This is a genomic window from Polaribacter sp. ALD11, assembly GCF_002831685.1.
GTDB lineage: Bacteria > Bacteroidota > Bacteroidia > Flavobacteriales > Flavobacteriaceae > Polaribacter.
This window is the reverse complement of sequence record NZ_CP025119.1, coordinates 3,386,885-3,567,309: the sequence shown is the minus strand read 5'-3', so window position 1 is coordinate 3,567,309 and position 180,425 is coordinate 3,386,885. Positions and strand designations below refer to the sequence as shown.

The 180,425-nt window shown below is 30.4% G+C and carries 172 protein-coding genes and 1 tRNA gene (1 of these 173 cut by a window edge); 65 read left to right on the top strand and 108 right to left on the bottom strand.

The window, feature by feature from the left end; genetic code table 11:
- The first annotated feature begins 173 nt into the window (after positions 1 to 173).
- On the top strand, positions 174 to 572 hold the full coding sequence (locus CW731_RS15490; protein ID WP_100947576.1) for a thioesterase family protein: 399 nt from the start codon (positions 174 to 176) through the stop codon (positions 570 to 572).
- Between the two features lie 146 nt (positions 573 to 718).
- Here the strand turns inward: CW731_RS15490 and CW731_RS15485 are convergent, their stop codons facing one another.
- The 5 genes from CW731_RS15485 to CW731_RS15465 form a co-directional block, all read right to left on the bottom strand.
- On the bottom strand, positions 719 to 1,324 hold the full coding sequence (locus CW731_RS15485; protein ID WP_100947575.1) for a YigZ family protein: 606 nt from the start codon (positions 1,322 to 1,324) through the stop codon (positions 719 to 721).
- 151 nt (positions 1,325 to 1,475) lie between these two features.
- Entirely contained in the window at positions 1,476 to 2,336 is an 861-nt protein-coding gene (locus CW731_RS15480; protein ID WP_100947574.1) for an EamA family transporter, read from the bottom strand.
- A gap of 1 nt (position 2,337) precedes the next feature.
- On the bottom strand, positions 2,338 to 2,943 hold the full coding sequence (locus CW731_RS15475; protein ID WP_100947573.1) for an HAD-IA family hydrolase: 606 nt from the start codon (positions 2,941 to 2,943) through the stop codon (positions 2,338 to 2,340).
- On the bottom strand, positions 2,936 to 3,958 hold the full coding sequence (gene ribD / locus CW731_RS15470; protein ID WP_100947572.1) for a bifunctional diaminohydroxyphosphoribosylaminopyrimidine deaminase/5-amino-6-(5-phosphoribosylamino)uracil reductase RibD: 1,023 nt from the start codon (positions 3,956 to 3,958) through the stop codon (positions 2,936 to 2,938). Before ribD ends, CW731_RS15475 begins: the two co-directional genes overlap by 8 nt.
- A 21-nt stretch (positions 3,959 to 3,979) precedes the next feature.
- Entirely contained in the window at positions 3,980 to 4,444 is a 465-nt protein-coding gene (locus CW731_RS15465; RefSeq protein WP_100947571.1) for an LEA type 2 family protein, read from the bottom strand.
- A gap of 51 nt (positions 4,445 to 4,495) precedes the next feature.
- Between CW731_RS15465 and CW731_RS15460 the strand changes: the two genes are divergently transcribed.
- From CW731_RS15460 to CW731_RS15410, 11 genes are all read left to right on the top strand, one after another.
- Positions 4,496 to 4,987, top strand: coding sequence for a GNAT family N-acetyltransferase (locus tag CW731_RS15460; protein WP_100947570.1), 492 nt, complete (start codon positions 4,496 to 4,498; stop codon positions 4,985 to 4,987).
- A gap of 10 nt (positions 4,988 to 4,997) precedes the next feature.
- Positions 4,998 to 6,419 (top strand): cardiolipin synthase, encoded by a 1,422-nt coding sequence (cls, locus tag CW731_RS15455; protein ID WP_232734690.1) that lies wholly within the window; start codon positions 4,998 to 5,000, stop codon positions 6,417 to 6,419.
- 5 nt (positions 6,420 to 6,424) lie between these two features.
- Positions 6,425 to 7,291: a peptide chain release factor N(5)-glutamine methyltransferase gene (gene prmC, locus CW731_RS15450; protein WP_100947568.1), complete on the top strand. Its 867-nt coding sequence runs from the start codon at positions 6,425 to 6,427 to the stop codon at positions 7,289 to 7,291.
- A gap of 65 nt (positions 7,292 to 7,356) precedes the next feature.
- A complete protein-coding gene (locus CW731_RS15445) occupies positions 7,357 to 8,319 on the top strand; it encodes an ornithine cyclodeaminase family protein (protein WP_100947567.1) in 963 nt (320 codons plus the stop codon).
- Positions 8,320 to 8,474: 155 nt separating this feature from the next.
- The gene (locus CW731_RS15440; protein WP_100947566.1) at positions 8,475 to 10,031 is read left to right on the top strand and encodes an NAD(P)/FAD-dependent oxidoreductase; all 1,557 of its coding nucleotides are present in this window, start codon (positions 8,475 to 8,477) and stop codon (positions 10,029 to 10,031) included.
- 515 nt (positions 10,032 to 10,546) lie between these two features.
- The gene (locus CW731_RS15435; protein WP_100947565.1) at positions 10,547 to 10,984 is read left to right on the top strand and encodes a RimK/LysX family protein; all 438 of its coding nucleotides are present in this window, start codon (positions 10,547 to 10,549) and stop codon (positions 10,982 to 10,984) included.
- Positions 10,985 to 11,860, top strand: a complete 876-nt coding sequence (rimK, locus tag CW731_RS15430) for a 30S ribosomal protein S6--L-glutamate ligase (RefSeq protein WP_100947564.1) — start codon at positions 10,985 to 10,987, stop codon at positions 11,858 to 11,860.
- On the top strand, positions 11,850 to 12,800 hold the full coding sequence (locus CW731_RS15425; RefSeq protein ID WP_100947563.1) for a succinylglutamate desuccinylase/aspartoacylase family protein: 951 nt from the start codon (positions 11,850 to 11,852) through the stop codon (positions 12,798 to 12,800). The genes rimK and CW731_RS15425 overlap by 11 nt, the downstream gene beginning before the upstream one ends.
- A gap of 79 nt (positions 12,801 to 12,879) precedes the next feature.
- Entirely contained in the window at positions 12,880 to 13,749 is an 870-nt protein-coding gene (locus tag CW731_RS15420; protein ID WP_100947562.1) for a cation diffusion facilitator family transporter, read from the top strand.
- A gap of 190 nt (positions 13,750 to 13,939) precedes the next feature.
- Entirely contained in the window at positions 13,940 to 14,623 is a 684-nt protein-coding gene (gene trmD / locus CW731_RS15415; protein WP_100947561.1) for a tRNA (guanosine(37)-N1)-methyltransferase TrmD, read from the top strand.
- A 33-nt stretch (positions 14,624 to 14,656) separates the two neighbouring features.
- On the top strand, positions 14,657 to 16,150 hold the full coding sequence (locus CW731_RS15410) for a glycosyltransferase family 39 protein (protein ID WP_198519834.1): 1,494 nt from the start codon (positions 14,657 to 14,659) through the stop codon (positions 16,148 to 16,150).
- Here the strand turns inward: CW731_RS15410 and CW731_RS15405 are convergent.
- Together CW731_RS15405 and CW731_RS15400 are read right to left on the bottom strand one after the other, a co-directional pair.
- Positions 16,128 to 17,624: a glycosyltransferase family 39 protein gene (locus CW731_RS15405; protein ID WP_100947559.1), complete on the bottom strand. Its 1,497-nt coding sequence runs from the start codon at positions 17,622 to 17,624 to the stop codon at positions 16,128 to 16,130. The genes CW731_RS15410 and CW731_RS15405 overlap by 23 nt on opposite strands.
- Positions 17,624 to 18,313, bottom strand: coding sequence for a phosphatase PAP2 family protein (locus CW731_RS15400; protein WP_100947558.1), 690 nt, complete (start codon positions 18,311 to 18,313; stop codon positions 17,624 to 17,626). The genes CW731_RS15405 and CW731_RS15400 overlap by 1 nt, the downstream gene beginning before the upstream one ends.
- A 487-nt stretch (positions 18,314 to 18,800) precedes the next feature.
- Between CW731_RS15400 and rplS the strand changes: the two genes are divergently transcribed.
- The 12 genes from rplS to CW731_RS15340 all read left to right on the top strand — a co-directional run bounded on the left by rplS (position 18,801) and on the right by CW731_RS15340 (position 36,015).
- Positions 18,801 to 19,151: a 50S ribosomal protein L19 gene (gene rplS / locus CW731_RS15395; RefSeq protein ID WP_100947741.1), complete on the top strand. Its 351-nt coding sequence runs from the start codon at positions 18,801 to 18,803 to the stop codon at positions 19,149 to 19,151.
- A gap of 690 nt (positions 19,152 to 19,841) precedes the next feature.
- The gene (locus CW731_RS15390; RefSeq protein ID WP_100947557.1) at positions 19,842 to 22,067 is read left to right on the top strand and encodes an NADP-dependent isocitrate dehydrogenase; all 2,226 of its coding nucleotides are present in this window, start codon (positions 19,842 to 19,844) and stop codon (positions 22,065 to 22,067) included.
- Positions 22,068 to 22,146: 79 nt separating this feature from the next.
- Positions 22,147 to 23,394: an efflux RND transporter periplasmic adaptor subunit gene (locus CW731_RS15385; RefSeq protein ID WP_100947740.1), complete on the top strand. Its 1,248-nt coding sequence runs from the start codon at positions 22,147 to 22,149 to the stop codon at positions 23,392 to 23,394.
- Between the two features lie 5 nt (positions 23,395 to 23,399).
- A complete protein-coding gene (locus tag CW731_RS15380; protein WP_100947556.1) occupies positions 23,400 to 24,767 on the top strand; it encodes an ABC transporter permease in 1,368 nt (455 codons plus the stop codon).
- A 4-nt stretch (positions 24,768 to 24,771) separates the two neighbouring features.
- Positions 24,772 to 26,232: a TolC family protein gene (locus tag CW731_RS15375; RefSeq protein WP_100947739.1), complete on the top strand. Its 1,461-nt coding sequence runs from the start codon at positions 24,772 to 24,774 to the stop codon at positions 26,230 to 26,232.
- A gap of 89 nt (positions 26,233 to 26,321) precedes the next feature.
- Positions 26,322 to 28,700 (top strand): TonB-dependent receptor, encoded by a 2,379-nt coding sequence (locus tag CW731_RS15370; protein ID WP_100947555.1) that lies wholly within the window; start codon positions 26,322 to 26,324, stop codon positions 28,698 to 28,700.
- A gap of 4 nt (positions 28,701 to 28,704) precedes the next feature.
- Positions 28,705 to 29,535 carry a DUF4249 family protein gene (locus CW731_RS15365; protein ID WP_100947554.1) on the top strand — a complete coding sequence of 277 codons (831 nt, stop codon included), beginning with the start codon at positions 28,705 to 28,707 and terminating at the stop codon, positions 29,533 to 29,535.
- Positions 29,536 to 29,588: 53 nt separating this feature from the next.
- On the top strand, positions 29,589 to 30,407 hold the full coding sequence (gene murQ / locus CW731_RS15360) for an N-acetylmuramic acid 6-phosphate etherase (protein WP_100947553.1): 819 nt from the start codon (positions 29,589 to 29,591) through the stop codon (positions 30,405 to 30,407).
- On the top strand, positions 30,397 to 30,639 hold the full coding sequence (locus tag CW731_RS15355; protein WP_100947552.1) for a DUF6095 family protein: 243 nt from the start codon (positions 30,397 to 30,399) through the stop codon (positions 30,637 to 30,639). The genes murQ and CW731_RS15355 overlap by 11 nt, the downstream gene beginning before the upstream one ends.
- Before the next feature lie 4 nt (positions 30,640 to 30,643).
- The gene (locus CW731_RS15350; RefSeq protein WP_100947551.1) at positions 30,644 to 31,642 is read left to right on the top strand and encodes a DUF6695 family protein; all 999 of its coding nucleotides are present in this window, start codon (positions 30,644 to 30,646) and stop codon (positions 31,640 to 31,642) included.
- Positions 31,643 to 31,789: 147 nt separating this feature from the next.
- On the top strand, positions 31,790 to 34,699 hold the full coding sequence (locus tag CW731_RS15345) for a PEP/pyruvate-binding domain-containing protein (RefSeq protein ID WP_100947550.1): 2,910 nt from the start codon (positions 31,790 to 31,792) through the stop codon (positions 34,697 to 34,699).
- 2 nt (positions 34,700 to 34,701) lie between these two features.
- Positions 34,702 to 36,015 (top strand): serine hydrolase, encoded by a 1,314-nt coding sequence (locus tag CW731_RS15340; protein ID WP_100947549.1) that lies wholly within the window; start codon positions 34,702 to 34,704, stop codon positions 36,013 to 36,015.
- Here the strand turns inward: CW731_RS15340 and CW731_RS15335 are convergent.
- Together CW731_RS15335 and CW731_RS15330 are read right to left on the bottom strand one after the other, a co-directional pair.
- The gene (locus tag CW731_RS15335; RefSeq protein ID WP_100947548.1) at positions 36,012 to 38,834 is read right to left on the bottom strand and encodes an Npt1/Npt2 family nucleotide transporter; all 2,823 of its coding nucleotides are present in this window, start codon (positions 38,832 to 38,834) and stop codon (positions 36,012 to 36,014) included. The genes CW731_RS15340 and CW731_RS15335 overlap by 4 nt on opposite strands.
- Positions 38,835 to 38,854: 20 nt before the next feature.
- Positions 38,855 to 39,766, bottom strand: a complete 912-nt coding sequence (locus CW731_RS15330) for a serine hydrolase (RefSeq protein ID WP_100947547.1) — start codon at positions 39,764 to 39,766, stop codon at positions 38,855 to 38,857.
- A 435-nt stretch (positions 39,767 to 40,201) separates the two neighbouring features.
- Between CW731_RS15330 and CW731_RS15325 the strand changes: the two genes are divergently transcribed.
- On the top strand, positions 40,202 to 41,119 hold the full coding sequence (locus tag CW731_RS15325; protein ID WP_100947546.1) for a hypothetical protein: 918 nt from the start codon (positions 40,202 to 40,204) through the stop codon (positions 41,117 to 41,119).
- A 147-nt stretch (positions 41,120 to 41,266) separates the two neighbouring features.
- On the opposite strand, the gene CW731_RS15320 is transcribed toward CW731_RS15325, so the two are convergent.
- From CW731_RS15320 to CW731_RS15630, 5 genes are all read right to left on the bottom strand, one after another.
- Positions 41,267 to 41,494, bottom strand: a complete 228-nt coding sequence (locus CW731_RS15320; protein WP_100947545.1) for a hypothetical protein — start codon at positions 41,492 to 41,494, stop codon at positions 41,267 to 41,269.
- Between the two features lie 64 nt (positions 41,495 to 41,558).
- On the bottom strand, positions 41,559 to 42,620 hold the full coding sequence (locus CW731_RS15315) for a type I restriction endonuclease (protein WP_100947544.1): 1,062 nt from the start codon (positions 42,618 to 42,620) through the stop codon (positions 41,559 to 41,561).
- A 554-nt stretch (positions 42,621 to 43,174) separates the two neighbouring features.
- The gene (locus CW731_RS15305; RefSeq protein ID WP_100947542.1) at positions 43,175 to 43,843 is read right to left on the bottom strand and encodes a response regulator; all 669 of its coding nucleotides are present in this window, start codon (positions 43,841 to 43,843) and stop codon (positions 43,175 to 43,177) included.
- Between the two features lie 3 nt (positions 43,844 to 43,846).
- Positions 43,847 to 45,478 carry a tetratricopeptide repeat-containing sensor histidine kinase gene (locus CW731_RS15300; RefSeq protein ID WP_157812243.1) on the bottom strand — a complete coding sequence of 544 codons (1,632 nt, stop codon included), beginning with the start codon at positions 45,476 to 45,478 and terminating at the stop codon, positions 43,847 to 43,849.
- Positions 45,479 to 45,797: 319 nt separating this feature from the next.
- Complete coding sequence (locus CW731_RS15630) at positions 45,798 to 45,971, bottom strand: hypothetical protein (protein ID WP_157812242.1); 174 nt, start codon at positions 45,969 to 45,971, stop codon at positions 45,798 to 45,800.
- Between the two features lie 346 nt (positions 45,972 to 46,317).
- Between CW731_RS15630 and CW731_RS15295 the strand changes: the two genes are divergently transcribed.
- The gene (locus CW731_RS15295; protein WP_157812241.1) at positions 46,318 to 47,076 is read left to right on the top strand and encodes a hypothetical protein; all 759 of its coding nucleotides are present in this window, start codon (positions 46,318 to 46,320) and stop codon (positions 47,074 to 47,076) included.
- Positions 47,077 to 47,145: 69 nt separating this feature from the next.
- On the opposite strand, the gene CW731_RS15290 is transcribed toward CW731_RS15295, so the two are convergent.
- The 5 genes from CW731_RS15290 to CW731_RS15270 form a co-directional block, all read right to left on the bottom strand.
- Positions 47,146 to 47,574 carry a hypothetical protein gene (locus CW731_RS15290; RefSeq protein WP_100947539.1) on the bottom strand — a complete coding sequence of 143 codons (429 nt, stop codon included), beginning with the start codon at positions 47,572 to 47,574 and terminating at the stop codon, positions 47,146 to 47,148.
- A 318-nt stretch (positions 47,575 to 47,892) separates the two neighbouring features.
- On the bottom strand, positions 47,893 to 49,584 hold the full coding sequence (gene ettA / locus CW731_RS15285; protein WP_100947538.1) for an energy-dependent translational throttle protein EttA: 1,692 nt from the start codon (positions 49,582 to 49,584) through the stop codon (positions 47,893 to 47,895).
- 70 nt (positions 49,585 to 49,654) lie between these two features.
- Positions 49,655 to 49,831 carry a CAL67264 family membrane protein gene (locus CW731_RS15715; protein ID WP_198519833.1) on the bottom strand — a complete coding sequence of 59 codons (177 nt, stop codon included), beginning with the start codon at positions 49,829 to 49,831 and terminating at the stop codon, positions 49,655 to 49,657.
- Positions 49,832 to 49,950: 119 nt separating this feature from the next.
- Positions 49,951 to 50,499: a hypothetical protein gene (locus CW731_RS15275; protein ID WP_100947536.1), complete on the bottom strand. Its 549-nt coding sequence runs from the start codon at positions 50,497 to 50,499 to the stop codon at positions 49,951 to 49,953.
- Between the two features lie 35 nt (positions 50,500 to 50,534).
- The gene (locus CW731_RS15270) at positions 50,535 to 52,562 is read right to left on the bottom strand and encodes an FAD-dependent oxidoreductase (RefSeq protein ID WP_368356667.1); all 2,028 of its coding nucleotides are present in this window, start codon (positions 52,560 to 52,562) and stop codon (positions 50,535 to 50,537) included.
- 253 nt (positions 52,563 to 52,815) lie between these two features.
- Between CW731_RS15270 and CW731_RS15265 the strand changes: the two genes are divergently transcribed.
- Positions 52,816 to 54,198, top strand: coding sequence for an NAD-dependent succinate-semialdehyde dehydrogenase (locus CW731_RS15265; RefSeq protein ID WP_100947535.1), 1,383 nt, complete (start codon positions 52,816 to 52,818; stop codon positions 54,196 to 54,198).
- Between the two features lie 65 nt (positions 54,199 to 54,263).
- Here the strand turns inward: CW731_RS15265 and CW731_RS15260 are convergent, their stop codons facing one another.
- From CW731_RS15260 to aceB, 15 genes are all read right to left on the bottom strand, one after another.
- Entirely contained in the window at positions 54,264 to 54,974 is a 711-nt protein-coding gene (locus CW731_RS15260; protein WP_100947534.1) for a pirin family protein, read from the bottom strand.
- Positions 54,975 to 55,083: 109 nt separating this feature from the next.
- Positions 55,084 to 55,953 carry a pirin family protein gene (locus tag CW731_RS15255; protein WP_100947533.1) on the bottom strand — a complete coding sequence of 290 codons (870 nt, stop codon included), beginning with the start codon at positions 55,951 to 55,953 and terminating at the stop codon, positions 55,084 to 55,086.
- Positions 55,954 to 56,072: 119 nt separating this feature from the next.
- Positions 56,073 to 56,510 carry a MarR family winged helix-turn-helix transcriptional regulator gene (locus tag CW731_RS15250; RefSeq protein WP_100947532.1) on the bottom strand — a complete coding sequence of 146 codons (438 nt, stop codon included), beginning with the start codon at positions 56,508 to 56,510 and terminating at the stop codon, positions 56,073 to 56,075.
- A 199-nt stretch (positions 56,511 to 56,709) separates the two neighbouring features.
- Positions 56,710 to 56,958: a glutaredoxin gene (locus CW731_RS15245; RefSeq protein ID WP_100947531.1), complete on the bottom strand. Its 249-nt coding sequence runs from the start codon at positions 56,956 to 56,958 to the stop codon at positions 56,710 to 56,712.
- A 3-nt stretch (positions 56,959 to 56,961) separates the two neighbouring features.
- The gene (locus CW731_RS15240) at positions 56,962 to 57,495 is read right to left on the bottom strand and encodes an NADPH-dependent FMN reductase (protein WP_100947530.1); all 534 of its coding nucleotides are present in this window, start codon (positions 57,493 to 57,495) and stop codon (positions 56,962 to 56,964) included.
- Positions 57,496 to 57,569: 74 nt separating this feature from the next.
- On the bottom strand, positions 57,570 to 57,956 hold the full coding sequence (locus tag CW731_RS15235; protein ID WP_100947529.1) for an OsmC family protein: 387 nt from the start codon (positions 57,954 to 57,956) through the stop codon (positions 57,570 to 57,572).
- Positions 57,957 to 58,179: 223 nt separating this feature from the next.
- Positions 58,180 to 59,871 (bottom strand): hypothetical protein, encoded by a 1,692-nt coding sequence (locus CW731_RS15230; RefSeq protein ID WP_100947528.1) that lies wholly within the window; start codon positions 59,869 to 59,871, stop codon positions 58,180 to 58,182.
- Between the two features lie 109 nt (positions 59,872 to 59,980).
- Complete coding sequence (locus tag CW731_RS15225) at positions 59,981 to 60,502, bottom strand: hypothetical protein (RefSeq protein ID WP_100947527.1); 522 nt, start codon at positions 60,500 to 60,502, stop codon at positions 59,981 to 59,983.
- Positions 60,503 to 60,542: 40 nt separating this feature from the next.
- Positions 60,543 to 61,778, bottom strand: coding sequence for a DUF6638 family protein (locus tag CW731_RS15220; protein WP_100947526.1), 1,236 nt, complete (start codon positions 61,776 to 61,778; stop codon positions 60,543 to 60,545).
- 1 nt (position 61,779) lies between these two features.
- The gene (locus tag CW731_RS15215; RefSeq protein WP_100947525.1) at positions 61,780 to 62,364 is read right to left on the bottom strand and encodes an NUDIX domain-containing protein; all 585 of its coding nucleotides are present in this window, start codon (positions 62,362 to 62,364) and stop codon (positions 61,780 to 61,782) included.
- Positions 62,357 to 64,315, bottom strand: a complete 1,959-nt coding sequence (locus tag CW731_RS15210; protein WP_100947524.1) for an AAA family ATPase — start codon at positions 64,313 to 64,315, stop codon at positions 62,357 to 62,359. The genes CW731_RS15215 and CW731_RS15210 overlap by 8 nt, the downstream gene beginning before the upstream one ends.
- 149 nt (positions 64,316 to 64,464) lie before the next feature.
- Positions 64,465 to 65,514, bottom strand: a complete 1,050-nt coding sequence (locus tag CW731_RS15205; RefSeq protein ID WP_100947523.1) for a hypothetical protein — start codon at positions 65,512 to 65,514, stop codon at positions 64,465 to 64,467.
- Positions 65,515 to 65,678: 164 nt separating this feature from the next.
- Entirely contained in the window at positions 65,679 to 67,022 is a 1,344-nt protein-coding gene (locus CW731_RS15200) for a microtubule-binding protein (RefSeq protein ID WP_100947737.1), read from the bottom strand.
- 376 nt (positions 67,023 to 67,398) lie between these two features.
- The gene (locus CW731_RS15195) at positions 67,399 to 69,024 is read right to left on the bottom strand and encodes an isocitrate lyase (protein ID WP_100947522.1); all 1,626 of its coding nucleotides are present in this window, start codon (positions 69,022 to 69,024) and stop codon (positions 67,399 to 67,401) included.
- 82 nt (positions 69,025 to 69,106) lie between these two features.
- Positions 69,107 to 70,702, bottom strand: a complete 1,596-nt coding sequence (gene aceB, locus CW731_RS15190) for a malate synthase A (RefSeq protein ID WP_100947521.1) — start codon at positions 70,700 to 70,702, stop codon at positions 69,107 to 69,109.
- 127 nt (positions 70,703 to 70,829) lie between these two features.
- On the opposite strand from aceB, the gene CW731_RS15185 reads away from it, so the two are divergent.
- From CW731_RS15185 to CW731_RS15170, 4 genes are all read left to right on the top strand, one after another.
- A complete protein-coding gene (locus CW731_RS15185) occupies positions 70,830 to 72,314 on the top strand; it encodes a helix-turn-helix domain-containing protein (RefSeq protein WP_100947520.1) in 1,485 nt (494 codons plus the stop codon).
- A 40-nt stretch (positions 72,315 to 72,354) separates the two neighbouring features.
- The gene (locus CW731_RS15180) at positions 72,355 to 73,983 is read left to right on the top strand and encodes an acyl-CoA carboxylase subunit beta (protein WP_100947519.1); all 1,629 of its coding nucleotides are present in this window, start codon (positions 72,355 to 72,357) and stop codon (positions 73,981 to 73,983) included.
- 94 nt (positions 73,984 to 74,077) lie between these two features.
- A complete protein-coding gene (gene pta / locus CW731_RS15175; protein WP_100947518.1) occupies positions 74,078 to 76,171 on the top strand; it encodes a phosphate acetyltransferase in 2,094 nt (697 codons plus the stop codon).
- 2 nt (positions 76,172 to 76,173) lie between these two features.
- Positions 76,174 to 77,358, top strand: a complete 1,185-nt coding sequence (locus CW731_RS15170; RefSeq protein WP_100947517.1) for an acetate/propionate family kinase — start codon at positions 76,174 to 76,176, stop codon at positions 77,356 to 77,358.
- Positions 77,359 to 77,408: 50 nt separating this feature from the next.
- Here the strand turns inward: CW731_RS15170 and CW731_RS15165 are convergent, their stop codons facing one another.
- On the bottom strand, positions 77,409 to 78,563 hold the full coding sequence (locus CW731_RS15165) for a T9SS type A sorting domain-containing protein (RefSeq protein ID WP_100947516.1): 1,155 nt from the start codon (positions 78,561 to 78,563) through the stop codon (positions 77,409 to 77,411).
- Positions 78,564 to 78,724: 161 nt separating this feature from the next.
- Between CW731_RS15165 and CW731_RS15160 the strand changes: the two genes are divergently transcribed.
- Positions 78,725 to 79,441, top strand: a complete 717-nt coding sequence (locus CW731_RS15160; RefSeq protein WP_100947515.1) for a YebC/PmpR family DNA-binding transcriptional regulator — start codon at positions 78,725 to 78,727, stop codon at positions 79,439 to 79,441.
- 250 nt (positions 79,442 to 79,691) lie between these two features.
- Positions 79,692 to 80,957 (top strand): hypothetical protein, encoded by a 1,266-nt coding sequence (locus CW731_RS15155; protein WP_100947514.1) that lies wholly within the window; start codon positions 79,692 to 79,694, stop codon positions 80,955 to 80,957.
- Here the strand turns inward: CW731_RS15155 and CW731_RS15150 are convergent.
- The 12 genes from CW731_RS15150 to CW731_RS15095 form a co-directional block, all read right to left on the bottom strand.
- Positions 80,954 to 82,048: an AMP-binding protein gene (locus CW731_RS15150; RefSeq protein WP_100947513.1), complete on the bottom strand. Its 1,095-nt coding sequence runs from the start codon at positions 82,046 to 82,048 to the stop codon at positions 80,954 to 80,956. The two genes, CW731_RS15155 and CW731_RS15150, sit on opposite strands and share 4 nt — an antisense overlap.
- Positions 82,038 to 83,006 (bottom strand): CPBP family intramembrane glutamic endopeptidase, encoded by a 969-nt coding sequence (locus tag CW731_RS15145; RefSeq protein WP_100947512.1) that lies wholly within the window; start codon positions 83,004 to 83,006, stop codon positions 82,038 to 82,040. The genes CW731_RS15150 and CW731_RS15145 overlap by 11 nt, the downstream gene beginning before the upstream one ends.
- Positions 83,007 to 83,053: 47 nt before the next feature.
- The gene (locus tag CW731_RS15140; RefSeq protein WP_100947511.1) at positions 83,054 to 84,091 is read right to left on the bottom strand and encodes an o-succinylbenzoate synthase; all 1,038 of its coding nucleotides are present in this window, start codon (positions 84,089 to 84,091) and stop codon (positions 83,054 to 83,056) included.
- 8 nt (positions 84,092 to 84,099) lie between these two features.
- On the bottom strand, positions 84,100 to 84,615 hold the full coding sequence (locus tag CW731_RS15135) for a 1,4-dihydroxy-2-naphthoate prenyltransferase (RefSeq protein ID WP_100947510.1): 516 nt from the start codon (positions 84,613 to 84,615) through the stop codon (positions 84,100 to 84,102).
- A complete protein-coding gene (gene menA, locus CW731_RS15130; RefSeq protein ID WP_100947509.1) occupies positions 84,612 to 85,553 on the bottom strand; it encodes a 1,4-dihydroxy-2-naphthoate octaprenyltransferase in 942 nt (313 codons plus the stop codon). Before menA ends, CW731_RS15135 begins: the two co-directional genes overlap by 4 nt.
- Positions 85,544 to 87,043: a PH domain-containing protein gene (locus CW731_RS15125; RefSeq protein WP_100947508.1), complete on the bottom strand. Its 1,500-nt coding sequence runs from the start codon at positions 87,041 to 87,043 to the stop codon at positions 85,544 to 85,546. Before CW731_RS15125 ends, menA begins: the two co-directional genes overlap by 10 nt.
- The gene (locus tag CW731_RS15120) at positions 87,036 to 87,545 is read right to left on the bottom strand and encodes a PH domain-containing protein (protein WP_100947507.1); all 510 of its coding nucleotides are present in this window, start codon (positions 87,543 to 87,545) and stop codon (positions 87,036 to 87,038) included. The genes CW731_RS15125 and CW731_RS15120 overlap by 8 nt, the downstream gene beginning before the upstream one ends.
- 5 nt (positions 87,546 to 87,550) lie before the next feature.
- Complete coding sequence (locus tag CW731_RS15115) at positions 87,551 to 87,931, bottom strand: SPOR domain-containing protein (protein ID WP_100947506.1); 381 nt, start codon at positions 87,929 to 87,931, stop codon at positions 87,551 to 87,553.
- Position 87,932: 1 nt separating this feature from the next.
- Positions 87,933 to 88,712 carry a (Fe-S)-binding protein gene (locus CW731_RS15110; RefSeq protein WP_100947505.1) on the bottom strand — a complete coding sequence of 260 codons (780 nt, stop codon included), beginning with the start codon at positions 88,710 to 88,712 and terminating at the stop codon, positions 87,933 to 87,935.
- Between the two features lie 122 nt (positions 88,713 to 88,834).
- Positions 88,835 to 90,151: a (Fe-S)-binding protein gene (locus CW731_RS15105; protein ID WP_100947504.1), complete on the bottom strand. Its 1,317-nt coding sequence runs from the start codon at positions 90,149 to 90,151 to the stop codon at positions 88,835 to 88,837.
- Between the two features lie 23 nt (positions 90,152 to 90,174).
- Positions 90,175 to 91,122 (bottom strand): MlaD family protein, encoded by a 948-nt coding sequence (locus CW731_RS15100; protein WP_100947503.1) that lies wholly within the window; start codon positions 91,120 to 91,122, stop codon positions 90,175 to 90,177.
- Between the two features lie 53 nt (positions 91,123 to 91,175).
- The gene (locus tag CW731_RS15095) at positions 91,176 to 92,261 is read right to left on the bottom strand and encodes an N-acetylmuramoyl-L-alanine amidase (protein WP_100947502.1); all 1,086 of its coding nucleotides are present in this window, start codon (positions 92,259 to 92,261) and stop codon (positions 91,176 to 91,178) included.
- Positions 92,262 to 92,446: 185 nt separating this feature from the next.
- On the opposite strand from CW731_RS15095, the gene CW731_RS15090 reads away from it, so the two are divergent.
- Both CW731_RS15090 and CW731_RS15085 read left to right on the top strand, forming a co-directional pair.
- Positions 92,447 to 95,053, top strand: a complete 2,607-nt coding sequence (locus CW731_RS15090; RefSeq protein ID WP_232734689.1) for a putative LPS assembly protein LptD — start codon at positions 92,447 to 92,449, stop codon at positions 95,051 to 95,053.
- 248 nt (positions 95,054 to 95,301) lie between these two features.
- Complete coding sequence (locus tag CW731_RS15085) at positions 95,302 to 95,682, top strand: RidA family protein (protein WP_100947501.1); 381 nt, start codon at positions 95,302 to 95,304, stop codon at positions 95,680 to 95,682.
- A gap of 75 nt (positions 95,683 to 95,757) precedes the next feature.
- Here CW731_RS15085 and gap read toward each other — a convergent pair whose 3' ends face one another.
- The 3 genes from gap to CW731_RS15070 form a co-directional block, all read right to left on the bottom strand.
- Entirely contained in the window at positions 95,758 to 96,759 is a 1,002-nt protein-coding gene (gene gap / locus CW731_RS15080; RefSeq protein ID WP_100947500.1) for a type I glyceraldehyde-3-phosphate dehydrogenase, read from the bottom strand.
- A gap of 28 nt (positions 96,760 to 96,787) precedes the next feature.
- The gene (gene pfkA, locus CW731_RS15075) at positions 96,788 to 97,771 is read right to left on the bottom strand and encodes a 6-phosphofructokinase (protein WP_100947499.1); all 984 of its coding nucleotides are present in this window, start codon (positions 97,769 to 97,771) and stop codon (positions 96,788 to 96,790) included.
- Between the two features lie 228 nt (positions 97,772 to 97,999).
- The gene (locus CW731_RS15070) at positions 98,000 to 102,346 is read right to left on the bottom strand and encodes a translocation/assembly module TamB domain-containing protein (RefSeq protein ID WP_232734688.1); all 4,347 of its coding nucleotides are present in this window, start codon (positions 102,344 to 102,346) and stop codon (positions 98,000 to 98,002) included.
- 274 nt (positions 102,347 to 102,620) lie between these two features.
- On the opposite strand from CW731_RS15070, the gene tsaD reads away from it, so the two are divergent.
- From tsaD to CW731_RS15040, 6 genes are all read left to right on the top strand, one after another.
- On the top strand, positions 102,621 to 103,646 hold the full coding sequence (gene tsaD, locus CW731_RS15065; protein WP_100947497.1) for a tRNA (adenosine(37)-N6)-threonylcarbamoyltransferase complex transferase subunit TsaD: 1,026 nt from the start codon (positions 102,621 to 102,623) through the stop codon (positions 103,644 to 103,646).
- A gap of 25 nt (positions 103,647 to 103,671) precedes the next feature.
- Positions 103,672 to 105,528 (top strand): LTA synthase family protein, encoded by a 1,857-nt coding sequence (locus tag CW731_RS15060; protein WP_232734687.1) that lies wholly within the window; start codon positions 103,672 to 103,674, stop codon positions 105,526 to 105,528.
- A gap of 288 nt (positions 105,529 to 105,816) precedes the next feature.
- A complete protein-coding gene (locus CW731_RS15055; RefSeq protein ID WP_232734686.1) occupies positions 105,817 to 106,389 on the top strand; it encodes a Crp/Fnr family transcriptional regulator in 573 nt (190 codons plus the stop codon).
- 87 nt (positions 106,390 to 106,476) lie between these two features.
- Complete coding sequence (locus tag CW731_RS15050) at positions 106,477 to 107,847, top strand: TolC family protein (RefSeq protein ID WP_100947495.1); 1,371 nt, start codon at positions 106,477 to 106,479, stop codon at positions 107,845 to 107,847.
- Between the two features lie 18 nt (positions 107,848 to 107,865).
- Positions 107,866 to 108,828 (top strand): HlyD family secretion protein, encoded by a 963-nt coding sequence (locus CW731_RS15045; RefSeq protein ID WP_100947494.1) that lies wholly within the window; start codon positions 107,866 to 107,868, stop codon positions 108,826 to 108,828.
- Between the two features lie 4 nt (positions 108,829 to 108,832).
- Complete coding sequence (locus CW731_RS15040; protein WP_100947493.1) at positions 108,833 to 110,014, top strand: ABC transporter permease; 1,182 nt, start codon at positions 108,833 to 108,835, stop codon at positions 110,012 to 110,014.
- Positions 110,015 to 110,661: 647 nt separating this feature from the next.
- Here CW731_RS15040 and CW731_RS15035 read toward each other — a convergent pair.
- The 3 genes from CW731_RS15035 to CW731_RS15025 form a co-directional block, all read right to left on the bottom strand.
- Positions 110,662 to 111,627, bottom strand: coding sequence for a YpdA family putative bacillithiol disulfide reductase (locus tag CW731_RS15035; protein ID WP_100947492.1), 966 nt, complete (start codon positions 111,625 to 111,627; stop codon positions 110,662 to 110,664).
- Positions 111,628 to 111,643: 16 nt separating this feature from the next.
- A complete protein-coding gene (locus tag CW731_RS15030) occupies positions 111,644 to 113,155 on the bottom strand; it encodes an FMN-binding glutamate synthase family protein (RefSeq protein ID WP_100947491.1) in 1,512 nt (503 codons plus the stop codon).
- 231 nt (positions 113,156 to 113,386) lie between these two features.
- Entirely contained in the window at positions 113,387 to 113,641 is a 255-nt protein-coding gene (locus CW731_RS15025) for a type B 50S ribosomal protein L31 (protein WP_100947490.1), read from the bottom strand.
- 255 nt (positions 113,642 to 113,896) lie between these two features.
- Here CW731_RS15025 and CW731_RS15020 point away from each other — a divergent pair, with 255 nt between their 5' ends.
- Positions 113,897 to 114,937 carry a glutaminyl-peptide cyclotransferase gene (locus tag CW731_RS15020; RefSeq protein ID WP_100947489.1) on the top strand — a complete coding sequence of 347 codons (1,041 nt, stop codon included), beginning with the start codon at positions 113,897 to 113,899 and terminating at the stop codon, positions 114,935 to 114,937.
- An 84-nt stretch (positions 114,938 to 115,021) separates the two neighbouring features.
- Positions 115,022 to 116,533 carry a hypothetical protein gene (locus CW731_RS15015; protein WP_100947488.1) on the top strand — a complete coding sequence of 504 codons (1,512 nt, stop codon included), beginning with the start codon at positions 115,022 to 115,024 and terminating at the stop codon, positions 116,531 to 116,533.
- A 13-nt stretch (positions 116,534 to 116,546) separates the two neighbouring features.
- On the opposite strand, the gene CW731_RS15010 is transcribed toward CW731_RS15015, so the two are convergent.
- Entirely contained in the window at positions 116,547 to 116,744 is a 198-nt protein-coding gene (locus tag CW731_RS15010; protein WP_100947487.1) for a hypothetical protein, read from the bottom strand.
- On the bottom strand, positions 116,734 to 118,020 hold the full coding sequence (locus tag CW731_RS15005) for an amidohydrolase family protein (RefSeq protein WP_100947486.1): 1,287 nt from the start codon (positions 118,018 to 118,020) through the stop codon (positions 116,734 to 116,736). Before CW731_RS15005 ends, CW731_RS15010 begins: the two co-directional genes overlap by 11 nt.
- A gap of 64 nt (positions 118,021 to 118,084) precedes the next feature.
- Between CW731_RS15005 and CW731_RS15000 the strand changes: the two genes are divergently transcribed.
- From CW731_RS15000 to CW731_RS14990, 3 genes are all read left to right on the top strand, one after another.
- Positions 118,085 to 118,765 (top strand): SDR family oxidoreductase, encoded by a 681-nt coding sequence (locus tag CW731_RS15000; RefSeq protein ID WP_100947734.1) that lies wholly within the window; start codon positions 118,085 to 118,087, stop codon positions 118,763 to 118,765.
- A gap of 125 nt (positions 118,766 to 118,890) precedes the next feature.
- On the top strand, positions 118,891 to 119,484 hold the full coding sequence (locus CW731_RS14995) for a SprT-like domain-containing protein (protein WP_100947485.1): 594 nt from the start codon (positions 118,891 to 118,893) through the stop codon (positions 119,482 to 119,484).
- Entirely contained in the window at positions 119,474 to 120,556 is a 1,083-nt protein-coding gene (locus tag CW731_RS14990; protein WP_100947484.1) for a mannose-1-phosphate guanylyltransferase, read from the top strand. The genes CW731_RS14995 and CW731_RS14990 overlap by 11 nt, the downstream gene beginning before the upstream one ends.
- Positions 120,557 to 120,630: 74 nt before the next feature.
- Here CW731_RS14990 and CW731_RS14985 read toward each other — a convergent pair whose 3' ends face one another.
- The 5 genes from CW731_RS14985 to CW731_RS14965 all read right to left on the bottom strand — a co-directional run bounded on the left by CW731_RS14985 (position 120,631) and on the right by CW731_RS14965 (position 124,454).
- Positions 120,631 to 122,103 (bottom strand): DUF389 domain-containing protein, encoded by a 1,473-nt coding sequence (locus CW731_RS14985; RefSeq protein WP_100947483.1) that lies wholly within the window; start codon positions 122,101 to 122,103, stop codon positions 120,631 to 120,633.
- A 62-nt stretch (positions 122,104 to 122,165) separates the two neighbouring features.
- Complete coding sequence (locus CW731_RS14980) at positions 122,166 to 122,702, bottom strand: CIA30 family protein (RefSeq protein ID WP_232734685.1); 537 nt, start codon at positions 122,700 to 122,702, stop codon at positions 122,166 to 122,168.
- A gap of 107 nt (positions 122,703 to 122,809) precedes the next feature.
- Positions 122,810 to 122,882 (bottom strand) — tRNA-Lys (locus CW731_RS14975).
- A 60-nt stretch (positions 122,883 to 122,942) separates the two neighbouring features.
- Entirely contained in the window at positions 122,943 to 123,710 is a 768-nt protein-coding gene (locus tag CW731_RS14970; RefSeq protein WP_100947482.1) for an ABC transporter ATP-binding protein, read from the bottom strand.
- A 3-nt stretch (positions 123,711 to 123,713) separates the two neighbouring features.
- Entirely contained in the window at positions 123,714 to 124,454 is a 741-nt protein-coding gene (locus CW731_RS14965) for an ABC transporter permease (protein ID WP_100947481.1), read from the bottom strand.
- 110 nt (positions 124,455 to 124,564) lie between these two features.
- Here CW731_RS14965 and pafA point away from each other — a divergent pair, with 110 nt between their 5' ends.
- Both pafA and CW731_RS14955 read left to right on the top strand, forming a co-directional pair.
- A complete protein-coding gene (gene pafA, locus CW731_RS14960; protein WP_100947480.1) occupies positions 124,565 to 126,205 on the top strand; it encodes an alkaline phosphatase PafA in 1,641 nt (546 codons plus the stop codon).
- A gap of 1 nt (position 126,206) precedes the next feature.
- Positions 126,207 to 127,352, top strand: coding sequence for a T9SS type A sorting domain-containing protein (locus tag CW731_RS14955; protein WP_100947479.1), 1,146 nt, complete (start codon positions 126,207 to 126,209; stop codon positions 127,350 to 127,352).
- On the opposite strand, the gene CW731_RS14950 is transcribed toward CW731_RS14955, so the two are convergent.
- From CW731_RS14950 to rpsL, 39 genes are all read right to left on the bottom strand, one after another.
- The gene (locus CW731_RS14950) at positions 127,342 to 128,016 is read right to left on the bottom strand and encodes a PrsW family intramembrane metalloprotease (RefSeq protein WP_100947478.1); all 675 of its coding nucleotides are present in this window, start codon (positions 128,014 to 128,016) and stop codon (positions 127,342 to 127,344) included. The two genes, CW731_RS14955 and CW731_RS14950, sit on opposite strands and share 11 nt — an antisense overlap.
- Before the next feature lie 46 nt (positions 128,017 to 128,062).
- Positions 128,063 to 128,995 carry a citrulline utilization hydrolase CtlX gene (gene ctlX, locus CW731_RS14945; RefSeq protein ID WP_100947477.1) on the bottom strand — a complete coding sequence of 311 codons (933 nt, stop codon included), beginning with the start codon at positions 128,993 to 128,995 and terminating at the stop codon, positions 128,063 to 128,065.
- A 101-nt stretch (positions 128,996 to 129,096) separates the two neighbouring features.
- Entirely contained in the window at positions 129,097 to 129,540 is a 444-nt protein-coding gene (locus CW731_RS14940) for a hypothetical protein (RefSeq protein WP_100947476.1), read from the bottom strand.
- An 86-nt stretch (positions 129,541 to 129,626) separates the two neighbouring features.
- A complete protein-coding gene (locus CW731_RS14935) occupies positions 129,627 to 130,541 on the bottom strand; it encodes a dimethylarginine dimethylaminohydrolase family protein (protein ID WP_100947475.1) in 915 nt (304 codons plus the stop codon).
- Positions 130,542 to 130,608: 67 nt separating this feature from the next.
- Complete coding sequence (locus CW731_RS14930) at positions 130,609 to 131,895, bottom strand: citrate synthase (protein ID WP_100947474.1); 1,287 nt, start codon at positions 131,893 to 131,895, stop codon at positions 130,609 to 130,611.
- Positions 131,896 to 132,072: 177 nt separating this feature from the next.
- Positions 132,073 to 133,359 (bottom strand): phosphopyruvate hydratase, encoded by a 1,287-nt coding sequence (eno, locus tag CW731_RS14925; protein ID WP_100947473.1) that lies wholly within the window; start codon positions 133,357 to 133,359, stop codon positions 132,073 to 132,075.
- Between the two features lie 272 nt (positions 133,360 to 133,631).
- On the bottom strand, positions 133,632 to 134,750 hold the full coding sequence (gene carA, locus CW731_RS14920) for a glutamine-hydrolyzing carbamoyl-phosphate synthase small subunit (RefSeq protein WP_100947472.1): 1,119 nt from the start codon (positions 134,748 to 134,750) through the stop codon (positions 133,632 to 133,634).
- 94 nt (positions 134,751 to 134,844) lie between these two features.
- Positions 134,845 to 135,318, bottom strand: coding sequence for a 50S ribosomal protein L17 (gene rplQ, locus CW731_RS14915; protein ID WP_100947471.1), 474 nt, complete (start codon positions 135,316 to 135,318; stop codon positions 134,845 to 134,847).
- Between the two features lie 59 nt (positions 135,319 to 135,377).
- A complete protein-coding gene (locus CW731_RS14910; RefSeq protein ID WP_100947470.1) occupies positions 135,378 to 136,370 on the bottom strand; it encodes a DNA-directed RNA polymerase subunit alpha in 993 nt (330 codons plus the stop codon).
- A gap of 93 nt (positions 136,371 to 136,463) precedes the next feature.
- Positions 136,464 to 137,069: a 30S ribosomal protein S4 gene (gene rpsD, locus CW731_RS14905; RefSeq protein ID WP_100947469.1), complete on the bottom strand. Its 606-nt coding sequence runs from the start codon at positions 137,067 to 137,069 to the stop codon at positions 136,464 to 136,466.
- Positions 137,070 to 137,150: 81 nt separating this feature from the next.
- On the bottom strand, positions 137,151 to 137,534 hold the full coding sequence (rpsK, locus tag CW731_RS14900) for a 30S ribosomal protein S11 (RefSeq protein WP_100947468.1): 384 nt from the start codon (positions 137,532 to 137,534) through the stop codon (positions 137,151 to 137,153).
- Between the two features lie 78 nt (positions 137,535 to 137,612).
- On the bottom strand, positions 137,613 to 137,978 hold the full coding sequence (gene rpsM, locus CW731_RS14895) for a 30S ribosomal protein S13 (RefSeq protein WP_100947467.1): 366 nt from the start codon (positions 137,976 to 137,978) through the stop codon (positions 137,613 to 137,615).
- Positions 137,978 to 138,094: a type B 50S ribosomal protein L36 gene (gene ykgO / locus CW731_RS14890; protein WP_004568720.1), complete on the bottom strand. Its 117-nt coding sequence runs from the start codon at positions 138,092 to 138,094 to the stop codon at positions 137,978 to 137,980. The genes rpsM and ykgO overlap by 1 nt, the downstream gene beginning before the upstream one ends.
- Positions 138,095 to 138,110: 16 nt before the next feature.
- Positions 138,111 to 138,326: a translation initiation factor IF-1 gene (gene infA, locus CW731_RS14885; protein WP_004568721.1), complete on the bottom strand. Its 216-nt coding sequence runs from the start codon at positions 138,324 to 138,326 to the stop codon at positions 138,111 to 138,113.
- Position 138,327: 1 nt separating this feature from the next.
- Positions 138,328 to 139,650 carry a preprotein translocase subunit SecY gene (gene secY, locus CW731_RS14880; protein WP_100947466.1) on the bottom strand — a complete coding sequence of 441 codons (1,323 nt, stop codon included), beginning with the start codon at positions 139,648 to 139,650 and terminating at the stop codon, positions 138,328 to 138,330.
- 13 nt (positions 139,651 to 139,663) lie between these two features.
- Entirely contained in the window at positions 139,664 to 140,113 is a 450-nt protein-coding gene (rplO, locus tag CW731_RS14875) for a 50S ribosomal protein L15 (protein WP_100947465.1), read from the bottom strand.
- 13 nt (positions 140,114 to 140,126) lie between these two features.
- Positions 140,127 to 140,309 carry a 50S ribosomal protein L30 gene (rpmD, locus tag CW731_RS14870; RefSeq protein WP_100947464.1) on the bottom strand — a complete coding sequence of 61 codons (183 nt, stop codon included), beginning with the start codon at positions 140,307 to 140,309 and terminating at the stop codon, positions 140,127 to 140,129.
- Positions 140,310 to 140,320: 11 nt separating this feature from the next.
- On the bottom strand, positions 140,321 to 140,845 hold the full coding sequence (rpsE, locus tag CW731_RS14865) for a 30S ribosomal protein S5 (protein WP_100947463.1): 525 nt from the start codon (positions 140,843 to 140,845) through the stop codon (positions 140,321 to 140,323).
- A 3-nt stretch (positions 140,846 to 140,848) separates the two neighbouring features.
- Positions 140,849 to 141,199, bottom strand: coding sequence for a 50S ribosomal protein L18 (gene rplR, locus CW731_RS14860; protein WP_100947462.1), 351 nt, complete (start codon positions 141,197 to 141,199; stop codon positions 140,849 to 140,851).
- Positions 141,200 to 141,211: 12 nt separating this feature from the next.
- On the bottom strand, positions 141,212 to 141,757 hold the full coding sequence (gene rplF, locus CW731_RS14855; RefSeq protein ID WP_100947461.1) for a 50S ribosomal protein L6: 546 nt from the start codon (positions 141,755 to 141,757) through the stop codon (positions 141,212 to 141,214).
- A gap of 10 nt (positions 141,758 to 141,767) precedes the next feature.
- A complete protein-coding gene (gene rpsH, locus CW731_RS14850; protein ID WP_100947460.1) occupies positions 141,768 to 142,166 on the bottom strand; it encodes a 30S ribosomal protein S8 in 399 nt (132 codons plus the stop codon).
- 162 nt (positions 142,167 to 142,328) lie between these two features.
- Positions 142,329 to 142,598 (bottom strand): 30S ribosomal protein S14, encoded by a 270-nt coding sequence (gene rpsN / locus CW731_RS14845; RefSeq protein WP_100947459.1) that lies wholly within the window; start codon positions 142,596 to 142,598, stop codon positions 142,329 to 142,331.
- Positions 142,599 to 142,601: 3 nt separating this feature from the next.
- The gene (rplE, locus tag CW731_RS14840) at positions 142,602 to 143,153 is read right to left on the bottom strand and encodes a 50S ribosomal protein L5 (protein ID WP_100947458.1); all 552 of its coding nucleotides are present in this window, start codon (positions 143,151 to 143,153) and stop codon (positions 142,602 to 142,604) included.
- Between the two features lie 8 nt (positions 143,154 to 143,161).
- Positions 143,162 to 143,464: a 50S ribosomal protein L24 gene (rplX, locus tag CW731_RS14835; RefSeq protein WP_100947457.1), complete on the bottom strand. Its 303-nt coding sequence runs from the start codon at positions 143,462 to 143,464 to the stop codon at positions 143,162 to 143,164.
- A gap of 12 nt (positions 143,465 to 143,476) precedes the next feature.
- On the bottom strand, positions 143,477 to 143,845 hold the full coding sequence (rplN, locus tag CW731_RS14830; protein ID WP_004568733.1) for a 50S ribosomal protein L14: 369 nt from the start codon (positions 143,843 to 143,845) through the stop codon (positions 143,477 to 143,479).
- A gap of 1 nt (position 143,846) precedes the next feature.
- Positions 143,847 to 144,104: a 30S ribosomal protein S17 gene (gene rpsQ, locus CW731_RS14825; protein WP_018943599.1), complete on the bottom strand. Its 258-nt coding sequence runs from the start codon at positions 144,102 to 144,104 to the stop codon at positions 143,847 to 143,849.
- Positions 144,105 to 144,124: 20 nt separating this feature from the next.
- Positions 144,125 to 144,316 (bottom strand): 50S ribosomal protein L29, encoded by a 192-nt coding sequence (gene rpmC, locus CW731_RS14820; protein WP_100947456.1) that lies wholly within the window; start codon positions 144,314 to 144,316, stop codon positions 144,125 to 144,127.
- An 11-nt stretch (positions 144,317 to 144,327) separates the two neighbouring features.
- A complete protein-coding gene (gene rplP / locus CW731_RS14815) occupies positions 144,328 to 144,759 on the bottom strand; it encodes a 50S ribosomal protein L16 (protein ID WP_100947455.1) in 432 nt (143 codons plus the stop codon).
- 22 nt (positions 144,760 to 144,781) lie between these two features.
- Positions 144,782 to 145,510, bottom strand: coding sequence for a 30S ribosomal protein S3 (gene rpsC / locus CW731_RS14810; protein WP_036783605.1), 729 nt, complete (start codon positions 145,508 to 145,510; stop codon positions 144,782 to 144,784).
- A gap of 2 nt (positions 145,511 to 145,512) precedes the next feature.
- Positions 145,513 to 145,926, bottom strand: coding sequence for a 50S ribosomal protein L22 (gene rplV, locus CW731_RS14805; RefSeq protein ID WP_100947454.1), 414 nt, complete (start codon positions 145,924 to 145,926; stop codon positions 145,513 to 145,515).
- A 6-nt stretch (positions 145,927 to 145,932) separates the two neighbouring features.
- Complete coding sequence (gene rpsS, locus CW731_RS14800) at positions 145,933 to 146,211, bottom strand: 30S ribosomal protein S19 (RefSeq protein WP_015482224.1); 279 nt, start codon at positions 146,209 to 146,211, stop codon at positions 145,933 to 145,935.
- 6 nt (positions 146,212 to 146,217) lie between these two features.
- A complete protein-coding gene (gene rplB / locus CW731_RS14795) occupies positions 146,218 to 147,042 on the bottom strand; it encodes a 50S ribosomal protein L2 (protein ID WP_100947453.1) in 825 nt (274 codons plus the stop codon).
- Positions 147,043 to 147,054: 12 nt separating this feature from the next.
- Positions 147,055 to 147,345 carry a 50S ribosomal protein L23 gene (gene rplW, locus CW731_RS14790; protein WP_100947452.1) on the bottom strand — a complete coding sequence of 97 codons (291 nt, stop codon included), beginning with the start codon at positions 147,343 to 147,345 and terminating at the stop codon, positions 147,055 to 147,057.
- A 9-nt stretch (positions 147,346 to 147,354) separates the two neighbouring features.
- Positions 147,355 to 147,984, bottom strand: a complete 630-nt coding sequence (gene rplD / locus CW731_RS14785; RefSeq protein ID WP_100947451.1) for a 50S ribosomal protein L4 — start codon at positions 147,982 to 147,984, stop codon at positions 147,355 to 147,357.
- A complete protein-coding gene (gene rplC, locus CW731_RS14780) occupies positions 147,984 to 148,601 on the bottom strand; it encodes a 50S ribosomal protein L3 (RefSeq protein WP_100947450.1) in 618 nt (205 codons plus the stop codon). Before rplC ends, rplD begins: the two co-directional genes overlap by 1 nt.
- A gap of 290 nt (positions 148,602 to 148,891) precedes the next feature.
- Entirely contained in the window at positions 148,892 to 149,197 is a 306-nt protein-coding gene (gene rpsJ, locus CW731_RS14775) for a 30S ribosomal protein S10 (protein ID WP_075342599.1), read from the bottom strand.
- Between the two features lie 17 nt (positions 149,198 to 149,214).
- Positions 149,215 to 151,332, bottom strand: a complete 2,118-nt coding sequence (fusA, locus tag CW731_RS14770; RefSeq protein WP_100947449.1) for an elongation factor G — start codon at positions 151,330 to 151,332, stop codon at positions 149,215 to 149,217.
- Between the two features lie 5 nt (positions 151,333 to 151,337).
- Positions 151,338 to 151,814, bottom strand: coding sequence for a 30S ribosomal protein S7 (gene rpsG, locus CW731_RS14765; protein ID WP_100947448.1), 477 nt, complete (start codon positions 151,812 to 151,814; stop codon positions 151,338 to 151,340).
- A gap of 26 nt (positions 151,815 to 151,840) precedes the next feature.
- Positions 151,841 to 152,215: a 30S ribosomal protein S12 gene (gene rpsL / locus CW731_RS14760; protein ID WP_018943587.1), complete on the bottom strand. Its 375-nt coding sequence runs from the start codon at positions 152,213 to 152,215 to the stop codon at positions 151,841 to 151,843.
- 175 nt (positions 152,216 to 152,390) lie between these two features.
- On the opposite strand from rpsL, the gene CW731_RS15710 reads away from it, so the two are divergent.
- The 12 genes from CW731_RS15710 (at position 152,391) to rlmB (ending at position 165,535) form a co-directional block, all read left to right on the top strand.
- Positions 152,391 to 154,055, top strand: coding sequence for a hypothetical protein (locus CW731_RS15710; RefSeq protein ID WP_198519831.1), 1,665 nt, complete (start codon positions 152,391 to 152,393; stop codon positions 154,053 to 154,055).
- 191 nt (positions 154,056 to 154,246) lie between these two features.
- Complete coding sequence (locus tag CW731_RS14750; protein WP_100947447.1) at positions 154,247 to 154,525, top strand: carboxypeptidase-like regulatory domain-containing protein; 279 nt, start codon at positions 154,247 to 154,249, stop codon at positions 154,523 to 154,525.
- Positions 154,526 to 154,534: 9 nt separating this feature from the next.
- Positions 154,535 to 154,855 (top strand): TonB-dependent receptor plug domain-containing protein, encoded by a 321-nt coding sequence (locus tag CW731_RS14745; protein ID WP_157812240.1) that lies wholly within the window; start codon positions 154,535 to 154,537, stop codon positions 154,853 to 154,855.
- Between the two features lie 200 nt (positions 154,856 to 155,055).
- Positions 155,056 to 155,481 (top strand): hypothetical protein, encoded by a 426-nt coding sequence (locus CW731_RS14740; protein WP_100947445.1) that lies wholly within the window; start codon positions 155,056 to 155,058, stop codon positions 155,479 to 155,481.
- Between the two features lie 117 nt (positions 155,482 to 155,598).
- Positions 155,599 to 155,721 carry a hypothetical protein gene (locus tag CW731_RS15915; RefSeq protein WP_302849630.1) on the top strand — a complete coding sequence of 41 codons (123 nt, stop codon included), beginning with the start codon at positions 155,599 to 155,601 and terminating at the stop codon, positions 155,719 to 155,721.
- 26 nt (positions 155,722 to 155,747) lie between these two features.
- Positions 155,748 to 156,926 carry a TonB-dependent receptor gene (locus CW731_RS14735; RefSeq protein WP_100947444.1) on the top strand — a complete coding sequence of 393 codons (1,179 nt, stop codon included), beginning with the start codon at positions 155,748 to 155,750 and terminating at the stop codon, positions 156,924 to 156,926.
- A 38-nt stretch (positions 156,927 to 156,964) separates the two neighbouring features.
- The gene (locus tag CW731_RS14730; protein ID WP_157812239.1) at positions 156,965 to 157,273 is read left to right on the top strand and encodes a hypothetical protein; all 309 of its coding nucleotides are present in this window, start codon (positions 156,965 to 156,967) and stop codon (positions 157,271 to 157,273) included.
- Between the two features lie 93 nt (positions 157,274 to 157,366).
- Positions 157,367 to 157,885, top strand: coding sequence for a tetratricopeptide repeat protein (locus tag CW731_RS14725; protein ID WP_100947442.1), 519 nt, complete (start codon positions 157,367 to 157,369; stop codon positions 157,883 to 157,885).
- Between the two features lie 1,428 nt (positions 157,886 to 159,313).
- Positions 159,314 to 162,394: a SusC/RagA family TonB-linked outer membrane protein gene (locus CW731_RS14720; RefSeq protein ID WP_100947732.1), complete on the top strand. Its 3,081-nt coding sequence runs from the start codon at positions 159,314 to 159,316 to the stop codon at positions 162,392 to 162,394.
- 11 nt (positions 162,395 to 162,405) lie between these two features.
- Positions 162,406 to 163,899 (top strand): SusD/RagB family nutrient-binding outer membrane lipoprotein, encoded by a 1,494-nt coding sequence (locus CW731_RS14715; RefSeq protein ID WP_100947441.1) that lies wholly within the window; start codon positions 162,406 to 162,408, stop codon positions 163,897 to 163,899.
- Between the two features lie 30 nt (positions 163,900 to 163,929).
- Positions 163,930 to 164,697 (top strand): hypothetical protein, encoded by a 768-nt coding sequence (locus CW731_RS14710; RefSeq protein WP_100947440.1) that lies wholly within the window; start codon positions 163,930 to 163,932, stop codon positions 164,695 to 164,697.
- Positions 164,698 to 164,773: 76 nt separating this feature from the next.
- The gene (gene rlmB / locus CW731_RS14705; protein WP_100947439.1) at positions 164,774 to 165,535 is read left to right on the top strand and encodes a 23S rRNA (guanosine(2251)-2'-O)-methyltransferase RlmB; all 762 of its coding nucleotides are present in this window, start codon (positions 164,774 to 164,776) and stop codon (positions 165,533 to 165,535) included.
- Between the two features lie 7 nt (positions 165,536 to 165,542).
- Here rlmB and CW731_RS14700 read toward each other — a convergent pair whose 3' ends face one another.
- Positions 165,543 to 166,217: a rhomboid family intramembrane serine protease gene (locus CW731_RS14700; RefSeq protein ID WP_100947438.1), complete on the bottom strand. Its 675-nt coding sequence runs from the start codon at positions 166,215 to 166,217 to the stop codon at positions 165,543 to 165,545.
- A gap of 76 nt (positions 166,218 to 166,293) precedes the next feature.
- Between CW731_RS14700 and CW731_RS14695 the strand changes: the two genes are divergently transcribed.
- Entirely contained in the window at positions 166,294 to 167,565 is a 1,272-nt protein-coding gene (locus CW731_RS14695) for a replication-associated recombination protein A (protein ID WP_100947437.1), read from the top strand.
- Here the strand turns inward: CW731_RS14695 and CW731_RS14690 are convergent.
- From CW731_RS14690 to CW731_RS14675, 4 genes are all read right to left on the bottom strand, one after another.
- A complete protein-coding gene (locus CW731_RS14690) occupies positions 167,562 to 168,350 on the bottom strand; it encodes a hypothetical protein (RefSeq protein ID WP_100947436.1) in 789 nt (262 codons plus the stop codon). The genes CW731_RS14695 and CW731_RS14690 overlap by 4 nt on opposite strands.
- Position 168,351: 1 nt before the next feature.
- Positions 168,352 to 169,719 carry a DUF5723 family protein gene (locus tag CW731_RS14685; protein ID WP_100947435.1) on the bottom strand — a complete coding sequence of 456 codons (1,368 nt, stop codon included), beginning with the start codon at positions 169,717 to 169,719 and terminating at the stop codon, positions 168,352 to 168,354.
- Between the two features lies 1 nt (position 169,720).
- Positions 169,721 to 170,278, bottom strand: a complete 558-nt coding sequence (locus tag CW731_RS14680) for a hypothetical protein (RefSeq protein ID WP_100947434.1) — start codon at positions 170,276 to 170,278, stop codon at positions 169,721 to 169,723.
- Positions 170,279 to 170,658: 380 nt separating this feature from the next.
- A complete protein-coding gene (locus CW731_RS14675; protein ID WP_100947433.1) occupies positions 170,659 to 171,918 on the bottom strand; it encodes a lipopolysaccharide biosynthesis protein in 1,260 nt (419 codons plus the stop codon).
- 53 nt (positions 171,919 to 171,971) lie between these two features.
- On the opposite strand from CW731_RS14675, the gene CW731_RS14670 reads away from it, so the two are divergent.
- Complete coding sequence (locus CW731_RS14670; protein ID WP_100947432.1) at positions 171,972 to 172,748, top strand: class I SAM-dependent methyltransferase; 777 nt, start codon at positions 171,972 to 171,974, stop codon at positions 172,746 to 172,748.
- Positions 172,749 to 172,750: 2 nt separating this feature from the next.
- Here CW731_RS14670 and CW731_RS14665 read toward each other — a convergent pair whose 3' ends face one another.
- The 4 genes from CW731_RS14665 to radC form a co-directional block, all read right to left on the bottom strand.
- Positions 172,751 to 173,746: a polysaccharide deacetylase family protein gene (locus tag CW731_RS14665; RefSeq protein WP_100947431.1), complete on the bottom strand. Its 996-nt coding sequence runs from the start codon at positions 173,744 to 173,746 to the stop codon at positions 172,751 to 172,753.
- Positions 173,721 to 174,605 carry a hypothetical protein gene (locus CW731_RS14660; RefSeq protein ID WP_100947430.1) on the bottom strand — a complete coding sequence of 295 codons (885 nt, stop codon included), beginning with the start codon at positions 174,603 to 174,605 and terminating at the stop codon, positions 173,721 to 173,723. Before CW731_RS14660 ends, CW731_RS14665 begins: the two co-directional genes overlap by 26 nt.
- A gap of 1 nt (position 174,606) precedes the next feature.
- Positions 174,607 to 175,911, bottom strand: a complete 1,305-nt coding sequence (locus CW731_RS14655; protein WP_100947429.1) for a polysaccharide deacetylase family protein — start codon at positions 175,909 to 175,911, stop codon at positions 174,607 to 174,609.
- 76 nt (positions 175,912 to 175,987) lie between these two features.
- Positions 175,988 to 176,674, bottom strand: coding sequence for a DNA repair protein RadC (radC, locus tag CW731_RS14650; protein ID WP_100947428.1), 687 nt, complete (start codon positions 176,672 to 176,674; stop codon positions 175,988 to 175,990).
- A gap of 152 nt (positions 176,675 to 176,826) precedes the next feature.
- Here radC and trkA point away from each other — a divergent pair, with 152 nt between their 5' ends.
- The 3 genes from trkA to CW731_RS14635 form a co-directional block, all read left to right on the top strand.
- A complete protein-coding gene (trkA, locus tag CW731_RS14645) occupies positions 176,827 to 178,173 on the top strand; it encodes a Trk system potassium transporter TrkA (protein WP_100947427.1) in 1,347 nt (448 codons plus the stop codon).
- On the top strand, positions 178,174 to 179,673 hold the full coding sequence (locus tag CW731_RS14640; RefSeq protein WP_100947426.1) for a TrkH family potassium uptake protein: 1,500 nt from the start codon (positions 178,174 to 178,176) through the stop codon (positions 179,671 to 179,673).
- A 179-nt stretch (positions 179,674 to 179,852) separates the two neighbouring features.
- Positions 179,853 to 180,425, top strand: partial view of a T9SS type A sorting domain-containing protein gene (locus CW731_RS14635; protein WP_100947425.1) — the beginning only. The gene runs 2,235 nt beyond the window's last position; 573 of the gene's 2,808 nt are visible here — the first part of the coding sequence; the start codon lies at positions 179,853 to 179,855; the stop codon falls past the right edge of the window.

The following is a 180,425-nucleotide window of genomic DNA, read 5'->3' as shown; positions in this document are numbered from 1 at the left end:
TTGTTGTTGTGGGTACTTTATAGAGTTATTAAATATGGTAAAAAAAGAGAATTTAACCTGCTTTTTTAGGTTATACAAAAGTGTGAATAAAATTCAGTATAAAAAAATCAATTTGCTATTGATTATTAACTATTTTTTGCGTAAAATGCTGAAATAAATTTTATCTATATTAATTGAAAAAATCATCAACAAAAACTAGAATTAGATACTCTGAAACCGACCAAATGGGCGTTGTTTATCACGGCAACTACGCTCAATTTTTCGAATTAGGAAGAACAGAATGGTTGCGTTCTTTAGGTGTCACTTACAAAGATATGGAATTGAGTGGAATAATGCTTCCTGTAATTTCGATACGTTTTAATTTTATAAAATCTGCGTTATATGACGACGTTTTAACCATACATACTTTCTTAAAAAAGAAACCAATGGTAAAGATTGAATTTGATTATGAAATCAAAAATCAGAAAGATGAATTGATTTGTACCGGAAATTCTGTTTTGGCTTTTATGAATTCTAAAACGATGAAACCAACTCGTTGTCCTGATTACTTATTAGAAAGTTTAGGCTTTTAGAGAAGAAATATAAAATTTTGATAAAACCTTTTTATTTCCCTAAAGAATAAATCAATTTATATTTTTTGATATCAAAATAGCTGTAATTCGTTTTTCTTGATTGTAAACCCATATTTTAAAACCTTTAACAAAAAGAATTCAAATTACTACTCCAAAACCTTCACTTCAACCTTATACAAGTTATCAAAAATTGTAAAAATTGAATCGGCATCATTTTTTCTTACAGAAATGATATATTGACAATCCATTTCTAACTTCTGACTCACAATATCTATATTTTTCTCTTTGACAATTCTCATTACAGGATTCATCAAATCGTAATTAAAAATCAGTTTATACTGAACGTTAATAGTCTTTTCTAAAATATCAGAAGCTTCTAATGCCATTTGAGCAGAAGTTTTATATGCTGAAATTAGTCCGCCAACACCTAATTTTGTTCCTCCAAAATACCGAACAGATACAATTAAAATATTGGTTACTTCAAAAGACTGAATTTGACCATAAATTGGCATTCCTGCAGAATTATTTGGCTCACCATCATCATTAGCTCTAAATCTAGTTTTCTCAATTCCTAATTGATATGCATAACAAAAATGACGTGCAGCATGGTGTTTTTTACGAAGTTCTTCTATACACTCTTTTACATCATCTTCAGATAAAACAGGAAAAGTGTATCCAAAAAACTTACTTCCTTTTTCTTTAAAAAGAGTTTCTTCAGATGGTTTTTCTATTGTTTTATAAACGTCTTCCATTTTTTACTTTGAATACTATTAAATAATTTTTATCAATTTAAAATTCTCATTAAAAACCGAGCACATAGATACATAGAAAATATAGATTTATAAAGCTTTGAAACAAATAGAATTATAAGTGCAGCTTTATAAAATAATTTTAAATACGTATTTAAGCAATCGTAACCAATACAATTCCTAAGATAGCCAATGCAACGCCTATTTTATTTTTTATGCTAAATTTCTCCTTAAATAAGAACAAACCAACCAAAGTTGATGCAATAACAATTGCTACATTATTAATAGTAAACAGCGTCGAGCTTTCAAAAGCATTGTTTTGTAAAGCCTTAATTATAAAGATGATTGAATAGTAATTTGGAACTCCTAGAATGATACCTGCAATGATGTTTTTAAGTCCGAAAGGCGTTCTTTTTTTTATCGATTTCATTACTAAAATTATAAAACCAAAAATGGCAGCAATACCAAATAAACTACCTGAAAATATAGAAACATCTTCGTCTGCAACATGATTTACTTGTACATATTTTATAAGTGTATCAATCGTTCCAGATCCTAAAAACAATAGAATGGGAAATAGTAAATTCCCTTTTTTCTCTGATTTATCTTCTTTTACAGAAGCTAAATACACAGCTACTAAAGCGATTATAATTCCTGAAATTTTTAAGAAAGTAACCGATTCATTATATAAAATGATGCCAAATAAAACAGGAATAACTACAGACATTTTTCCTGCAATTGAAGCTACGGAAACTCCGTTTTGTTGAGACGTCATTGCCATCACAAAAAATATTCCAATAAACAAAGCCCCTAGAACTAAAGCACTAGAAAACCAAGGTTCTAAATAAATTTCTGAAATAGGTATTTGCCTTTCTGCTAACAAAAAACCCATAGAAAAAGCGACTATATAGTTTATAAAAATAGCTTTTAAAACATCTATTTTATAAATACCGAAATATTTAAAAATAACAAATAAACCTGTAGAAAACAGTATACTTAAAAGAAGGAAAATCAAATTATAGTTGGTTTTTAGTAAACAGTTCTAAAACATCATCTTTTCCAGGTATTAAATGCCAAACCTGAATTCCTAAAGACTTAGCAGCTTCTGTATTTTCTTTTGTATCGTCTATAAAAAGTGTTTCTTCTGCAATTAAGTTATTGCTTTTTAAAACAAATTCATAAATATTGTTGTTTGGTTTTCTAAAATTCACCTCATGTGACAAATAAAACTGCTCGAAACAGACTTTAAAAGCATCAAACAGCTCCATTCCCCAATCGTTTTTTATCCAAGAAATGTGCAAATCATTCGTATTACTTAATAAAAAAAGTCGGTATTTTTTACTTTCTGCTAAGTCTTGAATAAATTTTAAACGTTTTTCTGGAAAATCTAACAAAATAGAATTCCATGCTGCTATTAATTTTTCTGAAGGAATATTTAGTTTACCTTCAAAAAAAATTATAAAATCTTTTGTAGAAACCAGTCCTTTTTCATATTCATGTAAAATAGGTAGCATTTCTTCAGACTCTTGAAAAACACCTAATTTCTGCAATTCTTCTGCAAATCGTTTTTTGTCTAAGTTGATAAAAATATCTCCAAAATCGAAAACAATGTTTTTAATCATTTTTGTATGTTTTTAAAACATCATTCTCGATGTTTTCTTGCGTAAATTTCTTTTTAATTTTTGGAGACTTTGTTCCGTCTCTAAAATTATTTTCTCCTACAAAAACTAGGGCTTCATCCCATAAATTTTCATCAATAAAAGTTTGTAATGTTTGTGTACCTCCTTCTACAATTAAAGATTGAATATTATTTTTATAAAGAACTGAACAAATTTGTGACGCAACTTTTTTAGAAAAATCAATTTCTTCAAAAATTAAATTTTCTCTTGATTCTTTATTCTTATTTTTTTTATCTGTTAAAACAATTGTCTTTACAGTTCCGTCTAAAATATTTGCATTTTTAGGAATTCGTAAAGTACGATCTAAAGCAATTCTAATAGGGTTTTCTCCAAACCAACTTCGAACATTCAATTTAGGATTATCTACCAAAACAGTATGTGTGCCTACTAAAATCGCATGCTCTTTGCTTCGTAATTTATGTACTAGTTGTTGCGAATATTTGTTAGAGATAAAAACAGGTTTGTTTTCATTTTTTGATTTTGGTGCAACAAATCCGTCTTTGGTTTCTGCCCATTTTAAAATTATATACGGACGCTTTTTTTCTTGAACCGTAAAAAAACGTTTGTGATGTGTTCTGCATTCATCTTCTAAAACACCAACTACTACTTGAATTTTTGCCTTTATTAAACGTTCAATTCCTTTACCAGCAACCAAACTATTAGAATCTAGACAACCAATTACCACTTGTTTTAATTGGTGTTTTACAATTAAATCTGCACAAGGTGGTGTTTTACCAAAGTGACTACAAGGCTCTAGTGTAACGTAAATAGTTGCTTTTTTTAATAGCGCTTTATTTTTTACAGAATTAATTGCATTTACCTCTGCATGATTCCCACCAAAAGGCGACGTAAAACCTTCTCCTATAATTTTATTTTGATGCACAATAACAGCGCCAACCGAAGGATTCGGACGCGTTGTTCCTAATCCGTTTTTAGCAATCTGCAAGCAACGTTTTATGTAAAATTCGTTATTGATATCTTAAATTTTAAATTTTATTTCCTGTGTTTTATCAATTAAAAAATCTCTTTTAAAACCAAAAACAATATATTCTAAATTCCCCTTAATTTGAATTTTTACTTTATTGGTAATCAAAGAATTTAGCAAACTTCCTAAAGCTCCTTTTTTATTTGAATTTAAAATGTTTTTTGTGGGAATGTACGCAATTAAAGGAATCGAAAATTCATTTCTTGCAGGCACTTTAAATTCATCTGAAAAAACTTGTGCTACTTCTGCCCCATTTACTAGTATTTTTATGTCATCTGTAGTAATTTTACCACCAACATCATTCGGGTTTTCAAAAAAAGCATCTGCTTTTAACTTTATCGTATCAGATTCAAAACTTAGTACCTTCACATTATCTACCTTAATAAAAATAGGCTCTTTTTGAACAGAACAACTCGATATTAATAAAACTAAAACCGAAAAAAATAATGTGTTTTTCATCAAAAAAAATTAAAATTTAGGTAACTTGCTCCTGCAAAAATACGGTAATAAATGACAAGCGAAAATTTTATTATAAGAGAAATAAAGTCCACAGATAATATAGAACTCTCTAAAGTAATTAGAAGTGTAATTTTAGAAATGGGTGCACCTAAAACAGGAACAGCTTATGAAGATAAGGCTACAGACCTTATGTTTGAAACCTACCAAAAAGAAAAAGTTGCCTATTTTGTGGTTGAACATAATAACAAAGTTATTGGTGGTGCAGGAATTGCCAAATTAGACAACTGCGAAGCGAATATTTGTGAACTTCAAAAAATGTATTTCTTACCAATTGCAAGAGGAAAAGGCTTAGGAACAAGTTTAATTTCTAAATGTTTAGAAAAAGCAAAAGAGTTTGGTTTTGAAAACTGCTACCTAGAAACCATGCCATACATGGAGGCTGCTAGAAAATTATACAAAAAAAATGGTTTCGTTAATTTAGACAAACCAATGGGAAATACAGGTCATTATTCTTGTAACGTTTGGATGCTTAAAAAAATTTAAAACCAATATTTTGTCATACTACATCCTTTTAATACTACATTTTATTTTATTCAGTTGGGCATTTTACAATATCTTGTATTTTGGTATTAAGCCTTCAAAATCTTTGAGTTGGATTCTTATTACACTGTTTTTTCCTTTTTTAGGTGTTATTGCATATGCGATTTTTGGTATTAACAGAAGAAAATTAAAATTTCTAGAACTAAAAGAAGCCAAGCGCAGGAAAAATTATATTAAAAAATCTTTCGAGACAATAAATAATAATCATTCAGAAAAATTAACTTCTATAAAAGCTAAAAAAATATCAGACCTTATTTTTAGAACCACTAATATTCCTTTAGATGAGGGAAATAATATTAAGCTTTTAAAAAATGGTAAAGAGGCTTTTAATGCAATTATAGAGGCCATTAAAAAAGCAGAAAACTTTATTCACCTTCAATATTACATATTTGAAGATGGCAAGGTTTTAAACAGCATTATTGATGAAATAGAGAAAAAGAGAAAAGAAAATGTAAGCGTTAGAATTTTATATGATGGGTTTGGAAGTTCTTCTCTAAAAAAATCTACAAAAGAAAAATTGAAAAAGATGGGTGCAGAAATTTACCCGGAAACACCATGGGAATATGGGAAGTTTCTTTTTTCTTTAAATCATAGAAACCATAGAAAAGTATGTGTTATTGATAATAAAATTGGCTTTACTGGTGGTGTAAATATTTCTGACCAATATATAGATGATGAATTTCTAGGCATTTGGCAAGACACGCATTTACAAATTGAAGGTTGTGCAGTAACCAGTTTACACAAATCTTTTTTAAAAGACTTTTATTACGCCACAGAACAAGATTTAAGTGAAGATGAAAGATTTACCAAATCATTTTCTTGCGAAGGGAAATCGAGATTGCAAATTGTTTCTGGCGGGCCAGATTATGAGCAATCGATAGTTATGCAACAATATTTAAGCTTAATTAATTCTGCAGAAAAAAGTATTTGTGTTCTAAATCCTTATTTTATACCAACCTTTTCTATTTTAGAAGCATTTAAGATGGCTGCTTTAAGTGGAATAAATGTTACCTTATTATTGCCTAAAGTAGGAGATTCCAAAATGGCAAAATATAGCATGTATTCTTATTTTGAAGATTTAATTAAAGCTGGAGTTACGATTTATTTACGGGACGATTTTTCGCATTCTAAAGTTATTTTTATTGATGATGAAATCTCATCTGTTGGTTCAACTAATTTTGATTGTAGAAGTTTTGAGCACAATTATGAATTAAATGCTTTAATTTTTGATGAGGATATTACACTAGAATTAAGAAAAGAATTTGATGAACGCGTAGCAAAAGCATCTAAAATAAGGTTTGAAGAGTTTAGAAAAAGAAGCTTCAAACAGAAAACATTAGAGCGTTTAGCACGTTTCTTAAGTCCGTTATTATAAAAATTATGACTCTTAAAGATTTTAAAAATTATTTTTCAGAAGCACTTTCAGAAACCTATCCAAAAACAGAGATCGACAGCTTTTTCTTTATTTTAATGGAAGAAAAACTGAATCTACAAAGAATTGATACGGTTCTAAAACCAGATTTTTTAATTACTGATAAAAATTTAACAGACTTAAAAAACATTCTTAAAAGATTACAAAAAGAAGAGCCAATACAGTATATCTTAGGAAATACAGAATTTTACGGTTTGCCTTTTATAGTTAACAGAAATACCTTAATTCCGAGAGCAGAAACCGAAGAATTGGTTGAATGGATTCTTTTAGAAACATCAGAATTAAGAACCAAAAATGAAGATAAAACACTCACTATTTTAGATATTGGTACAGGAACAGGCTGCATTCCTATTTCTTTGGCAAAAAACTTACATAATGTAAAAATTTCTGCTATTGATATTTCTTCGGAAGCTTTAAAAATTGCGAAACAAAATGCCCTTTTAAATAAAATTGAAGTTGATTTTATTGAAATGAATATTTTAGAAGTAAATAAATTACCTCAACAATTTGACATTATCGTTTCTAATCCTCCTTATGTTAGAGAATTAGAAAAAGTAGCAATTAGAAAGAATGTACTCGAAAATGAACCTCATTTGGCATTATTTGTAACTGATGAAAATCCGTTATTATTCTACAATAAAATAGCAGATTTAGCAAAACAACAGCTATCTAAAAATGGATTGTTATTTTTTGAAATCAATCAATATTTAGGAAAAGAAACGGTTGCAATGCTCAGAGAAAAAGGATTTATCAATATTGAATTAAAAAATGACCTATTCGGAAATGACCGAATGATAAAGTGCGAATTGGTTTAATTTGTTTCAAAGAATAAAAAATAGAATTTCTATCTAATACACGTAACATATAAAAAAATTAAAAGATGAATCCACTTGTTCAAATCGACACTCAATTTATTGAAAAAAACACTGTTTTTACAGAATTAGTTCAAAAATTACAAGAAAACTTCTCTGATAAAAATGTGATCGTTCCAATGAGACACCATCACGATTTTCCAAACCCTACAACAAATACAGACTCTACATTATTATTAATGCCCGCCTGGAATTCTGGAAAAGATGCAGGTGTAAAAGTAGTAACCGTAAGTCCAGAAAACAGTCAATTTAATTTACCATCAATTAATGGTACCTATATTTATTTTGACGCCATTAACGGAACTTTAAAAGCCATTTTAGACGCAAAAAGTCTAACTGTAAAACGCACAGCCGCAGCTTCTGCCTTAGCTTCTTCTTTCTTATCTAGAAAAGACGCAAATTCTCTATTAATGATTGGTACTGGCGCATTGTCTACAAACCTTATTAAAGCGCACGCTTCCGTTAGACCGATTAAAAATGTTTTTATTTGGGGAAGAAATTATAAAAAAGCACAAGCTATTTGTGAGGAGTTATCTAATGAAAGCTTTACAATTACTGCGATTAAAACTATTGAAGAAAAAATTTCTGAAGTAGCCATTATTTCCTCTGCTACCTTAACTAAAACACCTTTAATCTTAGGCACCTATTTAAAACCAGGACAACATGTAGATTTGGTTGGTTCCTATAAGACAGATACAAGAGAAGCTGATAATGAAACGATTTTAAAAGGAACTGTTTTTGTAGACACGTATCAAGGTGGATTAAAAGAAAGTGGAGATATTGTAATTCCGTTAAAAGAAGGAATTCTTAAAGAAACCGACATAAAAGCTGATTTATTCGAACTTTGTTCCAACACCAAAAAAGGAAGATTAAATGCGAAAGAAATCACCGTTTTTAAATCTGTGGGACATGCTCTAGAAGATTTAACTGCTGCAAATTATTACTATCATAAATTTATAGAAACAACCTAACCAATAAAAATATACTTTAAAATAAAAGATCTTTGTAGACTGATCTGTTAAAACATTGAAACGATTTTATATCAGTTTACACGGTAGCAAATTCCTTTAAAAAAACCTCTAAATTTCGCTACCAAAATCAATCATAATTTAATTACTTTTGCAACATGGTTAAAGAAATTCAACTTCGTGTAAATTTAATAGAAGAAAGAAAAGGAGATACGCTGTTATACAAAGCTTCTAAACAATTAGGCGTAGATAAAAGTGAGATTTCCGCAGTAAAAGTCTTGCGTAAATCGATTGATGCTCGTAAAAAAGACGTCATCTTTAATTATAAAGTAGCTGTTTATATCAATGAACAGGTTCCAGAAAAATCTGATTATACTTTTGAATACAAAGATGTTTCTAATGCTAAAGAAATTCATATTATTGGTTTTGGTCCTGCAGGAATGTATGCTGCATTGCGTTGTATCGAATTAGGTTACAAACCTGTTGTTTTAGAGCGCGGAAAAAATGTACAAGATAGAAGGCGAGATTTAAAAGCTATAAATCAAGATCATATTGTAAACGAAGATTCTAACTATTGTTTTGGTGAAGGTGGCGCCGGAACCTATTCTGACGGAAAATTATACACCCGTTCTTTAAAACGTGGAGACGTTAGAAGAATCTTCGAAAATCTAGTTTATCATGGTGCAACCGAGCAAATTTTAGTAGATGCACACCCACATATTGGGACAAATAAACTGCCAAAAATTATCGAGAATATTCGAGAAAACATTTTAAAGTTTGGTGGCGAAATTCGTTTTGAAACAAGAGTTACCGACTTTGTAATTAAAAACAATAAATTACAAGCACTTCAACTTTTAAACGGAGAAGAAATAACCGTAAATTCTGTAATTTTAGCAACCGGACATTCTGCTAGAGACATTTATGAGTTATTGCATAAAAAAGAAATACGAATTAAAGCAAAGTCTTTTGCAATGGGCGTTCGTGTAGAACATCCGCAAGAGATAATAGATCAAATTCAGTATCACTGTTCTGGTGAAAGAGACGAACTTTTACCCGCTGCGGCTTATAGTTTAGTACAACAAGTAAACAACAGAGGCGTATATTCTTTTTGTATGTGTCCTGGTGGCTTTATTGTACCTGCAGCTACAGCTAATGGAGAAGTTGTTGTAAACGGAATGTCGCCAAGTAGAAGAAATAACAAGTTTGCAAATTCAGGAATTGTTGTTGAATTAGATATTGATAAAGATTTCAAAAAATACGAACATTTTGGAGAATTAAGAGGGTTAGAGTTTCAGAAAGATTTAGAAAAAATTGCTTTTTTGGCTGGTGGAAGAACACAAACTGCACCTGCACAAAGATTGGTAGATTTTGTTGATGGTAAACTATCGCCCGAACTTAACGATTGTTCGTACCAACCAGGGTTAAAATCGGCTCCACTTCACTCCCTTTTACCTAAAATTATTGGTAGCAGATTGCGAAAAGGTTTTGTTGCATTTGGTAGTAAAATGCACGGTTACTATACCAATGAAGCAAATATTATTGGTGTCGAATCTAGAACTTCATCCCCCGTAAATATCCCTAGAAAAGAAAGTTTAGAACACACAGAAATAGAAGGTTTATTTCCTTGTGGCGAAGGTGGTGGTTATGCTGGCGGTATTGTTTCTGCTGCCATGGATGGTGAACGCTGTGCAGAAGCTGCAATTGCACAATTGTAATCTTCTCTAATAAATAGTATCGTTTGTTTCTATACTTAAATTCGGTTAACTTCGCTAACTGCTCGTATAAAACTATACTTTACTGAAATAGGTTGACTAAAAATCTATATTTAATGATAGTTACTTGTGAAAATACAATAAAAAAATCAATAGAAGTTCATCTAAACGTAAAACATAAACTATCTCAAAAAAAAGAAAAACAATGTAAATTTATATAAAACTAGTTAGATATACCTTTAGCTTTCTAAACGACTAAAAATATTTTTAAGCTACCTAAATTAATCAAAAAAAGATCAGTCGATATCAATATAAAACAACAATAAACAGTACTATAATAACAAGAAAAAAAATCCTTTTAGGACGGTATTATTGTTGAAATGTAAATATTATTTAACGTAACAAAAGTTGTAAAAAGAGATATTATATTTTAAATGCCTTGTAATTGATTAAATTAATTCATTTTGTCAAAAATTTAAATAACTATTAGTAATTTTACAAACTTATTAAGAATAAAAATGAAAATTACCATTGGTCGTTCAGACAAAGCAGACTTCCCAGAGTTATCACTTTATGAGATTGATCTAAAGGTAGATTCTGGTGCGTATACTTCTTCTATACATTGTTCAAATATTAGTGAAATTACTGTAGACGGTGCTTCAATAATTCAGTTTACGCTGTTAGACCCGGAACATCCTTTTTATAATAATAAAGAGTTTACGTCTAAAAATTACGCATCAAAGATTGTAAAAAGTTCTAATGGTATTTCTGAAAAGCGCTTTATGATTCATACAGAAATATTCATTTTTAACCAAACTTTTCCAATTTACCTTACCTTAAGCGAACGAAAAGACATGAAATTTCCTATATTACTAGGAAGAAAATTTTTAAATAAAAAATTCGTGATAGATACTACTATGAAAAATCTATCTCACAAATTAAAAAACACAAAATAAATGAGAATTGTAATTTTATCTAGAAATGCTAAATTGTACTCTACAAGAAGATTAGTTGAAGCCGCAGAAAAAAGAGGGCATGAAGTAATGGTTGTAGATCACCTAAAGTGTAATATTGAGATTGAAAAGAAAGCTCCGAAAATATTTTACAAAGGTGAATATTTAGAGAATATAGATGCAATTATTCCAAGAATTGGTGCTTCTGTAACTTTTTACGGTACAGCAGTGATTAGACAATTCGAAATGATGAAAGTTTTTACCGCCGTTTCTTCCATTGGCTTGGTTAGATCTAGAGATAAATTGAGCAGTTTACAAATTTTAGCGAGAGCTGGTGTTGGTTTACCAAAAACAGTTTTCACCAACTATACAAAAGACGTAGAACACGTTATAGAGTCTGTTGGCGGAACTCCTTTAGTTTTAAAATTATTAGAAGGAACACAAGGTTTGGGTGTTGTTTTAGCAGAAACACAAAATGCAGCTACTTCTGTTCTAGAGGCTTTTAATGGTTTAGGTGCAAGAGTAATTGCACAAGAATTTATTAAAGAAGCTGGAGGTGCAGATATTAGAGCGTTTGTAGTTGATGGTAAAGTAATTGGTGCCATGAAGCGTCAAGGAAAAGAAGGTGAATTTCGTTCTAATTTACACAGAGGTGGAAACGCAAATGTTATTGAATTAACAGATGAAGAAGAAAGAACAGCGTTAAAAGCTACCAAAGCAATGGGATTAGGAGTTGCCGGTGTAGACATGTTACAATCTTCTAAAGGACCATTGGTTTTAGAAGTAAATTCTTCTCCTGGTTTAGAAGGAATAGAAATTGCTACTAAGAAAAATATTGCAAAAGAAATTATACGTTATTTAGAATTAAATGTCGAATAAACCTTTTATCCTTTTAGGAAAAGAAATTCCTGAAGGAAAACGTACTGTTTTAGATTTAGAAGTTGCAAAACTACATACAAGAACAACAGTAAAGGTTCCTATAATAATAGAGCGCTCTACCAACCCTGGCCCCGTAGTTTTATTACTAGCGGGTATACATGGAGACGAAACAAATGGTGTTGGAATTATTAGAGAAATAATTAGTTTAAAATTAAATAAACCAAAAAGCGGAACCATTATTTGTATTCCTGTTTTTAATATTTTTGGGTATTTAATTCAGACTAGAGAATTTCCTGACGGACGTGATTTAAATAGAATGTTTCCAGGAACCGTAAGCGGTTCTTTGGCAAGTCAATTTGCATATCAGTTTACAAAAGAAATTGCACCTTTTGTAGATTATGTAATCGATTTTCACACAGGTGGTGGCGAACGTGATAATATTGCACAAATTAGGTGTAGTAAAGATGATGAAAAAGCATTGGAATTAGCAAAAGTTTTTAACCCACCAATGATTGTTTTTTCTGAAAACATTACCAAATCGTTAAGAGACACCTTGCATAAAATGGGTAAAACTGTTTTACTTTTTGAAGGTGGAAAATCGAAAGAACTAAACCCTACAATTATTAATGAAGGCGTAAACGGAACAAAAAATGTGCTAATCCGATTAGGGCTTATTGAAGGAGAAATTACGGTTAGAGCTACTCCTGTTTTTGTACACAAAGCAAAATGGTTAAGAGCATCTGATTCTGGAATGTTTAAAATTAGAGTTGCAAACGGAAGTTTTGTAAAAAAGAAAGAAATTTTAGGGGTTATTCAAGATCCTTTTGGTGAGTTTAATAAAAAAGTGTACGCTCCTTTTAATTGTCATATTTTCTGTATTAACAAAACTCCTATTGTAAATAAAGGGGATGCTTTGTTTCATTTAAGTGTAGAGGAATAATTTTTCGATGTACTAAAAAGTTTTTTAATTAATTAACAAATATCTTTATAAATATTATTTGCGACTTTAAAAAAAGGGAATGACCAACGAACAAACTGCAATACGAACAACTTATTTCAGTATTATTGGAAACACTGCTTTAGCTTTAATAAAAGGCTTTGCAGGATTCTTTGGTAATTCTTACGCTTTAATTGCTGATGCAATAGAATCTACAACAGACATTTTCGCCTCATTTTTAGTTTTATTAGGTTTTAAATATGCCAAACGACCAGCAGATGAAAATCACCCATACGGACATGGAAAAATTGAACCATTAATTACATTTGGCGTGGTTGCTTTTCTTGTTTTTTCTGCCACAATTATCGCTTATGAAAGTATTCAAAACATACAAATACCTCACAAAATTCCTAAACCTTGGACATTAATTGTACTTGGTTTAATAATAATTTGGAAAGAAATTTCTTTTCAAATTGTTATGAAAAAAAGTAAACAAACAAATAGTTCTTCACTTAAAGCAGATGCATGGCATCATAGAAGTGATGCAATAACGTCTGTAATGGCTTTTATAGGTATTTTAATTGCAATTGTTTTTGGAAAAGGTTATGAAACTGCCGATGATTGGGCTGCCTTATTTGCCTCTACTTTTATATTATATAATAGTTACTTAATTTTAAGACCAGCTTTAGGTGAAGTAATGGATGAACAATTATATGATGATTTAATCGTTGAAATTAGAACAAAATCTGCACAAGTAAAAGGTGTTTTAGGAACAGAAAAATGTTTTATTAGAAAATCTGGAATGAAATTCCACGTAGATTTACACGCCATTGTTAACAGTGAAATTTCTGTAAAAGCAGGACATGATATCTCTCACAAATTAAAAGATTATTTACGATTAAAAATACCAAGTTTAGGACATGTACTAATTCATATTGAACCGAACAAATAAAAAACAGCATGCAAACACTTGTAAAATAATTCGTTCATTATTTCCTAATTACTAAAATTTTCTAAGATTTTATATTCGGGTTTTATTTACTAAATTACGTGCTTAAATAGCTTAATAAATTACATACAAAATCGTTCGCGAATTTTCTCAAAAAACGTATTAAAGACTAAACAAAAATTACACTTTTAAAATGCGAATAGATATTATTTCAGTAGCCCCAGATTTATTAGAAAGTCCGTTTAACCATTCAATTATCAAGCGGGCAAAAGAAAAAGGTTTGGCAGAAATTATAATTCACGATTTGCGCGCCTATGGTTTAGGTAATTACAAGCAAATAGACGACACACAGTTTGGTGGTGGTGCAGGCATGGTTATGATGATAGAGCCCATTGCAAATTGTATTAGAAAACTACAATCTGAACGTGATTATGATGAAGTTATTTATATGACTCCAGATGCAAAAACACTAAACCAATCTACTGCAAACACACTTTCTTTAAAAGAAAATATTCTGATTTTAACAGGGCATTATAAAGGTGTAGATCACAGAATTAGAGAACTATTTATTACCAAAGAAATTTCTATTGGAGATTATGTTTTAACAGGTGGGGAATTGGCAGCAGCCGTATTGGTTGATGCTGTTGTGCGTTTAATTCCTGGTGTTATTGGAGATGAACAATCTGCGCTTACAGATTCTTTTCAAGATAATTTATTATCGCCACCAGTATACACAAGACCTTCAGATTTTGAAGGAACGAAAGTTCCTGAAATATTATTATCGGGTAACTTTCCAAAAATTGATGATTGGAGAAGTGATAAAGCCTACGAAAGAACACAACAAATAAGACCAGATTTATTAGATGAAACCTCTTAAAGGTTTTTAATAGGAAGCATTAAACGATTCATTTTGGACACAATAAAAACTTTTATAAAAAACAACAAAGCCATTTCTTGGGTTTTAGGTTTTCAAATATTTAGGCTACTTTTACTACCTTTTATGGGCTTAATGCCTCAAGATGCGTATTATTATTTATACGGACAAAATTTATCGCTTTCGTATTTTGATCATCCAGGAATGATTGGGTATATATTACGTTTTTTTACGGACGTTTTTGGCACTTCAATATTTGTTGTAAAGTTTGCAGATTTTTTTATTACCTCACTTACAATTCTTAGTTTTTACAAGTTAGCTTCCTATTTTCTATCAAAACAAAAACTACAAAGAGCTTTTGTTTTACTGGCTTCTACCATATTTATTTCTATTTTATCTTTTAATTCTACACCAGACGTACCACTTTTACTGTTCTGGACCTTGAGTTTAATATTTCTCTACAAAGCTATTTTCGAAGAAAAGAAATGGTTCTTCATTTTAGGCGGAATTGCAATGGGACTCGCCTTTAATAGTAAATACACAGCGTTATTATTACAAATTGGTTTAATTTTATTTCTGGTTTTTTCAAATAAATACAGAAAGTTATTGCTATCTCCATGGGTATGGTTTTCCATTATAACTTCTGTAGCAGTAACATACCCTGTTTGGTATTGGAATTATCAAAATGAATTTGCTTCGTTTGCTTTTCAATCTTCCGAAAGAACAAGTTCTATTTCAGAGTTTAAAATTTCTCCTGAAAATTTCTTTGGCGCAATTGGCCATCAAATGTTTTTATTATTGCCCGTTTTATTTTTAGTGATTATTACCTTCACTTTTAAATATTTAAAAAGAGCTTTGTTAAAATTTAAGCTTCCAAGTTCTAAAACGTTGTTTCTATTAGCTTTTTTTGCACCTACTTTTGTTGGCTTCTTTCTTATTACCCCTATTTATTGGGTAAAATTGAATTGGATGATGCCTTCTTATATTACAGGTATTATTTTAGCAGGAATGTTTATCAACAAGAAATTATTAAAAATTCAACTTATCTTATCTATAGTATTTCATGTACTTGTAAGCTTGCAAATCTTGTTTTATTTAGTGCCAATTAAAAGTGATGATACTTGGGTTGGTTGGAAAGAATTGGCTTTAGAAACAGAGAAATTACAAGAGAAATATACAGACACTTTTATCTTTTCTAATGATAGCTATAAAACAGCTGCTTGCTTAAATTTTTTTATGGATGACAAAGTGTATGCACAAAACATTATTGGTTTGCCTGCGTTACATTTTGATTATTTAGGCGATAATTTAGCAACCTTAAGAGGCAAGAATGCACTTTTTATAGATTCTGATAAACGTTTTAAAAACAAAGAGAAGTTAGGCGAAATTGACTCTTTATTAAGTTCTCACTTTAAAAATGTAACTGAATTAACACCCATTATCATTAAAATAAATGGTAAAGAGCGTCGGAAATTCTGGGTCTTTTATTGCGAGGATTACAGGGCTACTATTTTATCAACTGATAAATAAAAATATATTTAACCGTTTTTTTGTTTCTAATAATCGGTATGGTTTCAATTAAATTAAATTCATTAAAAAGTTTGCTATAAACTTCCTTTGGATCTCTATAATTTCTGCTATCTGTAATATATAAGACTTCCTTATTATTTAATTTAGGATTTTCTTTATTAATCCAATAGTACTTATGGATTTTTGACAGCTCACCTACTCCATAAACCAACATATTATTGGGTCTCGCAAAATAATAATCTATATGAGCTGCTGGATACCAATTATCAGAAATTATCGGCAAATGTGTCAGTTCGTTTTCTGTTAATATTTTTGTTATCTTTTTAGATGCTTGTTGCCAACCATACATATCCATTAACGCATCTTTTCTACCTAAGGTTTCATTTTTATCTGATTCTTGTGTAGGCAAGAACCATCCATTATTAATTTCTAAGCTTATAAAACTTAATAAAACAGTTAAAAAAGTAAATCCAATTATTAATTTTCTACTTATATTTTTCTTTGTTGAAACGTAGACCGCTAATAACGGAATTAAAGTTACGTAAGAAATACCAGACCAATGAGGCAAAGTATTTCTAGAAAAAGACAAGTAGGTAGTTGTTGCTATTAATGGCAATGAGAACAATAAAAAGAAGCTTATCATTTTTTTATCAAAAAGAAACTTCTTTTTAATAAGTGCAATCATCATTAAAACAATAGAAACAAAAATATACGGATTGTTATAAACGAATTGCCCTAAAATTTCTCTCAGAAAAGAATCCTTATTAAATGACAGACTTAACAATGAAACTCTATTATTATGAAACTTGTAACTGATAAAATCGTTTTGATAATTCCAATAAATAATAACACCTATAGCTAATATCGGAAAAACAAAAGCAATGTAAAACTTCCATTTCTTTAACCAACACCTATTAAAAAACAATACATACAAAACAACTCCTAAAAGTAAAAATACAGATTGATATTTAGAATAAATAGCCAAACCAATAGATAAAAAACCCAAAAGCAGTTTTAATGTATTTTTTTTTTGGGGCGGTTCGGGAATTACTTGTATCAAAAAATAAAAACTCAACAACCAAAACAAAACCATTGGCGCATCTGGTAAAATAAATGTGCCAGAAATAATGAAAGCATAAATACTAATATTAAAAAGCAACACACTTATAAAACCTACAAAATCGTCCTTAATATATTGCCCTATTAGAAAAACCACATACATAGAAATACTTGCAGGAATAATTGCAGCTAATCGAATTGCTAGTTCAGAGTCAAAAAAAAGATCTAATGTGAAAAACTGAATAAAAAGTCCAACCATTGCTGGGTGATCAAAATGACTAATATCCGGGTATTTTGCATACAGCCAATAATACACTTCATCATTACCAAATTCTAATTGATTTCCTAAAAATAAACGAACAATTATACTTATTGCTATTAAAATATAGGTGGCCTTACCATAAGATATTTGCATTAATGAATCTTTTTGGGTTTAAAAAAAAAAGACATACTAACTACACCTATTAAGATACCAATAAAAGATCCTACTAAAATATCTATAAGAAAATGTTGAGATAGATATACTCTAGAAAACCCTGCAATTATAGCTAAAGAAACCCAAAGATATTGAGATTTGCTTTTAGTAAAATAAAGGCATAAAATAGTAAAAACTGCAAATGTTGTTATTGTATGTCCAGAAGGAAAAGAATTTACCATTGCCATTTTAACTCCATCAATTAAGTACAAGTTCTCTTCACCTAAAGCACCTGCAGGTCTTAATATTCCTTTAAAAATTATTTTTTTAAAAAAGTGTGTAACCAACAGTGTTAAAACACCACTTACTAGAAACACTAAAAACATCTTTCTTTTAATAAATAAAAAAACAACTCCTAAAACAGCAAAGACAACTCCATCTCCTAAGAAAGTACTATATTTAAAAAGAATATCTAAAAAGGAAGTATGAAACTGATTTATTCTTAAATGAAGAGAAAACTTATTATAAAGCAAGACAAAACTTAACGATAGGAAAAAAAAAGAACTATAAATTATAAAAATTTCTTTTTTAATATCCTTTAAAATTGACAAAGCATTGTGTCTTATTTTAAATAATCTACTGAAGTTTATTCTATTCGTTTTTTTATTAAGACTTGTAATTAATTCCATATAATTTAAATTTAAGAACAACTCATTTTGCTCTTGTAATAAGGTATTTATTTTAATGATCTATATTTTGTTAGCAATCATATTTAATGTTTCACAAAAAATAACACGACAAATAAACAGCAATAGAAGGTTTAACAAAACAACCATTTTATAAGTGTTGAGTATTTATTAATGAACGTCTACTACTACTTTAACACAGGTAAATTGTACTTTACTCTTTTTATAAATATTTAAATAAATAAAATGAAAAATAAGACTAATTATAAAAGGAGATATGAATATATCTTTAAGAAAACATAAACTCTGAGAAGGTAATTATCTGTAAAACAGTAATTTCTTAATTTAAAAACGAAGAAATATTAACACAAAATAAATCTTACTTTAGATTTTCAAATAAAAAAAAAGCATTACTTTTGCAAACGCTAAATTAACCTCTGACGAAGATATCGTGAACGTTGTTTTACAAAAATCAATTAAATTAAAAGATATGGAATCTTTAGTAAAATTTGTACAAGACGAATTTGTAGCAAAAAAAGAATTTGCAGAATTTGGTGCTGGTGATACAATCACTGTTTATTACGAAATTAAGGAAGGGGAAAAAGTACGTACTCAGTTTTTTAGAGGTGTAGTTATCCAAAGAAGAGGTATTGCAGCTTCTGAAACATTTACAATCAGAAAAATGTCTGGTACTGTAGGTGTAGAAAGAATTTTTCCTGTAAACTTACCTTCTATTCAAAAAATTGAAGTTAACAAAAGAGGTAAAGTTCGTAGAGCTAGAATCTTTTACTTTAGAGGTCTTACTGGTAAAAAAGCTAGAATTACTGAAAAAAGAAGATAATTCTTCAATTTATAAAGAAACTAAAAAGCGTTGTTTAATTACAACGCTTTTTTTAATGAACAAATGTTAACAACTACAGTTAACATTGTGTTGATTAATAATTAGTTAAAAAATAATTTCCCTTACAAATCAATTCTATATTTATAACAGAGTTTACAAATAGATTAACCTTGTTAAATATTTAAAATACTTAACAGAAATTAAAGTAAACTTATGAAGTAACGTTCTTTATATATTGTTTATTTAGAAAAAACTAAAGATGTATAGCTATAAAAAGTTTTTTTTTAGAAAATATTTTTTATCTATAACAATAGAAACATTGCTAAAATTCTAAAAAAACAACAATCTTCTTTAGAATTAAGTATGTTTCGATAATGAAATAGTTAGGTATAATTTCTTTTTAGAGATAGAAATATAAGTGTACTCTTATTTATTTTGTAGCAATGCAAAGTAGTTTCAATATTATTTCAAATAAGCCATATCTCAACAAGAAATTGTTTGATATGGCTTTTATTTTTAACTTCTAAGAAATCGATTTCAAAAATTGTTAATAATGCAACAAAACCTACTAATTAAAAGCATTTTACCACTAAAAATATCAACTTAAATTCTTAAATTTGTTCGCCTTCTTAATTAATTATTTTTTACTGAGAAAGCAATTTTATATATACAACTTTAAATACAATTTACATGAGCAAAACAGCTAAGATAATATATACAAAAACAGATGAAGCACCCGCTTTAGCAACCCGTTCTTTTTTACCAATTGTAAAAGCTTTTACCAAAACCTCTAATATAGAAATAGAAGTAAAAGATATTTCACTTGCATCGAGAATTTTAGCAAATTTTTCTGAGTATTTAAATGAAGATCAAAAGGTAGAAGATGCTTTAGCTGTATTAGGGGATTTAGCAAAACACCCAGATGCAAATATTATAAAATTACCAAACATTAGTGCCTCTGTACCTCAATTAAAAGAGGCTATTACAGAATTACAAGAAAAAGGTTATGCACTTCCAAACTACCCTGAAGAAACAGAAACAGACGAAGACAAAGCTATTTTAGCGTTGTATAATAAAGTGAAAGGTTCTGCTGTAAACCCTGTTTTACGTGAAGGAAATTCAGACAGAAGAGCACCAAAAGCAATAAAGAATTATGCACGTAAAAACCCACATTCTATGGGGGCTTGGTCTGCAGATTCTAAAACACATGTTGCAACCATGAGTGAAGGAGATTTTGCTAATAACGAAAAATCTATAACTACAAAAAATGCAACTTCTATAAGTATTATTCATATTGCAGAAGATGGAACTAAAACAGTTTTAAAAGAAAAATTGGACCTTTTAGAAGGTGAAATTATTGATGCTACTATAATGAGTAAAAAAGCATTAATTTCTTTTTTAGAAGAGCAATATGAAGATTCTTTAGATAAGAATGTATTATTTTCTTTACACATGAAAGCAACTATGATGAAAGTAAGTGATCCTATTATTTTTGGTCACGCAGTTCGTGTGTTTTTTGACGATTTATTTAAAAAACATGGAAAAACCTTTAAGAAAATTGGTGCAGATGTAAATAATGGTTTAGGAAATCTTCTTAGTAAACTGAGTGAATTACCAAAAGAAAAGCGTGATGAAATAAGAAATGAAATAAGATATGCTTTAGATCATGGACCAGAATTAGCAATGGTAAATTCAGATAGAGGAATTACTAATTTACATGTACCATCAGACGTAATTATAGATGCTTCTATGCCAGCTATGATAAGAACTTCTGGGCAAATGTATAATTCTGAAGGAAAATTACAAGACACAAAAGCAATTATTCCTGATAGTTCTTATGCAGGAATCTACTCTGCAACTATCGATTTCTGTAAAAAACACGGCGCATTCGACCCTACAACCATGGGAACGGTTCCTAACGTTGGTTTAATGGCACAAAAAGCAGAAGAATATGGTTCTCATGATAAAACCTTTGAAATAGCTAAAGACGGAAAAGTTGTCGTTTTAGATAACAATGGAAAGACTTTACTTGAACATGCAGTTGAATCTGGAGATATCTGGAGAATGTGTCAAGCGAAAGATTTACCAATTCAAGATTGGATTAAATTAGCTGTTACAAGAGCAAGAGCTTCTGAAACACCAGCTGTTTTCTGGTTAGATAAAAATAGAGCACATGATGCTGAGATTATTAAAAAAGTAAAAAAATATTTACCAGAACATGATACTTCTGGATTGGATATCAGAATTTTATCACCAATAAAAGCAACTGAATTCACTTTAGAAAGAATTGTAAAAGGAGAAGATACTATCTCTGTCTCTGGTAACGTTTTAAGAGATTACTTAACAGATTTATTTCCAATATTAGAAGTTGGTACTTCTGCAAAAATGTTATCGATTGTTCCTTTAATGAACGGTGGTGGCTTGTTTGAAACTGGTGCAGGAGGTTCTGCTCCTAAACATGTGCAACAATTCTTAGAAGAAAACCACTTACGTTGGGATTCTTTAGGTGAGTTTTTAGCATTAGCTGTTTCTTTAGATCATTTAGGAACTACAAAAAATAATTCTAAAGCCTTAATCTTAGCTGAAACGTTAGATGATGCTACAGATAAATTTTTAGAAAATGATAAATCTCCTTCTAGAAAGGCAGGAGAATTAGACAACAGAGGAAGTCATTTATACTTGGCAATGTATTGGGCAGAAGGTTTAGCTAATCAAGATAAAGATGCAGAATTAAAAGCCACTTTTTCTAAAATAGCAGATGAGTTAAAAGCTAATGAAGCAAAAATAGTTTCAGAATTAAATAAAGCGCAAGGAAACCCTGTAAATATTGGTGGTTATTATCAACCAAACGAAAGTTTAGCTGATGCTGCAATGAGACCAAATAATACACTAAATACTATTTTAGAAAGTATTTAATTTATCTAAAACATTAACATAAAGAGTGCTAACTAGCACTCTTTTTTATTTAGCTTTGGTTTTTCCAAACTAAATGAAAATGAAAAAGAAAAAAATTGCTATTATAGGTGTTCTTACACTTACGTTAATCTATGTAGGATATCGTTATTTTACCCCATCTTCAGATGGCAGTATTTACTTAACATCACAAGTTAAAAAAGGTGATTTTATAAGTGAAGTAATCACTTCTGGTGAAGCACAATCTACAAGTTCTAAAAAAATTAACGGCCCTGATAATCTTAGGAAGTTTAGGCTAAACAACTTAAAGATACAAGATCTAGTTGCAGAAGGAACCATTGTAAAAAAAGGGGATTACGTTGGTAGATTAGACCCAAGTAGTGTTAATGAACAAATACTTGATGCCCGTTTAAACTTAGAAACATCACAATCTAAATACACGCAACAGCAATTAGACACTACATTATCTCTTAAGGAAGAAAGAAATTATATTAGAGATTTACGTTTTAGCATGGAAGAAACCAAACTAGAATTAAAACAATCTATATATGAACCACCTGCAACTATAAAAAAATTAGAGATCAGTTTAGAAAAAGCAGAAAGAGGTTTAAAGGAAAAGCTAGAAAACTATACCATAAAAAAAAGGCAGGCCAATGCAAAAATGGTCGAAGTTGGTAATTCTGTATCTAAAATTAATAAAAACCTAAACGACTTATTAGATTTATTAAAATCTTTTACTATTTATTCTGATGGTAACGGAATGATTACTTATGATAAAGACTGGGATGGTACAAAAAAGAAAGTTGGCTCTTCAATAAATCCTTGGAATACTACAATAGCAAGTTTACCAGATTTAACTAAAATGGAATCTAAAACCTACGCAAATGAAGTTGATATTAGAAAAGTAAAAAAAGGACTGCCTGTAAAAATTGGATTTGACGCCTTTCCTGACATAGAAATGGAAGGAATTGTGACTAGTGTTGCAAATGTTGGTGAAAAGAAAAGAGGCTCTGATATTAAAGTTTTTCAGGTTTTGATAAAATTAAATGGCACCAATGATAATATTAGACCAGGAATGACAACTTCAAACAAAATACTAACTTTCGAAAGAAAAGATGTTTTAAGTATTCCATTAGAAGCTATTTTCTCCAAAGATTCTATAACGTATGTGTATAAAAAAACTGGATTTTCTATTATAAAAAAAGAAATAAAAATTGGCGATTCTAATAATGATTCTGTAATAATTACAGACGGGTTAGCAGAAAACGATGTTATTTACTTAAACAAACCAGAGGGTTATGACAAAGAACAAATAGCAAAATTAAATTAGTTTTTATGTTAGACAAAATCTATATTGAAAAACTAAAATCTAATTTTAGTGAAGCTGTTCGTGTCATTTTAGCCAATAAAATTAGAACACTGCTTACATCTTTAGGAATTATTTTTGGTGTTGCAGCAGTAATTACAATGCTAGCTATTGGTAATGGTGCTGAAAAAGAAATTTTAGCACAATTAGAATTAGTTGGGGTAAATAATATTGTTATCACTCCTATCCCTGATAAAAAAGAAAATGAAAACGAAGAAGGAAATGATAATGGACTGATATCTGCTAAACGTTTTTCTAAAGGTTTAGACATGTTAGATGTTATGAGCATCCGAAAAAACGTGCCTTCTGTTAAAACAGTTAGTCCAGAAATAGTTTTAGAAACCTATGTAATTAAAAAAGGAAGACAAAGTTCTGTAAAACTAATTGGTGTTTCTAAAGCTTATTTTGCAACGACCAACATTGCAATAGAAAGTGGTAAAAACTTTTCTAAAGCACAGTCAGAAAACTCACTTCCTGTTTGTATTATAGGAAAAAAAATAGAAAAAAAATTATTTACAGGAGAAAGTGCTATTGGCAAACATATTAAAGTAAAAGATGTTTGGCTACAGGTAATTGGTGTAATTGAAGAAAAATTTATTTCAGAAAATGCACAAGAAAATTTAGGTATTAGAGATATGAACCAAGATGTTTATATCCCTATAAAAACTTTTTTAGTTCGTTATAAAGATCGTAAAATTATTAGTGACGAGCCCATCGATTTTAGTGGAGGAGTTGTTATGATCGGAAATCAACAAGGCCCTAAGAAGAGAATCCCAAGAGGTAATTATCATCAAATAGACAAATTAGTTGTACAAGTTAATAATTCAACAGAATTAAATGCAACTGCAGATGTTTTGAGTAGAATGTTAAAAAGAAGGCATAATGATATGTTAGATTTTGAAATTTCTATTCCTATTCAATTGTTAAAGCAACAACAAAAAACCAAACAAATATTTAATATTGTACTAAGTATAATTGCAGGAATTTCTTTATTAATTGGTGGTATTGGAATTATGAATATTATGCTAGCATCCGTTTTAGAGAGAACCAAAGAAATTGGAATTATTAGAGCAATTGGGGCAACACAAGAAGATGTAATTCTACAATTCTTAACAGAATCTGTTTTAGTAAGTGTTGGTGGCGGAATTGTAGGAATATTCTTAGGTATTTTTGCCTCCTATATTCTCGAAATTACTACCGGTATTGAAACCATTTTATCTTTAAGTTCCATCTTATTATCCTTTTTTGTAGCCACTCTTGTTGGCTTAATTTTCGGAATTGCTCCTGCAAAAGCCGCTGCTAACAAAAGTCCTATAGAAGCTATTAGACATGAATAAAACTATGAAAAAAATTATTATATTACTTTGCTTTCTTATAACAGGAATCAATTTTGGACAAGTAAAAAAGGCGATTACATTAGAACAAGCAATTGCAATTGCGCAAGAAAAATCTCCAGATTATAAAACATTGTTAAACCAAAACCAAGCAAGTTATTGGCGTTACAGAAATTATAAAGCCAGCTTTTTACCTCAATTAGGATTAAAAGCTACTTTACCATCTTATTCAAATTCAATTAATAGACTTACAAATGATAACGGAGAAGATATATTTGTAAAAACAAACCAATCTAGACTAGAAGGTGTATTGTCTTTAGATCAAAATATTGCTTTTACAGGTGGTACATTATCATTTAGTTCTCAACTAGAAAGAATAGATCGTTTTTCTGATAACAGTAAAAGATTTGCAGTAATTCCTTTCTCAATAAATTACAGTCAAAATTCTTTATTTTACAATGAATTTAAATGGAATAAAAAAATTGAACCTTTAATTTACGAAGAAGCAAAACGAGAATTTATAGAAAGGATGGAACAGATCTCTTTAAATACTTCTAGAAAGTATTTTGCTTTATTAAAAGCTCAAATGCAAACAAAAATTGCGATTTCTAATTTATCAAATCAAGATACATTATTTCAAATAGCTAAAGGAAGATTTAGAATGGGGAAAATTGCAGAAAACGATTTACTTCAGATCGAATTATCTGTGTTGAATTCTAAAAACAACGTAACAACAAATGAAATTTCTTTGAAGAGAAGTTCTCAAAACTTATCTCGTTATTTGGCTTTAGAAACAGAAAATATACTATTAAATATACCTAAAGAGTTAACCATATTTACTGTTACAGTAGAAAAAGCATTAGAAGAAGCCAACTCGAATAGAAAAGCTGTTATAGAGTTTAGAAGAAAACGTTTACAAGCAGAAAAGGAAGTTGCCCAAGTAAAAGGGAACAATAGATTAAAACTTAGGTTAGATGCTAATTTTGGCGTATCGCAACAAGGAAGTGTTTTTAATGATTTGTTTATGGATTATAATCAACAACAAATAGTAAAAGTTTCTTTGAATATACCAATTTTAGATTGGGGTGTTTCCAAATCTAGAAGAAAACTGGTGGAAGCAAATAAAGAGCTCGTAAACACAAATATAGAGCAAGATGAACAAGAGTTTGAACAAGAAATTTACTTACATGTCTTGAATTGGAAAAATCAACGTAATTTTTTAGAAACTTCTAGAAAAGCACAAGAAATTGCTATTAGAAGGTATGATATTACGAAAAAGAGATTTATTTTAGGAAAAATAACAATAACAGATTTAAATTTAGCACTTCAAGAAAAAGACCGGTCTGTTTTACAATACTTAAACTCTTTAGAGAAATTTTGGGTAGACTACTACACATTAAGAAGACTAACATTGTATGATTTCATTAAAAATAAAAAGATAGAAGTAAATGATATTATATATAACTAGAATCTTTTCAAAAAATTAATTTTAACATTTTAATATCACTTAAGAGTCGTATTTTTGTTGAAGATATTTAACTAACAATTGAACAAAAAATGTTATACTTAAAAAAATTGCTGCTACTCTTTTTTTTGATGAGTTTACCAATGCTCAGTCAAGAAAAAATTACACTTAGCGGAACTGTTTATGACAACTCTAATAATGAGACTTTAATTGGGGTTTCCATTTATATTCCTGAATTAAATTCTGGTACAACCACAAATGAATATGGTTTTTACTCGATTACAATACCCAAAGGAAATTATAAATTACAGATTAGCTATTTAGGCTATACCACAATTATAGAACCATTAGAACTTTCAGAAAAAATATCAAAAAACTTTAAGCTAGAAGAAGAATCACAAAGTTTAGATGAAATTATAATAGAAAGTAATATTGAAATACTGAATTTAAAAACGCCACAAATGAGCGTTAATAATTTAACGTCATCCACTATCAAACAGATTCCAGTGGTTCTGGGAGAAGCCGACATTATAAAATCACTTATACTTCTACCAGGGGTTACAAGTGCTGGTGAAGGTGCTTCTGGTTTTAATGTAAGAGGTGGTGCAGCAGATCAAAATTTAATTTTATTAGATGAAGCAATTGTCTTTAATTCTTCTCATTTATTTGGTTTTTTCTCTGTATTTAATCCAGATGTAATTAAAAACGTAAAATTATACAAAGGTGGTATTCCTGCTAAATACGGCGGAAGGTTGTCTTCTGTATTAGACATTTATCAAAAAGAAGGAAACAGTAAAGATTTTAATGTTACTGGCGGTATTGGTTTAGTTTCTTCTAGATTATTAATTGAAGGCCCTATTAAAAAAGAAAAAATCTCTTTTTTAATAGGTGGTAGATCTTCTTATGCACATCTCTTTTTGCCGCTTTTTGACAATGATAATACAGCGTATTTTTATGATTTAAATATGAAGATCAACTATCGTATAAATGATAGGAATAGTGTCTTCTTTTCTGGTTATTTTGGAAAAGATGTTTTTGGAATTAGTGATAACTTTGTAAATACATATGGAAATAAGGTGGGTAATTTACGTTGGAATCATCTTTTTACTGACAAATTATTCTCAAATCTATCTTTAATTTATTCTGATTATTTCTACGGATTGACGCTAGATTTTGTTGGTTTTGAATGGGACTCTGGTATTACCAACTTCAACCTTAAATATGATTTTAACCATTATGTAAGTGAAAAAATAAAATTGAATTACGGAGTTAATAATATTTACATCAAATTTAACCCGGGAGAAATTATACCAAATAGAGAAGATTCTGGTATTGTTGCAGAAAAATTAATTGACAAATATGCCAATGAATTTGCTGCTTATATAGATGCAGAACATAAAATCACAGATGATTTAAGGCTACAATATGGCGTTCGTTTTAGCAATTTTATTCGTTTAGGTCAAGAGGAATTAAACGTTTACGAAAACAACCAAGCTGTAACTTATAATGACGAATTTAAAAAATACGAATCTGCTGAAGCAATAGGAGTAGAAAATTTTAAAAGAAACGATGTAATTTCTAGTTTTTATAATTTTGAACCAAGGGTTTCGATGTCTTACACTTTAGATGATAATACGTCTATAAAAGCAAGTTACAACAGAATGGTTCAATATTTACACTTGCTTTCTAACACTGCATCTCCTACTCCATTAGATGTTTGGACGCCAAGTGGTAAATACATAAAACCACAATTACTAGATCAATATGCCATTGGTTATTTCAAGTCTTTTAAAGAAGGAAAATATACGTTAGAAACGGAAGCTTTCTACAAAGACATTCAGAATAGAATCGACTATATAAATGGCGCAAACCTAATTGCGAACAATGAAATTGAAACAGTTATTTTAAACGGAAAAGCAAGAGCTTATGGTTTAGAAGTTTTGTTTAAAAAGAATGAAGGAGATTTTCAAGGATGGATTGCTTATACCTTATCTCGTTCAGAGCAATTAACAGCAGGTAGAAATACAAATGAACCAGGAATTAATAATAGCAAGTGGTACAGTACACCTTATGATAAAACACATGACTTTTCTATCAATGCAAGTTATAAACTAAATGAGAAATGGAAATTCAACTCTAATTTTATTTTTCAAACAGGGCAACCAACAAATTACCCTGTTGGGCAATATGAAATGCAAGGTTTAAATGTGCCAATTTATGACGACAATAGAAGAAATGCAGACAGACTTCCAACCTATCATAGGTTAGATATTTCTGCAACTTTAACACCAGAAAAAAATAAAAACAGAAAATGGCAAGGAGAATGGGTTTTTGGTATTTATAATTTATATGGAAGACAAAATGCAGCTTCTTTAGCATTTAGACAAAATCAAGAAACATTAAGAAATGAAGCCGTTCAAACCTCAATTTTTGGTATTGTTCCTTCTGTAACTTATAATTTCAACTTTTAATACTATGAAAAAGATATATATATTTCCGTTTATAATTTTACTCTTTTTCGCAAATTGCGAAAAAATAGTGGAGGTCGATTTGCCTACAATTGAGCCCAAATTAGTAATTGATGCTTCTTTTGAAGTTTTATTTGATGAAACTCCCGCAACCGCAAATACTGTTGTAAAGTTAAGGTTGTCTGCAGATTATTTTGAAGAAGAAATACCTGTCGTTACAAATGCGATTGTATTTTTAACTAATTTATCTGACAACGCTGTTATTAATTTTGTTGATGGAGATTTAGATGGTAACTATAAACCTATTAACACCTTCATTCCAGAAGATGATATCATCTATCAATTAACAGTAATTCATAACAATGAAACGTACAAAGGTAAAGCGACAAAAGTAAAATCAACAAAAATTGACAACATACAACAAGGTGACGACACCTTATTCTCTGAAGATCAAATTGAGCTAAAAATCTCATTTACAGACAATATAGCAGTAGAAAATTATTACCTTTTTAATATTGACACCTATAATTATGTTATTATTGAAGACAGGTATTTTAACGGATCTGAATATAATTTTTCTTATTATTATGAAGATGAAAATATTGAGTTCCCTAAAAACATAACTATAAAGTTATTTGGTATTACAAAAGAATACTACACCTATTTTAGAGTTTTAATAAACCAAAGTGGTACAAATGGTGGTGGTCCTTTTCAATCTGCACCTTCATCTTTATTAGGCAATATAACAAACACAACAAATGAATCTAATTTTCCTTTAGGTTACTTCCATATTTCTGAAACAGATACTTACGACATAGACTTAATAGATAAAAAATAAAACTTCAGTTTAAATCATCATTCAAACATGCAAAAAAACAGTATTTTTGGATGATGATTTTTATAAAAACTACAGAGCAAGATTCTAAGTACAACCATCTAGAGAAGATGTCTGTAAAAGAATTGTTAAGCAACATAAATAACGAAGATAAAACAGTGCCTTTAGCTGTTGAAAAATCTTTGCCACAAATAGAAGCCTTAACCCATTCTATAATTAAAAAACTTAAAAATGGAGGTAGATTATTTTATATTGGTGCTGGAACTTCTGGTAGACTAGGCGTTGTAGACGCTTCCGAATGCCCGCCAACTTTTGGCGTTTCTCATGAACTTGTAGTTGGTATTATTGCTGGTGGTGACATTGCCATTAGAAAAGCTGTAGAAAATGCAGAAGACTCTAAAACACAGGGTTGGTTAGATTTACAAGAACACAAAATTTCAGACAAAGATGCAGTTATAGGTATTGCTGCCTCTGGTACAACACCTTATGTAATTTCTGCTTTAGAAAAATGCAGTGATAACAATATTATTACAGGTTGTATTACCTGCAATAAAGATAGCCCACTGGCAAATGTTGCTCAATTTCCTATTGAAGTAGTTGTCGGTTCAGAATTTATAACAGGAAGTTCTAGAATGAAAGCAGGAACAGCTCAAAAACTAGTACTAAACATGATTTCTACTGCAACAATGGTTCAATTAGGACGCATAAAAGGTAATAAAATGGTCGATATGCAGTTATCTAACAATAAGTTAGTCGAAAGAGGTCAAAAGATGTTAGCAAATGAATTAAATATCGACCAAAATGAAGCAGCAGAATTAATCGAAAAGTATGGAAATGTTAGAAATTCAATAAAAAATTACAAAAATGAGTACTAATGTAAATTTATTAGGAAAAGGTTTAAAATACTTAAGTCTTTTAATTTTTCTATTTATTGCTTCACCTGTTTCTCTTACAATGGGGTTTAAGGCTTTAAAAAAGTTTAAAGATACCCCAAAAGAGATACTATCTTATGTTATTATAATTGCTGCAGGAATTCTAATCATTTTTACCATTTACTTCGCTTTTAAAACCTTTCAGATTTTATTAAAAGCCATCTTTAATAATTAATTAAATGCAAAATTCTGATGGAATCATCATTATACTTTCTTATCCAGATACCATCGTAAGACCCGCTTATTGGGAAATCTTAAGTAATTTTTGGCCTAAAATTGGTATTGGCGGTCAACACGCTGTTCAAGCAGGACATGCTGCTTTATTATTGCTTCAAAAAGGAAAATCTGAAATAAATTATTTTGATTTTGGTCGGTATATTACAACCTACGGCAATGGCCGCGTGCGTTCTAAAGAGACCGACCCTGAGTTAGAAGTTTCTGCAAGCGCTAATTTTATAAATGATGAATTATTAAATGTAGAAGAAATTTTACTCTGGATAGAGAATCATCCAGAAAAAACACATGGAGATGGTAGATTGGTAGCTAGTATTCATGAAGAAATAGACTTTCATAAAGCAAAAACATTTATTCATCAATTAATTGACGAAAAAGAAATTCCTTATGGCGCTTTTATAAAAAATGGCACCAATTGTGCACGCTTTGTAACAGATACAATTATTGCTTCTTCTACAAACAAAAAGATTGGTATTCAATTGAGAAAATCTAATTTGTTAACCCCAAGTCCTATTGGAAATGTATTAAAAGCAAATACCAGTGATACTGTTTATAATGTTTATGAACAAAAAATAACCAATTATACAAATAGATCTATTGTAAAAGAATACAAAGCTTCTTTTTTTAATAAATTTGAAGGAGAGCCCAATTTGAAAGGAACTGAAGAGCCTAATTTAGATATTTTCGAGTTAAAAAATGGAACTTGGTTAGGTGGAATTGGAAGTGGTGCATGGTTTAAAATTGAAGACAAAATAAACATTAAAACTTATAAAATATCAAGATATACTCCAGGAGGAAAAAAAGATTTTGAAGGTTTATTTTCAATAAATAAAACCGATTTTAATTTTTTAGAGGAATATCATTTTAAACATCCTACAAATTGTAAAGAGGTTTATATTCTGCAAAATGGGAAGGAATTCTTGTTTAAAAAATGTTCATTTTAATCTATAAAAATAGCTTTTAAGGTCTTATCTCTTCAAAATTATTTACAGTAAAAAAGTTTTAACTCATTCCGTTTTTTTCTTACTCTTATTAATTTATAAAGTTTATTATTAACTTTTTAAAATATAAATTTGTAAAAAAAACAGATGATGAAAAAAAAAATACTTCTTACTTTTACTCTAGCATTTTTTTTTAGCTTAAATAGTTCCTCACAAAAGAAAAGCTTAGAGAACATAAAGCAGCTAATTAAATATTACAAAGAAGATAGTAGAGGCCCTTACTATAGAATTAAATGGTTTTGTAAAGACGGTAGCATCAGAGATCCAAAAAATCCGTGTCCAGATTCTATTGGAGGTGGAATACAGCATGCAAGTTTTAAAGAATCTGCTTTAGACTTAAGGAAAAGCAATCATTTATTTTTTGGCGAAATTTTGGCAAGTGTAAAAACGGAAGATTTTTTAGATTCAGAAAATAATTTTAGCAGAATAAAACAATATCAAATAGGCCAGTATTTAGCGAGTGTAGATGATGGTTGGGTTTTAAAAAAAGGGCAGTTTTACAGAGGTGCAATACAATCTGAAGATGAAGAAGCTTGGGGAAAAGAGTTTTATGAGACCGTTTTAAAAGATGATCATTTTTTAAATTCTAATTATTATTTGGTGAGACAGTCTTTAAAAGACATTCCTCATAATGGCGATTCTAACATTGCGCAATTAATGCGTAGTGAATCTAAAATATTGGCTGAAGAAATTGCCGATTTTATGGACATCCGAATTAAAATTCATGGTAATCCACAAAAATCTGATATCTATTTAGTCCAAAACTATGTAAAGAAAAATGCGTCTAAAATCTCTGTAAAAGAAAAAAAAGCATTTGAGAAACTCTTAGCTACAATGAACGCGTTTTATGCACCTTTAAACTACAGTTCAATTGCTAAAGAATTAGCTAAAATTACAGATAAAAATAAAGTTCTAAGTAATTTAAAAAAATTTGTTAATGAAGACAAATCAAGTTTTACTGCAAAAGATATCGTTCTTAAAATTACAGATAATTTAGATCTTCTAAGATATAATATTGCATTATTTAAAAGTAGTAGAGACCGCTTAAATCTTTTAGACTTAACAAATCAATTAGAAAAAATTCTATTAATAGAAACTCAAAACTGGATTCCAGAAACCTTAGAAGAAACTATTTTAAAAACACAAACACTTACGTGTGCATCGTATGCTACAGGCCTGGTAGAAGCATGGGAATTTGATATTGTAAAACCTATTTTTTCGAGTACTTTAAAAAAGGACAAAACTACCTTAGGAGCACTAAACACTTTGGTTACTAATGCTAGAAGAATTGTAGAATGGAGTACTTCTTTAGTGAAAGCAAATTACCAAGAAGATGTAAATGAATATGCTGCTTTTGAGTCTTTAGCCTATGGTTTTATAGATGACAGAATTAGGAATTCGATTACCCTAAATTTAGGCGAAACAGTTAGTCAACTAAATAAATATGCAGCTAAGGTTTCTAAAGTGAATAACAATGTAATGAGTATTAGCAACCAAGGTACAATAAGAGGATTAAACCCTGGGTATGCTTTTGGAAAATTGATTGTTGTAGATGGAAACCCTGATGAAGTTGAAGTGAACACAAATAATATTTATATTTTTCAAAAACCACCTTCAGATTTAAAACCTGTTGCAGGAATTATGACAGTTTCTGAAGGGAATTTAGTTTCTCATGTACAATTATTAGCAAGAAATTTAGGAATACCAAACGCAGCTTTGTCTAGTGAAAATTTAAAATCGCTTGAAGAATATACCAATAGAAATGTATTCTACGCAGTATCTAGCAAAGGAAATGTTATTCTAAAGTTAGAAAAAGACATGTCAGCTATCGAACAAAAATTGTTCGATAGAAAAGAAAGAACAAAAAATATGATTGAAGTACCAACTGACAAATTAAAGTTAGATGTTTCTAAGATTATAAATATGAGAGATGTAAAAGCTACGGATTCTGGTATTTTATGCGGACCAAAAGCAGCCAATTTAGGAGAATTAAAACACCTTTTCCCAAATAAAGTTGTTGAGGGAATCATCATTCCTTTTGGAATTTTTAAAACCCATATGAACAAACAAATGCCTGGTAAGGACAAAACCTATTGGCAGTTTTTGAATGCTACATTTTTAAAAGCAAAAGAATTAAAAAGCAATGCTAGTTCAGAAGAAGCTATAGAAAAGTTCTTGATTTCTTCTTTAAAAGAATTACATGCAGCTATTTTAAACATCAATTTAGATGATCGTTTTATAAACGATTTAAAGAGTAATTTTAAAACTGTTTTTGGAAATGACATTGGAAACGTACCTGTGTTTTTAAGAAGTGATACCAATATGGAAGATTTGAAGGAATTTACAGGAGCTGGTTTAAATTTAACCCTTTTCAATATTCTAAAAGAAGAAAAAATAATTCAAGGAATAAAACAAGTTTGGGCTTCTGCTTATACAGAGAGAAGTTTTAAATGGCGTCAGAAATATTTATTAAATCCAGAAAATGTGTATCCTTCAATTTTAATTATACCAAGTGTAGATGTAGATTATTCTGGAGTTATGATTACAAAAGGAATTAATGAAGGTTCTGAAAACGATTTAACAGTGGCTTTTAGTAGAGGAGCCGGAGGCGCTGTAGATGGGCAATCTGCAGAGACAAGATTAATTACTGCAGAAAGCAGCTATTTATTAAGTCCTGCTAGACAACCAGATTACATTCGTTTACCAGTAACAGGAAGTACAAAAAAGTATTATACCACATTTAATCAGCCTATTTTAAATACAGGTAATGTGAATAAAATTAGAGAATTAGCAACAGAAATTAGAGCTAAAATTGGGAAGAAATCTTCCGAAGAAAATTACGCTTATGATGTTGAGTTTGGTTTTAAAGATGACAAGCTTTGGTTGTTTCAAATAAGACCTTTTGTAGAAAATAAACAAGCCAAAAGTTCTGATTATCTAAATTCAATTGCACCTAAAGTAGAAAATAGCACAGAAATAATGTTAACAGAAAAAATATAATTATGAAAGGTAAATATATAGTATTAGCCGTTTTAATTGTTGCCTCCCTTGGTTTCATTAAGTATCCTATAGATGGTTATGAAGCTACCGGAATTGCAAGATTGTATCAACTTAGAAAGTTTCAATTAGATAGTGTAAAATACAATAGAATTCCTGCGGGAGCCTATAAAAAATTAGCAGATATTAAACTAAACCTCTCGAATAGGAATAAAGACAGTATTCAAGATTTATTAGTTTCTGATACAGATTTCGAAAGTAAATTAAAACGAATAATTCCGGCTGGTGCCTATTCTATGTCTGTGATGGATATGAGCAACCCTGATAAATTAAGATATGCAGCACACAGAGAAAATATTGGTTATCAACCAGGAAGCGTTGGTAAAATCGCCGTTCTTTTAGCTGTATTCGATCAACTGCAAAAACTATGTCCAGATTCTTGGGAAGACAGAGCTGGTTATTTAAAAAACATCAAAGTAACTTCTAGGTATTGGGGAACAGGAGATCATCATACAATACCTGTTTATGATATTGAAAAAGATAGATTAACAAAGAGAAAAGTGGTTGCTAGTGACGAGTTTTCTTTATATGAATGGTTAGATCACATGGTTTCTGTAAGTAATAATGGTGCTGCAAGTATTATGTATAGAGAAGCGATGTTAATGGCTGCCTTCGGACAAGATTACTTCTTTTTAGATGCAGAAAAAGCAGAGAAATATTTTATAGATACTCCTAGAGATTCTCTTACAAACTTAGCAAATACGGTAGTTAACGCACCTTTGAGAAAATTAGGTATTGGAGAAGATGAATGGAAATTAGGCGGAATGTTTACAAGACCTGCTGGCAAATATGTTGGTAGAAAAGGAGGGAGCATTGGTACGCCAAAAGGTTTAATGAAGTTTTTAGTGCAATTAGAACAAGGAAAAGTTGTAGACAAAGCATCTAGTTTAGAGATGAAAAGATTGCTATATTTAACAGATAGAAGAATTAGATATGCCAGATCACCAAGATTAGATAGTGCCGCTGTTTATTTTAAATCTGGTAGTTATTATAAATGTGATCGAGCAAAAAACCCTGACTGTAAAAGCTATGCAGGTAACGTTTTTAACTACATGAATTCTGTTATTATTGTAGAGCACCCTAATGGTTTAAAATACATTGTTTGTCTAATGTCTAACGTTTTAAATAAAAATTCTGCTGGCGCTCACATGTATATGGCTAGTAAAATTGATGATATTATTGATGAAGCAAATGTTTCTAAAAAATCGATAATTAAAGAAGAAGAATATAAGAGCGATAACGATGAAAGTGATAATTAATTATTATTAGAAATAGATAAATGATATGTTTTTGTAGCTAATTCTTTCACTTCTTTATTTTTAAATTTATTTAACGGTAGCAATACCGATATTAATCTCTTGTTATTAGATGCTTGAATGTATTTAATAACAAGAGATTTTAATTTTACATTCCCTAAGGTTACTATTCTATTTAAAAACTTTTTTTCTCTAATAATTTTTAAATTTATGATAGAAGACTTATAATGGTTGTCATCCACCACATAATATTCTATAATTGGCAATACCATTGTTTTTATTTTACGCTGTAAGATATTATCTAGAAATTCTAATGAATTTATTTTAGCTTCCTTAATTTCACTCTGTATACCAACATACGTCATTTTTATATCCTCTTCATTATAAACCAAACTTAAGAGGTTGAAAATACATTTTATGTTCGCATCTAATAAAATTTCTAACTCAGAAATAATGTTTTTTCTAGCCTCATAAACTTCTTGATTTTTTTCTTTTACCTCATCAACTAAGTCAATATTAATTAAATATTCTATAGAAGCTATAATTTCTAAAGTATTTTTATAATAACTACTTTCCCTTAAAATCTGATTTTTAATAACTCTAGCGCTAACAGATAAATTGGTGTTCTTCTTTAGTATTTTAGTTAAAGAATTAGAGGCAGCTAATCGTGTAATCGCATTTTTATTTCTTAAAAGGCGTAATAAAACTCTTACTGCTTTTTCATTTTTAAAAGACTCTACAATTTTCGGAATGTATTTTTTAGTAGAAGGTTTTAGTGTCCCGTTTTTATCCAATTTAAAGATAAAATCAATAATTTTTGGACCATAATTGCTCAGCGCTCTTATCGCTCTTTTTCTATGTTTTTTTTCTGATAATGAATCTAATAAATCCTTAATAAAAACCTCATCAGAAGTAATACCTGCAGAAATTGTTGCAAATTTTGCTATATAAGCGTTATCGTCTTTAAGGTATTTACTAATTAAATGATAGTTACTAGTCATTCTAGCATATGCAATACTCATCAACAAACCTGCTAAAACTTCTTTTCTATCAGACAATTCACCCGTATTTAACGCAACAACCTTCTCCTCTAGCCTAGTAACAACCTCATAGTTAACACCTAACTTGGCGTTATTAAAACTTTGTTTCGCCAAAGATAATAAGGCTCCGTTTGCTATGTATTCATTTTCATGATTTAGATATTTATTAAAAAAAGATTCGTCTGAAATTGGTGAATGTGCCAAAAGATAATCTAAAGCCATGTATGCTAAAAGATCATCTTTTTCATTCACTAAACTTTCTACCTTGTCTAAGATATCAATTCCTTCAAAAGAATCTAAATATTCGATAGCTCTTGCATTAATTTTTTTTGAAGGATGCTCTAAAAGTTTAATTACAGAAGTGTTAAAAGAAGTTTGTTTGTAATCTTTTAACCTTTCTAACGCATTTAAAATAGACTCTTCATCACCATTTAAAAAGATGTTTTTTATATCGATAATGGTATTTTCGCTCTTCTTATTTTTATTAAATTCTAACGAGAGTGTTTTTTGAATATTCTCTTTAAAAGATGAAAAATAAGCCTCTCTTAAACGATAGATAAATAGAATCCAAACAAAAGTGAAAAGTAAAATAATTACGGTTATATAAGAGGTATCTAAATCTAATCTCTTAATTAAAAATATTAATAAAAAACCTGCAAAACCTGTTGCTAAACTATCTATAACAACATCTATATAAGATTTTGCTTGATTTTTAACTTGAATAGGAATCGGCATTATAGATAACTCTATTGCTGCCTTATTTACAGATTGTTTTGCGCTGCCATCAATAGCTTTAATAATTATTAAAACCCATAACTCTGGGAAGGTTAAAAACAACAAACTACCAAATGCAATTGCTAACGGAAGTATTAGTAAAGTAGAAGAAACACCTAATCTTGTTAGAACTTTATTGGTAAGAAATAACTGAATAACTAATGCAACAACATTAAATGTTGAAAACCAAAAACCAAAAAAAGCTGCTAAATCATCTGAATCTGGCATTGCTTTTTGAGCAAAATCGCTAAATTGAAAATCTACTAACTTTGCTACAATAACTCCTATTCCTGTTATTAGAGCAATGTAAGTTAAGTGTTTCGATTTTGAAATTAGACGTAAAGAAGAACTTTCTAAATTTTCTTCGTTTGCAATTACTTGTTTCCTTTTAAAAGAATTTAAAAACTTAATTTTTGAATTATATATTTTTTTTAAAATAGGAATACAAATTAAAATTAATAAAGCTGCGAGAAAAACAGCAAATTCGTTACCAAAATTAGTCGCTATTATACTTGTTAGATAACCTCCAAAAATACCACCTGCAATACCACCTGCTCCAATAAAGCCAAAATTTCTTTTTGCTTCTCTTGCATTAAAAACCATATTGGCAAACAACCAGAATTGTGATGTTGCCACTACAGCAAACAGAGAAATAAAAACATAATAAAAATAGAGAATCCAATTGCTTAGAAGAGCGTATTTAATAACCAAACTTAGTACTATAAAAGACAAACTAAAAGTAACCAAAGAGATAACTGTTACTTTAACTAGAGAAAAAATTCTAATTGCTTTATTATAAAAATAAGAAGTTAAAACCGCTACACTGGCTACCAATAGATAACCAAATGGTAAATTATCTGCCCCTAGTTTAGAAACAAAAAGGGCATTTACAGTTGGTTTTACAATTAGTAAAACGGTAATAATTATAAAAATATATAAGAGCATTAAAAAAGAGATGCGTATTTCATCATCTCTTAATCCAAAAGTTTTAGTTATAATCTTTCTCACAATCTAATTCATAAAATAGACTATAAAGAACGTCCTTTTTTCAATACCTTTTCTAACGGTTTAACCAAATTTCTTATAATTTGTTCACCATAATCATTATCAATTAATGCAACAATTATATACTTTCTTTCTGGGCCCCAAACCAAAGCTGAATCTGAGTGGTAATTTCTCCAAGAACCAGATTTTCTGTAAATAGTTGCTTTGGGTGCCACTTTGTCTAAAGTATTTACAAATTTGTGATGTAATTTAGGATCTTTCATAATCTCTAACATTTCTTTAGAGCTTGCTGTATTAATTAAATTCCCTAAAGCTAATTGATAATAAAAACTACATACCTGCCTAGTTGTGGCTGCATGACTTAAACCTTTAAGCGGGTCTGGATTTCTTTTGCCTTGAGCAGCATATCTTTTACCAACCCAAAGACCACCACCAACTTCCTCGTCATATAATTTATTCTTTGGAGCTCTTAAAACATCTTCAATTTTTTTATAACCAAGTCTATCAATCATTCTTGTAGATGCCTGATTATTAGATTTGCTAATCATTAATCGTAAATCTTTTTTAATTTCATCTGTATACTCCATTTCGCCTTTATCTATAGCATCCATAGCTGCTAAAAGAATCGCTATTTTTGGTAAACTGGCAGCATACATCATAAAATTGTCATTCATACCTGCATACTTAAACTTAGTAGCATCACTTAAATCGACTATACCAATAGACATCTGCTTACCTGCAACTAAACGCTTCCATTTTTTATTCGAATTTATTTCTTTTACTAGTATTGCTTTTAAGGCAGAATCTTCGATCTCTGCAATTTGGTCTATTTCTTCTACGTGACTTATCGGCAATGTGTTTTGGCCATAAGTAATTGAAGAAAATATCAATAGTGTTACTGCTAATAAATGTTTCTTAATTTTTTTAAAATACATATTTATTTATTTTTATTAATAACCTTATAAATAGTGCAATAGTTGTACCAGCCCGTATCAAAAGAAGTTAATGTTATCTAAAAATAATACTTTTATAAACGTTCATTTCTGTCTCTTATAGAAAATCTAAAAAGCTACCATCTAGTGCTTTTAATAATATAAGAAAAAATAGTTAAAGATTATCTAACGTTCTGCAAATTTATTTAATATATATTTTATTTTAAGAGTAGTGCAACACTTCTTAGCGTCAAGTTCTTAATATTTATCACACGAACACAAATAATTTAATATCAACACATTAATCATATGTTTTACAGTAAAAGCAAAGTATTATAAATGCATCTATCTTTTTTTGGCACGTTCTTTGAAAATGTTAAATCGAATGCGGACGCCGAAAAGCTATTAGAGTAGGCAAAACCCTTAAAACCATATATTATGAAAAAAGGCTTACTTATATTATTAGGAATGTTCATGATGGTTTCTACTGTTGAAGCCAAAAACGGCAATTATTTAACAAACAATATTAGGGTTGATTACTCTTATGAGAATTCTGTTAACTTTATAGAAAGAGGTGTCGAATTCTTTATTTTTACGAATGGAGATTTTGATTTTAATTCAAATTACAATGACACCTATTACGATTATAATGGTTTACGTACTAGAAGAAGCGGTATAACTATAGATAGAGATTATAGAGGTAGAATAAGACGTGTAGGGGATGTATTTATTAATTATGATTACAGAGGCAATGTTTCTAGAGTTGGAAATGTTTTTATGAAATACTATAGAAATAGACTTACCAATGTTGGCCACTTAAATGTTCAATATAATAGATTCGGAAATCCTGTTTTCTACGGAAATGTAAAAGATAATTTTTATTATGATAACGGAATAAGAATTAATCTAAATTTAGGAAATATATGGAACTATAATGATGCTTATTTTTATAAAAGTGATTTTAGAAGAAATTACACAAAGTTTAGAGAAGACAATAGATACTTTTATTACAAGTCTAATAGAAATGCTAAAATCGGAAAAAGAAGTGCCATTTTAAAAAGAAGAAAACCAGTTGCTTCTAATAGAAGTAATAATGCATATAAAAAACGTACTAATATTTCTTATCGTAAATCTAATACTAAAAGAAAAACAAATACCAGAACAAATAGGAGTTCAGAAATTCAAAGAAGAAATACTCGTTCAGGTTCTAGAAGAAAAATAGAGGAAATTAAAAAACCTCTTCCTAGAAATAGTTCAAAAGTAAACTCTAGAACGAAAAAAGAAAACACCAGAAAAGCTAAAGCTAGAAGAAAGACAAATGATAATAAAAAAATATCTACCAGAAGAAGAGATTAAAAACAGGTATGTATACCTATACACAAAACTCTAATTTGATATACTCGTGCAGTAACAATAGTTTGAATTTATTGTTGCTTAACCAAGAACTAGTTGTGATAGAAAAAGTAGAAGTTAAAAGTCCTGTTTTTTAAAAAATGGGACTTTTTATTGTCTTTTTATTTTTTCTAATTTACACTTCGTTCTGCCAACATTTAGTGCTTTTATCTTAGTAATTTTTTTAATTTTAGATCTACACCTCTTAATTCCTTTACAATCTTTTTTTAAGTGATACTTTTTACTTGATTTACTCGTACAAATAAAAACTTCTTTTTCCCTGGTTTGAAAAGCTGTTGAAAAAGCAAAAATTATTATAACTAAAAATATTTTTTTCATACTTACTTTATTTGCTTTCAAATATAAAATTTCCTGAGGTTTCTAAAAACTCTAATTAAATAATTTAATTAGAATCTGTAATATAGAAGCTTACCATATTTAGTAATTCTTGTTCATATTTATAAATGTCATCTATACTCTCAATAGAAATCTTAATTTCCTTTTTATTTTCATCAAAAATACCTAAATATTTATTAACCGTATTTAGATGAAGTCTACACAAAGGTTTCCTATTATTATCATCTAAAAGCACACCAAAATAAGATTGTGTATCTCTGTGCGTTATTCTATTGACATCTAATTTTCGCCTTAAGATAGCAACGATTATTCTAAAACCCTCTAACTCTTCTTCTGTAGTAATAATCTTATTCTCTTCTGGCTTTACTTCAATAATTTCTTGTTGTTGTTTTTCTGATTCTTTATTTAAAGCAGCACTCAACCGATCGTTTACTTTTTCGCTAATTGTTTGATTTAAAGCTTTGTGAACTAAACCAATAAAATCGTCCATAACTTTTTCTGTTAACCTACCAGAATAAACTTTATTGGCAAATAGCTTAGAAAATTCAAAAGAAGGATTATTTAGTTCTTCAGAAATACATTTCTTAATTTCTTTGGTGTATTTTAAAGAGCTTGCATTGTTTACAATTGTATTAACATCGAAATTAGATTTATGAAACTTTAAGAGCTCATAAACTTCATTCTCTTTAATTTTTGTAATATCAAACTCTAAAAATGGTTTTTCATCCATTTTATTAGCCTGTTCTAAATCTGTATAGAAACGATATTGAATTCCGTTTGTTAATAGAGAAAAACGGGTTTTTGTTACATGAAAATATCTAAATAATTGAGAATTATGATTATCTAAAGTTTCTTTCCAATTTTTACATTCTATAATTAAAATAGGAACGTCATTCTGAAAAATTGCATAATCTACTTTTTCTCCTTTTTTTAGACCTAAGTCTGCTGTAAATTCTGGTACAACCTCAGTAGGGTTAAAGGAATCATAACCCAATGCATGAATAAGAGGTAATACAAATGCATGTTTTGTAGATTCTTCCGTTTCAATTTTATCTTTTAATAAAGATATTTTGTCTGCAATTGCTTTTATTTTATTTTGAAATTCCATAATTCTTTACAAAGGCTTAAATTAATACTTAAACAAAAGTAAACACTCTGAAAAACAAAACCTTACGGGTTTCCGTAAGGTTTTAAGTTAGTACTTCTTCTTTTCTTGCTTTTACTTAATAATTTCTAATATTTAAAACTAATGCCTTTTAATCAACTAAGAAATTATGTATTTCAATAATATCACCCCTTCCTATCTGAACTAGGTTTTTCGTTTTTTTAAGATAAATACCTAGTGATTTTTCATTATATAATATTTTCATTATATCTGAATAATCTGTCACGACATAATATCTCCCTTTAGCTTATAAAATGGTAAAACGAGTTTACCTCTTACCTTAACTCCCTTATTAACAACTTTACCTTCTATAAGAGTATTCCTTATAATTGCATTATCCTTTTCACTAGATGCTACTTTAATATAAGAAGTCATCATGCTAATCCATTCATTTTCATCAACTAAATGCCATATAAATCTGCTAAAATCTAAGTCCATATAATTAAAAAAGACTACGGAAACCCGTAATCTAAATAAACTATAGCAAAAAATTGTTCTTAAATCAATCCGAAATCTTTGGCTATAGCGACTAAATGTGCCGGATTATTCGCATTAAAATGTTCTTTTAAAAACTTTAACCTTTTTTCGATTGCACTAGTGCTAGAAGGTGAAATTTCTTTTTCTTTTAATTTTTTACTGATGTCTTCTTGTAATAGTCCTTTAGAAAGGTATTCAATTAACAAAATATCATACGCTGTAATTTCAATTGCTTTTTTAGGGTGAATTGCTTCTTTTAAGTCTTCAGAAATATAGAAATCTCCTTCAGAGAAAACATGCTGTATTGCCTTTTTTAATTCTTTTTGTCCGTTTCTGTTTTTCCAGACATAAGCATTAATTTTTAGGTTTTTATGTAAATTCTGAATTCTAAATGGTTTGTCTTCTACAGAAAAAACAATAATCTTTAATTTAGGAAATACATGTCTAACCTTTTCTATTAAAGCATCACCAGAAGTAATTTCTTGCTGCGTATGGTCTTCTAAAAAAGACAAATCTGAAATTAGTAAGTCATACGGTTTGCCTTCTAATGCTCCCTTTTTCAGTTTTAATAAAGCCTCATCGCAATAAGAAACATGGGAAATTTCAGAAACCTTCATTTCTTCTAAAGCAGTTTTTAGTCCACTATTAATAATATCAAAATCTTCAGCTATTAAAACTTTTTGAAACATATACTATTTTTTAAAACAAATGGTTGTTTTAAAACCATTATTACCTTGTTCATCAAAATTAAGAGTTCCTTTGATTGTTTTTATACGGGTTTCCATATTTTTGAGTCCATTTTTAAAAATAATTTTATTTCCTTCAAACCCTACTCCATTGTCTGAATACTTTATTTCTAAAACATTATTTATTTTTTTACAAGATAAAACCACCAAACTTGCTTTACTGTGCTTCTTCATATTCACTAACAGCTCATTAAAAACCCTATAAAATACAATTTGTTTTTCTTCACTTAAAGAATTTAATGATAAAACAGAAAGGTCTTTTAATATAATTTTACAGCTATCTGTGTTGTAACTCGCTAGTAAATTTCTAAAATAATCTTCGAACTTCGTACCTGTTTCAACGGAATCATGCTCATGAGAAATCGAACGTGTTTGCATGTATATTTTATCTAAATCTTTTACAATCTCTTCAATTTTTAAATTAGGATTCTGAATCTTTGTAAGTGTATTAAAAAGACCATTCCCCAACTCATCATGTAATTTTTTTGCTATTCTTGTTTCAGTATTATAGCTTTCTTGTAGAATTCTTTTTTTATGCTGTTGCTTTCTTCTATATAATAAGAATAATAAGCTAGAGGTTATTATAATCCCTAAAATTAGAACATTCTTCTTTTGGTTGTTCTCTTGTTCTGCAATTAATTCATTTTCTGTTGCCAAAGTTTTAAATTTTAACTTTTGCTTTTCTTCTTCTTCAAAATTGTATTTAATTTTTGCAAACTTGTGTTGTATCTTCGTATTAGCCTCTTTTAAACTATCTTTTAAATGTATACTTTTCTTGTAATACTTAATAGAGTTTTGTGGTGTTAAAAGTGTTACAATTTGATTTATTGCTTCTAATTGACCTGTAACATTTTTTAGCTCTTTAGATATTCTATATTTTTTTTTAGCATAAATTAAAGATTTTTTTTGATTCGCTTTCCTATAATAATCAGATAAATGAGAATAACTTGCAATCAATCCTTTTTTATCATTTTTATTATTTCTAACTGATTCTGCAAACAAAAATTCTTTTAAAACATTTTCTTTTGAATTATTTAACCATTTAATATGCGCTAAATTATCAATAACTCTTGCCTTTGTTTTAAGATTTTTTATTGAATCTTTTAATAAGTTTTCTAAAATTAAAATGGCTTTTGAATACTCTTTAAGTTCTTTATAAACGTTAGCAATATTACTTTTATAAATATTTTTTGATGTTTTTATTTTTGAAATAGCAATCGCTTTTTTATAATAAGAAATTGCATCATCATATAAAAACTGTTTTTTTGAATTGATTGCTAAACAATTATAAGCAGAAGCCAAAATCTTATTTTTTTTTCTACCGATGTATTTTAATGATGCTACTATAGTTGAATCGCTTGTCGCATAACTTCCAAAATCTGATTCTAAAATAGCTAAATTTACTAAATTCTTAATAATATTAATACTATCCTGGTCTTTTAAGAATAGTTTATTAGAATTAAAGTAATAATAGTAAGCACTGTCTTTTTGATTGATTTTATTAAAATAATTCCCAAGTTTAAAAAACACTTTCGCTTGTAAACTTTCTTTCTCAAGAACATTTGGCAAATTCAGCATTTTTTTTGAATATAGAATTGCACTATCTATTTTACCCTCTCTACTGTATAAAAAACTCAGATTATTAAAAATTGTATATTTATCTACACTATTTGAACTCGCTTCAGTTAACAATTTTTTTGAAATATCAAGTCTTTTTTTGTGAGCTAATTTTTTATAATTGTCACCCTTATAAAACAATTGGATCTTAGATTCTCCACTTATTATAGCTTCTTTGATTACTTTTTTATCACACTGTAAATAGAATATTAATATAAAAAAGAGGAATGTAACTTTTACTTGTTTCATTCCTCGAAAATACTATAAATATTTAAATAGACTATCCTCCATTAGCTGGATCTTCTTCTTCAATTGGGTCTTGCCCATCTTCACCCTCTGTTGCTAAAGTTTCTATTTTTACAGGTTCATTTTCTAGACTTTCTTCTAATTCTGTACAAGAGGTAAAAACGCTGTTTGCAAGTAATATTGCGAATATTAAAAATACTTTTTTCATAATTTATCTTTTAAAAATTAAACAATAGTGTTGCTCTCCGAATTTTAGAATTCAGTTTTTTTTACTGTTCACAACACATAAAATTTTAAAAGAGTCGCGCGCCTCTTTCGCGGGAAGTTGTCGTAAGAAATAGTGTTATTGTTTTGTTTTCCCAATCAAAAAAACACTGCTATTTCTTACTGTTTGTTAGAAGTATTTCTCTTTATTTTTTTAGAGAATTAATTCTAATGCAAATATCGGAAGTGGTTAAGACCTAACAATAGTCAAGATATAGACAGTTTATGGTCAGTTCTAATTTGTCTAATTTTAGACAGTTTTGGTTACAGTCTGTCTAAAATGTCTACTTTTGGACAACCAAACAACAGCTATGATTAAAGCACTCGTAACAGATTTTTTTAATGAGATTGAAAAAAAAGAACTAAAGAAGAATAAAAATGCACAAGCCATATTTTGGGTGGAAGAACTACAAGAGGTTACGTCTATTGATAAAAATTACATCAGTGTAAAGAAAGCAACCCGCTTGTACAATAAATATGTTGAAGAAAAAGAAAATGTAATTGTTAAAGAACCTAATAAGTATCTTTTAGACTTTATGTCTCTGTACTTGGGCTATAATAGTTATGAGAAATATAAGTCTAGTAAGACATTAAATAAAGAAATTTTTAAACCCGAAAAAAAAGCTATCTATAAAAAAATAGAGGTAGAAAAAACATCTTTAAGAAAATATAAAAATTACATTATTGGTGTTTTGGTTTTACTTATTTTTCCTGTATTCTTTTTTATAAATAAATACACGAATTCTAATACTGAAACGTGTATTATTTGGACAGAAAATCATTTTGAAAAAAGTTCATGTGCATCCAAAACTGCAATAGACAATTCCATTTTTAATATTGATATTGAAAATTTTGAAAAAATAGAAGTTACAGAAGATACACCGTTTTTTATAGATGGAAATCCAAAGGTTTGGTATGGCAAATCTGCTACAGGTAAAATAGAGTTTTTTTCAAACAGAGGAATTCATCCGGCTACCTTAAAAGAACTAGCACCAATTACAGAGTACATGCTTAAAAAATATGTCTACAGCGAAGGTTTTTTAAATTAAGAAAGTTGTGCTATCATAAAAAAACCTTCAAAAAATGAAGGTTTTTTTATGTTATGAAGACCTAAAGGACTATTCTCCTGAAGTCTCAAATAATTGTAAAGAACTAGTATTTTTAATTGTAACCTCTTCAGAAAAATCTCCATGAATTAATAAGTTGTTTTCATGACGTTGTACCAACTCCTTCATTTTTTTTCTATTTAAAAGAAGTATTGTTGCCTTTCCTGAATGGTCATTCTTCTCTAGAATGTTTTCACCGTTAAACTCAACAATCCAATTACTTTCATGAATATTTTCTGTATAATCAAATTCAATTTTCGGCATTTTATAGAAGTTAGTATCTTGAATATATCCTAAAGCCACTTTAACCCTTAAGTTTCCTCCTTCTACTTTATATGCTTCTTTTAAACCAGCTTCTTTTAATGTAAACTTACTAAAAGTCGGTTTGTCTATTGTAATTTTTAATTGTCCTTCTGTTAAACTTACCTTTAAATTATCCATTAAATATTATTTTAAAATGTTAATATATCTCTATTTTAAAACAAAAGTATAAAATGAATGTTTTTGATTTTATGATATAAATCATATTACAAAAACATTAACTTAAAGAATTTCAAATCCTTTTTAAATGCAATATTTGTTTTGTGTTCGGCATTAGATTTTTTCTCAAATCAAGTATAAATTCATCCAATAACATCAAAAAAAATTAGACCTAATTACAGCATATATCTCCAGAGGAAATGTTGCCGAAACTATTCTAAACAAAAAAAAGCAGTTAATAAAATTAACTGCTTTTTTGTAAAATATAATTTCGAAATATTATCGAACTAATTTTCTATATTTAATTCGTTTTGGCATTAAATCTCCACCTAAACGACTCTTTTTATTTTCTTCATACTCAGAGAAACCACCTTCAAAGAAATACACTTCACTATTCCCTTCAAAAGCTAAAATGTGCGTACAAACTCTATCTAAAAACCATCTATCGTGACTAATTACAACCGCACAACCAGCAAAGTTATCTAAACCTTCTTCTAATGCTCTTAATGTATTTACATCCAAGTCATTTGTTGGCTCATCTAATAACAATACGTTTCCTTCCTCCTTTAAAGTCATTGCTAAATGCAAACGGTTACGCTCTCCACCAGAAAGTGTATTTACTTTCTTGTTTTGCTCACTACCAGAAAAATTAAAACGACTTAAATAAGCACGAGAATTTACTTGCTTACCTCCCATCATTACTAAATCTTGTCCATCAGAAAAGTTTTCCCAAATTGTTTTCTCTGGATCAATATCTGAATGCGCTTGATCTACATAAGCTATTTTAGCAGTTTCACCTACATTAAAACTTCCTGCATCAGGAGTTTCTTCTCCCATAATCATTTTAAAAATAGTGGTTTTACCAGCTCCATTGGGACCAATAATTCCAACAATTCCCGCTTGCGGAAGATTAAACTCTAAATTATCATATAATAATTTTTCTCCAAATGCTTTAGAAACACCGGTTGCTTCAATCACATTTGTACCTAAACGTGGTCCATTAGGAATGTATATTTCTAATTTTTCGTCAGTTTGTTTCTGGTCTTGACTCATTAATTTGTCATAATTCTTCAAACGTGCTTTTTGCTTTGTTTGACGTCCTTTTGCTCCTTGACGAACCCAATCTAATTCTCTTTCTAATGTTTTTTGGTGTTTAGAAGCAGTTTTACTTTCTTGCGCCATTCTTTTAGATTTCTGATCTAACCAAGCAGCATAGTTTCCTTTCCAAGGAATCCCTTCACCTCTGTCTAATTCAAGAATCCAACCAGCAACATTATCTAAAAAGTATCTATCATGCGTTACTGCAATAACAGTTCCCTTGTATTGTGCTAAATGGTGCTCTAACCAATGTACAGATTCTGCATCTAAGTGATTGGTAGGTTCATCTAATAATAAGATTTCTGGTTCTTGTAATAACAATCTACAAAGTGCAACTCTACGTTTCTCTCCACCAGAAAGTATTCCAATTTTTTTATCAGAATCTGGTGTTCTTAAGGCATCCATTGCAATTTCTAATTTGGTATCTAATTCCCACGCGTTAGCAGCATCAATTTTATCTTGCAATACTGCTTGTTGTGCCATTAGTTTATCCATCTTATCTGCATCAGAATAGACTTCTTCCAAACCAAACATATCGTTTATTTTATTGTACTCCTCTAAAATTGCAACTGTTTCTGCAACTCCTTCTTTTACAACTTCTAAAACTGTTTTTTCTGGATCTAATTGTGGTTCTTGTTCTAAATACCCAACCTTATAACCTGGTGCAAAAGTAACTTCACCTTGAAAATTCTTTTCTACACCTGCAATAATTTTTAGTAAAGTTGATTTTCCTGATCCATTTAAACCAAGAATACCAATTTTTGCTCCGTAATAGAAGCTTAAATAAATATCTTTTAAAACTTGTTTCCCTGTTGATTTATAAGTTTTAGACAACTTATTCATCGAAAAGATTACTTTCTTATCGTCACTCATTTTATATATTATTTTGAAAATTTATTATTGATAATAACTGAAATTATAAATCGTAAACTACAAACTAGCTTTAGACTCTCCCTTTAAGAGCGTTAAAAACCCAAGCGATTGCAAAGAAACCAAGTCCTACAGCTGCAAACCCCCATCCTGCAACTTCATTATATCTAAAAGCACCTAATGCAATTAAACCTAAGCCTACTAGTATCATTATAAGTGTTGCCCAAGCAAGCACTGTATTCTTATTCATTCCCATAATTAGTAAATAGTTAGTTTGGGCACAAATATCGGTATTTTATTTTTGTTTCTTAAACTAGTGGAAAAGTATAATTTTTTAAAATATAGAAATCTATATAAAAAAGAGAAATATTAGTATCTTCTACCTCCCATACCTTGTCTATTCCTTCTTCTATTCATACTTTGTGGTGGCGCACTATTGTTTCTAGGTTGCTCAGGAATTAGTTTTCTTTTTTCTCCTCTTTGATATTTCAACCACTTTTTAAATTGTCTTTTAGATAAAAAACTTTTTAAATCGTCATTTAAGCCTTTTTCATGAACTGCTATACTATCTCTAATTGGTGAAATAGTCGTTTCTATTTTTTTTCTAACTTTTTCGGCTAAATCTCTATTAGAATACAATTGCTTCCCTAATGTATTTATAGTCAATTCTAACTCTTGAAGTTTTGGAGAATTTAAGAATGATATTTTTTTAATTTTATCATTGTAAACTCGAAGTACTTTTATCGTTTTATTTTTAGTAATATCTTCCTTTACCTTTATTTCTTTAGGCACTTCAGATAAATTATAATAAAAAATGTTCGCCTGGTTTCTAGCATTATATTTCGGAAATTCTGGAGCTTCTTGCCCAAAAGATAAATAACTTATAAATAATACTAGTATAATTAATATTTTTTTCATTTTTTTTTGTTTGAAAAACAAAAGTATAAAAAGAATTACAATTTAGCAGCCAATCTACTTCCCTGATTTATGGCTCTTTTTGCATCTAATTCACTTGCAAAATCTGCACCTCCAATAACATGTACATTTTTACCGGCATCTACTAAAGGCTGATACAGTTCTTTAAAAGGCGTTTGACCTGCACAAATAACAATATTATCTACTTTTAAAACTTTTTCTTCTTCATGTTGAAGATAATGCAAGCCTTCATCATCTATTTTTGTATAAGAAACTTCACCTATAAACTGAACTTTCTTTTTCTTTAAAGTAGATCTATGAATCCAACCTGTCGTTTTTCCTAAATTCCCACCAAACTTACCTTTACTCCTTTTAAACATAAAAACTTCTCTTGGAGATGGATGAAATTCTGGTTTCACGTCTTCAATACCTGCTCTAGCTTCTAACGTTTTATCTATTCCCCATTCTTTTAACCAAGCATCTATATTTAATGAAGTCGATTCCCCTTCGTGCGTTAAGTACTCTGAAACGTCAAAACCAATTCCTCCTGCGCCAATTACTGCTACACGTTTTCCAACTGGTTTTTTAAATTTTAAAACATCTATATAACTCAATACTTTTGGGTTATCGATACCTTCTATCTTTAATTCTCTTGGTTTAATTCCTGTTGCTATAACAATCTCATCGAAATCAGATTTTAATAAATCTTCTGTAGAAACTTTAGTATTTAGTTCTACAGTTACATTATGAATCTCAATTTGCTTGTTAAAGTAACGCAGCGTTTCATAAAACTCTTCTTTTCCTGGAATTTGTTTTGCAATATTAAATTGACCACCGGTTTCATTATTTGCGTCAAATAAAGTAACATTATGCCCTCTTTTTGCTGCAACAGTAGCTGCTGCTAAACCTGCAGGTCCTGCACCAATTACAGCAATTTTCTTTTTATTTTCTGTTTGATTGTAAACCAATTCTGTTTCATGACAAGCCCTTGGATTTACCAAACAACTCGCTACTTTCTGCTCAAAAACATGATCTAAGCATGCTTGGTTACAGCCAATACATGTATTAATTTCATCTGCTCTTTCTTCTGCTGCTTTGTTTACCCATTCTGGATCTGCCAAAAAAGGACGCGCCATAGACACCATATCTGCATCTCCTTCTGCTAATATTTTTTCAGCAGTTTCTGGCATATTTATTCTGTTAGAAGTTATCAAAGGAATCGATAATTCTTCTTTCATTTTTTTAGTAACCCACGTAAATGCTGCTCTAGGAACTGATGTAGAAATGGTAGGAATTCTTGCTTCATGCCAACCTATACCAGTATTAATAATTGTTGCTCCGGCTTTTTCAATTTCTTTTCCAAGCTGAACAACCTCTTCCCAAGAACTTCCATTTTCTACCAAATCTAACATAGAAAGTCTGTAAATTATAATAAACTCCTTACCAACAGCTTCTCGAGTTTGTTTTACCAACTCAATTGGCAGACGCATTCTATTTTCATAATCTCCTCCCCAAGTATCTGTTCTTTTATTGGTTCTTTTTACAATAAATTGATTGATTAAATAGCCTTCTGAGCCCATAATTTCTACACCATCATAACCTGCAATTTTTGCTAATTTCGCGGAATTTACAAAATCTTTAATGGTTCTTTTAATTCCAGATTCTGCTAACTTAAATGGTTTAAAAGGTGTTATTGGAGATTTAATTTTTGATGGTGCCACGTTAAATGGATGATATCCATAACGCCCAGAATGTAAAATTTGCATGCAGATTTTACCACCTTCTTTATGCACCGCTGCTGTTATCTGTTGATGCTGTTTTGCATGCTTCTTCGTAGACATTCTTGCTGCAAAAGGACCTGTCCAACCTTGTATGTTTGGTGCAATTCCTCCCGTTACTATTAATCCAACGCCTCCTTTTGCCCTTTCTGCATAATACGCTGCTATTCTTTCTAATCCGTTTTTTTCTTCCTCTAAACCTGTATGCATAGAACCCATAAGAATTCTATTTTTTAAAGTTGTGAATCCTAAATCTAATGGTTCAAAAATGTGCTTGTATTTCATAATATTGGAATTAAATTTACTATGCATGCATAATACTTTGCAAGATATGTTTATTTTTTGAACTTAAAAAGTAAAAGAGCTAAATACAAAAGCAAATGAACTAATAGAAACTTTATTTTCCTTTTAGATTTGTTGAAGATTGTGTAACAGTAAAAGCCAATGCTACCAATAAAATTTAAAGACATCTCAAAAGGTCACTTTTACAAGCAATTTGAATCAGTAGAAATAAATTAGAACCTATAAAAAACAACTCATGATGAGCAAAGAACATATTACTACAATAAACCCAGCAACAGAAGAAAAAATAAACGATTTCACTTATTTATCTGATAAGGAATTAGAAAAAAACATAGACAATTGTCAAGATGAGTTTCTAGATTGGAAGTTAACTTCTTTTGAAAAACGTGCTGAAATTTTGGTTTCAATTGGCAAAAAATTAGAGGAAAATAAAACCGAATTGGCAAAATTGATGACTCAAGAAATGGGAAAACTTTTAAGTCAAAGCGAACAAGAAGTAGACTTATGTATCGGAATTTGCAACTATACAGCTAAAAATGGTGCAAAAAATCTGCAAAATGAAGAACGCACTTTAAGCAATGGAAACAAAGGGACTGTTGCTTATTCTCCTATTGGTATTGTATACGGAATTCAGCCTTGGAATTATCCTTCTTATCAAGTGATGCGATATGCAATTGTAAACTTAATGGCTGGAAACGGAGTTTTACTAAAACATGCTTCAAACGTAACCGGAACAGGCCAATTGTTAGAAAAAATATTTGTTACTGCTGGTTTACCAAAAGGTTTGTTTAAAGCATTAATTATTTCTCATGACCAATCGGATACCATCATCAAAAACAAAAACGTTAGAGGTGTAACGTTAACAGGTAGTTCGGATGCTGGAAGAAACATTGGAAAAAAAGCAACTGCCGAACTTAAAAAAGTAGTTTTAGAGTTAGGTAGTAATGATGCGTACATCGTGCTTGAAGATGCAGATATAGAAAATGCAATTAAAGAATGCGTAAAAGGTAGAATCTATAACAATGGAGAAACCTGTATTGCTGCAAAAAGATTTGTGGTTGTAGATAAAGTGTACGATGCTTTTAAGGAAGGTTTTGTAAAAGCCATGGAAGCAGTAAAAGTCGGTGATCCATTGAAAGATACTTCTGATATGGGACCAATTGCAAGAAAAGATTTAAGAGAAACTTTACACAAACAAGTGGAGGAAAGTGTTAAAAATGGTGCTGAAATTTTATGTGGTGGAAAAATGCCAGATGGAAAAGGATATTATTATCCTGTGACCGTTTTAGGGAATGTAAAACCTGGGCAACCTGCATATGATGACGAATTATTCGGACCGGTTGCATCTCTTATAAAAGCAAAAGATGAGAAAGATGCGATGAGAATTGCCAATGATAGTAAATTTGGTTTAGGTGGCGGAATTTTTTCTAAGGATATTGAAAAAGCTAAAAAATTAGCTCAAGATCATTTTGATACGGGAATGGTCTTTATAAATACCTTTGGAATTGCAGATCCTACAATGCCTTTTGGTGGTGTAAAAGATTCTGGTTTTGGAAGAGAACATGGTGGTTTCGGAATTAAAGAATTTGTAAATATAAAATCGATTGTTATCGGTTCTTAAAAAATCTAATTTTATATAAAACAAAACCCTATTCCTTTATTTTGGAATAGGGTTTTTATTTGCTTTTAAAAGTTCATTGGCACATCAATAACCAATAATTTACTTGCTTTATTTGCTTTGACAGTAACTTTTTTCACTTCTGAAATCCCTATCGCATCTCTACTTTCTAGTAGCTCATTTTCTATAGAAACTTCGCCATCGATTAAGAAAAAATAGGCGCCGTTTTTCAATTCATATTCGGTTTCTAAACCTTCATCTAAATCGATCATCGATAAATACCCTTGCTGATTGATTGGCAAAGAACCAGCGACTTGCTTGTCTTTTGGTGACACTAAAACTTGAAATTTATTTTTCCTTTCTACCTCATCAAACATTTTTTGATTGTAATACGGAGTTACATTTTGTATTTCTGGAAGAATCCAAAGTTGTAAAAAATTAACAGCGTCTGTTTTACTGTCGTTAAATTCTGAATGCGTTACACCAGTTCCTGCACTCATTACTTGTACTTCTCCTACTTCTATTGAACGTTTATTCCCCATATTGTCTTTGTGAGATAATGCTCCGGAAATTGGAATAGAAATAATTTCCATATTTTTATGAGGATGTGTACCAAAACCCATTTTGGGCTGCACAACATCATCGTTTAAAACACGTAACATTCCAAAATTCATTCTTTCTGAATTCTGATAATTTGCAAAACTAAAGGTATGATGAGATGTTAACCAACCATGATTTGCTGTTCCTCTTATTGCTGATTTATGTATTATTTTTTTCATTTTGATTTTTCTTTTGCGTTAGCGATTGAGGCATTTGTTGAAGCTCATTTTCTTTTTCAGAAAATAGCGACTGCCGAAAGCGCGACCCTTTTCGGGGAACGCCCAAATATTAATATAAGTGCCCCATTTTTCCTTGGTTATAATCGCGCATTGCTTCTAAAATTTCTGTTTGCGTATTCATCACATAAGGACCGTATTGGGTCACTTTTTCTTTGATGGGTTCTCCTGATAAAATTAATAAAGTACTTGCCTTTTTTGCTTCAAACTTAATGCTGTTTCCATCTTGATTGAATGTAACCATTTGATTTTCTCCTTTCTTTAAAACTTCTAAATCGTTTACTAAAACTTCTCCATCTAATAAATAAATTAAGGATTGATGGTTTTCTGGAATGTCGATTGCTAGCTTTCCTCCTACTAGAGTATTTGCTGTAAAAACGTTTACTTCCGTTTGTGCTTTTATCAATCCAAATTCATTTTGTTGCGTTCCGGCAATAATATTTAGTTGCACTTTTTTATCTTTAGAAGTAATAAAAGGAATTTGTTCTTTTTCTAAATGTTGATAATTGGGCGTTATCATTTTATTTTTTGCAGGAAGATTTAACCACAATTGAATTCCTTCTAAATCGCCTCCTTTTTTCACAAACGCTTTGGTTGGTGCTTCTGCGTGAATAATTCCTCGTCCAGCGGTTGTCCATTGTACGCCACCAGCTTTTACAACCATTTCGTTACCTAATGAATCTCTGTGCAATTGCTCTCCTTTAAAAAGTAACGTTATTGGCTCGAAGCCTCTGTGCGGATGTGGGCCTAAATCGAACGGGTTGTTAAATTCTGAAATTGCATAAGGGCCATAATGATGTAGTAACAAAAACGGATCTACATTTTCTATTCCTTCTGTTGGTAATGGTTGACGCAATTTTATTGCGCCCATATTTACCAACGGACTTGTAACTTTATATTGAATTGATTTCTGTTTTTTCATGATTTTTCTTTTAAGTTGTTCTTGATACTGTTTCTATAAAAAAGCGGAATCACTCGAACGAATCTCTTACATTTATATGTGTTTTTATTTTCCAAGGAAAATATTTAAACAAATTTTTTCTATCTAATTTTATCTAATAAACTACTTAAAATAGCAGATTCTTCATCTGTTAAATTTTCTAGAAAAGAAAGATTCTTATTGTTGTCTATCGTTGTTAATAATTCTAAACCTGTTTTAGTTATTTTAACATAAACAACTCTTCTATCTTGCTCGCAACGTTCTCTTTTAATAAAGCTTTTATCGCACAACTTGTCCATTAAACGAGTTGCATTTGGTGCTCTTTCTATCATTCTATCTTTAACAATCTGCACCTTAATTCTATCTTTTGCACCTCGTAATATTCTTAAGATATTGTATTGTTGCGGCGAAATTCCGTAGGGTTTAAAGAATTCATTTTCTCTACTATTTAACCAATTTGCAGTGTATTTTATATTGATAAGCGCTTTCACCTTATTGCTAACAAATTTAGATTGTATGTCTTTAGAAATATCTCCCATATTCAGTATTCAGTATTCAGTATTCAGTATTCAGTATTCGAAAATTAAAAAAGAGCTTATGAAAAAGAATGTTTAATCTTCTTTTTTTTTGCCATAATTCTTATGTCTTTATTCTTTAGTTTTGTTTCTAAAAGTTTAAAAATGAACACATAGAAAACATCGTTTTTTTACTCTTGTGTATTGTCTCAAGAATAAAAACCTACGCTCTAAGTCTTAAATCTTGCATTATTTTATTAAATTCTTCTGTTGTTGGTGTTAAATAAACTGCATCATCAACAAACAAAGTAGGAAATTTTACAACCCCGTTATATAATTCTTTACTATGCTCTCTTGCTTCCACATCTTTAGAAACGTCTTTATAGATGTAAGGAACATCTGTTGAATTTAAAAAATTCTTAAATGCTACCGTATATGCGTGGCCTTGTTTACCGTATAAAACTATTTTCATTTTTTATTGATTTACAGAATTTTCAAAATTATGAACTTCAGTTACTAGTTGATTTTTTAACTCTTTTTCTATAATTTTTCCTTCTTTAAAATTATCAGAAAAACTAGGTAACGAAAAAGTAAACAATTCTTTAACGCCCATCATTGGAAACTTAGAAACGCCTGCCTCTAAAACTGATTGTCCGCCTCTTGCTCCTGGTGAGGTAGCCATTAATAAAAGTGGCTTCTCTCTAAAAACTTTTGCTTCAATTCTAGAACTCCAATCAAAAATATTTTTGAAAGCTGCAGCATAAGAACCATTATGTTCTGCTAGAGAAAGTATGAACCCGTCATAATTATCTAGTAATGAAGTAAACTTTTTTGTGTTTTCTGAAAAACCTTTCTTTTCTTCATCTTCGCTGTACAAGGGCATTTCAAAATTTCTTAAATCAATAACATCAAAAGACGTATTTTCTAAATTTTCTGCAGCAAAAATTGCTAGTTTTTTATTGATAGAAGTAGAACTTGTACTACCTGCAAATGCTAATATTTTTTTCATGTTTATAAATTTTGTATTCCTAAAATAGTTCTCTATTGCGTTCGAATCGACAAACTGAAAACTACTAACTAATTTTACAGAATGTTGGTAGCTATTTCCGTTTCTCCTTTTACCATTTTAGCAACCGGACATTTACCGGCAATAACCAACAATCGCTTTTTTTGTTCTTCTGTAACATCTTTCTCAAAAGAGATTTCTTCGGTTAAATGTGTACTATTTTCATCTTTTACCTGAGAAACATTTACTGTTATTTTACCTACATCCCAACCTTTCCTCTCCGCATACATTCTCAAGGTAATAGAAACACAACTACCAATTGCCGTTAATAAATACTCCACTGGTGTTGGCCCATTATCATCGCCACCATCATTTACTGGTTCGTCTATTACCGCAAAATGTTTTCTCATTTTTGCTTCTGCTAAATAATTTTTACTACTTAATACTACTTTGGAATTTGCCATAAAAAAGAAATTTTAATGAACCACAAAGTTACAAAACAAAATTTTAATTACCAAGGGAAATAAATCCAAGGAACCTTGTGCTTTCAATTTAATTATTATAAAAGTAAATTTCACTGTAATGATTCGTATAGCTAGCAAACAAGTATAGCCCTGATTGAAATGACATCCTTTTTGCTTTTTTAAGCAAAAAGATATAATGGAAAGCAGGAAATAGCTACAAAAACTACTGATTAATTTTAATAGAATCTATTTGTTTTTGAAGACGTTGAATTTCTTTAATGCTTTTATCTTGTTTGGAAATTATCTTTATAGAGTCTAAAATCGACTGATTTTTCTCTAAAACTGTTTTCTCTTTCTCGAAATAAACATTTGCCCCTTCACTTGTTCTCCAAGCCTCGTTTAATTGCTTGTAAACTTCTTCATTCCAAGTACTTGGTTTTTTAGCATTGATCCAAACAACATCCCTATATTCACTATCTACCAAAGCTAAATCTGGTGTTGCAGAACCGTCAAATTGTTTTGGATCATCATCACTAATTGTAGAAACTGTACCTAGAAAAAACATGCGTTTTCTACCTGCAATATTTTTAATATAAGGTCTAAATTCTACGGGTGTATTCGAACTCCAATCGTATTCTTTCTTAGATTCTTTTACTTTTAAAGGCATTGCAGAAACGCCTGCATATCCTTCTTTTTTTGCTGCATGGTTGTAGAAATATAATTTGTCGGTACCATCGGCAGGAATAAAAACACTATAACTTAAGCTTGTTCTTTCGTCTCCTACAGGTTCTAAACCAAACCAATGATACAAACCACTAAACGCGTCTGTCTTTGTGTCTGAAAAATCGAAATCTGTTACATAAGGTTGTGCATTCTGATCTTTTGGTGCTGTTGGAATTTTAACTGCACTTTCCATATTCCAGGGTAAAGGATCTGAAAAACCTGCTAAGAATTTTAAGCTTTCGGCTTGCAAGCGAGATACTTTTTCTGCTAAAGTGTTCTGCTTGGTTAAATAGGCGTAATTTTTCATTTCTTCGGGAGAAATATACGTTCCCATTCCGATTGTAATTCTTTCTAAATAATCTTTAAAATTATGCTCACCGTTTTCAATAACCATTACACCTCCAAAAGTAGGATATGGAAAAAAGAACCCTTTCCATTTTATTAAACTTACCACCTCTACCCAAGCACCTTTATCATTTTTCATGTAATAGGTGTCACTTGGCTCGTAATTAAACAGCATCCACGGATTTAAACGTTGTACAACGGCATTGTATGTATTTCTACTGAATTTTAAAGATTCGCCAATAGAAAATGTAACCGGAATTCTATTTTCGCTAGAAAAACGTGGAAAAGGTGTTGTGCTCGATACAGAAAAAACTTCTTCTGTATTGTCTTTTATTCCTTGCCAAACATACTTTTCTGTAGGCTGAATCGCCATTGTCCATTGGTTATTTCCATCAACCCGAACTAAATGAGGCAGTGAAACATCTTTGGTTTCACCCACAGATTCATTTGCCATCGAAAAGATATTTCTTAAAGGTTGAATTCTTTCATTTTGCGTTAAAGGAAGTTCTACAATTTCAATACGGTTTAAGCTATTAAAAACATTATACGTTTTCATATAATCGTAAAATTTCATATTCCAACCAACATAATATATAATTCCAAAAAATGTAGTTAGAAAAACCAAGATTCCTATTCTTCTGCCTGTAGTTGCCGATTTTCTAAAACTTCTTAATCCGAAAAACAAGATTGTAAAGCACAATAAAATAATGAAAATAAATTTTCTTACAAACAATAACACTGGTTGATAATCATCTCTTAGAAAGAATAACAATCCTAAAATTAAGATACTTAGTATAACTACAGTCTTCTTTTGTCTTGGCCCTTTGCTCCAGTAATTTTTAATCATAATATTTATATGTTATTGCGGTACTTTTAAAAAAAAGCTTAAGCAATCTGTTTATATATAGTCTTTTTTTTAAGGATTACCTCGTCTCTCTCCTTCGAAATCACGAAACTTATAAAAGTCCTTTTTCTTTTAAGCGTTCTCTGGCACTTTTTCCTTCAACCTTAGATTTCTCAATTTCTTTTTGTGCTTTTTCAATCGCAACGGGTTCTTCGTTTTTAAAATCTTCAACAAAATCTTTTCCTTTCTCTAAAACATCCTTAAACTTATCCTCTAGAGAATCTGAATGTTCGTCTATAATCTTGGTTGATGTAAAAATGAAACCTGCTAAATAAGTTCCTATTAGAGTACCAAAAATCATAGAAGCAAAAAGTGAAATTGTTGCTACATCAATTGGGATTAAAAAACGCGTAACTAAAATAACTAGTAAGAAAAAAGAGACGATAAAAACCAATCTTAAAAGAAAATTCTGTTCATAAAAAAACCCTTTCTTATCTGTTACTTTCATTTGTAACTCTTTCGAATTCATTAATTTATTAAAAAATCGATAGACCTTATTAGTTCTAGATTCTCTCCAATATAAAATTACTCCGAATAAAATTGATGCGATAAATATGATAAGTTCTAGTGTCATAATTTTCTGGATTTGATGTTATAAAATTAGTCTATTTTTTCTAAAAATTGTTACAAATTGTTTCAATAACCCAATCTTGTGTGGAATCTTCTAACGTCTTAAAAACATTGTAAAATTGTTCTTTATCATACCAATAGAGAAATAAAATATCTTTAGGCGCAACATTTACTAACAAATACCAAATTAAATCTTGGTGATTTGGTTTTAAAGACGAATGTGGCTTGTGCAAAGCAACAAACAACTCTTCATCTATAACATTTTTTGCTTTTAATGATTTTGAAATCTGTTTTTTATCTAAAAACAATTCTAAACCCATCACTTTTTTACGGGCTTTTATATCTATTTTATTTAAATAACTTTTAAACAAAATAGGGTCTTGTAAAATATCTTTTATTGGATGTATTATCTCTTTTAAATAAGAAGACATGGTATATTTCTGAATTCTATGATACCTCTTTTTAGAAACTTCCTCCTCTAAATCTGCTTCAATAATATTGTAACTGATTAATTTTTCTATTAATTCTTGATGAGAGATATGATACATTAACACATCATGAATGGTATCATTTATAGCCTCTTTGTACGTTTTTTCATTTTCGAAAATTAGAATAGGTTTTACGAAATCTCTCAAAACAAAAATACCTCCAAAAGCTTTGGTGTAGAATGAATCTGTAGTGAAACTAATTTCTTCTAAATGAAGATTTCGTTTCCTTAAGTCTCCGTATTTCTTAGCAGATGCTAATATTTTTTGATGAATACCTTCATCTATAAAGTTTTGATCTCTATTAAATTCTTCAATCAATTTTAACTGCTCAGCTTTGGCTTTGTTTAAATCATTAATCAAATGGAACTTAATAACAATATCTTTGTATTTTAAAACATCTAAAGGTTCATAAAAGACGTCTATTTTCTGATCGAAATCTAAACAAACAGCAGCATCTCTTGTAATATCATTAATAAAATCGCCATGTTTTTTAAAAACAGCTTTCATTAATTCTGCATCGAAAGAATGAAACGGATTGTAAACTGGTACTCCTTTTTGTAACGGAGTTATTATAATTGCGTGTGTGTTTGCTTCCCCATTATTTAAATAAAATAATTCGTTTTTTTCTTCTGCAATTTCCGGACTCCAACCAACACCATCTATAGAAAATGAGGTTAACTTCGTTTTGGTAAAACCAAGTTTTACTAAACATTTATTATAACGTTCTACCAATTTCCCATTAATAGAAATGGACTCACTTCTATATAAGTTGGCTTTTATTAGTTTTTGCATTTTAATCTAACAGTTTATGAATCTGTGCATATTGCAACAAAACAATGGTTCTTGTATCTACTATTTCGCCTTCGTTTAGCATTCTTACAGCTTCTGTAAACGGAACTTCTAAAACTTCTATATCTTCTGTTTCACTTTCTAAACCTCCACCTTCACTTACTTTCATATCGTCTGTGTATTCGCCAATAAAAAAGTGCATTTTCTCTGTTAAAACTCCTGGAGAAGAATAGCCTTCATAAATTTTCTTAACCGATTTTAAACGAATACCAACCTCTTCTTCTGTTTCTCTAATTATACATTGTTCAGGATTATCTGTGTCTAACAAGCCTGCTGGAATTTCAATTAAAAACCCATCTTCATTATCATGTAAAAAAGTAGGCATTCTAAATTGCTTGATTAAAATCACCGTTTTTTTCGTGGTATTGTATAACAAAATCCCTGCTCCATGACCACGTTCATACACTTCTCGCATCTGGCTTACCCAACTCTCGTTAGACATTTGATACTTAAATTTGAATTTATTTAGTGTGTAATAGTTATCAGACAATAGCGTTTTTTCAATATCTTTTATTCGATTTTTATTCATTATCAAATGTTTTTCTAGCTTCTAAATCGATGTTTAATTGATTCACTCTTGCATCTACTTTTCTCTTAAAATCTGTATCTGCAATAGTGGCAACATTATCTAAATAACGTACCACTTCTTGTCTTCTAATTTCGGAAAAATCTAAACCTTTCATATTGCTTTTCATTAATTCTTGCAACATATTAAACTTCGTTTGATAGTCTTTTTTGAAATACGTTTCTGGGTTTTCGAACCAATCTTGTTCTAAATCGAAATCTGTTAATCGCAATGAAATTGCAGACTGAATGTTGCGAACATCTCTTGATGAAAAGAACGGAAATATTTGCTGAATTTCTTGATACAAGCTCGCAAAGAATGAATGATGATTTGTTTTATGTAGTTTTTCTGCTTTGTCATACGCTTGTAAAACCCTTTCTTCGGATGGTTTTGCTACAGAGTTTAAAATATCTCCCATATTTTTAGCCAATCCTTGGTCTTTTAAAAACTTATAATTAGCAGGATTTTGCATGTTCACAAAATCTGGAATTGTTTTTTCAAACTTCTTCCACCAAATATAATCTTGGTCTAAAAAGTCATTTTCTGTTCTTGCTCCATCAATTTTAAATCTTCCTTGTACTCTAGAGATTACCGCTTTATCTAACATTTCTGGTAAATTGGTAAATAATCCTATTGAAGAATTCCCATAATTTACAGCATAAGCACCTTCTGTATAGCGTAAGAAAACACCAATTACTTCTTTTACACCAGCAGAAACACCTTGTGCCGTTCTTTCTTGTAAATTATTTTCTGCATCGTCAATTGGTGCAAAAATTAATTTTGTTGGGTCTTGCATTGGCTTCATCCATGCTACCATTTTTTCTGCAGATCCTCCTTGAAAAGTAGAAATTAACGTGTCTGGCATTGGATGAAATAAAAACGGAATTTCTAAATTGTCTGCATGCTCTTTTAAACGTGTTGCAATTGCCGCAATTAGCATACTTTTTCCTGTTCCTGGAATTCCATAACCCATAAAAACTGGCATAAATCCGCCTAATTCTTGAAACGGATTTTTCTTGGCTTCAAAATCGTAACTCAACATTCTTTCTGTTAATCTACGTGCAAAATGTTTTGCGTCTTTATTCCCTACAATTTGTTCGAACTTAATTTTATTAAATGCTATACTTTTTGCGGTTCCTGCAAAAACATTCTCCCAACCTGAAACAGCAAAATCTGAATTTTCTAATTTATAAGTTCTATCTACAATAGTTTCTGTGTATTCTAAACTGCTTTTTCGAAGTTGAATTTCATCAATTAATGCTTCATAATAAACCACTGTAAAATCAATAACATCTTTGTCTGATTTTACAATATCTGGATGTCCTAAATATTTATCAAAATAAAATAAAGAACACGCAATTCCTTTTAACGGCGATAAAAATGAAACTTCAGGAATACCAGCAAATTTTTGCTTCATTACAGACAAATCGTCTGAAGCACGTGGTTTTAAGTCGTGTAAAATTTTATATGATGTTGCAAATAACTGAAATGCAGTTGCTGTATGCATTTTACTTTCAAACGCTCTTTTTCCATTTGAATCTAAAGCAGATTTACGTTCATTTAAAGAAGATAATCCTGAAGCATCGTAATAACTATCTTTAATCCAGATTCCTAAGGTAATTCCTTCTTGTACTGCGTATAAAGTCTGATTCAAATACACAGGAATTGCAATAGAATTTGGCAACAATCTCTTTTTTAAAGCTAAAATGGTTTTAGAAATCGAAGTGATTTCAACATTACTTCCACTATTTGCTCTAGACAAATACAATAAAATTGAACTGTCTTTTGCGTCTTTATCCTTATTTTTTGCTCTATTACTTTGTTCCCATTGAATACTTTTTAAATAACCAGAAGCTTCATCTCGAAGCATATCTAATTCATTTTGTTTTATTGGAAAAGTTGAGTTGTGTTGCATTTCAGTTCGCAGTTTTTCAGTTGGCAGTATTCAGTTGGCAGTTCACGCTACTTTTCTTATACTGCTGTTATTTTTTCTATTTCTAAATTTTATTTTTCAGACCTCACAGGTTTTAAAAACCTGTGAGGTCTTATCTTTATTCTTAAATTCTATTTCACATCAATTTTTAAACTCGCTAACTCAATCGGCGGTTTTGCCAATTTATGTAAAACCTCTGGCGCACTATTGTGCAATAATTGAATAATTCGATGCGGTGCTAAAACATATTTTTGCTGAATTACATCACTCCACTTTTGCATGGTTTGCTTTGAGAAGAAACCACCTTCAGAAAAGGTGTCTCCAGAAAAGACTTCATCAATTTTCAATGATAAAGCATAACTTTCTAAAGGAATTTCTTTTCTTGCAATTCCGCCTAAAATAGCATGCGTAATTTCATTTTCGTCTTTTGCAAACACATTATGAAACGGTCCTAAATCTATTCTTTTAATATGTTTTGGTTGAATATCTGGTAATTTACGATCAATATTATACGCCATAGTATCTAAAGACATTTCTCTATCTGCACTTTCTTTTAAAGCTTGATAGATTTTATCTCTGTCTTTCAACGCATTTTTACCTTCATAATCAAAATACATATAACAAATAAAAGGTCTGTTGTGACTTACGTCATAAAAACTCCAACTTGTTAAGTATTGATAATTAGCATCTTTTGGAGCTTCTAAAATCTTACCCTGTACAAACCTGTTAAAAATATATTTTTTATCTACGGAAGTGTAATAAACAATAGAAGCAGCTTTAAATAAATCTAATCTTCTAATTGGTTCCTTTTTTCTTAAAAGGGTCTCTAAAAATTCTGCTTTTAAAGCTTCTACATTTGTTAGTTTATCTATGTATTCATTTCTCAACTCTAAATCGTTGTACAAAAATCTAAATTCTAAATAATTTGGAAACCCAGAATCTGTTAAATCGACTTTCATATTATCTTCTTCGTCATACATATATTTAATACGCATGGCTTCGATAGAATATAAAAGTAAATCTGAGTATTGCTTAAAAATAAGCAACTCTTGTTGAGTACATAATTTTTCTTGTTGGACGCTTACAATTAATTCTTTCAATACAAAATCTACCATTTTATGATAAAAAATGTATTGTTCTTTTGAGTCTAAAAGTGCAGAATCTAAAGGTGTTGTAATCATTTTTTAGTTGATAATCTTTTAACTCTTTTAAAATTGAATTTATTTAGCAAATATGACTGCGTTAAGGATTGAAATGGCATCCTTTTTCTTTTTCAGAAAAAGATACAATGAAAAGCCTGACCTTCTTTTTGTTTTTCAAAAAAGAAGGTAACGCCCTAATTATTTTAACCTAATAAATCGTCATTAGAAGATACTGTTTTTGGAGTCTCAGAAGGTTCTGAATCATCTCCTTTTAGTGCATTTACATCTGCTTTGTAATAGTCTTCGAAAATCTCTTTCATATCTATGCCGTAACGGTCTGCGAAATTCTTTTGAATATCTTGATCTTTCTCTCTAATTTCATGTAAAGCCTCTGCATATGTGCTATAAACACCTGTCATTACTTTTTCATGAACAGGAATATTATTCATCATATCTTGACGTGCTCTTGCACTTGCTGAATGCATAGATGCTAAAGTTTCTCCAATATGCTCATCTGTTTTTACACCTAAATGTTCTAAAATCGCCGCAAACTCTTGATCTGTTCTTGCCTTTAACGCAACTATATAACCATCATAATACTTTAATCTTTCTTCGGTATCAGATTTTAATTTTGCTCTATGAGTCTGTAAATTAGAACGTAAAGAAGTTAGTACTTTAATCGTTAAATTGTGCTTGTGCACAAAACTGTCTTTACTTGCAGCTAAAGTTGTGTAGGCATTTTTAAGCCCTTCTAATTCTTCTACTTTTTGCTCTAAAGTTGTTACTTTACCAATAGCTTCTGAATATGCTGTAGATTGTTTGTCTGCAATTTCGTCTAATTCTTGACGTGCTTGCTTTAACAATGCATACTGTTCTTCTAACTTATCTTCTACTTCTTTCTTTTTCTCTAATGCTTTTGTATGATTCTTAGAAGCTTCTACAATAGCTGTTTTCAGCTTTTCTTCTACTTCTTTAATTTCTACTTCTCTGTTTTTTAAACGGGTAACCGCTGCTTGAGACTTAAAAGAAAGTTCACCTAATAAAGTTTGAATATCTGCACTTTCTATACGTTGCTGAAATAATGCCTTTGCTTTATTATCTGCGCCTGCTCTAGTCTTTTCTGCAGCTGCAAATTCTATTTCTTCTTTTTTAATTTTAGACTTTCTCCCCCAAAGGTTATTCCACCAAGTATCTTCTTTATTTTGTGCGTCTTCTAATTCTATTCTTGCTCTTTCTAATGCTTTTTGAGCATCATCAATTACTTTTTGCTCTGCAGGGTTTAATGCTGAAAACCCCTCGAATTTAATACCAACCTCATCTTGATAATCTGTTAAATCTTTAATAGCATCTAACAAAGAAGTTCTATCTTCTTTTGCCATATCTACAACATCATCTAATGTTGCGTTTAATATTTTCTGACGCTTTTCTGGATCTTCTTCTTGTGATAGCTTGGATTTCATCGTATCGATGGCTTTCCCCCAGTTTACATCTACTTTTTCTGTTTTTTTGGTTGAATTCGTTTCTAATAAATCAAAATCATCAGACATATTGTATTTCGTTTTTAAGTTGAACAATTTTTTAAGTACAGCAATTTCGTTATTTTTTTCAAAAAAAAGAACATTTACTTTAATTATATGTAGCTTAGAATTCTTTTTTGTTACATATTTTTTATTTTTTTCTATTTGTAACAACAAAAAACCTCTTCGATTTCTCAAAGAGGTTTCCAAATAACAACTAACTTGATCATTTTATATTATTGACTGCAATCTTGTATTTATTCGTGCTTTTTGACCTTTTTTAAACGTAGAGGTCTAATTTATTTTTAAAAGTTCATTCTGAAAAGCTTGCAATCCTCTCCCCAATGCTATAGGATGCCCCAATGCGAATAGTCCGCATTCTAATGCACTTAATACTGAAACAAGATCACCTACCTGAAACAAGCTCTTTATTTGGCTCATTTTTTTTAACCTCAAACTGATTAGAAGTATTATGTTCTCCACCTGCTTTTAACGCCTTATCCCCTGCAAAGAAAGTTTTATGATCGTCCCCTAAATCTGAACCTGCCATTCTTTGATGCCTCACACAAGAAACTCCTTTTCTAATCTCTTGTCTTTGAACTCCTTTTACATACGCTAACATCCCTTCTTCTCCAAAATAACCTTCTGTTAAATCGTTCATGTGCAGTGCAGTTGTATGATACGTTGGAAGCGTAATTAAATGGTGAAAAATACCTGCCTCTCTTGCTCCATCAATTTGAAAAGTTTTAATTTTTTGATCGGCACGATGACATAATTCAGAACTATCATATTGAGCATCCATTAAATTATTTCTATCATATCCTGTCATATTTTCTCCTTCCGCAAGCATCTCTTCAAACACTTGATTACGGAAATTCAACGTCCAGTTAAAAGATGGCGAATTATTGTACACCAATTTAGCATTTGGCACAACTTCTTTTACTCTATTTACCATGTGTGCAATTTGTTTTACATTAGGCGTAGGCGTTTCAATCCATAATAAATCTGCCCCATTTTGTAGACTGGTTACACAATCTAAAACAACTCTATCGATATTAGAACCCTCTTTAAATTTATACAACCCGTTCGCCAATCTTACCGGACGCACTAACTTACCATCCCTTTTTAACAAAACATCATCTTCTTTTGCATCCTGAATCGCAATTTCTTCCGCTTCAACAAAAGCTAAATATTGTGAAGCTAAATCTCCTTCTTCTTGACTAACCGGTAATTTCTGTGTTAAACCAGCACCTTCAGAATCTGTTCTTGCTACAATTATTCCATCATCTACACCTAATTCTAAAAATGCATATCTAATTGCATTTAACTTCGCTACAAAATCTTCATGCGGCACTGTTACTTTTCCATCTTGATGACCACATTGTTTTGCATCAGAAACCTGATTTTCAATCTGAATGGCACAAGCACCTGCTTCAATCATTTTTTTAGTTAATAAATAGGTTGCTTCTTCATTACCAAAACCAGCATCAATATCTGCAATAATAGGAACAATATGCGTTTCGAAATTATCTATTTCATCTTGTACATCTTCTCCGTTTTCTTTTCTTTTGAATAAATCATTTAATTCAATTGCATCTGCTTGACGAAGGAAATCATAAATTTCTGCAATAAGACTAGGAACAGCAGTTTTTTCGTGCATTGACTGATCTGGTAAGGGTCCAAATTCTGAACGCAAAGCAGCAACCATCCAACCAGATAAATACAAGTAACTTTTATTAGTCGTTTTATGATGCTTTTTTACAGCAATCATTTTTTGTTGTGCAACAAAACCGTGCCAGCAACCTAAAGATTGCGTGTAATTTGAAGAATCTGTATCATATTCAGCCATATCTTTCCTCATAATTGCAGCAGTATATTTAGCAATATCTAAACCTGTTCTAAAACGATTTTGAGTAACCATTCTTGCTGCACTTTCAGAATTTATAGCATCCCAAGAAGTACCATATTTTGATTTTAAATTTCTTACCATTTCTAATGCTGAACTATAATTGCTTTGTGATAAATTTTTCATAATTTTGATCTTTAATTATTAAGGTTTTTTCGATTTTGATAATTACGTCTCGCAATCTATTGCCGTAGTTGCGAGACACTTTTTATATATATTTATAAGCAGAAAGCGTTAAGAATTCTTTGTATTCTTTTGACAAAACCAATTCATCAAACAACTCAATTGCTAGTTTAAATTTTCCGTTTGTAAAATTACTTTCACCAACTAAATTTTTAATTTTTATTAATTCTTCTCTTTTTAACAACTGATACATCGCCAAATTAAAATTTCTACCACCTACAATTTGAACACTATTATGCAACCAAAGCCAAACTTGTGTTCTAGATATTTCTGCCGTTGCAGCATCTTCCATTAAATTATATATTGCCGCCGCTCCATTTCCACGCAACCAACTTTCGATATACAAAATACCTACATTAATATTTTTTCTAATTCCGTCTTCTGTAATAGTTCCTTTTGGCATTTCAACCAAATCTAATTCAGAAACATGTACATCATTTCTAGCAACATGAATTTGGTTTTTAGTTTTCATATTTTCATTAAAAACATTCATTGCTACAGAAACCAATCCTGGATGCGCAACCCAAGTCCCGTCATGTCCGTTCTTTACTTCTTGTTCCTTATCTGCAAATACTTTTGCAAAAGCAACGGCATTCGCCTCCTCATCATTTTTAATCGGAATTTGAGCTGCCATTCCTCCCATTGCATGTACATTTCTTTTGTGACATTTTTGAATAACCAATAAAGAATATGCTTTCATAAAAGGAGAATTCATCGTTACTTGATCTCTATTCGGAACCATAAAACCAGTATGATTTCTAAACTTTTTGATGTAAGAAAAAATGTAATCCCAACGACCACAATTTAAACCCGCCATATGGTTTCTTAATTCATAAATAATTTCATCTAACTGAAAACTAGCCGTAATTGTTTCAACTAAAACAGTCGCTTTTATTGTTTTCTGTGGAATTGATAAATAGTCTTGCGCAAACACAAAAACATCATTCCAAAAACGCGCCTCTAGGTAATGCTCTAATTTTGGTAAATAAAAATACGTTGCAGAACCTTGCTCTTGTAATGTTCTAATATTATGAAAAAAGTAGAGTCCGAAATCTACCAAAGAACCCGACATTTCCTCTCCATCTACTAAAAAGTGTTTTTCATTTAAGTGCAAACCTCTAGGACGCACCAATAACGTTGCAGTCTCTTCATTTAATGAATATGTTTTATCTTTTTTCTCATTATAAAATGAAATCGTTTTATTAATTGCATCTCGTAAGTTAATTTGACCATTCAAATTATTTTCGATAATTGGCGAATTACTATCTTCAAAATCTGCCATAAAAGTCTTGGCACCAGAATTCAACGCATTAATCACCATTTTACGATCAACCGGACCTGTAATTTCTACTCTCCTGTCTAATAAATCGTCTGGCAACTCTGCACAAACCCAATCAGATTCTCTAATATTTTTTGTCTCTTCCGGAAAAGAGGGTGAATTCCCTGCATCGAAATATGCTTGCTCAATCTCTCTATCTGCAAGTAATCTTAATCTTCTCTCATTGAATTTACCATGCAACTCTAATAAAAAAACCTTCGCTTCTTTTGTTAAAACACCTTGATAACCTTCAACATTAAACCCTTCAAAATCAATTTCTTTCGTAATAATATTTTCCTGCATAATTAGAGTATTTTAATTTCTATACTGCAATAATAGAAATAATACTCGAACTCCACAAGCGAACGTTCGCTAAATATGAAAAAAACTTTATTTTTCTTAGTTCGCTAATTATACTTACATTTGATTTATGATGATAGAAGACGAATACATTCGCTTAATTTTCGGTTTAAAATTGAAGCAAATAAGAACAGAGAGAAAGCTTTCACTTTTTGGATTGGCAAAATTATCTGGCTTATCTAAATCTTATTTAAACGAAATAGAAAAAGGCAAGAAATATCCGAAAACAGATAAAATTCTTATTCTTTCAGAAAAGTTAGATGTTCCTTACGATCATTTGGTTTCTTTAAAACTAGATAAAAACTTAGCGCCTATTGGCGAAATTCTTCAATCTAAAATTTTAAAAGAGATTCCGTTAGAACTCTTCGGCATCAAAGAAAATAATTTAATTGACATTGTAGCAAATGCACCAGCCAAAGTAAATGCATTTATTAGCACAATTATTAAAATTGCACAGAACTACAACCTTACTAGAGAAAGCTTTTTTTTAGCTTCATTACGTTCTTACCAAGAAGCACATAGCAATTACTTTGAAGATATTGAAAATAATGTTGAAAAGTTTGCTAAATTATATCATTTAGATTTATCAAAAAGAATAACACCTAGCGATTTAGAAGAAATTTTAACTGAAGAGTTTGGGTACAAAATTGATGACCAAGAGCTATCAAAACATGACAATCTTGGTGAATTGAGAACTATTTATATTCCAAAAAATAAAACCCTACTAATAGACAACAACATCTCTGAAGCACAAAAAACGTTTATTTACGCCAAAGAATTAGCTTATAATTTCTTAGGTATTAAAGACCGTTTATTTACTTTTCCATGGATAAAGTTTGAAAATTTCGATCAAGTTTTAAATAATTTTATTGCCTCTTATTTTGCTGGCGCTTTAATTATCCCTAGAAAATCGCTTACAGAGAAATTAACTGATTTTTTCTCTTTAGAAGAATGGAAACCTTTAGAGTTACACAAGATAATTAGTTATTACAATTGCTCTCAGGAAACATTTTATCAACGATTAACAAATATTTTACCAAAATACTTCAACATAAAAAATTTGTTTTTTTTACGTTTTACACACAAAGAAAATCACTTAGAGTACCGATTAAATAAAGAACTACATATTACACAACAACAAGCACCACACGCCAACAGAAATAATGAACACTATTGCAGGCGCTGGATCTCTATTAAAACAATTCAAGATTTAGAAAATTCTTCTAAAAAAAGACCAACTTTCGGAGCGCAAATATCATCTTACGTAAACCAAAAAAATGAATATTTAGTTTTATCTTCTGCAACAACAGACCCTTTTAAAAAAGACATAAATAGAAGTGTTAGCATAGGATTACTATTATCACCGCACTTAAAAAAGAAACTTAATTTCTTTAACGAAAATACATTTACAAAAAAACTAGTGGGCGTTACCTGTGAAACATGCGCTATTAAAAACTGCAAGGAAAGAGTTGCAGCTCCATTAAGGTTAGAAAAGAAAGAAAAATATAAAGAAATTGCAAATACAGTAGAAAAAATTATAAACTCTTACCATTAAAATTTCTTATTTTAGCAACTGAAAAAAAACAAACACTTTTATGGATTTAAACTTCAATAAAAACGAAGATTATAATAAACTATTAGCCTCAGATTTACGCAAACGTTTTGTAAAAGTAAAATTAGGTGGTGGTCAGAAAAGAATTGATAAACATCACGAGAAAGGTAAAATGACTGCTCGTGAAAGAATTGATTACTTACTAGACCCGAAAGCAAAATCTATAGAAATTGGTGCTTTTGCTGGTGAAAACATGTATGCAGAACACGGCGGCTGCCCTTCTGGTGGTGTTGTTGTAAAAATCGGATACATCAAAGGAAAGCAATGTATTGTTGTTGCCAATGACGCTACTGTAAAAGCTGGTGCCTGGTTTCCTATTACCGGAAAAAAGAATTTACGTGCTCAAGAAATATCCATAGAAAATAAATTACCTATTATTTATCTTGTAGATTCTGCTGGTGTTTACTTACCAATGCAAGATGAAATTTTTCCTGATAAAGAACATTTCGGACGTATTTTTAGAAACAACGCAATAATGAGTAGTATGGGAATTACACAAATTTCTGCTGTTATGGGAAGTTGTGTTGCTGGTGGCGCTTATTTACCAATTATGAGCGACGAAGCGATTATTGTAGACAAAACTGCAAGTATTTTTCTTGCCGGAAGTTACTTAGTAAAAGCTGCTATTGGAGAATCTATAGACAATGAAACCTTAGGTGGTGCAACTACGCACTGTGAGATTTCTGGTGTAATAGACTACAAGGCTAAAGATGATAAAGATGCACTTGATAAAATAAAATTTATTGTTGATAAAATTGGTGATTATGACAAAGCTGGTTTTAGTAAAACCGAGTCTTTTCCACCAAAAGAAAATGAAGATGATATTTTCGGAATCTTACCAAAAGAAAGAAATGCACAATATGATATGTTAGAAATCATAAAGCGCTTGGTAGATAATTCTGAATTTGAACAATACAAAGAAGGTTACGGAAAAACCATTATTACGGGATATGCTAGAATTGATGGTTGGGCAGTTGGTATTGTTGCCAATCAAAGAAAGTTAGTGAAAACAAAAAAAGGTGAAATGCAGTTTGGTGGGGTAATCTATAATGATTCCGCAGATAAAGCGACTCGTTTTATTGCGAATTGTAATCAGAAAAAAATACCTTTAGTTTTCTTACAAGATGTTACTGGCTTTATGGTAGGTTCTAAATCTGAACATGGAGGAATTATAAAAGATGGTGCAAAAATGGTAAATGCCGTTAGTAACTCTGTAGTACCTAAATTTACAATTGTTATTGGAAATTCTTACGGAGCAGGAAATTATGCAATGTGCGGTAAAGCATACGACCCAAGATTAATTGTTGCGTGGCCTTCTGCTGAATTAGCAGTAATGAGTGGTAATTCTGCTGCTAAAGTTTTATTACAAATTGAAACAGCTTCACTTAAAAAACGTGGCGAAGAAATTACTCCTGAAAAAGAAGCTGAATTATTCGATAAGATAAAATCGCGTTATGACGAGCAAATTTCGCCTTATTATGCAGCTGCTAGAATTTGGACAGATGCAGTTATTAACCCGTTAGATACCAGAACTTGGATTTCTATGGGTATTGAAGCAGCAAACCACGCTCCTATTGAAAAGCAATTTAATATGGGCGTTTTACAGGTTTAAAAAACAACACTTATCTTTTTATAAATAATAAATGACTAATATCACAATTAGTCATTTTTTTATGCCCTATTTTTGCACAACAATACACTAAAACATGAGTAAAGCTATATATGTCACCACCGTAGAATCTGATAGCGGTAAATCTTTAATATCATTAGGTTTGTTAAGAATGATGCTAACCAAGTCTGCCAAAGTAGGTTATTTTAGACCTATTATTAATGAAACAGACGATGAAAGTCATGATGAACATACAAATACGGCTATTAATTTCTTCAATTTAGATACCGACTATAAAGATTGTTTCGCATACAAACAAGGTGAAGTTGTAGAACTTTTAAGTGAAGGGAAAGAAGACGAAGTAATTCATAACATTATAAAAAAATACAAAAAACTAGAAGCAAATTACGATTATGTTTTAGTAGAAGGAACCGATTTTTCTGGTGAAGGTGGCTTTACAGAGTTAGATGTAAATCTAATGATTGCTAAAAATTTAAATATTCCTGCTTTAATTGTAGGCTCTGGAAACGGAAAGAAAAAGAAAGATTTTATAAATACAATGCAACTTTCTTACAATTCTTTCATCAATAAAGAAGTAGATGTTATCGGTATCATTGCTAATAAAATCGAAGCAAATGAGGTTGATTATATTCGTGAAGAACTACTAAAAAGTTTTCCAAAAAAACTACAAATAGACATTATCCCTAAAATAGATTTTCTTGCATTTCCAACAGTAAAAGAAGTTGTAAAAGCTTTAAATGGAAGAGTTTTATTCGGAGAACAATTTCTAGACAATGCCATTGGAAGTTTTAGTACTGGCGCTATGCAACTTCGTAATTATTTAACCAGAATTAAAGAAAATGCACTAGTAATTACTCCAGGAGACAGAGCTGATATTATTTTAGGCGCATTACAAGCAAATGCTTCTAAAAATTATCCAAAAATTGCTGGTATTATTTTAACAGGAACCTTAATTCCTGAAGAATCTATTTTAAAATTAATTGAAGGTGTGCAGTCTACTGTTCCTATTATTTTGGTTGATGGTGGTACATTCGGAATTTCAAATAAAATTGGAGCTATAAAATCTAAAATATATGCAACCAATAATAAAAAAATATTATTATCATTAGACACTTTTGACAAATATGTAAATGCAGAAGGCTTAACGAATATTCTAACATCACACCATTCTAATAGGTTAACACCAAGCATGTTTCAATATAACTTATTGCAAAAAGCAAGGATTCAGAAAAAACATATCGTGTTACCAGAAGGAGATGATGAACGAATTCTTAAAGCGGCAGCACGTCTACAGTTACTAAACATTGTAGACTTAACATTGTTAGGTGATCGGAATACGATACAATTAAAGTGTGATCAAATTGGATTACAAATAGATTTAGATGCTTTAAACATTTTAAATCCTGAAGACTCAATCTATAATAAAGACTTTGCAACGACACTTTTTGAAGCTAGAAAACATAAGGGAATGACAGAAACAACTGCTGCAGATTTAGCAAAAGATGTTTCTTATTATGGTACTTTAATGATTTTAAACGGTTTAGCAGACGGTATGGTTTCAGGAGCTGTACACACAACAATGCATACCATAAAACCAGCGTTACAATTGATAAAAACGAAACCTGGTGTTTCCGTAGTTTCTTCGGTATTTTTCATGTGTTTATCAGACAGAGTTTCTGTAATGGGAGATTGTGCCGTAAACCCAAACCCGAATGCTGAACAACTTTCTGAAATAGCCATTTCTTCTGCAGCATCTGCGGAAGCTTTTGGTATTGAAGCAAAAGTTGCGATGTTGTCTTATTCTTCTGGAAGTTCTGGAAAAGGAGAAGAAGTAGAAAAGGTTAGAAGAGCTACTGAGTTAGCTAAAGCAAAAAAACCAGACTTAAAAATTGAAGGACCTATACAATATGATGCTGCAGTAGACATGTCTGTAGCGAAAACAAAAATGCCAAACTCTGAAGTTGCTGGTCAAGCTTCGGTATTAATATTTCCTGACTTAAACACAGGAAATAACACGTACAAAGCAATTCAGCGTGAAACTGGTGCCTTGGCAATAGGACCAATGTTACAAGGTTTAAATAAACCTGTAAACGACTTAAGTAGAGGTTGTACGGTAGATGATATTTTTAACACCATTTTATTAACTGTAATTCAAGCAAATCAAGAATAATTATGAATATTTTAGTTCTAAATGCAGGTTCTTCTTCCTTGAAATATCAAGTAATTGAAATGCCAAGTGAAACCGTAAAATGTGTTGGCTTGGTAGAAAGAATAGGAATGGAAGACGCCATTTTTACACATGAAAAAGGCACTAAAGAATACTCTGAAATTCTACCAATTTTAAATCATGAGGTTGGTTTACAAAAAATAGCAAAAACATTATTAAATGCAGAAATAGGGGTTATTAGTTCTGTGGATGAAATTGAAGCAGTTGGACACAGAGTAGTTCATGGTGGAAGTAAATTCAGTAAAACAGTTATTGTAAATAAAGAAGTAAAAGAAAATATTCGTAATTTATTTGATCTAGCTCCACTTCATAATCCTGCAAATTTAACAGGAATAGAAATTGCAGAAACTATTTTTACATCAGCAAAACAAATTGCAATTTTCGATACTGCTTTTCATCAAACAATGCCAAAAGAAGCCTATCAATATGCAATTCCAAATTCATATTTAGAAGAACATAAAATTAGAGCTTATGGTTTTCATGGTACTAGCCATAAATATGTTTCAGAAAAGGCGATTGCTTATTTAGGTAAAGAATCATCAAAAATTATTACCATTCATTTAGGAAACGGTTGCAGTATGGCTGCAATTGAAAATGGTAAATGCATAGAAACTTCTATGGGTTTTTCGCCTACTAATGGTTTAATTATGGGAACTAGAGCTGGCGACATTGATCAATCTGTTATTTTCTTTCTTATGAAAAAACTAAACCAATCTGCAGATGAGGTTAATAATTTACTTCAGAAAGAATCTGGAATGAAAGGTTTAACAGGTTTTTCTGATTTAAGAGAAATTGAAGAAAATGCGGTTAATGGTGACGAAAAATGTATAAACGCATTGAAATTAGCGAGCCATAGAATTCGAAAATTTATTGGTTCTTATACAGCTATTTTAAATGGTTTGGATGCTATTGTTTTCACCGCAGGAATTGGAGAAAATTCAGTTTTAACAAGAAAAATGGCTTGTGAAAATTTAGAGTTTTTAGGCATTGAACTAAATATCAATAAAAATGAAATAAGATCGAAAAACACTAGAGAAATTCAATCTTTAACTTCAAATGTAAAAATATTAGTAATACCAACTAATGAAGAAATTGAAATTGCAAAACAATCATATCAATTATTAAAATAAAAAAGTATTTCTGAGCAAAAATCTCAGAAATACTTCTAAAATTGGGGAATTTAATTCTTTACAACTTTCTTAATAGCAAAAGCCCCATTTTTATCTTGAATTTTAAGCATGTAAATTCCATTTACTAGTTTACCTAAACTCAATTCGCTTGTAGTTGAAGTCAACACTTTTTTCCCAATAATATTAAAGACTTCAATATTTTTTAAATCAAAACCTGTATCGTCAATTTTTAATATTGAAGTTGTAGGATTTGGATATACAGCAAAATTTAATAAAGAGAAATTATCTATACTTGCAGTTGCTCCTCCATAATAGTATGTAGTTCTCTCACTATTTGTATAACTAGATGTTAAAATTTTATTTACATAAGGATTCCCCGTAAACAAATGATCTAAACCAGTTCTATCTATAAATGGATGTGTAAAAGAAGACATTAACTTAGAAGTGTCAAAAGTTACAGACTCATTACTTCCTACAACCCAAGAACCATTTTCTATATAAGAGTTTTTCTCGTTTGTAACATTTCCGTTTACATCGTACGTATATTCAGTTTTTTCTTCATCAACATACATGGTACCATTCCATATTTTGGTTAAATCTATTAATAATTTATTACTTGCATCATAGCTAAAATCTCTAATATCCGATTTCACATAAGCTGTTCCGTTCCAATCTTCTACTGTAACTTTAGAAATCTTATTATTAGCATTGTAAGTTATTAAAGATTTATCTTCTAAAACCCATGTACCTCCATTCCAATTGTAACCATAACCTCCATCTATATTATTGCTAGCATTGTAAGTAAGGGAAAATTTATAAGACTTTTCCCATGCAGCATTTTTCCATTCATAAGAAATACTTTCAACTACCCTACCATTATTATTGTAAGAGTACTCACTCTTATCACCATTTTTATAACTATTAGTACTTGAATCCCAATTCTCTTCAATCTCTATTGATAGTTTATTACCAGAACTGTATACATAACTATACCGATCTTGCTTTATCCAAACTGAATTTGATTGATCCCAATAATCATATAATTCAGTTGCTAGGTTTCCATTTATATCATAACTATAAACTTGCTTAGAACTATTGACCCAAGTATTATTACTCATCGACTCTGATAGTGATGAGGTTAATTTCGTTTGCGCAAACAAAGAAATAGTTAAAAATGTAAGAATTAAAAAAGTAATTTTTTTCATGATACGTTCGGTTTTAAGTTATTTTCAAAATTATAAATCTAAAATCTATGAAACAATACCTAGTAATAGGTATATTTAGTTCACAAATCAAGTTTCAAAAAAATTGTGAAACAACTTTCAAATTTTTACATTTGTAAGGATAAATAAAACGAAGAATAGAAATGGGTAGAGCATTCGAACTTAGAAAAGGACGCAAAATGAAACGCTGGTCGGCAATGGCTAAAACTTTTACCAGAATTGGTAAGGATATTGTAATGGCTATTAAAGAAGGTGGTCCAAATCCTGATGCAAACTCTAGGTTAAGAGCAGTTATGCAGAATGCAAAAGCTGCAAACATGCCTAAAGAAAACGTAGAGCGCGCCATTAAAAAAGCAACTGATAAAGATACTGCCGATTACAAAGAGGTCTTATTTGAAGGATATGCACCTCATGGTATAGCACTTGTTTTAGAAACAGCTACAGACAATAATAATCGAACTGTTGCTAATGTTAGGTCTGCTTTTAATAAGTGTGACGGAAATTTAGGTACTTCTGGCTCTGTTATTTTTATGTTTGATCATGTTTGTACCTTCACTATTAAAAAAGAAGATATTACTACAGATCTTGAAGAATTAGAATTAGAATTAATAGATTTTGAAGTTGAAGAGGTTTTTGATGATGAGGAAGGAATTATCATTTATGCTCCTTTTGAGCAATTTGGTGCCATTCAATCTTTCTTTGAAGGAAATAATGTAGAAATTTTATCTTCTGGTTTTGAAAGAATACCAACAACAACTACTAAGCTTTCTGAAGACCAACAAGCAGATGTAGAAAAGCTTTTAGAAAAATTAGAAGAAGATGATGATGTGCAAAATGTATATCATTCTATGGTTATGTAATACATACTTTTACATATAATTCAGCAACAAAAAAGTCGTGATAATTGAATCACGACTTTTTTTTTGAATCTTCAATGTAATAAGTTCAATCCCCCAATTTTATTACCACAAAGCTTCTTCTTAATATGGTCAAAGATACCATTGTTTTAAATTTCTTTAAAAATATTATTTCAACTAAACTACTACATAATTATTAAAATTATAATAAAACTACTACATTTACACTACACAAATACTTATTAACTTATAAATGAAAATATTACAGCTAATAAAAGGCGTAGCTTCAATACTTATTCTTTTGCAAGTTAACATGCTATTCTCACAAGACACTCTAATTAAAAACGAAGATTTTTGGCATTATTATGACAATGGTTACCTAGAAAATGATTGGATATCTCTTGAAAAATTCTCCAACTGGAAGATAGGAAAATCGCCTTTAGGCTATGGAGATAAAAAAAACAAAACAAACCTTTCTTTTGGAAATAACAAAGAAAAAAAAGAAATTACTAAGTATTTTAAGAAAAAAATATTCATAGATAATAAATATCTTGCTTATGAATTAAAAATTCAAAGAGATGACGGTGCTGTAGTGTACATTAACGGAAAAGAGCTTTTTAGAGACAACATGCCCAATTCTACTATTAGTAATACAACTATTGCTTTAAAAACGATAAAGAAAGAAGCAGAGCATGTATTTAATCAACACTTTTTTGATAATACAATTTTTAAAAATGGAGAAAATATCATAAGTGTATCAATTCATCAAGCCAACGAGTTCTCTAGCGATTGCATTTTTAGTTTAGAATTAATTGGACATAATAATCCTGAAGTTTTATCTTTTGTGCTAAAAAATAAGAATAAGAAGAACAAAGAGTTAGAACATAAAATAAGAGATTTAAATTCTAAATTTGAGTATGATAAAATAGTCCTTCAAAAAGAAAGCTTAGAAAACACAAATTACAATTTAAAAGTTCTTGTTTTTTTAATTAGTGTATTTCTTATCCTTGCATTATTTGGTTATTATTTTATAATTGATAGTACTAAGAAAAGAAATAAAGAAAAAAATCAAAAAATAGCAACATTAAACTCTATAATTTTATCTAAGGATAAGGAAATGATAACCTTAACTACAAACCTGCTGCACAACAAGCAATATTTTAAAGAAATTAAAGCAGATTTAAAAGGAATTAAAACAGAAGAAAAATCGGTTGTCAAAGGAGTTATAAACCAAATAGATTATGTTTTAGAGAGGAATGAAGATTGGAATACTCTAAAAGAACACTTTAACGCAGTACATAATAATTTTTATGATAAGTTAATTGAAAAACATCCTACTATTTCCGACACAGAGTTAAGACATTGTATGTTTATAAAACTACACATGCAAACAAAAGAAATTGCAAGAATATTACTAATAGACCCAAGATCTGTACAAACAGGTAGGTATCGAATTAAGAAGAAATTGAATTTAAGTGAACACGAAGATTTAAGAGAGTATTTACTAAACTTAGATTAAAATTTAATTAAGTCCAGCGTTTTTTTACGTTGGATTTTTTTTGTCTCCGTTTCAATAAATGCGTCTATAAAATAAATTTTCTTAGGAACCTCAAATTTAGAAAGTCCTACTAAATTATTAAGCTCAACAGCCAATAAGCGTTCAAACTTGGAAATTTTAAAGCTATCCAATTCAATAACCAAAATTAACTTCTTCCCTAACTTTTCATCAGGAATACCAACTACAAAGAAGCGTTGCTCAATAATTCTAGATAATTTTTCTTCTATTTTTTCTGGGTGTAATTTAATTCCTCCAGAATTTATTACATTATCGAATCTACCTAACCATTCAAATTGCGTATCAGAAATTAAATTTACAACATCATTTGTAAATATGATTTCTTGGGATACTTTTTGAGCATCAATCACCAAACAATTTCTTTCATCTTTATAGATTATTACGCCTGGTAAGGTTTGATAGAATTCTTTAGGTAAACATTGCTTCATCAATTCACCTCTCAAAGACGTAAAATGGTTTAGTTTTTTAATAGCAATATGAGTTATGGTTTCTGTCATACCATAAGTAGCAAAAACTTCGGTAGAAATAGGTTGTAATTTTTCTTGAAGATTGTTTGAAACAACACCTCCACCAACAATCAGTTTTTTAATTTGATGTAGTTTTTCTAATGAGTTTTCTACTTGTAACGGCACCATTGCAGAAAAATCATACGCTGTTGAGTTCTCTTTTAACGGGCTAGAAGTTGGAGCTACAATATCTAAATGCCAACCTAAAGTAATTGCCCTCACAAGCATCATTTTACCAGCAATATACTCCACCGGCAAACACAAAAAAGCAGTTGTCTTTTCTTTTAAATTGAAATAGTTTCCTGTTGCTATAGCAGAGTTTTGCATCTGCTTTTTTTGTAATTTTATTAGTTTTGGTATTCCTGTAGAACCTGAAGTTTGCACAACAACAAACTCTTTTTCTGAGAACCAGTCTCCTAAGAAATGTTGAACATCCTCCGAAAAATTAGCTGTATACACTAATAATTCATCAACCGTAGCAAATGAAACTTCGTTTAATTTAAAATCTTTATGAAAATTAATATTCATCTATAATTCTATAGTTTTCTTTCAAGTTAACCGGCTCAATAATTTTACCAGTTAGTTTTTCTTTCCAATTTGACCAACCGTATTTTTTAGAGAACAAAAATAACATTAAAGGGTATAAAATAAACACAGGTAAAAACATTTCCCAAGTTACAGAAGGTTCTGATGTGTCTATATACAAAGCATCTGTTTGAAAAACGGTCCAATCTGTAGTTATAAAAAATGCAGCAGTTATGTTATTAATTGCATGCAACCCCATAGCAATCTCTGTTCCTTCATCCATTAAAGTTACTATTCCATAAAACAAACCTGTACCAATGTAGAAAACCATAGTTATTTGCCCCAATTTTGCAACTTCAGGATTTGCGCCATGTAATAAACCAAAAACTACAGAAGTTATAATTAAAGGAACCCATCTGTTTTTTGCTAAAATTCCTATTCCTTGCATAAAATAACCTCTAAAGAGCAATTCTTCTAAGCTTGTTTGAAACGGTAAAAATAAAAATGAAATAGCTACCAAAATGAAAAATGGAGTTGCATTAAAATTCCAAGTAAAATTTTCTGGGGCTAATAATATACTCGCATAAGACATCACTACAGCCAAAATTCCCCAGACAAAAAAACCATAAAAAAAACGTTTCCAATCAACTTTATCTCTACTTGTTACCAAAGAGGTGATACTTCTTTTATGAATATATTTTACACCAATGAACAGAAAAATTAATCCCATAAAAAAAGTGAAAATCATAAGAAAAAGGAAAAAATTCTTATCTATTCCAGCAGTCATAAAACTATCTTCTGCAAATTTTGTGAATTGAGCAAGATTTTCAGATTTTGCTGCTGCTGCCATAACTAAAGGCAAAACACCTAAAACCTGCCAACCGAAAAATACTAATACAATTGTTAGCACCCAATGGTACCATTCATTCTTTCCTTTGTACGCTTGCTGAATGTAATTCATGTTTTATAGTTTAACCTCTTTACTGAGTTCGAGAAGACAATTTTTAATTATAAATTGAAATTCCAGTTTTTGGAATTGTTATAGTGTAATGTTCCGTTTTTAACTTCTAACGGACTTTCGAAATTATTAGTAAATAAGCCTCCGGTTCCAAGACCTTGCGGTAATTTTTTTTTTAAACTGTGCGTAAACTGCGCAATAGCATTTAAACCAATATTACTCTCTAAAGCAGAAGTAATCCACCATTTTACACTATTACTTTCAGCTAAATCAATCCATTCTTTACTTCCAGAGAATCCACCAACCAAACTTGGTTTTAAAATTATAAATTGTGGTTTCACCATCTCTATTAGTCTCTTTTTTTCTTCGGAAGAAAAGACGCCTATCAGCTCTTCATCTAATGCAATAGGCAATGGCGTGTTTTTACACAAAAAAGCCATTTCTTGTAATTGCCCTTGTTTTATAGGTTGCTCAATGGAATGAATCTCTAATTCTGAAAGTATTTTTAACTTTTCTAGTGCATCTTCTGGTTTAAATGCACCATTTGCATCTACTCTTAATTCAATTTCTGTAGACGAGAATTCTTTTCGAATCGATTTTAATAATGCTATTTCTGTATCAAAATTGATTGCGCCAATTTTCATTTTTATACAAGAAAAACCAGTTTTTAACTTTTCTTGAATTTGTTTTTTCATAAACTCTTTATCTCCCATCCAGACCAAACCATTGATTGCAATTCCTGCTGTTCCTTTGGTAAATTCAGATGGAAATAACTCAAATTTATCTACACTTTTTAAGGACAAAAAAGCTTGCTCTACCCCAAATTGAATAGACGGAAACTCTAAGAGTTCTTTTAGTAAAAACTCTAAACCTAAATTGATATTATTACAAACCCAAATTAGTTTTTCTTCATAATTAACCACATCATCAATACTTAAACCTCTAAATAAACCGGTTTCTCCTATTCCTTTTTTACCATTTTCTTCTAAAACAATAAACCAAGTTTCTTTAGTTCTTAAAATTCCGCGAGAAGTTCCACTCGGGTTTTTAAAGTTGAGAATGTATTTTTTATAAGTTGCTGTTATCAAAATACTGACTATTTATTTTCTATATAGTTCTTAAAATTATTCAAATAAGATTGATCTTGTTTTTGAAAAGTACCTTTAAAATAAGGAAACATACACGCCATTATAAACGATTCGCTTTGGCAACTTGCATTTAAAGTAATTGTGGTTATTCCATTTTCTTCAGAAAAAAGATAATCATCTTTCTTTAACATATTTTCAGCATCAAAAAATAACGTCACTTTCTCATTAGGTACGTACGCCATAATTTTCTCCGTCATTTTTATTTCTTCCCCTTGGTTTAAAACTACAACATTATAAATGCTACCTATCATCCCTGGGTTTTTATTAGTTGCTTTTACAGACTGTATCTCTGGAATCCAATTTTTAACACTATCAATTTTCATGAAGTTGTTAAAAACCTCATTTACTGGCTTCTCTATTGAAACTGTTGCTGAATAACTAGTTTCTTTAATAACAAGACCAGTAGTTAAAAAAGCTAAAACTAAAACAGAAATTATAATTAAAATTACTTTTATTGTTTTCATATATACATTTTAAAAAGTTGTCCTATTCCGAATAATACAGCAAATAAAAAAGTACTCAAAGCTACTTTTTTTAATTCGCCGTCTAAGGCTCCAGGAATATTATTTTTTGATACTGTTATTGTATTTTTTATCAATGGAACAAATGCTACTAAGAATATCAGTTGATAAACTGATCTAAAATCTAAAAACACATATATAAGTGCGGCAATTAATGCACCAATAATTAAAAAATAATGGTATTTTTTAGCTTTCTCTGCTCCTAATTTTACAACTAACGTATTTTTATTATTTGTTTTATCTTCTTCTCGATCTCGTAAATTATTCAAATTTAAAACGGCTGTACTTAACAATCCTATAGAAATTGCTGGTAAAAATATGCTGAAATTAATTTGTTTAGTGTATAAAAAGTAACTGCCAACTACACTTAATAATCCGAAGAAAAGAAACACAAAGACATCTCCAAAACCACTATAACCATATGCTGAATTACCAACGGTGTATTTTATTGCTGCTGCTATAGATGCAATTCCTAAACCAAAAAATAAAATAGAAAATCCGAAATTCTCACTTCCAAAAGCAGTATAAATTAACAGCAATGCTATAAATAAAGTGACCACTGTTGTTAAAATCATTGCCATTTTCATTTGCTTTGGTGTAATTGCACCTGAAGAAACCATTCTTGCTTCTCCTGTTCTATTTTTATCTGAACCTTTAACTCCGTCTCCGTAATCGTTTGCAAAATTAGACAATACTTGAAAACCAATCGTAGTTAAAATTGCCAACCAGAAAACTGAAGATTCCAAAATTGAAGTTTTTAAACTACTTTCAGATAAATTGTTTACAAAATCATTCCCTAAAACAGCACCAACAATTATTCCAGAAATAGACAAAGGAAGTGTTCTTAAACGCGCTGCTTTTATATAACTTTTTACATCCATGATTTCTGACTAGTTTCTACTTTAAATAATGTGTAATTATATATTTTTTGAGCTTCCTCTAATGGAATGCAAGGTAATTTTATTTTTCCAGATGCTGTCTGAAAAACTACATCTGCAACGTTTTTTTTGGCTTGAAAAATAGTTTGTTTTAATTCTATATTTTGTACTTTAAAAAAAGGCAAATACGTTTTGTGCGTTTCTATAGTTCCCTGACCTACAAGTAACAAATCTTCATTAAAAAGATAATACCTCTTTCTAAAACTTAATTCTATTGAGAAGATAAAAATGGGTATTAACAAAGTATTCACAAAAAAAACATAATTATTTTCGATTGAAAAATAAAGACCAACATTTAATAGTAAAAAAATTAAAAAACCTCTTACATACAATCGTATTTTATAATAAGAATCTGAATAATTTTTATCTCTGTTCTCTAAATTTTCATCAGGATAAAGCAAGTTTTTAATTGCTGAAATTTGCGCTGTTTTACAGCCAACAATCTTAATAACTTTATCTTGTTTTTTCTTTACTTTACCACTAATTGCTTGTTTAAAAGTGATAAATGAAATACCTAACCTCTTTTTTATTGGATTGTGAGAGATTGTAATATGTTGAACTTTATCTTTCTTTAAAATTACAGACTTCTTAGTTGTTAAACCTTGATAAATTTCTAAAGCATTATTTTTTACAAAAACCGTTAAATTAAAATGACGCAATACCACACGTACTATAGAACTTAAAACGGCAATAACAGTTAAAAGAATAAGCAAACCAACTATTAAGAATACGCTTGTTTCTAATGAAGAAGTGTTCTCTGTAATATAATCATCTAAAAGATCTTGTTTACCTAAACTATCGAAAAGTTCGGTAATTTGTTGAAAGAAACCTATTAGAATAGCAAACAAAAGCAACAAACTCTGTAAATGATTTTCTGTGAGACTTACTTTTATCAAAGCTAAAAAACCAACCTTTAACAAGGGTTTTTCTTCTAAATCAACCTCTACATTAACAGCCCCTTTATCGTAAATGGTAATTGCTTGTTTTAACGCACTTGCTTCTTTAAACGACAATGCTTTAATTGAAATTTCGGCTTCACTAGAGCCCGCTGTCTCAACATTTACTTCATGCACATTTATAATTTGCTGAATAATGTTTTGCTTAAAATTAATATTCTGAATTCGATCAAAAGGAATAGAAGTATGTGTTTTTTTGAGGATTCCTTTTTTTAATATAAAATGTTGATTTTCTATTTTGAATTGAAAATTTCTGAAAACTAAAAAAGCTCTAACTAAAAAAAAGAGTAACAATACGCCAACACCTATGTAAATGTATAAAAGAGTGGTTTCTGAAATTTTAGAAAATTTTTGAATAAAAAGGAATAATAGAATCCAAAAAGCTTTTAATGCTTTGTATAGAATATTTATATAAATGATAAGAATCCCTTTTTTAGATTGTCTTCTAAACTGACTAAAGTTTTCTGTGTTATCCATCTATTTTATTACTGATGAATTCTTTCATTTGCTCCGCTTCTTCTTTTAAAAGTCCGCTAATCTTTAAATCTTCACTACTATCACCAGCAGTAAAAACACTTAAAGAAACCAAACTAAAAAAGCGAGAAACAGGACCTTCATCTATTTCTACGTGCTGTATTCGATTGAAAGGAACAGTTGTTAGGCTTCTGAGAAAATAACCCTTTTGATAAGAAATGTCTTTTTCCCTAACGGCATATTTCCTTTTTTTAAACTCAATAATTTTTACAAAGAGTATTGAAACATAAACAATAGCAAGGGTAAGATACAACCAAAGTGAATATTCTGCTAACTCAAAGATATCTTTATAATTAATAAAGAAAATGATAACAAAAAGAGCTATAAAAATGAAGCTTGTATTTATAAGAATCACTTTTAAATACCTATTATCTATTGATTTAAAATCGATTTTAGTAATATCTGGAAAAGAAGTGACTGCAATATTCTGAAAAGAATCTGTCATAAAAACTAATATTGTAAAGCTTCTGAAATAACTATTGGAGCATCATTTAACAAAGCTTGCACAAATGCGCCTTTATAATTTGTAATTAATTGATTTCTAAAGCTTCTAGCTTCTTTGTAGGTCTCGAAACTCCCTAATCGATATTTCGTCAATCCGTTTTCTAAAAAAACATTTATATTTTCCAGATTTGCTAAAACTTTATTCTTGTTTTGTAAAGCTGCTATTTGAACGGTAAACACCAACCTATCTTCTATTATAACTTCAGCCTCAACAGGAGTTACAACCTCATTAACCTCAGTGTTTTCAACAGGAACTACTTCTTTCTTTTCATTTTTAGTACATGAAAATAAAACGATACAAAATAATGCTAAAAAAATGTTTTTCATCTTATAAGTTATTTGCTTCTGCAATTAATTCTGCAATATCTTTAACAACTACCTCTGCTTCTTTTTCCTTAAATTTAATACCATCTGTCATCATTGTGTTACAATATGGGCAACCTGTTGCAATAATGTCTGGTTTGGTTTCTAAAGCATCTTCAGTTCTTAAAACATTAATTTCTTTATCTCCTTTTTCTGCATCTTTAAACATTTGAGCTCCACCAGCACCACAACATAAAGCGGTAGATTTACTGCGTTTCATTTCTGTTAAATTAACACCCAATCTTCTAATTAAATCTCTTGGAGATTCATAAACATCATTCCCTCTTCCTAAATAACAAGGATCATGAAAGGTGACTCTTTTCCCCTGTAATGTGCTTTCATCAATCTTTAAACGACCGTCAGAAATTAAATCTTGTATGAATTGTGTATGGTGAAAAACTTCATATTTACCACCTAAACTTGGGTATTCATTTTTTAAGGTATTGAATGAATGTGGATCGCAAGTAACAATTTTCTTAACTTCATACCCATTTAAAACCTCAATATTCATCATTGCTTGCATCTGAAACAAAAACTCATTTCCTGCTCTTTTTGCTGCGTCTCCTGTAGATGATTCTTCTGTTCCTAAAACGGCAAAACTAACATTGGCATGATGTAATATTTTTACAAATGCTCTCGATATTTTTTTTGCTCTATCATCATAACTTCCTGCAGCACCAACCCAAAACAACACTTCTGGTTGTTTTCCTTGAGCCATCATATCTGCCATTGTTGGTACATTCATATCTTTTGATGTTTAATCTTGTATTGTTTATTTATGTAAATCTTTGTTCTCGATACGATTCGTGAAAAAGCGAAATCACTCAAGCTAACATTAGCCTAAAGACTATAACTGTAATACCGAAACTAATCTTCTTTAGCCCAGTTTAACCTGTCTTGTTGGTTGTACTGCCATGGTGCACCATTATTTTCGATGTTACTCATCATCGCATTTAGTTCTTGTGGTGCAGCACTTTCTTCCATTACTAAATACCTTCTCATGTCCATAATAATAGAAAGTGGATCTATATTTACAGGACACTCTTCTACACAAGCATTACAACTTGTACACGCCCAAAGTTCTTCTGGTAAAATGTAGTCGTTTAATAATTGCTTGCCATCATCTTTAAAGGTTCCTCCATTTGCATCTATATTTCTACCAACCTCTTCTAGACGATCTCTGGTATCCATCATAATTTTACGAGGAGACAATTTTTTACCTGTTAAATTTGCAGGACAAGCAGATGTACATCGTCCACATTCTGTACATGTATATGCATTTAGAAGCTGCATCTTATTTAAATCGATAACGTCTGATGCGCCAAACTTTTCTGGCACTTCGGCTTCTGCTCCTTCTGCAGGTGTTGCGTAAGGATCTGCATCTGGATCCATCATTAATTTAACCTCAGCAGTAACCGACTCTAAATTAGTGAATTGTCCTTTCGGATTCAAATTCGCAAAAAAGGTGTTTGGAAAAGCTAGCAAAATATGTAAATGCTTAGAATAATATAAATAGTTTAAGAAAACTAATATTCCTAAAATATGAATCCACCAAGCTGTTCTTTCGATTGTATGCACTGCTTCTGCTGAAAAGCCATCAAACAAAGGTGCAATAAACTGACTTATCGGATTACCGATTCCAGCTTGCTGAAAAGTAGTATCTGTGGCGTTCATTACAATAAAAAGAGTCATTAGAACCATCTCGAAGTACAGAATCATATTTCCGTCCATTTTTGGCCACCCCTTCATTTCTGAACTTAAGAAACGTTTTATGTTTGCAATATTTCTACGAGTCCAAAAAAGAACAACAGCTACAAAAACCAAGGCGGCTAAAATTTCAAAAGTTCCTATTAAAAACCCGTAAAAAGCGTTACCTAAAAAGCCTTGAAATATTCGGTGTGTTCCTAATAAACCGTCAATAATAATTTCTAAAACTTCGATGTTTATAATAATAAAACCAACATAAACAATAATATGTAAAAAACCTGAGACTGGTCTTCTAACCATTTTAGATTGCCCCAAAGCAATCTTAATCATATTTTTCCAACGTTGTGGTTTATTATCTGTTCTATTAATCTCTTTTCCTAAATTTATATTTCTAAAAATTTTGCGAATATTCATCACAAAAAAGCTGATACCAGCAATTAATGCGATTGCAAAAAGGATGTTTGGTAAGTATTGCATTTAAATAGTGCTAATGGTTATAATTAGTATTGGATTTCCTCGCCATAAGGTTCTGGACTTTTACCAAAGATAGAGAAATGAATATATCTTTTTGGGTTTAGCTTTATATCTCTTAATAATTCTTCTAACTCTCTAGTGGCAGCTTCTAAATTGTCATACATTCTTTTGTCGTTAATCAATTTACCAATAGTACCATCTCCAGAATTTATTTTCTTAGACATTTCATTAAAATTACTAACAGCTTCTTCTGCTTTACTTATAATTTTATTAAAGTCTACAGCATTTAAACTATCGGATACTTTACTAAAGTTTTTTGTAATGTTTTTAGTATTTTCTAAGGTAATTTTTAAGTTTTCTTGATTGTCTACAACCATCGAATTAACAGCTTGAATGGTTTTTCTAATATCTGCTATTGTACCAGCTAAGTTAGAAACAGAACTATTAATACCATCAATTGTTTCATCATTCAATATTCTATTTACACCACTAAACAATGTATCTGCTCGAACAATTACACTTTCTATTTTCTGTTGCAGAGGATTTAATCTTTCACCAATGGAAGTAAACAAGCTTTCTTCCATTTCACCTTCTAAAAGATCTCCGGAAACAGCCATTTCGCCTTCATAACTAGGTATTACTGCTAAATTTGAACCACTTAAAGGATTAGGAGAATATATTCTAACAATACTTTTTTTAGAAAACTCAAAATCATTATCAACAATAAAAGTTACTATTAAATGACCTCTTTTTTCCTCACTTCTATCAAATTCAATTTTATCAACCTTACCAACCTTTAAACCATTGATAGTAACCGAACTAGACTTCGTAAGCCCGCCAATTTTACCATATTCAACTTTAAAAGTACGAGAACCAGGATCTAGTAAATTTTGCCCTTTCAGGAAGTTATATCCCCAAATAGAAATGACAATAATAATTACTGCAATAATTCCGGTTTTTAATTCTTTAGACATGTATAGAAGTTTTCAACAAAATTACTAATAATTTTTATTAGAATCTGTTAATTTTACTGCATTTTTAAAGCCTCTTGTACGGCTATTTTTTTTCCATTTTTAAAGGCGACAATAAAAGCAGTTTTATAGCCTTTAGCCTGTACCACTCTTCTTGCTTTTTCTACAGATTTATAAGAAGAACTATTGCCATAATAATATTTATAATAGCTACCAACCTGAACTCTTTCTATGTTCTTTAAGCCCTTAAAATTATAAGATTTTGTGGCTATTTTATTTCTTCCTGATGCAACTTGCACTTTAAATTCAATTTCATTTACAGGTGCTTTAGTGGTAACTTCTGCAATAACAGTATTTAGTTTTAAGTTTTTAATATAGTTATAAATGGCGTCTGATATTTCATTGGCCATTTTTGTTTGACCTATTTTAGAATTTAAAAACCTACCTTCTTTTTTGTTTGTTAAGAAGCCTAATTCTACTAAAACACTTGGCATTATAGTTTCTCTTAAAACCTGAAAATTATCTTGCTTTACTTTTCTATTGTTTCTTTTCAGTTTAAAAGCAAAATTATTCTGAATTAAGCTTGCAATAGCTAAACTTTTATCTAAATTTTCTTCTTGAAGTAATGATAAACCAATTACAGATTCTGCAGAATTAGGATCGAAACCCTTATATTTATCTCTAAAATTATCTTCTAAAAGAATAACTGCATTCTCTCTTTTGGCTATTTCAAGGTTTTTCTTGTTTCCTCTTAAACCTAAAACAAAAGTTCCTGCACCATAAGCGTTTGACGTATGAGAATCGCAATGAATAGAAACAAACAAATCTGCTTTTGCATGATTTGCAATATCTCCTCTTTTCCATAAATCTATAAAAACATCTTTTTTTCTAGTAAAAATTACTTTCACATCTTTATGCTGCTTTAACTTTTCACCAACTTTTAAAGCCACTTTTAAAGCAATACTTTTTTCTTTAAAGCCGTTTCCTAAGTTACCTGGATCTTTACCTCCATGGCCAGCGTCTAAAACAACTACATACTCTTTTTGAGCATAGGTTGATACACTGTTACTTACAAATATGAACAGCAGTAGAAAAATAATTTTAAGTTTGATAATATTTTTGTGTTTTTGTTGGGATTGCATCAATAAAATTTAACTAATTTTGAATTCTTAAATTTGGTGTTTCAAATATTACGCCATATTTTCATTCACATACAAAAATAGTATTAAAAGCATTGCAAACAAACCTATCATATATACTTTTATTTTGCTGCCTCTTTTTTACAAAGCTAGGGTTTTCTCAGGACATAAAACCAACTAAAAAAATAGTGGTTCCCATAGTTAAGAAAGATTCTGTTCCCTTAAACAAGGTAGATAGTACATCTACAATAAAAAAAGACACTATACTACTCAGAGAAAAAGATACAATTTCTTTAGATACAATTAAACCAAAAGAAACTATTGAAGATATTATTACACATGTTGCAAAAGACCATACTATACAAAATGCCAAAAACAAAACTGTAACTCTTTACAACGAAGCAAATATTACCTATACAGATATAGATTTAAAAGCAGGTATTATAGTTGTAGATTATATTAAAAACACACTTTTTGCAAAAGGAATTATTGATAGTACTGGTTATATACAGCGCCCTATTTTTAAACAAGGTAATGAAGAGTCTGAGCAAGATTCTATTGTTTATAACTTTAAATCTAAGAAAGCTTTAATTTATGGTTTAAAAACCAAACAAGGTGAAATGTTTACATTTGGTAAAAAAACCAAAAGAGTAAATGACTCTACTATTTATGTTAGAGACATTAAATTTACCACTTCAGAAAAATTAGATTATTATATAGGAACAAGTAAAGCAAAAATTATTCCTGGAAAGAAAATAATTGTTGGTGGTAGTCAATTATTTATAGCAGATGTACCCACACCTGTTTACTTACCTTTTGCTTATTTTCCTATTACCCAAACAAGTGTTTCTGGGTTTCTAATTCCTGCTTTTGATACTGGAAGTAGTGATAGAGGTATTGGGTTTCAAAACGGTGGATATTATTTTGCAATTAATGATTATGTAGATTTAGGAATTACTGGAGATGCTTATTCTAACGGAAGTTGGGGTTTTAGAGCGAATTCAAATTACAATAAAAGATACCGTTTTAATGGGACTTTCAATTTTAGTTTCGAAAACAACATCAACGGAATTCGTGGTTTTGATGATTTTAGTAAATCGAATAAATTTAACCTTAGGTGGAACCATAATCAAGACACAAAAGCGAGTCCGAATTCTAGATTTACAGCCTCTGTAAACTTAGGAAGCAGTAAGTTTTTTAGAGAATCACAAAATCAATTTAATGTTGCACAAACACAAACGAACAGTCTTAGTTCTTCTGTAAACTATAGTAAAACTTTTGTTGGTACTCCCTTTAATATGAATGTTACTGCCCAACATCAGCAAAACACAAATACAGAAGAAATTACAATGACATTGCCTTCTTTAACTGTAAACATGAACAGAGTGTATCCTTTTGCAGGAAAAAATGGTATAAAAAAGAACCCTATTCAGAAAATGGGCTTTAATTACACTTTAGATAGTAAATATTTAATTAACACTACAGATGATGATTTTTTAACGGCTAAAATGTTTGAAACTGCTAGAGCTGGTATGCGACATAAAACCGGAACAAGTACAAATTTTAAGGCTTTTAAATACTTTACTGTATCACCAAGTGTAAGTTATGAAGAAACATGGCAGTTCGATTATATTGAAAAAGAATATGATGCTACAAATAACAAAATTGTAACAGATACGCTAAGAGGTTTCAAAAGTTTTAGAGAATATAATACTGGTGTAAGTTTATCTACAAACATTTATGGTACTTTCAACTTTAAAAAAGGGAGATTAAAAGGAATAAGACATACGTTTAGACCTTCTATATCTTATTCTTACAGACCAGATTTTGAAGAAAAATACTTAAAACAAGTGCAAGCTAGTAACAACCCAAGCGATTTGAAAGATTACACTGTTTTTGACAAGGGAATATATGGTGGCCCTTCCTCAGGCTTAAGTAATTCTATAGGAATCTCTTTAAACAACGTTTTAGAAGCTAAAGTTGCGCCTAAAGATCCTGATAGTGATGAGGAGGATGAAAAAATAATGCTTTTAAACAACCTAAATTTTAGTAGTAATTATAACATGGCCGCAGATAGTTTGCGTTGGTCTAAAGTTAACTTTTCTGCAGGAACACGTTTGTTTAAAGATAAGTTATCTGTAAATTTAAGTGGTTCTTTAGACCCTTACAAAGTTGTTGCTTCTTCAACAGGTTCTCCTATTAGAATTAATGAATTTAATTCTAACTTTTTAGGATTAAGATTAACCAATGCAAGTTTAACCGCCAATTATTCTATTTCTAGTGCAGATTTTAAAAAGGATAAAAAAGGTGATAAAAAAGATAAAAACAGAGACCCTAACAACTCACAAGATGTTATTGGCGCAGATATTAATCCTACTGATAGATTCGGCCAAATGAATAACTCAAAAAATACGAGTGGCGAAGATAAAAACAAAACAGCAAAACTTTACAATGCGGATATACCTTGGTCTATAAGTTTAGCATATTCTACTAATTATATTAATAATGGGCTTGATGGTGGAAATATTGGAGTACACAGTATTATGTTTAGTGGTAATGTAGAGTTATCACCAAAATGGAAAATGGGATATTCTTCTGGTTATGATGTTAAAGGTGGTGCTTTTACTTTTTCTAGATTTAATTTCACGAGAGATTTAGATAGTTGGAATTTCAATTTTAATTGGGTTCCTTTTGGTACAAACTCTTCTTACACCTTTTTTATAGGTGTGAAATCTTCTGTCTTATCTGATTTAAAGTGGGATAAAAATAAGCCACCAGATAGAAAGTTGTTTTAAGATGAATTTAATCATTTTTATCATGGCAACTTTAAGTAGTTTTTATTCAATTTGTAAAGCCATAATAGCTCTTGATAGGATTTACTTTATTCATAAACAATGAAATAGATAGTCTTTTAGGGAAAATGATGGTAGAAATCTATATTTTTATCTTAATTTTATCTTTGGAATTGGAATATTATCATATGTAGTATACAATTATGATGGCGAATTAGACATCGTTTTAAACTTTATAAACAACCATTTAAATGAAAAAAATAATCACAACAAGCAAAGCACCTACACCAATTGGTCCTTATAATCAAGCTGTTTTAACAGGAAATACGTTATACACTTCAGGTCAAATTGCTATTAACCCTGAAACAGGAGCATTGGTTTTAGCTTCAATTAAAGAAGAAACAACACAAGTAATGGAAAACCTAAAGGAAGTTTTAGCTGCTGCTGAAATGACTTTTGAAAATGTAATTAAAACTTCAATATTTATTTCTGACATGAACAACTTTGGGGAAATAAATGCCGTTTACGGACAATATTTTAATGAAGAAACGGCTCCTGCAAGAGAAACTGTAGAAGTAGCAAACTTGCCTAAATTTGTAAATGTCGAAATTAGTGCAATAGCTGTTAAGTAGTATTCAGTATTCAAAAATAAAAAAAACCTGATAGAAGTAAATCTATCAGGTTTTTTATTGTGTTTATTTTGAAGATTACAAAGAAGCAGAATATTCAATTAAGTCTACAATCTTAGTTGAATAACCTATTTCGTTATCATACCAAGAAACAATTTTCACAAAGTTGTCGTTTAATGCAATACCTGCATTGGCGTCAAAGATAGAAGTACGAGTATCTCCAATAAAATCTTGAGAAACTACTGAATCTTCAGTATACCCTAAAACACCTTTCATTGGCCCGCTTTCTGAAGCAGATTTCATTGCTGCGCAAATTTCTGCATAGGTAGCTGGCTTTTCTAATTTTACTGTTAAATCTACCACAGAAACATCCATCGTAGGAACTCTAAAAGCCATACCAGTTAATTTTCCGTTTAAAGCAGGAATTACTTTTCCTACAGCTTTAGCAGCTCCAGTAGAGGAAGGAATAATGTTATGAATCGCAGAACGTCCACCTCTCCAGTCTTTCATAGAAGGACCATCAACTGTTTTTTGAGTTGCAGTTGCAGCATGTACGGTTGTCATTAAACCTTCTGAGATTCCCCAATTGTCATTTAACACCTTTGCAATAGGAGACAAACAGTTTGTTGTACAAGATGCGTTAGAGAAAATTTGTTGATCTGCCTTTAACTCTGTATTATTTACACCCATTACAAACATTGGTGTATCGTCTTTAGATGGTGCAGATAAAACAACTTTTTTAGCTCCTGCTTTTAAGTGTTTCCCAGCAGTTTCTTCTGTTAAGAAAAAACCTGTAGATTCAATTACATACTCAGCTCCAACTTCATCCCATTTTAAGTTTGCAGGGTCTCTTTCAGCAGTAATTCTGATTTCGTTTCCATTTACAACTAACATACCGTTCTTAACCTCAACAGTACCATCAAATGCTCCGTGAACTGAATCATATTTCAACATGTAAGCTAAATAATCTACATCTAATAAATCATTAATAGCTACAACTTGTACATTATCTCTTGTTACTGATGATCTGAATGCTAATCTTCCAATTCTACCAAATCCGTTAATTCCTACTTTTATCATTTTTTTAATCTTTATTTACTCATTAGTACTATGTCGTCATTATATCGGAAACTCTTAAAAGTTCTTGATTTATTGAATGACCACCTTTTATTGCTTCTGAAATACTTGAACTGATTACTTCATTGTCTTTTAAACCCACCATTAAATTAGTTTGTCCGTCTAATAATAACTCAACAGATTTTACACCTAATCTACTTGCTAAAACTCTATCGAAACAAGAAGGTGAACCCCCTCTTTGCATGTGACCTAAAACAGAAACTCTTACATCGTATTCTGGTAAGTTCTCTTCTACATATTCCGCTAATTGATATACATTTTTTCCAGATTTATCTCCTTCTGCAACCACAACAATACTAGAAGACTTTCCTGTTCGTCTACTCTTTTTAAGAGACTCTAACATTCTGTCTAGACCTAAATCTTCTTCTGGTATTAAAATTTCTTCTGCTCCTGCGCCTACCCCTGCATTTAAAGCTATAAAACCAGCATCTCTTCCCATTACCTCAACAAAAAACAATCTATTGTGAGAGGATGCTGTATCTCTAATTTTATCTATTGCTTCTACGGCTGTGTTTAAAGCGGTGTCATAACCAATTGTATGTGATGTTCCAAAGATGTCATTATCTATAGTCCCTGGAATACCTATAATTGGAAAGTTAAATTCTTCATTAAAAATAACTGCTCCTGTAAAAGAACCATCTCCACCAATAACAACCATGGCTTCAATTTCATTTTCTTTAAGGTGCTCATAAGCCTTTGCTCTTCCTTCTTTGGTTCTAAATTCTTTTGATCTTGCAGATTTTAAGATAGTACCTCCTTTGTTAATTATATTGTTAACACTTCTTGCTGTTAACTCTATAAAATCCCCTTCAATAAGACCTTCATAGCCTCTATATATCCCTACACAACTAACACTGTAATAAGCACATGCTCTAACTACAGATCTTATTGCTGCATTCATCCCTGGGGCATCTCCTCCAGACGTCATGACTGCTATTTTTTTAATTTTTTTCATATTGTATATTGTAAAATTAGTGTTTTTAAAGCATTTAAATAAAAAAATCTACGAAATCGTTTTAGCCGTTTTTCCCTTTATATCAAAGGAATTTTAATTTTATTTTATTAAATATTATTAAATTTTAACGGTGATTATTAACAGAAATTTAGATATTTTAAAAGTAGAATATATCTCTGTAAATTTCTTTAAGATTTAGGTTTTTTTGAAGATTTTTAACGTTAAGGTTTAGTTACCCCCAAAGTCTTCTACCCTTATTTTAGTAGTATCTTTTTTTATTTCTTTCTTTACTTTTAAGTTCTTTTTTTTCTTTAAACCTAACTTTTTAAGTAAGTCTGAAAGTGTATTAAAATTTACTTGATAAGACAAACCAATACCTTGGGTATACCCTTGATCTTCTATTGTGTATTGGATTTCGTTTTGCCTATTAAAAATAACGCCTCTAAAGTTTCCTTCTTTATTTAATAGAACCTCAACCTTCACTTCACCAACAACACTAGATTGTGTTTGCGTGCCAACAGGAACGCCTACTTTACCATTAATAATAACTCTTTCGCTTACTTGTGTACTTACAGATAAATCTACTTGATTATCTATATTTAATCTATCTAAGTCGCTATTATTTTGCCCTTGCTGGTAATCTACACCTAATTGAAACTTACTATCTGGGCTACTTAAAAGACTTGAAAAAGCTGCTGCAATTGCACTAGAAGCTGTACTTGTAATGGTTGCATTGGCATCAAAATTCACTTTGTCTGGGTTTGCAAAGTTACCAAAAGCTAAAAGAGATATAAATTGAGTCGTTTTGTCATTTACATTATTATCATTTAAAACAAACTCTAGCTCATTCGCTATTGTTGGGTCTACATTGGTTAATTGAATATCTAATTCTTGTTTAGAATTGAATAAGCCTCCTGTTATTCTTGCGACTAAATCTACTTCTATATTTCTATTAGAATTAAAGTTTTCTAATAAAACCCCTGGATTTGCTTTCGCTTTATAAACTGCAGTTACGTCTAAATTTGCATCTGCAGGGTTCCCATTCCAAGAAACGGTTCCTCCTTTTTGAATTACAAATGGTTTGTTTACAAAACCTCCGTATTTAAAATCATAAACTCCACTATCTACAACATAATCGCCAAACATATTAAATTTACCTCTGGTGTTAATCTCAATCTGAAGGTTTCCGTCTCCTCTTCCAGATAACTGACTTCCATAAACCTCATCAATTACAACTTGCGCAACAGCATCTTTTGTAACTTCTAAATCAATTTTTAAAGTAAGCCCTTTTAAAGCCTCTAACGCAATTTCTTTTTGGCGTTCTTTTACTTTTGTTTCATCTGATTTAAAATGAATAAGACTAAAACTGTCTACGGTTTCTACATCTCTTAATGGAAGCACAAAAATAGTTCCTGGCATTGTTTTCGCATTAAACTCGATAGTTAATCTATCGGTTAAACCAAAAATATCTGCAGAACCATCAATAAAGGCAGTTCCGTAGTACAAGGCTTCCTCTGTATTCTCTGTATCTAAAACCATTAGATTGTCACTTTCTATTTTTAATCTTAAAAACCATTTATTAAAATTAGAATGAGAAATATCTCCTCTTAAAATCCCTTTCGTTTTATTTTTGGTGTCTAATAACTTAAAATCTTCTAAAATAAAAGATTGCTGTAATAAAGTAATTACAGACTCTCCTTCAAAATCGTAATCTACATTTAAATAAGGGAATTTTAAACCTGCATTTTTAAGTCGAAGTGTGCCTTCCATATCTGGGTTACTCAAAAAACCTCTTAAAGTAAAATCTCCTGTTGCGGTTCCTCTAAGAGAGGATAAAACATCTTGACCTAATGGACTAAATGCATCTAATTTAAACTCTTCTAAAAAAACGTTTAAATCTATAATTGGTCTTTCTAATGAAAAATCTAAAGCACCGGTTGCAGCAATACTTTTAACATCTTTGTTTTCTATTGATAAATCTACACTGTATTTTTCATAGGAATTCTCTCCTTTTACATTTACAAATAAATTACCCTGTTTAAAGTCATTAACTTCAAAATCTCTTACTGTTAAAGAACCTTCTGGAGCGTAAACACCCTCTTTTTGCACAAAATCTATATGACCAGAAAGCACTCCTTTTAAAGCTAAACTATCTATTTTTGGCAAAAAACTTTGCAGTTTTACTTTTGTGAAATCTGCTAAAAGAATTTTATCATCTGTTCCTTTTAAATTCCCTATAAACTCTATTTTTTGTTCTCCTGAAATCAACTTAAATTGACTAAAATTGAATTCATTTCTTTTTAAGTCGAATGTAATTTTATCCGTATTTTTATGATCAGGATTAATATTCCAAGTATTGTCTTTAAATATAAATGATGATTTTTCAAACCCTAAAACAGACTTTCCTTCAGGATTAAATGTATAGAAAAAATCGAGATTAAAGTCTTCATTTTTTCGATCACCTCCTTTAAAAATAGATTTAAAATATAACGTATCATTCTCTGTTCTGTTTAATAAGTTTAATTTAGATATATTATAATACTCTGTATTTACCTGTTCTGCTGTTAGAGAAGTATTATAAAGTGGGTTACTATTGTCTGTTCGTAAAGAAATTACCTTTACTTCTGTACCGTAAGCATCTATTCTAGGTGAACTAAAATTCAATCTAAATAAATCTTTGTCAGAATTTATTTTTCCTTTAACTTTTGTTTTATCATCTATAGAAACCTTCGGAAAAAACACATTTACAATTTGATTATAAATAGTGAAATTAAAATCTAAAAACTGATTTGGTGCAACTTGATAAGGTTTATAGTTTGTGTAAATACTTCCTAATGCATTTTGAGCTACTTTAGGTAATTCAGAAAATGAAAACTTACCTGTAATATAACCTTGTGCAATATCTTTAGAAGCAACATCAATGGTTTTTATGCTGTCTTTTAAAGAAGACGTTACTGTAAATTCTTTAAAACGATATTCTTTTTCTTGATTTGTGTAGAGTACATCTTTAAAGACTGCTTTTCCTACAATATCATCAAACGTATTTCCTTCTATATCTAATGCTATCTTTCCTTTTACAATAGAAATTGTGTCTCTAGTAAATAGGTTGGTTTCTTTTAGATTTAAATAAGTAATATCCGACTTAAAATCAAACTTTTGTATTGCTGATGATAAATCTGCCAAACCATTAAATTTCATTTTAAAATTGGCATCATCGATTACCAAATCTCCATCGAACTTATTATTTTGATATTGACCGTTGGCAACAATATTTTTATAGGTATAATCATTAAAATTAAGTTCAGAAATATTTCCTATAAACTTCGTATTAATATTATCTAACTTAAAACCACTTCCATTTACAGCTCCTTTTAAAGATACTTTTCCGAATAAAGGATCATTAAAAAAAATCCCTATATTAAAACCAACAAGGGCAACATCTCCAGCATAAGAAGCAGTGTCAATCTCATCTATATTATTAATTTCTAAATCTGTAATTACACTACCTATTTGAGATTTCAAATCTATAGTTGCTTTCATTCTAGACGGGGTTACATTTACTTTTCCACTAAGCTTAAACTGCCCCAATTTACCAAACTCAGAAGGTAAGGTTTTACCTAGAACATTTGGTAATATATTTTTTAACTCTCTGTAAGTTGCTGTTAAGTTATTTAAATCACCATTAAAGACAAAACCTCTTTCTGTGTTTACAGTATTCTTAAAAGATAAGTTTCCGTTCACTTTTATTCCTTTCTTCGTTGAAAGTTTTAATTTATTTAAACTGAAATCATTTAACTTTCCCATCATTTCTCCTGAAAAAGAAAGAATATCACTTCCATTCAACTCATTATAAAACCTCTTTAAATCTAAAACTTTTAGTTTACTTTCTTTAAAATCTGCTTTAATAGTAACTTTATCATTAAAGTCAGTTAAATCTTCTCTCTTATAGGTAAAAAGTATGTCGCCAATTACACTAGAATTTAGGGTCTCTAGCCTCGTATTATCAAAGCTCATAGCACTTTTAGTAAATGCGTAATTAGTAGTTAAATTAGTTACCTGCAAGCCTTGGTTCGTTTTAAAATACAAACCTCTTGCATTGGTAGAGAAATCTGGACCAACAATTGCCATATCTTGAACATTACCGCCAATATTTGTAGCAGAGAAACTTAACGGGCTTTTATTATTTTCATTTATCAATCTAAAATCTAAATTTTGGACATAAACATTATCTGCTTTTAAAATAAATGGAGGTGCTAGAGAGTCCTTAGGCGTTTCACTATTAAAACTATCAATAAAAATAGCCATATTATCATTTGTCTCACCTTTGTAGGTTTTCATGTAATAATAGCCTTCTTCTAATGTAATATCATCTAACAAAATTTCACTATCTAAAACTTTTTTTGCACTTAGTAAAGAAGTACTTAGTTTTTTTACAAAGATTAAAGTGTCTTTATGATGATCTCTAATTTGAACATCTTTTAAGACTACACTTCCTAAAAAAGATAAATTGATTTTACCAATACTTAAGTTTGTACCAAAATCTTCATTAAGTTTATTTGTTGCATAAGTACCCAATTTGGTTTGTACGAAAGATGTAGATAGTAAAATACTAACTAATAGCAGAAAGAGCACAAAGTACCCTACCCATTTTAATATTTTATTTCTTACGTTTTTGATGACAATTTGTTTTTAGTACTATTCACAATATTTAAAGGAATTTAATCAAAAATATTGCCACGTATTACAAAGAACGTCGAAATTTAACAAAAAATTAAATTTCTATTCTTAAAAAAGGAAAATCAACCTAAAATTATACTTAATTTTGCTGGAAATCGATTTTTTCTCATTCATGAAAACACCCATTTATATTTTAGGTATAGAATCTTCTTGTGATGATACGAGTGCGTCTGTAATTTGTGACGGTAAAGTATTAAGTAATGTAGTTGCCAACCAAGAGGTACACTCTAAATACGGTGGTGTTGTGCCAGAGTTAGCATCAAGAGCGCATCAACAAAATATAGTTCCTGTAGTGCAACAAGCTCTAGAGCAAGCAAGTATTACAAAAGAAAAACTCTCTGCAATTGCATTTACACGTGGCCCAGGTTTAATGGGGTCTTTGTTAGTGGGTACTTCTTTTGCAAAATCTTTAGCTTTAGGTTTAAACATTCCTTTGTTAGATATAAACCACATGCAAGCGCATATTTTAGCTCACTTTATAAAAGATGAAGATAGTAAAATTCCGACTTTTCCTTTTATTTGCTTAACAATAAGTGGCGGTCATACACAGATTGTTAAAGTTACAGATCATTTTAAAATGGAAGTTTTAGGTGAAACGATAGATGATGCTGTTGGAGAAGCTTTTGATAAGTCTGCAAAAATTTTAGGCTTGCCTTATCCTGGTGGTCCTCTAATTGATAAAAATGCAAAATTAGGGAACCCGAAAGCCTATAAATTTACAAAACCAAAAGTTGGCGATTTAGATTTTAGCTTTAGTGGATTAAAAACAGGGATTCTTTATTTTATTCAGAAACAACAAAGAATAAATCCTAATTTTATAGAAGAAAACCTGAATGATATTTGTGCCTCTATACAATACACTATTGTAGAAATTTTAATGGATAAATTAAAAAATGCTGTGAAACAAACAAATATTAAGCATATTGCTATTGCGGGTGGCGTTTCTGCAAATTCTGAAATTAGAAATAGATTAGAGTTAGCTGAAAAACATTTTGGATGGACAACCTACATTCCTAAATTTGAATATACAACAGATAATGCAGCAATGATTGCCATTACTGGGTATTTAAAATATTTAAATAAAGACTATGCAGACGTTTCTATAACTGCAAAAGCACGCTTAAAAGTAACAGAGTAAACTTTTAATAATCACCTTTTTTTTGATGAAAAACTTTAAAAACAGACTTTTATTCAATATTTCTTATTTCTTTTTATGGATTGGCTATTTTGCTTTTGCTCGCCTTTTTTTCTTACTTTTTTATTTTGACAAAACACAAGATCTAGATTTTACCACAATCTTTAAAACCTTTTTATACGGCATCCGTTTAGATGCTTCTTTTGCGGCTTACTTGTGTATCATTCCGTTTTTATTTCTTATTTTTTCAATATTTATAAATTCAATAAGAATTGGAAACCTTATAAAATGGTATTCTTATATTCTATTAGTTTTTATTACTTTATTATTGGTTATCGATGCAAGTTTGTATGCATCTTGGGGTATTCGATTAGACACCACTTTATTTACATATATAAATACACCAGAAGTAATGCTTGCTTCCATTTCTAGTTTTCAACTAATTTCTGGGCTTATTTTCTGGTTGCTTACTTCGTTTGTTTTTATTAAAATATTCAAGAAAATTATTAATAAAAATACTGAGGAATTAAGAACTGGAGATTGGTTACAAGCGCCGTTATTTCTATTAATTATGGCAGCTTTAATTATTCCGCTTAGAGGCGGTTTACAAACGATTCCTATAAACCAAAGTAACGTTTATTTTTCTAGTAAGATGTTTGCCAATCATGCTGCAATTAATTTTATGTGGAATTTCTCTAACGCATTAACGCATAAGTCAGATGGTAAAAACCCTTATAAATCTTTTAGCGTAGAAGTTGCTAAGGAAATCATTAATAAAAATAGAAATCAACTTTTAGAGGCAACTACAGATTCCATTTTAAATACAACAAAACCAAATGTAATTTTAATTATTTGGGAAAGTTTAACAGCTAAAGTTGTTGGTTCTTTAGGTGGTGAACCTAACGTTACAGAAAACCTAAATAAACTTTCTAAAGAAGGAATTTTATTTACCAATTTTTATGCAAACGGAGATAGAACAGACAAGGGAATTCCTGCTATTTTAAGTGGTTATTACCCACAACCTACTGTTAGCATTATGAAAATGCCAAACAAAACCAGAAGTTTACCAATGTTACCTCAAAAAATGATTGATTTAGGGTATAAGACTTCTTTTTACCATGGTGGCGATTTAAATTTTGGAAATATGAATACCTATTTACGAAATGCAGGAATTACAGATTTTGTTGATGGAGATGATTTTGATAAGAAAGATTGGAATTCTAAATGGGGAGCGCACGATCATATTTTAATGCAACGTTTTTCTGACGATTTAACTAAAAAACAAACAACACCTTTCTTTAAAATTGCACTTACCTTAACAAGCCACGAACCGTATGAAATTCTTGGCGATTATAAATTCGGAAAAGAGACTGAAGTAAATAAGTTTAGAAGTGCCCACGCATACACAGACAAAGTAATTGGTAAGTTTATTGAAGATGCTAAAAAACAACCTTGGTATCAAAACACACTTATCGTAATTTTAGCAGATCATGGTCATCGTTCTCCTGAGCATGAGGGCGCCTATAATTCGCCAAATAAATTTAAAATTCCGATGTTGTGGTTGGGTGGTGCTTTAAATAAAACAGGAATTGAAATAAGCAACATTGCAAGTCAAATAGATTTATCTTACACATTATTAGATTTATTAAAAGGCGATAATTCTGATTTTAAATTCAGTAAAAACATATTTAACACTTCAGAGAATCAATACGCTCATTATATTTTTAATAATGGTTTTGGTACACTTACTAAAAACGGTTTCTTTTTGTTTGATAATGTAAGTAAAAAGTCAATCATTAAAAAAGGAGAAGCTACTTCTAAGCTAGATTCATTGGGAAAAGCAATTTCACAGAATGCGTATCAAGATTTTTTAGATAGAAAGTAGCTTTTTTTATAATTTATATTTAAAACTAAATACGATTTAACTAACAAGAGATAATTACTAAGACTTTCCCAGACGAACAGCTAATATTGTCTTTTTTATTGTATAAATTCTAGACACTTAATAGCGCCATCAAAATTGTTAATCATAATATTGGAAATAAATTTAAAACATCAAAAAATGTATTCCAACCTAATTATCTCAAAAAAGGAATATTATTTCCATCTTTACTAATAAGTAAGTCATAAATAAAAGTTTTAATAAAATTGTAGTATCTTATAAAATAATATTATGATTAGTGATTACCTAATGAGGTTTGTTCCTTTCTCCGACGATGAATTAAATGACATACTTTCTCATTTTGAAATAGAGTACGTCCAAAAGAATCAGATTCTTCTTAAAGAGGGGCAGATTTGTAATAAATTATATTTTATTGAACGAGGAATTGCAAGAAGCTATTATCTTAAAAAAAATGGAAAGGAAATAACACAATGGTTCTTTGAAGTTGGCAACTTTATGTCTAGTACAGATAGCTTCTTTCAACAGAACCCTAGCTTTTACTATTTAGAGGTTTTAGAAGATTCAACTTTATATAGTATCTCTAAAATAAAAATGGACATACTACTAGCTAAATATCACAAAATGGAAAAACTTTTCAGGTTATTATCTATCGAAATGTTTACCAAAATTGCCCATAAACTAAATGCTGTTCAATTTCAAACTGCAAAAGAACGCTACAATTATATGCTCTCCGAGTTTCCTGGCATATCACAACGTGTGCCCTTGGGTTATATAGCCTCTTATCTAGGAATGACACAAGAAACACTTAGTCGCATTAGAAAAAGTGATTTACTTAAAGAATGAGCTTAAATTTTACTTTTTGATATAGGTCAAAGAATAGTACTACTAAATTAAGTAAATTTGCTTTGCAATTATAAAAACCATTTTACAATGCAATTAAAACAACTAAATAGCTTTCTTCTTGCCTTTGCATGCTTTATTTCATCAATTTCTATAGCACAGCAACTAGATTCAAATCTTAAAAACCTTATAGAGAAAGGACTTCAAAAAAGCCATAAGATTAACATCCAGAATTTAGAGTCAGGGCAGTCAAAAATTGATCAAAAATTAGCAAAATCAGTTTTCCTACCTAAGGTAACATTTAATGGAAGCTACACTCGATTAGACGATAACATCTCCTTTGATGGTGACACACAAAATCTATTAATTTCAACTCAGAAATTACTTATTAAAGAAGCTGCTGGAATTCCTTTTAATAGTCCTTTTCCTAGTAATATTCAATTAGAACCTGTTCCTTACCTACAAAACAAAAATATATTAAAGTCTTCTATGGATGTAGATTGGATTCTATTTAGTGGATTTGAGGCCAGTAATGCTATAAAAGCAAGTAAGTTTAAAGAAGCATCACTAAACTACCTTGTTATGGCTGAAAAAGATAAAATAGCTTTAAAAATAATAGAAACTTATGATAAACTGGCCTTAGTATATGCCTCTGAACGTGTCTTAAATACTTCAAGAAATTTTTTAAATGAACAAAAATATTACGTAAAAAAAGCTATAGAAAATGGTTTAGCAACTCCTATTAGCAGAAAAAAAATTGAACTTGCAGAACAACAATTAGCAGGTAAATTTTTGGAGTTTAAGCACAATAAAACCTTATTGATAGAAGTATTGCATCAACTTACTGGTGAAAGTAGAAGCAATCTAAATTCATTTAATCCGCAACTAGAAGTTTCTACAAACGACTCGTCTTCTAGCATTAAAAAGCGTAATGAAGTTAAAGCTTTGGAAGAAGCGGAAAAGGCAACTCTTTATAAATCTAAAATGGAGAAAAGTAACTTTATCCCTAAACTTGCCTTGAAAGGGCATTATGAATTTATAGAGGATGATTTGTCATTGCTAGATCCGAAATGGTATATAGGTGTTGGCATTAGATGGAATGTATTTGATGGAAACCAATCGCGATTAAAAAGTGAGAAATCGTTAATGGAAAGTCAGAAATATAGAGAACAAATAGAAGAGGCTAATGAATTGATAGGCTTGAGTATCATTAAAGCTGAATTAACAAATGAACTTTCTCTACAAAACACAGAAATAGTCCAGAAAGAAATTGAACTTGCTAGTGACACTTACGATATGATCAACAAACAATATAAAAATGGCTTAACATCAATAAATGATGTTCTTGATGCTTTAAATGATTTGGAAAAAGCCAATTTCAAATTGCAAGAATCATTTTTTAATCAAAGGAGAGCTGTTACAAACCTTCTTTATGCGAAAGGAATACTCAATTACGAATAACCTGATAAAACTTTTAAAATGAAATCGATAATTAAAATAATTAGTTTAAGCATTGTAATAACGGTTGCTAGTTCTTGCAGTAGTGAAAAAATTACAGAATACAGAGGAAAAGTAAAGTATGAAACTATTTCTGTGAGTACTAAGCTTGCCGGAAGAATTGGTAAAATTTATGTTAATGAAGGTCAAACTGTTAAAAAAGGAGACACGCTAGCTTATATAGATATCCCAGAAGTTAATGCCAAAATGATGCAAGCTGAAGGCGCAATAACTTCGGCAAAAGGGCAATTAAATATGGCTTATAAAGGGGCAACCGCAGAGCAATTAGACCAAATTAATGGTAAGGTTACTGCTGGTAAAGCGCAGTTAAACTTTGCTCAAGAATCTTATAATAGACTAGAAAATATGTATAAAGACTCTCTAGTAACGCTACAGCAATTTGATGAAGTTAAAATGAAACGAGATATGGCCAAAGCACAAGTTAATTCGCTGGAGGCTAAATTAAAAGAGGTAAGCAACCGTGCGAGAGTAGAACAAATTGATCAAGCTAGAGGACAATTAGATCGGGCAATTGGAGCTAAAGAAGAAGTGCTCTCTGCAGCAAGCGAAAAATATTTAATAGCACCTGCAAATATGAGCATTGAATCTATAAGTCTTCAAGAAGGCGAGTTATTAACCCCTGGCTTTACCTTATTCAATGGTTATAAAACGAATAGTGTTTATTTTAGATTTACAATACCAGAGTCAAAAATATATGATTTCAAAGTAGGCAAAAAATTATTACTAGTTAACCCATACACCAAGCAAGAAACAAAAGGCGAAATTATAAGTATAAAGCAATTGGCTGCTTATGCTGATATTACAAGTACTGCTCCTCTTTATGACTTATCCGAATCTATTTATGAATTAAAAGTAGTTCGCACTTCAAATGATGGTATCGATCAATCATTTTTTCTGAATGCAACCATGCTTATCAAACAATAAAATTATGAAAGATTTTTTTAGGTTGGTTAAAGTAGAATTTACACGTATTTTTTCAAATAATGTATTGCTGGCTATCTTTATCGGAGCACCTATTTTTTATGGAATTATATTTGGTTACGTTTACCAACAAGGCAAAGTGATAGATCTACCAATTGTAATAATAGATCAAGATAAAAGCCCCACTTCTGATAAAATAGTGGATGCATTTCTAGATAACGAAGTCTTGCTTGTAAGTGATGTACGTTATATACCTGGAAATATTATTGCAGAAATGCCTACAAAGCAGTATGCAGCTGTTATTACACTACCAACCGATTTCGAAGCAGATATTTTTCAAAAAAGACACCCTGAAATACGGGTCGATTTAAATATGGCAAACATGGTAAATGCCAACACTGCGAGCAAAAACATCCAGTCGGTTTTAATGACTCTAAATGCCGGTATTGAAATTGAAGGTTTAAAAAAATCAGGTCTTCATCCCACCAAAGCTGCCGCTGCTTACGAAAGCTTCAAAATTAACTTTAATAAGCTTTATAATTCTACAGGAAACTATGTAACCTTTATGCTACCAGGTATGCTCGCAGCAATTATGCAGCAAATTATTTTTTTAGCAATGGCATTGGTTTTTTCAAGAGATTTTGAAGATGGTTATTTTGGCAGTTTGGTTACTGAAAGTAAATTTTCTTTATATCATATTGCTGTTAAATCTACACCGTTTATTTTAATGATACCAATAATGTGGGGAATTGTAAGTCTATTCATTCCCTATTTTAAAATTGAAGCAGATGTCTTTAATTTTCCTATGCTAATTTTAGTAACGCTTTTAACACTCTCCTCTATGTTTATAGGAATGTTGTTTTCAATAGCTATTCCAAGTCAATTAAAAGCTACGGAACTTTTAATGGTTATTTCTACTCCTGCTTTTGTACTTAGTGGATTTACCTGGCCAACCCTAGCTTTTCCAGAAGCCATAACCAATGTCGCACAATTCATTCCTTTAACACAATTTTTAAGTGCTTTTAGAAAAATAGCTTTCTATGGAGGAAATATATCCTCTATTGCTTCAGAAATTAATATGTTATTGGTCATAATTGCTGTAACTTTTATAGCTATGTTATTACTGCTGCAGTTAAAAATTTACAGATATACCAAAAAACACAGTAAGATAGAGACCGCTATCAAGTAATTTCTTAAAAACAATTATAAACCTGACATCACTGGTACTAGTTTTTTAAAATTAACATTTAATTTTTCAGATGACTATGAGGAGCGGTTGTTTCGACTTTAATGCGAAGTGATTCAAAAAAAAAATCGGAAAAGGCAATACTAAATATTCATGGTTTCAATGATTATTTATTTCATGAAGAAATGACTAAAATATTTAACTAAAAAGGCTATAATTTCTGTAAAAACATGGTAGATTTTACTTGAGTCACCAAAAATTAAACAATGCCGTTATATTTTGGTACACTTACCTAAAACAAATTCTAGTTATTTGATTATATAGGCAAAAAAATTATTAAAAAAAGGACAAAGATGCTAATAAACTAGATTCATTAGGAAAAACAATTACCAAAAATATATATCATTTTTTTTAGATAGAAAGAAAAATATACACCATTATTGCAATCAAAAAAATTATAAATTAAAGATGTTTATAACTATATTTTATAGTTCTGATTGTGTAATATTGCTGCTAAAAAAAATTACTAAAACCTACATTTAGGACAAAAAAGCACTTAATTATGCATCTATTTTTTTGTAGAGTTTAATGATTTAGAAAAACGTCTTCTTAAAATAAATATGACGTTCTTTTTCATTACAATTAAAGCACTACTTCTTTTCTAAAACAGCTGCAACAATCATTTTTGCATGAATGCGAGAGTTTTCTATAAACCATTTATGCGTATCCATTCCTCCACAGATAACACCAGCTAAATAAAGACCTTTAATGTTGGTTTCCATTGTTGCTTCATCATAAATAGGAATCTTCTTCTCATCATTAGAGAAACCAACACCTATTTCATCTAAAAAAGTAAAATCGGGTTTGTAACCAGTTAATGCCAAAACGAAATCATTCTGTAACGTTTCTAATCCATTTTCTGTATTTATAGAAATTGCGTCTTTAAATATTTCTTTAACGGTAGCTTTGAAATATACTTTAATACTTCCTTCTTCAATTCTGTTGATAATATCTGGTCTTACCCAATACTTCACGCGTTGCCCTACTTCTGTTCCTCTAATAATCAAGGTAACGTCCGCTCCTTTTCTATAGCATTCTAGCGCTGCATCTACAGATGAATTACTTGCGCCAATAATTGCTATTTTTTGTCCTGCATAAAAATGTGGGTCATTGTAATAATGAGAAACCTTTGGTAAATCTTCTCCAGGAATATTTAAACTATTCGGAATGTCATAAAAACCAGTTGCAATAACTATATTTTTAGATGTGTATGTATTTTTATCAGAATTAACAGTAAACTTATTTTCACTTTTAGAAATAGAAGTTACTTTCTCAAACAAATTAACGTGTAATTTATTTGACGTTGTAATTCTTCTGTAATATTCTAAAGCTTCACTTCTTCTTGGTTTTGCTTCTTTGCTAATAAAAGGAATCTCATCTATCTCTAACTTTTCTGAAGAAGAGAAAAACTGCATATTTACAGGATAATTATATAACGAATTCACAATAGGTCCTTTCTCTAGAATAACATACCTCAACCCTTTTTTTTGGGCCTCTAAACCGCAAGCAATCCCAATAGGTCCTCCACCAATAATAACAATATCAAAAAACTCCATGGTAATAAATTTTTGTTTACTTTTTATAGTATATTTCTTCTAAACTTACTACTTCATCATCTTTTCTTCTTCTAAAAACTTGACTCGATTTTATATTATAAATAGCATCTATTCCCATAGCACCAACTACTTCCTTAACAGTCGTAATAGTTTTATTATGGTAGTTCTTTACTCTTATGTTTTTCTTTTGAACAACTAATGCTTTTACCAAATCTGGGTCTTGTGTAGCCACACCAACTGGGCACGTATCTAAATTACATTCTCTAGCTTGTATACAACCTAAACTTAGCATAAAACTTCTTGCCATACCAATTGCATCTGCCCCTAGAGCTAAATATTTTACAATATCAAAAGCATCAACAGCCTTACCACTTGCAATAATTTTTATTTGGTGTTTTAGCTGATGTTTTTGTAACAGCTTGTTTATAAAAACTAACCCTTCTACTAATGGCGTACCAATATAGTTTGTAAATTCCATTGGGGCAGAACCTGTACCACCTTCTCCTCCATCTACAGAAATAAAATCTGGATAGTTGTTTGCACTTGCAAATGCTGCTATCATTTGCTCTATTTCTTCATTATTACCAACACATAACTTAATTCCTACAGGTTTACCGCCAGAAAGATCTCTTACTTTTTGAATAAAAGCAACCATTTCTTCGAAGTTAGAAAATGCAGAGTGACTTGGTGGTGAATCTACCTGTGTACCTACCTCTACTTTTCTAATTTTTGCAATTTCTTCTGTATTTTTTTCTGCAGGAAGAATTCCTCCATGACCAGGTTTTGCTCCTTGAGAAAGTTTAATTTCAATCATTTTTACTTCTGGGCGAATGGCATTGTCTTTAAAAATAGCATCATCGAACACACGTTTACCATCTAAAGATTTTCCTGCGCCAAAATATCCTGTTCCTACTTGAAAAATTAAATCTCCTCCTTGCAAATGGTAAGGAGAAACTCCTCCTTCGCCAGTATTATGTGCAAAGTTCCCCATTTTAGCTCCTTGGTTTAATGCCATAATTGCATTTTTACTTAAAGAACCAAAAGACATTGCTGAAATATTGATAATAGAACCGTCGTATTTTTGTGTGCATTTGTCTGAACCAAAAATAATTCGATCTCCTACTACTTCATGGTGGTTTTTAGGAAATAAAGAATGCTTTACAAATTCATAACCTTTCTTGTACACATTGTGCTGTGTACCAAAAGGCACCGTTTCCTTTTCGAGTTTAGAACGTTGATAAACAATACTTCTTTTCTCTCTATTTATTGGCGTTCCGTTTAAGTTGTCTTCAATAAAATATTGTTGAATTTTGTCTCTTTCTTCTTCAAAAAACCAGCGTAAACGAGCTATTAGAGGAAATGCTCTTAATAAAGAATGTTTGGTTTGTATGCTATCGTGAATTGCAACTATCATTAATAAGCCTGAAATGGATAGTAAAATTATAGTTCCTGTTTGCGGAAGGAAGTACACTAAAACTCCAGACAAAATTGTAATCCCTATGAAAATAGCAAGTATGGTATTTCTCATTTTTTCTTTATTTTTTTAAGACCTCAAAAATACTCATTTAGTATGATATTATGTGATAGCTCTAACAAATAATTTGCGTTAGGGATTGAAGTGGAAATCCTTTTTATGAAGCATGAATAAAAAGATTGCAACGCAAAGCCCGACCTGAAAGGAAACGCCATTATTATAAACAATAAAAAACTCCAACAAATGAATGTTGGAGTTTTAAATATGGTTAAAATTCTAAAAGTATTACTCTTTTTTGAATTTTGCGTATTTGTTTTTGAACTTGTCAATACGTCCTGCAGCATCGATAAGTTTAGATTTACCAGTGTAAAATGGGTGAGAAGTTCTAGAAATCTCTAATTTTACTAAAGGATACTCTACACCATCTACCTCTAAAGTTTCTTTTGTATCTGCAGTAGAACGTGTTATAAATACATCTCCGTTAGACATATCTTTAAAAGCCATCATTCTGTAATTTTCTGGATGAATTCCTTTTCTCATTTTAATATATATTTTAGTACTTTAATGTTTATGTTTGTAAGAGCAAAATTGGTAAAGTTTTACTCAATGTTCTAAATAGCTGTTTTTAACTATTTTGAGGATGCAAATTTAACCTTATTTTTTAATTTACAAATAAATAATTAGTTTTTATTTGATCGAATAGCAAATTTAAGCTTCTTTTAGTTCTTAAAAGTTGTTTTTTGTTGTCTTTTTTTTGAATATTTACATTCTAATACATTGAAATCTATATAAATAATGAAGAATTATTCTATTTTAATATCCTTTTTAGCCATTTTATTTCTAACAGCTTCTTGTTCTAATGCTTATAAGTTCTCTTTAGAAAAGCCTAAGAAAGCGATTTTAAATGAGTCGGTTACCGTAAAATTAATTGAGAAAAATGACAAACCTATTGAGAAAATTCAGTTTTATGTAAACGGAAAAGAAATTCCTAGCGAAGGGAATTCTGCAACTATTAACACCACAAATTTAGGTGTTGGTAAACATGCCATTAATGCTTTGGCTTTTTATGATGGCAAAACGAAGAAAGAAAATGGGTTTATAGAGGTTTTTGCAAATAGTAAACCTGCAATTTATACCTATAAAATTATAAATGAATATCCTCATGATATTAAAGCATACACGCAAGGTTTAGAATACCACAACGGTTTTTTATACGAAACTACAGGTCGTAGAGGACAATCTACACTTAGAAAACTAGACATTAAAACAGGTAAAGTTTTACAAGAAATAGCTTTAGATAAAAAGTATTTCGGAGAAGGAATGACCATTGTAAACAATAAAATTATTTGGTTAACTTGGGAAAACAAAAAAGGTTTTGTCTACGATTTAGAAACGTTTAAACAAGAAAAAGAGTTCGCTTACAATAAGAGTAAAGAAGGTTGGGGCTTAACTCATAATGAAACTGACTTGATAAAATCTGATGGAACAAATAAAATTTGGTTTTTAGACAAAGAAAATTATAAAGAAAAAAGATTCATACAAGTATACGCTCATGATAGAGCCATCGATCAGTTAAATGAACTAGAGTTAATAGATGGGAAATTATACGCCAATATGTATCAAAAGAACACTATAATAGTAATAAACCCTAAAACAGGTGTTGTAGAAGGTCTTGGAGATTTAAGAGGTTTAGAAAAAGAGATGGCTAAAACTCAAAAATTAGTTGCAAATGACGAGGTTCTAAATGGTATTGCTTATGATACCGAAAACAAGAGGTTATTTGTTACCGGAAAACATTGGGGTAAATTATTTGAAATTGAATTGATAAAACAATAATTCTGACTTTTAAAAGTTCTATTTTTATAAACAACCTCCAGACCGCTCTTTATCTTTCAGGGCAATAGGACAGAGATTAAACTTATGCGTTACTTTATTACTTTTATTATTTGTATTGCTCTTATTTCTATGAGCTCTTGTAGAAAGGATTTTTCTACGATACCCAATTCTGGTAAACTAGAGTTTTCTAAAGACACCGTTTTTTTAGACACCATTTTTACAAATATTGGCTCTGCTACTTATAATTTAAAGGTCTATAATAGAGGAAATAATGCCATTACAATTCCTAGAATTGAGTTAGAAAACGGAACCTCTTCTAACTATAGATTAAATGTTGATGGAATTCCTGGAAAAGAATTTAATGACATCGACATTCTTGCCAAAGACAGTATTTTTGTGTTTATTGAAACCACTGTTAATGTTACAAATGAGCCTAATCCTTTGTACACAGATCGTATTTTATTTGATACTGGAGACAATTTACAAGATGTAGACTTGGTTACTTTGGTAGAAGATGCAAACTTTATTTTCCCTGGCAAAAATGCCATTTCTATGAAAATTGATAGTTTAACATTAAACGGACAACCAACGACTATTAAAGGGAGATTTTTAGAAGATACAGAACTTACCTTTACAAAAGTAAAACCAACCGTTATTTATGGTTATGCAGCAATACCACCAAACAAAATATTAAAGATTGAAGCTGGAGCAAGAGTCCATTTTCATGACAATTCTGGTTTAATTGTAGATAGAAAAGCAACTTTGCAAGTAAACGGAACACTTTCTGAAAAAGTGATTTTCGAAGGAGATAGACTAGAGAATAGTTTTAGTCAGACTCCTGGGCAATGGGGAACTATCTGGATGCGTGCAGGAAGTAAGGACAATGAGATACAACATGCACAAATTAAAAATGGTATTATTGGTATTCTAGTTGATAGTATTGGTTCTAGCTCTACTCCTACTTTAAAACTAGAAAACACAGAAATATACAATCATTCTAACTTCGGAATTCTTGCCAGAGAAACAAATATTGAAGGGCATAATGTGGTTATTGGTGCTGCAGGACAAGCTTCTTTAGCAGCAACAATTGGCGGAACTTACAATTTTACACACAGTACTTTTGCGAATTATTGGAACAGCGGCATTAGACAATTACCTGCTGTATTAATAAACAATTTCTTTGTTTACACTAACGAAGCCGGACAAGAAATTACACAAACTAGAGATCTAAAAGCGGCTAATTTTACCAATTGCATTTTTGATGGAAATAACAATATCGAGTTTATAATTGATAAGGCAGATGGTGGTGGCTTGTTTAATTATTCAGTAAAAAATAGCATGATTAAATTTAACGACTCTAGTAATTCTTTTGACGGTGTAACTGAAGTAGATTTTGCAAACAACACAAATTATAGCAATATTGTTTTAAACGGTAATCCAAATTTTAGAGATACCCAAAAAAGCGATTTGATAATTGGTGATAAAAGCGATGCAATAAATAAGGCAATTACAACACCTTTTACTTTAGATATTTTAGGCATTGACAGAGCTACAAATCCGGATATTGGTGCGTATCAACATATAACTTTTGAATAGAAAGAAGAGAAAGCTAGTTGCCTTCCTCTTCTTTCTTGTCTTTGTATCTCTTGTAAGAAACCAGCCCTATTAGTAGCCATAATATGCTAACAAACCAAGAGTTTACTTCAAACCCAAAAAGATCGCTTGTTGGTTTGTTTTGCACAAGGTTTACAATGATGCTTATTATCGAAAACGCGACTATAAATAAGTTTAAATTTTTATTTTTCATCTTTATATACTTTACCATTTTTCATCACAAAAATCACCTTTTCCATTGTAGCAATGTTTTTTGTAGGATCTTCGTCTACAGCAATGATGTCTGCAAAAAAACCTTTTTGTATTTGTCCTATTTCGTTTTCCATTTTTAGCAACATAGCATTTGTAATCGTTGCAGACTGAATTGCTTCTATAGCTGGCATTCCAGCTTCCACCATAAAACCAAACTCTTTTGCGTTATTACCGTGTTTAAAGACTCCAGCATCTGTTCCGAATGCAATTCCTACGCCTTTTTTATATGCTTTTGCAAAAGTACCTTGAATTTGTGGTCCAACGGCTAATGCTTTAGGCACTACTATATCCGGATAGAAACCTGGTATCTTCGCCTTTTCTTCTACTTCTTTTCCGGCTGTAATTGTTGGCACTAAATACGCGTTGTGCTTTTTCATCAACTCCATCGTTTCAGAACTCATATAAGTTCCATGTTCAATGGTTTTTACGCCGCCAATAATTGCTCTTCTCATTCCTTCATCTCCATGAGCATGCGCAGCAACGTGCATTCCGTAGTCTTTTGCCGTTTCACAAATTGCTTTTATCTCTTCAATTGTAAATTGCGGATTATCACCTGATTTCGCAACACTTAAAACACCACCAGTTGCAGTTATTTTTATACAATCTGCACCATTTTTATACCTTTGTCTTACTGCTTTTTTTGCATCTTCCACAGAATTCACAACACCTTCTTTAGCACCAGGATTTCCCATTAACTTTCTACTACTTCCATTTGTAGGATCTGCATGACCACCTGTTGTTGCCAAAGATTTACCAGCTGTAAAAACTCTTGGCCCAGGAATTTTACCCGTGTTAATTGCATTTCTAATGGATATATTAACACCACTTCCTCCTAAATCTCTTACCGTTGTAAATCCGTTTAAAAGTGTCGTTTCAGCAAAACCAACAGAATTAAAAGCAACATCTGCTTCGTTCAGAATATAACTATTTAGCCTTGTATTTCTATCAAATTCTTGTTCTATATGCACATGAAAATCAATTAAACCAGCCATTACAACCTTATCTTTTAAATCTATCGTTATTGCTGTTGCACTTTTAGGCGAGACATACCCATCCATTACTTTGTAAATTTTATTTTCTTTTACAATAATGGTTTTTTTAGTTGCTATTTCTCCTGATTTAGTGTCTAATAATTTTCCGCATAAAATATAAGTAGTTTGCGCCATAAAATTCTGCATAAAAAATACGCTTATAAAAAGCAAAAATATTTTCTTCATTTGTATCTATTTTATCTTTAAATGTATGAAAAAATACCTAATTTGCTTCCTTTAAATGAAAAGAATGAAAAACGTAGTTATTACAGGAACAAGCAGAGGAATTGGGTTTGAACTCGCTAAACAATTTGCAGAAAACGGACATCAAGTTTTGGCATTGTCTAGAAACTCAAAACCCTTATCAGCAATAAATCATAAAAATATTACTGTTTTATCTGTTGATATTTCTAATTCTGAAGACTTACAGAAAGTTACTGATTTTATAAAAAGTACTTGGAAAAAAATTGATATTTTAGTTAATAATGCAGGTAAATTAGTAAACAAACCGTTTACAGAAATATCTTCGGAAGATTTTTTAGAAGTATATAAAGTAAATGTTTTTGCTGTTGCAGAAGTTACCAAATTAATGATTCCTTTCTTACAAAAAGGAAGTCATGTAGTTACTATTAGCTCTATGGGCGGAATTCAGGGAAGCATGAAGTTCCCCGGTTTAGCAGCTTATTCTTCTGCAAAAGGTGCTGTAATTACACTTTCTGAATTACTTGCAGAAGAATATAAAGAACAACAAATTGCTTTTAATGTTTTAGCACTAGGAGCTGTACAGACAGAAATGTTAGAAGAAGCTTTTCCGGGTTATCAGGCACCTATTTCTGCAATGGAAATGGCAGATTATATGTATAATTTTGCAATGACGGGTAATAAATTTTATAACGGAAAAGTATTACAGGTTTCTTCATCTACTCCGTAAGCAGTAAGCAGTAAGCAGTAAGCAGTAAGCAGTAAGCAGTAAGCAGTAAGCAGTAAGCAGTAAGCAGTAAGCAGTAAGCAGTAAGCAGTAAGCAGTAAGCAGTAAGCAGTAAGCAAAATTAAAAATTGACAGAAGATTACCAAAATTACATACCACAAAAAGCAATTCCTTTTTTAGAATTCCTTATAAACAAACACAACTTTACATTAAAGATTGTAGAACAACGTGCTACAAAACATGGTGATTTTAGAAGTTTACCAAATGGAAAGTTTCAAATAACAGTTAATAACAATCTTAATAAGTATCAGTTTTTATTAACTTTAGTTCATGAAATTGCACACCATGTTACACATCAAAAGTTTGGGCGTGTACTACCACATGGCAAAGAGTGGAAAGCAGTTTTTCAACATTTAATGTTGCCTTTTTTGAATCCGAATATTTACCCGAAGGAAATACTGCCTTATTTGGCACATTATTTAAAGAACCCAAAAGCAAGTACAGATACAGATGTTAACTTATCATTAGCTCTAAAAGGAAATATTGCAGAGACCGGAAAGAACTTTATCTTTGCAATTCCTTTTGGAAGTCTTTTTATCTTTAAAGATGTTATTTATAAAAGAGGAAACAAGAGAAGAACACGCTATGAATGTCTATGTATGGCGAATAAAAAAGTATATCTCTTCAATCAAAATGTAGAAGTACAAAGTTATGACAGATAGTAAAAATTATTACGCAGTTATTATGGCCGGCGGTGTTGGTTCTCGTTTTTGGCCAATGAGTACATCAACATATCCAAAACAGTTTCACGACATCTTAGGTGTTGGACAAAGTTTAATTCAGAGAACTTATCAGAGAATTAATGATTTAGTTCCTTCAAATAATATCTTAATTGCAACGAATGAAAGTTATGAAAAACTTGTTTTAGAACAGCTACCAAAAGTAAAAAAAAATCAACTACTATTAGAACCTGCCATGAGAAATACAGCACCTTGTATTTTATATGCAGCTTTAAAAATATACAATCAAAATCCTAATGCAGTAATACTAGTTGCTCCTTCTGATCATTGGATTGATGATGAAGCAGAGTTTACTAAAAACATACAAACTTCTTTTGATGCTTGTTCTAAAGAAGATATTTTGATGACGCTAGGGATTCAGCCAGATACCCCAAATACAGGCTATGGTTATATCAAATTTGAAAAAGGTGCTTCAGAAATAAAAAAAGTAAAGAATTTTACTGAAAAGCCCAATTTAGAAACGGCTGAAAAATTTCTAAATAGTGGAGATTATCTTTGGAATGCAGGGATCTTTATTTGGTCTGCAAAAAGCATTCTTAAAGCTTTTAAAAAGAGCTTACCAGAAATGGTTACTGTTTTAGACGACGGAAATAATGTATATAATTCTGATTTTGAAGACGATTTTATCAGAACCAATTATTCTAAATGTCAAAATATTTCTATTGATTTTGGAATCATGGAAAAAGCAAAAAACGTACATGTTTTACCTGTCGATTTTGGATGGAACGATCTAGGGACTTGGGGATCTTTATACAACAAACTAGAAAAAGATAACACTCAAAATGCTGTAGTAGGAGCTCAAACAATATTTAGAGACGCTAATGGTAACATGGTTAGAACACAATCTGGCAAGAAAGTTATAATACAAGGTTTGAGTAATTTTATTATTGTTGAAAAAGATGATGTTCTTTTAATCTGTCCTAGAAAAGATGAACAAGATATAAAACAAATAACTACAGATGTTCGAGAAGAATTTGGTGACGATTTCGTTTAAACACTCCTTCCTTTATCAACTTATCATATAAATTTAACCCTTTCTGATTTTATAAATCAAAAAGGGTTTTTTATTTATTTTTCTCGTTTAATAAACAACGTATCTAACGCCATTTCTTTTTGAAGCCAGTTTCTTAATTCTCTTTCTTTTGATGAGATAATACTATCTGGTAATTTTATATTCCATTTTATTGTTGCCACAGGAATCGTATCAATTTTAATAAAATCTTTGGAAGATAATACACTAGCAAAACCAATTTCTTCGATATCTATATACCTTATTTTAGCATCTTTAGCAATTCTACTAAAAGCAATTACATTCTGATTTTTATTCAAAGCATCTTGCTCAATTCTGTTATTTAAACTAGAAATTGTTTCTTGTAAACCTGCTATCTGTTTTTGCAAACCAGCAATAATATTTTTACTTTCCTGTAACTCTTCTCGCTTTTCTTTATACGCAGTTGTTATTAAAGAAAAACTCTTCGTATCACTACCTTTTATCTTTATTTTAAAATCTTTTATTTTTGTATAGTTCGTATTGTTAACTAACTGGTTATTCAAAATATTTTCCTCTCCCTCTGTAACTTCATTAAAGAAATTTAGATTAATTTCTTTATCTTTAAAACTATAGGAATCATCTATTAATTGAAAATTCTTGATAGTTTTAACTTCATTCTTTATAAAATTATTTACCTGAGTTTTCACCTGATTTTCATTAAACACAGTAATAAAAGTAAAAATTGCAGGAATCATAACTGCTATACCCACAATTGTCGCAATAGTAGAATATCTTTTTCTCTTAGCAGCATTTGCATATTTATGCATTGGAAAGTTTAACAACTTCAATACTAAAAAAGTTGCCAGCGCAATAAAAATAGTATTAATTGTAAACAAATACATTGCTCCAAAAAAGTAAGAAAAATTTCCTTTAGCCAAACCATAACCCGCTGTACACAAAGGAGGCATTAAAGCGGTAGCAATAGCAACCCCAAAAATTACAGATGCAATTGTGCCTTTCTTAGTTCTTGCAACCATTAAGGCCAGACCACCAAAAAATGCAATTAAAACATCTCGTATATCTGGACTAACACGCCCTAATAACTCAGAGTTATCTTCACTCAACGGAAAGAAATAAAAGAAAAGGAAAGATGCAAATAAACTTAAACCAATCATAATTCCTAGATTGATTAAAGATTTTTTAAACGTTTCTAGATCATTCAAGGCAAAAGACATACCAATACCCAAGATAGGCCCCATTAGAGGAGATATTAACATGGCTCCAATAACAACTGCGGTAGAATTTGCATTTAAACCTATTGATGCCACAAAGACGGCGAAAATAAGAATCCATGCAGTTGCACCTTTAAAAGGAATATCTGCTTTTATAGCTTCTATTGTTGCTTCATGATCTGTATCATCTCTAAAATCAAAAAGCTCTACTAGAAATTTCTTTATGCTATCTAATAAACCCTTCGCATCATCTTTAACATTTTGCCCAGTTTCTTCGGCTAAATTAGGTGTTATATTTTTTTTAATATCTTCTTCCATTATAAGTTATTTATGACTTTGGAAAGATACAATAAAAAGTAATTTGAAATCATATTTATAAATTACTGAAGGTAGATTTGGTCTATTTCTAATTTGAAGTTTTCAACAGTATTATTTCCTATTAGAAAAGCAATTTCTTCGATATTTTCTGAGGAAAACTCTCCAATAGATAATTTTCGTCCTCTAAAAGCTGGATACATTTCTGAAAGTTCAACTTTAAGAGTTTGCCATTCTCCGTTTGTTTCAAAATTAGCAATAAAAGAATACTGATTACTTATAGCATCCTTTATTCTAAATTGATATTTTTTACCATCACCTTTTACTCTTAAAACAACCTCTTTAAAACCATTTATTTTAATTGAAGAAAAACGATGTCTTAAGGAAGAAAAACCTCCGTTATTTTCTAAAGAGACCTTTCCATAAAATTCTCCAACACCTTTTTCATTAATTTTAAAATTTCCATCAGACCTTCCTCCCATAACAACATCATCTACTATTACCCAGTTAGAAATATCTGAGTTTGAGTTAAAATCGAAAATTATTTGGCTAGTATCGTTCATAAAAAAGATTAAAATAAAAATTAAATAAAGTTTATTCATAATTTTAAAGAAATTATAGAACAAAAATATTTATTAAAATCAATTAAATCACAGAAATTATGTTAAATAAAAAACTCCACACATAATGTGTGGAGTTTAACTTAATGTGACCGGGCTGGGGCTCGAACCCAGGACCCTCTCCTTAAAAGGGAGATGCTCTACCAACTGAGCTACCAGGTCATTCTTTATCTCTTAGCGGCTGCAAATATACACTTTATTTACATACAACCAAATTTTTTTTTATTTTTTTTCATCTAAATAAACTTGCCTTACTTTCTTCAATAAATTAGAAGAATAAACAAAATCTACAACCGCTTCATTATCAGTAGAAAATATATCTTCATTTGTTCCTTCCCACGCTTTAACTCCTTTATTTAAAAAAATAATTTTTTCTCCAATTTCTATTACAGAATTCATATCATGTGTATTAATTACAGTTGTAATTTTATATTCTTCTGTAATTTCTTGAATTAAGTTGTCTATTACAATTGCTGTTTGAGGATCTAAACCAGAGTTTGGTTCATCACAGAACAAATATTTAGGATTCATTACAATTGCTCTTGCAATGGCAACTCTCTTTTGCATACCGCCAGATAACTCTGCTGGTAACTTCTTATTAGAGTCTTCTAAGTTAACACGTTTTAGAACCGTGTTTACACGATCTAACATTTCAGATTTCGATTTTTCTGTAAACATCTTTAAAGGAAACATTATATTTTCTTCAACTGTTTGAGAATCGAACAATGCACTTCCTTGAAAAACCATACCAATCTCTTGTCTCCATTGCATTTTTTGTTCTTCAGAAAAGGCTGTATTTATTCTTCCATCAAACGAAACTGTTCCTTTTTCAGGAATATGAAGACCTATTAAAGATTTTAAAAAAACCGTTTTTCCAGAACCGCTTTGTCCAATAATTAAATTGGTCTTTCCTGGTAAAAAAGTAGTAGTTATTCCTTTTAGAACTTCTACTCCATTAAAACCTTTGTGTAAATTTTTAACCTCTATCATAAATTAAGTTAACAACATTTGAGTTAGAAAATAATTAGCTATTACAATTAAAATTGTGGTCCAAACAACAGCTTGCGTACTTGCTCTACCAACAGCGATTGAGCCACCTTTTACATAAAAACCATGATAAGAAGGTACTGTAGCTATTAAAAATGAAAAAATAAGCGTCTTTATTAATGCATAGACAATTAAAAATGGCTTAAAATCTGTTTGAATACCTGTAATATAGTCTGCTCCAGAAAACAAACCTGAAAGCACACCTGAAACCCATCCACCGAAGATACCTAAGACCATTGCCAAAGTAATTAAAAAGGGATAAAATAATAAAGCGGCTAGAACTTTTGGTAAGACTAAAAAATTAAGAGCATTTATACCCATAACTTCTAACGCATCTATTTGCTCTGTAACGCGCATTGTACCAATACTAGATGTTATATAAGAACCAACTTTACCTGCTAAGATAATACAACAAAAAGTTGGTGCAAACTCTAATATTATAGACCTTTTTGCAGCAAAACCTATTAAAGAATCTGGAATAAAAGGACTGTCTAAGTTCAATGCGGTTTGCAGTGCAATTACACCACCAATAAAGAAAGATATAAACATAATAATACCCAGAGATTTTATACCTAAGTCTTCAATCTCTTTCATTAAAGCTTGATAAAAAACACGGAATTTTTGTGGTTTTTTAAAAACACGCCCCAACATCATAAAATACTTACCTACATGTTCTAAATACGTCATTCAAACAAATTTTAGGCTAAAGTATTAAAATATCATTAATTGAATGTTAATTATCTCATATCAAAATAAAAAATAATTACTTTTGATGAAATATAAATTTTATTCCACTAATGAAAAAAGCATTTTTCTACCTTTTATCTTCAATTATTTTATTTTCTAGTTGCAATACTCCTAAGGTTCCTGTAAAAAAACCAAAATTAGTAATTGGTATTGTTATAGATCAAATGAGGTATGATTATTTAACTCGTTATGCAGAAAGGTACGGTGAAGGTGGGTTTAATAGAATTTTAAAAAACGGATTTTCATTAGAAAATGCACACTATAATTACATACCCACATATACTGCTGTTGGGCATGCTTCTATTTTTACAGGAACAACGCCAAGTAATCATGGTATTGTTTCTAATAATTGGTATGATAAGTATTTAAAAGAAAGTATTTATTGTGTAGATGATGCGAATTATAAAACTATTGGAAATAATGGTTCTGTTGGAAATAAATCTCCGAACAGATTGTATACAACAACAGTTACAGACCAACTTCACTTAGCACAAAACATGCAGGGGAAAACTATTGGAATCTCTATTAAAGATAGGTCTGCAATTTTGCCTGTTGGTCATACAGCAAATGCTGCTTATTGGTACGATGCTGGAAATGAAAATAAATGGATTACAAGTTCTTTTTATATGGACGAATTACCAAATTGGGTAAAGGAATTTAACAGTAACAATAAAGCTGATGAATATCTAAACGCTACTTGGGAAACTTTATACGACATAAAAACATACACGCAAAGTAGAGCAGATGATAATATTTTTGAAGATAATTTAAAAGGACAAGAAAAACCTGTTTTTCCGAAGAACTTAAAAGAATTAAGAAAAAAGAATGGTAATTTTAATTTGATCAAAACAGTGCCTGCAGGAAATACAATTACTGTAGATTATGCAAAAGCAACTATTATTGGTGAAAAATTGGGTAAATCTGAATTTACAGATTTTTTAACAGTAAGTTTTTCATCAACAGATTATATAGGTCATAGGTATGGTGTTGCTGCTGTTGAAACTGAAGATACTTATTTACGTTTAGACAGAGATTTAGCAGATTTTTTCACCTTTCTAGATTCTGAAGTTGGTAAAGGAAACTACACCTTATTTTTAACTGCAGATCATGCAGCTGTGCATGTTCCTTCTTATTTACAATCTTTAAAAATCCCTGCACATTATATGGACACTAAAGAGTTTAGAGATTTTATCTTAGAAATTACGCAAAAATATTTTAATTCTAAGGAGTTGATTGAAAATGTTTCTAATTATCAGATATTTTTAGATAAAAATAAAATTGAAACTTTGGGATTAGACCTAAATGTGGTTGCTCAAAAATTAGCTGATGAAGTAATCAATTTTGATGAAATATACAAAGCAGTTACGGCAAGAACCTTGCAAACAACTCATTTTACAGACGGAATTATGAATTCTCTTCAGAATGGGTATAATCAAAAGTTTTCTGGTGATGTTTTAATGATTCCTAATCCTGCAACTCTTGCTAGTGGTAGAAAAGGAACAAGTCATGGTTCTGGATATTCTTATGATACGCATGTACCTATTATTTTCTATGGAAACGGAATTAAAAAAGGACGCTCTTCAAAAAAATATGAAATCACAGATATTGCACCAACAATTTCCAATTTATTAAAAATTGAAGCTCCGAATGGTACTTCAGGAAAAGTAATTGAAGAAGTTTTAGATAAATAAAATGAAACTGAAAAACTTGCTACTTATATTCTTATTTAATGCAATCTTTACTTTAAGTCAAATAAGTAATTTTGAAGAGAAATTTGAATTACCTGTAGCAGTGAAAGAGACATCTGGTCTATTATTTTTAGATGCAAAAGTAATAACACATAATGATAGTGGAGATAGTCCGAATCTTTATGAAATAGATAGTTTGTCTGGTAAATTAATAAGAACGGTCTCCATCTCTAATGCTAAGAATGTAGATTGGGAGGATATTAGTGAAAATGATACACATATTTTTATTGCTGATATTGGCAACAATAACGGTAACAGAAAAAACTTAAAAATATATAAAATTCTAAAATCAGATTTTAGAAACAACCTTAATGTTTCTGCTGAAATCATTTCGTTTTCTTATGAAGATCAGGTAGATTTTTCATATAAACCATACAATTCTAATTTTGATGCTGAAGCAATTGTTATTTACGGAAATGACATCTTAGTTTTCACTAAAAACTGGGCAGATTTACAGACTAATATTTATAAAATTCCTTTAACAACTGGTAATTATATTGCTAAAAAAATTAGTTCTGCTAACATAGAAGGTCTTATAACTGGCGCAGTTTACAATGATAATCGTTTTATTTTAACAGGTTACACTACCGCTTTAATTCCTTTTTTAATTTACGTTAGCCCTAACAGAAAGCCAGGTAATGATATTTTCTTTTCTAGTTTTAACAAAATATCACTAGAAAATGAACTTGGTAAAGGAAACCAAGTTGAAGGAATTACAAATATTGGTTTTACCGGAAAGTACTATTTATCAAGAGAAAAAAACATCTCTACTATTTCTGGAACAAGAGTTACACATTCACAAAAATTATATAAATTTCATGATACAACTCACTCATTATTATCTCTTGAAAAAAATGATATAGAATTTCTTAAAATTATCCCTAACCCTATCGTTGATAAAATCAGTTTTGAAACTAATTGGTGTTTTTCTAAAATTGATGTTTTTAACCTTACTGGAAAAAAGGTGTATAGTGAGAACCTTAATCATCTGAAAGAAATTGATATTTCTTTCCTTTCAAAAGGTATTTATTATTTAAAAGTTCAATTTGAAAACAGTAAAACTGTTGTAAAAAAAATAATTAAACTTTAAAGATAGAACTGTTTTGATGCTTTCTAATAGCTTTTCTTGAGAGCACAATTCCTAATATTAAAGAGATAATTGCTCCAATCCACATTCCTGGTATAAAGTTTATGAATAAGAAAAAATCATAAGCGCCATGAAAAAGTGTTGCCAACAAAAGACCTAATAAATTTAGTTTTACTTTATGTTTAGAAAACTTTGCTTTTCCCATAAAATACCCCATTAAAATAGCAAAAGTAGCGTGAGCAGGAACAGCTGTAAACGCTCTAGTTAGTCCTGTTGCTGCACCATGTTGAAACGTATATAAAATATTCTCTAAGGCAGCAAACCCCATAGAAACCATTACCGAATAGACAATACCGTCAAAAGGTTCATTAAATTCCTTGTTTTTTTGAGCATAAAATTTTACAATAACATATTTAGAAAATTCTTCAACCAAAGCAACTACAATAAAAGCTTTTAAAAATTGCTGAAAAACATTTTTAATATCTGTTATGGGAATAAAAATTGAAGCAATGTAACCTAAAATAAACGTTAAAATAATACTTACAGTTGCTCCCAATAAGAAGCTTTTGGTTAGAATACCTATTGGTTCTTTTTCATATTTATCTTTGAAATAAATATAAAGAATAATAATTGTAACAGGCGCAATAGCTAATAGCAGTAAACTCATTTTTATAAATATCAAAAAAACATCTTGACTTTCCTAAAGACTTATATTACCTTTTAGGTAGAAATATTTCTGCCATCATGCAACGTGCACTTCCACCACCACAAGTTTCTATCGTTTCTAAAGAACTAGAAATAATTTTACAATGATTATTAATTTTTGCAATTTGACTTTGTGTTAACGAATCATGAGCTGTTTTACTCATCACTAAAAATAATTCGTCATTTGCACCACGAACTTGCAACATATTTCCTGCAAAATTATGCATTTGTGCTTCTGTAATATCAATAACTTGCTTACTGTCTTCTTTTAAATGTTTTAACACATTTTTTCTCTCAGATTTATCATCTATAGAATCTAAACAAATTATAGCAAAGGTTTCTGCAATACACATCATAACATTTGTATGATAAATTGCTGCTCTTTCATCTTCAACGGTTTGGTTGGCAACAAAAACTACAGGTGTATATTCAAAATCTTCACAGAACTCAATAAATAAATCTTCATCTGCTCTTGCAGACAATGCACAATATGCTTTTCTATTTACTCTATCTAGAATAATACTTCCTGTACCTTCTAAAAATAAATCTTCATGTTCTGCAGAGGTGTAATCTACAATGTTTTCTATAAGAAATCCATTTTTCTCTAATTCATTCAATATATCATCCCTTCTCTCTAAACGTCTATTTTCAGCAAACATTGGGTATAAACCAACGGTTCCGTCTGAGTGAAAAGAAATCCAATTATTTGGAAAAATAGAATCTGGAGTATCAAATGTATCTGTATCAGAAATAACAACAACTCCTACACCATAACTTCTTAATTTAAGTACATAAGCATCAAATTCTTCTTGCGCTTTTAGGTTGATTTCAGCATTTTTTAAATCAATTTCTTCTTGAAAATAATTATTTACAGCTGTTTGTTCATTCATCCTAAAGTTAATAGGACGAATCATTAAGATGGTATTTGTAGTTTGTTGCATGTCTTTTAAATATATTACAAATATAGACACATATTTATTATAGCATACTCATTTTATTAAAAAACCGTTTCCTTTTTTTGGAAACGGTTTTCAATAAATATTTAAAAAAGACCTAACCTTATACTAGGAGTTCTAACAACTACTTTAGCTCGAGTAGAGCTTCTATTAGAGTTTCTCTTAGAACTATAGTTGCCATGGTAATAATAACTTACATGATCATGATAATAATACCCGTGACTACAGAGATTGTTGCATTCTTTATTATGCTCTGCATAAGCATCTCTTTTTCCTTTCATGTATGCTTTATGAGCGACTTCATCTCTCTTCTTTAATTCTTTCTCATACTCTTTTTGTTCTTTCCAAAACTTTTTGTCTTGAGATTTTGATTTAGAATTAAATTCCTGTTCAAATTTAGCATCTTCTTTGGCTCGTTTATTATAATAATTCTCTTTTGACACTACTGAATCTTTTTCCTGATCTTGAGCGTAAGAAAAACTAGCTGTAATTAATAAAATAACCGATAATATTAGTTTTGTTGCATTCATCCTTTTAATTTCTTACAAAATGATTTTCTATGTAACACTATTAAAACAATTATGTAGCAGTTTACCCTACCGGTATAAGCTGAAATTTAATCTCTTATAAGTGGCATTGTAGAACAGCGCAATAAACCTTCTTGTTTTGCTATTTCTGCGTATGCAACTTCTTCTACGGTAAAACCATTTTTACGTAACCAAGTATTTAAACGTGTAAAGTTTTTTTCTGATATAATTACGTCTTCAGAAATAGAAAAAATATTACTGTTCATGTTAAACATCTCTTCTTTATCAATTTCAAAAACATTTTCTTTTCCAAAGAAATTTAACAGCCATTCATACTCTTTTTCTACAAGAAAGCCATTTTTATGAAGTATCGCTTTGTTTTTTCCTATTGGTTGAAAACAACAATCCAAATGCAGTGCATTTTCTTTAGGGTCTGTATTGTGCTTTCTTAATTCGAAAGATTTAACAGTCTTTTCTGGAAATAATTCTTGCAAAGCAATCACTGCGTCTATATTTGTGCGTGCCGTTATATGTTCTGAGTAATCTTCTCCAGAATAAGTTCCAACAAAAATATAGTCATTCCAAGGCATCACATCACCTCCTTCTACATGACATTCTTCTGGTAGCTCTATAACGTTTCCTTTATCAATTTCAGAAATAACATGATGTATTGCTTCTATTTCTTGATCTCTGTCTGGTAAAATATTTGCTTTCACTAATTTATCATCAATAACAAAAGCAATATCTCTAGAAAAAATCTGATTGTAATTTTCAATCATGTCTGGTCTAAAAACTTTTACATTGTATTTTTCTAAAACAGCAGCAACAGCTTCCATTTCGATAATCATATCTTTTTCCTTAGGATACGTTCCTGCTATTACGTGTTGTACACTTTTAGGATCATAACAATCTTCTACTTTTGGTATTGGACCGCTACTTTTCGCTATTCCTAAAACTACTGCTCTTAACCTAGAAGTTTCGTTTTTAATATTCAGTTTTAACATATAAAAGTTATAAAAAAAGCTTCATAAAATATGAAGCTTTGTATTTGTGTAAATATAATAATTTAAATTATCTTTTATCTATAGACTTAAAAGGTCTTAAATTTTCTCCTGTATAAATCTGACGTGGTCTACCAATAGGTTCTTTGTTCAATCTCATTTCTTTCCATTGTGCAATCCAACCCGGTAAACGTCCTAAGGCAAACATTACTGTAAACATTTCTACAGGAATCCCCATAGCTCTGTATATAATTCCTGAATAAAAATCTACGTTTGGATATAGTTTTCTATCTACAAAATAAGGATCGTTAAGAGCTTCTTGTTCTAAACCTTTTGCTATTTCTAAAATAGGATCGTCAACTCCTAAATTATTTAAAACTTCATCTGCAGCCTTTTTAATAATTTTTGCTCTCGGGTCAAAGTTTTTGTAAACTCTATGCCCAAAACCCATTAATCTAAAAGGATCATTTTTGTCTTTGGCCTTTGCCATATATTTTTTAGTATCTCCACCATCTGCTTTAATAGCTTCAAGCATTTCTAAAACTGCTTGATTTGCACCACCATGAAGTGGACCCCAAAGTGCAGAAATTCCTGCTGACAATGAAGCAAACAAACCTGCGTGAGAAGAACCTGCGATTCTTACAGTTGATGTAGAACAGTTTTGTTCATGATCAGCATGTAAGATCAATAATTTATCTAAAGCATCTACAACTATTTTATTTGTAACGTACTCTTGATTAGGTTGTTTAAACATCATTTTATAGGTGTTTTCTACATAACCTAAGCTACAGTCTCCATAGTCTAACGGAAGCCCTTGCTTTTTACGCATTGTCCATGCCACTAACACAGGAAATTTCCCCATAATTTTAACAATTGCATTATACATCTCTTCTTCCGATTCTACATTTACAGTAGAGGGATTAAATGCTGTTAATGCTGATGTTAGTGATGAAATTACACCCATCGGATGTGCCGATTTAGGAAAAGCATCTACAATCTTTCTAATATCTTCATCTACTATAGATTGTGCACAAATATCTTTTTTAAACTTTTCTAACTGCTCATTGGTTGGTAAATCTCCAAAAATTAATGCATAAGCAACTTCTAAAAAATCTGCTTTTTCTGCTAATTCTTCAATAGAATACCCTCTATATCTTAAAATTCCTTTTTCACCATCTAAAAATGTAATAGCACTTTCACAAGAGCCCGTATTTTTAAAACCAGGATCTATTGTAATAATACCTTTAGTAGCTCCACGCAAAGATTTAATATCTATTGCAACTTCATTTTCTGTTCCTTTTACAAGAGGAAATTCATACGAATCTTCTCCAATTTGTAATTTTGCTATATCTGACATTTATAATGTTTTTATTGTGTTTTCTTATTCCTACGAAGATACCAATTTTTGAAGAAATTTTAAATGACTTCTTATAGATTTTTGATATTTTTAAATAATATTAATTTATTACATAATAGTACAAAAAAAGCCTCACAATTTTAATTGCGAGGCTTCTTTATTATAATACACTATAAATTAGATATTAAAAGCTTTTTCTTTAGGAAAATAGGCAACTTCGCCTAACTCTTCTTCAATTCTTAATAATTGGTTATACTTAGCCATTCTGTCAGAACGTGATGCAGAACCAGTTTTAATTTGTCCACAATTTAATGCAACTGCCAAGTCTGCAATTGTATTGTCTTCTGTTTCACCAGATCTGTGCGACATTACTGAAGTATAACCAGCATTTTTAGCCATATTAACAGCAGCAATAGTTTCTGTTAATGTACCTATTTGGTTTACTTTAATTAAAATTGAGTTTGCAATTCCGTTGTCTATTCCTCTAGATAAACGCTCTACATTAGTAACAAATAAATCATCACCTACTAGTTGCACTTTGTCACCAATTTTTTCAGTTAAATATTTCCAACCATCCCAATCGTTCTCATCCATACCGTCTTCAATAGAGATAATAGGATAATTTGCAGCTAATTCAGCTAAATAATCTGCTTGCTCTTTACTAGATCTTATTTTCCCTGTTTCTCCTTCAAACTTAGAGTAATCATATTTTCCGTTCACATAAAATTCTGCAGCAGCACAATCTAAGGCTACCATAATTTCATCACCAAAAGAATACCCAGCATTTTTAACTGCTAATGCAATTGTATCTAATGCATCTTCTGTCCCTTCTAATTTTGGTGCAAAACCTCCTTCATCTCCAACAGCTGTAGATAAATTTCTATCGTGTAAAACTTTCTTTAGGTTGTGAAAAATTTCAGACCCCATTTGCATTGCTTGAGAAAAGGTTTCAGCCTTTACAGGCATTACCATAAATTCCTGAAAAGCAATTGGTGCATCTGAATGAGAACCTCCATTAATAATATTCATCATTGGAAGTGGTAACGTATTAGCTGAAACTCCACCAACATATCTATATAAAGGCATTCCTAACTCATTAGCTGCGGCTTTTGCTGCGGCTAAGGAAACACCTAAAATAGCGTTTGCACCTAATTTAGATTTATTTGGAGTACCATCTAAATCTATCATCAATTGATCAATTGTATTTTGCTCGAAAACAGAAACTCCTAAAAGTTCTTCAGCAATAATTCTGTTTACATTTTCAACAGCTTTTAAAACTCCTTTTCCCATATAAGCTTTACCACCATCACGCAATTCTACTGCTTCATGTTCTCCTGTAGAAGCTCCTGAAGGAACAGCTGCTCTACCTAAAACTCCATTTTCTGTAGTTACATCTACTTCTACTGTTGGATTTCCTCTTGAATCAAAAATCTGACGTGCGTGAACGCTAATAATAATGCTCATTTTTTTATTTTTTAATTAAATTTAAATCTTCTACTTTCTACGGCTAAATTACAAAATGTCTAAAGCATTTGATAATTTGTCTTTAATTAATTACGAAAACGTTTGCTGAAATTATTAGAGAAAATAAAAAACCCACTCATAAAATGAGTGGGAAAAAATTGCTATGAAAAAGAATGTGATTTTTACATCACACTTCAAAGATAATATTTAAAAATTTGTAAAAAAAAACATTTAGTTTAAGGGCTATAGAGTTTCGGTGAATAACTATTAAGTTACGACATAACTTTTTTAACTTTCATAATATTTTCTATAAATTGATCAAATAAATATTCAGAATCATGTGGTCCAGGACTAGCTTCTGGATGATATTGTACAGAAAAAGTATTCTTATCTTTTAGACGAATTCCAGCAACCGTATGATCATTTAAGTGAACATGAGTAATCTCTATATTTTCATTACTTTCTGTTTCATCTTTATTAATAGCAAAACCATGATTTTGAGAGGTTATTTCACCTTTACCTGTTAATAAATTTTTTACAGGATGATTTATTCCTCTATGACCATTGTGCATTTTATACGTAGAAATTCCATTCGCTAATGCAATTACTTGGTGTCCTAAGCAAATACCAAATAAAGGCAAATCTCTTTTTATAATTTCTTTTGCAAGTTCTTGAGCCTCCAATAAAGGTTCAGGATCACCAGGTCCGTTTGAAATAAAATAACCGTCAGGATTAAAAGCTTCTAATTCTTCAAATTTCGAATTGTAAGGAAATACTTTAACATATGCACCGCGTTTAACCAAGTTTCTTAATATGTTCTTTTTTATTCCAATGTCTAAAGCTGCTATTCTTATAGATGCATTTTCATCTCCAATAAAATAAGGTTTTTTAGTAGATACTTTAGAAGCTAACTCTAACCCCTCCATAGATGGAACTTTAGATAATTGTTTTTTCAACTCTTCAATATTGTCTATTTCTGTAGAAATAATAGCGTTCATTGCACCATTATCTCTTATATATGCCACTAATGCTCTTGTATCTACATCTGAAATAGCAACAATATTATGCTCTTCAAACCAATCCTTCAGATTTCCATCTGAATCAACTCTAGAATGTGTAAAACTAAAATTTCTACAAATTAAACCAGAAATTTTAATTCCATCAGATTCAACTTCATCATTATTTACTCCGTAATTTCCTATATGGGCATTTGCTGTAACCATAATTTGTCCGAAATAAGAAGGGTCCGTAAATATTTCTTGATAACCTGTCATACCAGTATTAAAACAAATTTCTCCTGTAGAAGTTCCTTCAATACCTACAGATTTACCGTAAAAAATAGTTCCGTCAGCTAATAAAACTAATGCTTTTTTTCTAGTTTGATATTTCATTGCTATATAATTGTGTTTGTTAATGCAAAAATATAAAAAAAGGGATAAACGTAAACGTTTATCCCTTTTTTATAAATTAAAAAATTTTCATTTTTTATTCTTCAGATTTTTCTTCTGTTGCAGTTTCTTCTACCTGAGCAGAATCAGCTTTTTTGCTTCTTCCTCTTCTTGTAGTTTTCTTTGCTTTTTTACCATTAGGATTATAGATTTCGTTGTAATCAACTAATTCTACCATTGCCATAGGAGCATTATCCCCTTGACGGTTTCCTAATTTAATAATACGAAGATAACCTCCTGGTCTGTCTGCTACTTTTACAGAAATTTCTTTGAATAATTCTGTAACAGCAAATTTATCACGTAAATAAGAAAATACGATACGTCTATTGTGAGTTGTATCAGCTTTAGACTTTGTAATTAATGGTTCTGCAAATACTCTTAAAGCTTTTGCTTTTGCCACTGTTGTGTTAATACGCTTGTGCTCTATTAAAGAACAAGTCATATTAGCTAACATCGCTTTTCTGTGCGAAGTTGTTCTTCCTAAGTGATTGTGTTTTTTTCCGTGTCTCATGACCTTTGTTTATAATTTCATCTTGCATCTACTCATTATGAGGAGCAAAATATGAAAAATTAATCTCTATCTAATTTGTATTTACTTAAATCCATTCCAAAACTTAACCCTTTAACAATAACTAACTCTTCTAGTTCTGTTAATGATTTTTTACCAAAGTTTCTAAATTTCATTAAATCACTTTTATTAAAAGAAACTAAATCTCCTAATGTATCTACTTCTGCAGCCTTTAAACAATTTAAAGCTCTTACAGATAAATCCATATCGATTAATCTAGTTTTTAATAATTGACGCATATGTAATGATTCTTCATCATATGTTTCTGTCTGTGCAATTTCATCTGCCTCTAAAGTGATACGCTCATCAGAGAATAACATAAAGTGGTGGATTAAAATTTTTGCAGCTTCAGTTAATGCATCTTTAGGATTGATTGATCCATCAGTATCGATATCGAAAACTAATTTTTCATAATCCGTTTTTTGTTCTACACGAAAATTTTCGATTGTATACTTTACATTCTTAATTGGCGTGTAAATAGAATCTGTAAAGATTGTTCCTATTGGAGCAGAAGCTTTTTTATTTTCCTCTGCAGGTACAAATCCTCTACCCTTTTCTATAGTAATTTCTGCATTTAACTTTACAGACTTATCCATATTACAGATTACTAAATCTGGATTCAATACTTGAAAACCAGAAATAAATTTCTGTAAATCTCCAGCAGTAAACTGCTCTTGACCAGAAACAGAGATAGAAACAGTCTCTCTATCAGTTTCTTCTATTTGTTTCTTAAAACGAACTTGTTTTAAGTTTAAGATAATTTCTGTAACGTCTTCAACAACACCAGAAACAGTAGAAAATTCATGCTCTACACCATCAACTCTTAACGATGTAATTGCAAATCCCTCTAAAGAAGATAAAAGTACTCTTCTTAAAGCATTTCCTACAGTTAAACCAAAACCTGGTTCTAGAGGTCTGAATTCGAATCTACCTGAAAAATCAGTAGATTCAATCATTATTACTTTATCGGGCTTTTGAAAATTTAAAATTGCCATTTTCTTCGTTTTAATTGTGTTTCAGTTGCGCGGTTTATAAGTGTGAAGAAACACTTATAAACCCTTTGGCTGAATCTCAATATGATTAATTTATTACTTAGAATATAATTCTACGATTAATTGTTCTTTGATGTTTTCTGGAATTTGTAATCTAGCAGGTACTTTTACAAAAGTTCCTTCTTTTTTATCTGTGTTCCAAGTTAACCATTCAAAGACATTGTTTGTAGATGCTAATGCATCATCAATAGCCTGTAAAGATTTAGATTTCTCTCTTACAGCAACAACGTCCCCTTCTTTTAATCTGAAAGATGGTACATTCACTAATTCTCCGTTAACAGTAATATGTCTGTGAGAAACTAATTGACGTGCTCCACTTCTAGATTTAGAAACTCCCATTCTGTAAACAACGTTATCTAAACGAGATTCACATAATTGTAATAAGATTTCACCAGTAATCCCTTGAGAAGATGATGCATCTTTAAATAAGTTTCTAAACTGACGTTCTAAAATACCATAAGTATATTTAGCTTTTTGCTTCTCCATTAACTGAGTAGCATATTCAGATTTTTTTCCTCTTCTTCTTGCATTTCCATGCTGTCCTGGAGGGTAATTTCTTTTTTCGAAGTTCTTGTCTTCTCCAAAAATCGCTTCACCAAACTTACGAGCAATTTTAGTTTTTGGTCCTGTATATCTTGCCATTTCTTTTGTGTTATAGATGGGGATTATGAATTAAGGCTTTCTCCTTCGATAATCTGATTCCCATCAAGTTAAAATATTTAATTATACTCTTCTTCTTTTCGGAGGACGACATCCATTGTGAGGAATTGGCGTAACATCAATAATTTCTGTTACTTCAATACCTGCATTATGGATAGACCTTATAGCAGATTCTCTACCATTTCCTGGTCCTTTTACATAAACTTTTACTTTACGTAAACCTGCTTCTTTAGCAACGTTTGCACAATCTTCTGCTGCTAATTGAGCTGCATATGGAGTATTCTTTTTAGAACCTCTAAAACCCATTTTACCTGCAGATGACCATGAAATTACATCACCTTTTTTATTTGTTAAAGAAATAATAATGTTGTTAAAAGATGCAGTTACATGCGCTTCTCCAACAGCTTCAATTATTACTTTACGTTTTTTTGAACTTGCTTTTGCCATAATTATTCAGTTTTAGTAATTTAGTTTTCTAATTACATAGTATTTAGACTATTATTAGATCTTTATTACTTGTCTAACTTATTTTTTCTTGTTAGCTACAGTTTTTCTCTTACCTTTTCTTGTACGAGAATTGTTCTTAGTTCTTTGTCCTCTTAAAGGAAGGCCAAGTCTATGACGAATTCCTCTTTGACAACCGATATCCATCAAACGTTTGATGTTTACCTGAACTTCAGAACGTAATTCTCCTTCGATTGTAAAAGATCCAACTTGTTCTCTAATTGCAGCGATCTGATCATCCGTCCAATCTTGAACTTTAATACTCTCGTCTACTTTTGCTTCTGCTAAAACTTTTTTAGCTCTGCTGCTTCCAATACCAAAGATGTAAGTTAAAGCAATAACCCCTCTTTTATTCTTTGGAATATCAATACCTGCTATTCTTGCCATTACCCTTGTCTTTGTTTAAATCTAGGATTTTGTTTATTAATTACGTATAATCTACCTTTTCTGCGAACTATTTTGCAGTCGGCACTTCTCTTTTTAACTGATGCTCTAACTTTCATCTGTTTCGTTTTGTTTTTAGTATCTGTAAGTAATTCTTGCTTTTGATAAATCGTATGGACTCATTTCTAGTTTCACCTTATCTCCTGGTAATAATTTGATATAATGCATACGCATTTTACCTGAAATGTGTGCCGTTACAATATGTCCATTTTCTAATTCCACACGAAACATGGCATTTGATAATGCTTCTGTAATTGTTCCGTCTTGTTGAATTGCTGATTGCTTAGCCATATTATTTATTCGATTTTCTATTGCTGTTTCCCGCTTTCATTAAACCATCATAATGATTGTTTAGTAAATACGAATTTATTTGTTGCATTGTATCAATTGCTACACCTACCATAATGATTAATGATGTACCTCCGTAAAACATTGCCCAACCTTGTTGCACTCCAAACTGAACTACAATTGCTGGTAAAATTGACAATGCAGCTAAGAATAATGATCCTGGGAACGTTATTCTAGATAATACACTATCTAATCTATCTGCAGTATCCTTACCGGGTCTAATTCCAGGTATAAAACCACCACTTCTTTTTAAATCTTCAGCCATCTTATTCGTTGGAATTGTAATTGCTGTATAGAAATAACTAAAAATGATAATTAACAATGCAAAAATAACATTATACTGCCAACCATTAGGGTCTGTTAAACCAACTAATGCAGGAAACTTTTGCCCTAAAGCTAAAGGTAAAAACATTATTGCTTGTGCAAATATAATTGGCATAACACCTGCTGCATTCAACTTCAAAGGAATGTAATCTCTTGAACCTGCCACATTTTGTGTATTACCTGCAACTGTTCTTCTTGCATATTGTACTGCAATTTTACGAACAGCAGTTACCAATAAGACAGTTAATAAAATTACTACAAACCAAACGATAATTTCAATTAAAACCATCATAATACCTCCCGCACCAGCATTTGTTGTTTTAGAAACAAATTCTTGCAAAAATGCTGCTGGAAAATTAGCGATAATACCTACAGTAATTAGTAAGGATATACCATTACCAACTCCTTTATCTGTAATACGCTCACCTAACCACATTGCAAAAATTGTTCCTGCAGTTAAGATAATGATTGAAGAAATCCAAAAAGTGATACCACTTACTAAGAAAGCTTCTGGTGGTAAGTTAAATTGGGTTTTAATAGCTGTAATATAAGTTGGTGCTTGCACCAAAGTAATAACTATTGTTAACCATCTTGTAATTTGTGTAATTTTCTTTCTACCACTTTCTCCATCTTTCTGTAGCTTTTGTAAATAAGGAACCGCAATTCCCATTAACTGAACCACAATAGATGCAGAAATGTATGGCATTATACCAAGTGCCATTACTGACGCCCTAGCAAATGCCCCACCTGTAAATGCATTCAATAATCCTAAAAGACCTCCAGATGTACTCTCTTTTAAAGCAGATAACTGTAATGGATCTATTCCAGGTAATGGAACAGAAGCCATAAAACGGTATACCGCAATTAAACCGATAGTAAGAAGAATTTTGTTCTTTAATTCTTCAATTTTGAAAATATCTTTTAGCGTATTAATAAATTTCATCATTTACGTGTTCTTATAAAGTAACAACCTCACCTCCAGCTGCTTCGATAGCTGCTTTTGCTGTTGCTGTAAATTTATGTACAGTTATATTTAATTTAGCTTTTAACTCTCCGTTACCTAATATTTTAACTAGGTCATTCTTGCCTGCTAATCTATTAGCTATTAAAATATCTAAACTTACTGTATCTGTTATTTTTCCACTGTCTACTAAAGATTGTAATTTATCTAAGTTGATTCCTTGATATTCCTTACGGTTTATGTTTGTGAAACCAAATTTAGGTACACGTCTTTGAAGCGGCATTTGTCCTCCTTCAAATCCAATCTTTTTAGAATAACCAGAACGAGATTTCTGTCCATTGTGACCTCTTGTAGCGGTACCACCTTTTCCAGATCCTTCACCTCTTGCAATTCTTTTTCCTTTTTTAATGGAACCTTCTGCTGGTGTTAAATTGTGTAAACTCATTTTTTTATAAATCTTATTTAATTTCTTCGAAAGAAACTAAGTGTTTAATTGTATTTACCATACCTACTATAGAAGGAGTTGCCTCATGTTCTACAGTCTGGTTCATTTTACGTAAACCTAATGCTTCTAAAGTTCTTTTTTGACTCTGTAGACGCCCGATTTGACTTTTTACTTGTGTAACTTTGATTCTTGTCATCGTTCTTAGATTTATCCGTTAAATACTTTTTCTAAAGAAATACCTCTTTGTTTTGCTATTGCAGTTGCACTACGCAATTGTAATAATGCATTAAAAGTAGCTTTCACTGCATTGTGAGGATTAGAAGAACCTTGAGATTTAGATAATACATCATGAATTCCAACAGATTCTAATACTATACGAACAGCACCACCGGCAATAACTCCTGTACCAGGAGAGGCAGGTTTAATGAATATTTTTGCTCCACCAAACTTACCTTTTTGCTCATGAGGTAATGTTCCTTCTAAAATAGGTATTCTTACTAAATTTTTCTTTGCGTCTTCAATTGCTTTTGCAATTGCTGAAGCAACATCTTTAGATTTACCTAATCCATGACCAACAACACCGTTACCATCTCCTACAACAACAATTGCAGAGAAACCAAATGCTCTACCACCTTTTGTAACTTTGGTAACACGTTGTACACCTACTAATTTATCTACAAGCTCTAACCCACTTGGCTTAACTCTTTCTACGTTTTTATAACCTTGCATAATTTCTTAAAATTTTAAACCAGATTCTCTTGCAGCTTCTGCTAATACTTTAACTCTACCATGGTATAAATAACCATTTCTATCGAAAGCAACTTTCTCTAACCCTGCTTTTGTAGCTTTTTCTGCAATCGCTTTACCTACTGCTGTAGCTGCTTCGATTTTAGAACTTGCTTTTATATCTTTATCTCTAGATGAAGCTGAAGCTAATGTTACTCCATTAACGTCGTCAACTATTTGAGCGTAAATTTCTTTATTACTTCTATAAACCGATAACCTTGGTTTAGTAGCAGTACCAGAAATAATTTTTCTGATTCTACGTTTAATTCTAGCTCTTCTTTGTAGCTTTGATAATGCCATATTGCTATATTATTATGCAGATTTACCTGCTTTTCTTCTTAATAATTCACCAACAAACTTCACACCTTTCCCTTTATAAGGCTCTGGTGCTCTGAAAGAACGAATCTTTGCAGCTATTTGACCAACTAACTGTTTGTCAAATGAAGATAATTTAATGATCGGGTTTTTCCCTTTCTCAGATACTGTTTCAACTTTTACTTCTGGAGCTATTTCTAAAACAATATTATGAGAGAAACCTAAAGCTAAATCTAATTTTTGTCCTTGATTTGATGCTCTATAACCAACACCAACCAACTCTAAATCTTTAGTCCAGCCTTTACTTACACCTTCAATCATATTATTGATCAAAGCTCTCATTAAACCATGTTGTGCTTTATGGTTTTTACTTTCGGAAGCTCTATCTAAAGTGATAATACCATCCTCTATTTTTACTGTAATACCATCAGAAATTGTTTGAGTTAACTCTCCTAATTTTCCTTTAACGGTTACAACATTGTCTTTTATGTTTACATCTACACCTTGTGAAATGCTAACGGGATTTTTTCCTATTCTACTCATTTCCTAAAAATTAATAAACATAACATAAAACTTCTCCTCCAACATTTTCAAGACGTGCTTTTTTGTTTGTCATCACACCTTTCGATGTTGAAACAATAGCAATTCCTAATCCGTTTAATACTCTTGGCATCTCTGTAGAGCCAACATATTTACGTAAACCAGGTGTACTAATTCGTTGAATTTTTCTAATTACTGACTCTTTTGTTTCTCTTTCATACTTTAAAGCTATCTTAATAGTCCCTTGAACTTTATCGTCATTGAACTGGTAACTTAAAATAAATCCTTGATCAAACAAAATTTTAGTCATTTCCTTCTTCAAGTTTGAAGCTGGAATTTCCACTACTCTGTGTCCTGCAGCGATTGCATTTCTTACTCTAGTAAGAAAATCCGCGATTGGATCTGTATACATACTTATTTATATTGCGATTACGGTTTTCAATTATCTCTATTTATGCTACAGATTTCTCTGTGATAATTGAACCTATAATCAGTTAAAATTCTTATACTCAAAAAAAATAGAGCGTGCAAATGTACACATTCTATTTTTAATTATTAGCTTTATTTTAAATTTCTACCAAGAAGCTTTTTTTACTCCTGGTATTAATCCTTGATTTGCCATTTCTCTAAACGTAACACGAGATAAACCAAATTGTCTCATATATCCTTTTGGACGTCCAGTTAATTTACATCTGTTATGTAATCTTACTGGTGATGCATTTTTTGGTAATTTCTGTAATGCTTCATAATCTCCAGCTTCTTTTAAAGCTTTTCTTTTTTCAGCATACTTTGCTACAGTACGTTCTCTCTTGCGCTCACGCGCTTTCATTGATTCTTTAGCCATTTCTTAATTTTTTTTGAATGGTAAACCTAATTCGCCTAACAATGACTTCGCTTCCTTATCAGTATTTGCAGATGTTACAAATGTAATATCCATACCGTTAATTTTTTTAACTTGGTCAATGTTAATCTCTGGGTAAATGATTTGTTCAGTAATTCCTAAATTGTAATTACCTCTTCCATCAAATCCGTTTGCTTTTATACCGTTAAAGTCTCTTACACGTGGTAAAGAAGCTGTAACTAATCTATCTAAAAACTCATACATCTTATCACCTCTTAACGTAACTTTTACACCAATTGGCATACCTTTACGTAATTTAAATGACGCAACATCCTTTTTAGACATTGTAGATATAGCCTTCTGACCTGTAATTTTAGTCAACTCTTCTAAAGCGTAATCTATTAATTTCTTATCTGCAATTGCAGCACCAACACCTTTAGAAACAACAATTTTTTCTAATTTAGGCACTTGCATTACATTCTTGTAACTGAATTCTTCAGTAAGAGCTTTAACAACTCTTTCTTTGTATTCTGATTTTAATCTTGGTACGTAACTCATGATTATTCTTATTTTTTAGTTTTTTTAGAGACTCTAGTTTTAGTATCTCCATCAACCTGATAACCTACTCTTACAGCTACACCTTCATCTACTAACATTACATTAGATATGTGAAGCGAAGCTTCTTTCTTTACAATACCACCTTGAGGACTTTGTGCACTAGGTTTGGTGTGCTTAGAAACTAAGTTTACACCTTCTACTAATACTCTATCTTTGTCTTTAATGATTTGTAAAACCTTTCCTTCAGATCCTTTATGATCTCCTGCAATTACTTTTACAGTATCTCCTGATTTTATTTTAAACTTCTTCATTTTATTATAATGTTAAAGCACTTCAGGTGCTAATGATACTATTTTCATGAATTGTTTCTCACGAAGTTCACGCGCAACAGGTCCAAATACACGTGTTCCTCTCATTTCCTCTGTAGGATTTAAAAGCACACAAGCATTATCATCAAATCTAATATAAGATCCGTCTTTACGTCTCACTTCTTTCTTTGTTCTTACAACAACTGCTCTAGATACTTGACCTTTTTTTACAGTTCCGTTAGGAGTTGCAGATTTAACAGATACAACAATCTTGTCTCCAATACTTGCGTAACGTTTTCTTGTTCCTCCTAAAACTCTAATCACTAAAACCTCTTTGGCCCCAGTATTATCTGCTACTTTTAATCTTGATTCTGTCTGTAACATATTATTTAGCTCTTTCTAGGATTTCTACTAATCTCCAACGTTTAGATTTACTCATAGGTCTTGTTTCCATGATTCTAACAGTATCTCCTTCGTTGCAATCATTCTTTTCGTCGTGTGCAACGTACTTCTTAGTCTTTAATACGAACTTTCCGTACATTGGGTGCTTTACTCTTTTAGTTTCAGCGACAACAATAGATTTTTCCATTTTGTTACTAGAAACAACACCAATTCTCTCTTTTCTAAGATTTCTTTTTTCCATCTTTAAAACTGACTATAGAATTATTGTAATTCTCTTTTTGTTAATTCTGTTGCAATTCTTGCTACAGTTCTTCTTAAACCTCTCAATTGCAATGGATTCTCCAAAGGAGTTATTGCGTGAGCCATTTTAAGATCAGTATAATTCTTTTGCAACGCTCCAAGCTTCTCATTAAGATCTGCTATAGATAATTCTTTTACTTCTGATTGTTTCATTCTATTCCGAATTAAGCGTTAATATCAAAATCTCTTGCTACTACAAACTTCGTTCTTACAGGAAGTTTTTGAGCTGCTAAACGTAAAGCTTCTTTTGCAACATCCATTGGTACACCACCAATTTCAAACAAAATTCTACCTGGTTTAATAACTGCAACAAAATGATCTGGTGCCCCTTTACCCTTACCCATACGTACCTCTAAAGGTTTCTTAGTGATAGGTTTGTCTGGAAATATTTTAATCCATAACTGACCTTCTCTTTTCATATGACGAGTTGCCGCGATACGAGCTGCTTCAATTTGACGTGAAGTTAATAAGTTCTGGTCTATAGATTTTATACCAAACATTCCATTAGAAAGTTGATTTCCTCTACCTGAAATACCAGTCATATTTCCTTTCGCCTTCTGTACCTTACGGTATTTTACTCTTTTTGGCTGTAACATTTTTAATTTCTAATTTTAAAAATTATTTTCTTCTACGAGGTTGCGGTCTTTTTCCTCTATCTCCACCACCTTTATTACCACCAGATTGTTTTTTAGACAAACCAACTAATGGTGATAACTCTCTTTTACCATATACCTCACCTTTCATAATCCATACTTTAATACCTAATCTTCCATAGGTAGTATGAGCTTCAACAAGTGAATAATCAATATCTGCTCTAAACGTAGAAAGAGGTATTCTTCCTTCTTTAAAATGCTCTGAACGTGCCATTTCTGCTCCATTTAAACGACCTGAAATTTGAATTTTAATTCCTTCAGCATTCATTCTCATTGTAGCTTGTATAGCCATTTTGATAGCTCTCTTGTAAGAAATTCTATTTTCAATTTGACGAGCAACACTAGTTGCTACTAATCTAGAATCCAACTCTGGACGTTTGATTTCAAAAATATTAATTTGAACCTCTTTACCTGTAATTTTTTTAAGCTCTTCTTTTAACTTGTCTACTTCCTGACCACCTTTCCCAATAATAATACCAGGTCTTGCAGTAGTAATAGTAACGGTTACAAGTTTTAAAGTACGCTCTATAATTACACGAGAAACACTTGCTTTAGATAATCTAGCATGAATATACTCTCTTATCTTATAATCTTCAGCAATTTTATCTCCGTAGTCATTTCCACCGTACCAGTTAGATTCCCAACCTCTGATGATTCCTAAACGATTTCCAATTGGATTTGTTTTTTGTCCCATTTCTACTTTGCTTGATTACTTAAATTTTTAGCACCTAACTCTAAAGTAACGTGATTAGAACGCTTACGAATTCTATGAGCACGCCCTTGAGGAGCTGGTCTTAATCTTTTTAACATTCCTGCGCTATCTACACATATAGTTTTTACAAATAACCCAGCTTCTTCAATTGCTGCATCTTCATTCTTAGCTTGCCAATTTGCAATTGCAGACAATAACAATTTTTCTAAGTTTATAGATGCTTCTTTTGGACTGAACTTTAAGATTTGTAAAGCTTTTTCAACTTCAACTCCTCTTACTTGATCTGCTACTAAACGCATTTTCCTTGGTGACGTAGGACAGTTAGTAAGCTTAGCAAAAGCACGATGCTTTCTAGCTTCCTTTAACTGATCTGCCATATTTTTTTTACGAACTCCCATAGCCTACTATTTTTTACCTTTATTTTTTGCACCTGCATGTCCTCTAAAAGAACGTGTTGGTGAAAATTCGCCTAATTTATGCCCTACCATGTTTTCTGTAACATATACTGGTACAAACTGACGTCCATTATGAACAGCAATTGTTTGACCAACGAAATCTGGAGTAATCATACTTGCTCTAGACCAAGTTTTAATTACTGTTTTATTACCAGCTTCTACATTAGCTAACACTTTTTTCTCTAATTTATAGTGAACGTAAGGTCCTTTTTTTAATGATCTTGCCATAACTTATTATTTCTTTCTACGTTCTAAAATATACTTATTACTAGCTTTGGTTTTAGACCTAGTCTTAAATCCTTTTGCAGGAATACCATTTCTAGATCTTGGATGACCTCCAGAAGCACGTCCTTCACCACCACCCATTGGGTGATCTACAGGATTCATTCTTACTGCATTAACTCTTGGTCTTCTACCTAACCATCTAGATCTACCAGCTTTACCTGAAACAAGTAATTGATGATCTGAATTAGATACAACTCCAATTGTAGCCATACAAGTTAACAAGATATATCTTGTTTCACCAGAAGGTAGTTTCACAGTAGCATACTTACTTTCTTTAGCTAATAATTGAGCAAAAGAACCAGCTGAACGAGCCATTACAGCACCTTGACCTGGACGCAACTCAATACAAGAAATTGTAGTTCCTAAAGGAATTTCACTTAAAAGCATTCCATTTCCAATTTCTGGTTTAATACCTTCTCCTGAAACGATTACTTGACCTACTTTTAAACCGTTCTGTGCTATTACATAACGTTTTTCACCATCAGCATAACTAAGTAAAGCGATAAACGCAGTACGATTTGGATCGTACTCTATAGTTTTTACTGTTGCAGGGATACCTTGTTTATCTCTTTTAAAATCGATAATACGATATTTTTGTTTATGACCTCCACCGATATTACGTGTAGTCATTCTTCCCTGATTGTTTCGACCTCCAGATCGTTTTTTCGGAGCAAGTAAACTTTTCTCCGGCTTATCAGTTGTTATGGTGTCGAACCCATTTACAACTCTAAAACGCTGACCTGGTGTTATTGGCTTTAATTTTCTAACTGACATTTTTGTCTTTTCTTAAAGATTGTTATAAAAATCAATACTTTCTCCCTCTGCTATCTGTACAATTGCTTTTTTGTACCCACTCTTAATACCAGTTACTAAACCTTTTTTAGTAAACTTAGTATTTCTTTGAATTGGGTAGTTTAAAGTTTTTACACTTAAAATAGAAACTCCGTAAGCTGCCTCAACAGCACCTTTAATTTCTAATTTATTAGCTTTCTTATCTACTACAAATGCATAACGATTAAATAATTCACTATCGTTTGTAGCTTTTTCCGTAATAATAGGTTTTATTAAAATACTCATTTTGATTCCCTATTTGCTTAAATTTGTGTTTATATCTTCTAAAGAACCTTCAGTAATCACAAGCTTATTCGTGTTTAAAACACCATAAGTATATAATTCAGAAGCTTTAATTACTTTAGATTTTTTTAAGTTACGTGATGATAAATACACATTTGCATTTTCACTACCTAACACAAACAATGATTTTTTTGTATCTAACTCTAACGCCTTTAAAACGTCTAAGAAATTTTTAGTTTTTGGAGTTTCAAAACTGAAATCTTCAATTACTATTACATTTTTATCATTTGCCTGAATACTTAAAGCTGACTTACGTGCTAAACGCTTTAAGTTTTTATTCAATTTAAAAGAATAATCTCTTGGTCTTGGTCCGAACATACGTCCTCCACCTCTAAAAACACCAGACTTGATAGAACCTGCTCTTGCAGTACCAGTTCCTTTTTGCTTTTTTATTTTTCTAGTTGAACCTGTAATTTCAGCTCTCTCTTTAGCTTTATGCGTTCCTTGACGTTGATTTGCCAAATACTGCTTAACATCTAAATAAATAGCGTGATCATTAGGCTCTATACCGAATACATCCTTAGAAAGCTCAACCTTTCTACCTGTATCTTTTCCTGTAATATCTAAAACTGCTACTTTCATTATTTCTGAATAGTTACAAAAGCATTTTTGTGTCCAGGAACTGCTCCTTTAACAACAAGTAAGTTCTTTTCAGCAACTACTTTTAATACTCTTAAGTTTTGTACTTTCACTTTATCTCCACCCATTCTACCTGCCATACGCATTCCTTTGAATACTCTTGCAGGATAAGATGCAGCACCAATTGAACCTGGAGCTCTTAAACGGTTGTGTTGACCGTGGGTTGCTTGACCAACACCAGCAAATCCATGACGTTTTACAACACCCTGAAAACCTTTACCTTTAGAAACACCAGAAACATCTACAAACTCACCTTCTTCAAAGTGACTTACAGATATAGAATCTCCTAATTTATACTCTCCTTCAAACCCTTGAAATTCAACGACTTTCTTCTTAGCAGTAGAGCCAGCCTTTTTAAAGTGCCCATCTAACGCTTTGTTAGAACTCTTTGCTTTTTTGTCATCGAAACCAAGCTGTAACGCATTGTAGCCGTCAACCTCTTCGGTTCTGACTTGGGTAACAACACAAGGACCTGCTTCGATTACTGTACAAGGAATATTCTTCCCGTTTTCATCAAATAAGCTGGTCATCCCAATCTTTCTTCCTATTAACCCAGACATTTAGTTAAAATTTTAGACGATAGATTTAATTATCCAGCGCGTCTATATTAATAATTTATTTTTCGAAACAATTGTTTCATTTTAGCCCTTTAAATTTCGACCAAAAAAAACAGCGCAAACAAATTCAACGCTGATTTTGTTTTTTTCCGTTTTTCCTTTGCGAAACGCTCTGGACATGTCACTATTTATGAATTAAACATCAAAAACAGTATCACCCTACTCTAATTCGGGTTGCAAAAGTATAAAAAACTTTCGGTTTAACAAAATTAAACCGAAAGTTAATATTTTACTTAAACTTTAATCTCAACTTCAACACCACTTGGTAACTCAAGTTTCATTAAAGCATCAATAGTTTTCGAAGAAGAACTATAGATGTCTAATAATCTTTTGTAAGCAGATAATTGAAATTGCTCTCTAGATTTCTTGTTTACGTGTGGAGAACGTAATACAGTAAAAATCTTTTTATGCGTTGGTAATGGTATTGGTCCGTTTACAACAGCTCCAGTACTTTTTACCGTCTTTACGATTTTTTCAGCAGATTTATCTACTAAATTGTAATCGTAAGACTTTAATTTAATTCTAATTTTTTGACTCATCTTATATTATTTAGAGATTAACCTTTAGATTTAGCGATAACTTCTTCTGATACATTTGAAGGAGTTTCTGAATAATGCGAAAATTCCATAGTAGAAGTTGCTCTACCAGAAGACATTGTTCTTAAAGCAGTAACGTAACCAAACATTTCAGATAACGGCACTAAAGCTTTAACAACTTTAGACCCATTACGATCACTCATGTCGTTTACTTGACCTCTTCTTCTATTTAAATCACCAACGATATCTCCCATGTTCTCCTCTGGAGTTAACACTTCTAATTTCATTAATGGTTCCATTATTTTTGCTTTTGCAGATTTTGCAGAAGCTTTATATCCCATTCTTGCAGCTAGTTCAAAAGATAATGCATCAGAATCCACAGCGTGGAAAGACCCATCTCTTAGAGTAACTTTCATTGAATCCATTTCGTATCCTGCTAAAGGACCGTTTTTCATAGCTTCTTTAAATCCTTTCTCTACAGAAGGAACAAATTCTCTAGGTACGTTTCCACCTTTAATAACAGATTCAAACTGTAAACCTTGAACACCTTCATCTGCAGGTCCAATAGTAAATACAATATCAGCAAATTTACCACGTCCACCAGATTGTTTCTTATAAATCTCTCTATGTTCTGCTTCTGCAGTAATAGCCTCTTTATATTCCACCTGTGGCTGACCTTGGTTAACTTCAACCTTAAACTCACGTTTTAGACGATCTACAAGTACATCTAAATGTAACTCACCCATTCCAGAAATAATAGTCTGTCCTGAAGCTTCGTCTGAACGAACTGTAAAAGTAGGATCTTCTTCTGCTAACTTAGCAAGTCCAATTCCTAATTTATCTACATCCGCTTTTGTTTTAGGCTCAACTGCAATACCAATAACTGGATCTGGAAAATCCATAGACTCCAATACAAGAGGGAATTTTTCAGCAGTTAAAGTATCTCCTGTTTTAATAGATTTAAAACCTACAGCAGCACCAATATCTCCAGCTTCGATATAATCAATTGCGTTTTGCTTATTCGCATGCATTTGATAGATACGAGAAATACGTTCTTTTTTACCTGAACGGTTATTTAGAACATAAGAACCTGCATCCAAACGACCAGAGTAAGCTCTAAAGAAAGCTAAACGACCAACAAACGGGTCTGTAGCAATTTTAAATGCTAAAGCAGCAAACGGCTCATCTACACTTGGCTTACGTAATTCTTTTTCTTCTGTATCTGGGTTTACACCTATGATACCTTCTTTATCCATTGGAGAAGGTAAGTAACGACATACAGCATCTAAAAGAAACTGAACACCTTTATTTTTAAATGAAGAACCACAAACCATTGGAATGATAGCCATATCCATAACAGCAGCTCTTAATGCATTGTGCACTTCGTCTTCTGTAATAGAATCTTCATCTTCCATGAATTTTTCTAATAAGTTCTCATCATAACTAGCTACTTCTTCGATTAATAAAGCACGATATTTACGTACTTCATCTTTCATGTCGTCTGGGATAGCAACAACATCGAATGTAGCTCCGAAGTTATCCTCATGCCATACAATAGCTCTGTTTTTCACTAAATCTACAATACCTTTAAACTCATCCTCATCACCAATATTTAAAACAATTGGCACTGCGTTAGACTTTAACATATCTTTAACCTGTTGACAAACCTTTAAAAAGTCAGACCCTTGACGATCCATCTTATTAACGAATCCAATTCTAGGCACCTTATAGTTATCAGCTAATCTCCAGTTAGTTTCAGATTGTGGCTCTACACCATCAACTGCTGAAAACAAGAACACTAACCCATCTAAAACACGTAAAGACCTATTCACTTCTACAGTAAAATCTACGTGACCTGGAGTGTCAATAATATTAAAATGGTATGCTTGTGTATCTGGAGTAGGTTCTGCATTTTCTTTTGGAAAATCCCATTCACAAGTAGTCGCAGCAGAGGTAATTGTAATACCTCTTTCTTGCTCTTGCTCCATCCAGTCCATCGTAGCCGCTCCATCATGCACCTCTCCTATCTTATGAGAAACACCTGTATAAAACAAGATACGTTCTGTTGTTGTGGTTTTACCAGCATCAATATGTGCTGCAATTCCAATATTTCTTGTTAATCTTAAATCTCTAGCCATTTCTATTAAAATCTAAAGTGAGAGAATGCTTTATTAGCTTCTGCCATTTTGTGAGTATCTGTACGTTTTTTAACAGCAGCACCTTCTTCTTTAGCCGCAGCTAAAATCTCAGCAGCTAAACGCTGTGCCATTGTTTTCTCGTTTCTTTTACGAGTATACAGAATCATCCATTTAATAGCCATAGAAACCTTACGGTCTGGTCTAATTTGCATAGGGATTTGAAAAGTTGCACCACCAACACGACGAGATCTTACCTCTACATGCGGCATTACATTTGACAAACCATCTTTCCAAATTTCTAAAGCTGATTTTTCTTCTTCACCTTTTCTTTCCTCTACAATGTCTAACGCATCATAAAATACTTTAAAAGCTACTGACTTCTTACCCGCCCACATTAAATTATTTACGAATCGTGTTACTAACTGATCGTTAAATTTAGGGTCTGGCAATAAGACTCTTTTTTTTGCTGCTCTTTTTCTCATGTCTTTACATTAAAAAAGTTACTAATTTACTTTTTTGGGCGTTTTGCTCCGTACTTAGATCTACGTTGGGTTCTACCCTCAACTCCTGCAGTATCTAATGCACCACGTACTACGTGGTATTTAACTCCTGGCAAATCCTTTACCCTTCCACCTCTAACTAATACTATCGAATGCTCCTGTAAGTTATGTCCTTCACCTGGAATGTATGCGTTTATCTCATTACCATTTGTCAATCTAACTCTGGCAACTTTACGCATTGCTGAATTAGGTTTCTTTGGCGTTGTAGTATAAACACGAGTACAAACTCCACGTCTTTGAGGACAAGACGACAAAGCAGCCGATTTACTCTTCTTAGTTATTTTGGTTCTTCCTTTACGAACTAATTGTTGAATAGTAGGCATACTAAATAATTGCTGTTTTTCGTTTATATTAAACTTGTCTCTTTTTTAAGAGTCTGCAAATGTACAATTAATTTCTAATTATTCAAATATCAGGAAGTTATTTTTTAAAAAAGTATTAATATTTTTATGATTAACCGTATTTTTAAATACATTTGAACACCAAAACACCTAGCAATTGAATAAGAAAAAAGCACATATTCTTACATTAATAATTGTTTTTAGTTTTATTCCTGGGTTTTTATCTCAAACCTTCAATTTAGAACTATCATCAGAAAAGAAACTTGAAAAAAAATTTTTATCTCAAATTAGCTTCAAAAAAAAACATGGAGATTCAACCTCGATATATAATGAGTTAACCAAAATTCATAAACTTATTAAATTAAATGGCTATTTTTTAAGTTCTTTAGACAGCATAACTTTAAAAAGAAAAAAATACTCAGCTCATTTTAATTTAAATGAAAAAATAGATTCAGTAAGTCTAAAACATAAAAACCTACCTCCAATAATTTCTAGAAATTTTAATTTCTTAAACAATAATCTTAAAATCCCCATCGAGAAACTAGAAGGCGTTATAAATAAAATCTCCAAAGAACTTGAAGACAAAGGCGACTCATTCTCTAAAATTAAATTACAAAACATCACAATTAAAAATCGAACACTATTCGCTGAAATTAATTATAAAAAAACTAAAGAAAGAAAAGTGAATAAATTATTATTTAAAGGCTATAATAATTTTCCGAATTCTTTTATTAAAAACTACTTCGACATAAATAACAACACAACGTTTACTAAAAATAAATTAACTGAAATTTCTAAATTATCACAAAACTTAGACTTTGCATCAGAAATTAAATCTCCAGAAGCTTTATTTACAAAAGATTCTACTTATATATATGTCTATTTAAGAAAAAACAAAGTAAATAGTTTTGATGGACTTATAAATTTTTCATCTCAAGAAAACGGAAAATTACAATTTAACGGGTACTTAGATTTAAAATTGAAGAACATATTAAATACAGGCGAAAGTTTAAACCTATTATGGAACAGTTATGAAGAAAAAAGACAGGAGTTGTCAATAACTTCAAAAAAACCATATATTTTTAACACAAAACTATCTACTGAATTAAATTTCTCTATCTATAAACAAGATTCAACTTTTTTAAATACAAAATTCAGTTCTCATCTTCAATATCAGATAAGAAATAACACGACTCTATTCTTATCTTTTTCATCTGAAAACTCAGAAAAATTAATAAAAACAACATCAAATAAAATTGAAACTTACAAAAGTTCTTTTTTCGGTTTGGGATTTCAATACAGTATACCAAAAAACGATATTTTCAGAAACGACGCCTTCTATCTAAATATTACTCCATCATTTGGGAAAAGGAAAAGTGACAACACCTCAATTAACCAAGTTAAGCTAGAGTCTACAATTTCTTATTTACTAGATTTAAATAAAAGAAATAGTATGTATCTAAAAAACAAAACAGGTTTATTGAATTCTGAAAGCTATCTTGAAAATGAATTATTTAGAATTGGAGGATGGAACACAATCAGGGGATTTGACAAACAAAGCATATTTGTTAAAAGCTATATTCTTCAAAACATTGAATACAGATACCTTACATCAGAAAATTCATTTATATACTCTGTTACTGATTTAGCATTAATATCAACAACTAATAACAATGAAAAATTAATAGGTTTAGGACTCGGCTATTTATTTAACTCTAAGAATTCTCAAATTAACATATCAACCATAATTGGAACTAATACCAAAAACTCATTAAATACAAAGAACACTCAACTCTTAATTAAATGGACAAACTTTTTTTAACTTATTTCCGGCCCTAACACAAACTTTAACATTTACATTGTTTATTTAACAAAATATTAAGATATTTGAAGTAATTAATTCAAGTGATTATAAAATAAAAACAAAGTTTAATAGAATTTTAACGCTGTTCTTAGCGTTGGCAATGCAAATACCCTTTGCACAAGAAAAAACGGTTTCTGGAAAAGTATCTGATGCATCAGGTCCCTTACTCAGGAGTTAGTATTTTAATCAAGGGTACTGATACAGATTTCGACGGAAATTATTCTGTAAAAGCTAAAACTAGAGATGTTCTTGTTTTTAGATATTTAGGGTATAAAGTTGTCAATAAGACAATAGGTAATTCTAATGTCATTAACATCAAATTACAGGAAGATGTAAATATTTTAGATGAAATTATTATTACAGGTCAAGGTTCAGGTATTCAAAAAAGAAAGCTATCAACCACTGTAGATGTATTGAATTCTGATTAAATCGATAAATTGCCATCTACTCAAATTGATGCCTTATTACAGTCAACAACACCAAGTGCACACATAAGGTTAAGCTCTGGTCAGCCAAGTACAGCATCAATAATAAGAACAAGGGGTGCAATTTCAGCAGCTTCTTCATTTACTCCAGTTATGATTGTAGATGGTATTCGTGTTGATAATCTAAACTCGAATCCAAGTACAGGTCTTGATACAGGTAGGGCTAGTGTCTCTGCTTTAGCTGATATTCCAACAGAATCTATTAAAAGAATTGAGTCATTAAAGGTGGTGCCTCTACTACATTATATGGTGCAGATGCAGCAAACGGCGTAATACAAATAATCACTAAAAAATGGAAAAATGGAAAAACTTCTATTTTTGTAGAAAGCAGATTAGGAGTTATAAAAGCTACTGATGATTATTTAAAATATAACAGAACCGCAGAAGCTATTTTTGAGGCAGGAATTGCACAAGAATATAGAGTTGGTATAAATGAAGGAAATGACAAAGTAACCTATAACTTTGGTGGAAGTTTGTACAAAGATGATTCTTTTAATGACTTAAATGAGCAAATAAAAAGAAGTCTTACCTTTGGACTAAGTGCTAAAGTAACTGATAAATTGAAATATCAAGGTTCATCTTCTTACACAGGTTTTCAATCTAATTTAGATTTTAGTGCAAATACAAGTTTTTCAAGATTTTCTGGTTTTGAAGGAGAAGCTAGAGGAGATTTAGATGCTTTATCTGAGGCTGATTGGCTAGTTGAACGTGATAGAGCTAGAAAAATAGGAGGTTTAGTTGATATTACTGGAGTTACAATCCGTTTTACAGCATCCAATAATTTTAAATATGAATTTAACGATTCATTTCAATCTAATTTTACAATTGGTATCGATCAAAAATCATCAAAACAAGAAGAAAATGACACAAATGCATTGCTTGTTGCTTTAGATTCTTAGCCAGAAGGTACAACAGATCAAGCGTCATTAAACAGGGTTTTAAGAAATTCTTTTACTCTTACTTCAAACCTAAACTTTAAACATAGAGCTAGTCTTCAAGATTTTTCATTTGTAACGATGCTTGGTGGAAATTTCTTTAGAACTGCAGATAGACAAAATAGACTAGATGGTTCTAGTGATGTAGATGGAACAACTTCTATCAATTTTTTCCCTACAATAACGGAAGTGATTTTACACTAGAGAATGCTAATTATGGTTTATACCTTTTGAAAAACATAGGTATTTATGATGTTACTTTTGTGAAATTTGGAGGAAGATTAGACTATAATACTTCTGCAGGATCAAATACAGATGCATTATTTTTACCTAAAAAAGGTATTACATACAATATCTCTGATCATGACTTCTATAAAGACAGTGAAATAAATAATATTATTTCTAATATTAAAGTTAGAGCGAATTACGGAGAGTCATCAAATTTTGCTCAACCATTTTCACAAGATAAAACCTTTGCTTTAGAATCTTTTTTAGGAGCTCCAGCATTTCGTTTTGACCAACCAGGTAACAATGAGTTAGTTTCAGAAATAGTGGTAACTAATGAATTTAGGTTAGATTTAGGTTTTTTAAATAATAGAATTAACCTAAGTGGAACCTACTATAAGGCAGTTACTAATGATACACTTATTACACCTAGTCAACCACCTTCTTCTGGTCTTTTAGCACAGGTACAAAACATTGGTGAAATACAAAATACAGGTTGGGAATTTGCTATAAACACAACAATTGTACAAACAGAAAAACACAATTTAAAGTTTAATTTTTCTTACAATACAAATGATAACTTTTGGAAAAGTAGTGATGGAGCACCTGCATTTAATGTAGGTGGTTTTAGTGTGATTGGTTCATGGATTGAAGAAGGACAAAGCTTAGGGTATTTGAGAGGTACTTACAAATTTACACCTAATGCTGCATTAGGAGATACTTTTGCACCTATTTTTGGATCTTTTGGTTTGAACTATACATGGGATAAACTTGACTTTTTTGTAACTGGTGATTATCAATTTGGTGGCAAAATAGTTGACTTAAACTTCTTATTAAGACACTTAAGAGGTGTTGATGATACAGGCGTCCCAAATGATTTAGTAGGTGCAACATCTCCTTTTAACTATGTAAATTACTTTACATTTGACAATGATTATGTTAAAATAAGAAACATTGGTTTGACTTATAATTTTGGTAAAGCTTTAAGAGTTTTTGAAAATGTTCATCTTGGTGTTACAGTAACAAACCTTCTTAACTGGACAGCTGGTACTTTTGACCCTGAAACAACAGGTTCAGGTATTAGTGCTCAAAATGGTTTTAACAGTGGTGGTTTCACATATGGTACCGAGTCGGCACCAAGAATCTTTATGACCTCACTTAAATTTAAATTTACACAAAAATGAAAAAAATAATTTTAACTATATCATCTGCATTATTACTTTTGAGTTCATGTACTGATGATTTTAAAGATGTTGTGGACTTTACAAATGTAGAGAATCCGACCCTTTCTGAAACTTCTGTTGTCGGTCAACCTAATTCAGCTACTATTTGGGCTTTGGGTATTGAACGCGAAATTTCACGAACTTTTAACGATATATTAATATTAGCAGAATTAGGTTCTGATAATTATATGAATGATCAGACTTTCTATAGTCAATTTTTAGATAGTTTAGACATTAGAACTACAGATCCTAACATTAGAGATGCTCATAATGAGATTGCAAGAGTTGCTAAAATGGCAATATTTTGATTAGAACAAGTAGGTCCAGGAGACACTGAGTATACAGCTGAATTAGAAGCTGAATTTAATTTTTACTTAGGTTTCTCTAGATTGTTATCTGGAATGTACTATTCTGTATTACCACAAGAAACTATAGGGGTTCCTGTAAGTTCTGCTAATAATTTACAAAGTGCGGTTACTTCTTTTCAGGCTGCAATTGCTAAATTTCCAAAACCAGAATATCATTTAGCGCAAGCTAGAGCACATTATCTATTAGGGAATAAAACGGAAGCTGTATCATTTGCGCAGAAAGCAATAAACCTAAGCGCTACTACTACAAGATTTGCTCAATTTGATCAATTAAACGACTCCCCTAACACAATGGAATCTGCGTTGTTACAGAAAGCAACTTTTGATAATTTTCAACCTTTGCCTACATTGGATTTTTTAGGTCCTAAATATTCATTCTTAACAGTGGAAAAAGACCCTTCTATGCATTATTTAAAAGTAGAAGAAGCATATTTAATAATGGCTGAAGCAAACTTATCAAGCAACAACCCTGCTGGAGCACAAACAAATCTTGAAAGTTTGCTCGCAGTAATTTCCACTAGAGAAGTTCGAGATTTTGACGATAAAGTATAAGATAGAACTCACCGTGATGAAGGATCAAGACCAAATAAATAAACGATTGTTGTAAATGGAAGAAGCGGACTCGTATTAAACAGACAAACTGAAAACGTTGGTGTTCCTGCTGTTTCCGGCACCTCTTTAACACAAGCAGCTATTGATGCAATGACTTTAGGAGAGCTGCATTAGAACTTTTATACAGAACTAGACAAGAAGTATTTATTGCAGAAGGTCTTAGATTTGTAGATATGGGAGTTAAGTTGGCTATCAACGAAAATGAAATATTACAAAATGAAAAATGTATCTGAGGGAGCCCCAGTACAGTAGCAGCAATACCTACTTTTATTAGTGCTGTAAGCGCTTACTTAGATACTATTACTTATGTTAAAGGTTTAAATGTTGCCACAACAGCAATAGATTTAACTGCTATTCTAGTTGCAAACAAAACCTCTACCGAAGTATTACCATTTCACTAAAATAGAGTAACTAAATAACATTTTAAACACCTCAATGAAAAATTTCATTGAGGTGTTTTTTTAATATAGACCATGAAAAAAAACTACATTTTAAAGAGATAAGATTTAGCATAGAAAAAAAACTTAGCAAGACTGCAAATATATTATACTTACAAAAAAAACAGAGATAATATTATTTTATGAATTACTACAGATTATCAAAAAAAAAGTTTTACAAATACAAACCAAAAAAAGATATGTGTATAAAACTCATAGCTAAATGTAGACAAAAGAGACTTAGCAATAGCTTAGAAGCTTTTTAAACAAAACTATTAATAAAAAAATAAAACTTAAAATTTAGCTAAATATAGAGTTAATGATTTACTAACTATTTCATTCATCGATTATAAACATTTCATTCAATTTCATATAAACATTAAAATTATTCTTGTAAATTAAACTAGAATCAACAATTTCTTATTTAGTCAATTTAAATAAAAGAAATAGCATCTACTTAAAAAACAAAATAGGCCTATTAAATTCTGTAAACTATTTTAAAAACGAATTATTTCGAGTTGAAGGAAAGAGCTTCATGAGGGGATTTAATGAACAAAGTATCTTTGTTAAGAAATTTATTGTGCAAAACATCGAATACAGGTACCTTACATCAGAAAATTCATATTTATACTCCATTACATATATTGCTAGTATAAAACTGAGAGTATACAAAAGAATCTTTTAGGATTAGGTATGGGTTATTTATTTAACACAAAGGATTCACAAATAAATATTAAGGCATCCATTGGATAAAATAAAACTAAAAAGACTGATTTCAAAGACTTTAAAATATTTATTAACTGGAAAACACACTTTTAATCTTAAGATAACTTAGAATACATATAGATTATATTAAAATTTAATGTTAAAAAATTGTTTATTTAAGTTTTATTTAAGACTTTTGGAACTAATTAATTCAAATAATTATACAATGAAAACAAAGTTTAATGGATTTTTAACGCTATTACTAGCGTTAGTCGTGCAAATTACCTTTGCACAAGAAAAAACGGTTTCGGGTACTGTTTCAGAAGAATTAGGGCCATTACCAGGTGCTAGTATTTTAATACAAGGAACCAGTACAGGTACTCAAACTGATTTTAATGGGAAGTACTCTATTAGAGCAAAAGAAGGTGATGTAATCATCTTTAGTTATTTAGGCTATAGTCCAGTTAAAAAAACTGTAGGAAGCTCTTCTACTGTAAACGTAACTTTGAAACAAGGAGAGAATGTTTTAAACGAGATAGTTGTTACTGCTTTAGGTATTAAAAGAAAACCAAAAGAGTTATCGTATTCTGTACAAACAGTACAATCAGATGATTTAACAAAAACAAAAGCTGTAAATGTTGCTACAGCTATGGTAGGTAAAGTTTCTGGACTTCAAATTAACACAATTAACAATGGAGTTAACCCTTCTACTAGAGTTGTTTTAAGAGGTAATAGATCGTTATTGGGAAATAACCAAGCATTAATTGTAATTGATGGTTACCCGTCATCAAGAAATGCTATTGACAGAATTAGTCCTGATGATATTCAAAATATTACTGTTTTAAAAGGTGCAAATGCTTCTGCTCTATATGGTTCGGATGCAGGAAACGGTGTTTTGGTAATCACTACAAAAAAAGGTAAAGGTAAACTTAGTGTAACATACACTTCTACATTACAAATGGAGTCTGTGGCATACTTACCAGAATTTCAACAAGAGTTTGGTGCTGGTGGTTTCCCTGACGGAACACTTTACCCACTTGAAAACGTAAACTGGGGGCCACGTTTTGATGGAAGATTAGTTGATGCTAGTGAAACTTATGATGATGGTAGGGTTTGGCAAGTTCCATTTTCTCCTATTAAAGATAGAAACAAAAACTTCTTTGATACTGGAGTTACTACAAGACATGGTGTTAGTTTAAGTGCTGGTGATGAAACTGGTGATTTTCTAATGTCTCTTGATCAAACTAACGTTTCTGGGATTGTACCTAAAGACAAGTTCAATAGAACTAACTTTAGATTAAAATCTAGCAAGCAAATGGGGAATTTAAAAGTTGGAGGGAACTTTTCTTTCTACAGATCTCACAGTAACACTGTTGGTAGTGGGGGTAGACAAGGAAGACCTGTATACTGGAACGTGCTTAACACACCACTTCATATTCCATTAAGCGAAATGAAAAACTGGAGAGATGGTGAGTTTACAAGAAATGAAGTTTCGTACTTTAGATTTTATGAAAACCCATACTTTATAATTGATACTCAAAGAAATTATGCTGATTATACAGAGTTTACTCTTATTGCTGATGCAGAGTATAAGTTTACAGATAATTTAAAAGCAACTTTAAGAGCAGGTTACACTTCTGGAACTAACGAAACTACAAGAGAATTTGGAGGATTTAATTATGCTTTTAAACTTGGTGACGCATACGCTAACATGGATCCTTATGGACCTAGTAATGCTGATGGATTAAGTACATCTACAAGAATAAATACTGATTTTATTGTAAATTATCAAAAAGATGTAAGTACAGATTTTAATATTAATGCAACTGTGGGGCATAATATGAGAATGACTTCAGGTAAAGAAATAAATGTTTCTGGTACAAATTTATTTATTCCAGATTTCTATAATGTATCTACAAGATCTGGTGAATTAGTTGGTGATGAATCTTATTCTCAATTAAGAAAGATGGCGGTTTATGCTGATGTAACACTAGGATTTAAAGATTTTTTATTCTTAAACCTTACTGGTCGTAACGATTTTACTTCTACGCTACCAACTGATAATAATTCATATTTCTATCCTGGTGCTGGTGTGTCATTTGTAGCTTCAGAAGCTTTTCCTGCAATAACTTCAGATAATGGTTTAAGCTTTTTAAAGGCTAGTTTTAATATTACAAAAACAGGTAATGACCCTGCAGCTTATGCAGCTAATAATATCTTTTTTGTGCCAGATAATTACCCTTACGGTAATACTGTTGGTTTATCTCAATCGTCTACAGTTGCTGATCCTGAGTTAAATCCAGAATTTACAACCTCTCTTGAAGCAGGACTAGACTTCCGTTTATTCAAGAATAGAGTAAATGCTAACATTACTGGTTATAAAACAAATTCAACAGATCAATTAGCACCAGTAAACATTTCTACTGCATCCGGTGCAACAAGACTATATACTAATATTGGAGAAATTCAAAATTTAGGTATAGAGGTAGATTTAAGTGGTACTTTAATAAGAAGTGAAGACTTTACTTGGGACTTAGGTCTTAACTATTCTGGATATAAATCAGAAGTAATTTCTTTAAAAGATGGTGTAGATAAAGTAGATTTAGGTGGTTTTGCAGATGCACAAATTATTGCTAGAGTTGGTTCACCATACCCAATGATTAGCACAACTGATTATGAAAGAGATTCTCAAGGTAGAGTTGTTGTTGGTGCTAACGGAGACCCTATACAAGCCGCAGGAAATGTAGACCAAGGTCAAACTAGTCCTACTGCAACAATGGGTTTTAATACTACTTTAAAATATAAAAACTTTACTTTTTATGCTGTAATGGATTATAGAACTGGGGCAGTATTTTTTAACGGTATAGTAGATGCTTTAGAATTTACAGGACTTACACAACATAGTGCAACTTCTGGAAGACAACCTTTTGTATTTCCTAACTCTGTATACTCTGATGGAGGTACTGGTTTTGTAGAAAACACAAATAGATTAACTTCAAATGGAGGTAATGCATTTTGGAGTGCTTATAATAACGTTAAATCTAACTATGTAACTGATGCATCTATTATTAAAATAAGAGAAGTGTTATTATCATATAGTTTTAATAAAGATGTAATAGATGCTATTGGAGTTAGTGATTTATCTATAGGAGCTTACGGTAGAAATTTATTTACATTCCGTCCAGATTCTAATGTTTATACAGATCCTGAATTTAATTTCACCGAAGGTAACGCTATTGGTATTGGAACTCAGGCTCAAACACCACCTACAAGACAATTTGGGTTAACATTAAATGTTAAATTTTAAAAAATAAAATAATGAAAACAATAAATAAAATCAAAATTTTTCTATTATTATCTATTTCGATAATAACACTAGGTTGTGATGACTTTTTAGACGTAAATGAAAGTCCTGATAATCCTACGATTTCAAAGCCCAGCTTAACATTACCTGTAGCGCAAACTTATCATGCAGCATTAAATGCTACATCGATGAACTACTTGGGGAACTTTATGGTTTATAATTACTCTGTACCTTCAAATTGGTCTGCACAAGAAGATTTATTAAGATACAATGTTACTGCAGGTTTTTATACTACTATTTTTGAAACGTCTTTTAATCAAATATTCAAAAATTTGAATTACATAGCAGAATATGAAGATGGAGTTATAGACTATAGTGCTTACAAGGTAATTGCTCAAACGTTGAAGTCTTTTCAATATCAATATTTATTAGATATTTATGGAGACGTTCCTTACACTGAAGCAGGATTAAGAGGAGAAAATACTACTCCAAAATATGATGATGCAGAAACAGTTTACAAATCTATTATAGACCAATTAACAGCAACGTCTATTAAAGCTTTAAGTTTAGCAGGAACTATATATGAAAACCCTTCGGATGCTGATATCATTTTTGGAGGTGATATGACAAATTGGGCACAATTTGCTAATACAATTAAACTTAGAATGCTTGTAAGATTAAGTAATACTGGGCAAGACGCATATATTATTGGTGAAGTTGCTAAAATTAATGCTAATGGTGCTGGTTATATTGCTAGTGATGTAAACACAAACCCTGGGTATCTTGATGTTCAAGATAAGCAGAATCCTTTATTTGCAGCTTATGGTAAAGATGTTGCTGGTGAGATTACAGATGCTAATGATTTTACTGTAGCTTCTGATTATGCTATAGATTATTTAATAGGGACTAATGATAAAAGATATTTGAGATTGTATTCTGAAGCAGAAGATGGAGGTTATAAAGGTGTTGAGCAAACAACAATTCTACCTGGTACTGGCTTTACTTCTGATGATTTATCACACATAGGTCCAGGATTATTAAAAAGCTCTACTCAAGATCAACCAATTTTTATGTTATCTGAAAGCTTATTGTTACAAGCTGAAGCTATGGTAAGAGGTTATATTTCTGGTGGTGATGCTGGTGCTCAAGCAATGTATGAATCTGCAATTGAAGAATCATTTACATATTTAGGTGTACCTGATGCCGTTAATGAAGCACAAACTTATTATGGTCAAGCTTTACCAAATATGGGATGGGCTAGTTCACCTGATAAAATTGAAGCTATTATTACACAAAAATGGATTGCTTCTAACGGAACAAATGCCATTGAATCTTGGGTTGAGTTGACAAGAACGGGTTTCCCTTCAAGTTTACCAATTCCTTCTGATTCTGACGGCGTAAGACCTGTAAGACTTTTATACCCTTCTTCTGAAGTTGGTAGAAATTCAGAAAATGTTCCTGCTCAAACGAGAACAGATGCATTTACTTCAAATCCTTTTTGGAAATAATTCAAATGCTTAATTTTAAAATATACAAAAATGAAAAAAACGATAAATAAATTAATTCTAATGATGTTAGTAGCTTTTACAGTTACATCATGTTTAGATGAAGAAGCGGTTGACTTTGGTAAAGGACCAATAGTAACCCAATTTTCAAAGAAAGAAGTTACAAATAATTTTCTACAAGACGGTACAGGTATTGTTTATGAATACGAAGTACCTATTGAATATAAGGGGGCAGATGGTACTCCATTAAATGAAGATGTAACAATAACTATCTCTGTAGATACTGCATCTTCTACAGCGACAGAAGGAAAAGAATTTTCAATAGAACAAACTACTTTTACGATTCCTGCTGGTTCACAAACTGCAGTGGCTAAGATTATGGTAAATTCTGCTGAATTAGATTCAGCAAATCCATTAACAGCTGTTATACAGATAGATTCTTCTACGCAAACTGTTTCTGATAGTAATAAAACGGTTGTTACATTACAAGCAATATGCCCTTCATCATTGGCGGGTAACTACACTTTTTCAGATGGTAGTAAACGTAATGTAACAATAACAGAAGATGGTCCTGGTGTATACACTGTTTCACGTGATAATTACTTAGGTACCGCTTATGAGTTTTACATATCAGATATTTGTGGTAAAATTGGAGTTACAGGTACATATATAACAAATAATTTTGCAGGTTATACATCTGGAGGTTCAGGAACTGTAGATGAGACAACAGGTACAATTACCTTAAGCTATACTGTTGCACCAATCTTTTCAAATCAAACAATGACTCTTGTTAAAGATTAATTATTAGATAATAAATTGAGTATTTAAAAACCCAAAAGATTAATATCTTTTGGGTTTTTTCGTTTAAATTTGCATTATGACAACAGAAACAAAAGAGACAACAACCATCTTCGGAATAAGAGCTATTATTGAAGCAATTGAAAGTGGTTCAACAATTAACAAAGTATATTTACAAAAAGAATTGAGAGGAAATCTTTTTTTTGAATTAAATAACTTAATCAAAGAAAAGAAACTTTCTACAAGCATGGTACCCGTAGAAAAGTTAAATCGTTTGTCTAAAAACGGTAACCACCAAGGTGCTGTTGCACAAATATCTCCTGTAGAGTTTCAAGACTTAGAAGTGTTAATTGAGAAAACATTAGAAAGTGGTACTACTCCACTTTTTCTATTGTTAGATCAACTTTCTGATGTTAGAAACTTTGGCGCAATTATAAGAACTGCAGAGTGTACTGGAGTTAATGGTATTATTATTCAGAAAGACGGAAGTGCTCCTGTAAACGCAGAAACGATAAAAACTTCGGCTGGTGCAGCTTTTAAAATACCAATTTGTAAAGTAGACCATATTAAAGATGCTTTATTTATACTTCAAGCCGCAGAAATTAAAACAGTTGCTGCAACAGAAAAGACCGACGACTCTATATATGAAATTAACCTAAACCAACCAATTGCTATTGTTATGGGTTCTGAGCATAGAGGTGTAAACCCTTCTATCCTTAAAATGGTAGATTATAAAGCCAAATTACCTTTATTAGGTGAAATAGCTTCCCTAAACGTATCTGTTGCCTGTGGAGCTTTCTTATATGAAACTGTAAGACAAAGAATGCCTGTTACTAAATAGCAACACTCTATTTTATTTCTTCACCTAGCTCCTCCTCTATTTTTGGTGGAGCATATTCTCCATTTTCATCAAACAAAAGATCAAATGCTGTTTCTTCAAATTGATGCTCTTCTTTGATTATTCCTTTATTTCTGTAGAAAATAGCAAATAATAATCCTATCATAAAACCAGACGCATGTCCTTCCCAAGACATGCCATCTTTAATTGGCAAAACATACCAAATCATACTTCCATAAAGAAATATAATAATTAGCGAAAGTGCTACCAACCTGTAATGTTTCCTTATAATTCCACTAAAAAAAACAAAACTAAAAAGTAGGTAAACAATACCACTTGCCCCAATATGATAAGATTCTCTGGCAATAACCCAAGTTAAAAACCCAGATAAAATTCCACCAAAGATTAAAACTTTGTAAGCAATGTCTTTATAAAAATAAAAGATACTTAACAATAAAACAAATAGCGGAACAGAATTACTAAAAAGATGGTTTGCATCGCTATGTATAAAATGACTTAATACAACCCCTCTTAACCCCATCAAATCTCTTGGAAGAACACCATATTTATTAAAATTGAAGTTGAAATAAATTTCAACCCAATAAATAAACCAAATACCAAAGACATATAGTATTGGTATGAAAAATACAGATTTTGATATTTTTAATTGACTTTCATCTTTCATAGTTGTAAAAATAACAAATATGCTACCAAATTAAAAAATGACTACTTCTGTCATAAAACTTTGCTATTTTTGCACAATGAATGAACCTTTGGCAGAAAGAATTAGACCTAAAACACTAGAAGATTATATTAGTCAGCAACATTTGGTTGGCAAAAATGGTGTTCTAACTAATTTAATAAAACAAGGAATTATACCGTCTTTAATTCTTTGGGGACCTCCTGGAATTGGTAAAACCACGCTAGCTAATATTATAGCAACCGTTTCTAAAAGACCATTTTACACCTTAAGTGCTATAAGTTCTGGTGTAAAAGATGTGAGAGAAGTTATTGAAAAAGCAAAAAAAAGTGGTGGATTATTTACTGCAAAAAATCCTATTTTATTTATTGATGAAATTCATCGTTTCAGTAAATCTCAGCAAGATTCATTATTAGGTGCTGTAGAAAAAGGTTGGGTTACCTTAATTGGTGCAACCACAGAAAACCCAAGTTTCGAAGTGATTCCTGCCCTACTTTCTCGTTGTCAGGTTTATATTTTGAATTCTTTTGACAAAGAAGACTTAGTTGCGCTGTTGCACAGAGCAATGGAAAAAGATGAATTTCTTTCTACAAAAAAAATCATTTTAAAAGAAACAGATGCTTTATTACAAGTTTCTGGAGGAGATGCAAGGAAACTATTAAATATATTTGAATTATTAGTTTCTGTTGATGATGAAATTACAATTACAAACGAGTTGGTCTTATCTAAAATACAGAAAAATACCGCTAGATATGATAAGACCGGTGAACAACATTATGATATTGTTTCGGCATTTATAAAATCTATTCGCGGAAGCGACCCAAATGCTGCTGTTTATTGGCTAGCAAGAATGATTGAAGGTGGTGAGGATGTAAAGTTTATAGCAAGAAGGATGTTAATTTTAGCTTCTGAAGATGTTGGTAACGCAAACCCAACTGCTTTAATTTTAGCAAATAACACATTTCAGGCAGTTTCTATTATAGGATACCCAGAATCTAGAATAATATTAAGCCAATGTGCTGTCTATTTAGCAAACTCAACAAAAAGTAATGCTTCTTACTTAGCTATCGGAGAAGCTCAAAAATTAGTAAGACAAACCGGAGATTTATCTGTACCGTTAAACCTAAGGAATGCACCAACAAAGTTAATGAAAGATCTAGATTATGGTAAAGAATATCAATATTCTCATAACTACCCAAACAATTTTATAGCTCAAGAATTTTTGCCTAAAGAGATTTCTGGAACAAAACTATATGAACCTGGACAAAACCAAAGAGAAAATCAATTTAGAGAAATTTTAAAAAATAGATGGAAAAATAGATATGATTATTAAAATTTAATTTGATATTTTTTCTTAACCAACTTATCATTTTCATAAAATTCAGCAACCCAATTTGTACCTTTTTTATAAAGTAAACCATTTTTGTCTCTAATAATAAATACGTCTTGAAGATTTGTATTCAAAATTAAAAAAACAACCTCTGGTTTTAAGTTTATTAATTGAAAACCACTTTTAGTTGGTTGAGCATATAAAGTATTCGATGATTTTAAATCCTTACTTACAGAAGGTTTCACTTCCTTTTGTTTTGATGGTACTAGAACTGCTGTATTTTTTATTGCGACTACTTCCTTACTCATAATAGGGGAGCTAATAACCTTTTCTTGTTTAACTACCGCTTCATTAGTAAGTGCTTCGTATTTAAGATCAATCATGCTTTCATGCGCATTTCTAATTGCTTCTTGAAAGCTTTTCTTGTATTCTTTATGCCTACTTCCTCCTTCTTTAGAAGAATAAACCACATTATCAAAACAATTATTTAATTCTATAATCAGCTTTGTTTTAAACATTGATGACTTATCAACTACATTTACTTTTAACGCTTTACAAGGATCGATTTTAAGCTCTAATGGGTACTCTTCTGAATCTAAAATCACCGTAAAACCATTCTTTTTAAGTAAGAATTTTGTGAGTGAACTTGTCTTGTATTGGTCGTTCTTTTTAAGGAAACTAAATCGCTCTGGTACAATTATATATTTGTAATTGTTTACTTTTTTTTCTTGTCCGAATGCAAGAAAGTTAGAGGCTATTAAAAATATCGTTATTAGTGTATTTTTCATTTTAATTAAATAATAGGTTAAAACCGAATTGTAAAGAAACGTTATTCGATGACGAAATATCAGACATTTCCATAATATTATCAAGAATTCCGTAAAAATTAATTTTCCAAATTTGAGCAGAAACTCCTACTCCAAGATTATAGTATGAATAATCATCAATCGTATAGGTAAGTTTTGCATGTAATTTATTAGAAAAAGACTTTTCATAAAACCCAGTAATTGCAAATTGCTGTCTCAAGGGTCTAAATACAGAATATAATTGAGCACCGAAAGCATCTGTATAAAAATCTTTATAAGTACTATCATAACAGTATTTGCTTCTTTTATTACCAAAGCTATATTTTATTGCTGCATTTAATTTTGCAGGCCTCCAAGAAATATAAGATTCTTGATTTTCTATGGTTGGTAATTGTTCTTTAAAAGCTGCATCTAATTCTTCCCAATAACTACTATTATTGGCATCATACTCAAACTCTATTCCTTCAAAAGTAAAACTACCTTCTGTTATTGTATTTTTAATGTTCTTTTTATGATTTACAAAACCAATATCTAACAAACTTCCCGAAAACTGTAATTGTGGTGATATGCTATAAGTAAGTCCAAAATCTATACCTAACCCTAGATTTCCTCCTAAAAAAGTATTTTTTAAAAAAATACTTGGATCATTTATATACTCATTATTCTCGATTAGACCAGAAGTTTTAAAATCTACATTTATATCATCTAAATGATGAATGTAGGTATTATTATCTCCTAGATTCGTTGTAAAAGTTCCTGAATTGTTTGTAGATTCTAAGTTTAAAGCAGATGAATAAATTTTAAAACGACCACCAATTGTCAATTTCTCGTTTACTTTCCTTGTGATTCCTGCGTGGATTACCCCTAATACATCTACCTTATACAATAATTGAGAAAGACTAAAATTTTTATTCAAATATGTAGTATTTCCTTCATTTGCAAGGGTAATTATATCTTTAGGCAAATAACTAATACCATCCACTTCATGATAAAACCCTAAACTTAGATAGGTTTTTTCATCAAACCGATACCCAACACTAAAAACTTCTATTTGAGAATAAATTTTTAGATAATCTCTAGAATCTATATTTTGTAAAGCGGTGTTAATTTTATCTGTGATGGTTCTATTATCTACTGCGAAAATATCTGAAACTGCAAAACCCGTAGTACCAAATTCTAATGAAAAACCAGATAGTAAAGGCAGACCAACATGATATTTGTAATTGGTTTCTAAACCTGGATTTAGGAGCAATGTTTGTGGTAAACCTGCAAAATCGTATAAAACTTGTTTGTTCTGAGAAAAAACATTGAACATACTTCCTAAAAATAAAATTAATCCTATTTTTCTCATATTACAAAGGAGCTTCTAAATAAATTGTTGCTGCCGATTTGAATTTAATTCTACCTACATCTAATATATCTAAAGGTGTAAACTTATCGTCTAAACTTAACTTAATTTCTACTCTTGTAAAATTCTTAACATTTTGATTTGCCTCAATGTCTATAACTTCCTTATGCTTGAAATTTAGATTGTTTGCCGCTACTTTTAGACCCAGAAATGCATTGAATGTGTAAATTATAGTATCATCTTCATCTAAAAGTAAAATTTCAATAGTAAAATCTCTATTAAACTCATTTCTAACTTCTATATCAAAATCTAATTGTATCAAATTTTGTTTGATAAAACTATTCTCAAAAAGTTTAAAATCAGATTTTTCAGAAATCTCTGTAATTATTGGGACACCTACTGCTGTGGCAAAACTAGCTGCATCTATTGTAAAAAACGTAAGTGATGTCGAAATGGTAGGTTTTATAGTATAACCGTCTAATTGATCGAAATCTAAGGTTTGAGAACAAGAAAAAAATAAAATAGTGCATAATAGGGGAAACACATTTTTTAAAAATTTCATAGTATAAGTTTAATAAATTTTAAAACGTTAAGGTTGTCAAATATATTGTTTTATTACTAAAAGTGAAGTAATTGAAATTACTCCATTATTATTAATTACAATAGCATCAAAATTGATATGGATAGCTTTTATATGTGCCTTTGAAGTTTCTTTTTAATATCAGCTTTAGAGTTATAGCCAATCATAATTGATTTAAGTAAAAAATATACTCTATTTTTTAGGAACGAAAATTGTAAACTCTATCTGCTAAGGTTAGTTCTATAAATAGGGGTATAAGAAATTAAAAAACCTCATAAATCATTACAAACTTCTTAAAATGTTTAGCAAATTTTAATAAGAATTTATAAATGCTATTAGATATCAAAAGATTACTATATATTTTAGGTTAATTTTTTGTGAAGTTTCATTTGTTTTAAAATCAAAAAAATCAAAATTAGTTCCAAACAAACACATATATAGGTATAATTAAAAATAGCTTTTACTTGAGGATAATTCATTGCTAAATAATATAGAATTAAAGTTTTCCATAAAAAAGAGATAAAAATAAATAAAAATAATCTTGATAGTTTCTTTTTAATGTAAAAAATATAAGACACTGGTGAAGTAATAAAAAGTAACAATATCCAAAAAGCGATAATTTCACTTAATTTACCGGACATTGTCCATTTAACACCAAGAGCAAAAACAAACAAATCTTCACCAAAAAGAATAAAAGGCAAATAACAAACAACACTAAAGGCAAACAATATGAAAAAAGTTTTAATGGATAAGTTCGAGAACTTCTTTGGTGATTTATGATAGAAAACAGATGCTTTTTGATAATATAATTCTCCAATATTTGTACTAATAATATTTTTTGGAATGTGCAATATCTTTAGAGCCATGTCATAGACTCCAACAATTGCACTTCCATAATATGCATTTAAAATAAAATTAGGTATATATTTACTTATAGTATTAAAAAATTCTAAACCAAATGAGTTTTTTACATACACTTTATTCTCTTTAAAAACATTTTTAACATCAGTATTATTTATAGAATTAAAATAAAATTTACGAGTAGCTTTTTTATAATTAATATTAAAAAATAAGAAAGATACTATTAACCCAAAAACGTAAGAAAACACAAGACCAAAATCGTTGAAAAAAAAACCTAACAAAACACCTGAAATAGTAACAATTAATGATTGAAGTATTTTATAATTAGAAATTAGCTTGTAATTTTTTATTTTATTATTCCATGACAAAAAAATCATAATATGTGATAAGGAAAATATAGATACTGGTAATAGCAACCACATAAATGGATGTTGGTTAAAAAAAGGAATTGATAAAACAAAAAATAACAGAGATAAAAATAAAGTTATTAAAGAAAAGAATTTAATTATTCTTATACAAACGCGAGACAGATAGGCAGCTTCTATACTTGTTTTTTGTAAAACAATTAAATGTTCTAGTCTGAATGTACCCAAAATAGATAGAATACTAACAACAGAAATTAAAATTGCATAATCGCCAAATTGTTCTTTAGAATATATTCTAGAAAAAACTAATAATGCTAAAATATTTATAACTAAAGAAAAAGCACTTCCTATGGTTAAAGTAAAAAAATGAGAAAATGACTTAAAATTTATTTTCATAATTCTGGCTATAAAAGTAAGATATTTATTAATATTGTTATCTAAAATTAAATATGTCTTATTTAAAAAAAATATATCAATTTATCTTACCTAAATATTTTAGAGCTAGCATACATAATTTGTATTGGAAAACTTGGAAGGTAAAGCTAATATTTGATAAAGGAAACAACGTTTCTTGTAATTGTTGTAATAAGAATTTTTCTAAATTTTTAGCTTATGGTGATTATAAAAAAAGAGAAAATGCAAGATGTCCTTATTGTTTATCATTAGAAAGAACAAGAATGTTATGGGGGTTTTTAAAAGATTCAAAATATCTTAAAAATACTTCTATTCTTCATTTTGCTCCATCAAAAGTAATAGAAGATAAACTAAAAAAAAAATCTTTAGTAAATTATATTAGTGGAGATATTGACAAATCTCTAGCTATGGAAGTAGTAGACATTACTAATATTAAATATAATAGTAATTATTTTGATGTTGTATTATGTAGTCATGTACTTTCTGTAGTTAAAAATGACATTCAAGCAATTAAAGAGCTATATCGAGTTTTAAAATTTGGAGGAACTTTAATACTACAAGAATATATTTTTGAAATTTTTGAAAATACTTTAGAAGATTTTACAATAACAACAGACAAAGAAAGGTTTAAAACTTACGGAAAACATTATTTAATGAGGTGCTATGGAAAAGATTTTACTAATCGTTTTGTAGAAGAAGGATTTACTTTTGAAGTATACGACCCAAAAAAAGTATTGACTGAGGAAAAAATAAAACAATACGGCCTTCAAAATAGCGGAGTCTTGTTTTTATTCAGAAAAGAACAACAGTAAATTTATAATCTTACTATTTCATTTTTTTTAAATATTTTTTTTAATATGTAATAAATCAACTCTCCTTTTATGATAGTTTCTGCGGAATATTTAGAATTGTATTCCATAGGGATTCTTTGATAATGATTTAAAATATTAGTATCATCTTTTAATCCTGCTGTGCCAAATGTTATAATATTTTCTTCATTCATTTTTTTAAAAAACTTTTTAGAAACGTTATTATCAGAAAAGGGAAATGAGAAAAATTTATATTTTAAATTAAATTTTTTTTGAATATAATTTACACTTTCTAAAGTTTCAATATATTGGTCTTTAAAATCTATATTTGCATAATAAGGATGAGATTTACTATGACCTCCAAAATAAAACCCCTTATTAATAAGATCATTTATCTGTTTAGTAGATAAATAAGGTTTTTCTTTTTCCAAAAATTCACTAAATGAAAAATTCAAGATTTCAGCTATTTTATTAATTTTTTTATCGTCATTATAAGTCGCATTTTTTAAATAACTTAAAATTGGTTTGTCTATTATCTGATTCAATTTAGCTTTCTGATTGAAAATTAATTTTTGTTTCGAGATTTCATTGATAAGTAAATTGGCCTTAAATCGAAAAAATAATTCTTTGTTGTCAATAAAGTTTGAATTTAAGAAATTAATAGCAAATATTTTTTCTTTTAAAAGTATTGGAGCTACTGTTGTAAAAAAGTTTTTCAACCCGTCATCAAAGGTTAAAAGGAATCTGTAATTTTTACTATCATTTTTTTTAATCAAATCAGGTAATGAAATAGAATTAAAGTGCTTTTTAAAATATTTTAAATCTTTAATAAAATCTATCTTGTTCTTTGCAGTATAAAGATGTTTAGTTAATCCATTTGTATCATTAACTATATGATAAAAAGGGTAAATATTTTTTTTCCCAGAAAGCTTCATTAATAATTTTAATGGAATAAAATTATAGATAAAGCTAATTTTAAAAAATAATTCTTTGAATCGCATTTGTTTTTAATTCTTTGTAGACCTCTTCTTTTGCACCAAAACTTCTAAAAAAGTTAGCGATTCCTTTATTCATTGAACCTTCAAAATCTAATATATAGTTTTTATTTTGATATTTTTTTAATACATGCGAAATTAAAAAAGTAGCTGCATTAAGTTTCTTCCCTTCTGTTGTCATTACTGAAAATAAATAAATCAACCTACTTCTACTCTTAAGAAAAAAAACTCCACCAACTACTTGATCATTTTCATTGTACACTCCTTTCATAAATCCTGTATCACTATTTTGTGAGATAGAAATCAATTTATTTAACTTTTTGTAATCTGAATCTTTATAAATTAAATGATTATAGTCTTTTTTTGCGATTTCCAGAAGTGTATTAAATTCTACATTATCTATATACATCGAAGAATCCTTTATTTTTCTTAATACTCTTTTTCTATTTTTATTAAAATCTTTATAATTTTCTTCGTATGATTCTTTAATTAGCAAAATATAATTCTTTCTTTCTAGCATTTTTGATAAAAAAAAAGAATAACTATTAAGATTCAAAGTAATTTTCACAAACTTTTTAGGAATCTTTTTTAACATTTTCTTTTGTAATTCTTCAGTAATAATTCCCTTCGAAAAAACACCTAATTGCTGGCAAAAATGAGGCTGGCTAACATATTTTATTCCATATTTTTTTCTCCAAGGAATTGGCATCACAGCTTCATAATCCTCCAAAACCAAAACATCCCAATTATCAGCAACAATATCTAAATACCAAGAAAATGCATAGATTCTAGATTGAACAGATTTTTCTATACAGTCATCGTACTTTTCAATGTCTAAATCTTGTCTTTTAACGTAACTAATCATGCTAAGAAATGGCAATTTTTATCATAGATTCATACAAGCGCTTCCAACCTCTCCAACGCAAATGATTGCTTAAACTTTCATTATGAAACAACGTAATAAAGGTTCCGTTTACTGCTTTCACTTCGTTTCTTAAATCTCTAATTTTCCCTAAAGATTGTTTTGGTGTAATTTTTAAATAATCGTTTAATGTAGTATCCATCAAAGCAAAAGGAAACACTTTTAATGGTGTTTGAATTTCAAAATCTAAATCATAAAAATAAAAAGGTGTACATGTACTTGCTCTAAAACCAACTTTACTTGCATATCCCATAGAATGATCTTCTTCGATCTCTAAATCTATTAATTGCTGATAGGTTTCTGGCAAGTTAAAACGTAAATAGTGCTGTCTAGACCTAATAATTGGCGTGTTTGTAATACTTTCTAATCGTTCTTTTTCTTTCTTTAAAAGGGCTGCATTTTGCATGGTAAAGTAAGATGGATGTAAACCAACACTAGCATAATCTACCAACTCTTTTATAAGCAATCTATATTTATTTTTGGCTGCAGAAACATTGGTGTCAAAAGTGGTGTAATCTCCAATAGAACAGAAAAAAATAGTTTTAATATCTTTTGTATTTTTAATATTCAATATTTTCTGAAAATTATCGAAAGGATCTCTTTTTATATTTAAAATTACTGTGAGTCTATACCAGATATTTAGTAGTCTAAATTTAAATAAATCCGTTATAAAACCACCAACTGTTCTAATAAAATTTTTATATTTATATGCAAAAGCATTGTCTATGTCTACGGTAGAGATATAATTATAAGTTCTATTTTTATATTCATAGTCTGGAAATTTTTCTTTTAATTTTGCTAATAATTTGTAAGCCCAAATATCTACAACTGGTTTTTCTAGAAAGTCGTTTTTATAAGCCAAACTTTCCGACGCTGTATAACGCCCATGAATATCTTTTACGTGTGGCAAATACTCTTCATAACGAGAAATTAAATAGAAACTTGCTGCAAAAATATCATAAGGAATTTCAGATTTACTTCCCGCTCTAAAAAAACAAGAAACTTCTTCCCATTTCTGCATGTTTATCTCTAAATCGTTTACACCTTGTTCAAATAATAAATCGTTACTTTTTATAAAAAACTCATTTCCTAATGGTGATTTCGTGTACGTTAATTTCGGACCATTGTGTGCAACAAACTCTTCTACTTTAGTAGTAAAAGTAACAGGAATTAAAAGGGTTCTTGTTAAAATATGCTTAAAGATATAACGAACTCTTGGTGTAATTTTATGTGTATAAACTAATATCATTTTTTCATTTAGTTGGCAGTCTTCAGTTAGTCATTTCTAGTCGGCTTTTTCTAAAAAACTAAAATACAATCTTTCATTATAAAATGCCTTCATCTGCAAAGCTAAAATACGCTTTTTCGGTAACTATTAAATGATCCAATAGTTTAATATCTAAAGTAGTTCCAGCTTCTTTAACTTTCTGCGTTAACTGCCTGTCTGCATTACTGGGCGCTAATTTTCCTGAAGGATGGTTGTGACAAACAATAATTGCAACTGAGGCCAGCTCTAAAGCTCTTTTAAACACCAATCTTACATCTACTACGGTTGCAGTTAAACCTCCTTTACTAATTTGAGATTTTGCCATTACTTTATTAGAGTTGTTTAGAAACAACACCCAAAATTCTTCATGCTCTAAATCTCCAATAATAGATTGCATTACATTTGCAACATCTTTACTACTTGTAATTTTTGGTTTCTCTAAAGCAACCTCTAATTGTCTTCTTTTACCCAATTCTAACGCAGTAATAATACTTATCGCTTTTGCCTCTCCAATCCCCTTAAATTCTATCAGTTTTTCTACAGATAGTTTTGCTAGCTCATTAATGTTTCCGTTTACAGATTGTAAAATTCGTTTAGACAAAGCCACTGCACTTTCTTCTCTGTTACCAGAACCTATTAAAATCGCAATTAACTCAGCATCAGATAAAACAGATTTACCTTTAGCTAATAATTTTTCTCTTGGTCTATCATCTAAAGCCCAAGATTTAATCGTTAATTTTTCCATACATCTTTTTTTTTATAAATGTACAAAATAGGAATTAAGCGTTTGTTGCTTACTTACTTCACAAAATCTAGTTTAAAAAGAAAAATCAATTTATAAAAATCAGTTTCAAGACTTTCGTACCTTTGCTTCTTATATTCTATCTATTTTTACACATGAAGATTATTATAGCAGGAGCTGGAGATGTTGGCTTTCATTTAGCAAAATTACTTTCTTACGAGTCTCAAGACACCTACATTATCGATTTTGATGGTGAAAAGTTAGATTACATAAACAATCATTTAGATGTAATTACCAAAAAAGGAGATGCCACCTCAATAAAACTTTTAAAAGAGATTGGTATTGGTTCTGCAGATTTGTTAATTGCCGTTACAGAAAGTCAGAATACAAATTTTACAATTTCTGTAATTGGTAAATCTTTAGGTGCTAAAAAAACGATTGCTAGAATAGACAACCCAGAGTTTTTAAATGAGTGCGAAGTAGATTTTAAACAATTTGGTTTAGATTTTATGATATCGCCTCAAGAGTTAGCCGCAAATGAAATAAAAATGCTGTTAAATCAGTCTTCTTTTAATGATACTGTAGAGTTCGAAAGCGGACTCTTTAATGTAATGGGAACTTCTTTAAGTTATAAGTCTCCATTAGTAAACTTAACGGTAAAAGAGGCAAAACAGAAGTTTTCAAATGTAGATTTTATTACAATTGCTATAAAAAGAGCCAATGTTTCCCAAACTATTATTCCTAGAGGAGACACTACTTATCAATTAAACGATCAAGTATATTTTTCTGTACCAAGTTACAATATGAAAGACTTGTACCCAATAATTGGGAAGACAAAATTCGATATAAAAAATGTAATTATTCTTGGTGGAAGTAGTATTGGAGAAAAAACGGCAAGAAATTTATGTCAAGAAGGCTTCAATATTAAATTAATAGAAAAAAATAGAGATAAAGCAGAAAGTCTTGCTGAAGCATTAGAAAATGTTTTAATAATTCATGGTGATGGCACCGATTTAGAATTATTAGAACAAGAAAATATTAGAGAAACAGATGCATTTATTGCTGTTACAGGTAATTCTGAAACCAATATAATGTCTTGCTTGGTTGCAAAATCTAAAGGGGTTAAAAAAACAATCGCTTTAGTTGAAAATATGGATTATATTGAGATTTCTCAAACAATTGGTATTGAGTCTTTAATTAATAAAAAACTAATTGCTGCAAGTAATATTTTAAGGCATATTAGAAAAGGTGAAATTTTAGCCTTGGCAAACTTACATAATATAGATGCTGAAGTTTTTGAATTTGAAGTACAGCCAAATGCAAAAGTTACAGAAAAACCTATTAAAGATTTAAACTTTCCTAGAGAAGCCGTTTTTGGAGGCGTTATTAGAAACGGAAAACCATATATGTCTTTTGGTGAAATGCAAATACAAAGCGGAGATAAAGTAATTGTATTTTGCTTGCCAGAAGCTGTAAGTACTGTAGAAAGTTTATTTAGATAAATGGGAGCTTTAAACACAAAAATAATTTATCGTTTTTTAGGAATTACAGCCATGTTAAATGGGTTGTTTATGTTTTTAACAGTTCCTTTTAGTATGTATTATGATGAACCTGAAAAATGGGGAATTCTAAATGCAGGAATCATTACTACTTTTATAGGTATTCTATTCTATTTTCTAAACAATCCAACAAATACAAATATCCAAAAAAAAGAAGGATACTTAATTGTAACTTTAGGTTGGTTAACACTATCTTTTACAGGAATGTTACCTTATTTACTTTCAGGCGCAATTCCTGGTATTTCAGATGCTTTTTTTGAAACTATTTCTGGCTACTCTACTACAGGTTCATCTATTTTAACAGATATTGATAACATGCCAAAAGGGATTCTTTTTTGGCGAAGTGCAACACATTGGATTGGCGGAATGGGAATTATCGTACTAACCATTGCTATTTTACCGCTTTTAGGAATTGGAGGAATGCAATTGTTTATGGCAGAAGCCCCTGGACCTTCTGCAGACAAATTACATCCTAGAATTACCGATACTGCAAAAAGATTGTATTTAATATATGTAATTTTAACTTTAGTTGAATTTTTCTTATTGAAATTTGCTGGTATGACATGGTTTGACGCCATAAACCATGCAATGGCAACAATGAGTACAGGTGGTTTTTCTACAAAATCGGATAGTATTGCTTTTTACAATGGCAAACCTTTAATACAATACATTATTATCTTTTTTATGTTTGTGGCAGGTACAAACTTTGTTTTAACCTATTTTGCATTAAAAGGAAAAGTTCAGAAAGTTTTTCAAAGTGAAGAGTTCAAATATTATTTATTCGGAACTTTAGGTGTTTCTGCTGTTATAGCTATTGTTATTATCTTTTTTCAAGATCCTAATTTAGAAAGTGTCTTAGCGCATCCAAAAGTATTTGGGGAAACGGAAAGTGCTATTAGACACGCACTTTTTATGGTTGTTTCTGTTGTAACCACAACTGGTTTTGTTTCTGCAGATTTTACAATGTGGAACTTCTTTGCAACCGGTATCTTCTTTGCCCTGTTTTTTACAGGAGGTTCTGCTGGTTCTACAAGTGGTGGCGTAAAAGTAGTAAGACACATTATCATGTTAAAAAACAGTTTTTTAGAATTTAAAAAAGCATTGCACCCAAATGCTATTATTCCTGTTAGGTATGACGGAAAAACAGTAAATAAAACTATTGTTTTTAACATCTTATCTTTCTTTATTATTTACATGTTAATTTTTATTATTTCTTCTGTAATCTTAACACTATTTGGTTTAGACTTTATGTCTGCAATAGGTGCTGCAGCATCTTCTTTAGGTAACATAGGACCCGCTATTGGTTCTGTAAGTCCTGTAGATAATTTTGCACATTTATCAAACGCTGCGAAATGGTTTTGTTCTTTCTTAATGCTAATTGGTCGATTAGAATTATTTACTGTTTTAATTCTTTTCACCCCATTCTTTTGGCGTAAAAATTAACGATAATCTTACTTTACAAATATTTAAAAAACTATTTAATTAAAACTAACAATGATTTTACATAGAAAAATCAAATATTAATTCTAGTATTTTAACTTATTGTTACCAAACCATTAAAGAAACGTTTAATCGTTTTTTAAGCTAATTTTTTTAATAATTTAGCCTAAAAACCATTAAACATGAAACAAAAAAACTTTTTTAAAATTGCAATGCTATTTGTATTTGCAATAATTACAACTAATATCTTTGGACAAACAACTGTTAGTTATAATTTTTCAGATGGAGGAGCCGTAACTGGACTAAATGAAGCTTCACCAGGTATTACGTTAGACACAAATATTGGGTTTGGCTCATTTAAAAATACTGGTACATCAAATCCTGCATTAAATACGGGGCAATTGAGATTATATCAAAATGCAACTAAAGGTGGCTCAATTATAATTTATGCTAGTAATGGCGTAACTATTACAGATGTTGTTATAAATGCATCTAGCAAAACGGGGCCTGCAGGTTATACTGTAGATGGAGGTGCACAAACGAACCTATCAGCAGGTAGCACATATACAATAAGTGGTATAAACTCGACATCAAAAGTTGAATTCTTTCAAAAAGATTCAAGTTCTGGTAATAGAATTTATGTAGACAGCTTTTCAGTTACTTATACATCTGCTACTATAGCACCAACCATTGGTTTTGATACAGCAACTAGCTCTGAAACAGAAACTAATGTAACTTTTACAAGTTCAAATATC

Excerpts from the sequence above, each read along its gene's own strand:
- rplW (WP_100947452.1), bottom strand. The coding sequence starts at position 147,345 with ATGAGTATTTTAATAAAACCTATTATTACGGAAAAAGCTACAAACGAT.
- rplS (WP_100947741.1), top strand. The coding sequence starts at position 18,801 with ATGGAATCTTTAGTAAAATTTGTACAAGACGAATTTGTAGCAAAAAAA.
- rpmD (WP_100947464.1), bottom strand. The coding sequence starts at position 140,309 with ATGACAAGAATCAAAGTTACACAAGTAAAAAGTCAAATCGGGCGTCTA.
- rplB (WP_100947453.1), bottom strand. The coding sequence starts at position 147,042 with ATGTCAGTTAGAAAATTAAAGCCAATAACACCAGGTCAGCGTTTTAGA.
- aceB (WP_100947521.1), bottom strand. The coding sequence starts at position 70,702 with ATGCAGGAAAATATTATTACGAAAGAAATTGATTTTGAAGGGTTTAAT.
- CW731_RS14935 (WP_100947475.1), bottom strand. The coding sequence starts at position 130,541 with ATGTTAAAACTGAATATTAAAAACGAAACTTCTAGGTTAAGAGCAGTA.
- CW731_RS15180 (WP_100947519.1), top strand. The coding sequence starts at position 72,355 with ATGGATTTAAACTTCAATAAAAACGAAGATTATAATAAACTATTAGCC.
- CW731_RS14710 (WP_100947440.1), top strand. The coding sequence starts at position 163,930 with ATGAAAAAAACGATAAATAAATTAATTCTAATGATGTTAGTAGCTTTT.
- CW731_RS14695 (WP_100947437.1), top strand. The coding sequence starts at position 166,294 with ATGAATGAACCTTTGGCAGAAAGAATTAGACCTAAAACACTAGAAGAT.
- rpsS (WP_015482224.1), bottom strand. The coding sequence starts at position 146,211 with ATGGCAAGATCATTAAAAAAAGGACCTTACGTTCACTATAAATTAGAG.
- CW731_RS15405 (WP_100947559.1), bottom strand. The coding sequence starts at position 17,624 with ATGCAAATATCTTATGGTAAGGCCACCTATATTTTAATAGCAATAAGT.
- CW731_RS15220 (WP_100947526.1), bottom strand. The coding sequence starts at position 61,778 with ATGCAAAAACTAATAAAAGCCAACTTATATAGAAGTGAGTCCATTTCT.
- CW731_RS14950 (WP_100947478.1), bottom strand. The coding sequence starts at position 128,016 with ATGAGTTTACTGCTATTAGCTATTGCGCCTGTTACAATTATTATTCTT.
- gap (WP_100947500.1), bottom strand. The coding sequence starts at position 96,759 with ATGATAAAAGTAGGAATTAACGGATTTGGTAGAATTGGAAGATTAGCA.
- rpsN (WP_100947459.1), bottom strand. The coding sequence starts at position 142,598 with ATGGCTAAAGAATCAATGAAAGCGCGTGAGCGCAAGAGAGAACGTACT.
- CW731_RS15085 (WP_100947501.1), top strand. The coding sequence starts at position 95,302 with ATGAAAAAAATAATCACAACAAGCAAAGCACCTACACCAATTGGTCCT.
- CW731_RS14965 (WP_100947481.1), bottom strand. The coding sequence starts at position 124,454 with ATGACGTATTTAGAACATGTAGGTAAGTATTTTATGATGTTGGGGCGT.
- CW731_RS15005 (WP_100947486.1), bottom strand. The coding sequence starts at position 118,020 with ATGAAGAAAATATTTTTGCTTTTTATAAGCGTATTTTTTATGCAGAAT.
- rplP (WP_100947455.1), bottom strand. The coding sequence starts at position 144,759 with ATGTTACAGCCAAAAAGAGTAAAATACCGTAAGGTACAGAAGGCGAAA.
- CW731_RS15015 (WP_100947488.1), top strand. The coding sequence starts at position 115,022 with ATGCGTTACTTTATTACTTTTATTATTTGTATTGCTCTTATTTCTATG.
- CW731_RS15275 (WP_100947536.1), bottom strand. The coding sequence starts at position 50,499 with ATGAAAAAAATATTAATTATACTAGTATTATTTATAAGTTATTTATCT.
- CW731_RS14715 (WP_100947441.1), top strand. The coding sequence starts at position 162,406 with ATGAAAACAATAAATAAAATCAAAATTTTTCTATTATTATCTATTTCG.
- CW731_RS15205 (WP_100947523.1), bottom strand. The coding sequence starts at position 65,514 with ATGATTACAACACCTTTAGATTCTGCACTTTTAGACTCAAAAGAACAA.
- CW731_RS15315 (WP_100947544.1), bottom strand. The coding sequence starts at position 42,620 with ATGGAATTTCAAAATAAAATAAAAGCAATTGCAGACAAAATATCTTTA.
- CW731_RS15715 (WP_198519833.1), bottom strand. The coding sequence starts at position 49,831 with ATGAATAAGAATACAGTGCTTGCTTGGGCAACACTTATAATGATACTA.
- CW731_RS15400 (WP_100947558.1), bottom strand. The coding sequence starts at position 18,313 with ATGGAATTAATTACAAGTCTTAATAAAAAAACGAATAGAATAAACTTC.
- CW731_RS15210 (WP_100947524.1), bottom strand. The coding sequence starts at position 64,315 with ATGCAACACAACTCAACTTTTCCAATAAAACAAAATGAATTAGATATG.
- CW731_RS14955 (WP_100947479.1), top strand. The coding sequence starts at position 126,207 with ATGAAACTGAAAAACTTGCTACTTATATTCTTATTTAATGCAATCTTT.
- CW731_RS14910 (WP_100947470.1), bottom strand. The coding sequence starts at position 136,370 with ATGGCAATTTTAAATTTTCAAAAGCCCGATAAAGTAATAATGATTGAA.
- CW731_RS15045 (WP_100947494.1), top strand. The coding sequence starts at position 107,866 with ATGAAATCGATAATTAAAATAATTAGTTTAAGCATTGTAATAACGGTT.
- CW731_RS15435 (WP_100947565.1), top strand. The coding sequence starts at position 10,547 with ATGAAAATTACCATTGGTCGTTCAGACAAAGCAGACTTCCCAGAGTTA.
- CW731_RS15050 (WP_100947495.1), top strand. The coding sequence starts at position 106,477 with ATGCAATTAAAACAACTAAATAGCTTTCTTCTTGCCTTTGCATGCTTT.
- rpsL (WP_018943587.1), bottom strand. The coding sequence starts at position 152,215 with ATGCCTACTATTCAACAATTAGTTCGTAAAGGAAGAACCAAAATAACT.
- CW731_RS15915 (WP_302849630.1), top strand. The coding sequence starts at position 155,599 with ATGCTTGGTGGAAATTTCTTTAGAACTGCAGATAGACAAAATAGACTA.
- CW731_RS15030 (WP_100947491.1), bottom strand. The coding sequence starts at position 113,155 with ATGAGAAATACCATACTTGCTATTTTCATAGGGATTACAATTTTGTCT.
- CW731_RS15300 (WP_157812243.1), bottom strand. The coding sequence starts at position 45,478 with ATGCTGAATTTGCCAAATGTTCTTGAGAAAGAAAGTTTACAAGCGAAA.
- rplR (WP_100947462.1), bottom strand. The coding sequence starts at position 141,199 with ATGGCATTATCAAAGCTACAAAGAAGAGCTAGAATTAAACGTAGAATC.
- CW731_RS14985 (WP_100947483.1), bottom strand. The coding sequence starts at position 122,103 with ATGGAAGAAGATATTAAAAAAAATATAACACCTAATTTAGCCGAAGAA.
- CW731_RS15255 (WP_100947533.1), bottom strand. The coding sequence starts at position 55,953 with ATGAAAAAACAGAAATCAATTCAATATAAAGTTACAAGTCCGTTGGTA.
- CW731_RS15325 (WP_100947546.1), top strand. The coding sequence starts at position 40,202 with ATGAAAAAAGGCTTACTTATATTATTAGGAATGTTCATGATGGTTTCT.
- rpsJ (WP_075342599.1), bottom strand. The coding sequence starts at position 149,197 with ATGAGTCAAAAAATTAGAATTAAATTAAAGTCTTACGATTACAATTTA.
- CW731_RS15230 (WP_100947528.1), bottom strand. The coding sequence starts at position 59,871 with ATGATTAAAAATTACTGGAGCAAAGGGCCAAGACAAAAGAAGACTGTA.
- carA (WP_100947472.1), bottom strand. The coding sequence starts at position 134,750 with ATGAAATATCAAACTAGAAAAAAAGCATTAGTTTTATTAGCTGACGGA.
- CW731_RS15035 (WP_100947492.1), bottom strand. The coding sequence starts at position 111,627 with ATGGAGTTTTTTGATATTGTTATTATTGGTGGAGGACCTATTGGGATT.
- CW731_RS15055 (WP_232734686.1), top strand. The coding sequence starts at position 105,817 with ATGATTAGTGATTACCTAATGAGGTTTGTTCCTTTCTCCGACGATGAA.
- CW731_RS15115 (WP_100947506.1), bottom strand. The coding sequence starts at position 87,931 with ATGAAAAACATTTTTTTAGCATTATTTTGTATCGTTTTATTTTCATGT.
- CW731_RS15110 (WP_100947505.1), bottom strand. The coding sequence starts at position 88,712 with ATGAATGTACCAACAATGGCAGATATGATGGCTCAAGGAAAACAACCA.
- CW731_RS15160 (WP_100947515.1), top strand. The coding sequence starts at position 78,725 with ATGGGTAGAGCATTCGAACTTAGAAAAGGACGCAAAATGAAACGCTGG.
- rpsM (WP_100947467.1), bottom strand. The coding sequence starts at position 137,978 with ATGGCAAGAATAGCAGGTATTGATATTCCAAAGAATAAAAGAGGGGTT.
- CW731_RS14675 (WP_100947433.1), bottom strand. The coding sequence starts at position 171,918 with ATGAAAATAAATTTTAAGTCATTTTCTCATTTTTTTACTTTAACCATA.
- murQ (WP_100947553.1), top strand. The coding sequence starts at position 29,589 with ATGATTTTTATAAAAACTACAGAGCAAGATTCTAAGTACAACCATCTA.
- CW731_RS15375 (WP_100947739.1), top strand. The coding sequence starts at position 24,772 with ATGAAAAAAATTATTATATTACTTTGCTTTCTTATAACAGGAATCAAT.
- prmC (WP_100947568.1), top strand. The coding sequence starts at position 6,425 with ATGACTCTTAAAGATTTTAAAAATTATTTTTCAGAAGCACTTTCAGAA.
- CW731_RS15345 (WP_100947550.1), top strand. The coding sequence starts at position 31,790 with ATGAAAAAAAAAATACTTCTTACTTTTACTCTAGCATTTTTTTTTAGC.
- rplQ (WP_100947471.1), bottom strand. The coding sequence starts at position 135,318 with ATGAGACACGGAAAAAAACACAATCACTTAGGAAGAACAACTTCGCAC.
- CW731_RS14660 (WP_100947430.1), bottom strand. The coding sequence starts at position 174,605 with ATGATTAGTTACGTTAAAAGACAAGATTTAGACATTGAAAAGTACGAT.
- rpsC (WP_036783605.1), bottom strand. The coding sequence starts at position 145,510 with ATGGGACAAAAAACAAATCCAATTGGAAATCGTTTAGGAATCATCAGA.
- CW731_RS15060 (WP_232734687.1), top strand. The coding sequence starts at position 103,672 with ATGAAAAACTTTAAAAACAGACTTTTATTCAATATTTCTTATTTCTTT.
- CW731_RS14700 (WP_100947438.1), bottom strand. The coding sequence starts at position 166,217 with ATGAAAGATGAAAGTCAATTAAAAATATCAAAATCTGTATTTTTCATA.
- CW731_RS15460 (WP_100947570.1), top strand. The coding sequence starts at position 4,496 with ATGACAAGCGAAAATTTTATTATAAGAGAAATAAAGTCCACAGATAAT.
- CW731_RS15485 (WP_100947575.1), bottom strand. The coding sequence starts at position 1,324 with ATGGAAGACGTTTATAAAACAATAGAAAAACCATCTGAAGAAACTCTT.
- CW731_RS14750 (WP_100947447.1), top strand. The coding sequence starts at position 154,247 with ATGCATCAGGTCCCTTACTCAGGAGTTAGTATTTTAATCAAGGGTACT.
- CW731_RS15020 (WP_100947489.1), top strand. The coding sequence starts at position 113,897 with ATGAAGAATTATTCTATTTTAATATCCTTTTTAGCCATTTTATTTCTA.
- ykgO (WP_004568720.1), bottom strand. The coding sequence starts at position 138,094 with ATGAAAGTTAGAGCATCAGTTAAAAAGAGAAGTGCCGACTGCAAAATA.
- rplO (WP_100947465.1), bottom strand. The coding sequence starts at position 140,113 with ATGAGTTTACACAATTTAACACCAGCAGAAGGTTCCATTAAAAAAGGA.
- CW731_RS15445 (WP_100947567.1), top strand. The coding sequence starts at position 7,357 with ATGAATCCACTTGTTCAAATCGACACTCAATTTATTGAAAAAAACACT.
- CW731_RS15440 (WP_100947566.1), top strand. The coding sequence starts at position 8,475 with ATGGTTAAAGAAATTCAACTTCGTGTAAATTTAATAGAAGAAAGAAAA.
- rplX (WP_100947457.1), bottom strand. The coding sequence starts at position 143,464 with ATGAAGAAGTTTAAAATAAAATCAGGAGATACTGTAAAAGTAATTGCA.
- rplC (WP_100947450.1), bottom strand. The coding sequence starts at position 148,601 with ATGTCTGGGTTAATAGGAAGAAAGATTGGGATGACCAGCTTATTTGAT.
- CW731_RS15010 (WP_100947487.1), bottom strand. The coding sequence starts at position 116,744 with ATGAAAAATAAAAATTTAAACTTATTTATAGTCGCGTTTTCGATAATA.
- trmD (WP_100947561.1), top strand. The coding sequence starts at position 13,940 with ATGCGAATAGATATTATTTCAGTAGCCCCAGATTTATTAGAAAGTCCG.
- pafA (WP_100947480.1), top strand. The coding sequence starts at position 124,565 with ATGAAAAAAGCATTTTTCTACCTTTTATCTTCAATTATTTTATTTTCT.
- CW731_RS15135 (WP_100947510.1), bottom strand. The coding sequence starts at position 84,615 with ATGAAAACAATAAAAGTAATTTTAATTATAATTTCTGTTTTAGTTTTA.
- rpsK (WP_100947468.1), bottom strand. The coding sequence starts at position 137,534 with ATGGCAAAAGCAAGTTCAAAAAAACGTAAAGTAATAATTGAAGCTGTT.
- ctlX (WP_100947477.1), bottom strand. The coding sequence starts at position 128,995 with ATGCAACAAACTACAAATACCATCTTAATGATTCGTCCTATTAACTTT.
- ettA (WP_100947538.1), bottom strand. The coding sequence starts at position 49,584 with ATGAGTGACGATAAGAAAGTAATCTTTTCGATGAATAAGTTGTCTAAA.
- CW731_RS14665 (WP_100947431.1), bottom strand. The coding sequence starts at position 173,746 with ATGCGATTCAAAGAATTATTTTTTAAAATTAGCTTTATCTATAATTTT.
- CW731_RS15155 (WP_100947514.1), top strand. The coding sequence starts at position 79,692 with ATGAAAATATTACAGCTAATAAAAGGCGTAGCTTCAATACTTATTCTT.
- rpsH (WP_100947460.1), bottom strand. The coding sequence starts at position 142,166 with ATGTATACAGATCCAATCGCGGATTTTCTTACTAGAGTAAGAAATGCA.
- CW731_RS15200 (WP_100947737.1), bottom strand. The coding sequence starts at position 67,022 with ATGTCTGATGATTTTGATTTATTAGAAACGAATTCAACCAAAAAAACA.
- radC (WP_100947428.1), bottom strand. The coding sequence starts at position 176,674 with ATGGAAAAATTAACGATTAAATCTTGGGCTTTAGATGATAGACCAAGA.
- CW731_RS15145 (WP_100947512.1), bottom strand. The coding sequence starts at position 83,006 with ATGAATTACATTCAGCAAGCGTACAAAGGAAAGAATGAATGGTACCAT.
- CW731_RS15365 (WP_100947554.1), top strand. The coding sequence starts at position 28,705 with ATGAAAAAGATATATATATTTCCGTTTATAATTTTACTCTTTTTCGCA.
- CW731_RS15290 (WP_100947539.1), bottom strand. The coding sequence starts at position 47,574 with ATGGATAATTTAAAGGTAAGTTTAACAGAAGGACAATTAAAAATTACA.
- CW731_RS14680 (WP_100947434.1), bottom strand. The coding sequence starts at position 170,278 with ATGAAATTTTTAAAAAATGTGTTTCCCCTATTATGCACTATTTTATTT.
- CW731_RS15390 (WP_100947557.1), top strand. The coding sequence starts at position 19,842 with ATGAGCAAAACAGCTAAGATAATATATACAAAAACAGATGAAGCACCC.
- CW731_RS15265 (WP_100947535.1), top strand. The coding sequence starts at position 52,816 with ATGAGCAAAGAACATATTACTACAATAAACCCAGCAACAGAAGAAAAA.
- CW731_RS15000 (WP_100947734.1), top strand. The coding sequence starts at position 118,085 with ATGAAAAACGTAGTTATTACAGGAACAAGCAGAGGAATTGGGTTTGAA.
- rpsD (WP_100947469.1), bottom strand. The coding sequence starts at position 137,069 with ATGGCAAGATATACAGGACCAAAAACTAAAATTGCTCGTAAGTTTGGT.
- CW731_RS15040 (WP_100947493.1), top strand. The coding sequence starts at position 108,833 with ATGAAAGATTTTTTTAGGTTGGTTAAAGTAGAATTTACACGTATTTTT.
- CW731_RS15245 (WP_100947531.1), bottom strand. The coding sequence starts at position 56,958 with ATGAAAATAGTTTTATACGGTAAACAAGGCCACGCATATACGGTAGCA.
- pfkA (WP_100947499.1), bottom strand. The coding sequence starts at position 97,771 with ATGAAAAAAATTAAAAAAATAGCAGTCATGACGTCTGGAGGAGATGCC.
- rplD (WP_100947451.1), bottom strand. The coding sequence starts at position 147,984 with ATGAAAGTAGCAGTTTTAGATATTACAGGAAAAGATACAGGTAGAAAG.
- CW731_RS14670 (WP_100947432.1), top strand. The coding sequence starts at position 171,972 with ATGTCTTATTTAAAAAAAATATATCAATTTATCTTACCTAAATATTTT.
- CW731_RS15150 (WP_100947513.1), bottom strand. The coding sequence starts at position 82,048 with ATGAATATTAATTTTCATAAAGATTTTAAATTAAACGAAGTTTCATTT.
- CW731_RS15100 (WP_100947503.1), bottom strand. The coding sequence starts at position 91,122 with ATGTCTAAAGAATTAAAAACCGGAATTATTGCAGTAATTATTATTGTC.
- rpmC (WP_100947456.1), bottom strand. The coding sequence starts at position 144,316 with ATGAAACAATCAGAAGTAAAAGAATTATCTATAGCAGATCTTAATGAG.
- CW731_RS15260 (WP_100947534.1), bottom strand. The coding sequence starts at position 54,974 with ATGAAAAAAATAATACATAAATCAGCAATAAGAGGAACAGCAAATCAT.
- rimK (WP_100947564.1), top strand. The coding sequence starts at position 10,985 with ATGAGAATTGTAATTTTATCTAGAAATGCTAAATTGTACTCTACAAGA.
- CW731_RS15380 (WP_100947556.1), top strand. The coding sequence starts at position 23,400 with ATGTTAGACAAAATCTATATTGAAAAACTAAAATCTAATTTTAGTGAA.
- CW731_RS14720 (WP_100947732.1), top strand. The coding sequence starts at position 159,314 with ATGAAAACAAAGTTTAATGGATTTTTAACGCTATTACTAGCGTTAGTC.
- CW731_RS15240 (WP_100947530.1), bottom strand. The coding sequence starts at position 57,495 with ATGAAAAAAATATTAGCATTTGCAGGTAGTACAAGTTCTACTTCTATC.
- CW731_RS15355 (WP_100947552.1), top strand. The coding sequence starts at position 30,397 with ATGAGTACTAATGTAAATTTATTAGGAAAAGGTTTAAAATACTTAAGT.
- CW731_RS14970 (WP_100947482.1), bottom strand. The coding sequence starts at position 123,710 with ATGATAGAGGTTAAAAATTTACACAAAGGTTTTAATGGAGTAGAAGTT.
- CW731_RS14640 (WP_100947426.1), top strand. The coding sequence starts at position 178,174 with ATGGGAGCTTTAAACACAAAAATAATTTATCGTTTTTTAGGAATTACA.
- CW731_RS15305 (WP_100947542.1), bottom strand. The coding sequence starts at position 43,843 with ATGTTTCAAAAAGTTTTAATAGCTGAAGATTTTGATATTATTAATAGT.
- CW731_RS14980 (WP_232734685.1), bottom strand. The coding sequence starts at position 122,702 with ATGAATAAACTTTATTTAATTTTTATTTTAATCTTTTTTATGAACGAT.
- CW731_RS15475 (WP_100947573.1), bottom strand. The coding sequence starts at position 2,943 with ATGATTAAAAACATTGTTTTCGATTTTGGAGATATTTTTATCAACTTA.
- CW731_RS15330 (WP_100947547.1), bottom strand. The coding sequence starts at position 39,766 with ATGTATTTTAAAAAAATTAAGAAACATTTATTAGCAGTAACACTATTG.
- CW731_RS15170 (WP_100947517.1), top strand. The coding sequence starts at position 76,174 with ATGAATATTTTAGTTCTAAATGCAGGTTCTTCTTCCTTGAAATATCAA.
- CW731_RS15235 (WP_100947529.1), bottom strand. The coding sequence starts at position 57,956 with ATGGCAAATTCCAAAGTAGTATTAAGTAGTAAAAATTATTTAGCAGAA.
- CW731_RS15215 (WP_100947525.1), bottom strand. The coding sequence starts at position 62,364 with ATGAATAAAAATCGAATAAAAGATATTGAAAAAACGCTATTGTCTGAT.
- CW731_RS14990 (WP_100947484.1), top strand. The coding sequence starts at position 119,474 with ATGACAGATAGTAAAAATTATTACGCAGTTATTATGGCCGGCGGTGTT.
- CW731_RS14930 (WP_100947474.1), bottom strand. The coding sequence starts at position 131,895 with ATGTCAGATATAGCAAAATTACAAATTGGAGAAGATTCGTATGAATTT.
- pta (WP_100947518.1), top strand. The coding sequence starts at position 74,078 with ATGAGTAAAGCTATATATGTCACCACCGTAGAATCTGATAGCGGTAAA.
- CW731_RS15025 (WP_100947490.1), bottom strand. The coding sequence starts at position 113,641 with ATGAGAAAAGGAATTCATCCAGAAAATTACAGAATGATGGCTTTTAAA.
- CW731_RS15320 (WP_100947545.1), bottom strand. The coding sequence starts at position 41,494 with ATGAAAAAAATATTTTTAGTTATAATAATTTTTGCTTTTTCAACAGCT.
- CW731_RS15195 (WP_100947522.1), bottom strand. The coding sequence starts at position 69,024 with ATGAAAAATTTATCACAAAGCAATTATAGTTCAGCATTAGAAATGGTA.
- CW731_RS15120 (WP_100947507.1), bottom strand. The coding sequence starts at position 87,545 with ATGACAGATTCTTTTCAGAATATTGCAGTCACTTCTTTTCCAGATATT.
- rplN (WP_004568733.1), bottom strand. The coding sequence starts at position 143,845 with ATGTTACAGACAGAATCAAGATTAAAAGTAGCAGATAATACTGGGGCC.
- rpsG (WP_100947448.1), bottom strand. The coding sequence starts at position 151,814 with ATGAGAAAAAGAGCAGCAAAAAAAAGAGTCTTATTGCCAGACCCTAAA.
- secY (WP_100947466.1), bottom strand. The coding sequence starts at position 139,650 with ATGAAATTTATTAATACGCTAAAAGATATTTTCAAAATTGAAGAATTA.
- infA (WP_004568721.1), bottom strand. The coding sequence starts at position 138,326 with ATGGCTAAGCAATCAGCAATTCAACAAGACGGAACAATTACAGAAGCA.
- rplF (WP_100947461.1), bottom strand. The coding sequence starts at position 141,757 with ATGAGTAGAATAGGAAAAAATCCCGTTAGCATTTCACAAGGTGTAGAT.
- CW731_RS15425 (WP_100947563.1), top strand. The coding sequence starts at position 11,850 with ATGTCGAATAAACCTTTTATCCTTTTAGGAAAAGAAATTCCTGAAGGA.
- CW731_RS15250 (WP_100947532.1), bottom strand. The coding sequence starts at position 56,510 with ATGGGAGATATTTCTAAAGACATACAATCTAAATTTGTTAGCAATAAG.
- CW731_RS15630 (WP_157812242.1), bottom strand. The coding sequence starts at position 45,971 with ATGAAAAAAGTATTTTTAATATTCGCAATATTACTTGCAAACAGCGTT.
- CW731_RS14655 (WP_100947429.1), bottom strand. The coding sequence starts at position 175,911 with ATGATATTAGTTTATACACATAAAATTACACCAAGAGTTCGTTATATC.
- CW731_RS14725 (WP_100947442.1), top strand. The coding sequence starts at position 157,367 with ATGTACTATTCTGTATTACCACAAGAAACTATAGGGGTTCCTGTAAGT.
- rplE (WP_100947458.1), bottom strand. The coding sequence starts at position 143,153 with ATGAGTTACGTACCAAGATTAAAATCAGAATACAAAGAAAGAGTTGTT.
- CW731_RS15420 (WP_100947562.1), top strand. The coding sequence starts at position 12,880 with ATGACCAACGAACAAACTGCAATACGAACAACTTATTTCAGTATTATT.
- eno (WP_100947473.1), bottom strand. The coding sequence starts at position 133,359 with ATGAGCATTATTATTAGCGTTCACGCACGTCAGATTTTTGATTCAAGA.
- tsaD (WP_100947497.1), top strand. The coding sequence starts at position 102,621 with ATGAAAACACCCATTTATATTTTAGGTATAGAATCTTCTTGTGATGAT.
- menA (WP_100947509.1), bottom strand. The coding sequence starts at position 85,553 with ATGGATGTAAAAAGTTATATAAAAGCAGCGCGTTTAAGAACACTTCCT.
- CW731_RS15385 (WP_100947740.1), top strand. The coding sequence starts at position 22,147 with ATGAAAAAGAAAAAAATTGCTATTATAGGTGTTCTTACACTTACGTTA.
- fusA (WP_100947449.1), bottom strand. The coding sequence starts at position 151,332 with ATGGCTAGAGATTTAAGATTAACAAGAAATATTGGAATTGCAGCACAT.
- CW731_RS15185 (WP_100947520.1), top strand. The coding sequence starts at position 70,830 with ATGATGATAGAAGACGAATACATTCGCTTAATTTTCGGTTTAAAATTG.
- rplV (WP_100947454.1), bottom strand. The coding sequence starts at position 145,926 with ATGGGAGTTCGTAAAAAAAATATGGCAGATCAGTTAAAGGAAGCTAGA.
- CW731_RS14690 (WP_100947436.1), bottom strand. The coding sequence starts at position 168,350 with ATGAAAAATACACTAATAACGATATTTTTAATAGCCTCTAACTTTCTT.
- CW731_RS15465 (WP_100947571.1), bottom strand. The coding sequence starts at position 4,444 with ATGAAAAACACATTATTTTTTTCGGTTTTAGTTTTATTAATATCGAGT.
- CW731_RS14940 (WP_100947476.1), bottom strand. The coding sequence starts at position 129,540 with ATGAATGCAACAAAACTAATATTATCGGTTATTTTATTAATTACAGCT.
- CW731_RS15340 (WP_100947549.1), top strand. The coding sequence starts at position 34,702 with ATGAAAGGTAAATATATAGTATTAGCCGTTTTAATTGTTGCCTCCCTT.
- rlmB (WP_100947439.1), top strand. The coding sequence starts at position 164,774 with ATGACAACAGAAACAAAAGAGACAACAACCATCTTCGGAATAAGAGCT.
- CW731_RS15165 (WP_100947516.1), bottom strand. The coding sequence starts at position 78,563 with ATGAAAAAAATTACTTTTTTAATTCTTACATTTTTAACTATTTCTTTG.
- CW731_RS15105 (WP_100947504.1), bottom strand. The coding sequence starts at position 90,151 with ATGCAATACTTACCAAACATCCTTTTTGCAATCGCATTAATTGCTGGT.
- CW731_RS15225 (WP_100947527.1), bottom strand. The coding sequence starts at position 60,502 with ATGACACTAGAACTTATCATATTTATCGCATCAATTTTATTCGGAGTA.
- trkA (WP_100947427.1), top strand. The coding sequence starts at position 176,827 with ATGAAGATTATTATAGCAGGAGCTGGAGATGTTGGCTTTCATTTAGCA.
- CW731_RS15125 (WP_100947508.1), bottom strand. The coding sequence starts at position 87,043 with ATGGATAACACAGAAAACTTTAGTCAGTTTAGAAGACAATCTAAAAAA.
- CW731_RS14685 (WP_100947435.1), bottom strand. The coding sequence starts at position 169,719 with ATGAGAAAAATAGGATTAATTTTATTTTTAGGAAGTATGTTCAATGTT.
- CW731_RS15350 (WP_100947551.1), top strand. The coding sequence starts at position 30,644 with ATGCAAAATTCTGATGGAATCATCATTATACTTTCTTATCCAGATACC.
- CW731_RS15095 (WP_100947502.1), bottom strand. The coding sequence starts at position 92,261 with ATGCAATCCCAACAAAAACACAAAAATATTATCAAACTTAAAATTATT.
- CW731_RS15370 (WP_100947555.1), top strand. The coding sequence starts at position 26,322 with ATGTTATACTTAAAAAAATTGCTGCTACTCTTTTTTTTGATGAGTTTA.
- rpsQ (WP_018943599.1), bottom strand. The coding sequence starts at position 144,104 with ATGGAAAAAAGAAATCTTAGAAAAGAGAGAATTGGTGTTGTTTCTAGT.